Consider the following 224,202-nt stretch of genomic DNA (forward strand, 5'->3'; position numbering starts at 1 on the left):
GAATACTCGACATAAAGATCCCGCCGGGCAATCAGCAGCCTGGCTTGCAACCTGTGCCTCACAATGTGCGATCGCCTGTCATGCCCCTGCCTTGGCACGAAAATGGCGCGCGAAACAAGCGGCTACTGGCGGATGTCCAGCCAAAAGCAGGCGACCGTCCTCGTCGCTCAAAAAAGAGCTTGATCGCTCATCACAAATCATTAGAAGTCAAAAGACAGCGTTGTCATTCTCCGCGAATGGCGATGATGGTCATCCCGGACAGCTTCGGCCTACTGCACGAGGAAGCGGCTGTCCGGGATGCGCTCTTCACTGCGCCTGATCCTGCCGCCATCCATGCGCGCCGATCAGCGGTACAAACTGAACAGCCTCCAGCTTCTGCAATTCAAAGCTATCCTCACCGGTACGGATGACGCGGACCAGCTGCTGTTCGCTTGCACTCCCCACCGGCATCACCAGCCGCCCGCCAATCGCCAGCTGTTCGCGCAGCGGCTGCGGCACGGCGGGACCGCCTGCGGCCACCAGTATCGCGTCGAAAGGCGCCTGCTCCGGCCAGCCTTCCGTCCCGTCGCCGGTGCGGATCGCCACATTGTCATAGCCAAGCTGTTCCATCCGCCCGCGCGCCAGCGCAGCCAGTTCGCCCACGCGGTCTATCGCAAAGACATGCGCGGCCACCCGGCTCATGACCGCCGCGGCGTAACCGGACCCGACGCCGATCTCCAGCACCCGGTCGGCGGGGCCTATCGCCGCCGCCTCGATCATCCGCGCAACGATATAGGGCTGCGATATGGTCTGCCCGGCCTCGACGGGCAGGGGCCTGTCGTCATAGGCCAACGCCCGCAGTTCTTCGGGCACGAAGCGTTCGCGGGGCACTTCGCGCATCGCCGCGAGCAGGCGCGCGCCGCCAATGCCGCGGCCTGCGATCTGCCGCTTCACCATCATCTGGCGCAGGCGCTCCAAGTCCGCCATTCCGCCTCCTGACCCTTAAACTCAATGGGTGCGAATCGGCCGCGCTCTTTTTCGCCACTATATCCTTTCGCCGCCGAACATGCGGCGCCCTGATTCCGCCGCAGGTCCCGAGGGGCCGCCTGATCGTCCAGCCGTTCGCTCTACCCGGCCTGCCGCGCGACCTGCCGGTCCAGCACGTCCCGCACCTTGCCCGCCAACTCGGCATAGGTGAAAGGCTTGGTCAGCAGTTCAACGCCCGGATCCAGCCGGCCATGGTGGAAAATGGCGTTCCGCGCATAGCCCGTCGCGAACAATATCTTCAAATCGGGCCGGCGCACCGATGCCTCTCGCGCGACATCCGCGCCTGTCATTCCGCCCGGCAGCACGACGTCGGTGAACAGCAGATCGACCGGAGGCGCCGCCTGCTCCAGCGCGTCCAGCGCGGCGGCGCCGTTGCTGGCTTCGACAACGCGATAACCCAGTTCGGTCAGCACCTCCACGGCATAGGCCCGCACCTTTTCGTCATCCTCGCATACCAGCACCGTTTCATGGTTGCCGCCGGGGGGCTGGCGCGGGGCTTCCCCCGGTGCATCCCGGTCATTGGCGACGACGGGGCCATGATAGCGGGGCAGGTATATCTTGACGCTCGTCCCGTGACCGACTTCTGAATAGACCCGGATATGTCCACCGGACTGCTTGATGAAGCCATAGACCATCGACAGGCCCAGCCCGGTGCCCCGCCCCACATCCTTGGTGGTGAAAAAGGGTTCGATCGCGTGGCTCAACGTGTCGGCGTCCATGCCCTCACCGGTGTCGGACATGCTGATCAGCACATATTGGCCCGGCGCGACATCATCTTCCTGCGCGGCATAATGGTCGTCAATATGCGTGTTGGCCACTTCGATGGTCAGCTTGCCCCCGTCCGGCATCGCATCGCGCGCGTTGACCGCCAGGTTCAGCAGGGCGTTTTCCATCTGGTTGATGTCGATTTCCACGGGCCACGCACGCGCGGTCTGGATCGTTTCGACTTCGACCCGCTCGCCCAGCGTGCGGGACAACAGATCGGACATGTGGCTGACCAGCCGGTTGGGATCGACGCGCTCCGGGGTCAAAGGCTGGCGACGGGAAAATGCCAGCAGCCGCTGAGTCAGCATCGCCGCCCGCTCCGCCCCGGCCATTGCGTTGTCGGCTACGCGGCGCAGCCGTTCATTGTCCTTCAGCCCGCGTTGCAGCAGCTCCAGATTGCCCGTCACCACCTGCAACAGATTGTTGAAATCATGGGCGACGCCGCCGGTCAGCTGGCCCAGCGTCTCCATCTTCTGCGCTTGCCGCAGCGCCGCTTCCGCGTCGGCCAGCGCCTTTGCATGGGCGCGTTGCTCCGTCACGTCCCTCGCCACGCAGTAAATCAGGTCATTGTCGGGCACCGCTGTCCAGCTGAACGTCCGATACTCGCCGCTCTTGGCCCGAAAGCGGTTTTCGAAGCGCAGCGTTGGCGCGCCATTTTTCAGGGCTTCTATCTCGCCTTGCGTATGTGCCGCGTCGTCGGGATGCTCCATCCATTTGGACGTCCGGCCGATCAGCTCCTCTTCGCTCCATCCCAATATGTCGGTCCAGGCGGGACTTGCCGACAGCCAGACGCCGTTCATGTCGGCGACCAGAAACGGATCGCGGGCCAAGGTCCATAGACGGGTGCGCTCGGCCAGCATCTCGCGTTCGGCCCTGACGCGCCTGGTGGTTTCATTGACGATGCACAACGCGCCGCCGATCGATCCGTCGCCTTCGAACACGGGTGAATAGCTGATGTCGAAAAACACTTCTTCGCCGCGCCCACCGTCGCGCTCGATATAGAATGGCCGATCCTTGGCATGGACGGTCTCGCCATTCTGGATGACGGACAGCAGCAACGGTTCCAGATCGTGCCATAGCTCCGCCCAGTTTTCGCGCGCCGGGCGGCCAAGCGCGACGGGATGCTTGTCCCCGATCGTCGGCGCATAGGCTTCATTATAGAGGGCGCACAGGTCCGGGCCCCAGAACAGCACGATCTCCGCCTTGGCAGACAGGATCAGCCGTACCGTCGAGACCAGGGCCGGGGTCCAGCTTTCCACCGGACCCAGCGGCGATTGATCGTCGATGCGCGCCGTCAGCTCGCCCAGCGGGCCCTGCGCGGCGATCAATCCGGCGACGCCGTTCGCCAGCGCCGTCATCGATTATCCTCTGTTAAGAACTGCATAGACGGGGATACGTCTGTCTGACCAATTGTATCCCGGACCTGTTATGCGCTGCGACCTTTTGTCCATGGGTCACCCTCTTGCAACAGCAGGGGCATCGGCGCATGGATCCGCCTCATGACCGCAATCGCCCTTCGCCGCCCGGCCATGGCCGCTCCCCGACCTGTGTCCATTGCCCGCTGGCTGCTGGTGGTCGCGGCGCTGGTTTTCGGCATGGTGGTGGTGGGCGGCATCACGCGGCTGACCGAATCGGGTCTTTCGATCACCCAGTGGAAACCGATTACCGGGGCCATTCCGCCGCTGACCCATGACCAGTGGATGGACGCGTTCCGCCTGTATCAGCAGATCCCCGAATATCAGCAGTTGCGACAGGGCATGACGCTCTCCGAATTCCAGTTCATCTTCTTCTGGGAATGGGTCCATCGGCTGCTTGGCCGCCTGATCGGCGTCGCTTTCGCGCTGCCCCTGTTGTGGTTCGCCTGGCGCCGGGCGATCCCCGCAGGCTATGGCCCGCGCCTCGTCGCGTTGCTCGCGCTGGGCGGGCTTCAGGGCGCGATCGGCTGGTGGATGGTGACGTCCGGCCTGTCGGTCCGCACCGATGTCAGCCATTACCGGCTTGCGGTTCATCTGCTGACGGCGCTCTTCATCATCGGTGGCCTCATCTGGACGGCGCTTGATCTTCTGGCACTGGCGCGGGACCGGTCCGCCCGCCCTGCGGCCCTGCGGCCCTTCGCGCTGGTCGTTCTGCTGGCGCTGTTCGTCCAGCTCCTGTTCGGCGCTTTTACCGCCGGGCTTGATGCGGGCTATGTTTCCAGCACCTGGCCGCTGATGAACGACCATCTCGTGCCCCAGGGGATCGAATGGCTGGGGTCGCTCTGGGCCACCATCTCCGGCGATCCCTATCTTGTCCATTTCATCCATCGCTGGTGGGCCTGGGCCGCCGCCGCCGCGCTCATCCTGCTCGCGCGCCGGGCGAAGGGGGCAGGGGCGCGCGGCGCTTCTATCGCGATCAACGCTTCGGTCGGCACGCAGATCGCGCTCGGCATCGCCACCGTCGTTACCGGCATCGCCCTGCCTCTGGCCGTGCTGCACCAGGCGGTGGGCGCGCTGGTGGTCGCTTCGGCCGCCTGGGGCGCGCACGTCGTGGGGATGCGCGGATCCGCCGTTTCCTGACGGGTATTATTTTACCCGTCAGGAAACGAGCCGAATCTCTTGACTTCTTGAGGGTCACCCGTCATTAGCCCCCATCTTCCGGCCGCCCGAAAATGCGTTCGGTTCACTATTTCATTCTGGAGATTGGCACCATGAAGGCGCTGATGAAGACCACCAAGCCGGCAACCCCGGCAACGGTCGAAAAGAAGTGGGTCCTGATCGACGCGGAAGGTCTCGTCGTCGGCCGCCTCGCTTCGACCGTCGCAAACATCCTGCGCGGCAAGCACAAGCCGTCCTTCACCCCGCACGTCGATTGTGGTGACAATGTCATCATCATCAACGCTGGCAAGGTGAAGTTCACCGGCAAGAAGCTGACCGACAAGGTTTACTACAAGCACACCGGCTATGCCGGCGGCATCAAGGAAACCACGCCTGCCAAGATCCTGGAAGGCCGTTTCCCTGAGCGCGTCCTGGAAAAGGCCGTTGAGCGCATGATTCCCCGCGGTCCGCTTGGCCGCCAGCAGATGCGCAACCTGCGCATCTTCGCCGGCGCCGAACATCCGCACGAAGCGCAGAACCCCGAAGTGCTCGATTTCGCGTCGCGCAACCGCAAGAACAAGGTGGGTGCATAATGTCCGATAACCGCCAGTCCCTGTCCGACCTCGCGTCGCTGACCACCAACGCTCCGGCCCCTGCTGCTGCGGCTGCTGCCGACAATGTTGCTGCCGACGCGCCTATCGCACCCGTTCAGCCGTCCGCTCCCCTGCGTGAGCAGGAAATCGACAGCCTCGGCCGCGCCTATGCTACCGGCCGCCGCAAGGATGCCGTCGCTCGCGTCTGGGTAAAGCCCGGCACCGGCAAGATCACGGTCAACGGCCGCGATCAGGAAATCTATTTCGCCCGTCCGACGCTGCGTCTGGTTATCAACCAGCCCTTCGGCGTTACCGAACGCGAAGGCCAGTATGACGTGATCGCTACCGTCAAGGGCGGCGGTCTTTCGGGTCAGGCCGGCGCGGTCAAGCATGGCATCGCCCAGGCGCTGTCGAAGTACGAGCCTGCGTTGCGCAGCGCGGTCAAGGCCGAAGGCTTCCTGACCCGCGACAGCCGCGTCGTTGAACGTAAGAAGTACGGCAAGGCCAAGGCCCGCCGCAGCTTCCAGTTCTCGAAGCGCTAAGCTTTCACTCGCAAGAGTTTTGGGGAGGGGCCGGATTTCCGGCCCCTTTCTTTTGTCGTCCGCCGTTGCGCAACCGTATCGACGGCAACCTTTCCTGTCTTCGGTTGGTTCACCTTCAGTAACTTACATCAGGAGGACGCGATGGGTGAACTGACCGACAAGGTAAAAGCAGCTGGAAACAAGATGGCCGGTGCAGCCAAAGAAAACGTGGGCCGCAACAAGGGCGACGCCGATCTGGTCGCGGAAGGCAAGGCGCAGAAGGCCAAGGGCGCTGCGCAGGACGTCAAGGGCTCGATCAAGGGCGCACTTGGCGACGATATCTGATCAGGTAGATTCTAACGGGAAAAGGGCCTTGCCGCTGGCGAGGCCTTTTTCTTATCCGACGACTTCCGCCCCGTGAGCGGACTTGCTCTCTTCTTCAGGTGTACGGAGATAGGCACGCACACCCCAGACCTGCAATCCATAAAAGCCCCAGGCAACCAGCGTCGAATAGGCGAACCAGCGCGTCCACCGCTGCATTGAACCTGTCCATCTGCGCTGGAATGAATGGTCCCCGGTGGAAAGTCGAATAAAGATTGCTATGGCTGGCGGGACCTTAGGTCGCTTTGCGGGACAAGAATCATGAGCAGGCGTTATTTCGGCACCGATGGTATCCGGGGCCGCACCAACCAGTGGCCGATGACGGCGGAACTGGCGATGAAGGTCGGCATGGCCGCTGGCAAGCATTTCCAGCGCGGCAGCCATCGCCATCGGGTAGTGATCGGCAAGGATACCCGCCTGTCGGGCTATATGGTCGAAAATGCCCTTGTCGCGGGCTTTACCGCGGTCGGCATGGATGTGGTCCAGTTCGGCCCGATCCCGACGCCTGCTGTGGCGCTGCTTGCGCATTCGATGCGCGCGGATCTGGGCGTCATGATCTCCGCCAGCCATAATCCCTATGCCGACAATGGCATCAAGCTGTTCGGCCCTGACGGCTACAAACTGTCCGACGAGGACGAGCTGAAGATAGAGGCGATGCTGGAGCAGGATATTGCGCTCGCCGCATCGCCCGACATTGGCCGCGCGCGCCGCGTGGAGGATGCGCGCGGTCGCTATATTCATGCCGTCAAGTCGAGCTTTCCGGCTGACCTGCGCCTAGATGGGCTGAAGATCGTCGTCGATTGCGCCAATGGCGCCGCCTATCAGGTCGCGCCTTCGGCCCTGTGGGAACTGGGCGCGGAGGTGATCGCGATCGGCGTCACGCCCAATGGCGTCAACATCAATGACGGGTGCGGATCGACCTCACCACTGCTCTGTCAGGAAACGGTCGTGTCATCGGGCGCAGACATCGGCATCGCGCTGGACGGCGACGCGGACCGGCTGATCGTCGTGGATGAAAAGGGGCAGATCGTCGATGGCGATCAGATCATGGCGCTGATCGCTGGCAATTTCGCGCGAGACGGGCTTCTGCGCGGCGGCGGACTGGTCGCGACCGTCATGTCTAACCTTGGTCTGGAACGCCACCTCATGGGGCAGGGCATCAACCTTGAGCGCACAAAGGTCGGCGACCGCTATGTGCTGGAGCGGATGCGGGAGGGCGGCTTCAATGTGGGCGGCGAACAATCCGGTCACATGATCCTGTCCGACTACGCAACGACCGGAGACGGCACGGTGGCGGGGTTACAGGTGCTGGCGGCGCTGGTCCGTGCGGGCAAGCCGGCGAGTGAAGTGCTGCATCAGTTCGATCCCGTGCCTCAACTGCTCAAAAATGTCCGTTTCTCTGGCGGTAAGCCGTTGGAGCATGAGGATGTGAAGCGCGTCATCGCGCAGGCGGAGGCTGAACTCAACGGATGCGGCCGTCTGGTCATCCGGCCGTCCGGGACCGAACCGGTGATCCGCGTCATGGCCGAAGGCGACCGCGAGGATCAGGTGAAGGATGTGGTCGAACGCATTTGCGATGCGGTGGTGAGGGTCGCTGCATGAGGAACGGCGCTGATGCTTGAGATGCGTCCCGATTGCGAGCGTTGTGGGATGGACCTGCCCGCAGACGTGCCCGGCGCTTTCATCTGCTCTTTCGAATGCACCTTCTGCGCGCCCTGTGCCGAAGCGCTGGATGATCGCTGCCCCAATTGCGGCGGCGAGTTGATGGATCGTCCTACGCGCATGGGTGACGTGCTCGCCCGTCATCCCGCATCAACACAGCGCCGACACAAGGCATGAAGCCAGCACGCATCCTGATCATCGCCGGGTCGGACAGCGGCGGGGGGGCTGGCGTTCAGGCCGACATCCGGACTGTCACGCTGCTTGGCGGTCATGCGATGACCGCGATCACCGCCGTCACGGCCCAGAACACGCTGGGCGTTCAGGGCGTCCATGCCGTACCCGCGCAGATGGTGGTGCAGCAGATGGATAGCGTCATCAGCGATATTGGCGTCGATGCGGTGAAGATCGGCATGATCGGTTCGGCCGAAACCGCCGCTGCCGTCGCAGACCGTCTTGCCGGGTTGGAGAATGTGCCGATTGTTTTCGACCCCGTCATGGTCGCGACCAGCGGCTCCGTCCTCGCGGACGAGGCTACCATTGCCGCGTTCGAACGGCTGATGGCGCTCGCAACTCTGGTGACGCCCAATATCCCTGAGCTTGAAGCACTGGGCGGGGATGGCATCGCAATACGCTTCGCAACCAATGTGCTGGCCAAGGGCGGTCACGGCGACGGGACCATGCTGACAGACCGGCTGATCGGCCCGAAGGGCGTGCGCAAGGCGTGGAGCAACGCGCGGATCGATACGCGGCACACGCATGGCACGGGCTGCACCCTCGCCAGCGCCATCGCGACCGGGCTGGGGCAGGGATACGAGCTGATCGACGCCATTGAACGCGCACGCAAATATGTTCGGGAGGCGCTGGTTTTGGCGCCGGGGCTGGGGCAGGGCCACGGGCCGATGGGCACGCCGTTCGGATTTCACCTCCATGCCTGATTTCGCGCATGAGCTTTTGCATCATCCCGGTCTCGTTGCCGGGGTCGATGAGGCGGGCAGGGGGCCGCTGGCCGGGCCGGTTGTGGCTGCCGCCGTCATCCTGCGGCAGGAAGATTGCCCGGACGGCCTCAACGACAGCAAGCAATTGACCGCCGCCCGCCGCGCCGTGCTGGAGGGAGAGATAAAGGCGCGCGCCCTCTGTTGGGGCATAGGCGTGGCGTCGGTTGAGGAAATAGACAGCATCAACATCCTCTGGGCAACCATGCTGGCGATGACGCGGGCGATGGGGGCGTTGAGCCATGATTGCGCGCATGTTCTGGTCGATGGCAATCGCTGTCCGCAGTGGCGCTGGACATCGACCGCTGTCGTGGAAGGGGACGCCAAATGCCTTTCCATCGCCGCCGCGTCGATACTGGCGAAGGAGGCGCGCGACCGGATGATGGTGGAGGCGGCGGCCGCGCACCCCCATTATGGATGGGAAACGAACAAGGGCTATGGCAGCCCGCGGCATCTCGCGGCGCTGCGCGAACATGGGCCGACACCGCTTCACCGCCGCAGCTTTGCGCCCGTCGCTCAATTGGTGCTGTTGTAGCTTAGCGCACCCACCGCCTTGTCCCTTGACGGGATGAGAGCGCCCGGTCAGCGCCAATTCCGGGCTAGCACCGCGCGTGCAGATGGTTAAGAAAGACTTAATGCGCTTTCTTCCAGCCCTCGCCCTGCTGGGTATTTGCACCCTGCCGTCCTGGACGCCATCTTTTGCCGCGCAACCGGGGGTAGTAGATGGCGAATCCCTGACTCCGGGCGGTTATCGCTGGCTCGAAGATGGGCCGTTCAGCGGGCCGCTCTACCTGATCATCAGCATCGAACGACAGATGATCCATGTCTATAATGGCGACCGCCTGGTGGGCATGGCCAGCGTATCGACCGGCGCTCGGGGGCACCGCACCCCGACAGGCGAGTTTGCCATCCTCCAGAAACGGGAATGGCACAGGTCGAACCTGTACAGCAACGCGCCCATGCCCTTCATGCAGCGGCTGACATGGGACGGCATCGCCCTGCATGCGGGGCATAATCCCGGCTATCCGGCGAGCCACGGCTGTATTCGCCTGCCTCATGCCTTTGCCCGCAAACTGTTCGCGCTCACCCGGTTGGGCACGCTGGTACGAGTGAATGCGGACGATCTTGGGCCGGCATTGATGCTCGACACGCTGGTGCTGAACGATCCCGGCACTGCCGTTGTGACGTTTACGCCCGGCGCACAGCCTCCCGCAATGCGGACGGCGCCGGTTGAACTCGCGACACGGGACACCCCGACGCTGGCCATCGATCCCAGCGTGTTTCGTCCGCGATTGCGGTGGTGACATAAAAAGCACCCCGCGTCAATCGCGCGACAGGAAAATCGCTGGTAAAAGACATTAAGAAGCGGTCGCCACCGGGCCTGGGGGCAACCGCTTCCCAACCCCCCGCTTGGGGGTTGTCTTGTCAGGCTGCCTCTGCGGTCTCCACCGACGCAGGCAGTCGGATCAGGTAATCAAAGGCCGACAGCGCCGCCGTCGAACCCGCACCCATGGCGATCACGATCTGCTTGTAGGGCACGGTCGTGCAATCGCCAGCGGCGAAGATGCCCGGCTGGCTGGTCTCGCCCCTGGCATCGATCTCGATCTCGCCGCGAGGGGAAAGGGCGACCGCATCCTTCAACCATTCGGTGTTGGGGACGAGGCCGATCTGCACGAAAATCCCTTCCAGTTCGATATCATGGTCTGTGCCGTGATTACGGTCCTTGTAGGAAAGACCCGTCACTCGGGAACCGTCGCCATCGACTTTGGTGGTGAGCGCCGACGTGATGATGCGCACATTGGGCAGGCTCGCCAGCTTCCGCTGCAACACAGCATCAGCGCGCAACTGGCTATCGAACTCGATCAGCGTCACATGCGCCACGATGCCGGCCAGATCGATGGCCGCTTCGACACCGCTATTGCCGCCGCCGATCACCGCCACGCGCTTGCCCTTGAACAGCGGGCCGTCGCAATGCGGGCAATAGGCGACGCCCTTGTTGCGATATTCGTCCTCGCCCGGCACGCCCATCTGCCGCCAGCGCGCGCCGGTGGACAGGATGACGGTGCGGCCTTTCAGCGACGCGCCGTTTTCCAGCACGACCTCATGATAGCCGCCCTCGCTGCTCGCCGGGATCAGCTTCGCGGCCTGCTGCAAGTTCATGATCTCGACGTCATAATCCTTGACGTGCGCCTCCAGCGCTGATGCCAGCTTGGGTCCTTCGGTGCGGGAAACCGAGATGAAATTCTCGATATCCATGGTGTCGAGCACCTGCCCGCCAAAGCGTTCCGCCACGACGCCCGTGCGAATGCCCTTGCGCGCCGCATAGATGGCCGAGGCAGCACCAGCAGGACCGCCGCCGACCACCAGCACCTCAAATGGTTCCTGCTTGCGAATTTTTTCCGCTGCCCGCTCCGCCGCGCCGCTGTCGATCTTCGCGACGATTTGTTCCAGCTCCATCCGGCCACTGGCGAAGGGCTCGCCATTCAGGAAGACGGTCGGCACCGCCATCACCTGCCGTGCATCGACCTCACCCTTGAACAGCGCGCCGTCGATGGCGACATGTTTGATCCGCGGATTAAGGACGCTCATCAGGTTCAGCGCCTGCACGACATCGGGGCAATTCTGGCAGGACAGCGAGAAATAGGTTTCGAACGTGAAGTCGCCGTCCAGATCCTTGATCTGCTCGATGACGTCCTGCGCCGCCTTCGACGGATGACCGCCGACCTGCAGCAGGGCGAGGACGAGCGAGGTGAATTCATGACCCATCGGGATACCGGCGAAGGTGACGCCGATGTCGGTGCCGACGCGGCGGATCATGAAGCTGGGCTTGCGCTTGTCATTGCCCGCCAGCACCACCGAGACCTTGTCGGACAGTTCGGCGATTTCGTTCAGCAGGCTTTCCATTTCGCGCGACTTCGCGCCCTCGTCCAGCGACGCCACCAGCTCGATGGGCTGCGTGATGTTCGCCATGTAGGCCTTCAACTGGCCCTTGAGATTTGCGTCCAACATCTTGTTTGCGCTCCATTGAATTGGCGCACCGATCCGGGGCGCGCGAAGCTGACTGCCGGTGCGGTGCGACCCGAAAGCCCGGCATGAAAGCTGTCATATGGTAGAATGAAACCCCCGCCGGGCCGGGGAGTTGCTCGACCCGGCCCGGCGGAAGGGCAGGGTAGTTTAGATCTTGCCGACGAGGTCGAGCGAGGGAGCCAGGGTTTCTTCACCCTCTTCCCACTTGGCCGGGCATACTTCGCCGGGGTGAGCGGCGACATATTGCGCAGCCTTGACCTTGCGCAGCAGTTCGGTCGCGTTGCGGCCGACGCCTTCCGAAGTGATTTCCATGAACTGGATCACGCCTTCGGGATCGACCAGGAAGGTCGCACGGTCGGCAAGGCCGACGCCCGGACGCATCACATCGAAATTGTTGGTGATCTGACCCGACTGGTCGCCCAGCATATAATAGCTGATCTTGCCGATCGCGGGCGAGGTGTCGTGCCAGGCCTTGTGGCTGAAGTGCGTGTCGGTCGAAACCGAATAGACTTCCACGTTCAGCGACTGCAGCGTCGGATAGATGCCGGCCAGGTCTTCAAGCTCGGTCGGGCAGACGAAGGTGAAGTCGGCGGGGTAGAAGAAGAAGATCGCCCACTTGCCCTTCACATCCTCGTCGGTGACGTCGACGAACTTGCCTTCCTTGAAAGCGGTGGCTTTGAACGGCTTGATAGGGGTGTTGATAAGCGCCATGGGGCTTTCCAGTTCCTTCTGAGGAGTTGCTGTTGCCTGGCCTATGTAGGGATTCGGGCCAGCGGGGGGAAATTGCTTTTCTTCTATCCGGTGATTGAGAAAAGCGATCAATGATCAAGTCATTGATCGACCGGCCCGCCTCTGGGCTTTTGGATGACATAGGTCATCGCTTCCTTCACCATCGCCAGAGCCTCCTCGATGGTGAAGGTCGAAGAATCGAGGCAAAGCTCCAGCCACAGCCCATCGACCATTGCCGTCAGCCCGATTGCGGCGATGCGGGCGTCCGGGCGCGGAATGTGGGGCGCCGCCTCACGCAACAGAACTTCCAGCCGCTCGCGCGATCCCCCATAGGTTTCCGCATGCGTTGCGGCGATCTTCGGGCTGGTCTTCACCAAGCTCCAGAATGAAATCCACGTGGCGAGCAGGTTGGGATCGAGCACCGGCGGCTGGAAATTGGCGTGCAGATAGGCCCATAGCCGGTCCATGGGGTCCGGCCCTGCCTCGACAACGGCCTGCTCCATGGCGGCGGCGACCTTTTCACCTACATCGCGGTAGGTGGCCAGGATCAGCGCATCGACGCCATCGAAATAATGGGTGAGCAAGCCCGCTGACACGCCTGCACGAGCGCATATGGCCCGCACGGATGTTGCGGCGACGCCTTTTTCGGCAAGGCATCGCGCGGTCGCTTCGATCAGCGCCTGGCGACGGACATCGGGTGATTCTCTGACAAAGCGGGCTCGGCCCTGTATCCTGCCCGGACGGCTTGTAATCTTGCGCTCCACGTTTTTTTCCCGTCACCGTGTCGCGCCCCCTCAAGGCAGCCCTTACTGCCCCCTTCTCGCAACAGGGTTATGAATTGCGATCACCTGTTTTCAGGCTGCAATGCAAGAGGAAAGATAGGCGATACGGATTGGTCAAGCGGGTTCGCCCAATTCTTCCAGCGCAGTAAATCGCTGCGACCAGAGCGCGCCATAGATAGCCATCCACTGAACCACGGGCGCCAGCCCTTTGACGCGCGCGGCATAGAAGGTTTCGCGCCCGGCGCGGCGCGATGTGACGAGCCGGGCTTGCTTGAGCTTGGCGAGATGGCGCGACACCATGGGCTGGGACACGTCGGATCGCGCGGTGAGGGCGTGGACGCTCTGTTCTCCTTCTCGAACAAGATACTCAAGCAAGGCACGGCGCGTACCGTCCGACAGAGCTTTGAAAAGTTCATCACAGGCGACAGAGCGATCGCCACCGGACAGGGTATCATTCATGGCGAAACAATAACCATATGGTTATCAAAAGATCAAGCGCTGGACGATTTTGAAGGGCGTGAGCCGCGTTAACCAAAAAAAGTTGGCGTGATCCAGGGGCTGAGTCTTTTGAGTCACACCACCTCATATTGAGTCTATAATGGTAAACAGGACTCAATATGTCGTGGCTACCCCTTTCGTTCTCGGATGGTTAACCTTTTTATCAGGCTCGACGTCTAAGCTGTTGATCTTGACGAGGGACTCCCAAGGACTCAACGCTTGGCCTCGAAACGAATGGGGGTCACGTAATGGGTGTCATGGAACGCGTCGCGCCGCGGCGTAAAAAGGCGATTGCGCCGGTCGAAATCGAGGCCGATCGCCTGCTGCGCGGCGACTGCATCGCGGAAATGGCAAAGCTGCCCGACGCCTGCATCGACATGATCTTTGCCGACCCGCCCTATAACCTGCAACTGGGCGGCGACCTGTTCCGGCCAGAAGGCGGTCGCGTCGACGCCGTTGATAATGACTGGGACAAGTTCGACACGCTGGGCAGCTACGACCGCTTCACCAAGACATGGCTGGCGCAAGCGCGCCGTATCCTCAAGCCCAATGGCAGCATCTGGGTGATCGGCAGTTATCACAACATCTTCCGCGTCGGCACCGCGTTGCAGGACGAAGGCTTCTGGATCCTCAACGACATCATCTGGCGCAAGTCGAACCCCATGCCCAATTTCAAGGGCACGCGCTTCACCAACGCGCATGAAACGCTGATCTGGGCGAGCCAGGGCGAGGACGCCAAATATACCTTCAATTACAAGGCGATGAAAACGCTGAACGACGAGTTGCAGATGCGCTCGGACTGGGTGCTGCCGATCTGCGGCGGGCAGGAGCGGCTGAAGCGCAATGGGACGAAGGCGCATCCGACGCAGAAGCCCGAGGCATTGCTCTACCGCGTGCTGCTGGCCTGCACAAAGCCTGGCGACGTGGTGCTCGATCCTTTCTTTGGCACGGGCACCACCGGGGCCGTAGCCAAGCGTCTTGGCCGCCGGTGGATCGGCATCGAACGCGAGGACAGCTATATCGAGGTCGCGATGGAGCGGATCGAGGCGGCGTTGCCGCTCGACGAATCGGCGCTGACCATCATGCAGAGCGCCAAGGGCCAGCCAAAGGTCGCTTTCGGGACGCTGGTGGAGACCGGCTACCTGCAACCCGGCACGGAATTGATGGATACGCGGCGGCGGTGGCGCGCGGTCGTTCGTGCCGACGGTTCGCTCAGCGTTGGCAACGACAGCGGGTCGATCCACAAGATGGGCGCGACGTTACAGGGCGCGCCAAGCTGCAACGGCTGGACCTTCTGGCATTATGAGGCGGAAGGCGGGCTGAAGCCGATCGATGCGCTGCGGCAGACCTATTTGCTGGCCAACGAGCCTTAAGGGCCGCAGGCTATTCGTCGATGGCGAACCTTCCCCCATTCCCGCCGATGCCCGGCTGTATCTGAAGCCCACATGGTTCGTGCCTTCCCCCATCGGCGTGCCCGAAGGATCGGCGGCGCGGATGGGAAATGGGCTGATCTGGTTCCAAGCCTATGAATTGAGCGCGTTCGACGGCGCTCGCCGGATGTTGAGGGAAACGGTGCCGGTCGCCGGCTTTGCAGAGGCTATCGCCGGCCTGCCTGATCCTTTGGCGGAGCGGGCACAGCGGCTTGCCGCCAACACCTCCGCGACACGTCCACCGCTGACGCTTGGCGACCGCACCATTCGCTTTGACGCGCCGCAGGTGATGGCGATCCTCAACGTCACGCCCGACAGTTTTTCCGATGGCGGCAAGCATATGGATGACCCGCAGGCCGCCGCAGAAGCGGGCTTCGCCATGGCGGCGGCAGGTGCGGCGCTGATCGACGTCGGCGGCGAATCGACCCGGCCCAAGGCGCCCAAGGTCTGGGAAGGCGATGAGATCGCCCGCGTCGTGCCAGTGATTGAGCGGCTGGCGGCGGCGGGGGTGTCCGTGTCGATCGACACGCGCAAGGCCGCCGTGATGGAGGCTGCGCTCGCCGCCGGGGCGAAGGTCATCAACGACGTGAGCGCGCTGGCCCATGACCCCCGCGCGATGGAAGTGGCCGCTATGGCGAGCTGCCCCGTCATCCTGATGCACGCGCCCTCCGCTGGCGATGATCCGCACGACAATCCCAGTGGCTATGGCGATGTCGTCGCCGATATATTCGATATGCTGGAAGCGCGCATTGATGCCTGTGTCGCTGCCGGCATTGCGCGGGAAAGGATCATGGTCGATCCGGGCCTTGGCTTCGGCAAGTCGCTGGCTGACAATCTGGCGCTGGTAAATGGTCTGGCGACATTTCAGGGGCTGGGCGTGCCACTGCTCTTTGCCGGAAGCCGCAAGCGGCTGATTGGAGCGCTGTCCAACGAGGCTCCCGCGGCTGATCGGCTGGGCGGCTCCATCGCACTTGCCTTCCGCGCCGCGCAACTGGGCGCACAGATGGTGCGGGTGCATGATGTGAAGGAGAGCGTACAGGCCCTGCACCTGTGGCGCGGCCTAGCCGATGCAGGATTAAGCGCGTTTTAGCGTGAGCGGAGGTCCGTCCTCCGCTTCTTCCAACGACCCTATTGAGCCGTGCCCGCCGCATTTGCCGCAGCGCCCTGCGCAGTTCCACCCTCTGCCGTTTCCGCCCTGGGCGCGAAAATGCTCAGGCTGTCCAGTACCTTCTCGGCTATTGCCTGATATTGTTCGCTCAGCATCTCGGGATAGCCGAACGTCGCCGTTACGATCGCGCCGCTGGGCTGGCGCAGCAGGCGCACGGCGACATTATTACCTTCGCCGTCATTCGCGGTGCCGCGATATTCATTGTCGCCGATATAGTCGCCATCGACGCCTTCTGAACTCCTGCTCAGGGCCGAAACCGCCTGTTGGAGCGTCTGCCCATCTTCGTCGGGTTTCCAGAATATGCGGACGTCAGCGCCAGCGCCGGGGTCCCGATATACCACGCCATCCGCATCGCTGGCGGACGCGTCTCGTTCCCAGCCTTCCGGGAAGGTGATTGAAAAGCCGCGATCGACATTCACATAGTTGCGGCTCTCTTCGCTCTCGGCCCTGTCCGCGGCGACCGCCTTGGCAGCGGCGGCGTTGGCGGCAGCAGCCAGTTCCTCTTGGCTGGGCATATCCTCGACCGGTTCGGCGCGCCCGCAGGCGACCAGTAGCAGGATGGGAAGGCAGGCGACGAGGCTGGAGCTTTTCATGCCCGATCCAAAGCATAGCCAGCGCGACATTTCAACGCTGCAACGGTGCGGCGCGCAAAGGATAAGGCTTTTGGCGTGAAAACCCGGATCAGGCGGCGCTGTCGATGCCCAGTTCGGCAAGCTTGCGGTACAGCGTTGAACGCCCGATGCCCAGGCGCCGGGCGACCTCCGTCATGCGGCCGCGATAGTGGCCGATCGCCAGGCGGATGACGTCCGCTTCAATCTCGGCCAACTGCCGCACATGGCCATCGCCCTCGAACAGGGTGATGCCTGCAGCTTCCCGATGCGTTTGCGGCACGGCGCGCAGGCGGGGATGAAGCGGTTCGCCCTCGGCCCGCAGACGGATATGCGAGGCGATTTGCGGGAAATCCTGGGGGGTCAGCGCATCGCCCTCGCACAACACAGCCGCGCGGAAGAGGGCGTTCTGAAGCTGGCGTACATTGCCCGGCCAGTCATGCTGCATCAGCAGCGCCAGGGCGTCGTCCGTCAGGCCCAGGCTGCGCAGCCCCGGCTGGGTTGCGATCCGCGCGAGCAGATGGCGGCACAGCGCGGGCACATCGCCGATCCGGTCCCGCAACGGCGGCACGGTCAACTGGACGACGTTCAGGCGATAATAAAGATCTTCGCGGAAACGTCCGGCTTCGATCTCATCGACCAGCCGCTTGTTCGTGGCGGCGATGACGCGCACATCGACATGGATCGGCCGCCGCGCGCCGATCGGTTGTACCTCTCCATCCTGAAGCACGCGCAGCAGCTTGACCTGGGCGTCGAGCGGCATTTCGCTGATTTCGTCCAGGAAGATGGTTCCCATGTCGGCGGATGCGAATTTGCCGACCTGCCGCTCGAACGCGCCGGTGAAAGCGCCACGCTCATGGCCAAAGAGGTCCGATTCGACCAGATTGGCGGGAATCGCGCCGCAATTCACTGTCACCATGTCCTGTTTATGGCGCGGGGAGGCAGCATGGATGGCGCGGGCGATGACGTCCTTGCCCACGCCGCTCTCGCCTTCGATCAGGACCGGCACGCGTGCGCGCGCAGCTTTTGCCGCGATGGCGAGCGCCGCGCGGAACTGCGGCGCTGCGCCGACAACATCTTCAAAGGAAAGGGCGGCGGAAATCTTTTCGGTGAGCGGTCGCAGTTCCCCCTTGCCATGTTCGTTCGACAAGGTGGCGTTGAGCGCGGCAAGCAGTCTTTCGGGTGCTACCGGCTTTGCGAGATAGTCGGTGGCGCCTGCCCGCATCGCTTCAACGGCGACCGCCACGCTGTTATGCGCAGTCAGGATCAGGATGGGCAAGGCAGGCCTGCGGGCGCGCAATTCGCGCACCAGGCCAGCCGCGTCGTAGCCGGGACTCCATTGATCGAGCAGCACCGCGTCCAGACGCATGCCGTCCTGCGTGCCGAGCATCGCAATGGCCATGTCGCCGTCATTGGCGAAGATCGTGCGCCATCCGGCGCGGGCTGCAAGCGCGGACACGAGCCTGCGCTGGGCAGGCTCCTCATCGATCAGCATCAGCATGGGAACGCCGTCGCGCGCCATCTTATCCCTCTTCATGAACTATGGCCGCAGCCTAGTGGAAGCGGGTAAAGGCGGCCTTAACCGGAAAGTTTTTCTTCCTCGGTTTCGAGGTTGAGGGGGGAGGGGCTTGTCGATAAGAGGGGCCCGCTCAAACACAGGCTGTCAAGGGAACGGACATGGCGTCAGAAGGAAATATGGAGAGCGCGAACCAGACCTATGCAGGGTTCGTGTCCCTCGTGAAGTGGGGCACCATCGCCAGCGTGATTCTGGCTGCAATCGTCGTCCTGCTGATCTCCAGCTAAGATCAGCGCCGCCAGGGGGATGTCGATGAAAATTGCAATTATCAAGGAACTCGCCGAGGGCGAGCGCCGGGTTGCCGGTACGCCGGAAACCGTCAAGAAATTCGTGGGTCTGGGCGCAGATGTCGCGGTGGAATCAGGCGCGGGCCTGTCCGCCTCCATCGCCGATGCCGACTATGCAGCTATGGGCGCCACTTTGGGCGACCGCGCGGCGACTGTCGCGGGCGCGGACATCATATTGGGTGTCCAGGGGCCGGACGTGGCCAGCATCACCGGCGCCAAGCCCGGCGCATGGGTGGTCGCGGGTCTTAATCCCTTCGTGGAGCGCGCGCGCGTCGATGCCTATGCGGCGGCGGGCTATGAAGCGTTGGCCATGGAGTTCATGCCGCGCATCACCCGCGCCCAGTCGATGGACATTCTTTCGTCGCAGTCGAACCTCGCCGGTTACAAGGCGGTGCTGGACGCGGCCTATGAATATGGCCGCGCTTTCCCAATGATGATGACCGCGGCGGGCACGATTTCCCCGGCCAAGGCGTTCATCATGGGCGTCGGCGTCGCCGGGCTTCAGGCTATCGCGACCGCCAAGCGTCTCGGCGCGCAGGTCTCGGCGACGGACGTTCGCTCCGCCACCAAGGAGCAGATCGAGAGCCTCGGCGCGAAGGCCGTGTTCGTCGAAAGCGTTGCCGGCATCGAGGGCGAAGGCACAGGCGGCTACGCCACCGAGATGTCGGAAGATTATCAAAAGGCGCAGGCCGAACTGGTATCCAGCCACATCGCCAAGCAGGATATCGTCATCACCACGGCGCTTATCCCCGGCAAACCTGCGCCGCGCCTTATCACCGACGCGCAGATCGCGACGATGAAGCCGGGCAGCGTGATCGTCGATCTCGCCGTCGAGCAGGGCGGCAATGTCGAGGGCGCGGTGCTGGGCCAGGTGGTCGAGCGCCATGGCGTGAAGATCGTGGGTCACAAGAATGTGCCTTCGCGTCTCGCGACTGACGCGTCCGCCCTGTTCGCGCGCAACCTCTATAATTTCCTCTCGGCCTTCTGGAACAAGGAACAGAACGCGCCGGTGCTGGATGAGGAAATCGGTAACGCGATCCGCGTGACGCAAGGCGGCAAGGTCGTCAGCGAACGCCTGCTGTAATGGCCGGAAGCCCTCCCTGTCCCGGTGGCGGGGAGGGCAGGCCGTCGGGGGAATGTCCGCTCCTCCTGTTCACCTCCTGAAAGTGGGATCGAGAAAGGAATGAGCATGCTTTTCCTCTTCTCCTTTCTTCTGGCCTGCGCGGTCGGCGCATTCGCGGTCTGGCGCCTGCCGTTTGAGCGCCTTGCGGGGCTGCTCACCCCCCTTCTTCTACTCTCCTCGTCGGGCATCGCGGGCGCGCTCGTTGTGGCGGCCGAGGCGGGCAGCGCTGCCGCGCGCTATCTTGGCCTGATTGCAATCCTCCTGGCGTGCGCTTCCTTCTGCGGCGCGTTCATTGCCACGCGACGCCTGGAAAAGACCGGGCAGATCACTTCCCGTTTGTGAGCGTAGCGCCTTGATCGATGCCGTCACGCTTGCCTGGGCCGTCGCGGCCCTGCTCTTTTTCCTGTCGCTATGGCCGTCGGACGGGACGCCTGCGCGGAGGCAGCGCAACACGGCCGCGGCGGGGATCGCCCTGTTGTCCGCCGCTGCGGTGTACGGCATGGATTTTATCAACATGCCCGAGATTGTCGGCGCGCTGGTCATCGGTGCAGCGCTGGGACTGTTGATGGCGCGCGAATGGCCATATCATAGGCTGTTCGTTCTGATGACCGGGTTTGCTGGCCTTGCCGGGAGCGCCGCCATATGCGCGGCAGCGGCCGTCTGGCTCAATCCCTATGCGTTCGGCCTGATCGACCAGGGAAGCGACGGCATCGCCACGCGGCACATGGTCATGCTCGTCATGACCATGTCGACAGGTGCAGTCGCATGCGGCGCTGCATTCGTTGCGCTGATCGGACGCGGGGTGAGCAGCGCCGCCCTGCTTGCGCTGGCGATTGGCATGGCGGGCTGGTCAGCCGCGGCCCTGGCGTTTCTGTTGCAAAATATCGGCATGGTGGCGGCGGGTGGCCTTGCCGGGGCGGGCGGCGCCGTCCTTGCTCTGCGCCTATGGGGCAGAGCGCGGGGGCGGGGGATTGCCGATACAGGGCGCGGCCCGTAACGCTTGGATGGCAAGATGCAGGAGCCTCCTGCCGGTGCAATTGGGGTAAGACATTAGATGCAGAAGCTCGGTTTGATCGGCGGTCTCAGCTGGACGTCCACGGGACGCTATTACCAGATCATCAACCAGGCGGTTCACCGCGCGAAGGGCGGCCAGCACAGCGCCCCGCTGTTGATCGAGAGCCTGGACTTTGCGGACATTGGCCGCTCAACCACCGAAGAGGAATGGGTTCATGCCGCGCGGGTGCTGACCGCGTCGGCCCGCCGGCTGGAGCAGGCAGGGGCGAGGGCGCTGCTGATCTGCGCCAACAGCATGCACCGCGTCTATGACGAAGTGCAGGCGGGCGTGGATGTGCCCATCGTCCACATCGCCGATGCGGTTGGCCGCAAGATGAAGGCGGACGGCGTGGAAAAGGCAGCGCTTCTCGGCACCCGCAATGTCATGACCGAAAAATTCTACCGCCAGCGGCTGGTGGGGCATGGGATATCCCTGCTGCCGCCGGACCTCGAACTGGCCGAACGGATTGACCGCATCGTTTATGAGGAACTGACCATCGGCAAGGTCAGCCGGGAATCCGAACGCTATATGCGTTCCGAACTGACCGACATCGCCAAGGAAAATGTGCAGGCGGCGATCCTGGCCTGTACGGAGCTGGAGATGATCGTCGATGTAAAGGCGAATGTCTTGCCGATCTACGATGGCACCGCCATCCATGCGCGGGCCGGGGTGGATGTGATCCTCGGCGACTGAACCGACAAAAAAAAGGGGACGCCTTTCAGCGCCCCCTTCTTCTCTCCTGTTATATCGTCAGAATGCCGTGCTGATCGAGCAGGCCGCAGGGCCAAGGATCACGACGAACAGCGTCGGCAGGATGAAGAGGATGAGCGGCACCGTCATGATCGCGGGCAGGCGCGCGGCCTTTTCCTCGGCGCGCATCATGCGTTCATGGCGGAATTCGGCGGACAGCACGCGCAGGGCCGAGGCGAGCGGCGTGCCATATTTTTCCGTTTGGATCATGGTCGTGACCACGCCCTTGATCGCGTCCAGCTTCACGCGGTTGGCCAGATTTTCAAAGGCCATGCGCCGTTCGGTCAGGAAACTGAGTTCGATCGCCGTCAGCTGAAATTCATCGCCCAGTTCCGGATAGGCCTTGCCCAATTCCTTCGACACGCGGGCGAAGGCGGCATCGACCGTCAAGCCCGCCTCGGCGCAGATGACGAGCAGGTCGAGCGCATCGGGCAAGCCCTTGCGAATCGCGGCGGAACGCTTCTGCACCTGATTGTCGATGAAGATGTCGGGCGCCTTGTAGGACAGCAGCAACGCACCGGCGAACGCCATGAAACGCTTGGCCCCGCCCCATTCGGGGAACATCCCTACGCCATAAAGCAGCAGGGCCGCCGTGCCCCCGACCAGAATCGGCAGCACCAGGCGACCGAAGATGACCGCGACCGCCCAGTCCTTCGACCGGATGCCCGCCTGCGCCAGCTTGATCTGTGCATCTTTAAGCTGATCGTCCTGCAGCACCTTGAGGCCCGACAGGAACGACCGCATCTGGTCGGTCGCCTGGTTCTTCTTGACCAGCTTCGCGCGGCGGCGCGCGGTGGAGGCGGTGATGCCCGCCTTCAACTGTTCGCGGCGTTCGTTCAGCGCCTTGACCCGCTTGGCCATGGGATCGCGCACGGTCATGACCGAATAGAGGACGAACATCATCGCCAGCGTCGCAACCGCGGCAAGCAGCGTGCCGAAATCGGTGGCGGACAGGCCAAAGAGCGTGCCGGCGGGGAGGGGAGCGGTTTCCATGACTGTCTTTCCCCGTCAGATCTCGAAGTTGATCATCTGCGCCATGATGAAGACGCCGATCCCCATCCAGCACATGCCGCCCAGACCGATGACCTGCATCGTCGACATCCCGAACAGGCCCGCCGGATCGGACGTGAAGAATGGGGCCATATACTGGAAGTTGATGTAGCAGATCATGCCGAACACCAGGAACGGCAGCGCGCCGATGATGTAGGCCGACGCCTTGGATTCGGACGACATCGCGCGGATTTTCAGTTTCATCTGCGCGCGCTGGCGCAGCACCGTGGCCAGGTTCGACAGGGTTTCGGCCAGGTTGCCGCCCGTTTCGCGCTGGATCGCCAGGCTGATGACGAAAAACTGGAACTCAGGCGTGCCCAGCCGGTCGGCCGTTTCCTGCAGCGCCTGGTCCATGGTCTTGCCGATCTTGATCCGTTCGGTGATCAGCTTGAACTCTTCGCCAACAGGGCCCGGCACTTCGCTCGCCACGACGCCCAGCGTTTCGGTGATGGGCAGGCCAGAGCGCAGGCCACGCGTCAGCAGTTCCAGCGCGTCCGGGAATTTGGCGGTGAATTGAAATACGCGCTTCTTGATCAGGCGTCCCACCCACATATGGGGCAGGGCCAGCCCCGCGGCCAGGCTGACCATGATCGCCAGCAGCGGCGGGAAGCCGCGCACGAACATCACCGCGCACAGCGTCAGGGCGACGATGGAGCACGCGGTCATATACTGGCTGACCGTCCATTTTTTGCCGGTCATCCTGATGCGCTTGGCGAGATTTTCGGGGTTGGGCACCAGCGACACGAGCATCTTCATTTCGCTGCCGGGCTGCCGGTTCGAAATGACCTTGCGCATCCGCGCTTCCATCAGTGCATCGGTCGAACCGCTATGACGTTCGCGGATCAGGGCGACGCGCCGCTTGCTCGCCTTGTCGGCTGAAGGCCCGGCAAAGGCCATCGCGACCAAGCCTGTGAAGGTCGTCAGCAGCACCAGCAGCAGGATGAAATTGCCGTCCATCTGTTCGCCCATTCCCGTAAAGCCGCCACGCCGCCACTGGCAGCGTAGCGCGCTTGAAACTTACGCCTTGGCCTTTTCCTTGCGGGCCGGGATCAGGCTTCTGAGATCGCCGATCTTGCCCAGCAGGGAATCGCCCTTCTTCTTCGCTGCCTTGCCGTCGCCAGCGGCTTCGTGGTCGTCAGCCGCGCCGACCACCGCGTCGAGCAGGGTTGCGCAGGCCGATCCGACCTTGCTGCCCTTGGCTGTTTCGGCCAGCGTCTTGCCGAGTTTGGCGGACTGGGCGGCAACCCGCAGATCGAACGGGATCAGGATATCGACCTTGCGTTCGATCGACGTTTCGAAATCCTTGCGGTTGATTTCCGGCACGCCCGTATGCACGCGATTGGCGACCACCAGCACGCGCGACTGGGGCGCGTTGCTCTTCAGCCAGGAAAGGATGCGGATCGAATCGCGCGCCGCCGCCAGCGTCAGTTCGGTGACGACCACCGCGACATTGACGTCGCTCATCAGATGGGGATGCTGGATCAGCATGTGGCGCGGCAGATCGATGACGCTGCATTCGAACGCCGCGCGGAATTCCTCCAGCAGCTGGTAGAATGCGCCGCCATCGGTCAGCATCGGCTGGCTGATCGGCGCTTCGGCCGACAGGATCGCCAATGTGTCGCTTGCGCGCACCATGGCGCGTTCGATGAACAGGCCGTCGATGCGGCTTGGATTGTCGATCGCGTCGGTCAGGCCACGGCCCGGTTCCAGATCCATCGCCAGCGCGTTGGTGCCGAAATGGACGTCCAGGTCCAGCAGGGCGGTAGGCCGCTTCTGCTTTTCCGACAGCAGCCAGCCGAGCGAGGTCGCGATGCTCGACGCACCGACGCCGCCGCGCGTGCCGATGACAGCGACGGTCATGTGCGGGCGTTCAGGCGCGGCGTCACGCGGCGCAAAGAACACGGCCTGCGCCTGCGCCAGAGCGTCGCGCAACTGGTCAGCGCCAAAGGGCTTGAGCAGATAATCCTGTATCCCGCTGGCCAGCAGGTCGCGATACAGGCGCACGTCATTGACCTGACCGGCGGCGATCACCACCGTTCCCGGCTCGCAGACTTCCGCCAGGCTGTTGATGTCGTTCAGCGGATCGCCGCTTTCGGACATGTCGACAAACAGGATTTGAGGGGATGCGCTGACCGACAGGCTCTGCACGGCGTTGCGCATGCCGCCCTTGTTCACCTTTTCAGGCGCCCAGCCCATTTCGGCGGCGACCATCGCCAGCAGGTCGTGGCTGTGATCGTCGCAAACAAAGGCGTGGAAGGGGTCGCGCTGTCCAGACATGGCAGGTTTCCAGGGTGCGTTCATGATCAGCGGCCTCCCGACAGCGATTTGAGATCTCCAGAACCGGTCGGCACTTTTTCGCGATAGGTTGAAATCGCGCGGTTCGATGTCGCGGTGCGCAGGTCGCTAGCGCTGCTCTGGCCACGGACCAGATCGTCGGGGTTGGCGACCATGGCGGCAAGGTTGCCGTTGACGCCACAACCGAAGTTCGATGTGGTGCCTAGCTGAACATTGGTTTCGCCCTTGTCGGACCAGTCGGGGCAACCCGGCACACGGGCGACGGCACGACGGACGACCAGCCGGACGCTGCCAGCGGGCGCAGCGCCAGCCGCAGCCGAACTGTCTTCACTCACCAGCATGCCGCGCCGCGCCACCACATCGGCGATGCCGTCGCGCAGCGTGGGGCTATAATAGGCGTCGGTCACAATCGCGACCTGATCGCCATAGCCAAGGCCGATGGATGCAAACCAGTCGTCCAGGCGGCGCGCTTCCGAAGCGGTCAGGCCGCCGTCAGGCCCGGCCTGCACATCAAAGGTGTAGGCGTCGTGGCTGACGACCGGCTGATGCACCGATTCGACCCCGCGATTGACGTCGGTCTGGCAGGCGGCGAGCGGCAGCGCCAGCAGGGCAAGGGCGCCGATGCGGACGAAATTCTTGGCGAACATGGAAGTCATGACTGTCGTCCTTCCGATCAGAAACTGAAGCCGGGAGCGGCGGCCGTCTTGGCCGGACGCTTGCCCTCGGCGCGGGCCGCCACCACCGGCAGCGAGGCGGATGCCTGCGGGCCGGGAGTGGGTGCAGGCCCGCTGGGTTCGCGGCGAGGCATTGGCGCACGCGCGCCGCTCACCCCGTCGGTGCCCTGCTGGAACAGCAGCCCCTGACCCACATTGGAATTGCGGTAGCCGTCCGTCGGCAGACGCGCATCCGAAGCGTTCATCGGCTTCACCAGATAGGGGGTGACCAGAATGACCAGTTCGGTTTCATGGCGCTGGAACCGGCGCGACTTGAACAGGCTGCCCAGGATCGGGATTTCGCCGAAGCCCGGCGTCTTGCTGATCGAATTGGCGGTATCGTTGTTCAGCAGGCCTGCAATCATGAACGCCTGCCCCGAACCCAGTTCAACGGTTGTTTCGGCGGTCCGGCTCTTTAGCGCCGGGACCGTCGTGTTTACCGAAAAGTCCAGCGTCGACACGGTGGGGCGGACACGCAGCGAAATGCGGCCATCCGCCAGGACGGTGGGCGTGAACGCCAACTGCACGCCATATTGCTTGAATTCGATGCTGTTGCCCTGCGTCCCGTTGCTGTCGGTATAGGGATATTCGCCACCGGCCAGGAAGCTCGCCGTCTCACCCGACAGCGCGGTCAGGTTCGGCTGGGCGAGGGAGGTCGCAAGGCCGCTCGATTCTGCGAGATCCAGCGCGCCTGCGACGTCCATGCCCAGCAGGTTGGCAACGAAGCCAAGCGAAGTACCGCCGTCGGCAACTTGATTAAAATTATAGCTTGTCCGACCCGTAACAGGATTAGTGGTCCCGGTTACGAACTGTCGATCGGCACGACCGATTCTGTCAATGATGCGTCCGGAGCCGTTAGCCAACCCCAAAAGATTCACGCCGACCTGATGTCCCAGGTCACGGCTGACTTCCGCGATCTTGACCTGCAGGCTGACCTGAAGCGGCGTCGCGGTGCGCAGGCGGCTGACTACCGTCACATCCTTGCCGACGAAAGCCTGGGTCAGGCGCTCGGCCTCGGCGGCATCCTCGGGTGCTGCGACGGTGCCGGTCAGCAGAACCATGCCGTTCATCTTGTTGACCGCGATCTGCGCGCCCGGCATCGCCAGTTTCAGCATGTCGTCGATGCTGGTCAGGTTGTTGCCGACGCGGACCGTGCCGGAAAACAGCACCTTGCCGTTGGTGGCGGTGACGAACACGCTGGTTTCGCCCGCCGCCTTGGCGATCAGGTACAGCTGGTTCTGGGCGCGGACATGGACATCGACCACATTGGGGTCGCCGATCACGACGTCCGACATCTTGGCGTTGAGGTTGATGATCTTGCTGCCGCCCACCGACATCAGGATCGCATTGTCCTGCATCGACGAGGGCGCGGCGTTGAGAGCGGTGGTCGGCGTGGCCGCCATGGCGACCGCCAGGCCCAGCGCGATCGCGGGGCCAATGAGCGGTTTGACCGCCGCCTTGCCCGTATGAAGGTTGAAACGCGTCATCTTATTTCCCCCCGACCGGAACAACGGTCACATTGGTTCCGCGTGCGACGCGGATGACTGGTCCGCTGCCTGCGCCGATGCCAGAAGAAGCGCCGCCCAAAGGCACGGCCCCGGCAGCAGCGGTCTGCAGCGGCTTGGCGGGGACGGAGCTGCGCTGGTAGCGCGACACGTCGGCGCCGGTGGAAAAGGTGCTGCCCTTGTCGACCGGACGAGCGGCGAGCTTTGCGATGATCTTCTTTTCCGCGTTCGGATTGGCGCCGTCGGGCAGGTCGATGTCCGAACCTGCGATGGCGGCGTCAAGGTCGGACGCATTGTCCGCGATCGAACGCAGCGTCAGCGAGAGCGAGCCGATGGTCTGCGCCACCGCGATCTTCTCGGCGATCTTGGGCGTCACTTCGATGGTGACGTTGGAATAGGTCTGCACGACCGGCTTGCCGTCCGCGCCCAGCGCGTCCATGCGCTGGTCGGTGGCGAGCACGCGCAGGTTGCGCAGGATGGTTTCGGAAACCTTGAGCGGTTCGCCGTCGCCGCCGCCAGACACGCTCTGCGTCAGCATCAGGTCGACGCGGTCGCCCGGGAAGACGAAGCCCGCGACCGAATTCTGGGCGGATACCGGCACTGTGACGGCGCGCATGCCCGGCCCGAGCGCTGCGGCGAGGAAACCGCGCTCACCCGGCTTGATGACCGAACCAACCGTCATGGGCTGTCCGGCGGAGATGGCGGTGCGCACGACGCTGCCCGCCAGCTTTGCCGGATCGGCCTGGCCTTGCAGATAATAGGCCTGCTCGACCAGATCTTTGGGCCATGGCTGAAAGCGGAAGCTTTCCGCGTCCAGGATGGTGCCCACCGGCAGCGCCTTGGTCGCGACCAGCACATGGGGCTGGTTTGCTTCCACCGGCATGGATGAGGCGCTGGCTTGTGGCGCGCCTGACGAACTCAGCATGTTGCGCGCGAGAAGAGCTGTAGTGACCGCTATGATAAGCGCCCCCGCCAGCAACAGGATTTTCTTGGCGTCCATGATGAAATTCGTCTCCCTCATTCAGGCGGCTTGCGCCCGAGCCCCGAATTTTACGCAAAATGGTTAAGATATCGTTCGCCAATCAACCAAAGGGCGGCGACGGATATTGCGATGCCATAAGGAATTTGCGGCTGCCCCAGCCGCCGGGTCGTGCGATGGTGGACCACGGTGACGATCGTCACCACGCCACCCATCAGCGCCATCACCACCACCATCGACAGCACGGCGTGCCAAGGGAACCACAGCGCTAGCGCGCCCAGCAGCTTGACGTCCCCGCCGCCCATGCAACCCATGGCGAACAGCGTGGTGAACAGCGCGAATACGGCGAGCGCCAGCGCCAGTTGCATCACCATGCCCGGCCATAGCGGCAGGCCGCTCGCCATCCACCACAGCGGGGCCAGGGCAGCGATGCCCAGGTTCAGCCGGTTGGAGATAATGCGCGACCGCAAATCCGTAACGGATGCAGTGATCAGCAGCACGCCAAGGGCGCATAGCAGCGCCAGCCTGAAATATTCCCCCGTCATGAATCTAAACCCTAGACCCGATGGCTTACCAAACCGTAACCATGCGCCCCATGGATTCGCCCACCCTCGTCCCACCGGCCTTTGACCGTCGCGCCTGGCCGATGAACGGGCGGCTCGACCATTGGACCGCGCCCGATGGCTGGTCCCTGCGCCGTTACCGATTGGGGGACGGCCAGCGCGGCCAGTTGCTGATGTTGGGCGGACGCGGCGACATGATCGAGAAATATCTTGAGGTCATTGGCCACTGGGCCGCGCGGGGTTGGGCCGTCACTGCCTTCGACTGGCGCGGGCAGGGCGGATCGGGCAGGCTGACGGACGACCCGATGTGCGGGCATATCAACGACTTCGGCCAATGGGTCGCGGACCTGAAAGCCTTTGCCGACGACTGGCGCGCGCAGGCGGTTGGCCCGCACGTGATCGTCGCGCACAGCATGGGTGGGCATCTGCTGCTGCGCGCTCTGGCCGAAGGCATGCTGCCCCCCGACGCCGCCATAACCGTCGCGCCGATGATGGGGGTCCACACCGCGCCCTTGCCCCGCTGGCTGGCCGTGGCGATCACGCACGCTATGTGCGCGCTTGGCTTTGAAAGCCGTCAGGCATGGACGCAGAAGGAGGATTCCGGCCGCCAGCGGGCGATGCGCCAGAAGCGGCTGACGCACGATCCCGAACGCTATGCCGACGAACTCTGGTGGCGTGACCATAGCCGCGACGTGGCGCTGGGGTCGCCCAGCTGGCGCTGGGTCGCGCAGGCGCTGCAATCGACCCGCGCGCTGGAGCAGGCCGGCGCCCTGGAGCACATCCGCGTGCCCCTGCTCATCCTCGCGACGAATGTCGATCGGCTGGTGTCCACGCCCGCGATCCGCAGGATGGCCGCGCGCGTTCCCGGCGCGCGTCTGCATGTTTATGGCGCCGAAGCCGCGCACGAAATATTGCGCGAGCTCGACACCGTGCGGCTGGACGCGTTGCGGCGGATAGACGCATTCCTGGACGAAGTAGCGCCCGTATGAGCCGTTTCGACATCGTCATCATCGGCGGCGGCATCGCCGGCGCGAGCCTGGGCGCGGAGCTCGCGGCCGACGCGTCCGTGCTGATCCTGGAGCGCGAGGATAGCGCAGGCTATCACGCCACCGGCCGCTCCGTCGCCTTTTGGGAAGAAACCTATGGCGGCCGCGCTGTCCAGCCGTTGACTACGGCGTCCGGGCCCTTGCTCCGTTCGCCCGAACCGGATTTCTGCTCCCGATCCTTCCTGTCGCCCCGCCGGACCCTTCACATCGGCCGCGCGGGTGATGAAGAGGCGCGGGACCGGCTGGTCGAGGAATTTGCAGGCCGTGTCGAACTGCGCCCGGTCGATCCCGTCACTTTTTTGCCGGGGCTGCGTCCGCAATGGACCCTGGGATTGCTGGAGCCTGCCGTATGCGACATCGACGTTGCCGCGCTGCATCACGCCTATCTGCGGCAGTTCCGCGTCAGAGGCGGGAAGCTGTGGCTTGGCGCTTCACTCGATAGCGCAAGCTCAGATTCGGCGGGATGGCGCATTCAAAGCAGCGAAGGCGTTATCGAGTGCGGCATTATCGTCAATGCGGCGGGTGCATGGGCCGATGATGTCGCACTGCGCAGCGGCGTCGCGCCGATCGGCATCACGCCCTTGCGGCGTACCGTGGTGCAACTGCGCGTGCCCACCATGCCCGGCCCTGACCTGCCGCTGGTCATGGACCTTCGCTCACGCTTCTATTTCAAGCCCGAAGGGGAAGGGCGGATATGGCTGACCCCGCATGATGAGGAACCCTCGACCCCATGCGACGCCGCGCCCGAAGAACTGGCCGTGGCGGAAGCAATCGCCCGCTTCCAGAATGTGGTGGACTGGCCGATCGAAGCCGTAGAACGCAAATGGGCTGGCCTGCGCAGCTTCGCGCCTGACCGCGCGCCGGTGTTCGGGTTCGACGCCCGCGCCTCCCGCTTCTTCTGGTTCGCAGGGCAGGGCGGTTTCGGTATCCAGACCGCCCCTGCCGCGGCGCTGCTGGGCGCTGCCTTGCTAACGGGAAATGCGGCTTCTGAGGCGGTCGCGGGTGTCGATGCCGCCGCCTATTCGCCAGCACGGTTCGGATGAGCGTGCAGGCTGGCTGGCAAGCGGGAGACACGGGCCACCGCCAACAGCCGCTGCATCGGCGCTCCCCTTAAGCCCGGAAGCTTTCGGCGGCCGCGCAGGCCAGTTGGTCGGCGCGCTCATTTTCCGGGTGGCCCGCATGGCCCTTCACCCATTGCCAGTTCACCTGATGGCGTGCGGCCGCTGCAAGCAGCGCCTGCCATATGTCGCCATTCTTCACCGGCTTCCGATCGGCGGTTTTCCAACCATTTTTCTGCCAGCCAAATACCCATTTGGTGATGCCGTCCATGACATATTTGCTGTCGGTATAGACGGTCACCCTGCATGGGCGGGTGAGTGCGTTCAGCGCCTCGACCGCCGCCATCATTTCCATGCGGTTGTTGGTCGTCATCGCTTCGCCGCCGGAGATTTCCTTCTCCTTGTCGCCAAATCGCAGCACGGCTCCCCAGCCGCCTGGGCCGGGATTCCCCTTGCACGCGCCGTCCGTGAAGATTTCGACCTCAGGCAAATCGGCCATTTGCGACGTCACGCGCTCAGCAACTCATTCGCTGCTACGTTCGCATAGAAATCCAGCCGCCGCAGATAGGCCAGCGGGTCCTTGCGCGTCACCAGCGCGTCAGGCGGCGTGTTGATCCAGTCATAGGCGCGCGTCAGCAGGAAACGAAGCGCCGCGCCCCGGCAAAGCGTCGGGAAAGCGGCGCGCTCCGCATCGGAAAGCCCGTGCGCGCCTTCATAGCCCGCCATAAGCGCGTCTGACCGATTGGCGAAGAATTGCGAGCCATCATTGCTGAACACCCACGCGCTGTGCGTGACCGCCAGATCATAGGCGCGAATGTCGGTGCAGCTGAAATAAAAGTCGATGAGGCCGGTGACCTCGTCTCCCAGCATCAACACATTGTCTGGAAACAGGTCGGCATGGATCACCGAACGCGGCAGGTCGGCCGGCCAATGTGCGTCCAGGAAAGTCAGTTCATCCGCGACCCGCTGCCCAAGTCCCGGTGCGATCTCGTCGAAATGGTCGCCGCACTTGGCCGCCAGCTCATGCCATCCGGCAAGGTCAAGCGCGTTGCGCCGTTCGCGCTCAAAGCCTTCGGCGGCCCGATGCATCTGGCCCAACGCCGCGCCTGCCGCCCGCGCCTGCGCGGCGGTTGGTTCGGTTAGCGAGATGCCGGTCAGGAATTCGATCAGGCAAGCCGGGCGTCCGCCAAGCTGCTGGAGCCGCTTGCCCTTTCGATCCGCGATGAAGCGCGGCACCAGACAGCCGCGCGCGCCCAGATGATCGAGCAGGTCCATGAAGAAGGGCAGGTCCGCCTCATCCACCCGCTTTTCGTAAAGCGTCAATATGTAGCGATGGCCGTTGCCGTCCGCGCCGGTCGTTTCCAGCAGATAATTGCTGTTTTCCACGCCTTCCGCGATGCCCTTGGCGGAAACCAGCCTTCCGGCGTCATAACGTGAGAGGAAAGCGTCGATTTCCTCGGCTGGAACATGGGTATAGACAGCCATTGCCTTACGCCGTCTCCAGTCCGCGGGGCAACTTGAACGCAATGTTCTCGCGCGCTGTTTCCACCTGCTCCTCGGTCACGTCGAAGTGCGCCGCCAGCCGGTCCACGACTTCGCGCACCAGCACTTCGGGCGCGGAGGCTCCGGCGGTCAGGCCCAGCGTGCGCACATTCTCCAACCATGCGAAATCGATGTCGTCGGCGCGCTGGATCAGTCGTGCGGGGGTGCCTTCGCGGGCCGACACTTCAACCAGGCGCAGCGAATTGGAACTGTTGGGCGCGCCGATCACATACATTGCGTCGCAATCCGCCGCGATCGCCTTGACCGCCGCCTGCCGGTTCGACGTCGCGTAGCAAATATCCTCGCCCTTGGGCCCATGTATTGCCGGGAACCGGCGCTGCAATGCCTCCACGATCGCGGCGGTATCATCGACCGACAGCGTGGTCTGGGTCAGGAAAGCGAGATTTTCCGGATCGTCAGCGGTGAAAGCCTCGGCATCCTCGACCGTCTCGATCAGTGTCATGTGGCCAGGATCGACCTGGCCGAATGTGCCGACCACTTCGGGATGACCCTTATGTCCCACGAACAGGATGTGGCGGCCGGCCTCGACCTGCCGCTCCGCCTGCCGGTGCACCTTGCTGACCAGCGGGCATGTGGCGTCCAGATAGTCCAGGCCGCGCTCATCCGCCTTGGCGGGGACCGCCTTGGGCACGCCATGGGCGGAAAAGACGACAGGCACGCCATCGGGCACCTGATCCAGTTCCTCGACGAAGATCGCGCCCTTCGCCTTCAGCGTATCGACCACATATTTATTGTGGACGATCTCATGCCGGACATAGACGGGCGCGCCATATTTCTCGATCGCCTTCTCGACGATGATGATGGCGCGGTCGACGCCAGCGCAAAAGCCGCGCGGCGCGGCGATCAGTAGCTTTAGCTGGGAACGGACGGTCATGCCTGCCGCTTAGGCTAATGTCGCGCGGGAAGGAAGGGGTGAGGGGCCTTGCGCTCTCCTTTCGGTTGCGCGAGCGGCGGGCTGCGGATAAGAAGCCCCAGCCTGTTCCCAAGGGATTGCCTCGTGACCTTTTCTCGACTTGCGCTGACTGGAATGATTGCCCTTGCCCTTGCGGGCTGTTCGCGCCGGGGGGAAATCGATCCTACGGGCGGCATCGTCGCCGTCCGATCGGCTTGCCCGATGGCCGCGATTCCGGCCTATACGGGCGACATCACGCTCTTCAATCCAGCGGGCAGCACGGACGCGCGGGCGATCGACGTGGTGGCCAACATGACCAACCTGCGCTCGACCTGTTCGGAAGGCGCGCAATTCTACAGCGAGGCGACCTTCACCGTAAACGCCCGTCGCACCGACGCCACAGCGGCGCGACAGGTGACGCTGCCCTTCTTTTCGGCCGTTATGCGGGGCGGCAGCGCAGTCGTCGCCAAGCGGGTGGGGCAGGTCGTGTTGGACTTCCCCGCCGGTGAGTATCGCGCCACCGCGACGGCCAAGGCGGGTTCCTATGTCGACAAGGCCGCCGCGACGCTGCCCGCCGACATTCAGGCAAAGATCACGCAAAAGCGCAAGGCGGGCGATGCCGACGCGGCCATCGATCCCTTCGCCCAGCCCGATGTCCGGGCGGCGCTGCAACGAACCAGTTTCGAGCTGCTCGTGGGTTTCAACCTGACCCAGGACCAGCTTCGATATAACGCGACCCGTTAAGCCCAACTCTTTTTCCGTTCGGGCTGAGACAAGTCGAAGCCCCTTTGCTTGGAAAAGGGCGGCCCTTCGGCAGGCTCAGGACGAACGGCCCGTTCAGGAAAGTCCGTCCTCTTGTCCCTCTATATCCGCTTCACCGCCCATCTAAACGCCGTGCTCGATGCGCTGGAGGCTGACGGCACGCTGCCCGCAGGTCTCAACCGCAAGCCCGTCACGGTCGAACCGCCCCGCGACGCGAGCCATGGCGACCTCGCCACCAACGCGGCGATGGTCCTCGCCAAGCCTGCGGGCGCCAATCCCCGCGCGCTGGCTGAAAAGATCGTCGCTGGCCTCGAAAAGCTCGAAGAGGTGGAAAGCGCCGCCATCGCCGGGCCCGGCTTCATCAACATGAAGCTGACCGACGCGACCTGGCGCGCCGAACTCGCCGCCATTCATGCCGAGGCGCAGGATTATGGCCGATCCGACACGGGGCAGGGCGTCACCGTCAACATCGAATATGTCTCCGCCAATCCCACTGGCCCCATGCACATGGGCCACTGCCGGGGCGCGGTGGTGGGTGATGCGCTGGCCACCCTGCTCGAATATATCGGGCACAAGGTCATCCGCGAATATTATATCAATGATGCAGGGGGCCAGGTCGATGTCCTCGCCCGCTCCGCGCATGTCCGTTATCGCGAAGCGCTAGGCGAAGATGTGGGCGCTATTCCCGAAGGTCTCTATCCCGGCGACTATCTGGTCCCAGTCGGCCAGGCGCTCGCCGCCGAATATGGCGACAAATATGTCTCCGCGCCCGAAGACGATTGGCTAGCCCTGTTCCGTACCAGGGCCGTCGCCGCGATGATGGTGATGATCCGCAGCGATCTCGCCCTGCTGGGCATTCACCACGACATTTTCTCTTCGGAAGCTGAACTGCAAGCCGCCGGAAAGCCGGAAGCCGCCGAACAATGGCTCCGCGCGCACGACCTGGTCTATGACGGCGTGCTCGAAGCGCCCAAGGGCGAAACGCCCGAAGATTGGGAGCCGGTCGAACTCCCGCTGTTCCGCTCGACCAGATTCGGCGACGATCAGGACCGGCCGATCAAGAAATCCAACGGCAGCTGGACCTATTTCGGCGCCGACATGGCCTATCATTTCCAGAAGGCCCAGTCCGCCGACCAGTTGATCGACATCTGGGGCGCGGATCATGCGGGCACCGTGAAGCGCATCCAGGCCGCCGTCGCCGCGTTGACAGAAGGCAAGGCGCGCTTCGACGTCAAGCTCATCCAGATGGTCCGCCTGCTGCGCGATGGCGAGCCGGTAAAGATGTCCAAACGCGCGGGCAATTTCGTGACGCTTGCCGATGTCGTGCGCGAAGTGGGCAAGGATGTGGTCCGCTTCACCATGCTGACGCGCAAGGCCGATGCCCAGATGGACTTCGACTTCGCCAAGGTGGTGGAGGCGTCGAAGGATAATCCGGTCTTCTACGTCCAATATGCCCACGCCCGCATTTCCTCGCTCGGCCGCCGCGCGGAGGAGAGCGGAATTGCACTTCCTGCGCCCGATCTGTCCCTTCTTGGGACTGCGGAACTTAGCCTTGTTAAGTTAGCGGCGCAGTTCCCCCGGGTGGTGGAGGGGGCGGCATCGGCCCGCGAACCGCATAGAATAGCATTTTATCTCAACGACTTGGCTTCGGAGTTCCACAGCTGGTGGAATTTGGGCAACGACAATCCGCGTGCGCGTGTCATCCTTACGGACGATCCGCATACAACTTCCGCACGGCTTTTCTTAAGCCGCGGAATCGGGCAGATCATCCGTAATGGCCTTGCCCTTATGGGCGTGGCCGCGCTGACGGAAATGCAATAGCCAGGCGGAGGCAGGAAAGATGGGCGACTTTGCGAGGGGGCGGCTCGACCTCGACGACGACGAGCGTCTGCCCTGGCTCGAGCCCGGTATCGAGGATGAAGAGGAGGAAGGGCTTTCCCCCGTCCGGCTCCTCGGCTTCATTTTCGTTGCCCTGATCCTGCTGGGGGGCGTCGTTGGCGGCGTCTGGCTGCTCAAGAATCGCGCCGTCGATAATGGCGAAGGCAAGCTGATCGCCGCGCCCGCAGGTGATTACAAAGTTCCCGCTGCCGAGGCGGACGCCAAGAAGTTTGAAGGCGAAGGCGACGCCAGCTTCGCCGCCAGCGAAGGGGTCGCCCAAGACGGCCGTATCGATCCGAGCCGCGTGCCCGAAGCGCCGCTCACGCGCACCAGCCCGGCTGGAACGCCTCAACCTGTACCCGGCAAGCCTTCGCAGACCGTGACGGCAAGGGTTGCCGACGAAACCAACGTACGCCCTGCGGCCAGCCAGCCAGCCCGGACCGGCGGCACAGTGATTCAGCTTGGGGCCTATGGCAGCCAGTCTGGCGCGCGCGACGCCTGGACCCGGCTCTCCAAACGGTTCGCCTATCTCGCGCCGCTCACCATGTCGGTCGAACCGACGCAGGTCGGCGGCAGCACCCTCTACCGCCTCCGCGCGACTGCGGGTGGGCAAGCGAATACCTTGTGCGGCAAGCTCAAGGTCGCCGGGGAAAGCTGCATCGTCGTGAATTAGGTTTTGATCGCTCCCTTCGACAGGTGAGCGCGTTAAACCCCTTCGACAGCGCGCGCCTTCGCGGCTACCATCGCTCCCCATGAAACCGGTAATCTTCGGCCTCTCGAGCGAAACCATCACCCCTGACGAGCGCGCCTTTTTCGCTGAAGCGCAGCCCGCAGGCTATATCCTCTTTCGCCGCAACATTGCCGGTCGCGACCAGTTGCGGGCGCTCACCGACGACCTGCGCGCGCTGCATGGCCGCGACGACCTGCTCATCATGATCGATCAGGAAGGAGGACGCGTCGCTCGCATGCAGGCGCCCGTCTGGCCCAGCTTTCCGCCCGGCGCCGTGTTCGACCGTCTCTATGACCTTGCGCCATCCAGCGCGATCGCCGCCGCCCGCGCCAACGCGCACGCCATTGCCGTCACCCTCGCCGAAGCTGGCATCACCGTCGATGCGCTGCCCCTGCTCGACGTCAGGCAGGACGGCGCGAGCGACATCATGGGCGACCGGACGCTGGGCGCTGAACCCATGCGCGTCGCCGCGCTTGGCCGGGCGGTGATCGAAGGCCTTGCCCAGGGCGGCGTGGTGGGCATCGTCAAGCATATGCCGGGCCACGGCCGCGCCATGGTGGACAGTCATCATGAATTGCCGATCGTGACGGCGGACGAAGACGCGCTGACGACTGACCTTGCCCCGTTTCAGGCGCTGAAAGATGCGCCCATCGGCATGACCGCCCATGTCGTCTATACCGCCTGGGATCCGGACCTTCCGGCCAGCCTGTCCGCGTCGGTCATCGACATGGTCATTCGCCAGCGCATCGGCTTCGACGGCCTGCTCATGTCCGACGATCTCGATATGAAGGCGTTGAAGGGCAGCATCCCCGAACTTGCCGCCGGGGTTGTGGCTGCGGGATGCGATCTGGCGCTCAATTGCTGGGGCAGGATGGACGACATGATCGGCATCGCCAATCTCCTGCCCGACATCAGCGCCGAATCGAAGGCGCGGCTGGATCGGGCCATGGCGCACGCCAGCCTCGTCCAGGAAAGCCCGCCGCTCGACCAGCTTCTCGCCACGCGCGACACGCTGCTCGCACTGGTCCCTGCGTGAACGGCGGCCCTGTCATATATATCGCGCACTCGGCGGCGCTGCGGGGCGAAAGCCTTTCCGCGTCCCGCCAGTTGACCGCAGCGGCGGGTCGCGCCCGCTGTCCAGTCCTCCGCGCCTCCGCGTTTCCGCGTGAAACCCCTTTAGCCACAACGGCTTTCCGGCGCCGGACGGCCTGAAACGTGGACGACCTCTTCATCCCGCCGCCTCCACCGCGCGACGACATGCTCACGGTCAGCTTCGACAGCTGGGAAGGCCCGCTCGATCTGCTGCTCGCCCTTGCGCGCAGCCAGAAGGTCGATCTGCGCGAAATTTCACTCCTCGCGCTGGTCGAACAATATCTGACCTACATCGAAGGCGCGCGTAAGCTGAAGCTGGAACTGGCCGCCGACTATCTGGTGATGGCCGCCTGGCTCGCCTACCTCAAATCGTCGCTGCTGCTGCCCAAGCAGGCGCAGCCCGATCCCAGTCCCGAGGAACTGGCGCTCCGCCTTCAATTGCGGCTCCAGCGCCTTCACGCCATGCGCGAGGCGGGCGCGCGGCTGATGGCGCGCGATCGCGTGGGCCGCGACGTTTTCGTCCGTCCCCGCCCAGAAGGTTTGCGCCTTGTCCGCAAGGCGAAATGGGCGGCCAGCCTCTATGACCTGATCCAATCCTATGGTCAGCTGCGCGCCCGGACGCAGCCGGTCGTCCACATGGTCGCCGCGCGCCCTGTCATGACGCTGGATGAAGCGATCCAGCGGGTTGGCGCGCTGGTCGGGTCGGCAATCGACTGGACCGCGCTTGAATCCTTCCTGCCCGATGGTCAGGACGGGCCAATGGGGCGGTCGGCGCTCGCCAGCAGTTTCGTCGCCGCGCTGGAACTGGCGCGGCAGGGTCGCCTGGAAATCCAGCAGGACGGGATTTTCGAACCCATCTATGTGCGCGCTGCGCTGCCGGACCAGAGTGGGGGAAGCCTGTTGTGATGCAAGAGCCCGATGATTTTCTGCGCGCCGTGGAGGCCGCGCTGTTCGTCGCCGAAACACCGCTCAGCCCCGCCGAACTGCGGCTGCATGTGGGGGAGGCGGGTGATCTGGCTGCCGCCCTTGCCGACTTGTCGGCGCATTATGCGGGGCGCGGCATCAATCTGGTGGAGCGGGGCGGGCGCTGGCATTTTCAGACGGCGGCCGACCTTGCCCATATCCTGCGGCGCGAAAAGGACGAGACGCGAAAGCTGTCCCGCGCGGCGATGGAAACGCTGGCGATCATTGCCTATCATGAACCCGTCAGCCGGGCCGAGGTAGAGGCTATTCGCGGCGTCCAGGTGGCGAAGGGGACGCTCGACGTCCTGATGGAGGCCGGGTGGGTGCGGCCCGCCGGGCGGCGCGAAGTACCTGGCCGCCCCCTTATCTATGCGACGACAAACGAATTTCTGTCACATTTCGGGCTTAGCAGCCGCCGGGACTTGCCGGGGGTGGACGATCTGCGCGCTGCCGGATTGCTTGATCCGGTCGATCTCGCACTGGAGGGGCTGGGCGCCCAATCCGTTCTGGAAAATGATGAGGAAGAAGCCTAAAAGGGGCTTCGTTTCAGGAGAAAGTTAAATGGGTTCCTTTTCGCTGATGCACTGGGTCATCGTTCTCCTGGTGGTCATGCTGCTGTTCGGCGGCGGCCGGATCTCGGGGCTGATGGGTGACGTCGCCAAGGGTATCAAGAGCTTCAAGAAGGGCATGGCCGACGATGATGACGACGTCACGTCCGCAAAGCCCGCGACCCGGATCGAAGGCCATCGCGTGCCCGAACAGGATGCGCCTAGCGCGACCACGGAAGAAAAGACCAAGGCCTGATTTTCGTTTCACGCCCAAACGGTAGGCGCGCATGTTCGATATCGGTTCGACCGAACTTCTGCTGATCGTGATCATCGCGGTGATCGTCATAGGTCCAAAGGATTTGCCGCGCGCGCTTTACAAGGTGGGTCAGGTCCTTGGGAAGGCGCGCGGCATGGCGCGCCATTTCCGCACGGGGATCGACGCCATGGTGCGCGAAGTCGAAGTGGAAGAGCTCGAAAAAAAATGGGCCGACCAGAACAAGCGGATCATGCAGGAACATCCGGCTGAACCGTCTTCCGCTCCGGCGATGGAGCCGCTGGCGACGACATCTGCCGCCGCCGCGCCGGTTGCCGAAGCATCTCCGCCTCCCTTCGTCGCTCAGTCGGCCCCTGCCGTTGCTGAGCCCAAGCCCGCAGCTGCCGCGGACGGGCCGCCCTATATCGCGGCGCAATCGGCTACAGGTAAGGGCGACGCTCCGGCATGAGGGACATTGACGATACAAAGGCGCCGTTGCTCGACCATCTGATCGAACTGCGGGGCCGGTTGATGAAGTGCGTATGGGCGCTGTTCATCACGGGAGCCGTCTGCTTCTATTTTTCCGACAAGCTGTTCGCCTTCCTCGTCCATCCGCTTAAGGAAGCCTTTGGCGACGGCGGTGGCCGACTGGTCTACACCAAGCTTTACGAAGCATTTTTCGTTCAGGTGAAGGTCGCGATCTTCGGGGGCTTCTGCCTGTCCTTCCCGATCATCGCCAATCAGCTGTGGGCGTTCGTCGCGCCGGGCCTCTATGCCAAGGAAAAGAAAGCGCTTTTGCCATTCCTGGTCATGACGCCGGTACTGTTCCTGATGGGCGCCAGCCTCGCTTACTATATCGTGATGCCGACTGCTTTCCATTTTTTCCTGCAATTTCAAGGAGATAGTGGAGGTCTCCAGGTTGAGGCCCTTCCCAGCACCGACGCATATCTCACTTTAGTCATGCAATTCATTCTTGCATTCGGCATCAGCTTCCTGATGCCCGTGCTGCTGATGCTGCTCAACCGGGCAGGCTTCGTCACCCGCGCGCAGCTGATCGGCCTTCGCCGCTATATGATCGTCGCCGCGTTCGTCGTCGCCGCCGTCCTCACCCCGCCCGATGTCGTGTCACAGCTCATGCTCGCCATTCCGCTGTTACTGCTGTACGAAATCACCATCATCGCGATCTGGTTCACTGACCGCAAACAGGCGCGCAACGCGGCCGCTTCAGACGGCGCGGACCTTTCCACCTGAAAAAAAGGCCCGCCATCGGCGAGCCTGCGAGTGTGAGAGCCGCTCTTTTATGATGCTTAATCCGCGGCGTCTTCGACGGCCTGGCCAGCGCTTTGGACGTCTTTGCCAGCGCCTTCCACGGTGTTGCATGCCGCAACCAGCAGCGAACCTGTAAGAAGCAGGGCGGCAAGGATATTCTTGGTCATGTTCATCTCCTCTAAAAATCTGAGCCGGATGGCCGCGCTATCCGGCGGCTGAGGGAGAACCCACGGCCAGGAATTACGTTCCGCAGCCGGAAATATCTCTGATTACTGGGAAATTTGCCCCATATAATCTGAGCCCGGAACGCGTCGGGGGGGGAGAAACGTTCCGGGCTCATGTTTTTTTGGATAGCAAGAGCGGGGGGCAAAAGATTTGCTATCCGGTATGCAGAACCCATCAAAACCGCATTTGGTTCCGCCATCCTCCACAAACGCATTTTTTTATTATCATTTATATTCAATTGGTTGCCGCGATAGCTCTGAGAAGAGTTATAAAAATCCCTGCTATTCAGATCAGTGGGCGCCCGCTGTTCCGATATTCCGGCCTTATAGTGGATGGGGGAAGATCGTCCTGCACATCTGGTGTGATCGAGGCGGGAGGCGGATTGCGCACTTCGTCGGTTGGCGGGGCATTGCGTTCCGTAGCAACGGCCTCCGACGGCCAGCTTCGTCTGGCGGGCCCCGACTGATGCTCTTGGCCGGAATAGGGCACTCGAAACGCCACCTGGGTCCCGTGAAAGCCGGGACTGCGGTAGAAGATATGTGCGCCGATCACTGCAACCGGCCGCTTTGACGCAGCCCAGGAGGGCCTGACCGCCAAGGTATGATAGAAAGTGGCCAAGCCGACGGGAGCGTATACCCGGCCCGCGAGCGCCTGCTCGGCGATTCGGCGGGCGCGCATCCAGCTTTGCAAATCGCTTGGCCGCGCCATCGAGCCATCGCAACTGAAGGTGAATTGGCAGCGCAGGTCGGCTCGTTCCGAACCCTCATACACTACCCCGCATACGCTATGCGGCCAAAGGGGGCTGCGGACGCGATTGAGCACGACCTGAGCAACGGCGCGCTGCCCTTCTTCAGGCTCATTGCCGGCCTCATAATAGATTGCGGACGTCAGGCAGTTGACTGCGCGATAGGCGTCCAGGGGGTCAGTCCACGGAATACGCTCACCGGCGCAGCCGGAACAGTTTCCAGCCTAAGCACGTGCTTGCTGCTCCCCGCAATTGCCGGCGGATCCTGAAACATATCGTCGGCAAAGAAATAGGCCGACCCGGGAAAGTTTTCGCCCGGCATCTCCGCGCCCTCGTTTCTTCCCGATGCATCGGCCAGCACATCGAGTGGCGCGGCCGTGATCAGGCGCGGGACGGCGACCGCCATCAGCGCCAGAGCGGCGAATGCCGCATGTCGCAACTGCCCGGCCCGGATATGCAAGCCAGATCACCTCTTGAATCAACTGCGGCAAGAGCGCCGCGTGGACGAATTAGCGCAAAAGCATTGCCACTTTCTTCTCATCAGTCCGTTCCGACGGCGGCATTGCAAACGGCGCTTGGGGCAGATCAGCATTCCCTTGCTTGGCAAGCGTGCATCCCCTCCGCTATGCGATGACAATGCTAGTGCACAATGACAGCCTCGCCCTGATCGGCAACACGCCGCTGGTGCGCCTTGCCGGCCCGTCCAAAGAGACAGGGTGCGACATCTTCGCGAAATGCGAATTCGCCAATCCGGGCGCTTCGGTGAAGGATCGCGCAGCGCTTTTCATCGTCAACGACGCCGAGGAAAAAGGCTTGCTGACGCCCGGCGGCACGATCGTCGAAGGGACGGCCGGGAATACCGGCATCGGCCTGGCGCTGGTCGCCAATGCTAAGGGCTACAAGACGATCATCGTCATGCCCGAAACGCAGAGCCGCGAAAAGATGGATACGCTGCGCGCCTTGGGGGCGGAACTCGTCACCGTGCCAGCGGCGCCTTATTCCAACCCTGGCCATTTCGTCCACACGTCCCGCCGGATTGCCGAAGAGACGGAAAATGCGATCTGGGCCAACCAGTTCGATAACATCGCCAATCGCAAGGCGCATATCGTCGGCACCGCAGAAGAAATCTGGACCCAGATGGACGGACAGATTGACGGCTTCATCTGCGCGGCCGGGACAGGCGGCACCATCGCGGGCGTGGGACTGGGGCTGAAAGCGCATGATGAGAATGTCACGATCGCGTTGAGCGACCCTTATGGCGCGGCATTGTACAATTATTATGCGCATGGCGAACTGAAAGCGGAAGGATCGTCGGTCGCCGAAGGCATCGGGCAGGGGCGCATCACCGCCAATCTGGAAGGCGCGCCGATCGACACGCAATTCCGTATCTCCGATGAAGAGGGGCTGCATTGGGTCAAGCGATTGCTGGCTGAAGAGGGGCTGTGCCTCGGCTTATCGTCGGGCATCAACGTCGCCGGGGCCGTGGCGCTGGCGCGTGAACTTGGGCCGGGGAAACGAATCGCCACGATCCTGTGCGATACTGGCTTCCGTTACCTTTCGACGCTCTACAATCGCGAGTGGCTTGAGTCGAAAGGCTTGACGGTGTTCCCCTGGCTCGCGCACAATCGCTGATCGCCGACACGGGTCGCGGCGACCAAGAACAAAAGAGCGCTTCAATGGCTGAACATCCCCGCCGACAGGAAGGGTTACAGCGTGTCCAGATCGGCCTGACAGGGTTGGCGGGCGTGGTGCTCCTGGTAGGCTTGGCCAATATCGTTATTGAAAAGGCGCGGCTCGACGATCCGGCGGTCCCGCCGCCGGCCGTGCCTACACTTGATCTCAACGCCGTGGCTCCCAAGGAGCCGCTGGCGGAACTTGGTGTGCAGCCAGCGCCCGCGCAGCAGCCGGTCGTCCCCGACTTGCAACCCGATCCCAACCTGACAAGCCCGATGGACCGCGATCCCCAAGCGTCCGAGCGCTGACCTGCCAGCAGCGCGCATTTCATGACGGCAGCGCTTCGCACCTTCGTTATGTCCTGTGCGGGCCAATTTATATTCCTGCTTGCCGGGCTACCAGCGTTGCTCCGCACCGGCCAGGTCGATCTGCTCGCCTGGGTCTGGCCCGCGTTGATCCTCGTGATGGTCGCCGCAGTGGTTCGGATGAGACGTAGCACCTTTCATGCCGTCTGGATCGGCGCGGGAAGTTTGGGCACGGTCATCCTTTTTTCATGGCTGGCGACGGGACGATTGCCGGGCCATGTCGAAATTGCCTGGCTGAGCCTTATCGGCATCCTGGCCGTCGGGGCAGGGCTATCCCTGCCCCGACGGCGGCGGATGGGACTGCTTCTGATAGGAATGGCGGGTCTTGCGTGCTGGCTTTCTGCCGAACCTCCAATCAAACCGACGAAAGAGCGGCCTGTGCTGGCGGTAATCAGCGCGCTTCCACTCTTCTGGCGGGATGGGGACGGCGGGATTCAATCTCAGTCCGACGCGCCGATCATCAAGATACTGCGCCAGCGTTTTGATGTGCGGCCAATCGACAGCCCCTTGTCCCCCGGAATGCAGGGCGCGAAGGCGGTCTTGCTGGCCCAGCCCCGCGGCTTGTCGGACGCGGAATTATCTTCCCTGGATGATTGGGTGCGGCGGGGAGGAAATATGGTGCTGCTCGCGGACCCACTGCTCCGCTGGCCATCGTCCCTGCCATTGGGCGACCGCCGCCGTGCCCCGGCAGTCACGATGCTCGCGCCGCTGCTGGCCCGCTGGGGCGTGGCGTTGCTGCCTCCTTCATCAACAGGGGAAGAACGGCAGATGCTGGCTGATGGCCGCTTGCTCACGACTATGGCGGCATCGTCCTTCGCCGTCCGCGACCCGTCGAATTGCCGGGTCGAACAAAACGCGCTGATTGCACACTGCAGTTTAGGGCGCGGTCAAGCAGTGCTGGTGGCGGACGCCGATCTGATAGATGACCGGCTTTGGCTGGTCGATGAGGCTGCGCCGCTCAACATGCGCGAGTGGAGCGCCGATACGCCAGGCTTCCTTGTCGAGCAATTGGGCGGCGGCCCGGTAGATTCCCGGTCGTGGCTCAAATCAGTCGCCACGCTGACGCTCGCCCTGCGCTGGTCGATCATTGCGGCGATTATTTGGGCAATCATGGGAAGCGTCGTGTCGCTGGGCTGTTTGCGGGGGTTCGTCGATCGTTCCTTCGGCAGGCGTCCGGCATTTGCCCAACTGGATCGGGAGTAAAATCCAGAACAAAACAGGATTTCCCAAAATCTCCCGACTTTTCCCTTTTCTTGTCGTTCGCTGCTTGGTATCTAAAAGCCATAGGGGTTTGTCAGGCTTTGTCAGTCCTGTGCGCCGACCGCGATAAGGTGGTTTGGCGGACGATGGCCTGCGCCCCTGCGAACAGAGGGGCAGCAGTCCGAACGTGTCGGAAATCATTCTCTTTACGGGCAACGCGTTCAGCGTCGCGGACGGCAAAGGCCGGTTCGTGCTGCCCCTGGAGATGCGCCGACAGGTCAAGCAGTCCAGCGGCGGCGAAACGCGGCTTTATCTCTCCGTCCATGGTGACAACCCCTGCGCCACGGGCTTTGGAGAATCGCATCGCCGCTTCCTGTTCACCGAGGTCGAGGAACTGGCTCGCGAAGCAAGGGCGCAAGGTCGCGACTATAACGCCGATCTGGAATTGGAACGCCGCCTCGGCACGATTGAGGAGGTGAATTTCGACGACGGCGGCCGCTTTGCCATGCACCCCGATATCAAGGAAGAATATGGCATTGCCGATGCCGTCTTCTTTTATGGCGTGGGCCGCTACATCCAGATCTGGAAGCCGGAAACGCTCGTCGATAGCAAGGATCGGCCCGAACTGATCCGTAACAAGGTCCGCCGCTGGCTGGATCAGCGCGCAGCTGGAGGCGTCAAGTGAACGCTGCTGTCGATCCGGATCGCCATATCCCGGTCCTGCTCGATGAAGTGCTTGACGCCCTCGCCATCAACCCCGGTGAGGTTCACGTCGATGGCACCTTCGGCGCTGGCGGCTACTCGCGCGCGATGGCGGCAAGGGGCGCGACGGTTTTCGCATTCGATCGGGATCCTGATGCGATTCGCGAAGGGCAGGCGCTGGCGGATGAAAATGGCATTACGCTGATTGCGGGGGAATTTTCCCGCATGAAGGAATTGCTCGCCGAAAAGGGTGTGTCGCACGTATCGGGCGTCACGCTCGATATCGGCGTGTCGTCGATGCAGCTTGATCGGCCGGAACGCGGTTTTTCGTTTCAGTCGGATGGGCCGCTCACCATGACGATGAGCCAGAGCGGGATGAGTGCCGCGGATTTCCTGAATAATGCTCCTGAACAGGAAATCGCCGATGTCCTCTATCGCTACGGTGAGGAGCCGCGCTCGCGCCGGGTGGCTCGCGCCATCGTAGAGGCGCGTCCTCTGGAGCGCACCGGTGAGCTTGCCAGCGTCATTCGCAGGGCGCTGGGCCATAAGCCGCATGACAAGAAAGATCCGGCGACCCGCGCTTTCCAGGCAATCCGCATTCATGTGAATCGCGAACTGGAAGAACTGGAGCGCGGGCTGGAAGCGGCCGAGGCGATGCTGGAGGAGGGCGGTCGGCTCGCCGTCGTCACCTTTCACAGCCTTGAAGACCGTATCGTCAAGCAGTTCCTGCGCAACCGCAGCGGCGGCGAAGGGGCCGGATCGCGGCACCTGCCCGAGCGTCGCGCGGGTGACGCACCGACATTTCGCAAGCCCGCCAAAGCCGTTCGCGCCGGTGAGAGCGAACTCGCCCGCAATCCGCGGGCCCGTTCCGCTACGCTGCGCAGCGCCGTCCGCACGGATGCCCCCGTTTCAGGTTCTTCGCGGAGTATGCGCTCATGATCGCGGTCAAGAGGTTGCAGAGCCTGATCTGGATATTGCTGGTGGCGCTGGGTGCGCTGGGCGCTTACCTCGTGTCGCTGAAAGTCGCGACCGAGCGCAATGAACTGATGAAGGTGCAGGCTCAGATCGCGCGGGCGCGGGCGGACATCCGCTATCTTGAGACAGAGTTCAGCGCGCGGGCGAGCATGCGGCAGTTGGAGCGTTGGAACCAGCATGACTTCATGTATGCGACGCCGACGACCCAGCAATATCTGGGCGGCGAGCGGGCGCTGGCGAATCTGGATGGCATCCAGCCCAACGGGCCTGATTATGTAGCGCCGCCGGTGATGGTGGCGATGGTCGAAACCCCTGCCGATCTGCCTTCCGCGCCGCAGCCCGCCCCGGCCAGCCCGGCAGCGACCCAGATCCGCAGCGACATTGCCGTCATTCGTGAAGCGCACGCCGCCGACAATGTTGACGCGGTCGCCAGGCCGGCTGCCCGCAGCGCGGCGGAAAAGGCGAAGGAGGACTCCGACATGTCGAAGCCCAATCCTGTCGCTCGCCGCGCTGAACGGATGGCGATGCTCGACGCCAAGCTGCTGGACGACAGCACCATGGGCGATATCAGCACCAAGGCGGCGCGCGAGCGCAGGAAAGGCGCGCGCTGATGGCGACGATCATCGTTCAGCCGGGTGGCGCCAGAGCAGGCAAGCAGCGGGTCGATCTGACGGCGATCGCGCATAATCGGCTGATGGTGTTGCTGATCCTGTTCATGGCGATCACCATGGTCGTGATCCTGCGCCTTGCCTGGGTCGGTGTCTTTGCACAGGGCGCGGACGGGGGCGACAGTGCGTCCGGCCTCATCCCCGCACGCGCCGACATCGTTGATCGCAATGGCGTTCCGTTGGCCCGGACGATGGATGCCTATTCGATCGCCGTCCGTCCCTCCCGGCTGATCGGTGAGCCTGCAGAAGTCGCGCGCAAGCTGCATGAGATTTTCCCCGATGAGTCTGCCGCCACTTTCTACAAGAAGCTGACTGGCAAGGGCTGGGCCTATCTCCGGCGTCGCGCGCTACCTGAAGAAGTGGCTGCGGTAAACGCCCTGGGCGAGATCGGCATCGAATTTCCCCGCGAAAAGGAGCGGCTCTATCCCCAGCGCAGCCTGGCCGCGCACGTTCTGGGCTTCGCCCCGAATGCGGAAGGGGTCGGCGGCATGGGCGTCGAAGCGGCGTTCAATGATCGTTTGATCGATCCGGCGCTGCGCGCGCAGCCCTTTGCCATTTCCATCGACAGCCGGGTGCAGGGCGCGCTGGAAAGCGAGCTTTACGCGCAGATGGTGGCGCAAAATGCCAAGGGCGCGGGCGGCGTCATTCTGGACGCCAATACCGGGGAAGTGATCGCCATGGCGTCGATCCCCGTCTTCGATCCGAACAAGCTGCAAAATTACGCGGGCAAGTCGTGCAGCGAATCGCCCCTTTGCAATCAAATCGTCCAGGCGCGCTATGAACTTGGTTCGACCTTCAAACCCTTGTCGATCGGCGCGGCGATGGATCGCGGCGTCATCACATCCATGGCAAAGCGCTATGACGCCACCGCGCCGCTTGCCGTCGCCGGCTTTCGCATCAAGGACGATCACGCGCTTGGCCGCTGGATCAACGTGCCGGAAATCCTGGTGCACAGCTCCAACATCGGGACCGCGCGGATCGCCGATGAAATGGGCGCGGCGTCCATGCAGCAGCTGTTCCGCAACCTGCAGTTCGACGAGCGCGCTCCGATCGAACTCAAGGAGCGCGCCAAGAGCCTGTGGCCCTATAATTGGGGCCGCATAACGACCATGACCGTTTCCTACGGCCATGGTATCGCCGTGACGCCGCTGCACCTCGCCAGCGCCTATGCCGCCCTTGTCAATGGCGGCATCTGGCGCCCGGCCACCCTGCGCAAACTGCACGCCAATGAAGTGCCCGAAGGCCATCGCGTCTTTTCCGCCGCCACCAGCGCGCGCATGCGCCAACTGTTGCGGATGATCGTTGCGGCGGGTACAGGTCGCAGCGCCGACGCCAAGGGATTCCGGGTGGGCGGTAAGACGGGTTCCGCCGAGAAGCCTGAAGAAGGCCGATATAACAAGAGTTCGCTGGTGACGACTTTCGCGTCCGCATTTCCCATGGATAATCCCCGTTACGTCGTGCTGACGATGATGGATGAACCGAAGGGCAACGCCCAGACTTTCGGCCTGCGCACTGCGGCCTGGACCGCCGCGCCGGTGGTCAAGCGCGTGATCGAGCGCACCGGCCCGATGCTGGGCGTGCTGCCGGACGAGCGGCGCGACGTCGATATTTCCGACCTCATGCCCCTGCTTGGGCAGGAAAAGGAAAAGCATTGAGATGCGCCTCGGGTCGCTCATCGAGGGGCTGGATGTGAAGCTCGACACCGCAGCATCTCTGGATGTCTCGGTGTCGGGCTTCGCGATCGATAACCGAAAGGTCGCGCCGGGCACTATCTTTGGCGCGTTCCAGGGCCTGCGGGTCAATGGCGAAGATTATATCCCTCAGGCCGTGAAAGCGGGTGCTATGGTCGTCGTCGCGCGGCCCGAGGCTCGGGTCGAAGGGGCGGTGCATATAGCCCATGACAATCCGCGCCGCCTGTTCGCCCTGCTCGCCGCCCGCTATTTCGCGCCTTTCCCCGATGTCACCGTTGCGGTCACCGGGACGAATGGCAAGACGTCCACGGTCGAGCTTGCACGCCAGCTATGGCGCATGCTGGGGCATCATTCCGCCTCCATTGGCACGCTAGGCGTCACCACCTCGGTCGATCAGGTCTCGACTGGCCTCACCACGCCTGACATTGTCACTTTCCTGTCCAACATGTCGGGCCTCAAGCGCGAGGGCGTCACCCATGCCGCTTTCGAAGCGTCGAGCCACGGCCTTGCTCAATATCGGACAGAGGGACTGCCTGTGTCGGCCGGTGCGTTCACCAATCTGTCGCGAGACCATCTCGACTATCATGGCGACATGGACAGTTATTTCGACGCAAAGATGCGGCTGTTCGATGAGGTTGTTGCGCCCGATGGCGCAGCGGTCGTCTGGGCCGATGATGAATGGTCGGACAAGGTTATCCAGCGAGCTACGAAGCGGGGGCTTCGTGTGCTGAGCGTCGGGGTGCAGGGGCAGGCATTGCGTCTTGCCAACCGCACCCCGACCCAGTTGGGCCAGACTTTGGATGTCGAAGCCGACGGTAAGGCTTATAAGGTCAACTTGCCGCTGATCGGCGCCTATCAAGCTGCCAATGCGCTCACGGCTGCGGCTCTGGTGATTGCAGGCGGCGAGGATGCGGCCAAGGTTCTTGAACTGCTCGGTCGGGTCCAGCCGGTGCGTGGTCGCCTGGAACGCGCTGTCATTACCAAGGCGGGAACGCCCGTCTATGTTGATTACGCCCATACGCCCGATGGTCTGCGCGCGGCGATCGAGGCGCTTCGGCCCCATACGCGCGGTCGTCTGATTACCCTGTTCGGGGCGGGCGGAGATCGTGATGCAGGCAAGCGTCCGCAGATGGGCAAGGTGGCGGCCGATCTATCCGATCATGTCATCGTCACCGACGATAATCCCCGGTCCGAAGATCCTTCCGCGATCCGCGCCGCCGTGATGGCAGGTGCGCCGGGAGCAGAGGAAATCGGCGGTCGTCGCGCAGCCATCGCCGCCGCCATTGCGCGCGCGGGCGCGGATGATATCGTCCTGCTGGCGGGCAAGGGGCATGAGCAGGGCCAGATCATCGGCGATCGGGTGCTGCCATTCGACGACGTCACCGTTGCCCGGGAGTGTGCCGGGTGAACGAGCTTTGGACCTCTGCCGAAATCGCGCAGGCCACAGGGGGCGTCGCTTCGGCGCCCTTCGCTGTTTCAGGTGTCGCTTTCGACAGCCGAGAAGTGACAGGCGGCGACCTGTTTGTCGCGATGAAGGGCGAAACGACCGACGGCCACAATTTTATCGACAAGGCATTTGGTCAGGGGGCTGCGGGCGCCATCGTCAGCGAACCCATCGCACAGCCGCATATCCTCGTGCCGGACAGCGCAGCCGCACTCGAAGCATTGGGTCGCGCATCCCGTTCCCGCATGCAGGGAAAGGTGATTGGCGTCACCGGTTCAGTCGGCAAGACCGGCACGAAAGAAGCCTTGTTCCAGGCGCTCGATCGCGTCTGTCCCGGCGAAGTCCACCGGTCGGTCAAGAGCTACAACAATCATGTCGGTGTGCCCTTGAGCCTGTCGCGCATGCCCCGCGATTCAGCCTTTGGCGTTTTCGAGATGGGTATGAACCATGCCGGTGAGTTGGCCGCGCTGACGCAGCAGGTTCGCCCGCATGTTGCGATCGTGACCGCAATAGCGCCAGCCCATATCGAATTTTTCGGTACGGAAGAAAAGATCGCGCAGGCCAAGGCCGAGATATTCGAAGGATTGGAGCCTGATGGCACCGCCGTCATTCCTTATGACAGTCCCCATGTCGCCACGCTTTATGCGAAGGCGGAACAGCACGCCGCGCGGATTTTGACCTTCGGCTTCGATGAGCAGGCCGATGTTCGCGCCCGCGATATGGTCCCTGCCGCGAATGGCGGCACATTGGTCACCGCGACGCTGCCAAGTGCGGAACTTTGCTTTACCGTAGCCGCGCCCGGCGAGCATTGGGTTTCGAACGCGCTCGCGGTGCTGGCGACGGTAGAGGCGCTGGGCGGCGATCTCGCGGCGGCGGGTCTTGCCCTCGCCGAAATGCCCGGCCTGCCGGGTCGGGGCGAGCGCCGGACCTTGTCAGTCGGTGGCGGAGAAGCGCTGCTGATCGACGAAAGTTACAATGCCAACCCGCTCAGCATGGCGGCAACGCTCAAGCAACTGGGCAAGGAACGCGCGAGCCGCAGGATTGCGGTGCTGGGCGGTATGCGCGAACTGGGTGATCGCAGCAGCGAACTGCATGCCGGGCTCGCTGAGCCGCTGGCGGAGGGGCAGGTCGATTACGCCATTCTCGTGGGTGATGAAATGAAGCCGCTGGCCGAAGCGCTCGGCGCCACCGTGGCGTTTGCCCATGTGGTCGACGCAGCTGCGGCCACCGACCTCATTCAAACAGAAATGCGGGCAGGCGACGCCATATTGGTGAAGGGATCGAACGGCATCGGCCTCTCGCGCCTGGTCGCCGCGCTTGGGGAGCATAAGGACTGATGTTGTACTGGCTCGCCCAGACCATGGACTTCGCGGGGATTTTCAACCTCATCCGCTATCTGAGCTTCCGCGCGGGCGCGACGATCGCGACGGCCTTCATCATTGGCCTTGTCATTGGTCCGCGCTTCATCGGATGGCTCCGCGTGCGCCAGGGCAAGGGGCAACCGATCCGCGACGACGGCCCGCAAACTCATCTCGCCAAGCGCGGTACGCCTACGATGGGCGGCCTGATGATACTGACGTCGATGATTATATCGGTGCTGTTGTGGATGGACCTTTCGTCCATCTACGTCTGGGCATGCCTGTTCGTGACGCTGGGCTTCGGCGCCATCGGCTTCCTCGACGACTATGACAAGGTGACGAAGGCAAGCCATAAGGGGTTGTCGGGCAAGATGCGCCTTTTCTTCGAATTCCTCATCGCGGGGGTCGCGGCTTGGCTGATCGTTACCCAGCATGGCAATACGGCGCTTTACCTGCCCTTCTACAACGGCCCTGCGATTGAGCTTGGACCCTTCTATTTCCTCTTTGCCGCCTTCGTGATCGTCGCGTTCGGCAATGCGGTCAACCTGACCGATGGTCTTGACGGTCTGGCCACCATGCCGGTCATCATCGCCTGCATGGCATTCATGGCGATCGTCTATCTCGTGGGCCGCGCCGACTATGCCGAATATCTTGGCATTCCACATGTGCCGGGAGCGGGCAACCTGACGATCCTGTGTGGCGCGATCATCGGCGCAGGGCTCGCATTCCTGTGGTTCAACGCACCACCCGCAGCCGTTTTCATGGGCGACACCGGCAGCCTGGCGCTGGGCGGCACGATCGGCGTGATCGCCGTCACCGCTCATCATGAGATCGTGCTGGGCGTGATCGGCGGGCTCTTCGTCGTCGAGGCGATGAGCGTCATTATTCAGGTCTTCTTCTACAAGCGGACGGGTAAGCGCGTGTTCCGCATGGCGCCGATCCACCATCATTTCGAGCAGCTTGGCTGGGCCGAACCGACGGTCGTGATCCGTTTCTGGATCATCTCTTTCGTTCTGGCGCTGGCGGGTCTCGCCACGCTGAAATTGCGGTGAGCGGGATGGGGCTGGTTTCCTCCGCCTTTGCTGGCAAGACATATGCGGTCCTGGGCCTCGCGCGTTCCGGGCTGGCGACCGTCGAGGCGCTGGTCGCCAGCGGCGCGCGGGTCGTCGCCTGGGACAATCGGGACGAAGCCCGCGCGGCGGTCGCGGACAAGGCCGAACTGGCCGATCCTCTGGAGATCGACCTTGCCGGCTTCGACGGCGTCGTCGTCTCTCCCGGCGTTCCACTCAACAAGCATCCCATCGCCATGCACGCCAAGCTCGCCGGCGTTCCGATCATCGGCGACATCGAGTTGTTCGCCCTTGCCCGTCCGACGCTGCCCGCGCACCGCGTGGTCGGCATCACCGGCACCAACGGCAAGTCGACCACCACCGCACTGGTCCATCACATCATCGAAGCGGCGGGCATCCCGACCCGTATGGGCGGCAATATCGGCTTGCCCATCCTGGGCCAGGATCCCCTGCCCGAAGGCGGCGTCTATGTGCTGGAACTGTCCAGTTATCAGATCGATCTGACGCAGAGCCTTGATTGCGACGTGGCGGTGCTGCTCAATATCACGCCTGACCATCTAGACCGCTATAACGGCTTTGAAGGCTATGTTGCGTCCAAAGCCCGGCTTTTCGCCATGCAGTCGCCCAATCAAGTCGCGGTGATCGCGACCGGGGATGAACCGAGCCGTTCGATAGCTGGCCAGCCCGGCGCACGGCGGGTGACAGTGTCGGCCGCAGACATAGACCCGGTGGTTCAGACTGGCTGGCCGTCCTTGCAAGGGCCGCATAACGCCCAGAACGCGGCTATCGCCATCTCCGTGGCGCAGGCGCTTGGCATAGACGATGCAACGATCCGGTCCGCTCTGCGCAGCTTTTCCAGCCTGCCCCACCGCATGCAGCGGGTACGCGAACTGAATGGCGTCCTCTATGTTAATGATAGCAAGGCGACCAATCCCGCTTCCACGGCGCCCGCGCTGGCCGCCTATCCGCCCATTGACGGCCGCCCACGCCTGCACTGGATCGTTGGCGGGCTCGCGAAGATCGATAATCTCGATGAATGCGCGCCTTGGTTCGACAATGTCGCCGCGGCCTACACCATCGGTGAAGCGGGCCATATGTTCGCCGATCTGCTTCGCCCGCATATGGCGGTGAATGACAGCGAAATGCTATCGGCCGCCGTCCGGCGAGCCGCGCGGATCGCGCAGCCGGGCGATGTCGTGCTGCTGTCGCCAGCCTGTGCCAGTTTCGACCAGTTCCGGGATTTCGAGGCGCGAGGCGATGCTTTCGTCGCGGCCGTCGCGGCGCTGGAAGAAGGGGGCGTTGACGGTTAAAGGCGGGTTACGGGGCGAAGAAGGGGCGATCAGAATGTTCAGGGCAGGCGAACTGGTGAAGGGGTTCAAGAACCACACCGTTCCGCGTGAGCGTACGGCCCTGGCCATCTGGTTCTGGGAGATTGATCGCGTCCTCCTGTCGCTGATCGTAGCTCTGATGGCGATCGGCCTGGTTGCGGTCGCCGCCGCATCGCCGGTGGCGGCGATCGACCGCTCCACCACCGCGGTGTCTGTGACGCCGCTCATCTATTTCTATCGCCAGCTGATCTGGGTCTTCCTTGGCCTCCCCATCATGCTGGTCATCTCGATGCTGCCCCGTCAGCAGGCGCGGCGGTTGGCGCTGTTTCTGTCGGCCTTCTTCATTGTCATGCTGTTCTGCGTGCCCATCCTGGGATCGACCGTGAATGGCGCGCGCCGCTGGATCGACCTGCCTGGTTTCCGCTTTCAGCCATCGGAGTTTCTGAAGCCCGTCTATGTCGTGACCATGGCTTGGCTGCTGTCCCTTCGGGGTAAGGACATGACGCTGCCCGTTATCCCGCTGACCGGCGCGCTGACGCTGTTGATCGGGGCGATCCTGATGAAGCAGCCGGACTTTGGCCAGACGGTGATCTTCCTGGCGTGCTGGGGATGTCTGCTGCTGCTTTCGGGCGTGTCGATGCGGTTCATCGGAGCTATGGCGGGCGCGGGCCTGGCGGGCCTGGTGGCAATGTATATGTTCTATGAAAACGGCCGCCAGCGGATCAACGACTTCCTTGGCATCGGTGTTGCGCAGGATACCGGCCCCGATCAAAGCGAACTTGCGTTCCGTACCATCACGCATGGCGGATTTACCGGCGTGGGGCCGGGCGGGGGCCAGCACAAGTTCAGCCTGCCAGAAGCGCATACCGACTACATCTTCTCTGTCATTGGCGAGGAATTCGGCCTGCTCGCCTGCATCGGCATCGCCTGCGTCTATCTGGCGGTCGTGGTGCGCGTGCTGCTGCGCATGCTGGACGAGGATGATAATTTCACGATCCTTGCCGCTGCGGGCCTGACCATGCAGTTCGGGCTGCAGGCGATCATCAACATGGGCGTCAATGCCCAGATATTTCCGTCAAAGGGTATGACGCTGCCCTTTATCAGCTATGGCGGCTCCTCTATGCTGGCTCTTTGTATCGGGGTCGGCCTGCTGCTTGCGTTCACGCGACGCAATCCCTTCATGGGGCGGCATACCGTCGTCAAATGGAGTGGTCGATGAGCATTTCCCGTCACTTCGTCCTCGCGGCTGGCGGGACGGGTGGTCATATGATTCCGGCTCATGCCGTGGCCGAGGAACTGATGGCGCGGGGCCATCATGTCGCATTGGTGACGGATGAGCGGGGCGCGAAGATCCCGGGGATATTCGACCGGGCGCAGGTTCACGTGCTTCCCGCAGGCCGGATGACCAGCAATCCGAAGAGCTGGCCGGGCGCGCTGAAAGCGATCCTCGCGGGCCGCGCCATGGCCCGGCGCCTGAACGAGACCTTCCGCCCGACTGCGGTGGTCGGCTTCGGCGGCTATCCCGCCATGCCCGCGCTGCTGGGCGCGCTGGCCGACGGCATCCCAACAGCTATCCATGAACAGAATGCCGTGCTCGGCCGCGTCAATCGCCTTCTCGCCCGCCGCGTCGATGCGATCGCCACGGCCTATCCTCGCGTCGAGCGCCTTCGCGACAAATATGCGGCGAAGGTGCATCTCGTCGGCAATCCCGTGCGAGAAGAAGTGAAGGCGCTGCGCGACGAGGACTTTCCTGCTCTAACGGATGAAAGCGTCTTTCGCGTCCTCGTGATCGGCGGCAGCCAGGGGGCAAGCATTCTGTCCTCTGTCGTGCCCGACGGCCTCGGAATGCTGCCGCTCAGTTTGCGCCGCCGCCTGCAGGTGACGCAGCAATGCCGCGCCGAAGATATAGAGCGGGTTCGCCACCTTTATGCCGATCTGGAAATCCCGGCGGACCTGGCGACCTACTTCAATGATGTGCCCGAAAAGTTGAGCTGGTCGCATCTCGTCATCGCCCGCGCGGGTGCCTCGACTCTGGCGGAGCTGACCTGCGCGGGTCGTCCTGCGATTCTGGTTCCGCTGCCCAGCGCGATGGACGACCACCAGACGGTCAATGCCCGCGAAATGACGGAGGCGGGCGGCGCGCGGACCATCCCGCAGTCGCGCTTTACCGCCGTCGAGTTGGCCAAGCAGATGCAGAAGATGGCGATGGAACCTGGCGCGCTTCAGAACGCCGCCAAGCGCGCCCGTGCCTGCGGCCGTCCCAATGCGGCGCGCGACATGGCCGACCTGCTGGAAAGCATCGGCCATGCGCCCATCCTCAATGACCCGCTTCGCGTCGGCCCGCTGCCGACCAGCCTCAATCTCCAGGGAGTTCCCGCATGAAGGGTGTCGGCACCGACATCGGCACGATCCATTTCATCGGCATTGGCGGCATCGGCATGTCCGGTATCGCCGAGGTGATGCACAATCTGGGTTACAAGGTTCAGGGTTCCGACGTCGCCGAAGGCTATGTCGTCGAAGGTCTGCGCAAGAAGGGCATTGATGTGATGATCGGCCACAAGGCCGAAAATCTGGGTGATGCCGCTGTGGTCGTGACATCCACCGCCATCAAGAAGGGCAATCCCGAAGTCGATCTGGCGCTGGAAAAGCGCGTCCCCGTCATCCGCCGCGCCGAAATGCTGGCGGAGTTGATGCGCCTGAAATCGACTGTGGCGGTCGCTGGCACGCATGGCAAGACCACGACGACATCCATGATCGCAGCATTGCTGGACGCGGGTGGAGTGGACCCGACCGTTATCAACGGCGGTATCATCAACAGCTATGGCTCCAATGCTCGTCTGGGCAAGAGTGACTGGATGGTGGTTGAGGCTGACGAAAGCGACGGCAGTTTCCTGCGTCTCGATGGCACGCTGGCGGTTGTCACCAATATTGATCCTGAACATCTCGATCATTATGGCAGCTTCGACAAGGTGAAGGACGCCTTCGTCGAATTCGTTGAAAATGTGCCCTTCTATGGCGCGGCGATGCTGTGTCTCGACCATCCTGAAGTGCAGGCGATCCTGCCGCGCGTTCAGGACCGGCGCATCGTCACCTATGGTTTTTCTGCGCAGGCCGACATACGCGGCGAAAATGTCCAGCCAATCCCCGGCGGCAATCGCTTCGATGTGCAGATCCGCGAGCGAGACGGCTCGCTTCGCAGGATCGAAGGGATCGAAATGCCAATGCCTGGTCGCCATAACGTGCTGAACGCCATGGCCGCCATTGGCGTGGCGTTGCAGATGGGCATCGACGACGCGACCATCCAGACCGGCTTCGCCAAATTTGGTGGCGTAAAGCGCCGCTTTACCAAGGTCGGGGAAATCCCGACAGGGCAGGGCGTTGCGACGGTCATCGACGATTACGGCCATCACCCGGTGGAGATCAAGGCAGCCCTCGCCGCCGCTCGTGAAGGCGCAAAGGGGCGTGTCATCGCCGTGGTCCAGCCTCACCGCTTCACCCGCCTGCGCGACCTGATGGACGAGTTCCAGCAGGCGTTCAACGACGCCGACATCGTCTATGCGGTGCCAGTCTACGCCGCGGGCGAGCAGCCGATTGAAGGCGTGGACAGCGCCGAACTGGTCGCCGGTCTCAAGCGGCGCGGACATCGATCCGCCGCCACGGTGAACGGCGCTGACGATCTGGCTCGCGCCATAGCGGCGGATGTTCAGGCGGACGATATGATCGTCTGTCTCGGCGCGGGTGACATCACTAAATGGGCAGCGGGTCTCGCCCCGGCTGTTGCGGCTCGGGAAGCTGCCTGATGCCGTTGCCTCAAATTCTGGTCCTGGGGGTGGTCGCTTGACGACGACGGTCGCGCCCCTTCCTTCGGTTCGCGGGTCGCTCAAGGCTGATGCGCCGCTCGCGCCGCTCGTCTGGTTCAAGGCGGGCGGGGTGGCGCAATGGCTGTTTGAGCCAAAGGATGTCGAGGACCTGTGCGACTTCCTCGCGCGGCTTGATCCGAAGGTTCCGGTGATGGCGCTGGGCCTCGGGTCAAACCTGATCGTCCGCGATGGCGGCGTGCCCGGTGTCGTCGTGCGACTGGGCAAGCCGTTCGCCAAGGTTGAGCAGGTCGATGCTACGACGCTTCGCTGCGGGGCAGGGGCTTCTGGTATCCTCGTATCCTCGACGGCGCGCGATGCTGCTATTGCGGGCCTGGAGTTTCTCCGTTCCATTCCTGGCACCGTGGGCGGTTTCGTGCGCATGAATGGGGGCGCCTATGGTCGTGAGACCTGCGACATCCTCGTTGAGTGCGATGTGGTGCTCCGCTCGGGCAAGCGCGTGACGCTGGCGCTCGACGCGCTGGCTTACACCTATCGCCACAGCATGCTGCCCGAAGGAGCGGTGGTGGTGAGCGCCGTATTCCGCGGCATCCCCGGCGATCCCGCCGCCATCCAGGCGGAAATGGACCGCATCGCCGCCGCGCGCGAGGAAAGCCAGCCGCTCCGCAGCAAGACCGGCGGTTCCACATTCAAGAACCCCGCCGGTCACAAGGCGTGGGCGCTGGTGGACGAGGCCGGGTGCCGTGGCCTGCAACTGGGCGGTGCGCAGGTTTCAGAGAAACACACCAATTTCCTCCTCAACATGGGCGATGCCACCAGCGCCGACATCGAGGCGCTGGGCGAGGAAGTGCGCCGCCGCGTGAAGGAAAAGAGTGGCATCGAACTGGAATGGGAAATTCAGCGCGTGGGCCTGTTGGCAGATCACGCCGCTCAGGAAAATCGCGTGGGAGTGAAGAAGTGAGCCGTGGCCCCTGGCATGTTGCCGTCCTGATGGGCGGCTGGTCCGCCGAGCGGCCCGTATCCCTCTCGAGTGGCGAAGGCGTCGCCAAGGCGCTGGAATCGCGCGGGCACAAGGTGACGCGGATCGACATGGATCGCCATGTCGCCGCCCGCCTCGCGGAAGCTGATGCCGATGTCGTTTTCAACGCCCTTCACGGCGTTCCCGGCGAAGATGGCACGGTGCAGGGCATGATGGACCTGATGGGCATCACCTACACCCACAGCGGCCTCGCTACATCGGTCATCGCCATCGACAAGCAACTGACCAAACAGGCGTTGGTGCCCCATGGCATTCCCATGCCCGGGGGTCATGTCGTGACCAGCGCCAGCCTGTTCGACGCAGATCCGCTCCCACGTCCCTATGTGGTGAAGCCGGTCAATGAAGGCAGTTCGGTAGGCGTCGCGATCGTCATGCCGGAGGGCAATTACGGTTTCCCCATTGGCCGCGATGTGGAAGGGCCCTGGCAGCACTTCGACGAACTGCTCGCCGAACCCTATATTCGGGGCCGCGAACTGACGACCGCCGTGTTGGGTGAGGAAGCGCTGCTGGTCACGGAACTGCGGCCCAAGAGTGGCTTCTATGATTTTGACGCCAAATATACCGACGGCATGACCGAACATGTCTGCCCGGCGGACATCCCCGGCGAAATCAGCGAGGCATGCAAGGCGATCGCCCTTCGCGCGCACCGGTTGCTGGGGTGCAGGGGGGCGTCGCGCTCTGACTTCCGCTGGGATGATACGCAGGGTGTCGAAGGGTTGTACCTGCTGGAGGTCAACACCCAGCCGGGGATGACGCCCTTGAGCCTGGTGCCGGAACAGGCGGCGAAACTCGGCATTGATTATCCCGAACTGGTGGAGCGTATTGTCGAAGATGCGCTGAAGCAGAAGCAGGGCGCAAGGGGAGCAGGCAATGGCTGAAGCACGTATCCGGCGGGGCGGGACGGCGCGATTGGCGCGCACGGCCGGACCACGTGGTAGAAACGGACCGGGGCGGGGCAAGCCGGGCAAGCGGCGTTCATGGATTGGGCGCCTTGTCCATGCCCTCCCTGTCAGCGATGACACGCTTCAGCGGATGGCGAGTTGGGCGATCGTCGGCATTGTCGTCGCCGCGACCGCAGGCGTCGCCGCGTTGCTCGGCGTGCCCGCCATGGCCGAGCAGAAAGTCGCCCAAGTCGCTGCTAACGCCGGTTTCGAAGTGCAGAAGGTGGAAGTCCGGGGCGTTGAACGAATGGACGAACTGCCGGTCTACAACATCGCGCTCGGCCAAGTGGACCGCTCCATGCTTTCGCTCGACCTGCCCAAGGTACGGAACGAGATGTTGAAACTTGGCTGGGTCAAGGACGCGCGTATTTCGCGTCGCCTTCCCGACACGCTTGTCGTCGATATCGTGGAACGTGATCCGGTTGCGGTATGGCAGCATGATGGGCAACTGCATCTGATCGATGTGCAGGGCATCGTGCTGCAATCCGTTTCCACCGCCGCGATGCCTGATCTGCCGCTGGTGGTCGGCCCGGATGCCAACCGCCAGACTGCTGGGCTCAACAAGCTGATGGAGAATGCGCCTGCTTTGAAGCCGATGCTGGCCGGCGCGACATGGGTGGGGAATCGCCGCTGGGACTTGCGCTTCCAATCGGGGGAAACGCTTTCTCTGCCTGAAGGGGACGCGGCGTCCGCTACAGCATTGGTCAACTTTGCCCGCATGGACGGCGTCAATCGCCTGCTGGGGCGCGGCATCGTTAAGTTCGACATGCGCGATCCCGACCGCTTCGTCCTGCGCCTTCCCCAAGATCAGGCCGGCCGCAAACCCGACATCGAAGCCAAGGCAGTGGCCGCTGGCGAGGAAGGCTGACGATCATGGCGCAGCCCAAGGTCGACAAGCTCGTCACCGCGATCGACATAGGATCGTGGAAGGTGTCCGCTTTGATTGCGGGGCGCACCGAAACGGGTGAGCTGGCGATCCTGGGCACGGGTCAGCGGGAAAGCCGGGGCGTGCGCCGGGGTTTCATCGCCGACATGGAGCGCACCGAGCTTGCCGTGCGCGAAACCGTCGAACAGGCAGAGCGCGTCGCGGGCACCAATATCGAGGACGTATGGGTCAGCTTTTCCGGCGGCAGCCTGGTCAGCGACGTCGTCACGGTAGAACGCGACATGGGCGGCTACCGGGTCGAACAGCCAGACATTGACGACCTGCTCGCCACCGGCCAGCAGGGTATCGATCCCGATGGCCGGGTCGTGCTGCACGCGCAACCGACCTGCTTCACGATCAATGGCAAGGTGCCGGTCAAAAAGCCGCTGGGCATGCATGCGGACCTGCTGGGCGTAGATATCCATGTCGTGCTGGCGGATGGCGCCCCGCTGGCCAATCTCGACCTGTGCGTGCGCGGCGCTTATCTGAACGTCAACTCCATCGTTGCGTCACCGATCGCCACCGGCCTTGCCTGCCTGTCCGAAGAAGAAAGGGATCTGGGAGTCGCGCTGGTCGAACTGGGCGCGGGCGTCACCAACGTCTCGCTTTATGCCGGGGGCATGCTTGTCGGTCTGCACAGCATCCCGATGGGGGCATCCGACATCACCGACGACATTGCATCGGCTTTCGGCATCCGCCGCAGCCAGGCTGAACGGATCAAATGCTTCTATGGTTCGGCGATGCAGAACCGCCGGGATTTCCGCGACATGATCGAGATCGCGCCTCCTCATGGTGACGTCGCCGTGCCGGGGCAAAGCGCTGGCCCGAATGCGGACGGGGGCAAGATCACGCGCGCCGCGCTGGTCGCTGTGATCTGCGAGCGGCTCAATCTGTTGATGACGGAGGTCAACACGGCACTAGCTGGAATGGGATTCAATTCCCCGACCGGGCGGCAGGTGGTGCTGACCGGCGGAGGGGCCGAGTTGAAAGGCATTGCCGACTATGCGCAGGGCGCGCTCGGCCGCGCCGTTCGCATCGGCAGGCCGCGCGGCCTGGCGGCGATGCCGGAAGCGCATAGTGGCCCCGCCTTCGCGACGCTGGCCGGTCTTGCGCTTTACGGCGCATCGAACCCGGTTGATCTTAGAACGATAGCGCCCGCGCCTCAGACCGTTCATCGTATCAATCCGCCCCAATGGTGGCAGCGGATGATGCGGGCGATGAAGACGAACTATTGAATAAATCGGAAGCTGAACGAAATTTGCTGGTGAAATACACCATTTTCTGTTGCATTAATCTTCGATGACAGTTTCGCTCATGTCGCCGAAGCTGGAGGGAGCTAGTATTTATGAGCATTGAGATCAGCCCACCGCATGTGGACGAGTTGAAGCCTCGCATCGCGGTGATCGGCGTTGGCGGCGCTGGCGGTAACGCCATTGCGAATATGATCGCCGCGTCGGTTGAGGGCGTCGATTTCATCGTGGCCAACACCGACGCGCAGGCGCTCAATGCCTCGCCTGCTGAACGCCGCATCCAGCTTGGCCCGCAGATTACTGAAGGTCTGGGCGCGGGATCGCGTCCCGAAATCGGGAAGGCCGCCGCCGAAGAAACCATCGCATCTGTCGAAGATGCGCTGAACGGCGCGCATATGTGCTTCATCGCGGCTGGCATGGGCGGCGGCACCGGCACGGGCGCTGCTCCTGTCATCGCCAAGGCTGCGCGCGACAAGGGCATCCTGACCGTCGGCGTCGTGACCAAGCCCTTCACCTTCGAAGGCAACCGCCGCATGAAGTCGGCGGAAAGCGGCATCGACGAACTCCAAAAGCATGTCGATACGCTGATCGTCATCCCGAACCAGAATCTGTTCCTGATCGCCAATCCGAACACGACCTTCAAGGAAGCGTTCCAGATGGCGGATGAAGTGCTGCAGCAGGGCGTTCGCGGCATCACCGATCTCATGGTCATGCCGGGCCTCATCAACCTCGATTTCGCCGACGTCCGCTCGGTCATGGGCGAAATGGGCAAGGCGATGATGGGCACCGGCGAAGCCGAAGGCGACGGCCGTGCGCTTCAGGCGGCGGAAAAGGCGATCGCCAACCCGCTGCTGGACGGCGTGTCGATGCGCGGTGCCAAGGGCGTGATCGTCTCCATCGTCGGGGGCGAAGACATGCGCCTGATGGAAGTCGATGAAGCCGCCAACCATATCCGTGAACTGGTTGATCCGGATGCCAACATCATCTGGGGTTCGGCCTTCAATGACGGGCTGAACGGCAAGATCCGCGTGTCGGTCGTGGCGACCGGCATCGACAGCGAAGCGACCGCTGGCGCCGCGCCGCTGACCCAGCCTTTCAGCTTCGCCAGCCGTCCGGCCGTTTCGGTCCCCGCCGCTGCGGCATCGCGGCAGGCGTCTCAGCCGGCGCCTGTTCCCGCCGCAGCGCCTGAGCCGGAGCCCGAGACGCTGGAGCTGGACGTGCCCGCCGCCCCCGAGCCTGCTCCCCTCGCAGCGCCCGCGCAGCCAGCGGCTGCCACGCCCAAGCCTGCTCCGACGACGCCATCGCGCCCGGCGGCCGTCTTTTCCGACGAGGATCCGTCGCAGGATGAACTCCTGCTCGGGGCGGAGGAAGCGGAACCGGCGCCTGCGCCTGCTCCCGCACCGCAGGCTGCGCCACGGGTCGCCACTGGCGGCACCCTGTTCGAGCGTATGGCCGGTCTCACTCGAGGTGCGGACAAGAATGCAGCCGCAAGCGAAGATGCCGGATCGACTCCCGACATTCCGCGCTTCCTCAACCGCCAAAGCAATCAGTAAGGCGACTATCTTAGCCATTTATCCTGTCGAAGCGCGCCATCGATCGCATCGGGCGACCGGGCGCGCTTTTGCCTTCGGTAAATTTCCCATTCACGCATCGATCCGCTAAAGGACTTGTGTGAAACGCTCAGCTTTATGGATTCTAGGTGGTCTGATCATATCGGGGACCGCCCAGGCACAGCCCGCCCAGATTCAGGCGATCCGCCCTTCAGGCGCTGAAAATCTCAGCCGCAACCTCTCTCGCCTGGCGTCCAACCCGCGGGATGTCGATGCGCTGATCGGCGCTGGTGAAGCGGCGGTCGAGATGGATGACATGCGCGCGGCGGCGGGCTTTTTCGGGCGCGCCGATGCGATTCAGCCCAATAGCGGCCGGGTGAAGGCGGGTCTCGGACGTGTCATGCTGAAAACGCAAAACCCAGCGGAAGCGTTGAGGCTGTTCGACCAGGCGACGCGGCTTGGCTTCGGGGAAGCGACGCTGCTGGCCGACCGTGGTCTGGCCCGCGACATGACGGGCGATCAGGCAGGGGCGCAGCGAGACTATCAGGCCGCCCTGAAACGCGCGCCTCAGGACAGTGAACTGCTGTATCGTTACGCCGCTTCGCTCGGCATATCCGGCCAAGTCGATGCCGCCGAAAAGGTGCTTCAGCCTCTTCTCTATAAAAGCGATCGCGGCGCATGGCGTTATCGCGCCTTCATCATGGCGATGAACAACAAACAGAACGAGGCGCGCAAGATTGCGAGCCAGACGATGCCGCCCTCGCTCGCCTCCGCGCTGACGCCTTACATGCAGAAGATGCCCTATCTGACGCCCGCGCAAAAGGCTGCGGCGGTGCATTTCGGGCGTTTCCCCACGACTGTCGGAACCTCGATGGCGGCCGCTGCGCCCGCGCCTACCCAATCCGCACCGGTCGCGGCCGCACCGGAGCGGCCCGTCACCGTTCCAGCGCAGGCTGGCGCTCGACAGGCATTGGCTTCAAATGCGCGCGTTCAGCGGGTGAAGCCTGAGCGGCCCACGCGCTCTCCCGCGCCCGCGCCAATGCAGAGCGCGCCCACGCAGCCCCAGCCGGCGCCCGCCTCGGTCCCGGCTCCATCCTCGCTGGCGCAGACTCCTCCCCCGGTGCGCCAGGCCGAAATTCAGGGGCCGCCCGCGTCTGCCTCTGTGCCGTCCAGGCCAACTGTCTCCGCCATTCCCGCGACCGAGCCAGGCACCGCCGCCGCCACGCAGCTACCGACAACGCAACGGCCGCCAGCAACGGCAGTCGCAGCATCGGCCCCGCGTCAGCAGCCCAATCCCGAAGCGACCCGCTCGCTTGCTGACATCATCCGCGCCATTGATGTCCCGGAAGAGGAACGTCGCCCAACCGTTTCGGCTGTCGATCTGGCTGAAATTGCGGCGCTCCAGGCCGCGCAGCGCGCCGAACAGCAGGCAGAGGCAGAGGTGGCCAGAAAGGCAGCCGCCGCAGCCAAGGCAAAGGCCGCCGCCGCCGCAAAGGCCAAGGCTGAAGCGGACGCCAAGGCAAAGAAGGCCGCAGAGGAAAAGGCGCGGCTAACCGCCAATCCGTCACGCAACTGGGTCCAGATCGGCATCGGCGCGGATCGCGGCGCGCTGGCGTTCACGCTCAAGAATCTGCGCCGCAAATATGATGACGTCGCCCCGCAGGACGGCTGGGTAGCAAGCTGGGGCCGCACGAATCGGCTGCTCATCGGACCGTTCGCCAGTTTCACACGCGCCAAATCTGTCGAATCCAAGCTGAAATCCGCAGGCGCCGACGCCTTCGCCTGGCAAAGCGACGCGGGAGAGGTGGTCGAGCGACTGGGAGGGAAGTAAGAGCGTCCCCATGACGACGCTCGCTCCCTATGCATTGCACCCCGGCCGCAGTCGGGGCAGACTCCATCCCGAGGCTGGCGGAGAGATGCGCGGGCCGCGCGACATTTTTCAGCGTGATCGCGACCGCATCATCCATTCCATCTCTTTCCGAAGGCTAAGGCACAAGACGCAGGTGTTCGTATCGCCCGATGGCGATCACTTCCGCGTTCGGTTGACCCACAGCCTGGAAGTCGCGCAGATCGGCCGCACGACTGCACGCACGCTCGGCCTTAACGAAGATCTGACCGAAGCGCTTTGCCTTGCCCACGATATCGGCCATCCACCCTTCGGTCACGCGGGGGAGGACGCGCTGGAAGCGGCGCTCGATGAGCATGGCGGCTTCGATCACAACGCGCACACGCTGCGCACGCTGATGTTGCTGGAATCGCCTTATCCATGCTTTGCCGGTCTCAACCTAAGCTGGGAAATGCTGGAGGGGCTGGCCAAGCATAATGGCCCGATCGACAATCCGGGCTGGGCGATGCAGGAAGTGGACGCCCTCTTTCCGCTGGAGTTGGGCAGTCATGCCTCGCTCGAAGCGCAACTCGCCGCGATTGCGGATGATATCGCCTATGACAATCACGACATTGATGACGGCTTGCGCGCAGGTCTGCTGACGCTTGAACAGCTTTTGACCGTGCCTATCGTCAAACATTGCTGGGATCGGGTACGCGCTCGCTATCCCGATATCCCCCAGGACCGGCTGCTCCGCGAATTGGTCCGCGAGCAGATTGGCGTCATGGCGACCGACCTGATCGCATCGACGCGGGACAATATCGCCCAGGCGCGGATCGCGACGGTGGAGGATGTGCGTGATGCTGGCCGCGCGCTGGTCTGCTTCTCGCCCGGACTTGCGGCGCAGGAGCGGGAACTGAAACGCTTCATGTATGCGGCGCTCTATCACCATCCGTCGCAACTGGCCGCCGCCGATCGCGCGCGTATCATCGTGCGCGACCTGTTCCGCGCCTATCAGCAGCAGCCGCAACTAATGCCGGCGGAATGGCAGGATGATCGCCTGCTCGACGAACCGCGCCGCAGCCGCCATATCGCCGACTTCATTGCGGGCATGACCGATCGCTATGCCGAAAAACGTCATGCGGAGATTTTCGGGGAACTGGCGTTTGCCTGACTCGACCGGTTGCGTTCCATCGCGCGTCGCTCGACCTTTACTGCACGCCCGATTGAGCAATTGACGCCGCGCTGCATTTCCCGCAATGCGAAGGGGTCTCTGGCGCCCGGAAGATTCGGGCCCGGACATGATGCGGGAGAGCATGGGAAGCCTTTCAGGCCACCCCGTCGCCGAAGGAGCAACCGCCCCGGAATCTCTCAGGCCAAAGGACCGCATCGTGGGCAGGCGCTCTGGAAAGCGGACGGTATGATCGCCGTCCCACCGAAGGGGTAAGCCATCCGGTCACTTGCCGGTGGTCAAAGCTCTCAGGTTCCGTGACAGAGGGGGTGGCACACGCAACAGGTCCCATTCCGGACTGTGGCGTTTGTCGCCATTAACTCGCACGGAAAGGCCGCCCTTAATGTCCGGCAATGACGACATCGCTCATATCGAAGAAGAATTGCCGCTGCAGGACTTGCCGCTGGACGCCTGGCACCGGGCAAAGGGCGCGCGCATGGTTGGTTTTGCCGGTTATAACATGCCCATCCATTATGAAGGCATCATGGCCGAGCACGCATGGACCCGCGAGCATGCCGGGCTGTTCGACGTCAGCCATATGGGCCAGCTGCTTTTTTCCGGCGAAGGCGTGGACGACGCGCTGGAACATCTGCTGCCGAGCGACATAAGGGGGTTGAATCCCTTCCGCCAGCGGTACTCGATGCTCCTCGATGAGGAAGGCGGCATTCTGGACGACTTGATGGTCTCCCGCCTCGGCGGTGGCGCTTTTGACGGCGCGGATATTTACGTGGTCGTCAATGGCGCGACCAAATATGACGACATGGGCTGGATGATTGAACATCTGCCGGACGAGGTCGTCATGAACCATATGGACGAGCAGGCGCTGCTCGCCCTGCAGGGCCCGGAAGCGGGCGAGGTTCTTGCCAGCCTGATCCCTCAAACCGCAGACCTTCTGTTCATGCAATCGGGCCTCTTCACCTGGCGCGGCGTGCCGCTGTGGATCAGCCGGTCTGGTTATACTGGCGAGGACGGTTTTGAAATCAGCGTGCCTGGCAAGGATGTCACGCTGCTTGCAGACGCGCTGTGTGGTTTCCCCCAGGTGAAGCCGATCGGCCTTGGCGCGCGGGACTCGTTGCGCCTTGAAGCCGGTCTGCCGCTCTATGGCCATGATCTGACGCCCGCCGTCAGCACCATCGGCGCGGATCTGGGCTTTGCGATCCAGAAACGCCGCCGGGAGGAGGGGGGCTTCATCGGCCATGCCCGCGTGATGAAGGAACTGGCCGATGGACCGGGATCGAAACGCGTCGGTCTCAAGATAGAAGGCCGTTTGCCCGCGCGGGAAGGTGCGCCGATCTTCGCGGCAGGGGCGCTGGTGGGCGAAGTGACGTCCGGTGGCTTTGCTCCTACCGTGGGCGCACCCATCGCGATGGGCTGGGTCAGCCTGCCGCACAGCGCGGTCGGCACCGCGCTCGAAATCGAGGTGCGCGGCAAGCGCATCGCCGCGACCGTCGCCCCGATGCCATTCGTTCCGCATCGCTATCGCCGCAAAGCCTGATTTTTTCTTTTCCGAGGGGAGAAGCACCAAATGAGCCGTTATTTCACCGACGAACATGAATGGATCGATGTCGAGGGCGAAATCGCCACCGTCGGCATCACTGATTATGCGCAGGAACAGTTGGGCGACATTGTGTTCGTCGAACTGCCTGCCGAGGGCACGACATTTGACAAGGGCGACGATGCCGCGGTCGTGGAGTCGGTCAAGGCCGCGTCCGACGTTTATGCACCGATCTCTGGCGAAGTCGTTGAGGCCAACAGTGCGCTTGAGGATGAACCCGCGCTCGTGAACAGCGATGCCGAGGAAGATGGCTGGTTCTTCAAGCTGCGCATCACGGACACGAGCGAACTGGACGGCTTGATGAACGAAGCCGCCTACAAGAAGTTCGTCGCCGCGCTTTAACAAATATAGGCCCCTCCCTTCGCAGGAGGATGGAGACGTTGAATGCGCTACCTACCCCTTACCGACACGGACCGGCAGGACATGCTATCCGTCATCGGCGCGGCATCCATTGATGACCTGTTCGTCGATGTTCCCGCCGAAGCGCGCCTTTCCGGCAAGATTGCAGGCCTGCCCGATCATGCCAGCGAACTGTCGGTCGAGCGCCATATGGCGGCGCTGGCGCGGAAAAACCTGTCGGCGGGGGAGGCGCCCTTCTTCCTTGGTGCAGGCGCCTACAGGCATCATGTCCCTGCCAGCGTCGATCATCTGATCCAGCGCGGCGAGTTCCTGACCGCCTATACGCCCTATCAGCCGGAAATCGCGCAGGGCACGTTGCAGGTGCTGTTTGAATTTCAGACGCAGGTCGCTCGCCTGCTTGGCTGCGATGTCGCCAATGCCTCGATGTATGACGGCTCGACCGCCTGCTGGGAAGCGATCGGCATGGCGCGCCGTATCACGAAGCGCGGCAAGGCGATCCTGTCGTCGGGCCTGCACCCGCATTATGTCTCGGTCGCCAATACCATGGCGAAGTTTACCGGCGACGCGCTGGTGCATCAGGCGCCGACCCTTGATGCCGTGACTGACATCGACGCGCTGATCGCGGGCATCGACAAGGATACGAGCTGCGTCGTCGTCCAATATCCCGACATTCTCGGTCGCATTGCCGATCTGACCCCGCTCGCCGACGCTGCCCATGCAGCGGGCGCGCTACTGGTCGCGGTGGTCACCGAGCCGGTTGCGCTTGGGGCGATCAAGGCACCGGGAGCGATGGGCGCCGACATCGTCGTCGGAGAAGGTCAGTCGATCGGTGTGGGCCTCCAGTTTGGCGGCCCCTATCTCGGCCTTTTCGCCTGCAAGCAGAAATATGTCCGCCAGATGCCCGGCCGCCTTTGTGGTGAAACGGTGGACGCGGCGGGCAAGCGCGGCTTCGTGTTGACGCTTTCGACGCGTGAACAGCATATCCGCCGGGAAAAGGCGACGTCGAACATCTGCACCAATTCTGGCCTGTGCGCGCTCGCGTTCAGTATCCACATGACATTGCTTGGCGAAAGAGGGCTGCGCGAACTCGCAACATTGAACCACGCGCTCGCCTGTCAGGCTGCTGACCGCCTGACGCAAGTGCCGGGCGTGACGCTGCTCAACGACAGCTTCTTCAACGAATTCACGCTGATCCTGTCAAAGGACGCGCGCGAAGTCGTCCGCAACCTTGCGGACAGGGATGTGCTGGGCGGCGTATCGCTTGGCCGCCTGTTCCCCGACGCGCCGCAGATCGGCAACGGGCTGGTTGTCGCCGTCACCGAAACCGTGACGCCAGAGGATATCGAAACCTTCGCCAAGGCGCTTGAGGAGGAATTGGCATGACCATGCTCAAGGAAGGCCGCCCCACCGCGCCGCAAGCCGTCACCCAGTCCGATGCGCCTCCCGCGACGGTCACTGGCAACCGCGCGCTGATGCTGGAGGAAGCACTGATCTTTGAGATCGGTTCGACCGAAACAACCGGCGTCGATTTCGCCGACGCTCCCAAGGTCGTCAGCCGCCTGGGCAGCCTCGCCCGTACCGACGCCATCGGCTTGCCGGGTCTGTCGGAACAGGAAACGGTCCGTCATTATACGCGTCTGTCCCGGCAGAATTACGCCATCGACCTTGGCCTGTTTCCGCTCGGCAGCTGCACGATGAAGCACAATCCGCGCCTCAATGAAAAAGTCGCGCGGATGCCCGGTTTCGCTGATCTGCACCCGCTCGCGCCGCAATCGACGGTGCAGGGCGCGCTCGCGGTTATCCATGAACTGGCCGGATGGCTTATCAAGCTCACCGGCATGCACTCGGTCGCGATGAGTCCCAAGGCGGGCGCCCATGGCGAACTGTGCGGCCTGCTCGCGATCCGCGCCGCGCTCGAAGCCCGGGGCGACGCGCGCAGCGTCATCCTCGTCCCCGAAAGCGCACACGGCACCAACCCCGCCACGGCAGCTTTCTGCGGCTACAAGGTCGAGGACATACCCGCTACCCCGGATGGTCGTGTCGATCTCGAAGCGCTGAAGTCCCGCCTCGGCCCCGATGTCGCGGCGGTGATGATCACCAATCCCAACACCTGCGGTCTGTTCGAGCGCGATATGAAGACCATCTCCGACGCGGTCCATGCCGCCGGGGCCTTCGTCTATTGCGACGGTGCGAACTTCAACGCCATCGTCGGCCGGGTCCGCCCCGGCGACCTCGGCGTCGACGCGATGCACATCAACCTGCACAAGACCTTCTCCACCCCGCACGGCGGAGGCGGTCCCGGCTCCGGCCCCGTTGTGCTGAGCCAGGCTCTCGCCCCCTTCGCGCCGCTCCCCTTCGTTGAGCGTCAGGGCGATCAATTTGTGCTGATCGAAGAAGAAACGGCGCAGGGCCATCATGGCCAGACCTTCGGGCGCATGGTTGCCTTCCACGGTCAGATGGGCATGTTCACCCGTGCGCTGACCTATATTCTCAGCCACGGCGCGGATGGACTGCGCCAGGTCGCGAGCGACGCGGTGCTCAATGCCAACTACATCCTGCGCAGCCTCGACGATGTGCTGGACGCGCCTTTTGGCCAGAGCGGACCATGCATGCATGAGGCGCTGTTCAGCGACAAGGGGCTGGCCGAAGGCTTCACCACGCTCGATATCGCCAAGGGGTTGATTGACGAAGGCTTCCACCCGATGACCATGTATTTCCCGTTGGTCGTCCATGGTGCGATGCTGATCGAACCGACCGAAACCGAAAGCAAGGCAGCGCTCGATCAGTTCATCATGGCGCTACGCAGCCTCGCCCGGCGCGCCAAGGCGGGAGACGAGGCGTTGAAGGGTGCGCCCCATTTCGCACCTCGCCGCCGCCTTGACGAGACACTTGCCGCCCGCAAGCCGGTCCTTACATGGTCCGACCCGGCGCTGGCGCAGGCCGCAGAATGACCGGCGGGCCGGAGCCGTGGGAACCCGGTTCCGGCCCCGCTGCGGCGGACAAGCGCCATGCCCCCGCCACCGAACGCAATCGCGACGCCATCCTTGCCGTCCTGCGAGAGGAACTGCCGGCTTCCGGCCTCGTGCTGGAGGTAGCGAGCGGCAGTGGCGAACATGCGGTTCATTTTGCAGCCGCCTTGCCCGCGCTTGACTGGCAGCCCAGCGACCCCGATCCTGCGGCGCTAGCCTCCATCGAAGCATGGCGCGTTGAGGCCCGCTGTTCCAACCTGCGCCCACCCATCAGGCTCGACGCGGCGGCAGACTGGCCGATCAGGCAAGCCGACGCGATCCTGTGCATCAACATGGCCCATATCAGCCCATGGGAAGCTACCGTCGGATTGATGAGGGGCGCGGGAAGGCTTCTTCCGCTTTCGGGGCTTCTCTACCTCTACGGCCCATTTCTTCGGCAAGACGTTGAAACCGCTCCCAGTAACCTCGCCTTCGACGCCTCGCTAAAGTCTCGCAATCCGCAATGGGGCCTGCGCCGCATGGAGGATGTGGTCGCCGCCGCTGCGGTTGAAGGGTTGGTGTTTCAGAAGCTGGTCGAAATGCCCGCCAACAATCTTTCCTTGCTGTTCCGCAAGCGCCTGTCCTGAAAAGCGCTTCGACAGGCGAGATCGAAGCGGATATGGGGCGAAGCCTGATGCCCGATACGCTGCCATCCCTCGTCACGGCGGAACTCACCGCGCCCGCTGATCCTCGCGCGGCGGCGATGGCAGGCGCGTTGGCGGCGAAATATCCCGACGCATCGCGCGCCGTGCTGTTCTACGGCTCCTGCCTGCGAGAGAAGAATCTCGATGGGCTGATGCTGGATTTCTACCTGATCGTGTCGGACTATCGCGAGGCATATGGTAAATGCTGGCTGGCCACCGCCAACCGGCTGATCCCGCCCAATGTCTTCCCGTTCGAACATAATGGCCTGATCGCGAAGTACGCTGTGCTGTCGGAGGCGGACTTTGCCCGGCTGAACGGCGTGGGTGCGGACAATGTTTCTGTCTGGGCGCGCTTTGCCCAGCCTGCCCGGCTGCTCTGGGTGGCGGATGATCTCGCCCGGCAGCGGGTGGTCAGCGCCGTCGCCAGCGCCACTCCGACGCTGCTGTCACTCGCTCGTCCCATGGCGGACGCGCAGGACGCCTTATCGCTCTGGAAGGCTGGTTTCGCACTGACCTACAATGCTGAATTGCGGGCCGAGAAGAACGGGCGCTCCCATTCGATCGTGGACGCCGACCCCGAACGCTACCGCCGCTTTGGAGAGGCTGCGCTGGCTGATGGACTACCACCATCGCCAAAAGATGCGCCTGCCCGATGGCGCGAGCTTCAGCGTCGAGGCAAGCGCCTGTCGGTTATCCGCCTTGCCAAGGCCAGCTTCACCTATGCGGGCGGCATCGATTATCTGGCCTGGAAGATCAATCGCCATGCAGGCACGACGATCGTCATTAAACCCTGGCAGCGCCGCTGGCCGCTGCTCGGCGCGCTTACTCTGCTGCCGCGGCTGTTCCGGGGTGGTGCGATCCGTTGAGCGCATTGGACAGCGCCTGTGACAGGCCCATCAGCGTATAGGGTTTGCGCAGCACCTGGTGCCCGCCAAATTCCGAACTCTCCGCAATATCGCCGGCATAGCCAGTGACGAACAGCACCGGCACATGCGCGTAGGCAGCGGGCAGGGATCGGATCATTTCCGGCCCGGTCATGTCGGGCATCAGCACATCGCTGACGATCAGCCCGATGTCGCGGTGACTGGTGAGCAGCTTGGCGGCCTTTGACGGATGATCGCATGCGACCGGCAGATGGCCAAGTTCCGCCAGCGCCGCCATCGTCTGGTTCAGCACGCGGGGATCATCCTCGACGACCAGGATGCGCGTGGGTGGATGCAGCACCGGTTCCCGATCGGACAGGGGTGCTTCGCCAGTCGATTGCCCGCTGATGCTGACCCGGCGAGGCAGGTAGATCTGTACGCTGGTGCCGTGGCCCAATTCCGATTCGATGCGGATTTCACCGTGGCTCTGCCGTACGAAGCCGAAAATCTGGCTAAGTCCCAGCCCGGTGCCCTTGCCTACGGGCTTTGTCGTGAAGAAGGGTTCGAATACCCGGGCGAGGACGTCGGGGGCCATGCCGCACCCGTCGTCCGTGACGCTCAGCACGACATAGTCGCCGGCCGCGCATTCCCCGATCTCGCTTTCAGCGAGCAGCGCCTGACGCGTTTCGATGACCAGCCTGCCCCGTCCGTTCATCGCGTCGCGGGCATTGACGCACAGGTTCAATATGGCGTTTTCCATCTGGTGCTGATCGACGAAAATGTGCCAGCCGCCAGCCTGATTGTCGAAGGACACGATGATCTGGTCGCCGATCGACCGATCGATCAGTTCCGCCATGTCCCTTACCAGCATGTCGGGATCGACGGCGCTGGGCAGCAGGGGCTCGGAACGGGCGAAGGCGAGCAGGCGGCGGGTCAGCGCCGCGGCGCGGGTGGCGCCGTCCATGGCATTGTCCAGATGCCGGGAAGCCTCCTGTGGCTTCAGGCGCAATGTGCGCTTGGCCAGTTCGAGTCCGCCGACGACGACCGCGAGCATATTGTTGAAATCGTGCGCGATGCCGCCGGTCAACTGGCCCACCGCGTCCATCTTCTGCATCTGGCGCAGATTTTCCTCGGCAGCCGCGCGTTCCGCCGTTTCCTTCTTCAACTGCTCATAGGCGCTCGACAGTTCCACCGTGCGCGCCGCAACCGCAGCTTCCATGCGGTCGGCGCGCTCGGCCTCCATGTCCGCGATGCGGCGGGCGCTGCGACGCTCGGTCAGGGCTGCGTTCGCCATCCACAGGGCAAACAGGACGCAGACGAACAGGACCAGCCCGAACAGGCGCGACGTTCGATCAACCCATTGGGTGCGATTCCCCGCGAGCTTCACGGCGAGGCTGCGTTCCTGAAGCCGCCCGTTTTCGGCCTGGATCACCCGGTCGAGCAGCTTGGTGATATGTTTCAGCTCTTCCGATTTGCCCGCCTGGTGGAATTGGCCGAGGGCGGTCATCTTCTGGTCATAGGTTGTGCGCAGACCGATTTCGTTCAGCGTCTTTCCGCGCTCTTCGAATGCCTGCCGCAATTCCTGCACATTGGCCCGCTGCCATCCCGATCGGCGCGTTGCATAGGTCAGCAGTTTGAGCTGGCTCGATGCCGTGCGCCATTGGTCCTGGAACAGGCGGCCGACGTCGGGATCCAGGCTGATCACATAGCGGGCCAGCGTCACTTCGGCGCGCGCTGTCTTGGCCTCAAACGCGCGGGCGAGGGCGATAATCTCGAAACTGCGCCGCTGTTCCGTCAGCGCGCGTTCATGATCGCGCGTCGCTGTGCTGGCGCTGTAGAGCAGGGTGCCGAGCGCCCCGACCAGCAATATCACCAGGACGAGCGGAAGGAAGCGTCGCACCGCCGCCTGCCAGCCAGACTCCTGTTCTTCCATGTAATAGCTGTCCGCCATCAACCCATACATTAGTCGAACAGTATTACCGGCGAAATATCAAGGATGAAAAGGTTCCCGGATGACGGTGCACCTCGTCCGACGCTTGCGTCGCCATAGGCGGCAAGGCGCTCGCTGGCGGGGTTAACCGATTGCTCCGGTCGCCTTTCCAGCGGCCTCGAACATGCCGATGATCTGGCCCACCTGTTCGTCGCTATGCTCCGCGCACAGGGAGCAGCGCAGCAGGAACGTGCCAGCCGGTGTCGCGGGCGGGCGAGCCATGTTGACATAGAGACCCAGCTCCAGCAGCGCCTGCCACATCGCAACCGCCTGCGTCTGATCGGTCAGGATGACGGCGATGATGGCCGATTGGGGCGTTTCGGTCCCCAGCTTGAAACCAAGGTCCGTCAGGCCCTTGTGCAACCGCTGGCTGTTCTTCCAAAGATGCGCGCGCTTTTCTCCCGCATGCATCAGCTTGCGGATCGAGGTGGCGGCGGTGGCGACGACGCTGGGTGGCAGCGATGCGGTGAAGACATAGGGACGGCAGACGAGGCGCAGCACTTCGAATTTGGGGTGATTGGACACGCAGAATCCACCCACCGTGCCAACCGATTTGGAAAAGGTGCCGACGACGAAATCGACGTCCTTCTCGACGCCCTGCTCTTCATACACGCCGCGCCCGTTGGCTCCGAAAAAGCCCATGCCATGCGCTTCATCGACCAGGATCATGCAATTGGGATGCTTGCGCACCGCCGCGACCATCTCGGGCAAGGGGGCAACGTCGCCCAGCATCGAATAGACGCCTTCCAGCACGACCAGCTTCTGCGCGTCGGCAGGCAGGCGGCCGAGGCGCTTGTCCAGATCCTCGACGCTGTTGTGGCGGAAACGGACGATCTCCGCATCGCCCAGGAAGCAACCGTCATAGATGGAGGCGTGACTGTCGGCGTCCAGAATGATGTAATCGCCACGGCCCGCCAAGGTTGAGATCATGCCCAGATTAGCCTGGTAGCCGGTGGAAAACACCATCGCGCCGGAGGTGCCGTAAAATTCCTTGAGCGCCTCTTCGACTTCCTTGTGGCCCTGATAAGTGCCGTTCAACACGCGGCTGCCGGTTGTGCCGGCGCCGAATTCGTCCAGCGCCTTCTTGCCCGCCGCGACCACATCCGGATCGAACGTCATGCCCATATAATTATAGGTGCCGAGCAAGATCGTTTCCCGGCCCTTGATAATCGCCAGCGTCGGTGACTTCACCTCGTCCATGACAATCGCAAAGGGATCGCGCACGCCAGTCGCCAGCAGCGCCTCGCGCTCGGCGATCAGCGGATCGAATTTGGAAAACAGGTCGCGCGCGCCGGTCACTTCGGCGGGCGTGTGGGCGTCGGTGGCGGTTTCCGCTGCGTCTGTCATCTCATCGTCCAAATATCGGTTCGTCCCCACTTGAGCGGTGGGACGTTACGCGAATGCGCGGGTCGTTTCGCCCGCTTGCGAAAGCAGCCCGGATCAGCCCTTCAGCTTCGCCACGGCATCGACAAGCTGGCCGACGGTTTCGATTTCGGCCTGCATGTTCATCGTGATGATGATGTCGAATTCGTCCTCGATCGCGGCGACGAAGTCCATCACCGTCAGGCTGTCCCATTCCAGGTCGCCTGCAAAGGTAGTGGCCTCGCTCAGCTCGACGCCCTTCTTGTTGAAAGGCCCGATCTGCGCGGCGATGCTGTCGAAAATCTGCTGGCGATCCGTCATTATCTGTTCAAAGCTTTCCCGTGAAAGGGTGGCTTTTGCCCCCAAGCCTCGCCTCTTGGCAAGGGAATAAGGCGGCAATCGGGCAGCATCGCGCCCGATTGTGCCACCGATTTCGGCGTCAGCGGAAATTGTCGGCGTATGCCTGAATCTTCAACGTCTTGGGCGGCGTGGCGATGACGCTGTAGCAGATCCCATATTTGTCCGCATAGGCGCGCGCCGCGTCCTGCGAAGGAAAGGTCAGCTTCACCTGGCTTTGCGTATCGCCTGATCCGGCCCAGCCCGTCAGGGGATCGGGCTTTTTTGCCTCGCTCGGTGCAAATTCCAGCACCCATTTGTCGGTCCGCGCCTTGCCGGACTGAAGAGCGTTCTTCTGGATTTGATAGATGCGCGCAGCCATCGTGGCGTCAAACTCCTTGGGGCGATGGCTCCGTTGCACCAGCGCGTGTCTGGAAGTCAAGGCTTGCGGCGGGCGTCGGCGCGTTTCGTGCGCAGCGTTGCGGCGGCGCCGGCGGGATCGTCGGGCCAGGGATGCCGGGGATAACGCCCGCGCATCTCCTTGGCGACCGCGCTCCAGCTACCTGCCCAAAAGCCGGGCAGGTCGCGCGTCGTCTGGATCGGCCGCCCGGCAGGCGACGTCAGCGACAGGACAAGCGGGATGCGTTCGCTCCCGACGACCGGATGCTCGGCCAGTCCGAACAGCGCCTGCACCCGCAATTCTACCTTGGGCCCGCCCTCTGCGGCATAATCGATGGCATGGCTGCTCCCTGCGGGCGAGCGGAAATCCGGCGGTGCGAGCCGGTCGAGCTGCTGCTTGCCGTCCCAGCCGATCAGGCCTTCCAGCACCGCCGACAGTTGCGACCTGTCGATGTCGGACAGGCGCCGCTTGCCTGTGAGCAGGGGCGGGAGCCATTCGTCGAGGTTGGCGAGCAGCGCTGCGTCCGAAAGCGCCTCGATCCCGGCGAACCCCGCCCGCATCCTGAGTGACCGCGCGGCCTCCGACCAGGGCAGCAGGTCCAGCCCGCCGCGCCTTACGCCGTCCAGCAGAGCCGCCGCGACTGCTTCAGGGTCCGGCCGGTCATCCGACCCGGACGAAAGCCTTATCGCGCCCAGCCGCCTTTCGCGCAGGGCCTCTATCCCACCGGTCTCGGGCCGGAAGCGCACGGTGCGATGTTCCGCCACCCGGCTGCTGAACAGGGCGAACACATCGCCCTCGTCGATCGGAGCGGCAGACAATATCCGCGCGCCCGCAGCGCTGCCCTGCACTTCGCCAACCGCTAGCCACTCCTCCCGCGCGAGCGGGCTGGCGGGGTCGAGCCGGAACCCGCGTCCGCCCACGCTGGCCCAGTCCGCGCCGTCCGCGGATCGGCGCTTTGCCACCCGGTCGGGGAAGGCGAGGGCGAGACAAAGGCCGATGGTCCTGTCTCCCTTCCCGCCGCTGGAAGGGGTTGGCGTGGTTTTTATCAGGCCAGCCCATCGCCTCGCCATCGCCCGTGCCGCGTCCGCCCGCTTCCCGGCTTCCCGCCGCCATCGCATCCGCCGTTGCGTCAGGTCGATGTCCTGCCCACCGACTCCGCGCTCACCCAGCAGCACGGCTACATCAGCGGCAACCTCCGCCAGCCCCATCTCGCCCGCCCGAACCAGCATATGGCCGATCCGCGGCGCGAGCGGCAGCCGGGCCAGCGCCTTGCCATGCGCCGTGATCCGTCCGTCTTCATCCAACGCTTCCAGCGCCGTAAGCCGCGTTCTCGCTTCGCTCAGCGCAGCGGCGGGCGGCGGATCGAGCCAGCGCAGGCTCGCCGCATCGCTCACCCCCCAAAGCGCGCAGTCGAGCAACAGGCTCGACAGGTCGCTTTCCAGAATTTCCGGCGGGTCGAAGGGCGGCATACCCGCCGTCGCCGCCGCTTCCCACAGGCGGTAGGCTACACCTGGCCGTTGCCGCGCCGCGCGTCCTGCCCGCTGCGTCGCCGCCGCCTGGCTCGCCCGTTCGGTGACAAGGCGCGTCACGCCAGCCGCCCGGTCATAGCGCGGACGGCGCGCCAGTCCTGAATCGATCACGATCCGCACGCCATCAATGGTCAGGCTGGTTTCGGCGATGGATGTCGCCAGAATGACCTTGCGCAGCCCCTCGCGCGATGGCCGGATGGCGGCGCGCTGGGCCGCGGGGTCGAGGCTGCCGTGCAACCGATGCACTTCTACGCTTAACCCCTCCAGCCGTTCCGCCGTCCGCTCGATCTCGCCGACGCCGGGCAGGAAGGCGAGCAGGTCTCCTTCGCTTTCTTCCGCCAGCGCGCGCCGCACGGCCGCAGCCATCTCGTCCTCGATCCGCCTTTCCGCCGCCCGGCCCAGATGCCGCAGCTCCAGCGGCTGTATCCGCCCCTCGCTCTCCAGCACTGGCGCGTTGTCCAGCAAAGCCGCGAAGCGCGCGCCGTCCAGCGTCGCCGACATCGGCACGATGCGCAGGTCCGGTCGCAACGCCCCCTGAGCATCCAGCGCCAGAGCCAGGCCGAAATCGCTGTCCAGGCTCCGCTCATGCACTTCGTCGAACAGCACCGCCGACACGCCCGACAGTTCGGGATCATCCTGTATCCGCCGCACGAAAATGCCCTCGGTCAACACCAGGATGCGCGTTCTTGCCGACTGCTTGCTGTCCATGCGCGTTGCATAGCCGACGGTTCCACCCGCTGCCTCGCCCATCAGTTCGGCGATGCGTTCCGCCGCCGCGCGGGCCGCCAGCCTGCGGGGGGACAGCAGCAGGATCTGGCCCGTGCACCATGGCTCGTTCAGCAGGGCAGGGGCGACCGCTGTCGTCTTGCCCGCGCCGGGCGGCGCGACGAGCACGGCGCTGCTTCCCTTGCGCAGCGCATCCAGCAGCCGGGGCAGGACATCATATATGGGCAGCGGGGCGTTCATCCTGCGTCCCTGTCGCGCCAATCAACCGTCAGCGCAAGCCATCGAACCCGCCCGGCATGCCACCGATTTGCGTGGCTATCCAAAAAGCAGGGCGCGCACTGGATTCTTCGGGTCCAGCAGCATCTTGGCCGTCAACCCCAGGGACATGACGATCAACAGCGGCCGGATCAGCTTGCTGCCGAACCGCATGGCCAGATGCGACCCGATCTGGCCGCCGGTGATGCTGCCCACCGCCATTGCCAGCCCGGCGACCCATATTACATGGCCGCCTGCGATCATCGTCATCAGCCCGGCGATGTTGCTCGCGAAGTTCGCGGCCTTCGTCTGCGCGGTTGCCCGCACCAGCCCCAGCCCGCCTAGCGCCACGAATATCGTCGTGTAGAATGCGCCCGCGCCGGGGCCGAAAAAGCCGTCATAAAAGCCGATCCCCCCGATCAGCAGGCTCAGCGCGACGATGCCCACCCGGCTGTGCCGATCCATCTCGCTCACCTTGGGGGAAAAGGTGAAATAGGCGGCAAGCGCAATCAGCAGCGCGGGCATCAGTCCCGCCAGAATTGCGGGGCTCACGCGTTGGATCAACCATGCGCCGCCTACCGACCCGATAAAGGCGGCGATGATCGGCCAGCGAAAGGCTTTCAGATCCATATGTCCCGCCCGTGCATAGGCAATGCATGCGCCGAAAGTGCCGAGGGAGGATTGCAGCTTGTTGGTGGCCACGGCGGGCACGGGCGGCACCCCTGCGGCGAGCAGCGCGGGCAGGGCGATCAGGCCGCCGCCGCCCGCCATGGCGTCGATGCACCCGGCGACCAGCGCGGCCGTCATCAGGAAAGCCAGAGTTTCGGGAGATAAGATCATGTAAGGCGCGCCCCGCTCATCCTGCCGCCTGCCCGAGCTTGCGAACGCAAATCGGCGGGACGTATCATGATACGATCGGGAAGCTGCAATTCCTCAATATGCGCGTGCAATCGCGAACTCGACCGCCTCTGTCAGCGCCGCCTTGGCGCTACCCGGATCGAACTGACCCAGTGCGTCAATCGCCCGCTGACCATAGAGCCGTGCCCGCGCCAGCGTGTCGTCGATCGCGCCGGTCTTGCGAAGCAGCTGCGTTGCATGCGCCAGGTCCTCGTCGGCCACCCGGTTGCCTGCGATAGCCTGCTTCCAGAAAGCGCGATCCTCTTCGACGCCGCGCGCATAGGCCAGGATCACCGGCAACGTCACCTTGCCATCGCGGAAATCGTCGCCTGCATCCTTGCCCATGGTCGCGCCGTCCGATTCATAATCGATGGCGTCGTCAATCAGCTGGAATGCGATGCCCAGGTTGCGGCCATAGACGTCCAGCGCCTTTTCCTCCGCCTCGTCCCGGTCCGCGACGACCGCCGAAATCCGGCATGCGGCGGCAAACAGGGCGGCGGTCTTTGCCCCGATAATGTCCAGATACTGCTCTTCGCTGGTGTCGATCTTGCGCTGGGCGCTCAGCTGGTTGACCTCGCCCTCGGCGATCACGGCCGACGCATTGGACAGAATTTTCAGCACCTTGAGAGATTCAGCCTCGACCATCAGTTCAAATGCGCGGGAAAACAGGAAGTCGCCGACCAGCACGCTGGCGCTGTTGCCCCAGATGATGTTGGCGGTCTTTCGGCCCCGGCGCAGGCCCGATCCGTCCACCACATCATCATGCAGCAGCGTGGCGGTGTGGATGAACTCAACCGCCGCGGCCAGCTTGTAATGACGGCTTCCCGCATAGCCAACCAGCTGCGCGCAGGCGAGCGTCAGCATCGGCCGCATCCGTTTGCCGCCGCCTGCGATCAGATGCCCAGCCAATTCGGGGATCAGCGGGATGCGAGACTGCATCCGGTCCAGGATTACGGCATTCACATGGTTCATGCCCTGGGCGACCAGCGCCATCATTGGGGCAAGCGAAGGCGCGCCGTGGGCGCGGCGGATAGGATGGACATTGCCGGAGGCGGGTGCGGTCATGACCCGGCCCATGTGGCGGCGCAAAATGCAGATGGCAAGCGGGAATAGCTTGCGCGCGGCGCGGTATGGCGCAAAAAGCGCGCGAAGATTGGGAGGACAGGCGTGGACGAGACTTTGAAACGGTATCGCGAGAGCATCGACAATATCGACGCTGCGCTCGTGTTCATGCTCGCCGAGCGTTTCAAGGTCACCCAGGCGGTCGGCGAATATAAGGCTACCCACGACCTGCCGCCTGCCGACCCGGGCCGCGAGGAACGCCAGATCGCCCGTCTGCGCCAGCTTGCGACCGACGCCAATCTCGATCCCGACTTTACCGAAAAATTCCTGCGCTTCATCATCGACGAAGTTATCCGCCATCATGAACGGCTGCGCGAAGGCTGAACGTCGCCCTATTGGTCAGGCTGGCTCGTTCACCATCTCGCGCTTGCCCTGGGACCGTCCCAGAAGCACGCCTACCAGCGCCAGCCCGAATCCCGCCACCTGAACCGGCCCCAGCCGCTCGTTGAACAGCAGCCAGGCTTCGATAGCGGCCAATGGCGGCACGAGCAGCAACAGCATCGACATGCGCGTCGGCCCCTGTGTCCGGACCAGCCAGATCAGCAGCGACAGCCCGCCCGCCGACAAGCCCAGCACCGACCAGCCAAGCCCCATCCATAGCAATGGACTATTGTCCCAGCGCATCTCACCGACCGTCAGCACCGCGCCGATGGCGACCAGCGCTCCGCCTGCATTCTGCACAGCGCCCGAAATCCAGATGCCGTCGCGCGCGATCGAACCGCGCTGCACCAGCGTACCGCCGGTCATCCCGATCACTGCGACCAATCCGGCAATGGCAGGGATTAGCGGAATGCCGCCCACACCGGATCGCTCGATCGCTGGCAAAAGTACGCAGGTCACGCCTGTAATTGCGATGGCAAGCCCTGCCCATGCGCGGCCCAGCAGCCGGTCGCCCAGCAGGGCTACGCTCGCCACCGCGACCATCAAGGGTTGCAAAGCGCCCAACAATGCCATGATTCCCGCCGGCATGCCGTTATAGACGGCCCACCAACTCACCGTCAGATAGACGCCATGCAGCATCGCGCCTGCAACGATGTGCAGCAGTAATCGCTTCCCGCGGGGCAGTTTCTGTCGTGCGCTCAGGGCGATCATGCCCAACAGCACCGCCGTCAGCGTCAGCCGGATGCTCAATATCAGTTCGGGCGCGCCGTGCGGCGCCATCCCGCGCGCGACGATAAAGCCTGTGGACCAGATGAGGACGAACAACAGTGACGCGCCGATTGCGATCATTCGCGACCGGCCCGGATTGCCGCCCCGCCTGCAAAGGGGGTAATCGCCACCAGCAGCAGCGACGCTGCCCCCAGGAATTTGAGCGCCGCGCCGCTGCCATCCCCCAGCGTTCCTGCGCCGAAGATCAGTAGCGGCACCGCCAGCGGCAATGCCAGCAGCCCCGACAGCGCGCCGCTGGACCGCAGACCCGCCGTCAGGCTTGCGACCAGCAATCCCAGCGCAGCCAGCGCCGGGGTCCCGATCAGCAGGCCCAGTTCCAGCAGCCCGATCGTTGCCGCATCCAGCTTCAGCAGCGCCGCCGCTGGCAAGGTTGCGATCATCAGCGCGGGGCCGAAGCCAAGCCAGTGCGCGATCAGCCGCGCCAATATCACCATCTCCTCGCCAATGCCGCGCAGGGCGATCTGGTCCAGCACGCCAGCGTCCCTATCCGGCGCGATCAATCGATCGACCGGCAGCAGACTGGCCAGCAGCGCCGCGATCCACACCATGCCTCCGCCCGACCGCCGCAGCAGCGCCGCGTCCGGTCCGACCGCGAAAGGATAGAGGCTGGCGACCAGCAGCAGGAAGGCAATCGGCAACCACAGCCCCGCAGACTGCCAGGCCTGCCGCAAGTCTCGCGCGGTGAGCAGCAGGATCAGCCTCACCCAGCATCCTCCGCCAGATAATCGGCAAGCGCGATGGTTACGGGAGCAGCCACTGGCAACGGCTGATGCGACGCCGCCACAACGATCCCTCCCGTCGCCAGATGCGCCTCCACCGCAGCGCCCAGCAGCGCCAGCGACGCGTCGTCCAACCCGTTCCCCGGCTCATCCAGCAGCCATATCGGTGCGCCGCCGGCAATCACCCGCGCCAGCGAGGCGCGCTTGCGCTGCCCGGTCGACAGCATCCGCACCGGTATGTCGCGGATCGGTCCCAGCGCCATCGCGTCCATCGCCCGGTCCAGCGCCGCCGTATCCGCGCCATCCAGTCGCGCCCAGAAGCCCAGCGCCGTTTGCAGCCTGTCCTCCATGTCCAGCGCGAGCCGTTCGTCGGCCAGCGCGATCCGCCCGCGCCGCTCGATCGTGCCAGCCACCGGCCGCAGCAGCCCGGCGCAGATCCGCATCAGGCTTGACTTGCCGACGCCATTGGGGCCGCGCAGCAGAGCGCTTCCGCCTCGTTCGAGCGCCAGGTCCACCCCCCTGAACAGCAGCCGCCCGCCGCGCGCGCAGGCAATGCCCGACAGGCGCAGCGCCGCATCGCTCATGGTGCGACCATGTCCTCCAGAACCTGCATGTCCACGTCGGAAAGGCCGAAATGATGACCGATCTCATGCACCACGACATGGGTGATCAGTGCATCCAGCGGCACGCCCGTCTCTACCCATTCATCCAGCAGCGGCCTGCGGAACAGGTGCACGGTCGGTGGGCTGTCTCCGGTCTGCACCGGTTCCCCGACGGGACGGCCGCTGTATAGGCCGGTGAGGCCAAAGGGATCGTCGATCCCCATTTCCTTCAATATCTGCTCGTCGGCGAATTCCTCCACGAACAGCACGACGTTGGAGAGATGCGACCGGAACGGATCGGGCAGCCGCGCCAATGCCTCCAGCGCCAGGCTTTCTATCCGTGCGCGCGTCGGCGGCAAAAGAAGGGGTTGACCATTGTCAGACATGGCTGCGACATAGGCGAAACAATAATATGAGGATAGGGCCATGATTGGTAAACTGTCCGGCGAAGACCGGGATCGCGAACTGGCCGACCTTCCAGAATGGACGGTGATAGCGGAGCCGGAAGGCATCCGTCGCCGCTTTGTTTTCGCCGATTTCAATGCTGCCTTCGGTTTCATGACGCGCGTTGCGCTGCTTGCCGAACAGGCGAACCATCATCCGGAATGGTTCAACGTCTATAACCGGGTCGATATCACCCTGACGACGCATGATGCGGGCGGGCTTTCCCGCCGCGACATCGACATGGCGAAGGCGATCGACGCGCTGCTCGCCTGATCGGTCGGATCACTCCGGCCTGGCTTCGATATGATCTTCATAGCCATGCAGGGCGGCGATGACAGCCGCATCACCGGCATAGCGCCGCCGCAGCATCGCCAGCTTCGCATCGGTGCCGGTGCATAGTTCGGCGATATTTTCGATCAGGAATACGCGGCGTTCGCTGTCATAGGGTTCCTCGCCACGGAAATGGTCGCATCCGTCACGGTCCACCATGAAACTGGTGACTTCCTGGGGAAAGGGCATCGGCTGCACGGCGTCCGGGGAAGGAGGAAGGTCCAATGCGTTCATCGGCGCGGGTTGTGCCCGCACGGTGACTTCTGGAGAAGGCCGCTGCCGTGCGCCGACCACCTCGATCGGTTCGCCCTCTATGGCGTTGAAGGAAACCATGGGAGGCGGCGCAACCGCATTGTCGGCGGACACGGCATCGCCAGACGCATCACGGCAACCCGCCGCCAGCGTCAGCATCATCACCAATGGAAACAGTCCCACCCGTGCGCCCACCGATTTCCTCCCGCAATATGGCAATTAGATCAGCGACATGCGGAAGTCGCTGTTCCTCTTCATCGAGAATCGCCATGAATGCGGCTTGCCTATAGGCCCGCACGCTCTCTTCGGGAAGGCGGCTTGCTGCGGGCAATGCGGAAATTACGATATCCAGCAGGCGCTCGACACCATGAAGGCGTCCCCACAAATAGTCATTCTCACGGTAGGCCCTGCTAAAGAATGCGCCGAAGTTATTGAATTCTATCCCCTTTAATGTCGCTTCCGCCCCGCCTGAGCGGATCGCGCTGCAATCCTCCGGCGAAATCCGGTCCACCTTCACCGGATCATATTCATCCATGGCGTGGCCCTGAAGCAACGGTAGGGTCGCGATGTCGTAAAAGGGAAAGCCGAGATAGGCGAGCAGCATGGTACGCCGCTCCGCCTTGGGCAGCCCGGCCAGCGCCTCCGCCAGCATCATGTCCGCCGTGCCGTCTCGCTCATCCAGGCCCCGTGCGTGCGCGATGGCGTCCAAAGCGGCTGCGGGATTGTTAGGCAACTCCTTGGCAGCCGACCGGATTGCGTCATTGTAGAAATCCGTGCCCTCGCATTCGGTATAATGGGCCAACGCCTCATATATGGCGTCATGCATCTTCTGGACTGCGGAATCGCCTTCCTGCGATCCCACCTCCAGCGTATCGGCCAGCCGCCGCGCCAGGAAACGCAGCCGCCGTATACGAAAGGAAAGATCGTGGGTGCGAAAGAACAGCACCGGTGGCGAACCCGGCCCGACATCCTCAGTCAACCGATCCGCGCCGATCGCCCGGACATGCGACCAGAGCGCTTGCCGGTAATTTTCGCGCATCAAGGGGCTTTCCTCATCGCTCAGGCGAAAAAGCAGGTCGGCAAGGTCCTCGACAATGCCCGACAGTTTCAAATGCCCATAAGCGGGAAAGGCGAAGCCCGCTGAATTGGCCGCGCGCTGCCGCGCCTTGGCCCGCCAGGCGAAAAGCCGCGCCGCGGTGGGGCGGTCCAGAAACAGCATGCCGCCCATCGCGCTTTCGACTTCCGCCTCAATTCCCGGCCGCAGCGCGTTCAAAATGCGCACCACCCGGCGGATACGGGATGAATGCCGGTCGATCGCGTCCAGATTGTCGCGGATTGGCTGTTCGCGCGGAATGTCGCTCAGGGCGCCGAATATGGTGCGGAAAAATCCCGGCAACGGGGCATTCTCTCCTGTCGCCTCCTCCTGCTGGTCGCCCTCGCGGTTCAGCCGGACGGATCGGTGGCCGGGCTTGGGATCGATATAGACGAACCGCCGGTCTACCTCGCGCCGCGCCGGCCGGTTGCGTAGCGCCCCGATCGCCTGGGCAAAGGGGGCGTTTGCCAGCACCGATCCATCGATCAGCACGGCGTCCTCCGCCGTCCCGCGCGCCGCATGTCGTGGCAATGCATGCGCCAGGAACGCATCGCGCGTCGGCCAGGCGCGATGACGGCGTTTGAGCACCCTGTCCAGTTCGCGCACGGTGAACGGAGGGAACGCGCCTGGAAAGCTCGCCGTCGCCCGCGCGGCAAAGACCAGTTCGGCCGGATCGGCAAAGACCCGCTGACCCCGGCCGCGTGCGCGAAAGCCGATCGACAGGCGATGCTCTGTCTCCACAACCTGGGGCGGGCTGTTGAGATTGAGGCTTTGCGGATGCCCCTCGAAATCGGTGACCGTGACGAACAGGTCCAGCGGATGTCCTTCCGGCAGCAATGGCGGCCCCCGTTCCGCCTTCTCCATGGCGTCGAACGCATCCAGGATCATCGCCGTGAATATCTCGCCGCCAAAGGGGGGCTCGAACCAGCGCGATCTGATGAAATTGGACAGCTTGTGCCGCACCTCCTCGCGCGTGTCCGGGGCGACCGTGCGCTCTACCGTATCGCCGGGATGCCGCGCCGCCATCCAGACGAGCGGGGTGGCCCAGAATTTGGTGATCCGCCGCGCTGGCCGGGCGTCAGGGTCCAGCAACTGCTCCACATCGGCATTTTCCAGCCACAGGTCGGTCAGCGGCTCCAGTGACTGGCCGGTTTCTATGGCCTGGGCCAGGAATATGCCGTTGATGCCGCCCGCGCTCGCCCCGGCGATAATGTCGGGCATTACCCGCAGACGAATACCGCTCGCCGCCTCAAGATCCTCCAGCAACTTGCGATATATGGCCTCGCTGCTGTTTCCGCTGCTCGCTCCATCATGGAAACCGCGACTTGCCCGTGCCAGTCGCCAGATCTCCTTGGTGATGCCGTGCATGTAGACGGCCAGGCTGATCCCCCCATAGCAGACCAGCGCAAGGCGCAGTTCGCGTTCCTTCATGTGGCGAGCATCCCCCTCATAGCTGGAGCTCCGCCCAGATCGGCAGATGGTCGGACGCCTTGCGCGCCGCCGCGCTGTCATGCGCCCCGCAATCCACCAGTTTCAGCTTCGCGCAGTGCATGATCCGGTCCAGTTGCGCCACCGGTCGCTGGGCATGGAAACTCCGTCCGCAAGGTGCGAAATCATAATGGCGGGCGAAATCCGCCAGGCATCCGCGCCCCGCGCTCCATTCGTTCAGATCGCCCATCAGGACTGTCGGCATCGCGTCGCGCATCCCCGCCGCATGGATGACCGCCGCCGCCTGCTTGCGCCGCCACAGACCCGAAAGGTCCAGATGCATGCCGAAAATCCGCACCTTTGCATTACCCAGCGTTATTTCCGCCATGATCGCGCCGCGTGGCTCCAGACAGGGCAGGTGCAATATATCATGCACGCCTATGTCGGCTTCCTTGCGCACCAGAATGGCGTTGCCGTGCCAGCCCATGGAATCGGCCTGTACGTCGAGCGGCACCGGCTTATAGGGGCTGGCGGCCTCCAGCAGCCATGGGGGTATTGCCGCTGATCGAACGCCGAACCGCCGGTCAGCTTCCTGCAGGGCGATGATGTCGGCATCGACTTCTGATAGTACCTCCAGCACCCGCTCGGGACTTCGGCGGCGGTCGGTGCCAATGGCTTTGCGAATATTGTAGCTGGCAACGCGAATAGGCTTCATGGTGAAACAATGCGCCACATTGCGATGAGTTTCCAGCGCTCTCCCGCAACCGCTGCAACTTATGTCTGGTTGGGATCGGGCTGTTTCCGGGTCGTCGCATCCTGTTCTTTGTTCTTGAAACGTTCGCATCATGCCGCCATACCGGCATACTCCGGCTGACGGAAAGTCGAGACGCCTCGTTCCCGGGCGGAAGATGAAAAGAGTTTTGGATGGCAAAGGCAAAACGCAAATTCGTCTGCCAGCAATGCGGCACGCTTTCCTCTCGCTGGCAGGGCCAGTGCGATGATTGCGGCGAATGGAACAGCATTATCGAAGAAGCGGGGGAGACGATCTTCTCGGCCCGGCATGACCTGCAAAGCGGCGGGCGCGCACTGACTCTCGTCGGCCTGGATACCCAGGTCGAACTGCCGCCGCGCACCAGCACCGGCATTGCCGAGTTCGACCGGGCGTTGGGCGGGGGATCGTTCCCGGTTCGGCGACCTTGATCGGCGGCGATCCCGGCATCGGCAAATCCACCCTGTTGCTTCAGGCCGCCGCCCGGATCGCTGCGCGGGGTCTTTCCGTCGCTTATATCAGTGGCGAGGAAGCCGCCGATCAGGTCCGTCTCCGCGCCCAGCGCCTGGGTCTCGGCTCCGCGCCTGTCCAACTTGCCAGCGCCACGTCCGTCCGCGACATATTGACCACATTGGGGGAGGGGGATCCGCCCGCGCTGCTCGTCATCGACTCTATCCAGACGATGCACAGCGACCTGATCGAGGGTGCGCCGGGCACCGTCAGTCAGGTCCGCGCCTCGTCGCAGGAACTGATCCGCTTCGCCAAGCAACGGGGCACCGCCGTCATCCTGGTCGGTCATGTGACCAAGGACGGCAGCATTGCCGGGCCTCGCGTGCTCGAACATATGGTCGATACGGTGCTCAGCTTCGAAGGGGAGCGTAGCCACCAGTATCGCATCCTGCGCGCCAGCAAGAACCGCTTTGGTGGCACCGACGAAATCGGCGTTTTCGCGATGGTGGCAGAGGGCCTGGAGGAAGTCGCCAACCCCTCCGCGCTGTTCCTGACGCATCGTGACGAGAATGTGACCGGCGCAACGGTTTTCCCGGCGCTTGAAGGCACGCGCCCGGTTCTCGTCGAGATACAGGCGCTCGTCGTTCGCCTGTCCAGTGGGGCCACCCCGCGCAGAGCCGTGGTCGGTTGGGACAGCGGCCGCCTCGCCATGGTCCTTGCCGTGCTGGAGGCGCGCTGCGGGCTCAGCTTCTCGACCTGCGAAGTTTATCTGAACGTCGCGGGCGGCTATCGTCTGTCCGATCCCGCCGCCGATCTTGCCGTCGCCGCCGCCCTCATCTCGGCGCTTGCCGAACGCCCCGTGCCCGCTGACCTTGTTCTCTTCGGCGAAATTGCCCTGTCGGGGGAAATTCGACCTGTCGCGCATGCTCCGCTGCGTCTGCGGGAATCCGCGAAGCTGGGCTTCGAACGCGCATATGTCCCCGCAGCGGTCGCTGATGGGGTGCAGGGGATCGCCATCAGCGGCTATCGCGGATTAAGCCAGCTGGTTGACCAGATGCTCGGGCGCGGATAGCCCGGCGTCCATGAACGCCGTCGATATTCTCGTCCTGCTCGCCATCGGCGGCTGCGCCGTCCTGGGCCTGCTGAATGGTTTCGTATCCGAAACATTATCGCTGATCGCCTGGGTGCTCGGCATCTTCGCCATCCGCCTTTTCCACAGCTCCGCCACCGAACTGCTCACCCCCTTTGTAGGAACGGATAGCGGCGCTGCAATTCTTGCATTCATTTTTGTTTTCGGCATCACCTTCGGCGCAGGAAAACTCCTCGCCCACGCGATCGGCCGCCGCACGCGCCAGTCCGTACTCGGCCCTGTCGATCGAGTCCTCGGCGGTGGATTCGGCGCGGTCAAGGGACTGATCGGCGCGACGCTCGTCTTCCTCGCGCTCAGCTTGGTCTACGACACTCTCTATGGCAGCGCGGCCCGCCGCCCGGACTGGCTCTCCGACGCTCGCACCTATCCCCTGCTTAACGCGAGCGGTCAGGCGATCAGCGAATTCGTCGCCGAACGCCGCGCCCGGAAACCCATCGACTAGGCTACAGCCATCCTTTTGCCCGATAGGCTTCCACCGTCGCTTTCAGCCCGTCCTCAGTTGGGACTTTCGGCGTCCACAGCCTCTTTGGCGGCTGCTTTCGCTTGGTCACCACCCAATCGGGATGGCAGAAATAGTTGACGCGATCCTGGGTCAATTTCGCGCCCTTGCCACGCAGCATCCTGTCCAGCCGCGCGCCTAGGCTCAGCGCCCAATTTGGAGTGGCGAAGGTCTTGACGGGGCGACCCATCGCCAGGCCGACCGCCTGACCGAACTCCAGATGGTCCCACCCGCCGGGCGTGCCATCATCAACTTCGTAGCAATGAGCCAGGCTAATTTCCTTCTCGCCCGCAAGCACCAGCAGCAGCCGCGCCAGATCGCTCACCTCAATCAGTGAAAGCCGTCCCGCCGGGGGCAGCAGCATGATGCCGCGCTTGGCCATTCGGAAAAGCTCCAGCATTTCGCGATCGCCGGGCCCGTAAATTGCCGGCGGCCTTACGATCGTCCAATCCAGTCCACTCGCTTTTACATGCCGCTCGGCCAAACCCTTGGACCATCCATAATCGGACAGTTTGGGCTCGCGTGCCGCCAGCGAAGACACATGAATGAGCCTTCGCACGCCGCGCTGCCGCATGGCGTCGATCACCGCCATCGTGCCGCGAGCATTTCCTGCTTCGAAGCCATCGCGGTCCGCTGCGTTCACGGTCCCAGCGATGTGGATCACGACGTCGGCATCTCGCACCAGCGTATTCAACGCCGCGCGATTCTCAAGTGAGCCCGGCACCCATTTCAACCGTCCACGCGGCGGTTGCGCCTTGCGTGTGATCGCGGTCACATGATGGCCTGCTTCCAACGCCTGATTAAGTGTCTCAGCGCCGACGAATCCCGTCGCGCCGGTCATTGCAATGCGGAGTTTCATAGAATGTCAGACCATCGCCATATGATCGCGATGGACCAGCACGGAACGGGGCAAATGACCCAGCAATGTGGCGATATCCTCGCTGCGCTTGCCTGCAACCAGCGCGGCTTCCTCGCTGTCATATTCGCTTAGACCGCGTGCGATAACTTGCCCTTCGGGCCCGACGATATCGACGACATCGCCACGCGCAAAGGTGCCTTCAATCCTGGCTACCCCCGCAGGCAGCAGGCTGTTGCCGCGTCCCAGCGCTTGTTCCGCGCCCGCATCGACGACGATCCGTCCGCGTACCGTCAGCCGACCAGCGAGCCACCCCTTGCGTGCCCGTTTTGCAGGCGCCGCCAGGAAGATCGATCCTCGTCCGCCGTTGCTCCAGTGGGATAGGGGACTGTCCACCTTCCCGGAAATGATCGCCAGATGCGCGCCCGCGCCGGTCGCTATGCGCGCCGCCTCGATCTTGGACGTCATGCCGCCCGATCCCATGCCGGACGCAGAGCCGCTGTCGGCCATTGCCGTGATCCGCGCTTCGATGCGCTCAATTGTCTCTATCAACATGGCGCTCGCATCGACATGCGGGTTCGCGGTGTAAAGCCCATCGACGTCCGAAAGGAGTACGACCGCGTCGGCCCGTGCAGCCTGTCCGATACGCGCCGCCAGCCGGTCATTATCGCCAAAGCGAATCTCAGCCGTGGCCACGCTGTCATTCTCATTTACCACTGGCACGACGTCCAACGCCATCAGGCGCTCCAGGGTCGCGGAAGCATTAAGGTAACGGCGCCGGTGTTCAAGATCGTCCAGCGTCACCAGCATCTGCGCCGCCGTTATACCTTTTTCCTGCAGCAGGCGTGCCCAGCATTGCGACAATGCGATCTGCCCGGTGGCGGCCGCTGCCTGCGCATCCTCCAGGCTGCCGCGTCCGCCCTTTGGCAGCTTCAGCCTTCGAGCGCCCAGCGCGATTGCGCCGGAAGACACGATGATGATCTGTTGCCCGGCGATCTTTCGAGCGGCGATGTCTTCGATCAGCGTGCGCAGCCATGCTTCCCGCACCTCACCAGTCGGATCGACAAGCAAGGCTGACCCGATCTTGACGACGAGACGACGGATTTGGGAAGGGGGGAAACCGGAAAGGGGAGAGGTCACAGATCTAATTTCCGTCCGCCTGGACCGTGATCGAGAGATGCCTAAAACTCGATTGCCGGTTCTGGTTCAACTCAAGGGCGCTGCCGTGAGTGGTCAGATTGGCGACCATTGTGCGTCACCTGCATCATCGGCCTTATCCTCTGCTTCTGTCTTTGATTCCGCCAATAAGGGCAAAACGGCATCCAACAATCGGGGCACGCCTTCGCCCGTGGCGCCGGAGACGATGAAGAGATCCTTGACCCCTGCTTCCTCGCGAAGCTGGGCAGCGATGTCCTCCATCAGTTCCTGTCCGAGCAAATCACCCTTGTTAAGGGCCACGATCTGCGGCTTGTCCTCCAGTCCCTCGCCATAAGCGGCGAGTTCATCCTGCACGATCCGAAATTGTTCGACGGGATCGTCGCCGGTCGCATCGACAAGATGCAGCAGGACGCGGCAACGCTCGATATGACCGAGGAACCTGTCCCCGATCCCGGCGCCCTCGGCCGCTCCAGCGATGAGGCCGGGAATGTCCGCAAGAACGAATTCCCTATCACGATGCAGGACGACGCCAAGCTGCGGCTTGGTCGTAGTGAAAGCATATGCCCCGACCTTCGCCTTGGTATTGGTCACCTGGTTGATAAAGGTCGATTTGCCTGCATTGGGCATGCCGACCAGCCCAACGTCCGCCAGGAGCTTCAGTCGCAGCCAGACCCACATTTCCTGGCCCGGCCAGCCCGTGCCGTGCTGACGCGGCGCGCGGTTCGTGCTGGTCTTATAAGAAAGGTTGCCCCGTCCGCCATCGCCGCCGCGCAGCAGAACCAGACGCTGGCCGACTTCCGTGAAGTCGGCCAGCAATTCCTGCTCTTCGTATTCGGGATAGCCGTCCTCATCCTCTGTCCCATCGACAGGTTGAGGATCGGACAGAATTTGGGTTCCCACAGGCACCTTGATGACAAGGTCGTTGCCCCCCGCGCCATAGCGATTCTTGCCCGCGCCGGGCATGCCTCTTTGCGCCTTGAAATGTTGAGTATAGCGAAAATCGATGAGCGTGTTCAGTCCAGCAACGGCTTCGAAGATGATATCGCCGCCCTTGCCACCATTACCGCCATCGGGGCCGCCATATTCGACATATTTTTCCCGCCGGAAACTGACCGCGCCGGGGCCGCCCCAACCGGATTTGATGTATATCTTTGCCTGATCCAGAAAATGCATGGCTGGCCCATAGCCGCTTATGCTGCGGAATTAAACCTCGCCGTCACCGGTGTCATCCAAACACATGATGGAAGTATGGGGACGGACGATGCCGCCCCCACCTGTCATTCATGCCGCCATGGCTGGCATGGCATCATCATAAAGGTCCATGGCTGGATCGATGTTCGCTCGTCCAGCAATGCCCTCTTCGAAAACCAGGCATTCGGCCGCCGCGCCGCGCGCAGGACTGTACCGCCGCTCAACGCGCCCGGTATAGCGGAAACCAAGCTTGCGCAGGACGTTGCCCGACGCCGGATTGTCGGCGAAGTGCGATGCCCGGATGCCGGTGATGCCAGCCGCGCGCGCCATCCGGAGCGCCGCGCCAGCTGCCTCCGTCGCAAAGCCCAGGCCCCAATAGGGGCGCGCGATCCAGTATCCGATTTCCGGTGTGTCATCTTCGGCAAGGTGCAGCCCACAGCCGCCGACGAGCCGCGGTGCGCCGCGGGTGCGGGAAAAGACCAGCAGGCGCGGCATGCGCGAATCGTGCGGCAGCCCGAGGAAGGCTCGGGCGTCGTCCACATTGTATGGGGCGGGCGCGCGAGTGAGGTTGCGGAGGATCGCCGGCTCGCCGATTGCCTCGGTCAGCGCGGGTGCATCTTCCATCCAGCCGGGCCTAAGGAGCAGGCGGGGGGTACGGGCGAACATTTAAACTCTCCTCCTATCGCTGCGCCAATGGCCGCAAAAAGTTACGGCTTGACGACTATTCCTTTGGCTGAACCCCGCGCGCACGACGCGCGAGAATGCGAAGGGTTCCAAAGGCTTGAGGGAAATGAGGGGGAGACGCCCTGGAAAATATAAAAAGGGGCGCTCCCGGTTGGGGCGCCCCTTTGTTTCCCTCGAATATTGGCGGTGACTAAAGGTGCATACGCCGGACGGCGGCAAGCTGATCGCCAATTTCGCGCGGCATGTCTGCGGCCTGAAGGGCGACTGGACCATGGCCGAGTTCCGCGCGACCAAGATCGCGGAAATCCGTGAGCAGGTGGGCGACGGCAAGGTGATCTGCGGCCTGTCGGGCGGGGTCGATAGCGCGGTCGCCGCCGTACTGATCCACGAGGCGATCGGCGACCAGCTGACCTGCGTGTTCGTCGATCATGGCCTGATGCGCAGCGGCGAGGCGGAGCAGGTGGTGAGCCTGTTCCGGGGCAGCTACAATATTCCGCTGGTGCATGTGAACGCCGAAACGCTGTTCATGAAGGGGCTGGAGGGCGTCACCGACCCCGAAGCCAAGCGCAAGTTCATCGGCAAGACCTTCATCGACGTGTTCGAGGATGAGGCGAAGAAGATCGGTGGCGCGGCGTTCCTGGCGCAGGGCACGCTGTATCCCGATGTGATCGAGAGCGTCAGCTTCACCGGCGGGCCTTCGGTGACGATCAAGAGCCATCATAATGTGGGCGGCCTGCCCGAGCGCATGAACATGAAGCTGGTCGAGCCGCTGCGCGAACTGTTCAAGGACGAAGTGCGCGAACTGGGCCGCGAACTGGGCCTGCCGGACGTGTTCGTGGGCCGCCACCCCTTCCCCGGTCCCGGCCTTGCCATCCGCATTCCGGGCGAAGTGAACAAGGAACGCTGCGACATACTGCGCAAGGCGGACCTGATCTATCTGGAGGAAATCCGCAACGCAGGGCTATACGACGCGATCTGGCAAGCCTTCGCCGTCCTGCTGCCGGTGCGCACCGTAGGCGTGATGGGCGACCACCGCACCTATGACAATGTGTGCGCCTTGCGGGCCGTCACATCGACCGACGGGATGACGGCGGACATATACCCCTTCGACGCATCCTTCCTCAGCCGGGTGGCCACGCGGATCATCAATGAGGTCAAGGGCATCAACCGGGTCTGCTACGACTTCACGTCCAAGCCCCCCGGCACGATCGAGTGGGAATGATTTTGTCCCCTGCCAGCATGGCGGTCATGCACCGAATGGGATGTTGGCGACAGGCTGACTGAAACCGCCTGCGGTCACCCTATCGTCATCAGGCTCGCATTCCCCCCGGCTGCTGTCGTGTTGATCGAAATCGACACCTCTTCGAGCAGCCATTCGAGCGGGTAGGGCTGGCCAGCGATACAGCGAGCAGAGGATGCGGCATGGACCGGCACAATGGGTCCGGGCCGGTTCGCCATCGCTTCCGACAGGCTGATGATGTCGGCATCGTCGCCTTCGACAAGAACCCCCGCAAGGACGCCGTCGGTGTCATGCGAAAGTCTCGCCGCGACGCTGGCGGGCAAGTCCGAAGGAAGTTTCGCTGCATCGATAACGCCTTCACAGCCTGTTGCGAGCACCGCCGCGATTTGCGTCAACAGGCCGGGTTCGGTTTTCGCATGCAGCCATATGCGGCCGCGTGGGCGGATCGTGTAGAGATTGCGCTCACCGACCGGCCCCGGCAGCTCTGTCGTCTGGCCGAGCCTGGATTGCGCCGCGCAGGTCCGGGCCGACGCGAGCACCGCTGTTTCGCCGCGCTGCGCCAGCCATTGGATGAATACCGCCAGCGCCTCGTCAACAGGCGTCGCCGTGCCCCGGCTGGCCGCTGGCGGTTCCCGGACCAGACGGGCGAGATAGAGAGGCCCGCCTGCCTTGGGGCCCGTACCGGAAAGCCCGCGTCCCCCGAATGGCTGGACGCCGACGACCGCGCCGATCATGTTGCGATTGATATAGAGATTGCCCGCCTTCACCCGCTCGGTGACATAATCCATGGTCGCGTCGAGGCGGGTGTGGAGACCGAAGGTCAGCCCATATCCTGTCGCATTGATCGCTTCGATCACATGCCCAAGCCGTTCTCGGTCATAGCGGATGACATGAAGCACCGGACCGAAAACCTCACGCTCAAGATCGGCGACGCTGTCGATCTCGATGATCGTCGGTGGCACGAAGCTGCCCCGCCCGATGTCGGTCGGCATTGCATGCTGCTCGATACGCCGCCCCTTTGCGCGCATCGCATCGATATGCTTTTCGATGCTGGCCCTGGCCTCCATGGTGATGACCGGACCAATATCGACCGACAGGCGATCAGGGCGTCCGATGCTGAGTTCCTTCAGAGCCCCCTTCAACATTGAAAGGACGCCATCGGCAATCTCGTGCTGCAGGCACAGCAGGCGAAGCGCCGAACATCGCTGGCCAGCACTGTCAAAGGCCGACGCGATCACATCGGCCACCACCTGTTCGGCAAGGGCGCTGCTATCCACGATCATGGCATTTTGACCGCCCGTTTCCGCAATCAGCGGGACCGGGCGGCCACCGGGCGACAGACGCGTGGCGAGCTGTTTCTGGATCAGGCGCGCAACCTCTGTCGAGCCGGTGAAGATCACGCCCGCGATTTCCGCAGCCCCGACCAGCGCGGCCCCGATCTCGCCCGCGCCCGGCAGCAGCTGGAGCACATCGGCCGGGACGCCTGCGGCATGAAGGATGCGCACCGCCTCGGCGGCGATCAGCGGGGTTTCTTCCGCCGGTTTGGCAAGGACCGGATTGCCCGCGACCAAAGCTGCAGCGATCTGGCCCGTGAATATCGCAAGCGGGAAATTCCAGGGGCTGATGCAGACTATGGGGCCGAGCGGCTGTTGCGTTGGCCCCAAGGTCGTTCGAGCCTGCGCGGCATAGTAGCGCAGGAAATCGATCGCCTCGCGAACCTCGGCGATCGCATTTGCCGCTGACTTGCCTGCCTCGCGGATGGCCAGCCCCATGAGCTGAGGCATGTGCGCCTGCATGGCGTCGGCTGCCCGCTTCAGCATGGCGGCGCGGTCGGCAACCGGCGTAGCGGCCCAGGCTGCTGCGGCATGGGCGGCTATCCGGCAGGCGTCGCGCGCGTCCTGCTCGACGCAGAAGGCCACCGTTCCCACCACATCGGTCGCATCCGCAGGATTGCACACCGGTCGTTCGCTGCGCACGACCGGGCGCCCGTAAATTGCGGGCGCGGCATGCCATTGCCTCGTCGCACTCTCTGCCAGGGCGCGCGACAGATGCGCCAGCGCGTCCTCATCGCTCAGGTCGATGCCCGCAGAGTTGCGGCGATCAGCGTAGAGGGCGGACGGCAAGGCGATCTGGTCGTGCGGGCGTCCGGGCAAGTCCATCGCGCGGACCTGCTCGACCGGATCCATGACGAGTTCGTCGATCGCTACGCTTGCATCAGCGACCCGGTTCACGAATGACGAATTGGCCCCGTTTTCAAGCAGGCGGCGGACAAGATAGGCCAGCAGCGTTTCGTGCGTCCCGACCGGCGCATATATGCGGCACGGCCGGTCGAGCTTCCCCTTTCCGACCACCTCGCCATAAAGCGGCTCGCCCATGCCGTGCAGGCATTGAAACTCATAGTCGCCGACCGTGAAATCCGGGCCGGCGATGTGAAAAATGGTCGCCAGCGTCTGGGCGTTATGGGTCGCGAATTGCGGGAATATGGCGTCGGGCGCGGCCAGCAGCTTTTTGGCGCAGGCTATGTAGGCGACATCGGTATGAACCTTGCGCGTATAGACGGGAAAGTCGGCCAGCCCATCGACTTGCGCGCGCTTGATTTCGGTATCCCAGTAAGCGCCCTTTACGAGCCGCACCATGATCCGCCGGTTCGCGCGGCGCGCAAGATCGACGGTCCAGTCGATCACAAAGGGGCATCGCTTGCCATAGGCCTGCACCGCCAAGCCCAGGCCGTCCCAGCCCGACAGATCGGGATCGAGCGCGAGGCTTTCCAGCAGGTCCAGCGACAATTCGAGGCGGTCCGCCTCCTCCGCATCGATATTGAGGCCGATATCATGGCGTTTCGCCAGCGCGGCCAGCGCCTTGACGCGGGGCAGAAGTTCGTCGGTCACGCGACCGGCCTGGGCGCGGCTGTATCGCGGGTGAAGGGCGGAGAGCTTGATGGAGACGCCGGGGCCGACATAAATGCCGCGGCCGGCCGATGCCTTGCCTATCGCATGAATGGCCTGCTCATAATCCCGATAATAGCGGGCGGCGTCCGCGGCTGTCATCGCCGCCTCGCCCAGCATGTCGTAGCTATATGTGAAACCCTTTGCCTCCAGAGAGCGCGCGCGCTTCAGCGCCTGGCCGATCGTTTCACCGGTAACGAACTGCTCCCCCATCAATCGCATCGCGATATCGACGGCGCGCCGGATCACAGGTTCCCCCGCCCGCGCAAGCAAATGCGAAAGTGCGGCGGCCAGCCCCCGGTCATTCACGCTGTCGAGAAGCTTGCCGGTGACGACCAGCCCCCAGGACGCTGCATTGACGAACAGGGGCTTGCCGCTACCCACATGCGACATCCAGTCGCCCTTTGCGATCTTGTCACGGATCAACGCGTCGCGGGTCTGGTCATCCGGGATGCGCAACAGGGCCTCGGCCAGGCACATCAACGCCACGCCCTCCTGGCTGGACAGGGCAAATTCCTGAACCAGGGTTTCGACGCCGCTGCGGGTCCGCTTTTCCCTGATCGCCGAGACAAGCGTGAACGCGGTGTCGCGGGCGTCCGACCGGAGCTTGCGGGGCAAGGCGGCCAGATCCAGCAAGGGCTGGACACATTCTGCTTCGGGTCGGCGATAGGCCGCCGTGATCTCCTTGCGCAGCGGTGATGGCTTGCGGACCGGCGGCGCGAAAGCCGCGAAGGGAGGCGGTTGCGTCACCGCGAAAGGACCCCGCAAGGATCCGTCCACATGCCGTCAGGATGCGTGTGCATACACACATATTCTTCGACATTGCCCGGCTTCAGCGCGGGTTTGAGCCGCTCCTTTGCCTCAAGAGAGCGCAGGAATACCACCCGAAATGGCTGGATATTCATCGAGGTCGGTCCCCATTTGGCGATATCATATGCCTCCTGAAGTTCCGCATCCGTTACCACCTGGTCGGTCCAGCCATTCTGAGAACGTGCCTCTGTGAAGAGGATTTCCAGGGTTTTCTCGTCAGCAACCGTCATTGGCAGCCCTTCCGTTTGTTTGATTTCTGATTCCGGTCAGCCAAGGCCGACCATGACGTTCTTGCGATAGGCGTGCCGTTCCGCGAGACGGTCGGCCCACCTACGAAGATTGGGCTGCTCCGAATCCCTGGCGAACCCGAGAGCTATCCAGCGATAGACCATGATTCCGCAGGGAATATCGGCGAGCGAAAATGCATCGCCAGCAAGGTAGGAATTTTGTGCAAGGGCATCGTCTAGTAGCGCAAAGCAGCGCTGCGACTCCATGCGCGCCCGGTCTAAAGCCTGCAGGTCTCTCTCGGCTTCCGGAGTTTTGACGATGCCGATATAAAGCTGTGACATGAACTTGTTCAAGGCGGCAAGATGCCAGTCCATCCAGCGCTCGACCATTGCCCGGTCGATCGGGTCCTGGGGATAAAGCGAGGTGGGTCCGCGCGAATTGCACAAATAGCGGAGAATGGTGTTGGATTCCCAGATCGCGTTGCCTTCGTCTATCAACGTCGGCACGACGCCATTGGGATTCACGGCAAGATATTCCGGGTCGCGGTTCCCGCCAAATTCGCCGCCGAAATTTTCCTGGCTGAACGGTATATCCAACTCGTCCAGGAGCCAGAGGACCTTCTGGACATTGGAGGAGCTGCGCCTTCCTAAAACTCGAAGCATGACTCTCTCAACCTGCTTCCGGTATGTTCATTCCGCGTTGCACGGCGGGGCGTGCACCAACGTGATCGTACCAGCGCTTGAGATTTGGTACCTTTTCAAGATCGATGTTGTGAAGCGGGTTGCGCGCGAGCCAGGGATAGGTGGCGATATCGGCGATAGTATACCCGTCCCCCGCGATATAAGCTGAATCTTGCAGCCGCTTGTTAAGCACGCCGTAGATTCGCTCCACCTCTTTCTGGTAGCGCCCGAGCGAATATTCCTGGTCTTGAGCATATCTGCGAAAGTGATGGAGTTGCCCAAGCATCGGGCCCACGCCGCCCATCTGGAACATCAGCCATTGCAAGGTTATTGCCTGCGCGCGTGGATCGGACGGCAGTAGCTCGCTTCGGTATTTCTGTGCCAGATAAACCAGAATGGCGCCGGACTCAAAGAGCACCAGTTCCTCACCTCCGGGGCCATCGGGATCGACGATCACAGGGATCTTGTTGTTGGGGTTCTTCGCTAGAAAGTCCGGCGAGAATTGCTCATCCTTTAGGATGTTGATCGGCCGCAGTTCATAACCCAGCCCCAGCTCTTCGAGCATGATGGAAATCTTGCGCCCGTTCGGCGTCTGCCAGGTAAAAAGCTGCAAGGTCATATCAGTTCCTCCGGTCGGGGTTGCCGCGGGTCCAGCGCCACGGCAAGATCAAGATCGCACCGACAAGCCCGGCCTTTCGGTAGGGATCATTTCGGGAGAATTCCTCGACATCGTGCCGATTCGTAGCTTCAACCACGATGAGCGAGCCGACCTCCTTCTCCTCCGCCTCGTCCATCAATGGCCCGGAAAGGATGACCCGAACCGGAAGTTCGCCGCCCGACATATAAGCCACGTGGCGCTCGCGCGTTTGCGCGCGAATATCACCCGCGTCCGGGCGGTCCATCGCCTGAAGAACGAAGTACATGTGTCAAGCCACCGGGTGCAGGTTAAACCGATAGTCGAGCGTGTAGAACCTGCATTCCCCAAGTGGCGTGTCGTTTGAGGTGAAGATCGCCTGTATCCGAGCGCTAGACAAGGATTTTCTGCCGCAAGCGGCACCTGCGGTCGCGCAGACTGCTGGATCTGGACGGATCAGACCGCGAAGCCGCTGTTTCCTTGCCCAGGGGCGGCGTTTTTCAGCGCAGCGGACAGATCTGTCCAGCCGCTTTCGTTCAGTTTGAGCGTGGATCGCGATCATGCGCATAGCGGTGGCGCTCGCAATCGGCGGATAGCGGCGAGGATGGCGCGTACCATCGTGCCGGTGACAGCGACCTCGGCCAGCTGGAAGGTGATGGTGCGGGCGTGACGGACCACACGTGCCCCGATCTTGATCAGCTTCAGTTGCAGGCTGGTCAACGACCAGTCGGCCATGGCCTCGGGCAGCTCGATGCAGCGCAAGAAGGTGGCCAGGTTGTACGCCAGGGCGTGCAGTTGCAGCCGCACCTCATTGTCGCGGAACTTCCGGCACGACAGCCGCGTCCAGCGAAAGGCGTATTTGCCCTCTTTGATGTGCTGCTCGGCGGTGCCGCGCTGGTTGTAGAACCGCACCACCCAGTCCGGCTCCATCGGCAGGTTGGTGACGATGAAGCCGACACGCGGGAACAGTTCGCCCGGATGCCATTCGATCTTGGCGATCACCCGGCGTTCCTTGTCCCAGGACGCCGCCTGATACTCGAATTCCTCGAAGAACCGCTTGACCTTGGTCAGTGACGGCCGCCCGACAGGGCGCGTTAGCCGATGCGCGATCTTGTCCTTGAGGACCGCGTTTGCGGGCAGCCGGATGGCGTAGAAGAACCGCGCTTCTTCCAATCGCTCATAGATCGCCGGGATCGCGTAGGCAGCATCGGCCCGGAAGAACCTGCCACCAAGGTCGCGCTCCGCGTAGCGCGCAATGACGGGGTCGAGAACATCACGCCAGCCATCGGCGCTGTGGACGTTGCCATGGCGCAGGGCGCAGCGTTCCAGCATCCCGAACTGGTTGAACAGAAAGTTGGGGTGATAGCAGCTACAGTCGAAATGGCCATTCCAGGCGGACCCTTCCTGGTCGCCATGGGTCGGGCTGACCGAGCTGTCCATGTCCAGAACGATGTACTTCAGCCCGTTACGGTCATGGAACCGGTCGATCCATTGCCCGTTCAGGTCGGCCAGCGCGGCACGGTTCCCGGCCAGAGCCAGCGTCTCGGTCTCGAACCGTCCCATCTGCGATGCCGAGGCCGCTTGTGCATCGACCGCTCTGCCGCCGACAACTTGGCGCATGACCGGATCGCAGGCGAGACGGTTGGCGTCGTTGACATCCTCGTATCCGGCCAGCCGCCCAAAGACTGATTGCCGGAACAGGCCGTCGAGCCGATGGACCGTGTTCTTGCCAGAGCGAGTATCGCGCAGCGCCGCTGACGCCAAATCGGACAACCCGAGCGCGTCATCAAGCTCGCGCATCACCAGAAGGCCGCCGTCGGAACTGAGCTGCGTGCCGCGAAATTCCAGCCGCACGCGAGGGTCGAAATCCACCCGATCTGCCCGTTGCAAGCCCGCACCCTCTGGGTGATCCATGAAACGCGCCCCTCGCAGCCTTCAACACCATGTTTTATATAGGAAATATAATGGTCAGGACAGCGAAATCAGCGCCTTACTTGGGAAATGTGGGCTAAAAGTCTTTCCGCCATAAGGATCGCCCCGATTGTAAGGGACGATCCGTCATCGATCGTCCGTTATTCGGCTGCTTCGGCCATCGCATCGACCGACACATATTTGCGGCCGAGCTTGCCAGTGTGGAATACCACGCGGCCTTCACCAAGCGCGAACAGCGTGTGGTCTTTACCCATGCCGACGTTGCGACCCGGGTAGACGCGCGTTCCGCGCTGGCGAATGATGATGTTGCCGCCGATCACTTCCTGACCACCGAACTTCTTAACGCCAAGACGCTTCGACTCCGAATCGCGACCGTTACGCGATGAACCGCCAGCTTTCTTATGTGCCATGACTCAAACTCCTCGAAACTGGACTGTGGCTCAGGCGATCGACACGATCTTGAGGATCGTGTGATTCTGGCGGTGGCCATTGCGACGGCGATAATTATGCCGGCGGCGCTTCTTGAAAACGATGACCTTTTCGCCCTTCGCTTGCGCGATGATCTCGGCGGCTACGGTCAGCTTGCTGACGTCCTTCACGTCGCCGCCTTCGCCGGCGAACAGGACGTCATCCAGCGTCACCTTGTCACCAGCCTCACCGGCCAGCTTTTCGACGACGATCTTGTCTCCGGCGGCGACGCGATATTGCTTGCCGCCCGTGCGCACGACTGCGAACATGGCTCTTCTCTTCTCGTTCAAATCTGCTTTACGCAGATCATCGAGGACATGAAGTCCTGTTGACCCGCGCGGGAATGTGGCCCGGTAGTGGAATGACTCGCGGCTGTCAACCGATATGGCCCCGGATCGGTACTGGTTTTTCCGCTCGCTCGCGCGTATCTGTCGGGCGAAGGGAACTACAAAGCAAATGATGTCGATACCGCACGGGGACAGCAGCATGAAGGGACGCGCTTCCTTCATGGCCGCCCTGTGGGTCGCTATTGTGGTTGCGCTATTGTCCGCTCTGGCGCCTTTGGGACCTCCGTCGAGCAGATTGACCGGTTCGGCCTTCAATCCAGCTACGGTCGGGGTTGTGCTGAAGGCTCGCTCTCACGACAATATGAAGGTCGAGCCCCTCTTGGGGAGGGAGCGGGAAGGCCTGACCCATAGCGCGGCTTCCGGTCAGTCTTGGCTTCTCCCAGCCATATTGTCGCTGTTAGCGGCCGGACTGTTCCTCGTTGCGCGTCATTGGCCAGCACCAGCCGATAACGGTGGCATTGCCTTACATCTTTCTTCTTGCCGAGCCCGGGCTCCCCCCGCGTCCTCCTGACGATCCTTGCCCCAGCCCGACATGGGCCAAGCCTTGGAAGGAGCCTTCAATGAGTCGAAGGAAATTGCGCCGCAGCCGCAGCCGTCCACCGCGGTGGTTCGTCCCGGCTGTCCTCACCGGAATTGCCGTGGCCGGTGCGCTGCTGTCCGTAGCGATGCTGGCAGTCGTAGAATGATAATGAGCCGGGCGCAGCGTTACGTTGCGCCCTGGCGGACAGGGAAAGACCCTATATGCCCCATCACACACCGCTGATCGGAACGATCGTTGCGGGCCTTGTTGTCGCTTTCATAATGGGCGCCATCGCCCATCGCCTGAAACTATCGCCCCTTGTAGGCTATCTCTTCGCGGGGATCATCGTTGGCCCTTTCACCCCGGGGTTTGTGGCCAATGCCGGGCTTGCCAATGAACTTGCCGAGATTGGCGTCATCCTGTTGATGTTTGGTGTCGGTCTCCACTTTTCCCTTCGCGACCTGCTGTCGGTGAAGAATATCGCCGTTCCCGGAGCGATCGGTCAGATTGCCGTGGCCACATTGCTGGGGATGGGTCTTTCGCATCTCATGGGCTGGCCAATGCTGGGGGGGCTCGTCTTTGGTCTCGCTTTGTCGGTCGCCAGTACGGTGGTGCTTCTGCGGGCATTGCAGGGCGCGGACCTGGTGGAAACGCGGCGGGGGCGGATCGCGGTAGGCTGGCTGATCGTCGAGGATTTGGCGATGGTGCTGGCGCTGGTGCTGCTGCCTGCACTCGCGGGGGTCATGAATAACGCTGACACCTCAGCCGGGATGGGCGCGCTGCTGGCGCCACTTCTTGGTACGCTGCTGAAAGTGGCAGGTTTTGTCGCCCTCATGTTGGTCGTCGGCCGTCGCGTCATTCCTTGGCTGCTGCATTGGGTCGTTCATAGCGGTTCTAGAGAGCTGTTCCGCCTTGCTGTCTTGGCCGTTGCGCTGGGGGTCGCATTCGGCGCCGCGGTCGCGTTTGACGTATCCTTCGCACTGGGCGCATTTTTTGCGGGCATGATCCTGGGCGAAACGCCCCTTAGCCGCCGCGCCACGGAAGAAACGCTGCCTCTGCGGGATGCGTTTGCGGTTCTGTTCTTCGTTTCAGTGGGGATGTTGTTTAACCCGGCCGTATTGATCGAGCAGCCGCTGCCTTTGCTCGCAACGGTGGCGATTATCATCATCGGCAAATCCATCGCCGCATTCGCCATTGTTCGCGCCTTCGGCTATGCTGGTGACACTGCGCTCACCATCGCGGCAAGCCTGGCTCAGATCGGCGAATTTTCTTTCATCCTGGCTTCACTGGGCACCGGCCTCGGCATTTTGCCAGCGGAGGCGCGCGACCTGATCCTTGCTGGGGCAATCGTGTCCATTTTCCTAAATCCGCTGATTTTCACGATGATCGTTCGAAAGCACCAGGCAGAAGACGAAGAGAAACAGGCTGAAGAGCCGCAGCCAACGCGCCCGACCGGCCATGTTATTTTGGTTGGCTATGGCCGGGTGGGCAAGATGATCGCATCGCGCCTTGTCGAACGGAACACGCATCTGGTAATCGTCGAAGGCGATCTGGAACGTGCCAGGGAAGCGGAGGCGGCGGGCCTTTCGGTCGTGCGCGGCAGCGCGCTGGAGGACCGCCATCTTCATGCTGCGGGCGTTTGCGAGGCACGCCGCCTTCTGATCGCGGTTCCGGAGGGATTTGAAGGCGGCGCAATCCATCAACATGCGCGGAACCTCAATCCGGAAATTCAGGTCATCGCTCGCGCCCACTCAGATGCTGAGGTCGAGCATATGGAAGCTTTGGGCGTTCCGCATATCGTCATGGGCGAGCGCGAATTGGCCGCAAAGATGTTGTCGCTTTGCGGTGCAGGATGACGCTCGCCGGCAAGTCCCACATCCGGCAATAGTTATAAAGGGCCGCTTGGTTAAAGAGCGGCCCGTTTTTTATCCTCGGGGGTTGCGAGGCCCGGTCCGCTTCGGACCGCCCTTGAAGGGGCGGGGGCTGTGCGCGGGCGGACGAGGGCCGCGATCGCTGTTGGGACGGCCTTTGCCGCGAGGTCCTTCGCGCCTGTTCTCGCGCGCCATTTCGCGCGGTTTGCCCTCCATCTGATCGATGGCAACCTCGGCGCCTTCGTCACTGGCTTGGCCTGTGCGCTTAACTGCGGCCACGAACTTCGCGGCGATGGCAGAAGGAATTTCGAACATCGTTTCGTTGGCCGCAATGCGAATCGCGCCGATATCGCCCCGGCTGACATGCCCGCGACGGCAGATCAGCGGCAGGATCCAGCGCGGATCAGCATTCTGGTTCCGGCCGATATCCATGCGGAACCATATGGTGTCCTCAAAGCCGGGACGCGGCCCTTCGCGGCGCGCGGGCGCTTCGCTGGCGTCCAACAGTTCTTCGGGCGCGGGAAGAGCTGCGCGCGCGCTCTTCACCAGCATCGCCGCGATTTCCTTGGCCGACTTTTCTGCCAACAGTTCGGCGCCCAGCGCCCAATCCTGTTCGTCCAGTTCGGCCTTTTCCATCAAGGTTGCGCGCAGCCGCGCATTATCCTGCTCCTGAATGGCCTCCTTGCTGGGCGGCGCACCCCACTCCACCGGAATCTTCGCGCCGCGCAGCATCGATTCGACACGGCGGCGGCGCGGATAGGGAACGACCAGCACGGCCGTGCCCTTCTTACCCGCGCGCCCGGTGCGGCCAGATCGGTGCTGCATGGTCTCTGCGTCGCGGGGAATTTCGACGTGGACGACAAGGCTCAGATTGGGGAGGTCGATGCCGCGCGCCGCGACGTCGGTCGCCACACAGACGCGTGCCCGGCGGTCCCGCAGCGCCTGAAGCGCATGGTTGCGCTCATTCTGGCTATGTTCACCCGAGAGCGCCACCGCCGCGAAGCCACGCTCGGTGAGGCTGGCGTGCAGATGCCGCACATTGTCGCGGGTCGCGCAGAAGAGGATCGCCGTCTCGGCTTCATGATAGCGGAGCAGGTTGACCACGGCGTTTTCGATGTCCGCCGGAGCGACGGTCACTGCCTGATAGCTGATGTCGCCATGACCGCGCTCGTCACTGACCGTAGAGATGCGCAGAGCGTCCTTCTGGTAACGCTTGGCCAACGCCACGATCGGCTTGGGCATGGTGGCGGAAAACAGAAGCGTTCGGCGACCGTCGGGCGCACCGTCCAATATCTCTTCCAAATCTTCGCGGAAGCCCATGTCGAGCATCTCGTCCGCTTCATCGAGCACCACGGTCTTGAGGCCTGACAGGTCGAGGGCACCACGCTCAAGATGGTCGCGCAGACGTCCCGGCGTGCCGACGACAATGTGCGCGCCATGGCTGAGTGCGCGACGTTCCTTGGCGGCGTCCATGCCGCCGACGCAGGTGGCGATGCGGGCGCGGGCCTCGCCGTAAAGCCATTCCAGCTCGCGGCTGACCTGTAGCGCCAGTTCGCGGGTCGGTGCGATGGCGAGCGCGAGGGGCTTGCCGGCCACCGGGAGGCGGCTCTGTTCGCCCAGCAGTTCGGTAGCCAGGGCGAGGCCGAAGGCGACCGTTTTGCCGGAGCCGGTCTGCGCGGAGACGATAAGGTCGCGACCTTCGGCTTCAGGCTGGGTGACCTGCGCCTGCACGGGGGTCAGCTGTTCATAGCCTTTTCGCGTCAGTGCGTCAGAAAGCAGGGGAGGGAGATGTTCAAAAGACATTATGTTTTCCATCGGTAAGGCGACCCGCCAGTCCCGACGGATACATGATGACCTGGTCTTCTCCAGCCGTTGCTGGAGCCCGGAGTGCAAGGTCACACACCCCGAAGTTCACACCGTCAATCGGAAGAAGCAACTACCGAAAACAGGGGTTTTCGGGCAGCGTTCTTGCGAAGGGAGATGTTCCAAATAAGAAGGCCGCCTTTCCCCGCAAAGAGGGAAGGCGGCCTCTCTATTGATTAAGCGCGAGGATCAGACCGAAGCGACTTCCGCCACATCGACCTTCACGCCCGGGCCCATCGAGGACGACAGGGCGATCTTGCGGACATATTTGCCCTTCGAACCCGACGGCTTCGCCTTGACGATAGCGTCAACAAAGGCGTCGAAATTCTTGCGCAGGTCTTCAGCCGAGAAGCTCGCCTTGCCCAGACCAGCATGGATGATGCCAGCCTTTTCGACGCGGAATTCGATCTGACCGCCCTTGGCAGCCTTGACCGCTTCGGCGACGTTCGGGGTGACGGTGCCCAGTTTCGGGTTCGGCATCAGGCCCTTGGGACCCAGAACCTTACCCAGACGGCCAACCAGACCCATCATGTCGGGGGTGGCGATCACGCGCTGGAAGTCGATGTTGCCAGCCTGGATGCTGTCGAGCAGATCCTCAGCGCCCACGATGTCGGCGCCAGCGGCGGTCGCGGCTTCCGCCTTGTCGCCACGGGCGAACACGGCGACGCGGACGTCCTTGCCGGTGCCGGCGGGCAGGGTGACGACGCCACGGACCATCTGGTCTGCGTGACGGGGATCGACGCCCAGGTTGATGGCGATTTCGACGCTCTCGTCGAACTTGGCGGTCGCGTGGGTCTTGATCAGGCCCAGCGCTTCGTCAACGCCGTGCAGCTTTTCGCGGTCAACCGCGGTGGCCAGCGCCTTCGCCTTCTTGCTCAGCTTTGCCATGGTCTTAGCCCTCCACCACTTCGAGGCCCATCGCGCGAGCGGAGCCTTCGATGATCTTCGTCGCAGCGTCGATGTCGTTCGCGTTCAGGTCAACCATCTTGGCCTGGGCGATTTCAGCGAGCTGGGCGCGGGTGATCTTGCCAGCGACGACCTTGCCCGGCTCCTTCGAACCCGACTTCAGGTTGACGGCCTTCTTGATCAGGTAGGTGGCGGGCGGCTGCTTCGTGACGAAGCTGAAGGAACGGTCCGCATAGACGGTGATGATGGTCGGCAGCGGCGTGCCCTTGTCCATCTTTTCCGTCGAGGCGTTGAACGCCTTGCAGAATTCCATGATGTTCACACCGCGCTGACCCAGCGCCGGACCGATCGGCGGCGAGGGGTTGGCGGCTCCAGCGGGCACCTGGAGCTTGATATAGCCCGTAATCTTCTTGGCCATTTTCACTCACTCTGTTGCTGGAAGAAGGGCAAGCCCAACTTCCGGTTCAAGTTTAGCGGTTCAAGCAGCGGACCTAAAATCCGCCTCCCGCACTTCCCTTGTCGTCATCCCAGCGGAGGCTGGGATCTCAGGCCGCAAGGGACGGCCTGAAGGCACGAGATCCCATCTTTCGATGGGATGACGTAATCTCTTTTATCATCATGCCGCCTAGATCCGGCACCCCGCTGCTCTTTGAAGAAAAGCGGGACCCCGGATCAAGTCCGGGGTGACGAGCGCAATTTTTACTTCGACAGTTCGACCTGTTCGAAGTCCAGTTCGACCGGCGTGGCGCGGCCGAAGATCGACACGGACACCTTGACCCGGTTCTTTTCGAAATCCAGTTCCTCGACGGTGCCGTTGAAGCTGGCAAAGGGGCCGTCCAGCACCTTGACGCTGTCGCCGATTTCGTAATCGACACTGACCTTGTGCTTGGGCGCAGCCTCGGCTTCCTTGCGGGCGCCGAAATAGCGGGCGGCTTCCGTCTCGCTGATCGCCTGCGGCTTGCCGCTCGATCCGAGGAAGCCCGTCACCTTCGGCGTGTTTTTCACAAGGTGATAAATATCGTCGTTCATCGCCAGCTTGGCGAGGACGTAGCCGGGCATGAACTTGCGTTCCACCTGGACCTTCTTGCCGCGCTTGACCTCGGTCACGGTCTCGGTGGGAACTTCCACCTGTTCGACCAGCTGGGAGAGGCCCATGCGCTCGGCTTCGGACAGGATCGATTCCTTGACCTTGTTTTCGAAGCCCGAATAGGCGTGGATGATGTACCAGCGCGCCATGTTACCGTTTCAAACTCCCAATCAAGCCCGTCCGGCCGCGAAGCTCAGCAGCCACTGAACCACCGCGCCGAAAAAGGTGTCTATGCCGAAGAAGAAGATACCCAGCAGCGAAGTCATGATACCTACCATCACTGCGGTCATGACCGTTTCGCGACCCGTAGGCCACACGATCTTCGACGCCTCGGTCTTCACCTGATTGACGAATTCGCCCGGAGAAACCTTCGCCATCGCTGCCTCAAACACCTTCGAACAAACACCAAAGCGCGAAGCAACAGTCCGCCCTCCGGACCCCGCCATGTCGGCGTCCCGGGGTGCGGCCGCTGGCTTCGCGACCCATCTTCGCTCGGGCAGCTACCCGCGAACCTTTGAAAAATCAAGGATCAGCGAACAGATGTTTGGCAGGAGTGGAGGGACTCGAACCCCCGGCATTCGGTTTTGGAGACCGACGCTCTACCAGCTGAGCTACACTCCTGTACCGGCGAAGGAGGGCGCTTTAGCGTGGCCTGCCGGGGAGGGCAAGCAGGAAACTTCAGAGGAAAACGCCGCCCTTCATGATCCGGCGGGCACGGCCTTGAACGGGCATGCGATCGAAGGGCGTGTTGCCGGCCTGAGCCGCCATTCGGGTGGAATCGATGATCCATGGCGCATCGGGATCGATGAAGATGAGGTCGGCCGCGCTGCCATGAGCAAAGCTGCCCGCATCAATATTCAGTATCCGTGCCGGATTGGCGCTGAGCAGGGTCATCAGCCGGGTCATCGAAAGATGCCCTTCGCGCACCAGATTGAGCGAAAGGGCGAGCAGAGTCTCTGCGCCAGCCATGCCCGGCGAGGCGTCGGCAAATGGCAGCCGCTTATCCTCCGGGCCGCGTGGATCATGGCCAGAGGTGATGACATCCACTGTCCCGTCCGCCACCGCCGCGATTGATGCCTGGCGGTCATCTTCCGATCGTAAGGGCGGCGACAGGCGGGCGAAGGTCCGGAAATCGGTGACGGCGTTGTCTGCGAGGTAAAGATAGGCGGGGCTAATGCCGCAGGTGACCTTCAGCCCTTCGGCCTTCGCCGCGCGGATGAGGTCGAAGCCAGCCTTGGTGGTTACAAGGCGGAAGTGGATCGCCGCGCCCGTTTCGCGCGCCAGCATGATGTCGCGCGCGATAGCCATGGCTTCGGCGCAGGCCGGTGCATGGGGCAAGCCCAGTCGTGTTGCCGTTTCGCCACTGGTCGCGACGGCTTTGCCAGCCAGCCCGTTATCCTCGGCGTGGACGATGACCGTCAGTCCAAGGCCGGATGCATAGGCAAGGACCCGCATCATGACCCCGGAGTCCGCAATCCACTGCCGTCCGGTCCCGACAGCCTTGGCTCCGGCCAACTGCATCATGCCGATTTCGGCCAACTCGGCACCCTTGAGACCGCGGGTGGCTGCGGCGATGGGGTGGACCCAGAAGTCGGGCTTGCCCGCGCGGGTCGCCTGGCGGATGAGCCCGGCATCATCGAGCGGCGACGACTGGTCCGGCATCAACGCCGCACGAGTTATGCCGCCGAAGTGGAAGGCGGGCTTATCCGTCGCAAAGACACCCAGATCGATGAGACCCGGCGCCACCACCAGTCCTGCCGCGTCCACTTGGTCGGCATCCTGAGGCACTGGAACATCGCCCGCAGCGATGATCCGGCCCTCTTCGATCAGGATGACGCCGCTGGTCAATTCGGGTTGCGCCGGGTCAGCCAGCTTTCCGTTCACGATGGCGAGCCTGGTCATTGCCATCCCTCCACACCGCGAGCGCCGCGCGTCAGCACATCCAGGCAGGCCATGCGGATGGCGACCCCCATTTCGACCTGTTCGGTGATGGCGGAGCGATTGGGATCATCGGCGACGACGCTGGAAATTTCGACCCCCCGGTTCATTGGGCCAGGGTGCATGACGAGGGCGTCCGACTTGGCGATCCCCAGCCTTTCGGGCGTCAGGCCGTAGAGCATGTGATATTCGCGCGGGGACGGGATGAAAGCGCCGTCCATCCGCTCATTCTGCAGACGCAGCATCATGACCACATCCGCGCCCTCCAGCCCTTCGTCCATCCGGTGAAAAGGCGTCGCGCCCAGCGCCTCCACTTCCGGCGGCATCAGGGTGGGCGGTGCGACCGCCCGCACCTGCGCGCCCAAAGCGGCGAGGCAAAGCATGTTCGACCGTGCGACCCGGCTGTGCAGCACGTCGCCGCAGATCGCGACGATCAGCCCTTCGAAACTGCCCTTGCGGCGGCGGATGGTGAGCGCGTCGAGCAGCGCCTGGGTTGGATGCTGATGCCAGCCGTCTCCGGCGTTGAGAACCGGGCAATCCACCTTGTCGGCGATCAGCGCGACCGCGCCCGAGCTGGCGTGGCGGATGACAATTACGTCAGCGGCCATGGCATTCAGGGTCATTGCCGTGTCGATCAGCGTTTCACCCTTCTTCACGCTGGATTGAGCGGCATGCATGTTGACGACGTCGGCGCCCAGTCGCTTGCCCGCAATTTCGAACGACAGCAGCGTGCGCGTGCTGTTTTCGAAAAAGGCGTTGATCTGCGTCATGCCTGTCAGCCGATCGTCATGCTTGCGAGCGTTGCCCCGATTGGCCCTTGCCCAATGCTCCGCCTCATCAAGCAGGAAGCGGATTTCCCATGGTTTCAGGTCTGCGATGGAGAGGAGATGCCGATGCGGAAACAGCGCCCGGCCAGTGAGGTCGGGCGCGGTGGAGTGAGCGGTAGGATCGGGCATGAACGGACCCTTTAAGCGAGCGTAGAAAAGAGGGCAAGGCGCGAAACTTGGAACTTCACTGCCGCTTCCTATCTCGGCGACATGCGCATTTATACGATAGGATATGAGGGGACTACCCAGGCCGAGCTGATCGCAGCACTGCAAGAGGCGGGCGTGACGCTGCTGGCCGACGTCCGGGCCGTGCCGCTATCCCGCCGCCCCGGATTTTCGAAGAACATTTTGGCTGCCGGATTAAGGGAGGCTGGCATCGACTATGTTGGGCTGAAGGCGCTGGGTACGCCTGCGGAGGGCCGCGAAGCCGCACGCAAGGGCAACCTTGCGAGGCTCCACGAGATTTACTCCGGGCAGCTTGATCTGCCCGAAGCCGTTGTCCAGGCGGAGCAATTGCGCGAAATGGCGCATGAACGGCCCACGGCCCTGCTTTGCTTCGAGCGGGAGGCGGATGGCTGTCATCGCTCGCTGCTGCTCGAATATCTCTTTCCAGACGATGAGCGGGTGGATCTAAAGCCTTGACCCGGATCAGAAGCGGCGTGCGAGCGCGCCGGCGGCCCAGCCCATGCCCCCGGCGAGCAATATGGCGGTCAGGCCATAAAGGAACGGCCATTGCTCCGCTGCTACGGCCATGAACCGCTCAAAACCTGACTTGCGAATCTTGATGTCGCGCACCGCCGCAGCGACCACTCGGCCATTCTGGACCAGGAAAGTTTCAGCCGTATAATCGCCGACGATCACGCGCGCCGGAAGCGGTAGGCGGGCGCGGTACAGCACCCCTTGCGTAATCTCGACCGAACCAGGCCGCTCGGCGAAGAGTCCTGTTCGCTCGCGCAGATCGATGAGCCCCGCCTGGAAGCGTTCAAGTTCCGCACTGTCGTTGAGCGAAGAGGGGGATAGCTGCAGCTTGTTGACGCCCAACTCATAAATGGCGGCGGTGCGGTCATCCACGACCTCGGCAATGGGCCGCGACGATGCAACGGCGTAGAAGCTGGGCGCGGAGCGGAACCGGGCGCTGTCCGCATTGATCCATATACCGGCGACCTTCTGCTTCTCACGCATGATGATCGATTGGGCCGGGCCTTTCAGGACGACCAGTATTTCAGCCGGTTCCTTGGGCAGGCGGCCGTCGGGATAGACGATGGCGCCGAACAGCAAAAGGTCTGCGCCGGTGAAGCTATACTGGATCTTTACCTCGCGCTGGGAAACGTCGGGGACCAATATCGGTTCTCCGGCCGCGCCTAGCAGCAATATGGCAGGCAGCAGTGTCAGACGGGCGCGCAAGCTCACCAGACTTCCACCGTGTAGATTTCGTCGGGACGGAATCCGAGGCCCAGCGCCATGCGCGCGGCCACGAGGAGGACGATGGCTGACAGGAGGATACGCAGATATTCGGGCCGAACCGTCATCGATATTCGTGTCCCGACCTGCGCGCCGGTGACGCTGCCGATCAGGAGCAGCATCGCAAGGACGAGATCGACCGCCTTTGTGGTGAAGGCGTGCATCATGGTGGTGGCCATGGTGACAAACAGGATCTGGAACAGGGATGTACCGACCACCGATTGCGTCGTCATGCCCAGCAGATAAAGCATGGCTGGCACAAGAATGAAGCCGCCGCCAACGCCCAGCAAGGTCGTGAGGATACCGGTGGCCAGGCCCAGCAGCAGCGGTGCGAGGGGCGAGATGTACAGGCCGGAACGATAGAAGCGCCAGCGCATCGGGAGCGCCGCGACAAGGGGGTGGTGGCGGCGCTTGCGAGCCGGCGCGCGCGTGCCGGTCTTTAGCGCGATGAGCGCCTGGATGGATTCCCTGGCCATCAGCAGGCCGATGCCGCCCAGCATCAGGACATAAATAATCCCGATGGCCGTATCAATCTGTCCGATCGATTGCAGCAGGCGGAAAAGGATAACGCCAATGCCTGCTCCGATAACGCCTCCGCCGATCAGAACGCCGCCCATGCGGAAATCGACCGTTCCCCGCGCCATATGGGTAACGACGCCAGACACGCTGGCTCCAGTCACCTGGGACGCGGCTGACGCGGCTGCAACCGTAGGCGGAATGCCGTAAAAGATCAGCAATGGGGTGGTAAGAAAGCCCCCGCCCACGCCGAACATACCGGAAAGCAGGCCGACCACGCCGCCCAGGGCGATGATCACCAGCGCATTCACCGACAGGTTGGCGATGGGGAGATACAGATCCATTGCGTATCCCGGTTAAGCCCAATAAGCGGCAAGATAAAGGTGGAGACCGTCCGTCTTGCGTCAAAAATCCGCGCCGAGCGTGACCGCCAGGCCAGATGATGGAGATGCTTGCCCCGTAATACGCTCCCGCCATTCAATGCTGAGGCGCGATGCAACTTGAGGAAGTGGCAGCCGCAACTGAATTTCCGGGCCGACATCTACCCGTTCCACCTTGGGCTGCGCGCCGCCCGAAATGCTCAACCCCATGCGGATCGGCGATCGGGCGAGGGGCGAGAGCAGCGAGAATTTCCCGTCCACGAACAGGTCGCCGCGTCGAAAGCCGACGACGCCCGCCTGCGCATAGCTTTCCACTTCCAGCGAACCGACGACCGGCTTTGGCCCCAAGCCGCCCACGACGAGCAGGGCATTGGCGTTCCGCGCGCCCTGCCCAAATGCGATGCGCCTTTCAGCGGCCACTGACACGGGAATGGCGCGCGACGGTTGCCAGGCGATGCCGAGCGCGCCCTCGGGGGAGGCGGGATGGTTGAAGGCGCTGCTTACGCGTCCATAGGCGGCGGCACGGCCGGTGGCGGCAGGCGTCAGGTCATAATCGAGCCGCAGGCCAGCCTGTGATCCACCCAATCGGCCTCCAGTGATGATGTCTGCGGGGTCAGCGCTGCCCGCGCGCCAAAGCAGCCATGCGCTGCCTTGCCAGCGATCCGCCTTTGCAGCCTGTGCAGATTCCAGTGGAATAGCCGGGGGGAAAGCGGGTGAGGACGGTGTGGCACGGTTTGCAGGCAAAGCCGCGATGGCCGAACCGGTTGCGAGTTCTGGTGCAGCCATCAGGATGGCGGCAGCATTTGCAGAATGGCGGACGGAGTTAGCCGAGCTTGTCGCGCCGCGAACAGGGCTGCCCGAGACTGTTTGTGAGCGGCTTTCGAACCGAGTGGCGGTCGCTATGTGAACCGGTAGTGGGCGGGCTGCCGCTGTTCGCACGGGCGTCGGTAGCGGTCCGTCGGGGACCTTGAAGCCGAGCATGTCGCCAGCGACACTGGCGACGCGGATGATGACCCAGCCGCTCATGAGGACGACGAAGAAGCGCACCGGGCGGCCGCTAATGGTGCTGCTCATGCTGTTCTCTAAAGCTGGGGAAAGCGATGTTGCGTCTTGTCCCAGACGAGCGGCTTGCCGAACAGGGAATCAAGATAGAGGAAGACTGCCCGACGGGCGGCGAGCATGGCGATCAGGTTGGCGAGAATAGCGCGGGGAATAGCGCCCAACCCGTATAACCATCCATAGCTTTGTCCCACAAAGACGGCGCGCATCGCGATGCGCCACGCCATGAATGCGAAGTTCAGCCAGAGCAGCATCTCGATCAAGTGTGAGGGTTGATGGAGAGCGTCGAGGCCAAACCAGCTCGCGACCAGAAGCACGCCCCACAGGACGAACGCGACATAGGCGGCGAAGAGGACGAAGGCCGCGATGGCGGCACGGCGGTCGCGGATACGCATCCACCATTCGGCAAAGCCACCCTGCCACCCCATGCGATCCCATCCAGCAAGGGAAATGCCGACCATCCATCGCGCCTTTTGCCGGACCGCGCCATCAAGGCTGTCCGGGAAATATTCGCGTGTCGCGACCAGGTCGCCCGCTCTGTCCCGCATGCGTACGAACACGCCACGGCCTCCCATATTCTTGATCCGCAGACCGACTTCATAATCTTCGGTAAGGGATTCGGGGTCGAACGGCCCGCCATTGGCTGGATTGACCAAGCGATCTAGCGTGAGCCGTTCGAATGCGCAGGCGACGCCGGCCGAGGGCACCGAGGCGCCCATGGCTTCCCGGATGGTCAGGTACTTTCCGTGACTCTCCAGTCATTGGCCGCTGGCGCAATTATTCCCTCTGCCGCTGCTGACCGGTGGATATTAGACCGGCATGCGCGATTATCTGCGAAGTGTGTTGCCGAAATGATCCATAAACTCAGCCGCTTTCGCAGCGAGCGGGCGGACGTTTTCTCGTCGGTAGGTGAAGGGCATCTGGCGGACAGGAGCGGCATAGCACATCGCAACTGTTGCTTGCTCAACGTCGGGCGGAGACACGCCGAGCAGCGTAGCATAGATGGGGCATGAACCCTTTCGCTCCGGCGTGGTCAGCAGCTCCATATTCTGATCGAGAAAACTGAAGCCGAGATAGACGATCTGCTCAGCCTCTAGGAGCGCGCGGTGCATCTCTGACAGCTTCCCTTCATCATCCATTCCCTCTGTGAAGGTCCGCAGGCGCTGATATCCATCTAGGACATCCTCATAATCGACAGCCTCGTTGGGAAATCCGTGAAGATGGCTATGGTTCGGTATGAAATCATAGCTCAACTCTCCCACGGTTCCATAAGGATGCCAGATCCGAAGATTGCTCCTGATGATTTCGCCGATTTGCTCTGAGGGCGCGTTTGTCAGCATACGGATCGCGCGAAAGAAGCCGACCTCGATGCACCGATCGTAATTGAAGCATATGAAGCTCACATTGTTAAAAACGTTCGCCACCGTTTCCAACTCTGTGTCGGCATTCATGCCGTGGAATAGTTTCATCAGCCAAGTCTGGCCAAGCAAACTCAGGTTTTCGTGCTTCCGGCTCAACAATGAAGAGCGTTCGCTGCTTAAGATGCAGTAGGTGATCGCCATTTTACCCAGCGCGACCATCGTGGGATCAGAACGATGGAAATGGAGATATTGGTCGATACTCTGCTTCGTGTGCAGTCCCGCCGCAAAGGTCGAAAACTTCGTGTCCACCTCGTGATCCGAGCCGGGTAAACGCGACTTTCGGAAGGCGCTTCGAACGGCTGAGGAGCGATCTTGGCATTCGCTATATATTTGATCCCGCAACTCCGGGCCGAGAGGCAGGCCGAATTCCTTGCTGCATCCAGCCCCAGCGATGAAGACAGTCTTTTTTCGGTACATGATCGCAATGATGATAAGGCTGACGCGAATCGTCAATCAACTGAAGCCCTTCCGATCATGATCTCCTCTCTCCTGCTCGCCGCTGCCATAACCGTCGTCGATGGTGACACCCTCCGGATCAACGGCGAACGCATCCGCCTGCTTGGGATCGACGCGCCAGAGATCCACGGATGCCGGCAGGGCAGGGTGTGCGTTCCTAGTGACGGGCAGGCCAGCAAGCGCAGTCTGGAGGCGATTATGAGCGGTCAGATCAGCGTCCAGCGCGTTGGTCAGGATCGCTATGGCCGTACACTGGCGCAGGTCTATGTTCGCGGCAGGAATGTGGCCTGCGAGCAGCTTAGGCGGGGACAGGCTGTGTATGTCGGCAAGTGGGATAACGGAGGACTTCTGGCGGCAGATTGCCGTTAACCCACTCGATGCTTTAGCCGTGGAAGCATTTTCCTTTTTGTTTTCAAAGGCTGTTCCCCCAAATCATCGCCACAGGCGGCCACGGCTTTGCGCGGGTCTCAGAGGCATGGGGGAACGGAAACGCGTGGCTCTACGCCTCTGCAGCAGCCTTAATCCGCTGGTTGAGGTCACCATAGAGCTCCGCCAACAGCGCAGAACCTTCCGCTTCGGTCTTTTCGAGCGCTTCCAACGTAAATTCCTCAGCCTTCTCCATCAGGTCGGCAAATGGCCCGATATGATTTCCGGCCTTCATCTCTGGTATGAATTCGAGGGTGACGTTCGCAAAATCCTTCAGCGACAGTCGATAAACGAGATGCCCGGCACCCTCTTTGACGCCCCAAACACCGTGAGCGATGTCATTCCTCTTTTTCGCATGCACCTTGACGCGACCCATAAGCGCTAGGAAGGCAGGCAGCTCGCTGGCGTCAACCAACTCGGTCGCCACTTTCTTCACGGCTTCCAGCCTAGCGTTGTTCGTGCTGAACTGGCCGAGAAGGGCCATCGCCGCGCGCTGATTATCGTGCATCAGGTGGCCGAGAATGCCTGCTACCGCGGCCTCAATCAGGGACCACCCGGTGAAGATGCGTCCCAGCGCGGCCGCGTGTTGCGGTCTCTTCAGCAGCGCCGCATCACTAAATTCTATGTCGAAGGCCCTCATTCCGCTCGGCATCGATGATTCCCAAGATCAATGGCAGTTGGGCAGCGTGTTGAAGGAGGAAGCTCTGTGATGTCAACACACGCCACAGAGCTCAAACCGGCAGAAATGCGCCGCTTTCAGTTTTGTCCGCGCGCCTAAAACTGTGACAGAAGGTGAAAGGCGGCGGGTTTCACCGGAATGACACCGGACTGTCTGGCCGCACCGGCAGGAACATTCGCCGAATATCATGCGCTTCAGCCACATGGAGGGCAATCTCATGATCGCGGAATTCACCCTGAACGACGGCAATCCTGTATCCATCAATATGGATCAGGTTGATTATGTCCAGCCCTCGGATGACGGAACCCTTGTCGTGTTTGCAGATGGGCGACACTTGGAGCTTCAGGAAAGCTATGATGCCGTCGCGGAAGTCCTGAACCCTGAGCGGCAGGCGGGCTGCTAGAGCGGCGTCCGTTGGTCGATCGCCGCGCCCTTCCTTTGGAACCAGGGCGTGGCCGTGCGATCAATAAGTAGCCGATCGCCGGGATATGGCCGGTCGAACATATACAATTCTTCCAGCGGGGCGTGCAGCCAAGTGTCCCAATGTTCGGGATCTAAAATGACTGGCGAGCGGTCATGGACGTCCTGCAGTTCTATGCAGGCTTCGGTCATCACGCCCGTATAGACGCTGCCCCATTCGTGGCTTTCGCTCCATAGGCCAGCCCAAGCGAAGATCGGCTGATCCTTCACGGATATCCATGCTTCGGTTATTCGCCCAGGTTCGCCTATCGCCTCGGCAAAGCGCGCGGTCGGGATGAGGCAGCGGTTCTTCGGATTGACCGCCCATCGCTTCCAGAAGGTGCCCAGCTTGTCGAACCGGGCGTTATTCACGGGCTTGGGCTTGTTCTTCTTCGTCGGGTCTCGCTTGCTGGGTAGCGCGACAGGGAAGCCCCAAATCATCTGCTCCAGCACCCTCTGCCCTTCCTCCAGGCGAATAACAGTGCCTGGCTGCGCCGGGTGAGTCTGGATCGGCCCCTCATTGAATCGCGCGCTTCTCTTTGCGCCGAACAGGTTCAGCACCTTCTGGGTGTCGCCGCGTTCCGCCCGATTGCACATCCAGCAAGAGTGAAAGGCGCGAAGCGAAGATGCAAGCCCCTTGCCCGAATCGCGAACAATAGGCGAACAAGTGGCATGGACCCGACCGACATAGCCCGCCGAGACAGCAACGCAGCCATGAGGGAATATCATGCGCTGGTGAAGCGAATAGAACGCGGCGACCCCATGCACCCACAGGAAGTGCAGGACGTCATCGATCAGCTTGTCGATGAGGGCTATCCGTTTCAGGCCGATGCGCTGGCACGGATGAAGGTCAATTGGGATCGGTAACCCGGTCCATCTGCACCGCCGCCTGCTGCCTCACCCAATCCTGCAAGCCGATCAGCTGCTCCGCCTGCCGCTCCGCCGCCTTCAGTCGGGCAAGAAGCGTGTCACAGTCGGTGCCTCCATAAGCGCGGCAGGTGGCTGCGCTGGTGACGGACACTGGAGCGAGGTCGGTACTGCTGGAATAGGCTTGGGCGGCGATTTGTCGCCGCACGCGCTCATAGCGAGCATCAACATCGGCAAGGCGAGCCTGATAGTCATTCACGGTTCTTTCTGTGATTTTGGTCTGTTCCGCTTTCACGCGCTCGACATTGGCGGCGGCTTGGCGCTGCGCCTCGGCGCTGGCGGCGCGGTAATTCGCGACCGTTTGTTCATGTGCGCGCTTCTCGTCGCCCGCCTGCGTCCGCCATCTATCCCGGTCGTCCGTTCGCGCCTCCAGAACGAGAAGGACGACCATCAACCCGATGGTGAGAGCCGCCATGGGAATAGCCCACCAGAACCGGCGCAGCGTGGATAGTTCGATCATGCCGCCTTGCTCCGCTTGCCGTAGGCGGCCGCCAGCCGCTCATCATATCGGTTCTCGCGGTAGGCGGTGCCGTTGTAGCCCTTAGCGAAGGCGGCCCAGTCGCGGCGCTGGAGAGCCGACTTCAGGCCACGCCCGACCACGAAGCGGACAAACGCTTCCAGCTGATCACCTTCCGTGCGCGACTGGCGCCAGGCGAACGACCAAGCGTCGGCGGCGTCGCAGACGGCATAATTCTCGCCCAGGATCTGGAACGCGCCATAGCTTGCCGACATGAACCCCGCATCGACGTCCAGCGCCACAGCGGCCAGCAGTTGCTCCCACCGCCGCTGCTGTGATGCAGGGTAGAGCTTCTTGTTCCACGTTCTCGATGAAATCGCTGGATAGGCCGCGTCGTATCGATGCTTGGTCGAGCGGCTGAAGCGGTGCGGCTCAAACAGGATGGTAGGCCGGCCGTCGATGAAGGCGTCGCCCGCCGCCTCTACATCATAGACGGCCCAGATGGTCGCTGGGTCTACAGACAGGTCTTGGGCTGCGGCTGCAACGTCGCCGAGCGTGATCGGATGATCCGGGCCATCGGTCAGGCATTTCAGCGTGGCTGCGCGGCTCAAAGGTCCGAACTTCCCATCGATCGCGCCTGAATAGTAGCCGAGCGAAGCCAGCCGCCGCTGTAGCGTGGCGTGGTCCATGTCATTCTCCCATGAAAAAGGGCGCCCGAAAGCGCCCTGCCTGATCCTGATTTTCGCCTGCCTCAGACGTCGATCGGCCGCTTGCCTGTTGCGATGTCATTCAGCGTGCGCTCGGCGCTCAGCTCAGTCTGCACCTCCTCTCGGAGCGCAGCCTTTCGCTGGACAACTGTTTCCATCATCATGGCGTCCGCCTGCCGCAGGAAGCGATCGGTATAGAGCTTGACGATACGGTCAGCGCCCACAGTGGCCCCGGCTGTCAGCAGCGCGGCCCCTTCGCCATCAACTCCGGCCTGCTTCACGAGCCAAAAGGCAATCAGCGCGACCATGGGCAGCAACAGAATGTCCGCCACTACCAGCCACGCTTTCACCTTCACCCCGCGCTTGATCAACAGCGCATATTTCGCAGCCAGCCCGAACGTCAGCCCCACCGCGATCCATCCATATTTGGCGATGGCAGCCTCAACCCATGGCGTCATCGCCGGATTCCCTCCCTGATAGTTCATGAAACGCAACTCAACCCAGCGCCGCAGCCGCGGCGCATGTCGCGACAACCGGCCCGATCCAGTCGAGCCACTGGTCCAGCTTCGGCCAGACGCGAGGATCCAGACGGCCCCACCAGGGCATGTTGACGCGCAGCCCACCCCCGAACCGCTCGATCCAACGATATTCAGCCTGGGCGACTTCACGACCGATGAAGTAAGCGGAACCCAGCGCCGCGCCCGTCCACCAGTTGCCGGTGAGCAGGCCGACGACGGTTTGGGCGACCAGCGCCATGATGATGTGCTGCAGGAAGATCATGCGGCCTCCAACGCTTCGACACGGGCAGTAAGGTCCGCGATCAGCGCGTCCTTTTCCTTGTCGAGTTCACGCAGGCCCCAGCTGAGCAGCAAATCCAGTTGGTCAGTCCGCAGGCCGAAGCGGTTCCCTGCTTCGCGTTCGATGGTCTCACGTGTGCCCGTCTGCAGCGGCTTGCCGTCAGCGTCGAGCAGCACTTCGGAAAAGATGGGCTCCTGCCGCACCGCTTCGTCCCACTGGTCGAAGCAGAGCCAGGCTGGCGGCGGCGGTCCCTCCCAATCGGGATCAGGCCGCTGCTCAGCCCCGGTGCCAATGAGCGGAGCGCACAGGCCCTCACCGGCGACGATGGCCCATACGGCCTGCGCGCGGACACCGAAGTGCCAGCGCGCGCCGTCCGCGCCCTTCTCCTCGATTGACTCCAGAAACTGAAACCAGCCCAGCTCGTCAAGGATTGCGCAGGCAATCCGCAGATACTTCGCGCGATCATCCGCATGGATTCCGATCCACGACTTCTCGCGCTCGTCCGAGGTGTTGATCGAACCTGTCGCAGCGTAAATCACGGATGGCCTGTTTGATGCACCGCCGACAGAATAGGCATTATCCGCAATGGGATAGAAATGACCGGACGACGATATCCGCCACCGCTCTGAGCCGTTCACCCAGAATGACAGTTTTCCGCCGCCACGATTGGCATTGATAATCAGACCGTTCGCGGCGCCGACCTCATTCGTCGTGGAGATGAACCCGCCCGCGTTTCCATCGGCCGAGAAAATGCACATGGCGTTATTGCTGGAAGCGGCACCGACAACGTCCAGCCGGGCGGACGACGAACTGACAACGCCGATCGTCACGGACCCGTCAGCATGCAGCTTGATGCGCTCCACGCCGCCCGTAACCAGCGCCATGGCATCTGTGCCAGCGCGATAGATGCCGGTATCCTCATCGCCACTGAAGCGAAATGCGGGCGTGCCGACGCTGCCCCCGGGGAAGATGCCTTGTCCCACGCCATCCCTGACCGTAGCAAAGGACAGCACCAGGGCGGCCGCTTGCGTGGCCAGGTCGCGCAGATAGCCCTGCACCGGCATGATGCGATAGGCCTGACCCGATGCCGTCGTGCCGACATAGTTGGTCCGCAGCGTGATCGATGTCGCCGAGTTGACCGACAATATCTCATAGGGAATGCCGTTCGGGCCGACGAAGGCTTGCCCGGCATCGACATTGCCGACCCAGCCCGTGCCGGAGCCGGTGACCGTGGGGCTGTTGTTGGTGACGGCGACCGTCCCCGTATTATACCAAGGCAATAGTCATCTCCCATGGGCGTGCATGTCCGCGCGCATCCACGCGCAGATGATGAAGGTCGTCAGGTCAGGTGGTCGGACTGGATCGAGGCTAAGGCCTCACCACTCCGGAACGTGCGTCATGTCGGCGATGATGACCGCGTAGGAGCGATCGACGGAATCCTGATGGTCGTAAGCCATGTCCGGGAAGGCGTAGTCGTCATCATCCATGTAGGACATGTCGATCGACGTCAGCACACCGCCAGACAGTCTCAGGCCCATGATCTCGCGCCGGATGCGGTAGAAGCGCAGATTGGAGCCGATCCCGTCATAGGCGCGGTCATCATCCATGCGCGTACGGCCAGCCCATTTGAAGCAGCAGAAGCCCCACTTGCGATTGGTCGGCAGCGACAGGTTGATCGGGTTTGCGACATAGTCGCTGCCGGTCAGCACCTGATGCACCCGCAGGTAACGATAGCCGGAATAATAGGTAATGACGCCCGCGGCTGTCCTGATGATACGACCCCATTTGTTGATGGGTGTGGGCGGCGGCAGGGGAACGTCAAACACGGCGAGCTTAGACGTGCTACCACGCGCCTTGTTCGTCACCAGGAATCCGCTGTCGCTCAGGCCGGTGTAAGCATCGGCTGAGAAGAAAACGAGCGGCGTCTCGGGCGAGCCTGGCGAGGGCGCGTCTATATAACTGTATCCGTCTTTCGGATATTCGGTGAAGGTCTGATAGCTGCCCTTGTCAGGAGAACCCGTGGACGCGGTCTCCACGGCGCGAAGCATCAGGTTGCGGTAGAATTGGTCGATCTGCACCGCGCCGGAGCTTCCCAATATCCTATAGCCGTGCGGCATCAATACACCCCGTAGAGAAGCTGAACCTTGGTGACGTTGGGAGCTGGAGAAACATTGAGGTCTATCGACCAGTTAAGCGTCTGCCCCGACACCGAGATGGTGACCCCGACAACCGGTCGTCGGGGGATCGACGCATAATCATAACGGATTGCCCACCATGGCGTGCCGGTGAGGAAGATCGGGTCATTGAACGACCCGGTCCAAATGCCCCCAGACACGTTGGAGTTTGCGGCCGTGATGTCGAAGAAGCCGGAGACGCGTCCATAGCGCGCGCCTTCCTCGACCTGCAGATTGCCTGAAGCGTCCCGAACGCGCGTGCCCCAACCCATTATGTCAGCCAGCCTTCTTCAAGCACGCGAACGCCGTTACTGAGGATATATTCCGTCGTGCGCCCCTGACTGTCGACCGTGATATATTTCCCGTCCGACCCGTTCCCCCCGGGCGGGATCATCCGCAGCCGGTTGGACTGGATGGTCAGGTCAACGACCTGGCCATTGTTGAGGAACTTCATGCCGCCGATGACGCCGTTGACATCGACCGACAGAACCCATTGGGCAAACAGCGATGTCAGATCGTCTTCGACGGCGGCGATCGCACTCGACTGGCTCGTGATCGTCGCGGTGTGGCCGTCTACCGTTGCCGAAACGGAGTTGACTTGGTCCGCCAATGCACTGTCCGCGGCGGCTCTGATCGTCTGTTCGTTCGTGATGCCCGCTTCCGCCGTGCCCATACGAACGCCGATCTTTTCGACGGCGCGCGCAATGACCTCCTGAGCATTCGCGCGGATGGTCCGCTCACTTGAGAAGGCGGCGCTATTCTCGCTCGTCTTGATCGTTGCGGCCAGCAGCGCGCCCGCAAGCGCATCATTCGCCGTCGCCATCACGCCCAGCTTGTTCGAAAGCTCCACGATCCCCTGCGGGCTGAGCGCTTCGATCTGTTGGACGAGCAGTTCGATATCGCCACTGTTTGTGGCTACGTTCTGTTCGATGGTTTCGATGGCGCTGCCTTGCGCCGCGATGTCCGCCACGGCGGCGTCGATGGCTGTCTGGGCCGCCGCAGCGTCCTCCTCCAGCTGGGTCATCTGCACATCGATCTGGCTCAACTGCCCTTCGATGATCGTGATCTTGCCCAACCCCGTGACGACATTGACGAACATCGTCATGTTGCCCAGCGCTGTGCCGACACGATAGGCGATCCGCACATCATAGGCCGTTTCGCTCTCGAGCGGCGCAATGACATGCTCGACCGGCTCGACGGCCGACAGGATGGCAGAGCCGGTCCACGGCTCGTCGCCCGTTTTGCGATAGTCGATGACGATCGCGTCGGCCGAGGGCATTTCGCTCGCGCCGACCACCTGCAGGGCCGGGAAACCTTCGCCGGACGTCACGCCCGTGACGGTCCAGTTCTCAGCAAGCGGTGCGGGCGGCTTCAGGTCCGGCGCCGAGAGCCGGAACGGCTTGGGCGGCGTTGTCGTCTGCCCCAGCGCATAGGCATGCTTGGAATAGGTCTCCGTCTCGCCCGCGAACGACACCTTGCCCGTAGCGGGGTCTGGCGCACGGCGGGTGATGAGTACCGGCTGATTGACCAGCCCCTCTTCGGGCACGTTGAGATAGACGACGTCGCCTGTCTTCAGCCCGATCCATTCCGGGCCGGTCGTCCAAGTGAACGGCCCAGCCTCGCGGCTGTTGACGACGGCATAGGCTGCAAGCTGGCCGGGCTGGCTCGCGGTGTTGCCGCTGAACACCTGCACGAGCGGGAAATCGACTTCCTTCGTGCGCTGCCCACCGTCCGCCGTCACATAGTCGGCGACGGTAACTGCTGTGCCGCTAATGACCGCCCAATCGCTATCCTCATCGACGTAGCGGGGAATGACGCTGTTGAAGCGGTCGCGGCGGCTCTTGGTCGCGGAGATCGATAGGCCATCCAGCAGGTGGCGGCTCTCGATTGTCGCGATCGCGGTGCGAGGCGTCGAGGTGAGGCAGCCGATCATCGCCCCGGTCTGGGTGGGTATCGCGCCGCCAGCCTGCAGCATTCGCTTCAGCGTGTCCCACTTGCTGTCCGTCGTCCACTCGACGCCGCCGACCTTCCAGTCATTGGCCTCGCAGACATTGGCGCACTCGACAAAATCGGCGACGCGAATGGTCGAAATCGGCGCGCCGATGCCGCACACCCGCTTGCCATTCTGCCAGCGACCGAGCGCCCAGGTGAGCGCGTGCAGGCCGGGATTGTCCGACCATTCGTAGGTCACCTCATTGAGTGCGCGATGTGAGCCGGATCCGCCGGGATAGGTGCTGTCCTTGCGCGGGTCATAGACCTTCACCCACTTGCCGATCCACGCTGGCTCCGGCGCGCCTGCGCCGAACAGATCGCCGTCAGTGTCGAAGCGGAGCGCCCACTGCGCATGCGCGATGCCGCTCAACTTGTGATTAGCGGTCCAGTCAGGGAACGGCTTGCCGCCGAAGGTCATCGCCAACGCCGAGCCGCTCGACGCCCCCAGCGACAGCTTCTGCGCCATGTAGCGGTAAAAGCGACCATTGGCGTCGCCGTCGCTGTTGGTCGAGAAGGTTACGACCTCATTGTCGGCCGTGAACTGCTCGATGCTATGGATCGGCCCGGCGATGGACAGCAGCGCGACGAAGGCGAGAATATCGTGCTTCGACTGCTGCTTGAAGCCGTCATAGGTGCGGGCATAGGCGCGAAGGCCGGACATGCGGGTGCGGCCGATGGCATAGGGTAAGCCGCTCTGCGGGTTCGTGGTGAACGTCGTTGCCGAACCCTCCACACCCATCTTGGGCGCCGTGAACGCGGCGGCCATGGACAGCACGCCCGCGCCGAGGCTGGCATAGGTGCCGATCGACATGGCGGTTGCCGCCGTGGTCGAACCCGCCGCCGCAGCAGCAGCGCCGCCTGCCGCGATGCCGACGCCCGTTGCCACGAGCGCAACCGCCGCAACGACCATCCCCACCGTGCGCAGAGCCTTCGCCATTACAGGACACTCCAGGCGCGCAGGATGCGGTCGGGGGCGAACGTCACCAAGCCGGGGTGATCCTCATGGAAACAGAAGAGGTTGCCATTGCCGGCATAGAGGCCGATCGCGCCCACCGGGCTGTCACCCTCGATCTGAGCGATGTCGCCGAGCAGCATGCGGGCATGAGGAATGGGCGTGAGGCCGATACCCTCTGCCATCTCAGCCAGCGTGGAATAGCCGAGCCGCCGAAGCGCGCGGCCCGCTCCGAGCGGTGAACTGTAGCTGCCGGCCTTGCTGATCAGGATCTTGTGCCCCAGCTTCTTCAGGTGAAACGCGGCGACCTTCGCGCAATCGACCTTGCCCCACTCAAAGGGCCGGTCGCGATACCGCGCCATGGTCGCCTCGATCGCGGCGTGCCGACGTTCGAGCGGGGTCATCGCGGCATGCTCGCTTTCACCGCTGGAGCGTTGGCGAACCAGCCAGCCAGCCCGCTTTTGTGGTTGTTGCCCTGCGGCGGCTTCGCGCCCCAATAGAGGTTCACGTCCGTTCCCGTCATATGCTCAAGGCCCAGCTCGCCGGGCCAGATGGACTGATGCCATCCATTGGAGGCCCGCTGCCCTTCCTCCACCTCGAACAGCCGCTCGAACACACTGACCACCGTAAAGGTCACGCTGCGCTCGCCCCGCGCGTCGATCTCGACGGTCGGCACGTCGATCTCGCCCAGGAAGACGACCTCTGGCACGCCCATGACCGCCCCATTCGCCATGTTCACCGCGCCGACGAGCAACTGCACGGAACAGCCCTGCATGTCGGGGCTGGCAAGGGTCGCGGCTGCGCTGAGATTGGGCGGGAACAGCTTGATCGTGATTTCGGGAGCCTGATCGCCAACCTCCTCGCTCAGCTCCGACAGTTCGGCGATCGTGCCGAACACATCATCACAGCCGACATAGGTCTCCCCGCCGATTTGGAGCGTGCCCGATCCATCGAGCAGCCGGATGGTGTACGTCGGCAGCGCGATCCTGAGCGCGCCGAACAGCAGCACGCTGGGCTGCGCCAGCGCGGACTTGAGCGTTGGGTCCAAGGGATGCCCCCAAAAGAAAAGGGCCGCCGGAGAAGGGCGACCCTGTCAGATTGCGACGGTGACTATGAGATCAGGCGGGCAGGACACCCGCGAGGGCGAGGCCGCAGCCCAGCAGGAAGGCGATGATCGAGCCGAACGTCAGGATGATACCGGCTGCGTAGAACTTGCCGCCCGCGACAACCTCAGCCCGTTCGGCGGCATTATCTTTGCTGGCCCCGTTCAGCACCTCCCGGTCGTACCGCATAATTTCATATTGGCAGGACAGCGAGAAATGATGCTGCGACAGAAAGGCCATGGCGAAAGCGGCAAGCGTGGCGACCAGGCCGACGACGAAGCCCCAGAAGCTCCACCACAGCATGGCGGTGTCGAGGCGCAGCGAAATGCCGCGCTTCTGCATGTTGCCGATGAAGGTGAACAAGCCCACCATCGCGCCACCGTTCACGAGCAGGAGCGCGGCCAGCAGCTTTTCCGCCAACACAGTCTGAGTGCGGACCCTTTCCATGAACTCGGCTTGAGCCGATGCCCGCCGCAGCTCTGTGACCTTGAAACGATTTTCTTCCATCATGCGCCCTCTGAAATGGTGAAACTGAAGCTGGCAAGTCTGTCGACCGAAATCTGCCATGAGAGTTCGTCGCCAGGCGATACCAACCCCTCGATCTTCGGTGCGGCAATTTCCACCACGTCATTGACCGAAAGACTCGACCGCAGCAGCGGCCAGATCGTGGCGCTAACGGTGCCACCCGCGCCGACCGTCGCATCAGCAGATGCCATCTCCATGTATCGGCGCCCGCCGTGGATGATGGAGACCATCTGGCCTTCCTTGATGACGTAGCCCGGCGTCATACCCTTCAGCGGCAGGGTCGTGCCGGATGCCACCACGGCCGACACCAGCGGCGCGCCGGGATTGCCAGTGTCGAAGTCTGGCTGTGGCCATTCCATCAGCAGCCGGTCCTCTCGGGCGCGCAGCAGGCGCGACTGGACGATCAGAGCCTTGTCCCGCGTCGACATGGGCGGCAGCGTAACGCGCAGCCCGAAACGGGTGCCGAGGCGGTTGATGCGCTGCTCCGGCCCGCCAAGGAATGGGGTCAGGACCGTGCCGAAGTCGCGCAGGAACGGCTCCGCTCCGCTGGGCACGGCCCAATCTGGAAGGCTAATGACAGCCATCAGCCACGCCCCGGTATGCGGCGGCGGCCGACGCGAGCAACATCCGAGCCGGCGGCCTTACGCGCCTGCACCCCGGACGCGACAGCCATGGGGGCGGCGACACCTGCGGCGCGCTGATCTACCACAACCTCGAAGTAGGGCGATGGGATCACCTCCACATGTGCCCGCCCGCCATTGTCATTGCCCGGTCGGCGGATATCGACCATTTCGCCCCGCGATGCCTTGAACGCCACCACATTCTTGTCGATCCCCGGCATGCCGCCCACACGGAAGCTCCCCCCGGTGTTGAAGGCGGGCAGATCCGTGAAGGGAGTTTTTCCAACATTCGCCGCCAGCCCGGCGATATTGGCGGAGGCGGTATCGAGCGAACCGGCGAGGGGATTTCCGCCGCCCAGCACACCACCCAGAACACTTGAAATGCCTCCGACGATCGCCTTTTGAAGTTGGATGCGGATCAGGTCTGCGATGATCTGGTTGGTCACCTGCTTGAACACATCGCCGAGCGAGCGCGCGCCCGTCGCGGCATCAGCCAGCCCGTTTACCACACCCTCAATGCCATCCACCTGCACGCGCTCAAGAGCCTCCCGCGCTTCATCAGCGGAGCGTGGCAGGCGGTCGAGATAGGCTTCCAGCGGCCCCTGTGTCTGCCGGGTAACCTGATCTCGCGCACCAGACTGCAAGGCAGGCAGAGCCATCAGCCGAGCACGGGCGCGAGTTGCAGTTTCCAGATCGGAAGACGCCGCCTCAATCTCCAGCATGCGCCGCTCAACATCGAACTGCGTTTCAAGAATGCGAAGCTCAACTGCCCGCCGCTCCTGTGCGGTGCGTGCGGCGTCCGCAGACAGTTGCATCAGCTCGACAGCAAGGTCAGCCCGGTCTTGCTCACGGCGGATGGTCCGCTGGTCGATTTCATCCTGGGCACGCTGGCGGGCGAGACGCTTGCGAGCGTCTGCATTTTGATTGTTGATCTCGATCAGCTGCTGCTTCTTGGCCGCGTCGATCTGGTCATCGGCGTTGATCGACCGCTCCCGTACTTGCCGGTCGGTCTCGATCTGCTGAAGATCAGCGTCGCGTCTCGCCTCAATTGTTCCGGTCAAATCGGCAAGGGTGGTGGTGAGGTCTGACTGCTCCCGCGCGAAATCGTCCGTGAAGCGGCGCAGGGCATCGGCAGCGCGTTCAGCTTCATGCTGCGCCCGCTTGCGAGCAGCTTCAGCTTCCCGCGCCGCCTTCTTGCTAGCCTTGTCGTCCGCCGCAACGGCAGCAGGCTTAAGAACGGACGGGGTTTTCTTCGCATCTCGCAGCGGATTGCCCTGCAAGATACGGTCCAGCGTCGCCTTCGCGTTGGCGTTGCTGATGTTTCCCTGTGTTTGGCGGACCAATGCAGCGGCACTGGTGCTGTTCATGAAATCATCGAAGCCTTGGCGGAAAGTTCCGCCAGTGGCCGCCGAGTAGATACCTCGCCCGAATGCCTGGGGGCGCCTCCACAGTCCGGTGGCGAAGTCGAGGCCGGACGCCATGCCCTCCGGGCTGATCTTGGCTCTTTCGGGGTTCAAGTTCTGCGCCCAAACCATCCATTGACGGATTTCCTTGAGCGTATCGAGCACTGGCATTGCAGCCTGCTGGACCGTGTTCAGCTCCTGACGGAGAGCAATGCCCCAGCGCTCAGCCGCCGAGCCCATGTCATCGAAACCCTGCGCGCCATCTGTCACAAAGTTGGATATGGCCGTGGAGAACTGGCCGCCGCGGTCGAAATCGCCGAAAGCGGTAATGGCCGCGTTGCGCACCTGCCCCATGGCCTCGTCGAAGGTGACGGGCATCTGCCGGAATTCGGCGTCAATCCCGTCTGTGAACTTGCGGTCGGTGAGCGCACGAAACAGGCGGTCGGCAGTCAACTCCCCCTCTTCCGCCATCTTACGCAGGCTCCCAATGGGGACGCCAAGGCTATCGGCCAGCAGGCGGGCGAGCCGGGGGGAAGATTCCATGATCGAGTTGAATTCGTCGCCTCGGAGAACACCAGACGCGAGTGCCTGGCCGAATTGCAAGGTAGCGGAAGCCGCCTCCGCCTGGCCCGCGCCGCTGATTTTCAACGTCTTCGAAAATGTCTCGGTCGCGCGCGCTGCTTCCCACTGTTGCCCTCCCAACTCCTTCGTCGCCCGGATGAAGTTGGCATAGAGAGAGCCAGTTTCAGCCAGCCCGTTCCGCGTGGTGCTGGCGATGCGGTTCACATCTTCCTGTGCTTGTCCAAAGCTGCCGAACTGAGCCGTCGCCAGCTTCAACTGCGCCGCTAGCTGCTTCGACTGGTCAGCGAGTCGCAGATATGCAGCGCCAGCGGCCGTGACGGAGCCGATGCCGAGCGCCGCACCGATCCCTTGCAGCGCAGTGGAAATCAGCGTGGATGCGCTCGCTACCTCCTTCGCCGAGCGCGAAAACTGCTGCGTCGATTTTGAGGCCCGCTTGATACCCGTTTCGAACTCCGCAGAGTCGAGGCCCAGCGTTACCCTCAATGCGCCGATGACGCTGCGTGCCATGCTTTTGACTCCGTGAGGAAAAAACTTACATTCGGCTGCCGTTAGGAGAGCCTATGTCGTTCTGGAAAATCTGTACTTTCGTGGGGGCGCTTGTTGGCGGCCTCTTCATTCTCGGAGCGCTTGGTGACACCAGCGCGCCTCGGCAGGCGGCGGCGGCAGCCTTCGCGATATTCTTCGTCGCAGCCCCTTACTGCCTGCATGGCGTTCTGTTCCGCGACGCTCTTCTTGAGCGTGACCGCCCCCCAAGATACAGGAAGACACTAATTCCAGCGGTGTTACGCATGCCGCATATAAGAATTGGTCCGACTCTCAGCCGTAGCTGGACCTTCAGCGTTTGGTCGCGGCAAGGATTTGCATCGCCGCGATCATCTGTTCGGGGGTTTGGGCCTCCTGACCGCTTCTTTCACCGAGCAGCCGATCAAGCGGCGGCACCTTGCTGATGCGGCCGATGACAGCTCCATGCCACGCCGCGTTCATCCGTTCCCGGTGTTCCCAGCGGATACGCTGGCTATATCCATCCAGCGCCGCCTTCAGAAGACGGGGCGTTTGCACCCAAAATTGTGCGGGGTCGAAGCCCGCTTCGCACCACAGCGAAAAGAGCTTCAGCCAGTTCAAGCCTTTGCTTTCGCTCGACCCCGCTTCTGAGGGTTTGCATCGCCCTCGGCATCCTCCTTCTCAGGCCACGCCTGCTGCATGGCCTTCGAGACCGCATCCCGCACCGTCGGAACGCCCCAGGCGAGAACCCGGTCAGGGAAACCGTCATAGGGCATCCCATACTGCCGATAGGTTCCAGCCCAGGCCAGAGCTGCCGTCATGCCGAGATGCGCGCCGCTGTCGAACAGCCCGAGGATCGAGCTGATCGGCATGGCGGTAATTGTCTCCGCCATCATCAACGCATCGGCGTTCATGGTGATGACGTAGCTCTGGCCATCAGCCTCGAAGGAGGCTTCCCCTCTCAATGGATTGGTCATGGGGCGGTCGGATCAACGGCGGACTGAGTGACCGCGCCATTCACCCGCATTGTGATCGTCGCGGTCTGGCGGTCATCGATGGGGATCTCCTTTTCATACCCCTTGATGATGGCCGAGAATTCGAAATACTGGAACGACGCGCCGGCGGGGATAGAAACAACCACTTCCCGAGCCTCGCCGGCTTCGAGGGCATCGTTGATCAGCGTGTCGCTGGCACTGCCGGCGATATAGTTGATGCCGAACGACACTTCGCCATTGTCGATCAAGCCCGGAACATACTCGTTGGCGCGCCCGGGTGACTTGAAGTGCGTCGCCACCACATCGTTCTGCTGCGGGTTCGGCAGCGAGATCGAAATCACTTCGGCGATTTCGGTCAGGACGTCGGAATCGTTGGCGATCCAAAGCCCGGCACCGTAGCCGATCTTCACGTTGGCCATTGCATTCTACCTTTCAGAGAGGTTGCCACCAGATGAGAAAATCCGCGCTGACGCGGAAAACAGTGCCGACACCCGGCACATCTTCATGGCCATCCCGCTCCGACTGGAGAAAGGACATGCCGAATATCGTTCCGCCCGATGTGGCCGGAGTTTCCAGAATGGCTGTAAGCGCAGTTGCCACCGCCTTGGCGGCGGCCGCGCTAAGCGCCCAGGCATCGAACTGCATCAGCGTGCCGTGAGTGCCGTCAGCCCCTGAGAAGGTATAGGCGCGGCCCGGCGCCACCTTCGTGAGCGTAAGGGCTGGCAAAGCCTCCCCTTGGACGCGTGAGACGGGCGTCACTCGATTGCCGATCAGTGCCGCCAGTCCAGCGTCTGCCAGCAGGCGGGCGATAAGGTCCGCTTCCATCTACCTGACTTTCGGAGCTTTTGCCGCCTGCTTGGCGACCTCGATGCCCAGAGTTGCGCCGATCAGGTCCAATGCTGTCATGCGTTCCGCCTCCCAGGCAGGGCGCATGAAGGGCTGCGCCGGTTCCTTGTAGGTGCCGAACTCCTGAGTGATCGCCTGCGGATGCTGGCCCGGTCCAACATGGATTTCGAGCGAAGCCACCGCGCCACGGTCGCCACGCTGCGACGGTGCAAGCGAAGTCGAGACATCGATGCTTTCGCGCAGATGACCACGATCCACTGGAACAATCGCTCGGGCCGCTCGAGCGATGGGTTCGCCGCCAGCCCGCAGGGCCTTAAGGCCGACACGGCGCCGCTTCCCAACCTCGCCGATCTGAGCCAGCGCCTGCTCCAGTTCCTTCATGCCGGTTAGCTTGAATGTTTCGGACATCACGATACCGCCCTGACAGCGTTGATCTTTACGCCTTCGTTCAGACCCATTGGGGCTATTGCTCGAATGTCCCAGATCCCGCCGTCGAAGGCGACGCGATCCGTCAGCAACAAGCTCCGTGACTTGCTGTTCGCTAAAACCTCGAAGGTCGCGGCCTGCGCTCCCCCAGCCTGGGCAGCCTGCCGCTGTTCGTCGCCACTTCCAAAATAGACAGATGCCCAAAGCCGCGTATGCTCTACCCAAGCCTTCTCCGGCTCGTTCAGCGAGTTGCGGGTTTCCGTCGCGCGCTCGATGATAATGCGCTTATTGCGTCGGCCTGCATCAAGCGACATCAGCGATAGACCCGATATGGCTGCAACAGCGCCTCAACCCCAACCGTCAGGGGCACCGACGCCATAGTAGAACCCGTGGCCACGGTCGCGCGGCTGTGAAAAAGATCGCCCACAATGAGCAGGATCGCGGCCTTGATAGGAGCAGGGACCGACTGATACCCGGCACGGTAGCGGAGCCGCCCCCCCTCCGGCAGCAGCGAACCGCCTTCCCAAGGCCAACCCCCTTGAGCTGGAACGATGCGGTCGCCTGAGAAAGCGAAATTGGCGAGGTCCGCCTGATGCTCGTCGCCGTTGCGATCGAGATAATATGCGCTGACCAGCGACAGCACAGGTCCAAAGGGCAGGCGAAGGCTGGACCCTACTGTCAGAAGGGAAAAATGCGCCTCCAGCTCACGGGTGCCAAGTGAGCGCCCCAGCCAACCATCGGGACCGTCTATATGGGCGGTCGCGGCGGCGATTAGAGCTTCGACATAGGACTTCTGCTCTTCATCGCCCTCCAACCGCAGATGCTGATCGGCCTCCTCCCATGTGACGGCAGGAGCCGGATCGGTCATCATCACGACGCGCATCAGGCGATGACCGTCGCCGTCTCGGCCGACACCGCCTTGACGGTGTTAGCGCTGTTCAGCGAATTGGCGGCCGTCACCTCGTAGGTGATCTTCGCGCCGACATCGCCAGCCTGCACGACATAGGTCGCGGCGGTCGCTCCGGCGATTGCCACGCCGCCGCGCAGCCAGCGCCGCGCGGAGACGCTGCCATTGCGGACCGTCCCGCTCGCCCCCGTCAGCGTCTGCCCAACCTGGGCGGTGCCGGTGATCGACGGCGCGACCGTGAAAGCGGGCGCGCACATGAAGCCGCGCGAGCGGCGAGCGGAACGGGACATTGGTCAGGCCTCCTTGTTCTTGGCTTCGGGAGCCTTCTTGTTGCTGGAATCGGGCGCCTGCTTGTCCTCGGGCTTCGCCCCCGCCTTCTCCTGCGCAGCGATCGCGGCGGAGATCTCCGCCTCGGTGCTGCGCGATGCATAGCCTTGCGGGGGATAGTTAGCCGCCTTGTAGCCCGCCGCCACATACTCCTCGACTGTCGGGCCATCCTCGCGCAGCTGCTCGGACTCGTCCTTCTCGAAGGCGTGCTGGTCGCCTGCCTTCACCTCGTCGGGCGTGGCCTCACGGACCAGGCCTTTCTTGACCAGCTCGTTGAAGCGGGTCGAGGTGATGTTCCGGAGGATCATGCCGGCGGTGACGGAACCGTTGTCGCCGTAATGATCGTCCAGGACCAATGCGTTTTTGCTCATGTCGTCCTCCTTCTCGGATCATCAGCGCAGCGTGCGCCGATGATCGGAAAAGGGGCGCCGACCATAGCCGGCGCCCTCATAGGTCAGGCGATGGTCAGCGAACCCTTCACCAGCGCAGCAGGGCGGCGCACGACAAGCGCGAGGCGCTTTTCCGCACGGACCGTCAGCATATTCTTGATGAAGTTATCGCGGTCCTGGTCGGAAATGCGGACCTCGGTGTCCATCCGGTCGAAGATCTGCCCAGCCAGCTTGAAATTGCCGGTCAGAAAGTTGCTGGTGCCGATGCGCTTGCTCGGCACGACCGGGCGACCCCAGAGGACCGGACCTGCGATGCCCTGCGGGTTGGCGAAGATATAGCCGCCGGCAGCGTCCTTCGTCAGTTCGATGTTCGCCCACTGGGTCGGATGGATGACGATGCCGTCGGGAGCGAAATCGGCCAGTTCGACCTGCAAGATGGCGAGGCGGAGGCGGTCGATCTTCGTTTCGCCGGTGATGGTGACGCCCGCCGGCTGCGAATAGGCGGTTGCCTGCGTGTAAAGGCCGTTCAGATGCTGGCCGGTGCCGTCGCCCAGCAGCAGCTCGGCGTCTTCGACATCATCCAGGCCCCAGCGCAGTTCGCCGTCGATCAGGCTTTCCAGCTGCGGCACATCGTCCATCGCCTGACGCGACACCGGAATCCAGTGGGCGACCGTGCGCACCGGCGCGTCATCGACATCCCACTCATAGACGGACTCGGGCTTCTGCGCGCCTTCCGCCACGGCCGCCGCATTGTTGGTCCGGGTCACCTGCTTGGCGAACTCGATCGAGTTGCCGTCGGTGCGACCCGGCGTGAGCAGGTCGCGGACGCGCAGGCCCATGCGAGGCAGGCCGACAATGTCGGTCTGGCGATCGGGACGGATCAGGCCGCCAGCGGAACCGGATGCCGTGGTGACCGCCTTCACGCTGAAGCCGATCGTGCCCTTGCAACCGCCCTCGACGTATGACTTCACATCGGCGTGGTTGGCGACCTCGCGGCCGAGGCTCTTCAGCTGCTGATCTTCGTCGCCACCGCCGCGACGCGACTGGGCGAGCTTCTGCGACAGCTCGGTGATTTCGCCGCGCAGCCCCTCCAGCTCATAAAGAGCCTTGTCGGCCTTTTCCTTGGTCTCGGTCGAGACCTTTTCGCCCGCCTCGCTCTTGGCTTTGAATTCCTTGGCGAACTCCTTCACCTCGCCAAGCGTGTCACCGAGCTGCTTCTGGAGGGTTTCGAGGGTTTTGTCGTCGCCGCCGGCTTCCTTGCGGCCGAACTCGCGTGCCATCGGAAGCGCCGTCATCGCCATGGCGACGGCGCCGAACAGGCTGTGGCCGCCGCCTGATGCTGCATGGGCAACGGTGGTGGCGGCCATTGCCGCGTCAGAAATGCCGACAAGCGCCAGCGTCACGGCAAGCGCCGCGAAAATATAGTGTCGCATCTGGATTTCCTTCTTAGGCGGACTTCAGCGAGAAGCCGGCCAGGGTGTCCGAAAGGCCCTTGAGGGCCGGGGTCATCGTCTCTTCGCGGTCGGACTCCCTCCGACGCATTTCCGCGAGGCCGTGGCCGACGAGGCCGGCGGCGCGCGTCTTCGAGAAGCCTGCCTCCCGCAGGAACTTCTCGTATTCTCGATCCGTGGGCAGCTCGCCGTGAGCGAGCTTGAATTTCACCGCCTCCACTCGCGCGTCGTCATTGGCGGGGAAGGTGACGAGGCTGATCTCCACAAGGTCCAGTTTGGTCAGGGTGCGGATGCCGGTCTTTTCGTCATAGCTCGACTCGCGGACCCAATAGCCGATCGACAGGCCAGTCACCGTGCGCGCCTTCATGTGCGCATAGGCGCGCCGCTCCATGTCGCCAGCATCGAGCAGGATGCTTCCCTTGCCGAACAAGCCATGATCGTCCTCGCGGAGGTCGCTCCACGCGCCGATCGGCTCGCTCGACCGATGCTGCCACAGCACCGGGACCGGGCGGCCTTTGCGCGCCAGCTCGGCAAGACTATCCGCGAACGCGCCCTTGGCGACCACTTCCTGATAACTGTCGACCACCCCGAAGACGGAGCCATAGCCGTTGAAACTGCCGTCCTCCTCGACGGCCTTGATGTCAAAGTCGAAGTCGCGGACCTTGAGGGCGCCGCTGTGCTTGCGACCGAATTGGGGATGCAACCGCATCGTCAGTCCTCCAGTTTGGGGCCACCGTTGTGGCCAAGCATCGCCGCCTTCACGCGCGCGTCGATCATTCCATCCACGTCACCGCCGAACAGCAGGTTCAGCAGGGCGGACCGCGCGCCTTGTTCGGGCGTCAACGATCCGAGCTGATCGAGCGGCACCAGGTTCGACTGCACGGTCAGGAAATCGTCGCCGGGCATAGCGGGCAGATTTTCGCGCCGACGCATTTCGCCCCGCGTCATCACGCCGTTCTGCCCGAAGGCCGAGTAGAGCGCGGCGCGGGCTGCGCTGTCGGCCGCCATCAGCGCTTCGCGGTTGATCTCGGCATAGACCCGCTTGCGCTCGCCACGCGGCAGAAGCTGCTGCTTCACAGCCTGCTCGATGCGGCGCAGAAGCGGGTTGAGCAGCAGGGTCTGCCAACCGAGCAGGATCTGCTCCACGCCCGATCCCCACATGGTCTGCCCCTTGGCCGCGTGGCCGATGAGGATCGGGAACATGCCGAACCAGCGACAGATTTCCTCCACGTCCCATGACCGCGACTCCAGCAGCTGAACCTCCGACGGGTTCATGCGCAGAGGCGAAAATTTGAAATCCTTCTCCAGCGGCACGATGCGGCCGCGCATTGCGTCACCTCGGAAGGCGTCGAAAATCTCGATCAGGTCGGCGCGCTGCTCAGGCTTGAGCGACTGCGCCCCGGTTTCCATGAAGCCGGATAGCTGCAGGCCGCCGTGGAACGTGTCCGCTGCCGTCTTGTTCGCGGCAATCGCACTGCCGAAGGTCCGGCGGCCCAGCTCAATCGCGGAGAGGCCCTGATCGCCGCCCAGCGTGACGCCGCGCAGGTGGAACACCTTATCAGCAGGCAGCTCTTCGACCTTCCCCCGGTCGGTAAAGTGATAAACCCGCTCGTTATTGTTGTTCCGGCAGACCTTCACCAGATGGGGCGCCATGGGCGTCAGCGCGGTCACCCGCTGCCCCAGCATCTCCTTTTCGGCATAGCCGTTGCCCCAGAGATCGACGCAGGCAACCATGCTCGACCAGAATTCAGACGCGGTCTGATCCCGGTTCGGCTCCTCATGCACCAGGTCGTAGAGCCAATGGTCGGTGCGATCGACGCGGCCACCATCACTGGCCTTTTCGTGAACGCCCATACCCATCGAACCGACAACATCGGATTTGAGGCGGACGCAAGCCCATGCTGTCGGCAGACCGAGCGTGGTGCGCTGGTTTACAACCTGCCCGGCAGAGTCGGAGGCGTAGCCGCGCCGAATTGCGCGGCGGCTCGGTTCATCTTCGGGCGCACCGCTGAGCTTGCCGCTGTCCCCGGTGCCGAACCAGCGCAGCGCGCTTCCCATCCACTGCCAATTTGCCATCAGGCGGCTTTCGGCTTCATCTGGGCGATGAAGTCATCCAGGTTGCCGCCCTGCGCCGCCGGGTTGGCCTCCAGCAGCTTCGCAGCGTTAAAACCGGCGATCAGCGGGTCGATCTTGGCCTTGCCGGCCGATTCCTTGGTAATCAGCACGGCATTCCCTTTCTGCTCTGCCTTCGCATTGCCGACGCACCACGCCATCATGCGCGAGCCGTCATGCACGACCATTTTCAGCTTGAGCTTCCGCTCCATCGACCAGACGGCCGACGACAGGCGAAAGCCCTGGCTCACCGCGACAACCTGCGGGTGGACCAAACCTATCTCCGCGAGCGCGTCGACCAGCGCGCCGACGCCCTGCGGATCGAGGCCAATGGCCCCCTTGTCCGGCAACAGTCCGCTCGCCTTGACCTGCTCGATGACTGCGACGATTTCCGACACGTCCTCTTCGGAGGATGAACCATCCTCGAAATCGAGGTCGCCCCATTCTTCGAGCGCCGGACCGCCATTGTGGCCGACTTTGATCAGCGATCCGTCATCCACAAAATTCTGTAGGACGCTCTCTTCCGACTGGCGGCGCGTGAACACCTCCGGCCATGCCCAGGCGCGGAACCAGAAAAGCCACCTGCGGGTGCCGCGCTCTCGCCCTGCGACGCACAGGCCAAAGAGATCGTCCAAGCCGCCGCCGTCGATGCCGATCACCACGACCTCACACCGGCGCAGCAGCTCTTCCAGCGTCAGCGTCTTGTCGCCCGCTGCCTCCCACGAATCCGCCCCGCGCCAGCGGTGACGGCTCAGCCGAAGGCCGATTTCCACGTTCAGGTGCTTCGCCAGGAAGATCTGAAGCGCGCCAGAGCCTTCGCGCTGGGCCTCTATGAGCTTGCCCATCAGCCATTCGGCGTCGACCGAGCGGCCGATATTCGGGTTCGTCACATAGAAATTTTCAGGGTCGAGATAAGCCTCGGCCTCGATCATCGCCTCCGGAAACTCATAGAGCATCCCGAATTTCCGCAGGTCCGTCACTGTCCCGTCGCGGATCTCGCGGAACAGCGACAGCTTGGAGGCGAAGACGCCCGCCGGGGCCTCATCGCTATGTGTCGACAGGTAAACCACAAAGCCTTCTGGCCTCGACACCAGGCCGCCCGTGGCCTCCATCAGCATGGCATCGGCGCGAGGCATCTTGCCGAACAGCCATAGCTCTTCGACGATGATGAACGCCGCCTTCTTGCCCGACACGATGTCCGTGTCAGCGGCGACTACCTTCAACTCGGCGCGGGTAACCCGATGTTTGATAGTCCGCTGGTTCTCCACGATGTGGAGCAGCAGGTTCAGCTCAGGATCTTCGCGGACCATCCCCATTGCCGGGGTGAAGACGTTGTTCGCTACCTCCTTGGTTGGTGCCAGCACCAGCAGCTCGGCCGAGTGGCGCCAGTTGCGCACGATCGCGGTCACGGCGATCCCCGCCGCAATGGTCGATTTCGAGTTCTTCTTGCTGATCAGCAGCAGGAATTCGTTGATAAGACGCCGCGCCGTATCCGGATTATAGGCGCCGAAGATCGCGCCCACGAACTCGAAAACGAATGGCTCGCTTACCTCCCCGAAGGTCGGATAACGCCCCAGCTCGGCATCATAGGGCAGATCGGTGATCTGCAACGACTTGAAGACAGTAAGCGCCGCCTCCGCCTCGTCAGGAAAGAGTGGATCGAACGGCACCAACGAGCGCCGCTCAACAATCCTCTCGCGCCAATCCGGGCACGCGGTCGACCAAACCGGCTGCACAGCAGCCTCAGTTCAGGCGCGGCGCCGCCGGCGGGGCAAATTTGCCGGTGACCTTGCCAGCGGCTTCCTTCGCGGCAGCCTTGATCCCGATCGGCTTTTGCGAGGCAGCCTTGGCGGGACGATCGGTGAACTTGTCCGACAGGCTCTGGAGGCGCAGGCGCTCCATCTTCTTGTCGAGCAGCGACATGGCAGCCACGCTGCCCGCCTCCACCTGGGCGACCATGGCCGCCATGTTCTTCATTTCGAGCTTGAGGCGGGCCGATGCCTTGCCGCCAAGCTCATGAAAATAATGGCGGTTCAGTGTCCGCACGGTGATCTGCAACGCGGCGGCGATAGCCTCTTCATCATGACCACAGGCAAGCGAAAGCTGCACAAAACGGCGGTTTTCTGCGGTTGGCACATGAGGCGGCCGCCCCTTCTTCCCGCGCGACGCCGGGATCGGGTCACCGAACAGGTCGACCACTCCGCTCAAAAATACGTCGCCCAAGAAAAAAATCCCTGAATGAGAGGGGCGGCGGTAATAGGGCCGCCGGACCCCTAGACTTTCGACCCACCCCCCATGTCCGACCCTGCGCCCGCGCCGCCCGCGCCGCCGCCGTCTTCTGCTGGTGATGGGTGAAGCAGAGCAGCTCGACGTTGCTCGCGTCGAGGTCCGCGCCGCCATCCTTCCGCTCGACGATGTGATCAGCGATGATCCGATGCGTCGGGGTCGGACAGCCTGCCCGCTCGCAGCGGTTGCCGCGCTCGCGCTTGATGTCCGCAACCAGCCCGCGCCACTCTGGCGAGGAGTAGAACCCTTCCGCCACCTTGGGCGCGGCCTTCACCTTCGCAGGCATCCCGCCGAGGCGGGAACCGAGAGCCTTCAGCTTTCCCATGATCGCGCCTGCAAATGACAACGCCCAGCGAGGCGGGGGGCCAGGCTGGGCGTTGTCGAGTTTAGGAGAGGATGCCTTGAACAGCCATAGGCCGTCCCCAAGCGTAGATAGCTATAGGCAGAAACAGGCCGAGAAGTGGACAAACTTAATTATCGGGCCGCAACTTATACCGTTTGACATGCAACAGCCCCGGCCAATCGGGCGTTCGCGGTCTTCACGACAGCACGCATGGACCGCTCATATCGCTTGCGCAGGCCGTGCGCGCCTAGCGTCAGCCCCATTGGGCGCAACAGCTTCATCCATGGCACGCGCTTCTCGCCCCGCGCAAGCGCGCCAATGGCCAGCGCGATCAGCCGCCGGTCATCGGGCTTCGCAGCCAGCACCCAGGCGAACGCCTCCTCCATCATGCCAATGTCCTTCCGCGTGGCAGGCAGCGGCTTCAAGGGAATGTCGGAGCTGTTGCCGAGATAGCCACGGGCATCATAGTCGCCCAGCTCCCGCTCGCGGATGATGTCCGGCCAGCTGGCCTTCACCCGCAGCCAGCCCGCTTCCCGGTCGGACAGCCGCTTCATGACCAGCATGGCTTCCACCAGGCGCTCTTCCACATCGGCAAAGCTATACAACCTCCCTTCCTCCCTCTCTTGGGAGGGAGATATGGGAGGAAGATACGTAATAATATCAGTAGTTTGTTCGTCGTGTGGGAGCATGGGAGGAATATCCTGATAATTCAGCGCGCGGGTGCGCGCATGTGTAACGCGCGTGTGCGTGCGCGCCCGTGGGATTTAGTCGAACTCCCTCCCAAGCTCCCGCAAGCTCCCAAACTCGCGGAAATCTGCGGAAAATGAGGATACGCAATCCTCCCGCAGTTGGGAGAGAGGGAGGGTCAAGGCGGTTGGCTGATCATGGTGGATGCTCGCATCAGGTCGCGTCAGGGGCGAGGGCAGAGGGGCAAAAGCACACGCCCTTATTTCCCCTCGTTAAGTTTCGTCGGATTGCCTCCCATGCTCCCACATGCTCCCGAAGTGGCGGAAAACTGCGAAAAACGATGGAAAGCAAACCTCCCGAAACAGGGAGCGTGGGAGGATCAAGGCGGCAGATCGTCATCATCGAAACTCACCGGAGGGAGTGCCGAGGGGGGCACGGGGGGCCTTCCGCCATCTGGAGGCGGCGCACCCGCCGGCAGACCCGCAGAAGGCTTGTCGGGATAGCGAGGTGCGGGCAAATCGCTCTCCACCGGTTTCCCATCGCAGACGAAGTCGATCGGATCGAAGCGCAGGGCAATGTCCTGCCACTTCATCGTGTTCGACTTGTTGATCTTGAAGCTCTTGCGCTCCATTTCCTGCCTGAGCTTCTTGGAAGACCACGGCTTCCCCGTCTGGGGAAGGTTCTCAGACCATGTCTGCCACGCCGCAAACACCTCATGCAGCGCCGTCGATCCGACGGTGTTGCCGGGGTCGCGGGCGACGCACATCGTCAGGAACTGGCCCAACAGGTCGTTGTCTTCATGATAGGCTTGGGTGGCTTCGATCATCGCCTCCGGCATCGTCAGGCCTTCGGAGAGATAGGCCAGCGCGCCCCGGATCATCTGATTGAGGATGCCCGACATTTCAGCCCGCAGCTTTGCCTTGAGCAGAGGATCTTGCTGATCCTTCGGAATGATGATGGTCCAGGGCACAACCTGCATGCGCCGACGGATGCCGAAGTCGGTGCCGATGCGCGGCAGATTGTTCGCCATCACGGTGTTGGTGAAGGTGATCAGCAGCTCAAAGGCGGGGCCATACAGCTCGCGCACGCCGCCGATCGGTTCGTCGGAGGTGAGCGACTTCACAAGGCCGTCGGAGAATTTTGAATTGTCCTCCGGCTCATTGGCATAGACCATGCGGCGACCGGCAAGCGCGGCCAGATGCGGCGATGGACCGCCGCCATTCCGCTTGAAGCCGGAATCCATGAACGTCTCAATGCCGGTCGCCCAGGCATAGTCACCAAGGATGTGCGCATGAGTCTGAACCCACACGCCCTTGCCGTTCGACCCCTCCCCGTAGAACAGCGCCATGACCTGGGCGTCAGCAATGCCGAGGGCATTGTAGCCCGACCAGCGCATCAGCCATTCGCGCATATCGTCGGGCGGCTGCACCTGGGCGAGAAAGGCATTGAACTGGGGACAGTCGGCCGCCGGATCATAACTCGCCTTGGCAATCTTCGTAATCTTGTCCTCACGCCTATGCTCACGCAACTCGACGCGCGCCGGCGTATCTCCGTCAGGGCGATGGAAGATCAGCGTGCCGTTCTGGACGTTCAGCGCCAGCGGCTCGGCGTCGAACTCCTCCGGCCGCGCGGAAAGGCGAGGCGGCGCGAGCTTGCGCAGACACTCAATATGGCCGCTGCTCTCCGAAGTGCGGCCCCACGCCGCCAGCTTGTCGGAAAACAGCACGATGTCGCCGTTGCTCTTCACTTGAAAGATGAAGTCGTGGCGCGGCCCGTCGTGGCGCGTCTTTCGGGCAAGGCTCCGCTGCAAATACCACATGGCGCTACGGCGAGCGTGGCGCTTTTCCTCCGCCTTCAGAAACTGCTTTTCAGCCCAGCCCGGCTCGCGCTCTTCAGTGTCATCAGGCTCCGCCTCCTCTTCGACCGAGTCGGCGTCCGGGTCGGGCAGATCGCCTTCCTCTGGCGGAAACGGCACACCGCTGGCGCGAATGAAGGCCGCTTCATCCTGTATCAGGCGCATCGTCTCCTGCGCCGCGCGGCCGAATAGGGCGTCCGCCATGCTCCGGTTCCAGCGGGTCCGGTCCCATGCGATGTAGCCGGGCGACGAGGAGCTTTCCGCCCACGCGGCGACGCAGAAGAAATCCTGCCCGTAGCGCGCAAGGAACCGTTCGAGGTTGCCTAGGTCGGTCATAGGGTACCGCGCGCATTTCAGCGTCAGCTCAGGGTCTATATCGTCCCCCAGCCCCTTTCGCTCGCCTATGGCCCTATCCCCTCCCGCTTGGGAGCGTGGTTCGCCATTATCAGTCGAAGGGGGAGGTGCGGAGGCAGAGGCAGAGGGCCGGGATGATCGATGCGGCCGCGCCGCGCGCTGGCGCGCGCGCGACGCGACGTTGGTTAGATCACGGGGAGTTGCCTCCCCGGCGGTCCAGCCGCTGTTGATGGTGGCGTGGAGTTGCTGCTCATCATCATCACCGGGATTGTCGCGGGCGGCCGCCTCGATCGCGGAGCGGGCGAACCGCGCATCGACCGCCGGGAAGGGCGTGGATTTGACCAGCGTGCCGATGTTGAACGCGCTTTCGTTCAGCTGAGCATTGCGCGCACCGGACGCGGCGGACCGGATCAGGCGGCACTCTTCCTCCAACGCCGACAGCCCGTATTTGCGGATAGCATCCTGCTCCGCCTGGGTCAGGTCGGCGGCACGGGGCGCTTCGGCCGAGGTGGACGTTTGCGGCACGGGCTGCGGCCGCTCGTTGGCAGGGGCAGTTTTCCTGCCCTTCGATCGCAGGATCTCCACAAGCGAGGCTGGCGCGTCCACGGGGTCATCATGCCGGTTCGATAGCCACTCATAGCGGCCCTCGCTGCCATCCTCATGATAGAGGATGCTGGGAGGGGCAACGACATAGCCGCCAAGCCCGCGCACATCGACATGCTTGGGTAGGTTGCCCCGGTTGCGGATCGGCTCCCCGCCGTCGTTCGGTTGCAGCAGGTAGACATGGACCCCGCCGCTCTGGGTCATCGCCGTCAGGCTCTTGGGCAGATCGCAACCCATCTGCTCGATCAGCGCCGCCTTAAGCGTGTCGAGCGTGAAAACCTCGCCCGTCGTCTCATCAATGCGCGGGTCGAAGTCCAGGGCGAACAGCCCGTTGCGCCCCATGGCGACGCCGATCATGGCGTTGGGCCATTTCTTCCACCATCCGGTGATGACCTGTTCGTCGGTGGTCGCATCCTTCACGCCGCTGCCGCCGTAAGGCGACTTGGCTTTCAGCTCGCGCTTCTTTCCGCCGAAAGTCTCGACGGTTTCGCTTTTCTCCCGGCATGGAAACACCGGCCAGCCCCGGCGGGCGTAGCTCAGCGCAGCTTGGCCGAGCGGTGACAATAGTGGTGCAGAGCGGTTCACAGTCAAAAAATTCCCCCCGGCAAAGCGCACCCGCTCCCGGTCAGTTGATCGTGCATATCATGGCGTCGCCGCAGGCTTGGCGAGCGCCTGCGGTTAGAAGGGCACTTCGTCGTCCAGGTCGGGCTGCTGATCATTGCCGGGGCGGCCGCGATCGGCGTCGGCACGGCCGCCCGCATCATCACGGCGACGGTCCATCAGGCCGAGCGCGCCGCCAAACTTCGGCACGATGATCTCGGTCACCTTGCGTTCCACCTGCTGCCGGTCGGTATAGCGGCGTGAGCGGATAGTGCCCTCCACATAGACGGCGCTGCCCTTGCGAAGATAGGACATGGCAGTTTTGCCGAGGGCTTCATTGAAGATCACGACACGATGCCACTCGGTCGCGCTCTTCCGCTCGCCGCTCCCCTGCTCCTTCCAATATTCGGTGGTGCCTACGCTCAGCGTGACGACCGATCCGCCACGCTGCATGTCGGCGCTCTTTGGATCTTCGCCGAGGAAGCCGATCAGCTGGGCCTTGTTCAGATTTGCAGTCACCACTTCGTTCCCTTGCCAGAGTTCCATTGCGCCGCTGCCGACTCCGGATCGGCATAGGCGTCTTCGATTTTGGGACTGCGGGCGCGGCAACCCGCGCACTCCACCCATGTCTCAATCGCATCCTCGGCGACGCGACAGGTCCGCACGCCGGGCATCCGGCCGCAGCGGCAGCGGTTGAGCTTGACCGTCATGCCGCGCGCTCCGCGAACAGGCCGCCGCCATTGGCGTCAGCCGCGAGCATGTGCGAATAGTCGGGATAGTCGCCGGGCCGCTCCAGCCGGCGGCGGCAGGGCGCGATCCAGCGCAGGCGCGTGTCGCGCTGCTCAAATCCACTGCCCAGCCAGACGAACCAGCAGTAGCTCGTGGCCGTGGACACGCGGGTGCCAGCCTTTTCAGCGAAGGGATCTAGGTCGCCGTATCGGATCAAGCGACCTTCCAGCATCGCTACGCGCTCGACAAATTGCAGCACATAGTCCGGCGGTGTTTTGTCGAAGAGCGTGGCGTAGCGATCCTGCCCTTCGAGGAATGCTCCCCGCAGCAGCATCGCCACGCCACGTCCCGCGACCCGTAGGCCTGTCTGGATGAAGGCCTCGGCTAATTTGAACGGTGGGTTGGTGATGACCCAGTCCGTCTGCGGCTCCATGCCGCCAGTGAAAGGGAAGTCGATCAGCTCATTGTCGCCATAGGCGTGAACATCGCTGGCGCGGACATCGGCGAAATATTCGCGCAGCGGCCGCACCATATGCAACTCGCCACATGCTGGCTCCCAGGCGCGCTGCAGCTCGATCGGCTCCTCCACGACATTCTCCAGAAACTCGCACAGGGCGCGCGTGGCGAATGGCGGCGTTGGGAAATAGTCAAGGCTGTCAGGCGCGACGCGGCGGCGCTGCATGACGGCGGTGGAGCGGTTCTGCCCGGTTACGCGGTCAGTCATGTTTACGCCGCCAGCCTTTCCAGCACCCGAACAACGGGATTGTGGCTGTAAAGCCCGAGCGTGCGCGCAAGCCGCGCCGCGCTGCGGGCATGCCCTTCGGCAAGCAGCTCACGCACCTGCGGTTCAATCTCGCGCACCACGGACGCATGAGAAGTGTAGCGACGGTCCTGCGGTTTGGCAGGCAGGGGCAGAATTCCCTTTACGATCCGCGTACCACCTTTCGCGGGCGAAGATCCGGGCAGCGGCTTGCCAAGGCGCTTGGCGATGTAATGGAGATTTTCATCGCCAGGCCCATGTTGACGGCGGCTTCGCTTCAGCTCCACATGGCCGGTCTGCGCCAGCTCATACAGCCGCCGAGTGACCTTGTTGGGCGTCAGAAAAGTGGCGCGGGCATAGACGATGGTCTCCCCCGCCTTGGCTTCCCGCAGCCACTTATCGAGCATGGATTCCGCGATGATCATGCCGCCACCGCCAGACCCGCGCGGCGGACATGCTGAATATGCGCGATGCCATCGGCTAGCGCAGCCTGCATCGCCTTGGCGGTGCTTTCGTCCAGACACAGCGACATGCCGCAGCCGGTCAGCACGAAGCCTTGGGGGAACCGGCTATCAGCGATCGGGTGGAATAGCCTCCCGGAAGGCAGCGGCCCGCCCAGTGCGCCAAGCGGCGGCAATTCGGCGGTGCGATCATCTGAAGGCACCGGGGCCGCATCCTGACAGGGGGATACAGGTGCGGCCGCCGGTGCCTTCTCATCCGCGCCAAGGGCCTGCGACGCGGATGATGTCGTGTCGGCCTCGATCTGGCCGAACATTTCGGGAAGAACGACGCCCTCGGTCATGTTGGCGAGGGCGAGGGCGAATTCATCGCTGGGCAGGACGTCGCCGATGAGAACCCGCTCAATCATTGTGCCGCTGTTCAGGGGATGAGTGCCCAGCTTGGGCTTCGCCACAAGCTCCTGATGCTCCATGATCCAATCGGCCAGGGCGAGCGAGCCGACGCTGCACAGGCGATCGTCCCAGTAGCCGCGATGCTTGACGGCGCAGGTGCCGATCAGGTCGCGGCCGCCACCCAGAGCGCCCCATCCGGCAGGCACGACGGCCTCGATCGAGAAATGACGATAGTTTGCGACATCCGTCATGCGTTCGCTCCCTTCAGTTTTGCGGTGAGTTTCAGGCGCAGCTGCGCCGAGGTGCGGTCCAGCCCATCCAGCTCGCGCAGAGCGGCGAGGGCCTCCTGTTCGGTGACATCGCGGCCGCCATCGCCAGTCGAGGCGACTGCTTCGGACACGGCGCGGGAAACATCGCCCAGCTCGCCAGCCAGCTCCGCGACCGTCAGCATCATGCCGTCCGCATCGTCGTCGCCCTGCGGCAGCGGCACGAACACGCCGCCGCGCCGCCGGCAGAGCCAGCTGGTGACATGCGGCCAGCCGGGCATTCCGACGGTGCGAGCTTCCAGGGCGTCGATCAGGTCGAGCGTGGGCGATTCGGCGACATTGGCGAGACCCATGTCACTAATCTTCTGCCGCCGGACGCCGGTCTCCTCTGCGGCCGCATCCTGACCGCCGAAGCTCTTCACCAAGGCTTTGAATGATGCTTTGCCAGACTGCTGTTCCGGCGTGAGGGCGAGGGACCGGCTCATGCGGCCAGCCCTCCGGGGGCACGGCGACAAATATTCACAACCAGGCTGTGAGCCGCGCCCCCTTCGGCTATCGTGCGGCTGTCACACCCAGCACGAAGGGACAGAAAATTGAACGATACCGCGTCGGAAGCCGTCACCGCCTTTTTCGTCGTCGCGGAGATCCTGCGCGAACTGGATGACCGGCTAGGCCCCGACTTCAGCCCGACGGTGCTACGGCGAGCGACCGCGCGCATCGATGATCTGCTTAAGGCGGAAAACGATGTCGACACGGCGAGCGGCGAGGCGCTGGCCGAAGGAATGGATTGGCTGAAGGGGATCATGCGGGAACCTCGCTCTTGAGGCGGGCGATCTCGCTCTCCATTGCCTGCACTTGCTGATAGAGCGCGGCGGTTCGCTGCTTTTCGGTGCAGAGGGCGGAGCCGATCGTCAGGAAGGCCGCACGTAGATCGGCCTCATCGGCCGCCGCATTCCCGATCATGGCGCAGGCCGCTTCGATGCGCTGAAGCTCGACCCGCTGCGCCTTCGGCGACGGGAAAGCGTTCGGTTCGTTGGCTTGGGCGGCTGCGCCCGGCAGCCATGCGATGGGCTTGAACCGCTGCATCACGCCGCCTCACTCTCGGGGGCGGCAAAGTTCCGCATTTTGCCGGGAGACGGCTCAGCATCTACAGGCGAAACATCATCACCATGAGCAGTAAGCCCATAGAAATCGTTCGGCGTGACATGACCGCCAGTCTCCCGGACTATCGCCGTCATAGTTTCGCGGTCGGGAATGCGTTCCCCATTAGCGTAGCGGCGCACCGCTTCGGCACTGCGCGCGATCGCGCCACCGAACTGACCGAAAGTCAGCCCTTCGCGGGCCAACCAATCCTGAAGCAGCATGTCATACCTCCGTATGACACCGATATGGTGTCGATCGCACCAATCTGTCAACACCAAATTGGCGTATGGGCGCTGCGCACCAAATTGGTGCAAGAGGCGGTATGACCATTGCCAACAACATTGCCGCTTTCCGCGAAGCCAAAGGCTGGGCGCGACCCGAGCTGGCGAAGCGCATGGATACGACGCCACAACAGGTCGAACGCTTGGAAAAGGGCCAGCGCGGCTTAACGACGGATTGGATTGAGAAAGCGGCCCGCGCTTTAGGCGTGCCAGTCGGGGATATCATCACGCCTGGTGCAGCCGGGACAGCAGCTGCTAGCGGCGAAGATTATCATCCGGCGCCTGACATACTGCCGACGCGAAACGCTTCTGCTGATGATGGAACGGCAGAAATCATCTCACTTAACCTTGCCCTTTCGATGGGGCCGGGCACTCTGATCGAGGAGATGATCGAGGAGGAAACGGTAAGGTGGGACATCGGCCTTCTGCGGTCACTCACGCGCACGCCATTTCAGCACATTCGGCAAGTGCGAGGTGTCGGCGACAGCATGGAACCCACGCTCCGCACGGCGGATCGGATACTGATCGATACTTCGGAACGAACTTTAACCCGTATGCACGGCATTTACTGGATTGATCACTTCGGGGCGCATGGCTTGAAGCGTCTCCGCGCGGCAGGGCAGGGCCGAATTGTCATCTCTTCGGACAACAAGGTTGCCGGCGGCCCAGACTTCGAGGTCGATGCCGACGAGTTGCGCATTCATGGCCGCGCAATTGGGACGTGGCGCGAGCTTTGAAGCGTCTATCCCTCGCCGTTGTTGGCGCTGATCACCCTAACAAAAAGGGGCCAACCCGCCGGTTTGAGATCGCGCTTTGCCTGCCCGGCGAGCCTGTCCATCTCGTGCCCGAGCCGAAGAACCCCGTCGACCCACAAGCGGTAGCGGTCTATTCGGACCGCCATATTCAGATCGGCTATATCCGAGCGGAACGCGCCCAGCTGATCGGCAGCGCACTGAGTCGCGGCGGCGTGAGCGCAATATTCCAAGAAAAGGCACAGTGGGGCGCGATCGTCCGAGCGCACTTGGATGGCACCGAGCCGGTGTTGCCGGAACCGAACGATTCCCGCGCTTTCGACTGGCCTCCGCCGGGATCGGAAGATGCCGACTGGTGGCCAGACGAGATCTACCCCGACGACTGACACCATATCGGTGTTGACATGTAACACCGATATGGTGTTTAAGGCCTCCCGTCACCAACCGGGAGGCATCTATGTCCCACATCGAACTGAACACGGACCGAGCGCTGCTCGACGCGCAGCAGGCTGAGGCCAACGCACTCGCCTACATGATCGTATCGCTTACAGCGCTGTTGCTGGCCGTCGCGCTCGTTGCATGGGCAATCTGGGCATGAGCGGCGCACACCTTTCGTCGCTCGGCATGGCCGGGCTGCACCTCGAAATGGTGTCGGGCCATGTCGCCAGCCTTGCGGCACGTGCATCGCAGAACACGGGGCTGATCGGCCAATATTCCGAGGAACTCGAAAACCAGTCGATCGCGCGCGACGCGTTCCGCGCCGAACTGGAGCGCGTCACGGGCCTGCCGGCCGATCTGATCGAGCGGAGGCTGTCGCTATGATCGTCGACAACTTCGCAGGCGGCGGTGGCGCATCCACCGGCATTGAGGCCGCGCTGGGCCGCGCCGTCGACCTCGCCATCAATCACGATGAGCAGGCCATTCAGATGCACGAGGTCAACCACCCCGGCACCCGCCACATCCGCAATAATATCTGGCAGATCGACCCGCGCGAGGTGACAGCTGGGCAGCATGTCGAGCTGGCGTGGTTCAGCCCCGACTGCAAGCATTTCAGCAAGGCGAAGGGCGGCAAGCCGCGCGAGAAGTCGATCCGCGACCTCGCATGGGTCGTGGTGCTGTGGGCGCAGCGGGTGAAGCCCGATGTCATCCTGCTGGAGAATGTCGAGGAGTTCCGCACCTGGGGGCCGCTCTGCGATGAGGGTAAGCCGATCAAGGAACGGGCGGGCGAGACGTTCGACAAATGGCAGCGCGAACTGCGCAAGGCCGGTTACAAGATCCAGTGGAAGGAGCTGCGCGCTTGCGACTACGGCGCGCCCACCATCCGCAAGCGCTTCTTCATGATCGCCCGCGCCGACGGCAAGCCTATCGTCTGGCCCGCGCCGACGCATGGCAAACCGGGATCGCCCGATGTCGAGAGCGGCAAGCTGCTGCCATGGCGCACCGCCGCCGAAATCATCGACTGGACGATTCCCTGCCCGTCGATCTTCGACCGCAAGAAGCCGCTGGCCGAAAAGACCCTGCGCCGGATTGCCCACGGCATCATGAAGTTCGTCGTCAACAACCCGACGCCCTTCATCGTGCCGCTGACCCACCACGGTAGCTCTGGGCGGTCCTATGGCCTGTCCGATCCGCTGCCCACAGTGACAGGCGCGAACCGGGGCGAAATGGCGCTGGTGTCGCCCCACATCACCAAGTTCCGCTCTGGCGCAGTCGGCCACGGTGTCGATGAACCGATGCACACGGTCACGGCTAACAGCTTCGTGAAGCGCCCCGGCGGCTCCGCACCGCTGGGCTTGGTCGAGGCGGCCCTGTCGCCCTTTGCCACCTATGCCCAGCAGGGCGGCGCCAACCGGCCCGCCGATGAGCCGATGCACACCGTCACGGCGTCGAATAAGGATCAGAACTGCATCGCCGCAGCCCATCTGGTTCATGTCGGGAACGGCGAGCGCGCTGGGCAGGCGCCGCGCGCCATGGACGGGGAAAAGCCGCTGGGCACGGTCGTCGCCGGCGGCACAAAGCATCATGCCGTGATGGCCTTCATGCAGAAGTTCGCGCAGAACGGCAAAGGCTCCGACCCAGGCGACCCGCTGCACACCGTCATGGCAGGCGCACCGCGCCACGCCGTCATCTGCGCCCATATCGAGCAGGCCAACGGCGGCCCCAACAATGAGAACCTCGCCGGTCGCGCGGCCAATGATCCGCTGTCGACCGTCGCCACCAGCGGCTCGCAGCAGCGCGTCGTCACTTCCAACCTGCTGAAGCTGCGCGGCACCTGCCGGGACGGCCAGCCCACGGACGAACCGCTGCACACGATCAGCGCCGGCGGCACCCACATGGCGGAGGTCCGCGCCTTCCTCATCAAATATTACGGCAACGAGCCGGACGGGTCGGGCCTATCCAGCCCACTCGGTACGGTTACGGTGAACGACCGCTTCGGCCTGGTCACCGTCATGGTCGAGGGCGAGGAATATGTGATCGTCGACATCGGCATGAGGATGCTGACGCCGCGCGAGCTGTTCAACGCGCAGGGTTTCCCGCCCGATTACATCATCGAGCACGACGCCCACGGCCTGCCCATCACCAAAACTGCCCAGGTCGCCAAGTGCGGCAACAGCGTCTGCCCGCCGATCGCGGAAGCGCTGGTGCGCGCTCAGTTCCCGGCGGAGGTCAGTCGGATTGAAGCGGCGGCAGCATGAACGGCCTCACAAGCTATGTCCCGCTCGCTGATGAGGCTGCCGCGGCGGTGAAACGGCGCGAGGCGCAATTTCCGGAACTGATCGTCGCCGGAAAAATATCGGGCGAACAGGCCGCGCAGGAAATTCGCGTCTGGCGGTCCATTGCTTCGGATTGGCACTGGGTCGTGTCGCTGGAGCGGCGAGACGCAGAACCAGCAACGCTGGAGGAGAAGGTCGCTGCGCTGGAGGAGAGCTGCCGCCGTGCGGAACGCGCGCTGCGCAAGGCTTTTGCGGCGGCGGACAGCAGCGTGCGCACCGCATGGCAGCGGGAAATGCCGATCGCGCTCATCGCCGACCGATACGGCGAGGCCGCTGCCCCATTCCTGACCGAGTGGGACCGCTACTGGCGCTTCGCGGATCTGTTCACATGGTATCGCCGCGATCTACCCGGCAGCGACCGCTATGGCATCGCTCATTTTGTTGAGCGGCATATCCAGACCGCGCGCCAGATGAGGGCTGCCGCATGAACGCCCCGGCTCGCATCAACAAGGCCCGCGATCCGGCATTGATCGCATTTGTAGAGGCACTTGCGCGGGCGCAGGTTGCAAGAGACATTGCCGCCCTTCGCGCCGCGCGAGGAGGCGGCCTGAATGGAGATAGCGATGCGGACGGTCATCTACGCCCGGTTCAGCAATGAAAATCAAAACCCTCGGTCCACGGCCGATCAGATAGCCCTCTGTCGCCAGCGCGCTGAGCAGGAAGGCTGGACGATTGTCGGCACGTTCGAAGATGCGGCCATCTCCGGAGCCGCCGGGATTGGCGAAGATCAGCGGCCCGGTCTGAATTCGATGATGCGCATGGTCGAGGCCGGCGGCGTCGACCAGGTGCTTGCCGAGTCAACCGACCGCATATCGCGCCATGTCGCAGATGCCCACAATTTGCGCGAACGCATCGAGTTTGCTGGCGCGCGCCTTTTCACACTGTTCGACGGCACCGTTACCCCCATGATCGGCCTGGTGAAGGGCTTCATGGATGCGCAGTTCCGCACGGATCTCGCAAAGCGCGTGCGGCGTGGCCAGATCGGCACGGTGAAGCAGGGCAGGGCCAGTGGCGGCATTCCATATGGCTATGTCCAAGCGAACAAGCTGGATGACAAGGGCGGCGTCATTCGCGGCCTGCGCGAGATCGACCCGGAAAAAGCAGAGATCGTTCGCCGCATCTTCACGGAATATGCAAGTGGCAAAAGCCCTTTCGCCATCGTGCGCGATCTGAATGGGGAAGGGGTGCCCGGCCCTCGAGGCAAGCTGTGGCACAGCACCGCGCTACACGGTGAGAAGAACCACAAGCGCGGTATTCTCCGCAATGAAATCTACATCGGCATTTTGACCTACGGCCGCAGCCGTCAGGTTGTGAATCCACAGACCCGTCGGCGCCTCATGCGTTACAACAGCGAAGAGGAAGTCATGCGCGTGCCAGTGCCCGACATGCGCATCATCGATGATGAGCTGTGGCACAAGGTGCAGGAACATCTGGAAGCCAACAGCACCCTACAGCCTAGTCGTGCGCGGCGACCAAAGCATATCCTATCCAAGCTATCATTCTGCGGCGTATGCGGTGCCGATTTCGTCCGCACAACGAGCAATCATTGGGGATGCAGCGTCAAGCGCTATGGCGGCGCGTGCACCAACAATCGGCTGATCAGGACCGACGATTTCGAGCGGCGGGTGCTGGCAGACCTAAAGGCGGGCATGCTCGCGCCCGACTTGGTCAGCGCCTATGTCCGCGAATACCACCGCGACTTCGCACGAGCCGCCGCCGACCTCGGCCGTGATCGAGCAAAGATCGAACGTAAGCTGGAGGAAGCGCAGCGACGCAAGGGCCGCATGCTGAAGGCCTTCGCAGATGGCGGCAGCGAATTCGATGAAATCCGCGAAATGCTTGCCAATGCGCGCAAGGATGTCGATCAGCTCACGCGCGAACTGGCGAACATGGATGCCGTGCCCACGGTCCTCACGCTCCACCCGCACATGGAGGAAGTTTACAGACGCCAAGTTGAGGAGCTGGATCAGGCCCTAGCAGCACCCGAAGCAAGGCTTGAGGCAGTCCCCCGCTTGCGGGCAATGATTGCCCGCGTCGTAGTGCATCCTAATTTGGAGAAGAAGCGCGGCGTCATCGTGGAAGTCGTGCGCCAGATGGATGAGATCCTTGCGATGGCGACTGGGGCGGAGCGCCTGCGCCGATAGGCGCGCTGCAATCGACGATTTCACCGTGAACCGGGACACGAAAAACCCCGCCGTTGAGGGCGGGGTCAAAAATTATCCGCTGTCAAAACGACTAGTGGGAATGCCGCAGGCCGTAAGCCGCCCGGAAAGTGGAAGCTGTGACGGAACTACGCACTCCCTTACGAGCTGCCACTATTAGCGGGAGGGATACTCCCAGCAGGATAGCATTTATGCACGCCATGGGGACGTTCGCCGCCGCCACAGAGACGAAGAAATGGAAGGCCAATTCGCCCGCTCGCGGGTCTTTGCTCATCCAGTGCTTGCTGCCATTGACGTCGCGCTTCAGCGCAACATCGCTTAGCAAGCCAATGATGGCGATCGGCAGAAGAACGCCAACCTTCCAAGACATGGCGGTATCTAGCAGGAAGTCCACGCGGTCGATGTCGGCTTGATTCGCGCGCTTGTCGTGCTGCAATTCAGCCGCAAGGACCAGCATCCGCTTGCGCGACCGATGGGCAGCAGCCTGTGCGAGAAGCGAGATCGCGACATAGCCGACCATGATCGCCAAAATGGGCCAAATCCCTGCGATGATGTCGAAAAAGGTCATGCCAGCTTATCTCGCACAATCGGGTTGATACAATCTGAACGCATTACCGCTTGCCTCGTTTCCTTCGGTTTTCCTCTCTGACTTGCGCCAGGTCAGACCTCAGTTTCCAGCTCACGGCATATTTGAGCCCGTACAGTATCAGCCAACATCCATAGCAGATGGGTAACGCTCCGTCATGCGTCAATGCATATTGCTTGGCCTGATCGAACGGCTTGCTGAATTCGGCCATAAGCGCCACGAAGCCAAGGATCGCTGCAAACGATCCATGAAACTTGACGGTGAACTTCCTGAACTCACTATGCCCGTCTTCACATTTCAAAGGCGCGCCCCCCGGCGTTGCGTGTGGCGGCCTTTACAGCCTAGGTCGTCATTCTGCAATAATCTCGGTCGCTAGGGAATTACGCTAATGCACCGTGTCTTTCGGCAAATTCGTCACAGTAATGGTTGGCTATCGAACGCGACCACCAGCCGCCTTCACCGGGAAGCGGCAGAACGGGAAGTTGCACTAGCTGGAACCGATCGATCATGAGGTCGAACAGCCGGATTTCGTCGGGATGCACGACATCCTCGGCATCATGGAGAACTACCGCCTTGAACCGCGCGCCGGAAAGGTCTTCCTGCGTCACCATTGTTCGCCACAGCAGGTTTAGGCAGTCGGCTTTGGTTGTCGGGCCGGGGCGTTCATTGACACACAGGATCAGTCGATCGTCCCCGTCCGCGACTTTCGTTACTGCCGCCAACGTCCCCGGATCATTCGGGTAACCGCCCACGAAGATGCGGTAATCGCCATCGGACCATTGGCCAAGTGCATTGCGAAGCATGGGGCCGATGACCTCTGCCTCTCCCCATGCAGGGATGAAGACGGCGATTCGTCCTGGCGTTTCAGAAGGTGGCAAGGTGGCTGTCGTCATGCGCGTGTGACGCGAATAGACAGTCAGGTTGCGCCACCACCGCCGAACCAGAAACATGATATCGACAAGGAAATCATCGACCCCGCCGATGGCCAGGCCGACCACCGCGAACAGCAATATTTCCTGGTGAATAATCGCCAATACCGCCGTCAGCGATTGCGCCATTTGCCCACGCCCCCATTTGCCCGTTGCGGCCAGTGGCAAAAGTTGTTGGGAATTCATAGCCTTGTCGCGCGAATTTTTTCGCGAAGGGCGCGGCGCGCGGTGCAGTTTCCGTTCAAACGGTTCTTCGCCGCGTTGGGCCGAATCGCCTGTGAGCAGGGACGCTGCTATGGTCACGAATTGCCGGTACGATGACTCGACATAAGATCGTGGCACCTTGAGCAGTCTCTTGGAGCGATAAGGTAGGAGGGCGTGAATGACCGGAGATATGGATGTCAATTATCTCCTGCACAGGCAGCAGGTTTCCTTGATACGCGCTCAGATGAGCCGGTCGAAGAAAGGGCGCGCGGCCTATGAGGGTCTGGCGCGCGGTTATACAGATCAGATAGACGCCTATCGTGAGGAAAATGCGCGGATGGTGAACATCCCCCATTGATGGCTGCGCTTCGGGTACGGAACCCCGATATGAGGCCGTGCTCATTTATCCCCTGTTCAGGGTTTGGCCGCCATGACGCGTGGATGGTCAACCTATCTCTTCGCGCCCTCACCGTTGCTCTGCCCGCCGGAGCGTTGCTTTTGTCTTCCTGTGCTACCGTGTCGCCCGAATCGCGATTGCGAACTGGCTTGGTCGAGGCAGGGCTTTCGCCGCGAATGGCGCGATGCATGGCCGAGCGGATGATGGATCGGCTGAGCCTGATCCAGTTGCGGCGGGTGCAGTCGCTGGCGTCGATCCGCAAATCACGCATGGAGGATATGACGGTCGATCGGTTCCTCTACAAGGTGCGGGCGCTGGAGGATCCTGAGATATTCATGGTCACCAGCAAGGCGGCGATTATGTGTGCTATTTCGTGAAGGAAATGGTGAATTGAACGGGATTTCCGGAATCGATTTTGCAATTTTGCAAAGTTGATTTGCGAAATCGGTCTGGCGTCCCCCGGCCGGCTGTGCTTTAGCGCCGCCATCAGCTTTTCAGGCGAAAGGACGGGCCGGGCCCATGAACATTCACGAATATCAGGCGAAGGAACTGCTGGCGAAATATGGCGCGCCGATCGCCGCCGGCTACGCCGCTTTCTCGGTCGATGAAGCCGTTGAGGCCGCCAAGAAGCTCCCCGGACCGCTCTATGTCGTAAAGTCGCAGATCCACGCTGGCGGTCGCGGCAAGGGCAAGTTCAAGGAACTTGGTCCCGACGCGAAGGGCGGCGTCCGTCTGGCCTTCAACCTGGACGAGGTGAAGGCCCACGCCACCGACATGCTGGGCAATACGCTGGTCACCATCCAGACCGGCGAAGCGGGCAAGCAGGTCAACCGCCTGTATGTGACCGACGGCGCCGACATCGCCAAGGAATTCTATCTGGCCCTGCTGGTCGACCGTGGCAGCAGCCGCATCGCGTTCGTCGTATCGACCGAAGGTGGCATGGACATTGAAGAGGTCGCCCATTCGACGCCTGAAAAGATCCACACCTTCACCGTCGATCCCGCAGCAGGTTTCCAGCCGCACCACGGCCGTTCGGTCGCCGCTGCGCTGGGCCTGACCGGTGATCAGGCGAAGCAGGCCGCGAAGGTCGCCTCCTCGCTCTACGCCGCGTTCCTTGATACCGACGCCGAGCAGATCGAAGTCAACCCGCTGGCGCTGACCGAGCAGGGCAACCTGCTGGTGCTCGACGCCAAGGTCGGTTTCGACGGCAACGCGATGTTCCGCCACAAGGACATCGCCGAACTGCGCGACCTGACCGAGGAAGATCCGGCGGAAGTCGAAGCCAGCGAATATGACCTGGCATACATCAAGCTGGACGGTAACATCGGCTGCATGGTGAACGGCGCGGGCCTGGCCATGGCGACCATGGACATCATCAAGCTGAACGGCGAATTCCCCGCCAACTTCCTGGACGTCGGTGGCGGCGCTTCCAAGGAGAAGGTGACCGCGGCCTTCAAGATCATTCTGAAGGACCCGGCGGTGAAGGGCATTCTCGTCAACATCTTCGGTGGCATCATGAAGTGCGACATCATTGCCGATGGCATCGTCGCCGCCGCCAAGGAAGTTGACCTGTCGGTTCCTCTGGTCGTTCGCCTGGAAGGCACGAACGTCCAGCAGGGCAAGGACATTCTGGCATCGTCGGGCCTGGCGATCGTCCCCGCGGACGACCTGGGTGATGCGGCCAAGAAGATCGTGGCGGAAGTGAGGAAGGCAGCCTGAGGCACTTTCCGGCCATTTAATCAGACACCATGGGCGCAGGCGGTCTTTTTGAGGGCCGCCTGCGTCCTTGTCCGCATATGCGGGCGATGGCGTGAAACCGAAAGGATGTTGCGATGAAGATCCTTGTGCCCGTGAAGCGGGTCATTGACTATAATGTGAAGCCTCGGGTGAAGGCGGACGGGACGGGCGTTGATCTGGCGAACGTCAAGATGAGCATGAACCCGTTCGACGAGATCGCGGTCGAGGAAGCCATCCGCCTGAAGGAGAAGGGCGTGGCGACCGAGGTGGTTGCGGTGTCGATTGGCGTTGCCAAGGCGCAGGAAACGCTGCGCACGGCGCTGGCCATGGGCGCGGACCGCGCGATCCTGATCCAGACCGACGATGAAGTCGAACCGCTGGGCGTCGCCAAGCTGCTCGCCAAGGTGCAGGAAGAGGAAGGCGCTGGCCTGATCATCCTGGGCAAGCAGGCGATCGACGACGACAGCAACCAGACCGGCCAGATGCTGGCGGCTCTGCTGAACCTGCCGCAGGGCACCTTTGCGTCGAAGGTCGAGGTCGAGGGCGACAAGGTCAGCGTGACCCGCGAGGTCGATGGCGGCCTGGAGACGGTGAAGCTGAACGTCCCGGCTATCGTCACCACCGACCTGCGCTTGAACGAGCCGCGCTATGCTTCGCTGCCCAACATCATGAAGGCGAAGAGCAAGCCGCTTAGCACCAAGACGCCCGCCGATTATGGCGTGGACATCGCGCCGCGTCTGGAGACGCTGAAGGTTACCGAACCGGCCGCGCGTTCGGCTGGCGTCAAGGTGGCCGATGTCGATGAACTGGTCGCGAAGCTGAAAGCTCTGGGCGTCGCTGCCTGACCATCATTCCAAGCCTGTTCGGGCTGAGCCGGTCGAAGCCCTTCGACACGCTCAGGGCGAACGGGGATAGAGGATCGAGAATATGAAGACTCTGGTATGGGTTGAACATGAGGGCGGCGCCGTCAAGGACGCGACCCTTTCCGCCGTCACCGCTGCTGCGAAGCTGGGTGAAGTGCATCTGCTGGTCGCTGGCGCTGGCGTCGGCGGCGTTGGTGAAGCTGCTGCCAAGATCGCTGGCGTGGGCAAGGTCCATGTCGCCGACGACGCGGCCTTTGGCCATGCGCTCGCTGAAAATGTCGCGCCGCTGATCGCCGATCTGATGGGTAGCCATGACGCCTTCGTCGCGCCTGCCACCAGCAACGGCAAGAATATCGCGCCGCGCGTCGCGGCTCTGCTGGACGTGATGCAGATCAGTGACATATTGTCGGTGGAGAGCGAAGACACCTTCACGCGTCCCATCTATGCGGGCAACGCCATCGCGACCGTCAAGTCGAAGGACGCGAAGAAGGTCATCACCGTACGCGGCACCGCTTTTGAAAAGGCGGAGCGTGAGGGCGGTTCGGGCGCGGTGGAAGCCGTGTCGTCGACCGGCGACAAGGGTCTGTCGAGCTTCGTCGGCGCTGAGATCGCCAAGCAGGAGCGTCCGGAACTGACCTCTGCGAAGGTGATCGTGTCGGGCGGCCGTGCGCTGAAGGATGGCGAGACGTTCGAGCAGGTGATCTTCCCGCTGGCCGACAAGCTGGGCGCGGCGGTTGGCGCGTCGCGCGCTGCCGTTGACGCGGGTTACGTGCCCAATGACTATCAGGTCGGCCAGACGGGCAAGATCGTTGCGCCGGAAGTCTATATCGCGGTCGGCATTTCCGGCGCGATCCAGCATCTGGCGGGGATGAAGGACAGCAAGACCATCGTCGCCATCAACAAGGATGAGGATGCGCCGATTTTCCAGGTCGCGGACATCGGCCTGGTGGGCGACCTGTTCAAGGTCGTGCCGGAATTGACGAGCAAGCTGTAAGGGATTTTAGCTCCGTTCGAGCCGGGCTGGTCGATGGCCGCATGGGCCATGGGTAAGGCTGGGGCGAACGGCGTGGGAATACATAGTTTGCAGAAAGAGGGCGCGGCCGTTGGTCGCGCCCTTTTCATTGTCATTCGCAGCGTATGTCATTGCGATCGATGGCGCGGCCCGCCAGCGCGCCGCCGCCTGCGCCCAAAATGGTGCCGAGCGTTTTCGAGCCGCCCGGTGCGATGATGTTGCCCAGGACGCCGCCCGCGATCGCGCCGACAATCGTGCCGGTGGTGCCATCGTCGCGCTTGCAATAATAGCGGCCGTCGGCGTCGCGATAGATATAATCATTTTCGCCAATCGGGCGGCCTGAATAATAGGGGCCGGGGCCGGACGGACGATCATAGCCGTAGCGGTCGCCATAGCGGTCCGACGTACAGGCGGCGAGCGGCAGCGCCAGCAGCGCGGCAGCGATAAGGGGGGTGCGCATTCATCTCTCTCCTCATTTTATCCCGCTCTGGCGACAACCCCTGACAGGGCAGGAAGTTGCGTGACCGGAACGGTTAGCGGAGAGGCGGGAGAATGGTGGAAAATAGTCCGCCCGCCACAACGCCGCGAAAGGGGGGGAAACGCGGAGCCGGGCGGGCGTTGCCAGCGGCCAGAGGGATTAGCCGCCGGAACTGGAATTTTTAAACGATCGGCCGGTCAGCTGGCGAGTGGCGACGTCGATGCCGAGGGGGTGTGACGCGGCGCGCTGGGCGTGACCGAAGGTGAAAGGTCGCTGCTGCCAAGCGTGCTGGCGTTGCCCGTCCGATGGGACAGGTCATCGCGCGCCTGATTATAGCGGGAGACAAGGTCTTCCTTGAACTCGGTCAGCTTGCCTTCGTCATACAGCTTCTTGCCGACATAGCCGGCGATGGCGCCGAAAATCAGAGTACGGATCATTTTGTCTCGCTCCTTGCGATTGGACTTGCCAGGATTTGCAAGGATAACCGGCAGAGCGGCGTTGGGTTCCGGACCCATTCGGGTAATCGACAGGGCGAGGACAGGAGGCGATGGGAAGTCGCGTCCGCGCGGTCAGACCTGCTCTGCGGCCTTTGCCGTGGCGGCTTCGCGGCGGGCGCGATTGGTGTCGGCGATATCCTGACGCTGGGCCATGGCGAGGAAGGCTGCTTCCGACCGCAGGCAGCGATAGCGGACATTGTCCAGGGTCGCGGCGTCGGCGTCGCGACGGGCCTGGGCGGCGAGGCCGTGATAGTCGGGATGGGACATGGGCTTTGCTCCCTTGCTGAAAAACGGATGCCGCCGGGAGGCAGGCCGGGCGCCGCATCATGCAGCGTCCGGCCCGATCGAATTATTGCGCGTGCGCGATATTCACGGCAGCCATCTTGCCGCGACCGTCCTGCTCCAGATCATAGGAGACGCGGTCCTTTTCGCGCAGCGTGGCCAGGCCAGCGCGCTCAACGGCGGTGATGTGGACGAATGCGTCCGGGCTGCCGTCATCGGGAGCGATGAAGCCATAGCCCTTGTCGGCGTTGAAAAATTTGACGGTTCCGACGATGCTCATGGGTATTTCCTTCTTCGTGCGGCGCGTCCCGTGTGGACGGGCCTTGCGCTAGAGGGGCAGGGAAAGAAGGAAGTTTGGTGCCGCAAAGCGCCGAAAGACCGTCGATTTGCGACTGTAGCAGGGGCTGTATAGGGCAAGGGGCGCGCAATAGCAAATCGGACGGGAAAGGGGATCGCGTGCGCGAGCCTGTCAGCCCACCTCCGTCAGCGCCGCGAAGCCGAAAAAGGCGTCGCGGGCGCGGGCGGCGGCGGCTTCATAGGGGCGGCGCTGCGCTTCCTCCAGCAGGCTGAGAGCTTCGCTTTCCTGTGGAGTGAGGTCGCGCTCATAGGCGTCAATGTCGTAGATGTCGCCGCTCTCTTCACCGTCGAAGCCGGGTGGGGCGGGATAGTCGGTGCGCCAGGCTTCGCGCTCCTCATCCCACCATGCGCCGCGCAGGCGGGCGGCGGCTTCATCGGGCGGAAGGGTGGCGCGATCGACGATTGGAGGGCGAAGTTCACACCGTTCATGGGAGGGGTGGGGATCGGCCCTTTTGCTGTCCTGCAACGCCATGCGCGCGGCGATGAAGAGGGCGGCGGAGGCTCCGGGAGAGAGGGCGGTGGCGGTGGCTTCGATGCGGTCGGGGAGGGCGGGATCGAGCGCGGCGAGATCGGCCAGGGCGGCTTCGTCCATATCGGGTGCGTCGGGGTGCGCGGGGGCGGGGCCGGGCTGGTCCGCCTGATCCGCTATCCGGTCTTCCGGGCAGATGAGGTCGAGAAAGGCGGCGAAATCCTGCGCGACGACGCGGGCGAGCGCGGCGTCGGAGCCTTCCGGTGGGTTGTCGGCCATACGGTCGAGGCGGGAGAGCATCGACATGGCGAGGCGGTTGTCGTGGCGGCGGCGGGTGATGGTGTCTTCGTCCTTGTGGATCACTTCCTCATGGCCGGTTAGGGCGCGGGCGAGCAGTTCGTCGGCGAGGCGCGCGCGGGCGATGAGGATGGCCGCGTCCCAGCCAAGGCGAAAGGCCGCGCCGTCGCGGCGGATGCGCAGGGCATAGGCGGCGCGGGTGCTGATCTGCGCGGCGTCGCAGGCGGAGCGGATGATGCCGGTGGCGGCGAGGGTTTCAAGGAAGTGCCGCTGCCGCGCGGGGCTCCAGCCGTCGGCGCGGACTTGATCGGCGGCCGTGGGGAGGGAGGAGAAGTGGTAGGACATGGCAAAGCTCCTTTTTATGGGAGGGTTTGCCCGGGAGGGTATAACAGGTGAGGGGTTGTAGGACAGAACAAAATGGGAACGGCGGTGGCGTCAGGGATATTGTTGCCGGGTGTGTTTGACGGTCAATATTTCTATGACGTCGGCTCCGACGCGGTAGACGAGCATGTAATTGGGGGTGACGAGGGCTTCCCGCGTCTCGGGGACACGACCGGCGCGATACATGTAGGGATGATCGGCCAAGCGAGTGGCGGTATATTCCAGCAGTTCTGCAAGGCGAGCGGCAGCGGCGGGATTGCGATCAGAGATATAGTCGATGATGCGCCGCGCATCCTCGCGCGCGATCGGGCGCCAAATAACGTGCGGCATCAGACGTGCTTGGCTTTCTTCGCCTCAATGATCGCGCGCAGTTCCGCCATGACCTGATCGTGCGGGATGCCGGGCCGGGGATCGGCCAAGGACGCCTCCACCTGTGCGCGAAACCAGGCGTCATAAGCCTCGGCTTCCTCGGTCGTCGCGAACTCGGACTCGATGGGGGTGAGTTTGGTCATCGAGAGAATATATCAATCACGCCCCATCAAACCAAGTTGATTAAGGTTTGGGACTGTTTGCCAGATGCAGTGCCTTGTCGATAGAGTCCAGATATGAGAGGGCGCTGAGCGTTGGACAAATAGCGTAGTGCCTCGCAATTGCTGGACTTAGTGCTGTACGTTTCATGGAAGACGCCGTCGCGGCGAAGGGGGAAAAATGGCCATTTTGGATGAAGTCGCTGCATGGAAGCTGGAGGCCGCAGACGAGGATTCAAAGCGATATTTCTACCACATTGGCGAGGTTCGTGATCTTGAGAATGGTAGCAAATCTTATGTAATAGGACGAAAAGGAACTGGCAAAACCGCAATATGTAAATACTTTGAAACTACAGAGGACTATAATAGGTTTTGTATAAAGCTGTCATTTAAGGAATTTCCCTTCAACCTGCTATATGGATTGGAGGACAAGGATTATACTCGTCCCAGCCAATATATTTCTCTCTGGAAATATTTCATATATAATTCAATTCTGAAAATGATGGCCACGAATGCTGCCGTTGATAGCTCTACTCGAGGGCGCCTGTCAGCTATCTATCCTACTGACTCCTTTGACTATATGTCTTCTGTGATCCAGAAATGGACAAAAAAATCTATGGGACTGGCGATTTTGGGCGTGTCTGGTCAATCAGCTACAGATCGACAAATTCAAAAGCTCGAAGATATCTGGCAGGAACTTATTCCTGCAATGGAAAAAATAATAACAGATCATGTTGATGGTTCGAAATACTACGTCGTATTTGATGAGCTAGATGAGGACTACCGAAATTACTGGGAGGAAGATTCTAGAAGCAAATATATATCATTGGTAACAAGCCTATTTAAGGCAGTTTCTAACGTAAAAAGAGTTTTTTCAGAGCGGAATATTGGTATCCACCCAATAGTTTTTCTGCGAGATGATATCTACGAGCTTTTATCTGATCCTGATAAAAATAAGTGGGAAGACCAAAAAATCTCTCTTAATTGGAAAAGGGAGAAAATTAAGCATATGCTTGGGTTTAGAATATCAAGGTCATTTGATGAGCATTCTGACTATTTCAATTTTGACATTATGTTTCCTAGAATTTTACAACATAAAACCGTTAATTTAAACAGCAATAGGATCGTTAATGTATTTGACTTCATTTATGAATTAACTCACTCGCGGCCGAGAGATTTTGTCAGATTTCTGCGAGATTGTGCGAAGTCATCGATCGAACAGGGTCACAAGCTTATAACCAGTGACACCGTGAGGGGCATTGACAGCGAATACTCCAATCATTTGCGTCAAGAATTGATTAACGAGGTGAGTGGAGTTATTCCTGACATAAATAACATTTTGTCAGTAATAGGCGCTACTCACAATCAGAGATTCTCACCCGATAAGTTTATAGAACTAATAGAGAACTACGCTAAAAGTAACGACTGTGATAATTACACCAAGAATTTGGGTCCATTATACATCGCAAAAATTCTATTTCATTTCAGCATAATTGGTAATGCTCCCAGATCCTCAGGAAACAGGCCGGTTTATAAGTTTCAAAGGGAATATCTCACCCTGAACAATAACGAGCCGATCGTTGTGCATAGAGGGTTGTTGAGGACGTTAGGGCTGCAATGATATAAGAAGGAGGCTTCGCTGCGGATCACTCCGCCGCAACCGCCTCCATCCCCAACAACGGCGCCAAATAGCGCCCGGTAAAGCTCCGGGCGTTCTTCGCTACCTTCTCCGGCGTGCCTTCGGCGACGACTTCGCCGCCTTTGACCCCGCCTTCCGGCCCCATGTCGATGATCCAGTCGGCGGTCTTGATGACGTCGAGATTGTGTTCGATCACGACGACGCTGTTGCCCTGTTCGACCAGGGCGTGGAGGACTTCGAGGAGTTTGCGGACGTCTTCGAAGTGGAGGCCGGTGGTGGGCTCGTCCAATATGTAGAGGGTCTGGCCGGTGGCGCGGCGGGAGAGTTCCTTGGCGAGCTTGACGCGCTGGGCTTCGCCGCCGGACAGGGTGGTGGCCTGCTGGCCGACCTTGATATAGCCGAGGCCGACTTCGGCGAGCATCGCCATCTTGTCGCGGATGGGGGGGACGGCCTTGAAGAATTCCACCGCGTCCTCGACGGTCATGTCGAGCACGTCGGCGATGCTGTGGCCCTTGAACTTCACCTCCAGCGTTTCGCGATTGTAGCGCGCGCCGTGGCAGACGTCGCAGGTGACATAGACGTCGGGGAGGAAGTGCATTTCGATCTTGAGCAGGCCGTCGCCGGTGCAGGCTTCGCAGCGGCCGCCCTTGACGTTGAAGCTGAAGCGGCCGGGCTTGTAGCCGCGCGCCTGCGCTTCGGGGAGGCCTGCGAACCAGTCGCGGATGTTGGTGAAGGCTCCCGTGTAGGTGGCCGGGTTGGAGCGGGGGGTGCGGCCGATGGGCGACTGGTCGATGTCGATCACCTTGTCGCAATGTTCGAGGCCGGTGATCTTGTCATGCGGCCCGGCGACGATGCGCGCGCCGTTCAGGGTGCGGGCGGACGCGGCGTAGAGGGTGTCGATGGTGAAGCTGGACTTGCCCGATCCCGATACGCCGGTGATGCAGGTGAAGGTGCCGAGCGGGATGCTGGCGGTGACGTTCTGCAGATTGTTGGCGCGGGCGTTGTGGACGGTGAGCTTCTTGCCATTGCCCTTGCGGCGCTTTGTGGGGACTTCGATGCGGCGGGTGCCGTTCAAATAGTCCGCGGTCAGGCTGTCGCGGTGGGCGAGCAGTTCGTTGAGGGTGCCCTGCGCGACGATGGTGCCGCCGTGGACGCCTGCGCCCGGTCCCATGTCCACGATATAGTCGGCCATGCGGATCGCGTCCTCGTCATGCTCCACGACGATGACGGTGTTGCCGAGGTCGCGCAGGCGCTTCAAGGTGACGAGCAGGCGGTCATTGTCGCGCTGGTGCAGGCCGATGCTGGGTTCGTCGAGGACGTAGAGGACGCCCGACAGGCCGCTGCCGATCTGCGACGCGAGGCGGATGCGCTGGGACTCGCCGCCTGACAGGGTGCCGCTGGTGCGGTCGAGGTTCAGATAGTCAAGGCCGACATTGTTGAGGAAGCCGAGGCGCTCGACAATTTCCTTGAGGATGGCCTTGGCGATCTGGTTCTGTTGGTCGGTGAGCTGGGCGGGGAGGGTGGAGAAGAAGCCGAGCGCGTCCACCACCGAGCGGCGGGTGGACATGGAGATGTCCTCGCCAGCGATCTTGACGGCGCGGGCTTCGGGTTTGAGGCGCGCGCCGTGGCAGGTTTCGCACGGCATGGCGGTTTGGTATTTGGACAGCTCCTCGCGCATCCAGGCGGAGTCGGTCTGGAGCAGGCGGCGGTTCAAGTTGCCGATGACGCCTTCGAAGGCTTTCTTGACCTCGTAGCTTTTCTTGCCGTCCTGGAAGCGGAGGGTGACGGGCTTGCCCCCGGTGCCGTGGAGGATGATGAGCTTAACCTCCGGCGGCAAGTCGATCCACGGGGTTTCGAGGTTGAAGCCGAACTCCTTGGCGAGGGAGCCGAGGACTTGCATGTAGTAGGGGCTGGGCGGGTTGGACTTGGCCCAGGGGACGATCGCGCCCTTTTTGAGCGTCAGATGCTCGTTGGGGACGACGAGTTCGGGGTCGAACTCCTGCCGCTCGCCAAGGCCGTCGCATGCCGGGCACGCGCCTTGCGGGGCGTTGAAGGAGAAGAGGCGGGGTTCGATCTCTGGAATGGTGAAGCCGCTGACGGGGCAGGCGAATTTTTCGCTGAACACGATGCGGTTGGCGGGGATGCCGGCGTTTTTCATGCCGCTCTTGGCCCTCTCCGGTTGGGAAAGGGCGGTGGCGTCGTCGGGGGTGGAGAGGGTGTCCCCCCTCTCCCCGGCCATCCCCCCGAGGGGGAGGGAGTCTGTAGTGCTTCAATTGTGGTGTCGGCGAGGTCGACATAGGCGAGGCCATCCGCCAGCTTCAGCGCCTGTTCGAAACTGTCGGCGAGGCGGGTGGACATGTCGGGGTCCACGGCGAGGCGGTCGACGACGACTTCGATGTCATGCTTGTATTTCTTGTCGAGGGCGGGGGCTTCCTCGATCAGGTACATTTCGCCATCAATGCGGACGCGGGTGTAGCCCGCCTTCTGCCATTCCAGCAGTTCCTTCTTATACTCGCCCTTGCGGCCGCGCACGACGGGGGCGAGGAGGTAGAAGCGCGTGCCCTGCGGAAGCTGCATCACGCGGTCGACCATCTGGCTGACGGTCTGGGCGCTGATCGGCTCCCCGGTGGCGGGGGAATAGGGGACGCCGACGCGCGCCCAGAGCAGGCGCATATAGTCGTAGATCTCGGTGACGGTGGCGACGGTGGAGCGCGGGTTGCGGCTGGTCGTCTTCTGCTCGATGGAGATGGCGGGGGACAGGCCGTCGATATGCTCGACGTCCGGCTTCTGCATCATCTCAAGGAACTGGCGGGCGTAGGCGGAGAGGGACTCCACATAGCGGCGCTGACCCTCGGCATAGATGGTGTCGAAGGCGAGGGAGGATTTGCCCGACCCGGAAAGGCCGGTAATGACGATCAGGCTGTCGCGGGGCAGATCGACGTCCACGCCCTTGAGGTTGTGCTCACGCGCGCCGCGCACGGAAATGGTGGTCAGACTCATGAGGGCGTGTTGTTCCAGATTTGTTCTTTGGGGGCAAGCGTGTCGCGCGGATATGGGCGCGCGCATCGCGGCCCGCAAGCGGGCGGGGGTGTCGAATAGTCAAGCACTGTTAACCGAATGAGCCTATAGTGTGACGGAAACGCTGCATCGGCGGCGTCAGATGTTCAAGAGATCCCGGAGAGCCCGACAGCATCCTGGATACGCCCCCGGCCATCCCTTGCGCCGGGGGCGTTCTTGTTTCCGTGCCGAAACCATGACTGCGGAACCGCCCATCGACGCTGGCCGTTGATTGAGGGAGGCGCACCCATATGCCGCGCCGCAGGAGAGCATGATGAGCAACAAGACCGATGTTCGGCCCAACAGCCGCGAAGAAGCGCATGACCATCGCCCCACCGACGCGCAGGACCATGCCATTACCAATGAGGAAAAGCTGGACGAAGGGCTGATGGACAGCATGGACGCGTCCGATCCGCCATCCGTCACAAAGCCCGGCGACCATGGCGACCCGGTGCCTTCTTCCGGATTCCATGAGGATGAGGAAGATGAGGACGACGCCAAGCGATAGACGGCGCTGATAATGGTGATATGATCAGCATTCGAGGCGAGCCGTATCGGCGGATGGCCGGGCGGTTCGCATCACCGGCGAGAGGAGCCTTGTTGATGCCGACTTCCACTACCCCCGCGATCGAACGCATTGCCCGTGTGCTGGCGGGGCGCCAGTTGAGCCTGAATGGCGAGGGTAGCGATCCGCACGCGTCGGGAGCCGTGGACGCGAGCTGGCCCGATCATGTCGATGACGCCTATGCGATCCTTCACACATTACGCGAACCGGACGAGCAGATGGCCCAGGCGGGCGATGTCGCGACATGGCGCAGGATGATCGGCGCGGTACTGGAGCGGCGGCCGTAGGGCGTTAAACGCGTGGTCGAAGCATGAGCGGGCCGAAACTGAGGATAAAGACCCAGATCTATTGCGGTGACGAGATCGCGATGGGCCCGGGAAAGGCCGACCTGCTGGACGCCATCGCCAGCGAGGGTTCGATTTCGGCGGCGGGCCGCAAGCTCAAGATGAGCTATCGGCGATGCTGGATGCTTGTGGATGTCATGAACCGTTGTTGGGCCGGGCCTTTGGTGGCGACGTCGACCGAGGGCGCGCTGGTGACCGAACTGGGACAGCAGGTACTGGCCCAATATCGCGGATTGCAGAAGGCCACGGCCAGCGCGGCGGGCCAGACGCACTGGCCCGATCTTGCACAACAGGTGAGAGGAGAACCGTTGCCGCCGCGCGGATAGCTATTCCATTCGGCGCATTCACAAAATTTACATGTTGCACCGCACAACGAAACATGATTCCTTGTAAAAGTCGACGCGGTCGGCGCTTAATCTTACAGTAACCATGAAGGGCGCATGATCTGTCGATCGACTTGAAGTCGGAGGGCAAGAGCATGGGCACCAATGCAAGACCGGCTGACGGGGCCATTACACTGGCTGAATTGCGTGAATTCGCCAGTTTCCCGTCTGCCACGCAGCGCTATATCCGCCGATCGCTGGATATCGGCCTCCACCGCCGCGACGCCATGAAGCTGTGGTCGCGCGACATGGTGGAGGAAGCGAGCATCCGCGCGCAGGCCCGCATCTATGGGCGCATCGACGAGATAAAGGCACGCGTGCCCGACGACAGCGGCCTTGACCAGATGGAGCCGTTCATGGCCCCGCTGGTGACGATTTCCGCCTTTGACCTGGGCCAGGACAGGCTGTGCAGCTTTTCCTCCTATCGTTTCCTGTACGAGCGGTTGCTGGGCGCGGGGTCCCGCCCATGGCTGCCGGGAGCCTTTTGCGCGGCGGCGAGCCTGCCGCACCTTCATCCCGAAAAGCGCCGGGCTTTGCTCCAGTCGATCAGCGAGGCGGCGGCGACGGCGGTGGGCTGGTCCAATCGCGAGCCGACCTTCTATCCCGAATGGGTGGAGAAGGTGGACATGAGCAAGGCGAACTGAAAGCGGCGAGGCGCTTGTCCAAGAGGACGGGCGCTACCGTTTGAAGCGATGACGGCGTGGTGGGCATGGCTCGCCGCGCCGTTGCTTTATCCTCGCGGGCGATGGATCGAGCGGCGGGCCGATAGCCACGCTTGGGCTGAAGCAAAAAGCCCCGCCTGAACAGACGGGGCCAGTTTGGGTCGCACTGCAGGAAAACCTGCGCTCCCAATAGGTCATGGATAGGGCCGGGGTGCCATATATCAAAAGTGATAAAATCAAGAAAAACTATATAATCTCAATCAGTTATTCTTTGGATTCAGACACAAGAACGGCCCTGCCCGGGCTTGTATCGGGCGGGGCCATCAAGGAATGCAGCGGAATCTGCGTGCACTAAATGCTTGATTTGGCGATTAGTTCACGCGCGCGATGAATAAAATGATCGCTAACCGTTTATAATCGTTCCGCCGTTCGGGTGAAGGACCTGACCCGACATGTAGCTGGAGTCCTCGCAGGCGAGGAACAGGAAGGCCGGGGCGACTTCGTTGGGCTGGCCGGGGCGGCCCATGGGGGTCGATTCGCCGAAATGCTCCAGCTTCTCCTGACTGGCGCCGCCGCTGGGGTTGAGCGGCGTCCAGATCGGGCCGGGGGCGACGGCGTTGACGCGGATGCCGTCCTTCACCAGATTTTCCGACAGGCTGCGGGTGAAGGCCGTAATCGCGCCCTTGGTGCTGCTATAGTCCAGCAGTTCCGACGATCCCCGATACATGGTGACACTGGTGCAGTTGATGATCGCCGCGCCTTTTTTCAGGTGCGGGCGGGCAGCCTGCGTCAGGAAGAACATGCCGAAGATGTTCGTCTGGAACGTGCGGCGCAGCTGTTCCTCCGTGATGTCGGTGATGTCCTGATCGGGATGTTGTTCGCCGGCATTGTTCACGAGGATGTCGAGGCGGCCGAAACGGTCGATGACCTTTTTGACGGCGTCTTCGCAGAACGCCTTGTCGCCGATATCCCCGGCGATGGTGAGCGCCTGCTGGCCTTCGCCCTCGACGATCTGCGCGGTTTTCCTGGCGTCGTCATGCTCGCACAGATAGAGGATGGCGACGTCCGCGCCTTCACGGGCATAGAGGGCCGCGACCGCGCGGCCTATGCCGCTGTCGGCGCCGGTGACCAGGGCGACCTTGCCCGCGAGCCGACCGGAGCCGGGATAGCGGGGTTCCCATTCGGGTTTTGGCTCCAGCTTGCTTTCGTGGCCGGGCAGGGCGTCTTCGTTGATCATCTCTTCATGATGGTCGGACATCGCACATCTCCTTTCCCCCGGCCAACACGTGGGGAAAGGGATGGTTCAGCGGCGTCTATATTTACGCTGCAACTGAGCAGGCGGCTCCAGATTGGCGGCGTCAGGCGCCGCAAAAGGAAGGCGCGACCTCCGACCGCACGCACGGGACGCTAAGCGCACCGGAAGAATAAAACTGCCTTGGGACCGACGACAGCCTGGGGCGGGTGAAGCCTAGCCGATAATCGCAGGAGCAGTGCCATAATAGCTGGACACGCGGTCGGCATAGGCTTGGTTGAACTCCGGAGCGTTATTCGCCCAGCTCGGCCCGCCCTCAAGCACTCGCCTGTCAATTGTGACGATATAATCGTCGCCTTCCGTCTCATAGGCGAGCAAGCTGAATGGAACAGGATAGAAGCTCTGGTTGAAACCGAGAAAACCGCCAAGGCTTAGCACGGCATAGGTCGACTGACCTGAACGCTTGTCCACCATAAGCGCCTTGACGTGGCCGAGGCTATCACCATCGCGTGACCGCACCTTTAAACCGGAGGTGGTTGCTTCAACCAGCGTCGGCGTTGCAACGGGGGATTCTGTCATGACCGGGTCCTTTTGCGACAGCTGCTGCTGATTGTGAGGGCCGGTCAAACTGAGTCCCGGCCCTCATGAAAATCAGCCTCCCATTGAATGCTTCAGCGCACTCATCTCGTCATGGCCAGCCCGGACCGACTGCCACGCGTCGTCCACCGCGGTCCTTGCGGTGGGCGACAGGTCGACTTCCGCAAGAGCGGTCTCGAACTTCGCCTTGAGATAGTCTTCGCCGCGCTCGATCTCAGCCACGATTGCTTTGTCATCGCGGCCCGTCACGGCCTCTCTAAGGCTTTGGAAAGCGCGATGAGCGCCACCAAGTAGCGTACCATCGTCCTCTGGATTGCCGCCTGCGGCCGCCACCGCGGATTGAAGCTTCGTAACCGCGGATTGACGCTCACGAGCGCGCGCGTTGAACTTGTCGGCAAGAGTTTGGTTGGCGATGTCGCCTGCCGATTTCTGGTAGCCTTCGACGCTGTCGAGAAGAGTAGCGATTAGCGTGTTGAGCACGCCGACGTCCTTGGTACTGGTGGTCATAGTTTCATCCTTCGATGCCGGAGGTGTGTCGTGAACGCCCCGTGCTCCCCGCCGTTCCGTCGCACCGGCCATGCGGGAAGCCATGAAGCCCATGCCGGCCAACAGCGCGGGGACAAGGATCATCGACCGACAGTAGCGGCAGCAACGCGCAATTTTATGCGCTCATTTTATATCGAGGGCCTCGAGCCGGGCCTGATCGCGCAGGGTTGCCAAGGATCACCCGGGCTCGTGACTGGACTTGCGCTCCGGTGAGGCTACAACAGTGCCGAGCCATTTCCATCGGGCACGGATGAGCGCATGACCAGGCCTAAACTTGCAGCGGTCAAATTGCAGACCTCGGATCTTGCGGCGTGCGAGCGTTTCTTCGGAGACGTGTTCGGATTCGAGGTCACTCACCGTTACGGCGGCGCCGTCGGGGATGCTTTCGCGGAAACAGTTATGGCGTTGCCTGGAGAGGACGGGCTGCTGCTCAAGTTTCTCCAACCGAGCGAAGGCAGCGCGAACGCTATGGGAGCGACCATCCAAATCCGGCTGGATGATGTCGATAAGGCTCTAAAGGCTGGCGTGGCGGCTGGCGCGTCAGTTCTGATGCAGCCAACCAGTTTCCTGGAAGCTGGAGTCCGCATGGCGGTAATCAGGACTGGTCAAGACCTTGAGATCGAACTTGTACAAGCCGTTTGAGCAGCATCGCCGCTGGCTGCCCGAGGCGCTTCTCTAGCGGCTAGGGTGTCAGGTCCTGCTAAGACATAATTCGGATAGGCTTATATAAAAATCCTACAAATGCTCGCCAAGATTAATCACGGGCAAGTATCTAGGCTTGGCTACAATTGATTTCACGCGGCGAATCATGAAAATGCCGCTACGGTAGCGGGGAAACATCGGCGTGGAGAGGGTGCATAGGAAGTTATCGCTGACTGCTGGATCATAGGTAGGCCAGGTGACATTCGCTGATGCCGTCAGGAGATCGACGGCACTGGCATGCTTTGGTTTAGCGCCCACATCAGCTCGATAAGTCTTTCGCACTCTTCCACTTGCTCTTCGCCCCGGAGATGTTGGAAGTGCCGCTTCACATGTCGATCCACGTATAGCGACCGTCCAGCGTACGCCATCGTCCATTTCCCAAAGCGTCTAACCGATCGTTGGGGAACAGGTAATAGAGTTATCTGATCGTGACGCTTATCTTTTTGAATGCTAGCCATGATCTCATCTACTGAGCTGCCCGGTCCTTCCAGCAACTGCGCGAACCGTGCACCAGTATAAATCAGAGATCCTGACCTGCCCCCCGCTGGCTCCCTCGATTTGATGTAGAGTCTGCCCCAACGAAGGAGCAGACGAATGAGGAAGAGCCGTTTCACCGAGGAGCAGATCATCGGCATGATCAAGGAGCAGGAGGCCGGGCTCCCCACGGCGGAGGTTTGCCGCAAGCATGGGCTGAGCCCGGCGACATTCTACAAGCTGAAGGCCAAGTACGGCGGCCTGGAGGTGTCCGATGCACGGCGGCTGCGCCAGCTGGAGGACGAGAACGCGAAGCTCAAGCGGTTGCTCGCCGAGAGCGTGCTGGACAACGCGATCCTGAAGGACCTGTTGGGAAAAGTCTGACGACGCCAGGCCAGCGACGGGACGCAGCGCTCGGCGTGATGCGGGACTACGAGGTCTCGCAGCGCCGGGCTTGCGGGCTGGTTGGCGTCGATCCCAAGACGGTCCGGCGAGAACGTCCGCCCGACCACGCCGAGATCCGCGAGGAGATGCGCGAGATCGCCGCTGCGCGTCGCCGGTTCGGTTACCGGCGCGTCGGCGTGATGCTCGAACGCAAGGGGCACATCATGAACCACAAGAAGCTCTACCGGCTGTACCGGGAGGAGGGTCTGTCGGTCCGCCGCCGGCGCGGGCGCAAGCGGGCTCGCGGCAGTCGAACGCCGATGCCGGTCCCGCTGCGGCCGAACGCCCGCTGGTCGATGGACTTCGTGGCCGATACGTTCGGCGCCTCCCGCCGGCTGCGCATCTTGGCGATCAACGATGACTTCTGTCGCGAAAACCTCTGCCTCGTAGGTGACACCAGCATCTCCGGCGTGCGGGTGGCGCGCGAGCTGGACACGCTGGTGCGGCTATATGGCAAACCGACTTGCATCGTCAGCGACAACGGGACCGAGTTCACCAGCCGGGCGATCCTGAAATGGGCGAGCGAGAACCGGGTCGAGTGGCACTACATCGATCCCGGCAAGCCGCAGCAGAATGCGTTCATTGAATCGTTCAATGGGTCGCTGCGCGACGAGCTCTTGAATGAGGAACTGTTCGACAGCCTTGCCGACGCCCGCCGCAAGCTGGCTGTCTGGCGCTATGACTATAACAACGTCAGACCGCACTCATCCCTGGGGAACCGAACACCGGCACAAGCGCGCCGGGCGTTCCTGCAAAATGGAAGCGTCCCACCCGGCGCGCTTGTGCCGGTGGGACAGCACGAATATCAAACCGGTGGACTCTCGTTATGACCGCGGGACCAGCGGGGGGCAGGTCAATCCGCTCACATCCATTATGCCATTTCGGATTCGAGCGCTTTTTACCATGGAGTTTACCTCCTCCTCGGCGATTTCGCCGGGGACAAGCGACCGACTGACATATAAAATGGACTTCACCGTGGGCTCCTTGGATCATTGGGGAACAACAGCCTACCGGGCTGATCCTGCTTCAGCAAAGAGACGACCCATTGAGATGTTTTTGCTGGTGCGTACAAAAATCCCTGCCCAAAGTTGCATCCCATGGCGACCACGGCGTCATGCTGAGCGGGCGTTTCGATCCCTTCTGCTACCGACTTCACGCCCAGGTTACGGCCTAAATTGACCAGAGCCGCCACGATTGCAGTATCGTCCGGGCTGATGTGGATGTTTTTAATAAATGATTGGTCGATCTTGATGATATCGACAGGAAATTGCTTGAGGTGGGACAAGGACGCGTAGCCAGTTCCGAAATCGTCCAAGGCGATTGATATTCCTTCTTCGCTGAGCAACTGAAGTGCTTCGTCCACATGTTCGGCGCCCCGCCCCAGGAACACGGTTTCTCTCACTTCTACCTGTATTCGAGAAGGAGGAATGCCGCTGCGATGAAGCCGACCCAAAAGGCGCTCTGCGAAGCCGCTGTCGCTTAAGTCTGCTGCCGAAATGTTGATCGCGACGTGACCATAAGGCAGGCCCTCCCTCTGCCAGGCGCAGATGTCGTCCAGCACGCTGCTTATGATGCGTTCACTGATCGCTGATGCTAGCGTGGGTTCCTCGAGCGCGGCCGAGATTGCTTGCGGGGAATTGATCTTGCCAGCCGGCGAGCGCCACCGAAGCAGGGCTTCGAAACCAGCCACAGCATGAGTGAGAAAGCACAGCTTGGGTTGGTAATGTGGCTCTATGCGTCCCCCGGACAAAGCCGTCCGAGCCACGTTGATCATGGATGCATCGATTTGCAGCTTCTGGCGAAGCTCGTTCCTGAATATGCTGAGGGAGCCGAGACGCAGGCGCTTCGCGTCATAAAGCGCAATATCGGCTGCTTTGAAAAGTTCTGAACTTGAACGTCCGTGGCGAGGGAATGTGGCTGCGCCGATGCTGGCTTGGCAATCGACAGATCGATCTTTGAAGCTGAAAGGCGAACTCAGGGCTGAGAAAATCTTCCGGCTTAGCGCCTCAAGGTCCTCCTTCGTGTTCGCCGCCGTCAACACCGCGAACTCGTCGCCACCCAGCCGGGCGGCAAAGTTCGGACGAACAGCGTTGTTCAGCCGAACCGCAACATTGCGGAGCAGCGCGTCTCCTGCATCGTGGCCCAGAGTATCATTGATATATTTGAAGTTATCCAGATCACAAAGCAGCATAGAAAATCCGCCGCCGCTGTGCTTTCGAGCCTTTACTCGCTTTTCTATTTCTTCCTGGAAAGCGGCACGATTAGGCAGCCCCGTGACCGCATCCTCAAAAGACAGGCGACGCAGTCTCGCTTCCGCTTCTTTCCTGCCCGTAATGTCCCGCAATACGACGAGTACGTACCAGTCCAGCCCATGGATTACGCGTGTCGCTTCCACTTCACGCCAAGCGCTTCGTAGGTCTGGTGAAGGTGATTTAAACTCTACTTCGATTTGATTGCACTGCTCGACCGATAGGAGTGACTGCACCACGTTGATAAGTTCGGAAGGCGCCATATCATGCAGAGACGAACCCGGCAGTTTTGATGGATCATTGCGAAAAAAAGAACCGCAGCGATCATTGAAGCGGACCACGTGCCATGCCGAATCGAGCAGGAACGCCGCGTGCGGGGACTGGCTCACCATCTCACCAAGGAGCGAAACAGCCATCGTTTCGCAGGAACGCGGCCTTATGGCGCCGGGGTTCTGTTCCGAATCGCCAGGCGAGAGTGGTTCTGAAGCGAGGACGCCGGCGAAATGCTTATTGTGCAGCATCAACGCCGTCCTCAGAAGTGATGAATTCTACGACGATACCTTCCGCACGACCAGCGTAAACGGGATGAGCGCGAAATTCAGCGTTAAATCGCTGATAATTCCCGCGTGCATCTGCTAGTCGGCATTGGACACATTGACTTTCCTGAGTAGAGAATAAAGCCGCGGCCGCGCGATTCATTGATCTAATATCGTCGTGGTGAAGCGAACTATACTCATTGAATAAGCCGTGCTCAAAGAAGTTCGTGCCGGTAAATTCAATCCATTCTGAGTTGAAAATCTTCATCCTGCCATCTTGGCTTGACCACCAGGCTTTGTTTGGCAGGGCATCCAAATGCGCTCGCAACAGAGCGTATGCCGGCCTTCCAAGCTGCAAGGGCTCGTGTTCTTGCAGCCCGCACATTCTGGTGGACCGGAACTGCTTGGAGCATATGAATGACATAGGCTCTCCTCCCCAAAGGCTTTTTTCTGTGCAAGGAAGAATATGCTCGGTGAGTAAACTTTGGCCTGAAGCTGCTCTTCGGAGAACCCGTACGTGTTTACCGCAACCCGTCTCATTTGGCTGGTTTATCAACAGAAAATGTGAAAGAGTCCCGGCAAGTAGCTAGGCATCCAGGACAGCGGTCGGGTCAACCAAGCGCACTAGCCTGTTGATGCGAGATCACACGTGACCTGTAATTACGCTTATATCGTAGACGCTGACAAGGCGTCTCGCCTCGATCTTTACCGCAGATTAGGCGACTTCGAATTGCAGACGCGGTCGTTTATGGCGCATGCCGATTTTCTTGAAGATTGCGTCAACCTGGCGCCGGGGCTGGTCTTCATGGACGTTGGCAACGGCACTGAAAATGGCTTCGACATCATCGAAGCCGTGGCCAGGACCGCGATAGCGTCGCCTATCATCGCGATGACCCAATTCGCTGACGTTTATATCGCCGTTGCTGCCATTCGGCGCGGAGCAACCGATTTTCTGGTCAAGCCGATTTCCGACGAGGAACTGAGCAGTGTGGTTGAAGGCTGCCTGGAAATCTTGTCCAAACGACGCGTGGTGGCGGATCAAATGCAGCAGGACAGGGCTTTGCTGTCCCGCCTGACTTGCAGGGAGGTTGAGGTTCTCCGCCTCGTTGCCGAGGGGGACGGGAACAAGCAAATCGCAGATCGGCTTGGGGTGAGCGTACGAACCGTTGAGACCCATCGAGCGACTATCGCCAAGAAGTTGAATGTAGTTAATTCAGTGGCAGCGGTGGCCCTTCTGTCGAGGTATGAAGCGGCAAAATCCGCTCAGGGCGCGCGGATCCTGATTGCTGCGGGCAAGGAGTCAGGGTGATCTGATTTGAAAGGCAGCGGCATGGATGAGAGAGGTCATTCTTATTTACTGTCACGCGCAAGGCGGTTCCGACGTATCGCTCGGGAAGTGAGTGACAAGGCGACTAGCAATAATTTGCATACCATCGCTGAAGGCTTTGACGCGGAAGCAAAGACCATGGAATTAGGTGAAAAGATTGTGCCTCCCTCCAAATAGGAGGATATGGCAGGCTTTGCTCTTTCGCTGCCTAAGGGTGGCCATATGCGATTGCGGCTCCGTGATCCCGCATTGTGCGTCACACCAATCTGTAAGCCCTCCCCGTAGCGGAAATCACCGCTGAAGGACTACAAGTCTGGCGTAGGGCGAACTATAAAAAGCCTTTATTTTCAATACTAAAGTAGGATCTACCTACGTCTATAGCGGAAATACCACACTTCGTGCTCGTTTTGAACTATCTAATTGAAATTTAGTGCTTAATCTCGACAATCAGAGTCTTTTTTTCTTAAAGGTAATCACCGGGTAACCACCGAAATGGTGACGTAATTAGAGCCAAATCGGCTTAGCTTGGAAATATCAATGAATGGATGTGCTGCGCCATCCGGATGGCGCTCGGATCGGTTTTGAAGTTGTTCTCGCGAACGTCGCAAATAACTCGCCGGCCGTGAGCGCACGCAAGGGCGCGCTCACGTGCGGGGATAGAGAGTGCAGTGTTCGGCAAATCGCGCACGAAGGTAAGAGGGATAGGTATTCAATGATTGACGCGGTTGGTCATTTGAGGTCGGACTTGAAGAGGGTGAGCCAAATCCATCCCTCTTCCATCCACTCCAGCGCTACCGCGAATTGAACCTGCTCCACCGCCACCAGGCCTGCTAGGCAGCACGCTCGCACCTCGCTTCGCTTCCTCGGCGATAATAGGGAGCCGATACCCCTCAATGTCAGGCTCAGGGAAAAGGCGGGCGAGGGTTTTTCTGCGACTTGGTGACTATATCCTATTAATATGATATGCGGTTATGCGACCTTCTGAAAAGTGGGCCTCAACCAACCAAGGTGAAATGTGCAGGAATTTGGGCGTAATCTAACTTATGGGCTTCAAAACGCATTGGGACGGGCGATCGTTTCGGGAGATTATGCGGATCGTCCCTTTCCTAGTGAAGCGGATCTGACAAAGGAGCATGGCGTCAGCCGATCCGTGACGCGCGAGGCGGTCAAGATGTTGGCGGCCAAGGGGCTGGTCGGTGCACGTCCCAAGCAGGGCACCTTTGTCTTGCCCGAAGAATCGTGGAGCCTGTTCGACCCCGATGTTCTCCGCTGGCTGCTTGATCGAAAGCTGTCCTATGACCTCCTCCGGCACTTTACAGAGTTGCGTATTGCAGTCGAGCCGCAGGCAGCAGCTCTAGCTGCCGTGCGTGCATCGCCGCAGCAAATTACTGCGATCAGCGATGGGCTCGATCGCATGAGTGCTGCGGAAAAAGGAGAAGACGACACACTCGACGCCGACATCGCATTTCACGTCGCGATTTTGCGGGCGTCCAACAATCCCTTCTTCGCGCAGTTTCGAGATGTGGTCGCGACGGCCCTGCGAACGTCCATCCGCTTTACCAATCGCCTGGCTGGCCGGTCGGCGAACATCGCTGAGCACGCCATGGTTCATGACGCCATCAAGGCGCGCGAGCCGACGCGTGCCAGCGCTGCGATGACCAAGCTGATCAACGATGTCCTCCTCCTGATCGATCAACCAGCAGGAAAATGAGAAACTGAATGAGCATCCCCATCGCCCTCGTCGGTGTCGGCAAGATTGCGTGCGATCAGCACATGCCTACCATCGCCGCATCTGCGCACTTTCATCTGGCTGGCGCGGTTTCCTCGCATGCGAGCGATTTGAGCGTTCCAGTTCGCGGTGACCTGACGTCGCTCAAGTCGGCTGTCCCTGACCTGGCCGCAATCGCCGTCTGTACGCCCCCCGTGGATAGGCTCCGCTTGTTAAAGGAGGCGTTTTCGCTGGGCCTTCATGTCCTGATGGAAAAGCCGCCCGCCAAAACGTTGGCCGAGGCCGAGATGTTTGCGCCAGCGGCGCGCAACGCTGGCAGGACATTGTTGCAGAGCTGGCATTCACGTTGCGCCGCTGCGGTCGAGCCGATGCGCCGGTGGCTTGTCGGGCAGACCGTCCGTCATGTGACAATTAATTGGCTGGAGGATGTGCGGGTCTGGCATCCGGGCCAGGAGTGGATATGGAGCCCAGGTGTTGGCGTCTTCGATCCGGGGATTAACGCATTGTCGATCCTGACCGAGATCCTCCCGTCGGATTTGTCCGTGAGGGAAAGTCTCCTCTCGATTCCTGCCAATCGCTCTGCGCCCATCGCCGCCAGCCTGATGATAGAGGCGTCGGCGGGCCATGATGTCTCGGTTCAATTTTCCTTTGATCAGCGGGGGCCACAAAGCTGGACCATCGACATTGAGACCGCGACGGAACGGGCGACCCTGCTCGACGGTGGCTCTCACTGGGCGATCGGCGGGGTTGAGCAGCCCCTGGAGGATGACCGCCCGGAATATGCGCGGCTCTACGATCAATTTGCCGATCTCATCGCCAATGGCGAGAGCGACGTTGATCTGCGACCTTTCCGGCTGGTGGCGGACGCATTTTTTCTCGGTGAGACAAAGCAGGCGCCCAACTTTCTATGGGACAGTTGAGTAGCCCAATGGCGCTTGTCATATTAATAATATACTTATAGACCGCACATCGGTTGATGATGGCGAATAAGGAAGACGCGATGGCCGAGGAGGGTGGGAGAAAGTTGCGTTCTCAGGCATGGTTCGACAATCCTGCCAACCCTGACATGACGGCTCTCTATATCGAGCGCTATCTCAACTATGGGTATGGGCTGGAAGAGTTGCAGTCGGGTCGGCCGGTCATCGGCATCGCCCAATCGGGGAGCGACCTTGTCCCCTGCAATCGCCATCATCTGGTGCTCGCACAGCGTGTCAGGGACGGTATCCGGGATGCGGGCGGCATCCCGATCGAGTTCCCGACGCATCCCTTGCAGGAGACGGGCAAGCGCCCCACGGCGGGTCTGGACCGGAACCTTGCCTATATCGGGCTGGTGGAATTGCTCTACGGCTACCCGCTGGACGGGGTGGTGCTCACGATCGGGTGTGACAAGACCACACCATCGGCGCTGATGGCGGCGGCAACCGTCAACATTCCGGCCATCGCCTTATCGGTGGGGCCGATGCTCAACGGCTGGTACGAGGGCAAACGGACGGGATCTGGCACTATCGTCTGGAAAGCGAGAGAGATGCTCGCTGCCGGTGAAATCGATTATGCCGGGTTCATCAAGCTGGTGGCATCCTCGGCGCCTTCGACCGGGTATTGCAACACCATGGGCACGGCAACGACCATGAATTCGCTGGCGGAGGCGCTGGGCATGTCGCTGCCGGGGTCCGCAGCGATTCCCGCACCATATCGTGATCGACAGGAAGCGGCCTATGAAACGGGCAAGCAGATTGTGGAAATGGTCGCGACCGATCGTAAGCCGTCCGACATATTGACCCGGTCGGCCTTCTTGAACGCCGTCAAGGTGAACTCCGCCATCGGAGGATCGACGAACGCGCCCATCCACCTCAACGCCATCGCGCGCCATGTCGGAGTGGAACTCACGCTCTCCGATTGGACGCGCGAAGGGGCGGACGTGCCCTTGCTGGTCAATCTGCAACCTGCGGGCGAATATCTGGGTGAGGACTATTATCGGGCGGGCGGTGTTCCAGCCGTTATGGGTGAGCTGTACCGCGCAGGCCTGCTCGATGGCGAAGCGGTCTGCTGCAACGGACGGAGCGTGGCCGACAATGTGGGTCATGTCCCGATCTTGGACGAGGCAGTCATCCGTCCTTTCTCCCGCCCACTGAAGCTCGCCGCCGGACTGACCGTCCTGTCTGGCAATCTGTTCGACGGGGCCGTCATGAAGCTGTCCGTTATTTCGGACGAGTTTCGTGAGCGCTATCTCAGTGACCCTGCCGATCCGGACGCCTTCGAGGCGAAGGTGGTCGTGTTCGACGGGCCGGAGGATTATCATCACCGGATCGATGATCCCGCCCTGGGTATTGACGAGCGGACAGTGCTGGTGATCCGCGGGACTGGTCCTGTCGGCTATCCGGGTGGTGCCGAAGTCGTCAACATGCGGCCACCGGCGGCGTTGATCCGTGCGGGCGTCCATGCGCTGCCCTGTATCGGCGATGGACGGCAATCCGGGACGAGCGGCAGTCCGTCGATACTCAACGCCGCGCCGGAAGCCGCCGTCGGTGGTGGTTTGGCGCTGGTCAGAACCGGCGATCGCATTCGGGTGGATGTTGGCAGGCGGCGGGTGAACTTGCTGGTCTCAGATGCCGAACTGGTTGAGCGGCGTGCGAGTCTGGGTGGCTCCGGCGGCTACGATTATCCCGAGGCGCAGACACCGTGGCAGGAGATCCAGCGCCAGCTCGTGGGTCAGTTCGATACCGGAGCGGTGCTGGAGCCTGCGGTGAAATATCAACGCATCGCGCAGGAGCGGGGATTGCCCCGGGATAGCCACTGATGCAGGATGTGAAGATCATTGCCAGACCGGCGACCGACCGGCTCGGCGAAGGACCGCTCTGGTCCGTCAGGGAGCAGGCGCTTTATTGGGTCGATATCCTCAGTCAGCGCCTCCACTGTCTTCACCCTTCCACCGGCACGCTTCGTCACTGGGATATGCCTGAGCCGATCGGTTGGGTGATCGAGCGAGGCCAGGGCGGCCTCATGGCGGGATTGAAAAGCGGTATTTACCACCTGTCGCTGGAGCCGTTTGTGCTGAAACCGGCGCTAGCACTGGAGCCGGGCAGGGTGGCCAATCGGATGAACGATGCCAAGGCCGATTTTGCCGGCCGCATTTGGGCAGGCACCATGCCGATGAGCTGCGACGTCCCCGCCGGTTCCTTGTACCGTGTCGAACCCGATCTGAGCTTCGCTTGCGTGGATACCGGCTATTGTGTTGCCAATGGACCCGCCATTTCGCCGGATGGACGATCGCTGTTCCATACCGACAGCGTTCTCGGGAACGTCTATCATTTCCCGCTGCATGGCGACGGCAGCCTAGGGAAGAGAGAGTTGTTCCTCCACTTTCCGAAGGATTGGGGATCGCCTGATGGCATGACCTTCGATGCTGAGGGGGGGTGTGGATCGCTCACTGGGGCGGATCGCGCATCAGCCGGTTCCTAGCGGATGGAACGCTGGACCGCAGCATTTCCCTACCAGCAAGCCAGATCACAAGTTGTGCTTTTGGCGGGTCGTCGCTCGATCGTTTGTATGTCACCTCCGCGTCTGAGGGACTTGACGCGGATGGTGGGCAGTTGTTCGAGGTTGACTGCGGTTTTCGGGGCATGGCTGCCAGCTTGTTTGCGGGCTGAACCAAAGCGACAGAGTTTAGAGGATGATGCCGGTTCGCAGGGCTGAGAGGGGATAATGAAACTTTCCACGATCGATTTGATTGTAGTTATTGCTTACGCGATCGGCATCTTCGGTCTAGCGCAATGGGTGTCACGTGATAAATCCGGGCACCAGAAGGATAGCTCCGACTATTTCCTCGCTTCCAAGTCGCTGCCCTGGTGGGCCATCGGCGCATCGCTGATTGCTGCGAATATCTCGGCCGAGCAAATCGTTGGCGCATCGGGTTCCGGATATGCGCTCGGCCTTGGCATTGCCTCATACGAATGGATGGCGGCGCTGACGCTGTTGATCGTGGGCAAATTCTTCCTGCCGATCTTCCTCCGCAACGAAATCTACACCATGCCGCAGTTTTTGGAGCAGCGATATGGGCCGTCGGTCCGCACATTGATGGCGATCTTCTGGCTGGCGCTCTATATCTTCGTCAATCTGACGTCGATCATCTGGCTCGGTTCGCTCGCTGTCACGCAGGTCGCGGGCGTCGATCAGACTGTTGCGCTTGCTGGCCTCGGTATCTTTGCGCTGGTGTATCAGCTGCGCGGCGGTCTCAAGGCCGTTGCGCTTACCGACATCGTCCAGGTGACATTGCTTGTTCTAGGCGGCCTGACCGTGTCCTATCTTGCGCTGTCGGAAATCGGCGGAGCTGACGGCGCGATCGCCGGTTTTGCCGAGCTTACGCGGCGCGCTCCCGAGAAGTTCGACATGATCCTCTCGCCCGACAATCCCTTCTATAAGGACCTCCCTGGCATTTCCGTGCTGATCGGCGGCATGTGGATCGCCAACCTGTCCTATTGGGGCTTCAACCAATATATCATCCAGCGAGCGCTGGCGGCGAAGTCGCTGCCGGAAGCGCAGCGCGGCATCGTATTTGCCGCCTATCTGAAGTTATTGATGCCGTTGGTCATCGTCCTGCCGGGTATTGCCGCGGTTGTCCTCGCGCCGGGCCTGGAGCGGCCTGATCAAGCCTATCCCACGATGATGAGGCTGCTGCCGCCGGGCCTGCTCGGTCTCGTATTCGCGGCATTGATTGCGGCGATCATCGCTTCGACTGCGTCCAAGATCAATTCCATCGCAACCATCTTCACGCTTGATCTCTATGCCAAGATGAAGGGGCTGCCGTCCGCTGTAGAAGATGGCAACGCAACGGGAGCGGAGCATCGCCTAGTTCTGGTGGGCCGCATCGCCGCAAGCGTCGCGATCGGACTGGCCATTCTCACCGCCCGTCCACTGTTGGGTGATTCGGAGCAGGCGTTTCAGTTTATCCAGGAATTTTCCGGCTTCTTCACGCCCGGCATCACGGTCATCTTCCTCCTTGGCCTCTTCTGGAAGCGCGCGAGCGAAGCGGGAGCCATCATGGCTGCTTTGTCATCGGTCGTTCTGTCGACCATCTTCTGGTTCGACTGGAATTCGGTTGGTTTGGGCTTCCTGGCCCCGTTGAACGCGGTGCCATTCATGGACCGGATGATGATCGTTTTCTTCCTGGCGCTGGCGCTTGCTGTTTTTGTGTCGCTGGCCCGCCCGGCAGGGCCGGAAGCGAACCGGATTGCCACTGGCGACGTGTCTTATGCCACGTCCAATGCGTTCAACCTGGCTGGGGTCGGGGTGGTTCTTATTCTGATCGCCCTCTATGCGACCTGGTGGTAAGCGGTGACGAACGAATTCATCGCTGTTGATTGGGGTACGACCAACCGCCGGGCCTATCTCATTGCTAATGGAGCCGTTCTAGCGAGCGAAGCCGCCGGTCCCGGCGTCAAGTCCATGCCGCAGGGTGCATATGAGGTCGAGGTCGCGGGCATTCGCCAGCGGCTGGGAGAGTTGCCCATGCTGCTGGTCGGCATGGTGGGGTCCACCATAGGCTGGCGCGAAGCTCCCTATATCGATGCACCGGCCTCCATCGCAAGGCTTGCAACCCATCTGTGCCGGATCGACGGCTGCACTGCCATCGTGCCGGGCGTTGCCGATCGGAATCGCCCCGACGTTATGCGGGGGGAGGAAGTGCAGATGCTGGGTGCGGTTGCCGCCGGTCTCGTCCCGCCGGATGCCATTTTGTGTCAGCCAGGCACGCATTGCAAATGGGCTACGCTGCAGGATGGCGCGATCAGCCGCTTCACGACCACCATGACTGGCGAGATATTCGCCCTGTTGAAAGACCACAGTCTGTTGGGGCCTCAGCTGGCTTATCCTGTAATGGACGACGATGCCTTTGCGGAGGGCGTGGCGGCTGTGGGCGAAGATCTGCTGGCAGCTTTGTTTAGAATCCGCGCGGCGAGTGTGCTTGGTCAGCGGAAAGACATAGCCGCGGCCAGCTTCGCAAGCGGTCTGCTGATCGGCAGCGACGTTGCGGCGCGTCAGGTCGCGGGCCGGACAGTCCACCTCCTTGCTGACCCTGTTCTTGGCCAATTATATGCCCGGGCCATCACAATTGTGGGAGGGCAGGCCAATTTCATCGACAGCAAGTCGGTATTCGTCGCGGGTGCGGCGGCCATACAAGGATTTACCCGATGACGCACTTGGACAAGTTCAATGCCGCCTTTACCGCTTGCCCGCTGATCGCGATTCTGCGCGGCGTGAAACCCGATGAGGTGGTTGCCATAGGTGAAGCGCTGGTCGCATCCGGTATTACCATTATTGAGGTGCCGCTGAACTCGCCCGACCCGCTCGACAGCATTGCGGCACTTTCCACCTCATTGCAGGGACTGGCCGTTGTCGGCGCGGGTACGGTCTTGAGCGTTGAAGCCGTCGATGCCGTCGCCGCCGCTGGCGGCACATTGATGATCTCGCCTAACATGGAAGAAGAAGTGATTGCGCACGCGGCGGGCATGGGGCTGGTCGCAATCCCAGGAATCGGGACGGTGACGGAGGCGTTCAGGGCTCTGAACGCTGGCGCCGCTGCTCTGAAACTGTTTCCAGCGGAATCGTTCAGTCCCGAAGTCGTCAAGGCTATGCGCGCAGTTCTCCCGAGTGAAGCGAAGGTTTTGCCGGTTGGCGGGATCACGCCGGAGACGATGGCTCAATGGACTGCAGCCGGGGCGAATGGGTTTGGAATGGGATCGGCCTTGTATAAGCCAGGGCTATCTGCGGCAGACGTGAGAAGCAAAGCGATGAGGTTTGTTTCAATGTTACGCCTGTAACCACTTCATCGTTGAAGATGCCAGTTAGAGTATTTCGGCCGCTGCGGCGACGCGCGAGAGGCGGATATCAGACCCGCGCAATAAGGAAGGCGATACGCGAGTTCCGCGGGTTGCGAATGCCCTTGCGATCGAGAGACGGTGCAAGCCATGGGTCGATTGCGACTTGTGGAAAGTTTCGCTGGCGCTCTTCTAGGCGCCGACGATCAGTCGCGGCTGCAATGTGAACTGGAGCAGGCAGCAGCCGAGATGGGCTTCGACTATTATGCCCTTGCCCATCATGTCGACCTCCGAACGACAGGTGCCGAGCCCGTCCTCCTCCATAACTGCCCTGAAAGTTGGGCCGATCTCTACCAGGAGGAGGAACTTGGGCCGATTGATCCGGTGCGGCGGATGAGCGTTCATGGAAGCCCTGTCCCGCCTTGGTGGGGAGGACTGATTCTGCTTGGGCGACAAGGACCTGCTCCGCATGTTCAGGGCCGCTCGCGATCGCACACAGACGATCTTGATCTGTTAAGCCCCGCGCACTTCAGGCGTTGGGACCCGATCTGGTCCTCGTCCGGTGGAGACGCGGATGTTCCTGCCTTCGCAGGAAACAAGGTTCCGTATGAAAGCCTGACCAGCCGCGTGGCGCGGCTCCATTTCAAGGTGCCAGGGGAGCGCGACACCGGATTTCTTTAGCAGCGGTCGCCGCTCCTGGTGGAAACGGCGACGGTGGGCCACTTCATTTTGCTTCGGCGTTGACGATAAAATCGCTGTCCGGGCAAGTCATGGCTGGCGTGACGAGATCCTGAACTTGCCTGTGAAAGCCGCATCTGAATCTCCTCCGACCGCCACATCAATTTCGCTTTCGTCGATCACCCAGGTACGGCTGACAGCGTTCCAATAACGGAGTTCGGGATCGCCCAGCACAAAGCGCAGTGTCCGTTTTTCACCGGGCTTCAAGGTCACACGCTGAAACCCCTTTAGTTCGCGCACCGGCCGGGCCGCCGTTCCCGATCTTTGATGGATATAAAGTTGAGCGACTTCATCAGCCGTTCGCTTGCCGCCGTTGCTGAGGTCCACCGACACCACGACCGAGCCGCCGGGGACGAAGTCAGGCTTATCCACCTTCAGGTTCGTGTATGAAAAGCTGGAATAGCTCAAGCCATGGCCGAAAGGATAGACGGGCTTGTTGGACTCGTTCCAGTAGCGCTTGTCGGCGTTTATCGGGTCCATCGAGGTCAGCCGGGAATATATCATCGGTATCTGCCCCGCATTGCGCGGCCAGGTGAACGGCAACTTGCCTCCAGGAACCGCATCGCCAAACAGGAGGTTGGCGGTGGCCGGACCCGCGGCGGACCCGGGATACCAGATATCCAGAATGGCCTGAGCCTTACTGTCCTTCATGTCGAGCGGCCGCGCGTTCATCAGGAGAACGACAACAGGCTTCCCGGTCGCAACGACCGCGTTGAGCAGATCGATCTGGCGGCCCGGCAGGTCGAGCGATGATTTGGAAGCAACCTCACCGACCATGTCCTGGCCTTCGCCAAGCACGAGCACGGCCACGTCCGCGGCGCGCGCAGCATCTGCCGCTTGCGCGATACCGGCGTCATCATCGATGGTGGCAAATCCTTCCCGCGCATTTCCAACCACGCTGACGAAGGGCGAAGGCCTCAGCCTCGGGGGCAGGTTCACGCCCATCGAATAGGTAACGCGGGCGCGACTGCCCGCCTTTTCCTTTATGCCTGCGAGGATGCTGCTCATCTTGGGCTTGTTCTGTTTGAATACCCATGGCCCGAGGGCGTCGCCGGGTGAATCGGCGAGCGGCCCGATCACCGCGATCGACTTCAGCTTGCTGAGGTTCAGCGGCAGGAGATCACCGTCATTTTTCAGCAGCACCGCAGAGCGTTCCGCGGCTATTCTCGCAGCAACAAGATGCTCGGGGTTTTCAGCCGCCTCAGTGGCCTTCTCCTCGTCGACATAGGGCTTGTCGAACAAGCCCATGCGATACTTGGCCTCAAGAACACGCTGCACGGAGGCATCGAGCTGCTGGCTGCTAATCTCGTTTTTACCAAGGGCGGAAACAAGGCTCGGAAAGGCGGGGTCGCTGGTGGCCATCTCCATATCGACGCCCGCATCCAGCGCCCGCACCGCGGCGCTGGGGAGATCCGGCGTCAGGCCATGCTTTTGCAGGTCCTTGACGGCATTGTTGTCACTGACGACAAATCCCCTGAAGCCCCATTCCTTGCGCAGGACATCCGTAAGGAGCCAGCGATTTCCCGAGGCAGGCACGCCGTTCAATCCCATATAGGCGCTCATGACATTGCCGGCGCCCGCATCGACTGCGGCCTTGAACGGCGGCAAGTAGACGTTCCACAATTCCGAGTCGGAAAGATTGACTTCATCATAGTCGCGTCCACCCAGCGACGCGCCGTAGCCGGCAAAATGCTTCACGCCGGAAATGACGCGTCCGGGCGTGCCGATCGCCGGCCCCTGGAAGCCTCGCACTTGCGCCGCTGCCATGGCGCTGCCGAGGTAGGGATCCTCGCCCGCGCCTTCCACGATACGCCCCCAGCGGGGATCCCGGGCGATGTCTGCATTAGGCGCGAAGGTCCAATGGATACCGATTGCGCGCGCTTCGAATGCGGCGATCGCCTGGCTATGCTCCACCATTTGAGGGTCCCACGACGCCGCCGCCGCGATTGGAACGGGAAAGATGGTGGTGAGGCCGTGAATGACGTCGAAACCGAACATCAATGGAATCTTGAGCCTGGAGCGCTCCAGGGCGATCTTCTGTAGCCGATTGACTTCCGCGGGGTCCGTGACGAACAGGACGTTGCCGATGGTTCCGTTCTCGATCCCGCTTTCCAGTTTCTTCTGGAATACCGGATAAGGAAGGGAGAACAGGTTGGTAAGCTGCCCTGCCTTCTCTTCGGGTGTCATCTGTCGTATCAGCGCGTCGATCCGGGCGCGCGCCTTGGCATCCAGCGGCCGTATCTGAACTGCGGCAGAATCAGCGGATGCGGACAGAGGCTGGGCCGCGGCGGGCGCAAGGCTGCAAACCGGTGCAAGGAGCAGACTGGCCGTGGATGCCAGCTTCAGACTGAATGGGATTCTATTACCCTTTGCCATAAGATTCCTCGATTGCTGCTGTGTCACGGCTTGAGCCTTATCCGAGTTGAAGGTCAAATTTTTTGGGGTCGCCAGCCGCTCAACCTCTGAAATCGACCGGGTGGCGGCTGTGGCTGAGCGACCTATTATGAGAAATCCGGGCTCTGCTCGCCGCATCGAACGGCAGGACGAGCCGTGTATCCTCAATTCACCTTCATCAAGCTGGTAAATGCGGCCGTAGCCGCCTGAGCGGAAAAATGCGGTCGCTCTTAAAGGGTTAACTCACGATTACCGCCAATTTCAACACCTAACCCGCGGAACCACAATCAAAGTAGGCGAATCGTCCTCAGCTTCAGCGCACCGGCAGAGTCAGACGCGTCCTTATGCGAGAAAGCGGATAGCTTTTACCGCGCCACTCGAATGTGCCGGGCAAGGCCGCAGGCCGGGTGACTTCGGCCACCAGATGATCACCCTTCACCTGATAGCGGACGCTGACTGGTCCCGCGGGTGTCGCTGCGGTTGCGTTCACCTTTTTCAGATAGCCGAGCGCTGGGGCGACTCGCACCGACTTGTAGCCTGCCGCTCCGGGACCAACTCCGGCGACGATGCCCAGCAGGTCGGCGGTGGGATGCGCGCTCCACGCATGCGTGTCCGATCGCGTGTCGCCCCGCTCTTCAGGCCAGGTCGTGTAATTGAGCTTGAGCAGTTCGCGCCAGGTATCAAGCAGTGACAGATATCGATCCGCCGCGCCTGCGTGGACGAACGCCTGAACAAGATACCAGGCGAAATAGTAGCTGGTCGTCGCCATTCCCTCCGGCGCGTCGATGCCCTTGCCGGGTTCGACGATCCGATCGAGTATTTCAAGCGCCTCCTGCGGCGTCGCGACATCGTAGAGAACTGCCAGCGCGTTCATATGCTGGCTGAACAGGTCGCCATCAGGATTGTCGGCATAGAGACCTCGGGCAGGCACCCAGCAGCGGGTACGGATGGCCCGCTTCAGTACCTCGGCTTTCGCATGATCAGCCGTGGCCAGAGCCTTGTCTCCGAACGCCTCCTCTATCCGCTCCCCTTGCTGCAGCGCGCCTAGCCAAAGGACGCTCATCAGGCAGCTTTCGTTAGTCTTGCCGTAGGAGGGAAACTGGGTGCGATCATTGGCGGGCTGGCCGACCCAGTCGATGAAATTCCATTGCGGGTTCCTTCGAAGGAGACCGCTCGGCTGCTGCCAAGGCTTGAACCAGTCGATCACCTCACGCATCCGTCCCAGGTGCCGGGTGATCGGCGCGGGGTCCGGCTGCTGCATGCGCCAATCGTCCAGCATCCCGACCCAAAGCAGTGCAAAGGGCGCGATGACATTGGGCGATCGCTGGGGATAGGCGCCGCCCATCAGGCCGCCGTCGACGTTGGAACTGGCAAAGGCGTCGATCGCTTGTGCCGCAAGCCGCGCGTCCCCGGACACGGCGTAGGAGATCAGCATCTGCAACCGGGTGTCGCCCGTATATTGCAGCTGTTCCCAATAGGCCGTGTCCATGTAGGTTTCGTGCGCATCGATGCGCGCGGTCCGCCAGCCGATGTCGAAAATCCGCGTGAGCGCCGGGTCGTCGCTGGTAAAACGGCCTGTCTGCTGGAATGGATAGCCCGTTTCAAAGGCGCGCATGCCCCGCAGGACCAGCGGCTGCCCCTTGGTCTCGACCGCGATTTCGGCATAGCGCCAGGTCCGCCACCACAGGGGGCGAAGGTGCGCTCCTGTCCATCGGGCAGAAACGTATCATGGACGCCGAAAATCTTGCGATCCTCGATCAGATTGCGATCGCCCTTCTTGAGATCGGCATCGTTCAGCGCCTCGGACCAGGTCAGCTTGACCGTCGCACCCGCCCCGCCGGAAACGTCGAGTTGCGGATAGGCAGACACCATCGCGTCGCGTTGCAGGAGCAACTTGACCTTGCTGTTCGCGGGGACGACCAGGCTGCGGCCGGGAAAGCGGGTCGCGCCGCGCAGATCGCCGCGCACAATCTTGCCAGGCGATACTGGCACATAGCTTTGCTGCGGCAATGGATCGTCGACCAAAGTGCGCCGCGCAGCCTCCGGGGCAGACACCGCATCGACCCAGCCCGGGCCAATCTCCACGGGTCCGGCCCAGTCGAAGTCCGCCTTGGAAGCATCGATGATTTCCGACGGACCCGCGACGTAGAACCACTTCTTCAATTGAGCATAGCCATTCTCGAAACCATGCCCCTCGTCCCGCCGGACGCGCCAGCCGCCAAGACGTGTCGACAAGATCGCCGCATCGCCCTTGCCTTCGATGTGGAGGCCCGTTGCAACGCTTTGCTGGAAATTGGGCGCAGTCTGCTTCATCAGTGCCGCGCCTTCCGCCATGCGGATCTGCCAGACCTTGGGATTCGCTGGAAGCTTCAACGGCTGGACACCGTTCCAAACCACCGCTGCCACAATATTATGCCCGCGTCTCAGGAAGGGGGCGAGGTCGATCGTTTCGACACGCCAGTGGGCGATGTCGCCCGTCGATGGGCCGGCTGCAACGCGGACACCATTGACGTACAGTACAAAGCGGTTGTCGGCGGTCACACGGACCAAGTAAGCGCGGGGCTTGCGCGCCAGATCGACCATTTTCCTGAAGTGCAGCACAACCGGATTTGCTTCAGGCGCGGCCGCCGGGTGGCTGATCCAACCCTGCACAGCGTTCCGGGGGCCACGGGGTGAACGGGCCGTTGCTGGTCTGTTTTCGACGCCACTTGCGCCAGGGCCATTGGAGTGGCCAGGCAAATCGGCGCGATCATGCTCACCCACTTAGTGCGCACGATAAATCTCCCCATCCTGTATATTTATGCATGCCATGTATAAGCGCGATCCGTGATGACGACCAAAGCACTTGTCCTGCACTAGATCTGCAGATCCTGGCCTATCACCCTGAACTTCACCGGCATAAGCTGCTCTGAGCTTGAACCGCTGCTCAAAGTGAACATGCCCGGTTCCACAACCCGCTTCATATCCCTGTTCCAAAGGGCGAATGCCTCTGGCGCCAGCTCGAACCGCAACGTGCGGGATTGTCCCGCCTTCAAGGTCACGCGCCGGAAGGCCTTGAGTTCGTTCACGGGACGCGGGACGGAGCTGACGTCGTCGCGAACATATATCTGCACGACTTCCGAACCTTCGCGGACGCCCGTGTTCTTGACATCGACGTCGAAGATCAGCTTTTCCCCCGCGCGAACCTCGGCTCTTTCCAATCGAGGGGCTGAAATCTCGAAGGTCGTGTAGCTGAGTCCGAAGCCGAACGGGAACAAGGCCGAACGTTTCTTGCCTGCCTCGATATAGGTGTTCTTGTCGGCGCTGGGATGCCGATTGTAGAAGGCCGGCAGTTCGCCGACCGAGCGCGGGATGCTGACCGGCAGCTTGCCGCTCGGATTAACATGGCCAAACAGCACATCGGCGAAGGCGCTTCCTCCCTCCTGTCCGAGATACCAGCCTTCGAGTAGGGCATTGGCTTTTTCCGTCAGCCCCCCCACCGCGAGCGGCCGACCGTTGAGCAGGAGTGCAATCAATGGCTTCCCCGTCGCAATCATCGCCTCCACAAGCAAATCCTGGCCACCGAACAGGTTGAGCGTGCTGCGGTCTCCAGGCGACGTCGGCATCGTCGCTTCGCGGGTGATTTGCGCATTGTCGCCGACGACGAGGAGGATGGCGTCGGCGCGGGAGGCCACTGCTACGGCTTGCGCGATCCCCTTCTTGTCCTGCTCGGCCGTCGGCAACCGGATGGTGTCACCAGCGTTTCGTTTTCCCTTGTAGCCGGCACGCGTGATCTGAACGCCTTCCGCATGTTCGATGACCAGCTTTTCCCCGGCCGCCGACTGAACGCCTTCGAGGATCGAGATTACGCTTTCCGGTTCACCGCTGTAGCCGCCCAGAAGCTTATCGGCGGCATTCGGCCCGATCACGGCCAGCTGTTGATTTCCGTTGAGAGCTGACCCGGGATTTTCATCGAGAAGTGACCCGGGTGGATGTGTGTTTCCCGCGTTGCGGGTGGTGGGTCAAGCTGGTGATTTTTCCTTTCTGGTTTTGGGTGCTGCGGAGCTGGCCCTGAACCGGAAGCTGTCGTTTCCGGTCTCCAGGATGTGGCAGTGATGGGTGAGCCGGTCGAGCAGTGCGGTGGTCATCTTGGCATCGCCGAACACACCAGCCCATTCGCTGAAGCTGAGGTTGGTGGTGATGATCACGCTGGTCTGCTCGTAGAGCTTGGAGAGCAGGTGGAACAGCAGGGCTCCGCCTGAAGGGCTGAACGGCAGGTATCCGAGCTCATCGAGGATGACGAGGTCGAGGCGCAACAGGCGCTCGGCAAGCTGGCCAGCCTTGTTCATGGCCTTTTCCTGTTCGAGCATGTTGACCAGATCGACGGTGGAGAAGAACCGGGCCTTCCTGCGGTGGTGTTCCACAGCCTGGATGCCGAGCGCGGTGGCCATGTGGGTCTTGCCTGTGCCGGGGCCGCCGATCAGCACGACATTGTCGGCCCCGTCGATGAACTCGCCGCGATGCAGTTGCCTGACCAGCGCCTCGTTCACCTCGCTGGATGCGAAGTCGAACCCGGCCAGGTCCTTGTAGGCGGGGAACCGGGCTGCCTTGATCTGGTAGGCAATGGACCGGACCTCGCGCTCGGCCATCTCGGCCTTGAGCAGCTGCGAGAGGATCGGCACGGCGGCATCGAAGGCCGGTGCACCTTGGGCGATGAGATCGCTCACCGCCTGGGCCATGCCATACATCTTGAGGCCGCGCAGCATGACCTCGACGGCAGCGCTGGCGGGATCATGACGCATGACGCAGCCCCCGCAGGTTATCATAGCGGCCGACGTCGGCCAGCGGCTCCTGGGCAAGGCGCAGGGCTTGCGGCGCGTCGATCGGTGCAGCGGGCGGCGCCTTGCCGTCGGTCAGCCGATGCAGGATGTTGAGCACGTGGGTCTTGGTCGGAACGCCGGCCTCCAGCGCCAGCTCGACGGCACAGAGCACCGCCTGTTCGTCATGGTGCAGCACCAGCGAGAGTATCTCAACCATCTCCCTGTCGCCGCCGGGCCGCTTGAGCAGGTGCCCCTGCAACTGACGGAACGCATCGGGCATCTCGGTAAACGGCGCACCGTTGCGCAGGGCACCGGGCTTGCGCTGGATTACCGCCAGATAGTGTCGCCAGTCATAGACGATCCGCCCCGGCAGATGATGCGAACGGGCGATGATCCGGCCATGCTCGCACAGGATCCGGCCCTAGGCGGCGATGACGATCCGGTCCGGGTAGATCCGCAGGCTCACCGGGCGGTTGGCGAACGAGGCCGGCACCGAGTAACGGTTGCGCTCGAAGTTTACGAGGCAGGTCGGCGATACCCGCTTGGTATGTTCGACGAAGCCGTCGAAGGGCCGCCCCAGCGGCATCAGGCTGGCAACCTCCGCGGCATGCACATCGGCGATGCTGCCGGGCAACGCGCCATGTGCGATCTGCCCCCATTGCGCGATGCAGCGTTCCTCGAGCCAGGCATTGAGTGCATCGAGATCGGGGAAGCTGGGCATCGGTTGCCACAGCCGGCGGCGGGCATCCTGGACGTTCTTCTCGACCTGTCCCTTCTCCCATCCCGAAGCCGGGTTACAGAACTCGGGCTCGAACAGGTAATGGCTGGCCAGCGCAGCGAACCGGGCGTTGACCTGCCGAGCCTTGCCGCTGCCGATCCGATCCACCGCGGTCTTCATGTTGTCGAAGATCCCGCGCTGCGGCACACCGCCGAGCACCCGGAAGGCCTGGGTCAGGGCATCGAACAGCATCTCGTGGGTCTGGAGCAGATAGGCCCTGACGATGAACGCCCGGCTGTGCGACAGCTTGGTGTGCGCCACCTGCAGCTTGGTCTGCTTGCCGGCAATGATCGCCCAGTCCTCGCTCCAGTCGAACTGGAACGCTTCGCCTGACTGGAACGCCAGCGGCACGAAGGTCCCGCGCCCGCTGGTCTGGGCATCACGCTGGCGGTCGGCCTTCCAGCTACGAGCAAAGGCCGCAACACGGCCGTAGGAACCATCGAAGCCCAGGGCGACGAGATCGGCGTGCATCTGCTTCACCGTGCGGCGCTGCTTGCGCGAGCGGCCAGCCTCGATCTGCAACCATCCCGCTAGCTTCTCGGCAAACGGGTCCAGCTTGCTTGGCCGGTCGGGCACCTTGAACCTGGGCTCAACCGCACCGCTGCGAAGGTACTTGCGGATCGTATTACGTGAGAGACCGGTCCGTCGCTCAATCTCCCGGATCGGCATCCCATCACGGAAATGCCAGCGCCGGATAACGCTCAGTAACGCCATGTCGATCACTCCAATGTCCCCCGACGCAACAGCCAGGGGGAAGGTCAGAACATGGGTCACTTCTCAGTGGAAATTATCGCCCCTCCCGGGTCAGCTCTTAACGGAAATCAACAGGCCCGTAGTCCGCGGGACAGTCGCACCATCTGCAGCCAGACTTCAGGACATGCAGGATTCCCGAAATTACCCGACGATCATAGACGCGTCGGGCTCCGGGCTGGTTCTTCGGCAGGTGCGGCTCGATCACCTGCCAAGCTTCATCCGACAACCAGAATAACGAGCGCGACATCGTAGGGGCCTCCATCCAGCTTGGAGCCCCCAGTGAATCAGCCTATGAACATACTTTCAAGAGGTTGATTGGGTTTTGACCCTAGGTTCTTCTCACCCTTCACTGCAGCAAGAGCAACTTTTGCTTTGAAGTCTGGCTATGGCTCGGCGCGGACGTTTGCTCATCTTCGCTTCTGCCTCCCAGCCAGTCCGGCCACCATCACGCAGAAAATCTATTTACACCGCTATTCAGTTTTACCAGGTCACTTCTGAGCGATTGGACGTGTTTCGTGCAGTATTACCAGGCCACCCGCCCTTCAAACAGCACTTCCACCGCGTTTCTAGCGAACTCTTCTACTTCCGCATTCTCCAGTTCCCGAACGAGCTCTTGAGTCCGGCGCCAGCCCATAATCATACTGAGTAGCTGTTGCGCGACCCCTTCAGGATTCTGGGCTGGTTTCAAAGTGTCTGCAGCGCCCTTGCGGATTTCAGCTGCCAGGAACTCCACTTCATAACGATAGCCTAGTTCGTGAAAGGCTTTTGCAAACTCCGGGAAGCGCGAGGAGGTGGATTGTATCAAACGATCAAAGTCCCGCACCTCCTTACCGCCCAGAGCATGAGCCAGGGTCTGTGCATGCCTGACCATTCGCTCCTTGAAATCATCCGGCAAATTAACGTCGTTCTCACCCGCAGCGGCCGCCCATTGCTTCACACGATCTTGGATAACTCCATTCATCAGGGCTTCTTTTGTCCCATATCTTGAATAAAGAGTGCGTTTCGACACACCCGCAGCTGAAGCGACCGCGACCATCGAGGTAGCGTCATAGCCCCGGGCGAGAAACAATCGGGTCGCGGCTTCGAGAATAACGCGCTCAATCACCCCGGCTTCATCTAGAGTGGGCCTTCCGGTCCTGCCCTGCCGGTGAACTTTTTTCGACGCGTTCAAACTGTGCGACCTTCGATCTGTTTGCTGCTGTTGCGGCCCTTATCTTAGAAGGGCAACATTAGGTCAACTTGAACTGATGCGGTGGATGCCTCCCTTCATCGGGCATCGTATGAGGCTCAGTAGCGCCATGGCGGCGCATGAAGGAGGAGCATATGGCGAATGCACACATGCTGTCGATCGACCTGGCAAAGCGCGGCTTCCAGGTCTGCGCGACCGATCGAGCAGGGTCGGTTCTATATAATCGGACGATCTCCCGGTCCGAACTGGAGGCACTGCTCAAGGAGCAGCCCCAGTGTATTGTCGCTATGGAAACCTGCGCGACGAGCCATTTTCTGGGGCCGATTTGCCGGCGCAGAAGGTCATGAAGTTCGGCTATGGCCAACGAGGACGTCGACGTGCCTCCCGGTATCCGGGAGATCGCAGGCCTCTAGCTCGAACATATCGATACCCTGTCTGAAGATTGACGAGCTTTCGCTCAGACTACGGGAAGCCATGGCGGTCAGCATCGAGCTTCGCCGCCTTTGCACGGTGCCGGGCGTTGGACCGGTGAGGCATCCACCGCATCAGTTCAGATCACTGAAGGCATCTACCGTCACTGCGCGCAATTGGGGCAGGATGGCGGCTGTTACTTGCTGTGCGTCAACTTGCGGCGAGACAGAGGAGAGGAAGGCGAGGGCTGCGCCGGCCCGGGTCGTATCTGCTCATCCCCGGAAGGTTGAAGTTGGGCGTGCGTCTGGATGGTTCAACCTTCAAAAAAAAGGATACATATCCGTTTACTTCATGGGCGCTTTTAGTCATAGAGATATCCGCGGTCGCAAACTTCTAGCTGCACAAGAGGTTCGCGGCCCTTCTTCCTTTCAGACGGGGGTCATTGGCAGCGCTTGGCTTCTCCGGCCTGGCATGCTTGCAGGGCAAAGCCTCGCTTCGCGCAGGAAGTGAAAGTGCTGATCTCCTGCACCACATGGCGCAAACTAGCCTTTGCTGTTTACTTCTCCACTGATTTGATTATTGTAGCCGATGGCAGCGCCGCTGCAGGGGCGTTTGAGATGCGCGGATGAATGGAAAAGGGGATTCTGCTTTTGCTATGGTAGCGCTACCGCTCTGCCACGTTCGCGTGTGCCGGGCGCGCCACGCGTTGCGCTGGCCTGCACTCAAAAGGGTCGCTTGAGTTACGACGATCTAGCCAATGATTTTTCCTGGGAGGAAATGATGAAGGGGAAGTTACAAATTAATAAATTGCTTTTGCTCGCGACGAGCGCGACCTGCGGTTTTTCAGCCCAAGCGTGGGCGCAGGAAAGTGCGCAAAATGTCGCGACCGGCGCGAACCGATCTGACGCCGAGATTGTCGTGACCGCCACCCGCCGCGTGCAGGCGCTGCAGGACGTTCCAATGAGCATCAATGTCGCGACGGGCGAGCAGATCGAGCGGCTGAAGATCTTCGACATTAAGGATGTGCAGCAACTTGCGCCCGGCCTTGAATTGAGAAACGACAATGGCCGCAACAACACGGCGACCTTGCGCGGCGTGTCGTTCGATCCTGATCAGGGTACTGGTCCTGCAGTGGATCTCTATTTCAACGAAGTTCCCGTGGACGCGCAGACCGCATTCACCGCCATCTATGACGTTGACCAGATCGAAGTGCTTCGCGGACCTCAAGGCGGCCTGCGCGGCCGTACCGCCCCATCGGGCGCCATCACCATCCGTACCCGTCGGCCGAACCTGAGCGCGATCGAAGGTTATGCGCAGGCGACTGGCACTGAAGATCATGCCTTTAACGTGCAGGGCGGCGTTTCATTGCCGCTCGTGCAGGACAAGGTCGCGATTCGCGCATCGATGCTGGTCGATGGCAATCGTGGTGCCCAGATCCGCAACATCACGCGTGACGACTGGTCGCAAAGCCGCACGATGAGCGGGCGTTTGTCTTTGGCGCTGCAGCCGGCCGAAGGCTTCGACATCAACCTGATGTACCAATATCTGAACGCCGACAATCGCGTTTATCCCCAGATATTCGGTCCTGGCAATGCCGCTATCGGTAACCCGCCGATCGGCCTTGACGACCGCGCCGCGCTGGCTGAAGGCCGCAGCCGCTTCATCAACAACAGCCATCTGCTCACCCTGGATCTGAATTATGACTTGGGCCCGGTTACTCTGGCTTTTGTTGGCGGGCACCAGGAAACCAAACTTACCCAATATGGTGAGAACGATCCGGGCAACGCCATCCATGGCTATGCTCCTACGCAGGTCACGCGATCTCCTTACAATGTTGATACGGCGGAGCTTCGCTTGCTCTCCAACAATGAAGGCTTCTTCAACTGGACGATCGGCGGCTATTACACCAAACAGACCGGTAACGTGACGGTTGATCGGCCACTCGACTTCATTCCCAGCCTGCCTGGCGTGCCTGTACCCGTTGCTCCGATATTCCCGGTAGCGGGCGTCATCACCATACCCGTGAATGCCGAGACCATGGCGCTCGCAGGCAGTGTTCGCCTTAAGCCCACCGACCAGCTGACCTTCGAGGCGGCAGGCCGCTATTCGATTATTAAATCAAGGCAGTCGGCGGTGCTTAACATCCCCGGTTTGGCGCCGATCTCGATTCTGAATCCCGCTTTCAATTACAAGGCACATCCTTTTACTGGTTCGGCGACGCTGACTTATGAATTCAGCCCGGATCTTACGGTCTATGCCGCCTACGGACGCTCGTTCCGCGCCGCCACGGCGGGAGTGGGGGTGCCTCAGAATACCAGCCGGGATTTGGCGATCAGCAAGCAGGAGCGCTCAGATTCCTTTGAAGTGGGCTTCAAGACAGCTTTCCTGGATCGGCGAGTGTCGCTCGATGTGTCTGCCTTTTACCAAAAGTTCGATAACTTCATTTCCCGCTTTACTGGTATCGCAACTGATCAGGGCACAAACCTGGATTTCAACAACGACGGTATCCCCGATGGCTTTTTCGTAGGCCCGCCCGATGGGACCGTCGATACGAATGCCGATTATAATTATAATGGCGACGCCACCGTGAAGGGGATCGAAGCGACGATTGCGGGCAGACCGACGGATTATTGGGACGTTTCGGTCAGCATGTCTTATGTGAAGGCGCGTTACGACAACGCGCTGCTGCCTTGCAACACTGTGGACCCGGTCACCGGACTGCCGGTGATTGTGCCTGAGCCCGCTTTTGGCGGCGTCAACAATGTAAGCTATTGCCAGCGCAGTTCGCGGCTCGCCGACGTTCCCAACTTCACATTGACCGCGAACAGTGAAATTCGTTTCGGATCTGGTCCGGTGCAGCCGTTCATTCGCGGGCTGATCAACTATCGTCCCAGCGTCTTTTCGGAACGGCAGCAGTTCCGCTATTCGCACCGCGAGTTAATCAACCTTTTCGCCGGGCTTAGAGGTGATGAGAATAAATGGGAGATTTCCGCGTTCGTTCGTAACGTCCTGAATCAAAAGAAAATCACCAACATCGGTACCAGCAACAGCACCATCACCGGTAACAATGTGATACCGGGTGGAGCCGGTGTAATTTTCGATTCAGGCTACCGCGTCGTGAACGTCACCAACCCGCGGGAGTTCGGTATCTCCGGCTCGATTCGGTTTTAAACTTCAGCTCCCGCCAGCCGCGATCCGGTTGGCGGGATTTTCCCTGATGCAGGCTCGGCGGCGATCAGCTCTGGCCTGCGGCTGATCCTGATCATTTGCAACTCGGCAGCGCTCCCCAATGCAATTCACACGGCGCTACAAAACGCTCCTGCGCTGTTTACTTTGTCCCGGGCTGTGCTGTAAGGCTGCGCAAATTAATCGTTCGCCACTTCGGGGGTGAACGTGCCACAAATTTTAGACGGAGGATTTCTTGGCTGACCGGCTAGCCGTTACGCGGCGCATGTTCATCGCTTCAACCGCTCTGGCGATGCCGGTGACGGCCATGGCTCAGATTACCGGCAAGGAGGTGTATCGCGATCCAAAGGCCCCGGTGCAGGACCGCGTCCGCGATCTCCTCAGTCGCATGACGCTGGAGGAAAAGGCGGCGCAGATGCGCTCCATGGCCTATACCAAGGCGTCCTTCCTGGAAGGCGATGATTTCTCGCCGGAAAAGGCGATGAAGGTCTTCCAGAACGGTATTGGCCAGATCGGGAGCCCCAGCGACACCAACGGCACAAAGCGCTATATCAAGGACGCCTACCGCGCGGCGGGTGAGACGATCGACCTCATCAACGCGATCCAGCGTCATCTCGTTGAACATACCCGCCTGGGCATTCCAGCAATCTTCCATGAGGAAACGGCGCATGGCCTGAAAGCCCGCGACGCGACCATCTTCCCCGTCCCCCTCGGCCTTGGCAGTACCTGGGACCCCGCACTTGTCCAGCAGGCGTTCGAGCTTGCGGGGCGGGAGGCGCGCATGCGCGGTGCGACCGTCGCGCTCAGCCCGGTACTCGACCTCGCCCGCGATCCCCGCTTCGGCCGGGTGGAGGAGTTTTTCGGCGAAGACCCTTATCTCGTCAGCCAGATGGGCATCGCTTCGGTACGCGGCCAGCAAGGGACGCGCCCACTCGCCGCCGACAAGGTTTTTACCACGCTCAAGCATTTTATCCATGGCTCTCCGGAGGGCGGGCTCAACACCGCGCCCGCCGACATGAGCGAGCGCACCTTGCGGGAAAATTTCCTGGTCCCCTTCGAGCAGGTGATCAAGAAGGCCGACCCCGCGATCATCATGCCCTCCTATAATGAGATAGGGGGCGTTCCCTCCCACGCCAATTTCGAACTGCTCCAGCGCACCGGCCGCGAGCGGCTCGGGTTCCGCGGCGCTTATTTCAGCGATTATGGCGGCGTCACCAATCTCGTGACCCAGCACCATATGGCGGCGAACGATGACGAGGCGGCGGTTCTTGCGCTCCATGCGGGCGTCGATGCCGAACTGCCCGAAGGCCATTCCTATATGCGCCTGCCCGAGCTCGTCCGCGCCGGGCGCATCCCGGAAGCCAGTCTGGACGCTGCGGTCGGCCGCATTCTCGCGCTCAAGTTCGAAGCCGGGCTGTTCGAAAATCCCTATGTGAACAAGGCGCGCGCGCTGCGCCAGGTCAATGCTCCGGCCAGCAAGGCGCTCGCCCGCAAGGTCGCCCAAAAATCGCTCATCCTGCTCAAGAATGACGGCATCTTGCCGCTCGATCCCGCCGCGCCGCGCAAGATTGCAGTGATCGGCCCCAACGCTGTCGAGGCGTTGTTCGGCGGTTATTCGTCGGTCAACGCGCAGGCGGTCGGCATCCTCGCGGGCGTCAAGGCGGCGGCGGGCAAGGGCATCACGATCGAACATGCCGAAGGCGTGCAGATCGTCAAACCCGATGAAATGGGTCAGCATCTTCCCGGCCGGGGTGCGCGTTACGCGGACCCGGCCGAGAACGCCGCGCGCATCGCGCAGGCGGTTGAGGTAGCCAAGCGATCGGACGTCATCCTGCTCGTCGTGGGCGACGTGCCGGAAATCACGCGGGAGGCGATCAACGCCGGCGCGCCGGGTGATCGCAACAGCCTGGGTCTGTTTGGCGATCAGGACACTCTGGTTGAAGCGATGATTGGGACTGGCAAGCCGATCGTGGCGCTGCTGATCAACGGGCGGCCGCTGACGGTGACACGCCTTGCCGACAAGGCCAATGCGCTGGTCGAAGGCTGGTATCTGGGGCAGGAAGGCGGCAACGCCTTCGCCGACATGCTGTTCGGCAAGGTCAATCCCGGGGGCAAGCTGCCGGTCACCTTCCCTCGCTCCGTCGGGGATCTGCCGATGTATTATAACCAGCATCCTTCCGCAAAGACGAGGAAGCGCTATGTCGAAGGCAAGCCTACGCCGCTGTTCCCCTTCGGCTATGGTCTGAGCTACACGACGTTCGAGATATCGGCGCCGCGCCTCGCCAAATCGGCCATCGCCATGGGCGAAACCGCCATGGTCGAGGTTGATGTGACCAACAGTGGGTCGCGCACCGGGGACGAGGTGGTGCAGCTTTATGTTCGCGATGACGTAAGCTCGGTGCCGCGTCCACTTCTGGAACTGCGCGGTTTTGAACGGGTCACGCTGAAGCCTGGTGAAAAGCGAACCGTCCAGTTCAGGCTCGATCCCGACAGCTTGGCCTTTTGGAACATCGACATGCAATATGTCGTGGAGCCCGGCACTTTCACGATCCATGCAGGTTCCAGTTCGGACAAGTTGAAGTCAGTGAAGCTGACGGTGGCCTGATCGGCGCGAAAGGAATCTGAATCATGTGGAATCGCCGGGAAATCATGGGTGCGGGCGCAGCCGCATTCGCCGCTTCTTCCTTTGCACGCACGGCATTTGGCCAGACCGCGACCGAGCAGGTCGAAATCGATTTGCGCCAGGAAACGGGCGCACTTGATCATATCTGGTCGCGCTGCGCTGGTTCCGATCGTGCGTCCGCGACCCTGCGTGAGGCGTGGCGGACCGATCTGGAGCGTTTCCGCTCCGAAACAGGCCTCGAACGGGTGCGCTTCCACGGCATCTTCAATGATGACCTCGGCGTCTGGCCGGGCGGCTTGAATGGCAAGGACCCGAACTTCCAGAATGTCGATGCCGTCTATGACGGCCTGCTGGAGCGCGGCGTCCAGCCCTTCGTCGAACTGAGCTTCATGCCCAAGAAGCTGGCGAGCGGGAACACGAAGCTCAACTTCACCTACAATGCCAACATCACGCCACCTGCGTCGCCCGACGCCTGGGGGCAGTTTATTGGCGTGTTCGTGCGGCATCTGATCGACCGCTATGGCGCGAATGAAGTGCGCCAATGGTATTTCGAGGTCTGGAACGAGCCCAACCTCACCTGGTTTTTTAGCGGAACCCAGGCGGATTATTTCGCCATGTACAAGGCCGCGGCGCAGGCGATCAAGGCGGTCGACCCAAAGCTTCGGGTGGGGGGACCTTCGACGGCTGCGGCGCAATGGATGCCCGAATTTCTCGGCTTCTGCGCACAGGAAAATCTGCCGGTCGATTTCGTATCGACCCATATCTATGCAGGGGACGACCAGAAGGAACTGTTCGGCCAGGCCGATCGCTATCCTCACAAGGACGTGATCCCCGCGGCCATGGCCAAGGTCCGCAGTCAGATCGACGCTACCCGCTACAAGGGCGCGGAATTGTGGCTTAGCGAATGGTCGTCTGACAGCCCGGCGATGATCGCCCATGTCATCAGCAACTGCCTGCCCTACTGCCACGCCATGTCGCAATGGTGCATCAGCAACGTGTTCGAGGAAATCAACTTTCCCAACTTCATCATCAAGGAAGGCGATGGCGGCTGGGGCATGCTTGCGCAGCGCAACATCCCGCGCCCCTCGTTCAATACCTACAAGCTGTTGCATCGGTTGGGTCAGCGGCGGCTGGCGGCGACCGGCCCCGCGCTCGCAAGCAGGACGAAGGACGGCGCGGCGGCGCTGGTGTGGAACCTTGCCGAAGTGAAGCAGCCCGCTGGCATACCCGGCATGAGCAGCCAGCGGATCGTAACCGGCGAACGCAAGAACATACAGGTCAGGCTGAAGGGCGCGCGCCCCGGCGCGGCCGTGCGCGTCAGCTATGTCGATCAGGAACGTGGGTCGCCCCTGCCCAAATGGCGGGAACTGGGATCGCCGCAATATCCCAAGAAGGATGAGGTCGATCAGATCCGGCGCTCGGCGGAACTCGCGCCGCCCGAAACGCGGCGCTTGGACAAGCAGGGAATGCTTACGCTCGACCTGCCGCCAGAAGGGGTGGCGCTGATCGAACTGCGGGCCTGATCGACGTTTTACGAAAGGGTGGCTAAAGGAAGGCGGCGTCCGATAGCCCCACCCACTCGCGCACGATGATAGATGGCGTTAGAGTATCGAGCGCCAGTCGGGATCATCTCGCCCCGTTCGCCCCGGGCCTGTCGAAGATATCTACTTCTTCAGACGCCGCAGGTCAGAAGGAAAGAGAAGGGCTTTCAGCTCGAAACGGGGGTGGTTCTGATGAACCACGCTCTGCTCTGCTGAAATAATGGCTATCAGCCAGGAAGGCGGCCGAGTTGGCCGCCTATGCCACAAGGGCGGGCTGGCCGGGTCCCCCGGCCAGCCTTTCAATCTTACTTCTTGAGTTTCGCCAGGTCCGCGTCGATTGCGGCCAGCACCTTGTCGGTGATCTCGTCGGGCGAATATTGCTGAACGTCCTTCAGCGTCATCGAGCGCGCCATATCGATCTGGTCATTGGCGGTCATGCCCGGAACATGCTTGTCCAGGACCGCCTTCGCTGCGGGATCGTCAAGCAGTGCGCCGATTTCAGTGGTGCTCGTCGAATAAGCAGCGGTCTGCGCGAATGCAGGCATCGGCGACATCGCCATCAGGGCCGCAGCGATAATCCATTTTTTCATCATACTCTCCGTTCGATGGGTAGCGTGCATGTAAAGCAGCTTCGCAAAAAATGCAACCGCACTGTTTACTTCCGTGTGTATATATCGCTATGCCTTGCTGGCTGCTGAACGATGAGAGCCGGGACGAGTTATGGAAAGACGCACCCTCCTGAAACTGCTGGCAGGCGGCACGGGCATGTCCCTACTTCCGGCTGGTCTCTTCGCGCGTTCAGCTTCGCGCCCGCTCGCGGCTGATCCGGCAGGTGCTGCCTTCGCGCCCGAAGGTGCCTCGCTCAATGTGGGATGGCGCTTTCAGAAGGGCGACATCGTCCCGCCACCGCTCAAGGAGCAGTCGGCAACCTATGTAGCATCCAAGGCGGGTGGCGCACGCGGCGCGGCGGCAATATCCTACAACGACAGCGACTGGCGCACGCTGGACCTGCCGCATGATTGGGCGATGGATCAGCCGCCGCAGCAGTCGCAGAATATCGCGCAGGGCTATCGCGAGCGTGGCATCGGCTGGTATCGGCGGACGATCGCTCTCGATCCCTCGCTGGAGGGCCGCTATCTGGAAATCCAGGTCGGGGCCGCATCGACCAATGCCTCCGTCTGGCTCAACGGCACGCCCGTTGCGCACAACTGGTCCGGCTACAACAGTTTCTACATCGACATCACCTCGATGGCGCTGTTCGGTGAGAAGCCCAACATCCTGGCGGTTCGCGTCGACGCGGAAAGCTCCGAAGGCTGGTGGTATGAAGGCGCTGGCCTCTACCGCGACGTCCGGCTGGTGGATCGCGCGCCGGTCAGCATTTCGACTGACGGCGTCCATGCCGATCCGCGCAAGGGTGCGGATGGTACATGGTCCGTGCCGGTCTCGGTGACCGCCTATTCGATCGAGAAGGCGCCCGCCGCCGTTTCCGTCGTCGCCGATCTTATCGACGCCAATGGCGCGGTGGTCGCCTCTGCAACGGGCCAGGGCCAGGTGCTGCCGCTGGAGCAGGGCATCGTCACTGCCACCATCGCCGATTTCCAGCCGCGCCTCTGGTCGGTGGAGGAACCGAACCTCTACAGCGTCCGCACCCGGCTGCTGCGCGACGGCAAGGTGGTGGATGAACGCACGACCCCCTGCGGGTTCCGCACCATCCGTTTCGACGGGCAGCACGGCTTTTTCCTCAACGACGTGCCGACCAAGCTCAAGGGCGTCTGCCTGCACCAGGACCATGCAGGCGTCGGCGTCGCCGTGCCGCCTGCGCTGGTGGAGTGGCGCGTGCGCCAGATCAAGGCGATGGGCGCGAACGCCATCCGCTGTTCGCACGGCGCGCCGGACGTATCGCTGCTCGACGCATGCGACCGGCTGGGCGTGCTGGTGATGGACGAGAACCGCAATTTCAACATCAGCCCCGACTACGTAGAGCAGCTGTCCTGGCTGGTCCGGCGCGACCGCAACCGGCCAAGCATCATCCTGTGGTCCGTGTTCAATGAAGAACCTTTCCAGGGTACGCCGGTGGGTTTTGAGATGGTCCGGCGCGCTGCGTCAATCGTGAAGGAGCTGGACGACAGCAGGCCCGTCACCGCAGCCATGAATTCCGGCATGTTCACGCCGGTCAATGTCAGCCAGGCGGTCGATGTGGTCGGCTTCAACTATCAGCAGCAGTCATACGACCGTTTCCACGCGGAAAATCCATCCAAGCCGATGCTGAGTTCCGAGGATACCAGCGCGTTCATGACCCGCGGCGAATGGACGACCGACAAGGCGCGCAAGATCGCCGGCAGCGACGACACGCAACGCGCAGGATGGGGGCTGACCCAGCGCGAAGCATGGAAATCCATTGATACCCGGCCGTTCATGGCCGGTGGCTTCGTGTGGACTGGCATGGATTACCATGGCGAACCGACGCCGCACAGATGGCCCGCCAACAGCAGCTATTTCGGCATCATGGATCTGTGCGGCTTTCCCAAGGCGGCCTTCTACATTCGCCGCGCGCTGTGGATCAAGGATGAGCCTGTTCTGCATATCCGGCCGCACTGGAACTGGCAGGGGCAGGAAGGAAAGCCGGTAAAGGTCATGCTCGCCACCAATCTCGACCGGGTCGAGCTGTGGTGCAATGGCAAGAAGGTAGGGGAGGGCAAGCCCGATCCCTATGACATGATCAGCTTCGACGTGCCCTATGAGACGGGTATGCTGGAAGCGCGGGGCTGGCGCGGGGAGCGCATGGTCCAGCGTGACAGGGTGGAGACGACCGGCGCGCCCGTGCGCCTGCGCCTGGTCGCGGATCGGGCGAAACTGGCTGGCGACGGTATCGATGCCCAGCCGATCCGCATCGAGGCGCTGGACGCGCGCGGCCGCCCGGTCCCGACTGCGGATCTCGACGTGACGCTGACGATCACCAATGGGCGTATCATCGGCGTCGGCAATGGCAATCCTGTCTCCCTTGCCCCGTCGAAGGGCAACCAGATCAAGCTGTTCAACGGCCTGGCGCAGGCCATCGTCCAGACAGACCGCGGCTCGTCGGGCAAACTGTCGCTGAGCGCCAGCGCGCCCGGCGTGCGGCAGGGCGGCCTTCTGATCACCGTCAGCCCCGCCGAAGTGCGCCACTCGCTGCCAGCATCGCTGCAACAGAGCGTATCGATGTGGCGGCAGTCGCCGGTCATGGCAGAGCGGCCCAAGGTCATTCCCGACCTGGCCGACAATGACATGAACAGCTGGGACCCGGTAATCGCAGGGGAACGCCCGGCGGCTGCTTCGGGTAACGGCTATGTCATCCTCGCGACGAAAGTGACGCTGGCCGGTGATATGAGCAGGTCCGGCGCAACCCTGCGCTTCGCCGGCATCACCGGGTCGGGCGAGGTGCTGTTGAACGGCAGCCCGGCAGGCCGCAAGGCGGCCGCAGCGCCCGGCCCTCTTGAAGTCGTTATCCCTGCCGGTAAAACCGATGTAGCCGTTGCTCTGGTGCTGGCCACCAATGCCGGTGACGCGGTGGGTCTGTCGGGGCCGGTGTTTCTTGAAGCCAAGCGTTGAAAATCAAATAAGGTGAAGAGGATGATGGCAAGGCTGTGGCGCGTTCTCAAATGGCTAGTAGGGATCATCATCCTTGCCGCGATTGGCCTGGCCATCATGTTCATGCTCGCCGTCGGGCCCGGCAATTTCGGGCGTCTCGTACTCGGCATCGGCGCAAGGTATGACGAGACGCCGCCGCAACTGCCTACGGAGCTTCCCGGCCCCGCTATCCTCATCTTCTCCAAGACGAACGGCTTTCGCGATGACGCGCAGATCGCCGCCGCGAACCGCGCCCTGGAAGAAATCGCCCGGCAGCGGGGCTGGAGCAGCTACACCACCGAAAACGCCGCCGTGTTCAATCCCGCGCAGCTCTCCCGCTTCAAGGCCGTAGTCTGGAACAGCGTCAGCGGCGACGTCCTGACGCCGCAGCAGCGTGATGCATTCCGCACGTGGCTGGAAAAAGGCGGGGGCTTCGTCGGTTTGCATGGGGCTGGCGGCGATCCGCAATATGCCTGGCGCTGGTATGTGGACGACCTCATCGGCGCGCAGTTCATCGGCCATATCATGGACCCGCAATTCCAGGCGGCGGACCTGAAGGTCGAGGATCGCGCCCATCCCGCGACCCGGGGCCTGCCCCAGACCTGGCGGCGCACCGACGAATGGTATTCCTTCGCCTCCAACCCCCGCGACAAGGGCTATCGGATCCTCGTCACCATCGACGAGAAAAGCTACAGCCCGTTCGAAAAGCTGTTCCCCTTCACCGAGCCCAAGGACATCCGCATGGGCAGCGACCATCCGATGGTCTGGACCCATTGCGTGGGAGACGGGCGCGCCTTCTATTCCGCGCTGGGCCATGCGGCGTCCACCTATGGCGAGCCGCTGCACCGCAAGATGATCGGTGGCGCCATCGCCTGGGCGGCGGGGCTTGAAAGCCCCCGCTGCGCCGGCGGCAAAGAAATCGACCCTTCATAACCCTATCGCCGTACCACTGGAGTTCCCCGCCATGCCTCGCGACACCACCATCAGCCGGCGTTCGGTCCTGATCAGTTCCGCCTGCCTGTTCGCATGGCAGGCGTCAGGCATCCCGGCGGCGATGGCGGCTGTCCGCCGTCCGCTGTCGAGCCGCGTCAAGTCGCTGATCGCGCAGATGACGATCGAGGAGAAAGCGGGCCAGCTCACCCTGATGCCGACGCCCTGGACGTCGGCCGCCGCTGCCAGGATCAACCCCGCTGCCGCTGTCAAGAATGTCGAGAATCTGGTCGGCGACGCGCAGGCTGGGCGGCTTGGCGGCGTCTTCAACGGCTTTGGCGTCGATGCCCACCGCAAGCTCCAGACGGCTGCGGTAAAGGGCCGCCTCGGCATCCCGATGATCTTCGCAGGCGACGTCATCCACGGCTATCGCACCGTCTTCCCGGTCCCGCTGGGCGAAGCGGCAAGCTTCGACACCGCCCTTGCGGAGCGCACCGCGCGGGCGGCGGCTGAGGAGATGGCCGCGACCGGTTTCGACTGGGTCTTCGCGCCGATGGTTGATGTCGGCCGCGACGCGCGCTGGGGCCGCACGGTCGAGGGGGCAGGGGAGGACGTGCTGCTGTCCAGTGACATGGCCCGCGCCCGCACCCGCGGCTTCCAGGGCCGTTCCCTCGCCGACAATGGCTCGGTCGCCGCCTGCATGAAGCATTTCGCGGCCTATGGCGCGGCGGAAGGCGGCGTCGACTATAATACAGCCGACATTTCCGAACGCACGCTGCGGGAAGTCTATCTGCCCCCCTTCCAGGCTGCAATCGATGCGGGCTGCGCCACCGTCATGGCGGCGTTCGAAGATATCGCCGGGCGTCCGGTCCATGGCAGCCATGAGATGCTGACCGGCATATTGCGTGGCGAGATGGGCTTCGATGGCCTGGTCGTCGGCGACTATAATGGCGACTTGGAGATCGCCGCGCGCGGCCTGGCCGCCGACGCCCGCGACGCCGCGCGCATTGCGATCATGGCCGGGCTCGACATGAGCATGGCGAGCGGCATCTATCGCGACCATCTCCCTTCGCTGGTTGCGGCGGGCGAAGTGCCGATGGAGCGGGTGGATGAGGCGGTCGGCCGCGTGCTGACGCTCAAGGAAAAGCTCGGTCTGTTCGACGATCCCTTCCGCCGCATGGACCCCAAACGCCAGCAGGCGCGCATGCGCACAAAACCCGCCTTGTCGCTCGCGCGGGAAGCTGCGCAGCGCTCGATCGTGCTGCTGAAGAATGAAGGCGACCTGCTGCCCCTGCCGCGCGCTGGCAAGCGCATCGCCATCATCGGGCCATTCGCCGAAGGACAGAGCAACCTGCATGGCCCCTGGACCCTGTTCGCCGACAGCAAGGAAGCGGTGGACCTGGCGGCCGGTATTCGCGCCGCGGTCGCGGACCCGGCGCTGGTGGCGGTGGTCAAGGGCAGTGAAGTCACGTCTCCGGTCAGCGGTGGTATCGACGCGGCAGTCGCTGCGGCGCGCGCCGCCGACATCGTCATCCTGGCAGTTGGCGAGCGCGAGGCCATGTCGGGCGAGGCATCCTCGCGCGACCTCATCGTCCTGCCCGCGCCGCAGCAGGCGCTTGCCGAAGCGGTCGCTGCGGTGGGCAAGCCCATGGTCGTAGCCCTGCGCAACGGCCGCGCTCTGGCGCTGGAAGGCGCGGTGCTGAATGCACCCGCGATCCTCGTAACATGGTTCCTGGGGTCGGAATCCGGCAATGCGACCGCCGATATCCTGTTCGGCGCGGCTGGCCCCTCCGGCCGCCTTCCGGTCAGCTTCCCGATCTCGGCAGGCCAGGTTCCCTATTATTATGCGCATCGCCGCCCCGGCCGCCCGAACAACACGCGCTTCATCACCGTCAAGAACGAGGCGCGCTTCCCCTTCGGCCATGGCCTGACCTACGGCAAGATCAGCTATTCGGACCTCAGCCTGTCCACCCGGCAGATCGGCAAGAACGGGCAACTGCGCGCGACCCTCACCGTCAAAAATGACGGCAAACATGCCGCGCGCGAACTGGTGCAAATCTATGTGCAGGATGTGGTGGCCAGCGTCACCCAGCCCATCCGGGAACTGAAGGCCTATCAGCATGTCGACTTGGCGCCCGGCCAGTCGAAGCAGGTCAGCTTTACCCTCTCGGCAGCGGATCTCGCCTTCCTTGGTCTTGACCTGAAGCCTTTGATCGAGCCGGGCCAGTTCACCCTATGGGCGGCGCCGTCCGCCGAGGCCGCGGGCCTGACCGCCGGGTTCGAAGTCATCGCTTAGGGCGCCTTTTATTGGGATTACCGCTCCCCCGTTTACTTCGCCTTTCCACCTTTCCCTTAGCGCGCTTGACCGTTAACAAGCGGCCACGCTCGGTTCCATTTTGGAAAGCCCAAGTTCATGACCGATCTTTTCGCACCGCTTCCCTTGACCCGCGGCCCCGCGATGAAGAACCGGCTGATGCTGGCGCCGCTGACGAACCAGCAAAGCCATCCCGATGGCCGCCTGTCGGACGAGGAATATAATTGGCTGACGAAGCGGGCGAGCGGTGGCTTCGGTCTGGTCATGACAGCGGCCTCGCATGTGCAGTCAGTGGGGCAGGGCTTTCCCGGCCAGCTTGGCATCTTCGGAGACGAGCATCTCGACGGACTCATCCGGCTTGCCGCCGGCATCAGGGAACGGGGTGCGCTTTCGGCGGTCCAGCTGCACCATGCGGGCTATCGCGCGCCCAAGGAGCTTGTCGGCACCCCCGTCTGCCCGTCCGATCATGAGGAAAGCGGCTCGCGCGGTCTGTCTCTGGATGAGGTGTATCAGCTGCGCGACGATTTCATCGCGGCAGCCAAGCGGGCCGAAAAGGCGGGCTTCGACGGCGTCGAGGTTCATGGCGCGCACGGCTATATCCTCGCTGAATTTCTTTCGCCCGGCGTCAACCAGCGCACCGATCAATATGGCGGCAATCCGGAAAACCGCGCGCGCTTGCTGTTCGAGATCATCGACGGCATCCGCAGCGCATGCCGGTCCGATTTTCAGGTCGGCTTGCGCCTGTCCCCCGAACGCTATGAGCAGCAGCTCGATGAGGTGGTTGCAGTCGCTGCCCGGACGATGGCTGAGGGGAAGATCGACTATCTCGATCTTTCGCTCTGGGACGTGACCAAGGAGCCCATGGATGAGCGGTTCACGGGCCGCACCTTGATGAGCTATTTCACCGAACTGCCCAGGGGGGTGTCCGCCTGGGCGCGGCGGGGAAGGTGATGGACGGCAAAACTGCGGCGTGGGTACTCGAATCCGGCTGCGACTTCGTCACCATCGGCCGGGGCGCCATCTTGCGTCACGATTTTCCCGAACGCGTGCGGGCCGACGCAGCCTATGAATCGCCCGCGCTTCCCGTCACCATCGACCATCTGCTCGATGAAGGTCTATCGCCGCCCTTCATCGACTATATGAACAGCTGGCCTGGTTTTGTGGCAGACCAGGCGTCGGGCAATTGATCATCTGAACCCGCCGCCGCGCACGGCTTCGGCAGCTCTTCAAGTTTTTGGCCATCGGAAGTGGGGCAGGGGGGGAGCAAGGCTCCCTCCGCCCGGCGCTTGGCCCTTACCCCTGCATATCTTCCAGCTCGATGCCCTTGGTCTCGTTCACCATGCTTTTCACGAAGATCAGCGAAAGCAACGCAAAGGCGGTGTACATCGCGTAGGTGGCCGGCAGGCCAAGGTTCTTGGCAAGCCAGGGTGATCTGCCCCCCGCTGAGTGGCCCAGAGACTATGATAGTCTGGACCACGAAGGGGACATTGAATGCCAAGCAAGAAGCACAAGCCGGAAGAGATCATCGGCAAGCTGCGTGAAGTTGAGATTGTGCTGGCGCAGGGGGCGTCGACCGCTGAGGCGTGCCGCCGGATTGGGGTCAGCGAGCAGACCTATTATCGCTGGCGCAAAGAATATGGCGGGCTGAAGACCGACCAGGCGCGGCGGATGAAGGATCTGGAGAGAGAGAACCAGCGGCTGCGTCGGGCGATCTCGGACCTGACGCTGGACAAGCTGATCCTGCAGGAGGCTGCACGGGGAAACTTCTGAGCCCCGCGCGGCGACGGCGCTGCATCGATCATCTGCGACGAGAGCTTCCAGTCCGGGTGTCTGAGAGACGGATATGCCGGGTGCTGGGCCAGCATCGATCGACACAGCGCAAGGTGCCGCGTGGGGCGGATGACGAACAGGCGCTGACCGAGGACATCGTCGCCTTGGCGAAGCAATATGGTCGTTATGGTTACCGCCGGGTGACGGCGCTGCTGTGCCATGCGGGGTGGACGGTGAACCATAAGCGGGTTGAGCGTATCTGGCGGCGTGAGGGACTGAAGGTTCCGCCGCGCCAGCCAAAGCGGGGACGCCTGTGGCTCAACGATGGATCATGTATCCGCCTGCGGCCCGAGTATCCGGGGCATGTATGGGCTTACGACTTCGTCGAAGGGCGGACGCATGATGGCCGCAAGTTCCGCATCCTGACCATCATCGACGAGGCGAGCAGAGAATGCCTGGCGCTCATTGTCGCACGGCAGCTCCGCCACGAAGACGTGCTGGCCGCCTTGGCCGACCTGTTCATCACGCGTGGCCCGCCAGCGAATATCCGGTCCGACAATGGCAGCGAATTTGTCGCGACAGCTGTCCAGAAATGGCTGGGGCAGATCGGCGTGAAGACGCTCTACATCGCACCGGGATCACCATGGGAGAATGGCTATAACGAAAGCTTCAACGGGTCGCTTCGCGACGAACTGCTCAACGGCGAGATCTTCTACAGCCTCGCAGAGGCCAAGGTGCTGATCGAAGCATGGCGGCGGCATTACAACACCGTCCGCCCTCATAGCAGCCTGGGCTACCGACCACCGGCACCGGAAACGGCGACACCGCCATATCCGGCCTCCGGTTCCGCTTCGCTCCACCTCCACCCGGATATGGCGCCAGCGGTTTTAATCCACTAACAAACCAATCGGTCCACTCGGTGGGGGCAGATCAAGGGGAAGCTGGAGCTGACGAGGAAATTCGCCAGCCACTGGGCCGCTCCCGCGACGGCCAGGGCGGAACCGCGCATCTGGTTGGGGAACATCTCACCCAGCATGACCCACATTACCGGTCCCCAGCTGAGATTGAAGAAGATGACGAAGATGTTCGCCGCGAACAGTGCGATTGTCCCGGTTGCATCCGGCATCTGCAGGGCGCCGTTCACCATCCCGGCCTGGCTGAAGCACCAGGCCCGCGTGCCGAGCGTCAGCGTCATGCCTGCCGATCCTACCAGCAGCAGCGGCCGCCTGCCTATCCGGTCGATCAGCATGATCGACACCAGGCATGCCAGGATCGAGACCACACCGGAAACGATGTTGATCTTCAACGCATCGCCTTCGGTGAAGCCGACCGCCTGCCACAGGCTGGCGCCATAGTAGAAGACGACGTTGATGCCGACCAGTTGCTGGAAGATGGCGAGGCCAATGCCTACCCACACGATCGTCCGCCACCCGCCGCCAGGCTTGCGGATGTCGGCCAGGCTGGGGCGGTGGTCATGGGAAAGGGATGCGTCGATCTCGGCCAGCTTGATCGTCGCTGCCTGGGTGCCGAGCAGCCGGGCGAGAACGCGGAGCGCTTCGTCCTTGCGTCCCTTGGCCACCAGGAAGCGGGGGCTTTCCGGAATGCCGAGAAGTGCCGTCAGGAACAGGAGGGCGGGGAGCGCCTGCACCCAGAACATCCACCGCCATGCAGGCTGGCCGCCCCAGATGATGCCCAGCGAAGACCCCGCGGTCTGTGCCAGATAATAGTTCGCGAAAAAGGCGCCGGTCAGGCCGGAAATGATCATGACCTGCTGCAGGCTCGACAGGCGACCGCGTATGTCGGCCGGCGTGACCTCGCTGATATAGGCCGGTGACAGGACGCTCGCGGCGCCGACCGCCATGCCCGCGAAAAAGCGGGCGAATGCGAGCATCAGCGCCGAACTGGCCCCGCCCGACGCCACCGCGCTGATGATGAAGATGATGGCGGCCGCCATCATGACCGTCCTGCGGCCCCAGATGTCGGCAAAGCGCCCGGCCATGAACGCTCCCAGCGCGCAGCCGGGAAGCAGGGCGCTGACTGTCAGGCCCAGCTGCGTCTCGCCCAGTCCGAAGGCATGTTTCAGGCCGTCCTGCGTGCCATTGATCGCGCCGGAATCATATCCGAACATGAACCCGCCGATCGTGGCCACGGCCACGATGCGCCCGATCAGCGCCAGGTTGAGACTATTCCGCTCAATCGCCTGCATCAAAGCTTCCTCCCTTATGAGAGCGCTACCATCACTTTTCAGGGTGGCGCGTCAAGTGCCTGCTTCCAACCGGGCGTCGGATCCGCGCCGGACAAGCTCGAACGGCAGCAGGACGCGCTGCATCGCTATGGATTGAGAGCCATCTTTCCTGCGGATTGAATTGGCCAATATGGTGATGGCGCGATGGGCCATGGCCGAAACTGGCTGGCGGATCGTCGTGAGCTCCGGCCAGGTCGCCGTGGCGATGGCAGTATCGTCGAATCCGCAGACCGACAGCGTGCCCGGGACGTCCAGCGCCATGCGGTGCGCGGCGCCGACGATGGCGGCGGCCATGTCGTCGTTGGCGGCGAAAATGGCAGTCGGCCGGATCGACGGGTTGAGCAGTCTTTCCGCAGCCTCCAGCCCCGACCGATAGGTATAATCGCCCGGGACGATCAGCACCTCTTCGATATCGATGCCAAAGTCTTTCAGCGCCCGCTTATAACCCCGGCGGCGCAAGTGGCTGGCGGACTGGTCGGGGCTCCCTGAAACATAGCCGATCCGCCGATGGCCCTGCTCCAGCAGGTGCATTGTCATCGCAAAGGCGGCCGCCTCGTCATCGATGAAGACCGCGTGTGCAGTGGAAGCGGGCGCGCCCGTCGCAACCTGCGCAACCTCCAGGCGCTGGCTTGCGAGCGACGCCAGCAGCGCCTCGTCGTCGCAAAGCGGCGGTGGTAGCAACACGCCATCGACCCGGTGTGCGGCCAGTCGCGCTGCCAACGCGGCGGGGCTTTCGCCGCTATCATGCTGTTCGACGATCAGTTCAGCGTCGCTCTTCCGCGCGGAGGCAAGGCTGCCGAGCAGGAACTCGCTCAGATAGGCGGCGCTCGGGTTTGTATGCAGCAGCACCAGCCTGCACTGGCGCGCGCCCGCCAGGTTGCGCGCTGCCGGATTGGGGACATAGCCCAGTCTGCCGATCGCCTCCTGAACCTTGTCCCGCGTGGCAGGAAGCACCCGCGCGTCGCCGTTTATGACCCGCGACACGGTCATCGGCGAGACCCCGGCAGCAGTGGCGACATCGGCCATGGTGGGTCCATCCCGTCTCTTGCGCGAATATATCCTGCCGCTCATCGATTGATCGCTATCGGCCGCACCGCGCCTAGGCAAGCCTGTCGCGCTTCATCGCTCAGTTCGCCGCAAAAAAAGGGCGCCTCAAGGGCGCCCCAGGGAGGAGAGGAAGAGGTCCAGACAGGACCGCCGCCCCACAGAATCCGTTCAATTCGCTATTTCATTCGCGATTTCCCCCGCCGACAGCATCACGCTCCCCGAAAAGCTCTCATCCTTCAAAAGCCACCGCATGTCCGGAGCGCCGCTCGCATTCAGAGCGTCGGTCCCATGCGTCACCGGCTCGACACAGAAAAAGCCGGCATTTTCCGGAACATAAACAACCGTGTGTCGGAAGACCGGATCGGGTGTCATCTCCAGCGACACGCCCCGGCGAGGCCAATCGATCCGCAGCGAACCAGCCCTGTCGGTATAAACAGTATCGACGGATCGCTGCGCCACCGCCACGCCGTCCCACCAGTCCCGCGCCTCCTCCCGCTGATCGAGCCGCTCAGGCAGGCAGTCCCCGCTGTTTTGCCACTCGCCCCGATGCAAGCCACGATACACAGTGTCGGCATCGCGCGGGAAATAGGGGTGGAACCCGAGCCCCGCGGGCATCGGCTCATCCGCCAGATTGGACACAGCGAGCGTCATCGTCAGGCCCTCTCTGCAAAGCTCGAAGCGCTGCTTCGCGCGATACGGCCAGGGCCATTCGCCGCCGGGGTACTCGTGCTCCAGCGTGGCACTGCTACCCTCGGCCTTCGTGACCTGCCATTGCGATAGCCAGCCAAAGCCATGAAGCGTATGCGGATGGTCCGTTCCAGGAAAGTTGGGGGCAAGCCTCACCAGTCGTTCCCCCATCTTGAAACGGCCAAATGCGATGCGGTTGGAGAAAGGAACGAGAGGGAAGCAGCCAGCATCCACGACCGACGGCCCTTCGGCTCGCCGGAAAAGGTGCATCCCTTTCCAGTCGAACCGCAGCACCGATCCGCCCCTTTCGGGAGCGATATCGATCCGATAGTCGCCTGCTTCCAGCGTCAGCACCAGAAGCGGTTCACCATATTCTCCAACCATTCCTGACGGCCGGAGCGGGGCTGCGGCTGCATGTCGCGTTCAGCCGCCATGTCGGCGATGGAGGCAAGAGTGGCGTCTTCCTTGTGAACGGCCTGGCCAAGTTCGCCCGTCCATCCCGCATAGCGTTCGGCCCGGAACGCATCGACCCGGCCGTCTTCGATGATCGCGGCCGCTTTCACCAGTGCATGCGCAATTGAATCGACGCCGCCGATATGGCCGTGAAAGAGGTCAACCGCATCAATGCTCTGGCGGCGCACCTTCGCATCGAAGTTGAAGCCGCCGGTGGTGAACCCGCCTGCGCGAACAATTTCCAGCATGGCAAGCGTCAATTCCTCCACCGAGTTGGGGAATTGGTCTGTATCCCATCCATTTTGATGATCGCCGCGGTTGGCGTCGATTGAACCGAAAATGCCGAGCGCGCGTGCCATCGCTATTTCATGTTCGAAAGTGTGGCCTGACAGAGTCGCGTGATTGGCTTCGATATTGACGCAGACTTCTTTTTCAAGCCCGAAGCGCTTCAGGAAGCCGTAAACGGTCTGAGTATCGAAATCATATTGATGTTTAGTTGGTTCATGCGGCTTGGGCTCGATCAAGATCGTGCCCTTGAAGCCGATGCGGTGCTTGTGATCGACGACCAGACTGAGAAACCGCCCGAAATTCTCCTGTTCGATGCCGACTTCCGTGTTGAGGATGGTGTCATATCCTTCGCGGCCGCCCCACAGGACGTAATTCTGCCCACCAAGCCGATGGGTCGCCTCCAGAGCGTCGCGAACCTGGCTCGCGGCCCAGGCATAGACCTCCGGATCCGGATTGGTGGCGGCGCCTGCCATGTAGCGCGGATGGCTGAAAAGATTGGCGGTGCCCCACAGAAGCTTGCGGCCATGCCTTGCCTGAAGCTCCTCCAGATGATCGACCGCCTCCGCGAAGCTCTTGCGGAACGCGCCGATCCCGTCGGCATCCGCCATGACATCGACATCATGAAAACAATAGAAGGGCAGATCGAGTTTCTCGACGAACGCCAGCGCAGCGTCCCGCTTTGCATATGCTGCCGCAGCGTCGTTCGGGCCTGCATGCCAAGGGCGACGGAAGGTGCCGCCGCCAAAAACGTCACTGCCGGGCCAGCAGAATGTGTGCCAGAAGCAGACGGCGAAGCGCAGATGATCTTCCATCCGCTTGCCAAGAATTACGCGATCCTTGTCGTAATAGCGGTAGGCGAGATCGTTGGCGCTATCGGGCCCTTCATATCGGACAGTGTCGAATTCGGCGAAATAGTCAGCGGACATGAGATTTCCTCTTCAAACGGATTTGAGCGCGGCATAGGCCGCACGAAAACGAGCCAGCTTAGGCGCAAGGCGATCCGCCAAGGCACGATCCGGCTCAATGACCCGGGAAAGAGGCGGGGCAACGCAGGCCTCCGCGGGGCTGGCGCCCGTTACGGCCATCAATGCGAGCTTGGCCGCTCCCAGGGCAGGCCCCACCTCTCCACCCTCCAGATAGGCAAGCCGGACATCGAGCACAGACGCTAATATCTGTCCCCAATACCGCGAACGCGCTCCTCCGCCGATGACGGACAGTTGCTTTATGGCGGTCCCGGCCTCACGTAGGACGGCCATGCCATCAGCATGGGCGAAGGCCACGCCTTCCAGCACCGCAGCAGCGATGCGGCCTTTATCTGTTTCGTTGTCGAGCCCAAGCAACGCAGCGCGGATATGCGGATCATTGTGCGGGGTACGTTCACCCGACAGGTAGGGAAGGAACAATTCGGGCCCGGTAGCGGCTCCTGCCGACTCTGCTAGGGAAAAAAACTCCGCGAGGCCTTGGACGCCAATAGCCCGTACGCCCCAGTCGATGCAGGAGGCGGCGGACAGATGCACGCTCATCTGGTGCCACATACCCGGCAAGCAGTGGCAGAAGGCGTGGACTGCGCGTTCCGGGTTAGGGCGGAAGTTATCGGTTGCGACGCAGATGACGCCCGACGTCCCTAGGGAGAGCAGGGCGTCGCCGTCATTCACGACGCCTACGCCTGCGGCGCCCGCCGCATTGTCGCCCCCGCCACCGACAATGGGGATCGCCTCCATACCCCATGCTAACGCGACTTCGCGGCGCAGTAGTCCCGTGACTTCGCTGCCTTCGAAGAGCTGGGGCATGTGATTGCGCGTTAGCCCCGTCGCACCGAGCATGGCATCGCTCCACTCTCGCGCAGCCACATCCAGCCAGAGCGTACCAGAGCTGTCGGCCATATCGGACGCCTTGTCCCCCGTCATGCACAGGCGGACATAGTCTTTAGGAAGCAGCACAGTACGGATTTGAGGGAATAGAGCCGGCTCGTGTTGCTTGATCCAGAGCAGCTTAGGCGCAGTGAAGCCCGGCATCGCGAGATTGCCGGTAATCGCGCGGGATTGCGGGACGAGAGCTTCCAGCTCCTGGCACTCAGCAAAACTGCGGCCGTCATTCCATAAAATAGCGGGGCGCAATGGCTTGTCATCGGTGCCCAGCAGCGTTGCTCCATGCATCTGACCTGCCAAGCCGATACCCCGCACCTGGCCGCGGAGAGCGGGATCGATCCCCAGTACGGCCTCTTGAGTGGCGTTCCACCAGTCGTCGGGCGCCTGCTCCGACCAGAGCGGCTGTCGACGAGCAACGTCGAGCGGATCCGTCTTTTGGGCCACCACCTTTCCGTCGTGAGCGACGATCACGGCCTTGACGCCGGAGGTTCCAATATCGATGCCAAGAAACATATTCACCTACTCTATCATTCATGAGGTAGCGCTATCATGCAACAAAATGCAAGGTCCTTGCTTAAGATACTGATGGAGTTCGTTCCGCGGAGGTTAGGTTGCGCAAACAGGGTAGCAAAGCCTATCCGGATCGCTCCCGGCGGACTGCGACTAGCGTTTCTGGCGGGCCTGGCTCCCCTCTTCCGTTGGTCAGGTGAGTGGAAGGACGCAGCTTCCACCAAGGAGGACGAGCCAGGGTGAGGCGTGCGCTATACATTCCGGCGTGGGTAGCCGTTCGTTACAACCCCGACCTCAGGAAAAATATCAACGCCTTATAGCGTCTGGTAAAGCAGCGAAGATCGCAGTCGTCACGCATATGCGCAAGATTGTCGTGATGAGTGCGCTCATCAAAGCCAACCCACTGTGGATAGAAAACGGGTTTGATCACCACGAAACTGTGTGGTCAAGGCCTGCCTATCCAGCGGTCCCGGTAACCAACCGTCCATGGAGCCGCTATTTGCCGGTCGCTGAGCGATCTACCGACATGCGATCTGACGATCCATTCAGACCATGAGGATCATGTCGGCAGCTTTTTCAGCCACCATCATGGTCGGGATATTGGTGTTGCCACCCGGCACGCGGGGCATGACCGAAGCATCGACCACGCGCAATCCGGCGACGCCGCGAACGCGCAGCTGGGGATCGACCACGGCCATCAGGTCATGCCCCATGCGGCAGGTGCCGACGGCGTGAATGTCCGAAATCGCAGTCTCGCGCAGATAGGCGTCCAGTTCGTCATCGGACTGGATGCTGGCCCCAGGCGCCAGCTCCTCGCCACGGAAGGGATCGAAGGGGTTCTGGGCGAAAACATTGCGCACCGCGCGGATCGCGGCGCGGCCCATAGCCATATCATTGGCGGTCGAAAGTATATTGGGATCGATCGACAACGGCGCGGATGCGTCGGGGCCTGACAGTTTGATCTCGCCAACGCTTTCGGGATTCAGCAGATCGATATGGGCGAAATAACCATGCTCCATGATGAGCTTGCGGCCCATGGCTTCATAGAGAGCCATGGCAAAATGCACCTTCACATCGGGATATTCGGCGCCGGGCATGGTCTTGAGATAAGCGCCGATTTCAGCCGGCGGTCTAGCGAGCGGTCCCTTGCGGAACAGGAGGAAATTGGCGACCGCTTTGGTCGCGACCAGCGGGTGGAAGACATTGAAGAGCGAAACCGGCTGCGTGCAATATTGCTTGATGCTGACGGCCACATGATCGCGGTAATTCTGTCCGACGCCGGGCAGGTGATGGACGACCGGCGCGCCTACTTGGCGCAGATGATCGCCATCGCCGATGCCCGAGAGCATCAGGATCCAGGGGGAGTGGATGGAGC

The 224,202-nt window shown here is 62.4% G+C and carries 229 protein-coding genes, 1 tRNA gene, 10 pseudogenes and 1 riboswitch (2 of these 241 only partly in view); of the genes and pseudogenes, 107 read left to right on the top strand and 133 right to left on the bottom strand.

Features of this window, described 5'->3' with window-relative positions:
- The 3 genes from B6S01_RS11920 to B6S01_RS11930 form a co-directional block, all read right to left on the bottom strand.
- Positions 1-13, bottom strand: the 5' end (the start) of a protein-coding gene (locus B6S01_RS11920) for a LacI family DNA-binding transcriptional regulator (protein WP_037462544.1). It extends 977 nt beyond the left edge of the window; 13 of the gene's 990 nt are visible here — the first part of the coding sequence; it begins with the start codon at positions 11-13; its stop codon lies beyond the left edge, outside the window.
- 293 nt (positions 14-306) lie between these two features.
- Positions 307-966 carry a protein-L-isoaspartate(D-aspartate) O-methyltransferase gene (locus tag B6S01_RS11925; RefSeq protein WP_037462542.1) on the bottom strand — a complete coding sequence of 220 codons (660 nt, stop codon included), beginning with the start codon at positions 964-966 and terminating at the stop codon, positions 307-309.
- 140 nt (positions 967-1,106) lie between these two features.
- The gene (locus B6S01_RS11930; RefSeq protein ID WP_037462541.1) at positions 1,107-3,149 is read right to left on the bottom strand and encodes a hybrid sensor histidine kinase/response regulator; all 2,043 of its coding nucleotides are present in this window, start codon (positions 3,147-3,149) and stop codon (positions 1,107-1,109) included.
- Positions 3,150-3,290: 141 nt separating this feature from the next.
- On the opposite strand from B6S01_RS11930, the gene B6S01_RS11935 reads away from it, so the two are divergent.
- The 4 genes from B6S01_RS11935 (at position 3,291) to B6S01_RS11950 (ending at position 5,823) form a co-directional block, all read left to right on the top strand.
- Positions 3,291-4,346 carry a COX15/CtaA family protein gene (locus B6S01_RS11935; RefSeq protein ID WP_037462539.1) on the top strand — a complete coding sequence of 352 codons (1,056 nt, stop codon included), beginning with the start codon at positions 3,291-3,293 and terminating at the stop codon, positions 4,344-4,346.
- Positions 4,347-4,477: 131 nt separating this feature from the next.
- Entirely contained in the window at positions 4,478-4,957 is a 480-nt protein-coding gene (gene rplM, locus B6S01_RS11940; protein WP_051908010.1) for a 50S ribosomal protein L13, read from the top strand.
- The gene (gene rpsI, locus B6S01_RS11945) at positions 4,957-5,499 is read left to right on the top strand and encodes a 30S ribosomal protein S9 (protein WP_037462538.1); all 543 of its coding nucleotides are present in this window, start codon (positions 4,957-4,959) and stop codon (positions 5,497-5,499) included. Before rplM ends, rpsI begins: the two co-directional genes overlap by 1 nt.
- Positions 5,500-5,640: 141 nt before the next feature.
- A complete protein-coding gene (locus tag B6S01_RS11950) occupies positions 5,641-5,823 on the top strand; it encodes a CsbD family protein (protein WP_037462536.1) in 183 nt (60 codons plus the stop codon).
- Between the two features lie 51 nt (positions 5,824-5,874).
- Here B6S01_RS11950 and B6S01_RS21070 read toward each other — a convergent pair whose 3' ends face one another.
- Positions 5,875-6,018, bottom strand: a complete 144-nt coding sequence (locus tag B6S01_RS21070) for a hypothetical protein (RefSeq protein WP_156103307.1) — start codon at positions 6,016-6,018, stop codon at positions 5,875-5,877.
- Between the two features lie 102 nt (positions 6,019-6,120).
- Here B6S01_RS21070 and glmM point away from each other — a divergent pair, with 102 nt between their 5' ends.
- From glmM to B6S01_RS11975, 5 genes are all read left to right on the top strand, one after another.
- Positions 6,121-7,461 carry a phosphoglucosamine mutase gene (gene glmM, locus B6S01_RS11955; protein WP_037462534.1) on the top strand — a complete coding sequence of 447 codons (1,341 nt, stop codon included), beginning with the start codon at positions 6,121-6,123 and terminating at the stop codon, positions 7,459-7,461.
- A gap of 12 nt (positions 7,462-7,473) precedes the next feature.
- Positions 7,474-7,698 carry a DUF1272 domain-containing protein gene (locus B6S01_RS11960; RefSeq protein ID WP_037462533.1) on the top strand — a complete coding sequence of 75 codons (225 nt, stop codon included), beginning with the start codon at positions 7,474-7,476 and terminating at the stop codon, positions 7,696-7,698.
- Positions 7,695-8,456 (top strand): bifunctional hydroxymethylpyrimidine kinase/phosphomethylpyrimidine kinase, encoded by a 762-nt coding sequence (gene thiD, locus B6S01_RS11965; RefSeq protein WP_037462531.1) that lies wholly within the window; start codon positions 7,695-7,697, stop codon positions 8,454-8,456. The genes B6S01_RS11960 and thiD overlap by 4 nt, the downstream gene beginning before the upstream one ends.
- Positions 8,449-9,048, top strand: coding sequence for a ribonuclease HII (locus B6S01_RS11970; protein WP_037462529.1), 600 nt, complete (start codon positions 8,449-8,451; stop codon positions 9,046-9,048). The genes thiD and B6S01_RS11970 overlap by 8 nt, the downstream gene beginning before the upstream one ends.
- Positions 9,049-9,148: 100 nt before the next feature.
- Entirely contained in the window at positions 9,149-9,817 is a 669-nt protein-coding gene (locus B6S01_RS11975) for a L,D-transpeptidase family protein (protein WP_037462527.1), read from the top strand.
- 121 nt (positions 9,818-9,938) lie between these two features.
- On the opposite strand, the gene ahpF is transcribed toward B6S01_RS11975, so the two are convergent.
- The 4 genes from ahpF to B6S01_RS11995 form a co-directional block, all read right to left on the bottom strand.
- Positions 9,939-11,522 carry an alkyl hydroperoxide reductase subunit F gene (ahpF, locus tag B6S01_RS11980; protein ID WP_037462526.1) on the bottom strand — a complete coding sequence of 528 codons (1,584 nt, stop codon included), beginning with the start codon at positions 11,520-11,522 and terminating at the stop codon, positions 9,939-9,941.
- Between the two features lie 165 nt (positions 11,523-11,687).
- Positions 11,688-12,251, bottom strand: coding sequence for an alkyl hydroperoxide reductase subunit C (gene ahpC / locus B6S01_RS11985; RefSeq protein ID WP_037462692.1), 564 nt, complete (start codon positions 12,249-12,251; stop codon positions 11,688-11,690).
- 119 nt (positions 12,252-12,370) lie between these two features.
- Positions 12,371-13,033 carry a transcriptional regulator BetI gene (betI, locus tag B6S01_RS11990; protein WP_037462525.1) on the bottom strand — a complete coding sequence of 221 codons (663 nt, stop codon included), beginning with the start codon at positions 13,031-13,033 and terminating at the stop codon, positions 12,371-12,373.
- Between the two features lie 132 nt (positions 13,034-13,165).
- Positions 13,166-13,510 (bottom strand): ArsR/SmtB family transcription factor, encoded by a 345-nt coding sequence (locus B6S01_RS11995; protein WP_037462524.1) that lies wholly within the window; start codon positions 13,508-13,510, stop codon positions 13,166-13,168.
- Positions 13,511-13,797: 287 nt separating this feature from the next.
- Here B6S01_RS11995 and B6S01_RS12000 point away from each other — a divergent pair, with 287 nt between their 5' ends.
- Together B6S01_RS12000 and folP are read left to right on the top strand one after the other, a co-directional pair.
- A complete protein-coding gene (locus tag B6S01_RS12000; RefSeq protein WP_037462522.1) occupies positions 13,798-14,922 on the top strand; it encodes a site-specific DNA-methyltransferase in 1,125 nt (374 codons plus the stop codon).
- Between the two features lie 79 nt (positions 14,923-15,001).
- Entirely contained in the window at positions 15,002-16,069 is a 1,068-nt protein-coding gene (folP, locus tag B6S01_RS12005; protein ID WP_234810764.1) for a dihydropteroate synthase, read from the top strand.
- A gap of 38 nt (positions 16,070-16,107) precedes the next feature.
- Here the strand turns inward: folP and B6S01_RS12010 are convergent, their stop codons facing one another.
- Together B6S01_RS12010 and B6S01_RS12015 are read right to left on the bottom strand one after the other, a co-directional pair.
- On the bottom strand, positions 16,108-16,740 hold the full coding sequence (locus B6S01_RS12010) for a hypothetical protein (RefSeq protein WP_037462690.1): 633 nt from the start codon (positions 16,738-16,740) through the stop codon (positions 16,108-16,110).
- Between the two features lie 88 nt (positions 16,741-16,828).
- On the bottom strand, positions 16,829-18,277 hold the full coding sequence (locus tag B6S01_RS12015; RefSeq protein WP_037462687.1) for a sigma-54-dependent transcriptional regulator: 1,449 nt from the start codon (positions 18,275-18,277) through the stop codon (positions 16,829-16,831).
- Positions 18,278-18,432: 155 nt separating this feature from the next.
- On the opposite strand from B6S01_RS12015, the gene B6S01_RS12020 reads away from it, so the two are divergent.
- The 5 genes from B6S01_RS12020 to B6S01_RS12040 all read left to right on the top strand — a co-directional run bounded on the left by B6S01_RS12020 (position 18,433) and on the right by B6S01_RS12040 (position 21,488).
- Positions 18,433-18,558: an aa3-type cytochrome c oxidase subunit IV gene (locus B6S01_RS12020; RefSeq protein WP_037462520.1), complete on the top strand. Its 126-nt coding sequence runs from the start codon at positions 18,433-18,435 to the stop codon at positions 18,556-18,558.
- A gap of 25 nt (positions 18,559-18,583) precedes the next feature.
- Positions 18,584-19,702 carry an NAD(P) transhydrogenase subunit alpha gene (locus tag B6S01_RS12025; protein WP_037462686.1) on the top strand — a complete coding sequence of 373 codons (1,119 nt, stop codon included), beginning with the start codon at positions 18,584-18,586 and terminating at the stop codon, positions 19,700-19,702.
- A 105-nt stretch (positions 19,703-19,807) separates the two neighbouring features.
- Positions 19,808-20,083 (top strand): proton-translocating transhydrogenase family protein, encoded by a 276-nt coding sequence (locus B6S01_RS12030; protein ID WP_157704818.1) that lies wholly within the window; start codon positions 19,808-19,810, stop codon positions 20,081-20,083.
- A gap of 10 nt (positions 20,084-20,093) precedes the next feature.
- Positions 20,094-20,738 carry a hypothetical protein gene (locus B6S01_RS12035; RefSeq protein ID WP_037462517.1) on the top strand — a complete coding sequence of 215 codons (645 nt, stop codon included), beginning with the start codon at positions 20,094-20,096 and terminating at the stop codon, positions 20,736-20,738.
- Between the two features lie 57 nt (positions 20,739-20,795).
- Positions 20,796-21,488 (top strand): aspartate/glutamate racemase family protein, encoded by a 693-nt coding sequence (locus tag B6S01_RS12040; protein WP_037462514.1) that lies wholly within the window; start codon positions 20,796-20,798, stop codon positions 21,486-21,488.
- 57 nt (positions 21,489-21,545) lie between these two features.
- On the opposite strand, the gene B6S01_RS12045 is transcribed toward B6S01_RS12040, so the two are convergent.
- The 7 genes from B6S01_RS12045 to B6S01_RS12075 are packed head-to-tail and all read right to left on the bottom strand — an operon-like array spanning position 21,546 to position 28,632.
- Positions 21,546-22,538: a type II secretion system F family protein gene (locus B6S01_RS12045; RefSeq protein ID WP_037462513.1), complete on the bottom strand. Its 993-nt coding sequence runs from the start codon at positions 22,536-22,538 to the stop codon at positions 21,546-21,548.
- A gap of 15 nt (positions 22,539-22,553) precedes the next feature.
- Entirely contained in the window at positions 22,554-23,552 is a 999-nt protein-coding gene (locus B6S01_RS12050; protein WP_037462685.1) for a type II secretion system F family protein, read from the bottom strand.
- A 60-nt stretch (positions 23,553-23,612) separates the two neighbouring features.
- Positions 23,613-24,896, bottom strand: a complete 1,284-nt coding sequence (locus B6S01_RS12055; protein WP_037462511.1) for a pilus assembly protein CpaE — start codon at positions 24,894-24,896, stop codon at positions 23,613-23,615.
- A gap of 2 nt (positions 24,897-24,898) precedes the next feature.
- The gene (locus B6S01_RS12060; protein ID WP_037462508.1) at positions 24,899-25,546 is read right to left on the bottom strand and encodes a CpaD family pilus assembly protein; all 648 of its coding nucleotides are present in this window, start codon (positions 25,544-25,546) and stop codon (positions 24,899-24,901) included.
- Positions 25,547-25,563: 17 nt separating this feature from the next.
- Positions 25,564-27,090 (bottom strand): type II and III secretion system protein family protein, encoded by a 1,527-nt coding sequence (locus tag B6S01_RS12065; protein WP_062793048.1) that lies wholly within the window; start codon positions 27,088-27,090, stop codon positions 25,564-25,566.
- 1 nt (position 27,091) lies between these two features.
- Positions 27,092-28,108 (bottom strand): Flp pilus assembly protein CpaB, encoded by a 1,017-nt coding sequence (gene cpaB, locus B6S01_RS12070; protein ID WP_037462683.1) that lies wholly within the window; start codon positions 28,106-28,108, stop codon positions 27,092-27,094.
- A gap of 50 nt (positions 28,109-28,158) precedes the next feature.
- Positions 28,159-28,632 carry an A24 family peptidase gene (locus B6S01_RS12075; protein WP_037462503.1) on the bottom strand — a complete coding sequence of 158 codons (474 nt, stop codon included), beginning with the start codon at positions 28,630-28,632 and terminating at the stop codon, positions 28,159-28,161.
- 41 nt (positions 28,633-28,673) lie between these two features.
- Between B6S01_RS12075 and B6S01_RS12080 the strand changes: the two genes are divergently transcribed.
- Entirely contained in the window at positions 28,674-29,639 is a 966-nt protein-coding gene (locus B6S01_RS12080) for an alpha/beta fold hydrolase (RefSeq protein ID WP_081570459.1), read from the top strand.
- Positions 29,636-30,739 (top strand): NAD(P)/FAD-dependent oxidoreductase, encoded by a 1,104-nt coding sequence (locus B6S01_RS12085; RefSeq protein WP_037462501.1) that lies wholly within the window; start codon positions 29,636-29,638, stop codon positions 30,737-30,739. The genes B6S01_RS12080 and B6S01_RS12085 overlap by 4 nt, the downstream gene beginning before the upstream one ends.
- Positions 30,740-30,806: 67 nt before the next feature.
- Here B6S01_RS12085 and rnhA read toward each other — a convergent pair whose 3' ends face one another.
- Genes rnhA through ispH form a run of 3 tightly spaced genes read right to left on the bottom strand, consistent with a single transcriptional unit; the run spans position 30,807 to position 33,191 of the window.
- Positions 30,807-31,253 (bottom strand): ribonuclease HI, encoded by a 447-nt coding sequence (rnhA, locus tag B6S01_RS12090; RefSeq protein ID WP_037462500.1) that lies wholly within the window; start codon positions 31,251-31,253, stop codon positions 30,807-30,809.
- 8 nt (positions 31,254-31,261) lie between these two features.
- Positions 31,262-32,239 carry a homoserine kinase gene (thrB, locus tag B6S01_RS12095; protein ID WP_037462497.1) on the bottom strand — a complete coding sequence of 326 codons (978 nt, stop codon included), beginning with the start codon at positions 32,237-32,239 and terminating at the stop codon, positions 31,262-31,264.
- Between the two features lie 4 nt (positions 32,240-32,243).
- Complete coding sequence (gene ispH, locus B6S01_RS12100) at positions 32,244-33,191, bottom strand: 4-hydroxy-3-methylbut-2-enyl diphosphate reductase (RefSeq protein ID WP_037462496.1); 948 nt, start codon at positions 33,189-33,191, stop codon at positions 32,244-32,246.
- A gap of 153 nt (positions 33,192-33,344) precedes the next feature.
- On the opposite strand from ispH, the gene B6S01_RS12105 reads away from it, so the two are divergent.
- The 9 genes from B6S01_RS12105 to tatC all read left to right on the top strand — a co-directional run bounded on the left by B6S01_RS12105 (position 33,345) and on the right by tatC (position 40,686).
- A complete protein-coding gene (locus B6S01_RS12105) occupies positions 33,345-33,953 on the top strand; it encodes a hypothetical protein (protein WP_037462495.1) in 609 nt (202 codons plus the stop codon).
- Positions 33,954-34,064: 111 nt separating this feature from the next.
- Entirely contained in the window at positions 34,065-35,792 is a 1,728-nt protein-coding gene (argS, locus tag B6S01_RS12110; protein WP_037462492.1) for an arginine--tRNA ligase, read from the top strand.
- Positions 35,793-35,811: 19 nt separating this feature from the next.
- Entirely contained in the window at positions 35,812-36,522 is a 711-nt protein-coding gene (locus B6S01_RS12115) for an SPOR domain-containing protein (RefSeq protein ID WP_037462490.1), read from the top strand.
- A 79-nt stretch (positions 36,523-36,601) separates the two neighbouring features.
- Positions 36,602-37,615 carry a beta-N-acetylhexosaminidase gene (gene nagZ / locus B6S01_RS12120; protein ID WP_037462488.1) on the top strand — a complete coding sequence of 338 codons (1,014 nt, stop codon included), beginning with the start codon at positions 36,602-36,604 and terminating at the stop codon, positions 37,613-37,615.
- 179 nt (positions 37,616-37,794) lie between these two features.
- Positions 37,795-38,577 carry a segregation and condensation protein A gene (locus tag B6S01_RS12125; protein ID WP_037462486.1) on the top strand — a complete coding sequence of 261 codons (783 nt, stop codon included), beginning with the start codon at positions 37,795-37,797 and terminating at the stop codon, positions 38,575-38,577.
- Complete coding sequence (scpB, locus tag B6S01_RS12130) at positions 38,574-39,167, top strand: SMC-Scp complex subunit ScpB (RefSeq protein WP_037462485.1); 594 nt, start codon at positions 38,574-38,576, stop codon at positions 39,165-39,167. The genes B6S01_RS12125 and scpB overlap by 4 nt, the downstream gene beginning before the upstream one ends.
- Before the next feature lie 28 nt (positions 39,168-39,195).
- Positions 39,196-39,438: a twin-arginine translocase TatA/TatE family subunit gene (locus B6S01_RS12135; RefSeq protein ID WP_037462483.1), complete on the top strand. Its 243-nt coding sequence runs from the start codon at positions 39,196-39,198 to the stop codon at positions 39,436-39,438.
- Positions 39,439-39,469: 31 nt separating this feature from the next.
- The gene (gene tatB, locus B6S01_RS12140; RefSeq protein WP_037462482.1) at positions 39,470-39,904 is read left to right on the top strand and encodes a Sec-independent protein translocase protein TatB; all 435 of its coding nucleotides are present in this window, start codon (positions 39,470-39,472) and stop codon (positions 39,902-39,904) included.
- The gene (gene tatC / locus B6S01_RS12145) at positions 39,901-40,686 is read left to right on the top strand and encodes a twin-arginine translocase subunit TatC (protein ID WP_037462480.1); all 786 of its coding nucleotides are present in this window, start codon (positions 39,901-39,903) and stop codon (positions 40,684-40,686) included. The genes tatB and tatC overlap by 4 nt, the downstream gene beginning before the upstream one ends.
- 56 nt (positions 40,687-40,742) lie before the next feature.
- On the opposite strand, the gene B6S01_RS12150 is transcribed toward tatC, so the two are convergent.
- Both B6S01_RS12150 and B6S01_RS12155 read right to left on the bottom strand, forming a co-directional pair.
- Positions 40,743-40,871 (bottom strand): entericidin A/B family lipoprotein, encoded by a 129-nt coding sequence (locus B6S01_RS12150; RefSeq protein WP_037462680.1) that lies wholly within the window; start codon positions 40,869-40,871, stop codon positions 40,743-40,745.
- A gap of 343 nt (positions 40,872-41,214) precedes the next feature.
- A pseudogene (locus tag B6S01_RS12155) lies at positions 41,215-42,080 on the bottom strand (cell wall hydrolase).
- A gap of 230 nt (positions 42,081-42,310) precedes the next feature.
- On the opposite strand from B6S01_RS12155, the gene B6S01_RS12160 reads away from it, so the two are divergent.
- The 27 genes from B6S01_RS12160 (at position 42,311) to B6S01_RS12290 (ending at position 73,161) form a co-directional block, all read left to right on the top strand.
- On the top strand, positions 42,311-43,306 hold the full coding sequence (locus tag B6S01_RS12160; protein ID WP_037462679.1) for a cysteine synthase A: 996 nt from the start codon (positions 42,311-42,313) through the stop codon (positions 43,304-43,306).
- Between the two features lie 44 nt (positions 43,307-43,350).
- A complete protein-coding gene (locus B6S01_RS12165; RefSeq protein WP_037462477.1) occupies positions 43,351-43,656 on the top strand; it encodes a hypothetical protein in 306 nt (101 codons plus the stop codon).
- Between the two features lie 21 nt (positions 43,657-43,677).
- On the top strand, positions 43,678-44,916 hold the full coding sequence (locus tag B6S01_RS12170) for a Gldg family protein (RefSeq protein WP_051907979.1): 1,239 nt from the start codon (positions 43,678-43,680) through the stop codon (positions 44,914-44,916).
- A gap of 184 nt (positions 44,917-45,100) precedes the next feature.
- A complete protein-coding gene (locus B6S01_RS12175) occupies positions 45,101-45,598 on the top strand; it encodes a division/cell wall cluster transcriptional repressor MraZ (RefSeq protein ID WP_037462676.1) in 498 nt (165 codons plus the stop codon).
- Entirely contained in the window at positions 45,595-46,554 is a 960-nt protein-coding gene (rsmH, locus tag B6S01_RS12180; RefSeq protein ID WP_037462474.1) for a 16S rRNA (cytosine(1402)-N(4))-methyltransferase RsmH, read from the top strand. The genes B6S01_RS12175 and rsmH overlap by 4 nt, the downstream gene beginning before the upstream one ends.
- Positions 46,551-47,201, top strand: coding sequence for a hypothetical protein (locus tag B6S01_RS12185; RefSeq protein WP_037462473.1), 651 nt, complete (start codon positions 46,551-46,553; stop codon positions 47,199-47,201). Before rsmH ends, B6S01_RS12185 begins: the two co-directional genes overlap by 4 nt.
- Positions 47,201-48,913 (top strand): peptidoglycan D,D-transpeptidase FtsI family protein, encoded by a 1,713-nt coding sequence (locus tag B6S01_RS12190; protein WP_037462471.1) that lies wholly within the window; start codon positions 47,201-47,203, stop codon positions 48,911-48,913. Before B6S01_RS12185 ends, B6S01_RS12190 begins: the two co-directional genes overlap by 1 nt.
- Position 48,914: 1 nt before the next feature.
- Positions 48,915-50,357, top strand: coding sequence for a UDP-N-acetylmuramoyl-L-alanyl-D-glutamate--2,6-diaminopimelate ligase (locus B6S01_RS12195; RefSeq protein WP_037462470.1), 1,443 nt, complete (start codon positions 48,915-48,917; stop codon positions 50,355-50,357).
- Positions 50,354-51,730, top strand: a complete 1,377-nt coding sequence (locus B6S01_RS12200) for a UDP-N-acetylmuramoyl-tripeptide--D-alanyl-D-alanine ligase (RefSeq protein ID WP_037462468.1) — start codon at positions 50,354-50,356, stop codon at positions 51,728-51,730. The genes B6S01_RS12195 and B6S01_RS12200 overlap by 4 nt, the downstream gene beginning before the upstream one ends.
- Complete coding sequence (gene mraY, locus B6S01_RS12205) at positions 51,730-52,803, top strand: phospho-N-acetylmuramoyl-pentapeptide-transferase (RefSeq protein ID WP_037462465.1); 1,074 nt, start codon at positions 51,730-51,732, stop codon at positions 52,801-52,803. The genes B6S01_RS12200 and mraY overlap by 1 nt, the downstream gene beginning before the upstream one ends.
- 5 nt (positions 52,804-52,808) lie before the next feature.
- Positions 52,809-54,131: a UDP-N-acetylmuramoyl-L-alanine--D-glutamate ligase gene (murD, locus tag B6S01_RS12210; protein ID WP_037462463.1), complete on the top strand. Its 1,323-nt coding sequence runs from the start codon at positions 52,809-52,811 to the stop codon at positions 54,129-54,131.
- Between the two features lie 34 nt (positions 54,132-54,165).
- Complete coding sequence (locus tag B6S01_RS12215) at positions 54,166-55,368, top strand: FtsW/RodA/SpoVE family cell cycle protein (RefSeq protein WP_037462462.1); 1,203 nt, start codon at positions 54,166-54,168, stop codon at positions 55,366-55,368.
- Positions 55,365-56,531, top strand: coding sequence for an undecaprenyldiphospho-muramoylpentapeptide beta-N-acetylglucosaminyltransferase (murG, locus tag B6S01_RS12220; RefSeq protein ID WP_037462459.1), 1,167 nt, complete (start codon positions 55,365-55,367; stop codon positions 56,529-56,531). Before B6S01_RS12215 ends, murG begins: the two co-directional genes overlap by 4 nt.
- Positions 56,528-57,949, top strand: coding sequence for a UDP-N-acetylmuramate--L-alanine ligase (murC, locus tag B6S01_RS12225; RefSeq protein ID WP_037462458.1), 1,422 nt, complete (start codon positions 56,528-56,530; stop codon positions 57,947-57,949). The genes murG and murC overlap by 4 nt, the downstream gene beginning before the upstream one ends.
- A gap of 37 nt (positions 57,950-57,986) precedes the next feature.
- Complete coding sequence (murB, locus tag B6S01_RS12230; RefSeq protein ID WP_037462457.1) at positions 57,987-58,928, top strand: UDP-N-acetylmuramate dehydrogenase; 942 nt, start codon at positions 57,987-57,989, stop codon at positions 58,926-58,928.
- On the top strand, positions 58,925-59,884 hold the full coding sequence (locus B6S01_RS12235) for a D-alanine--D-alanine ligase (protein WP_037462455.1): 960 nt from the start codon (positions 58,925-58,927) through the stop codon (positions 59,882-59,884). The genes murB and B6S01_RS12235 overlap by 4 nt, the downstream gene beginning before the upstream one ends.
- Complete coding sequence (locus tag B6S01_RS12240) at positions 59,877-60,815, top strand: cell division protein FtsQ/DivIB (RefSeq protein ID WP_037462452.1); 939 nt, start codon at positions 59,877-59,879, stop codon at positions 60,813-60,815. The genes B6S01_RS12235 and B6S01_RS12240 overlap by 8 nt, the downstream gene beginning before the upstream one ends.
- 5 nt (positions 60,816-60,820) lie before the next feature.
- Positions 60,821-62,107, top strand: coding sequence for a cell division protein FtsA (gene ftsA, locus B6S01_RS12245; RefSeq protein ID WP_037462450.1), 1,287 nt, complete (start codon positions 60,821-60,823; stop codon positions 62,105-62,107).
- A gap of 110 nt (positions 62,108-62,217) precedes the next feature.
- Positions 62,218-63,675 (top strand): cell division protein FtsZ, encoded by a 1,458-nt coding sequence (ftsZ, locus tag B6S01_RS12250; RefSeq protein WP_037462449.1) that lies wholly within the window; start codon positions 62,218-62,220, stop codon positions 63,673-63,675.
- Positions 63,676-63,793: 118 nt separating this feature from the next.
- Positions 63,794-65,503: a tetratricopeptide repeat protein gene (locus tag B6S01_RS12255; RefSeq protein ID WP_037462446.1), complete on the top strand. Its 1,710-nt coding sequence runs from the start codon at positions 63,794-63,796 to the stop codon at positions 65,501-65,503.
- A 10-nt stretch (positions 65,504-65,513) separates the two neighbouring features.
- Positions 65,514-66,671: a deoxyguanosinetriphosphate triphosphohydrolase gene (locus tag B6S01_RS12260; RefSeq protein ID WP_037462444.1), complete on the top strand. Its 1,158-nt coding sequence runs from the start codon at positions 65,514-65,516 to the stop codon at positions 66,669-66,671.
- Between the two features lie 123 nt (positions 66,672-66,794).
- A riboswitch (glycine riboswitch) is annotated at positions 66,795-66,894 on the top strand.
- 177 nt (positions 66,895-67,071) lie between these two features.
- A complete protein-coding gene (gene gcvT / locus B6S01_RS12265) occupies positions 67,072-68,223 on the top strand; it encodes a glycine cleavage system aminomethyltransferase GcvT (RefSeq protein ID WP_051907978.1) in 1,152 nt (383 codons plus the stop codon).
- 30 nt (positions 68,224-68,253) lie between these two features.
- Positions 68,254-68,625 carry a glycine cleavage system protein GcvH gene (gene gcvH, locus B6S01_RS12270; protein WP_037462442.1) on the top strand — a complete coding sequence of 124 codons (372 nt, stop codon included), beginning with the start codon at positions 68,254-68,256 and terminating at the stop codon, positions 68,623-68,625.
- A 42-nt stretch (positions 68,626-68,667) separates the two neighbouring features.
- Entirely contained in the window at positions 68,668-70,026 is a 1,359-nt protein-coding gene (gene gcvPA, locus B6S01_RS12275; RefSeq protein ID WP_037462439.1) for an aminomethyl-transferring glycine dehydrogenase subunit GcvPA, read from the top strand.
- Complete coding sequence (gene gcvPB / locus B6S01_RS12280; protein ID WP_037462437.1) at positions 70,023-71,594, top strand: aminomethyl-transferring glycine dehydrogenase subunit GcvPB; 1,572 nt, start codon at positions 70,023-70,025, stop codon at positions 71,592-71,594. Before gcvPA ends, gcvPB begins: the two co-directional genes overlap by 4 nt.
- On the top strand, positions 71,591-72,238 hold the full coding sequence (locus B6S01_RS12285) for a DUF938 domain-containing protein (protein WP_037462435.1): 648 nt from the start codon (positions 71,591-71,593) through the stop codon (positions 72,236-72,238). The genes gcvPB and B6S01_RS12285 overlap by 4 nt, the downstream gene beginning before the upstream one ends.
- A 47-nt stretch (positions 72,239-72,285) precedes the next feature.
- The gene (locus B6S01_RS12290) at positions 72,286-73,161 is read left to right on the top strand and encodes a hypothetical protein (RefSeq protein WP_037462673.1); all 876 of its coding nucleotides are present in this window, start codon (positions 72,286-72,288) and stop codon (positions 73,159-73,161) included.
- Here the strand turns inward: B6S01_RS12290 and B6S01_RS12295 are convergent.
- The 7 genes from B6S01_RS12295 to B6S01_RS12325 all read right to left on the bottom strand — a co-directional run bounded on the left by B6S01_RS12295 (position 73,118) and on the right by B6S01_RS12325 (position 81,718).
- A complete protein-coding gene (locus B6S01_RS12295) occupies positions 73,118-75,109 on the bottom strand; it encodes an ATP-binding protein (RefSeq protein ID WP_037462670.1) in 1,992 nt (663 codons plus the stop codon). The two genes, B6S01_RS12290 and B6S01_RS12295, sit on opposite strands and share 44 nt — an antisense overlap.
- Positions 75,110-75,232: 123 nt before the next feature.
- Entirely contained in the window at positions 75,233-76,495 is a 1,263-nt protein-coding gene (gene spt, locus B6S01_RS12300; RefSeq protein ID WP_051908006.1) for a serine palmitoyltransferase, read from the bottom strand.
- Between the two features lie 93 nt (positions 76,496-76,588).
- Positions 76,589-76,831, bottom strand: coding sequence for an acyl carrier protein (locus B6S01_RS12305; protein ID WP_037462433.1), 243 nt, complete (start codon positions 76,829-76,831; stop codon positions 76,589-76,591).
- A gap of 118 nt (positions 76,832-76,949) precedes the next feature.
- On the bottom strand, positions 76,950-77,228 hold the full coding sequence (locus B6S01_RS12310) for an ETC complex I subunit (RefSeq protein ID WP_037462432.1): 279 nt from the start codon (positions 77,226-77,228) through the stop codon (positions 76,950-76,952).
- 56 nt (positions 77,229-77,284) lie between these two features.
- The gene (hrpB, locus tag B6S01_RS12315) at positions 77,285-79,741 is read right to left on the bottom strand and encodes an ATP-dependent helicase HrpB (protein WP_037462430.1); all 2,457 of its coding nucleotides are present in this window, start codon (positions 79,739-79,741) and stop codon (positions 77,285-77,287) included.
- A gap of 75 nt (positions 79,742-79,816) precedes the next feature.
- Positions 79,817-80,596: a TSUP family transporter gene (locus tag B6S01_RS12320; RefSeq protein ID WP_037462427.1), complete on the bottom strand. Its 780-nt coding sequence runs from the start codon at positions 80,594-80,596 to the stop codon at positions 79,817-79,819.
- Between the two features lie 93 nt (positions 80,597-80,689).
- Positions 80,690-81,718: a polyprenyl synthetase family protein gene (locus B6S01_RS12325; protein ID WP_037462666.1), complete on the bottom strand. Its 1,029-nt coding sequence runs from the start codon at positions 81,716-81,718 to the stop codon at positions 80,690-80,692.
- A 102-nt stretch (positions 81,719-81,820) separates the two neighbouring features.
- Between B6S01_RS12325 and B6S01_RS12330 the strand changes: the two genes are divergently transcribed.
- Entirely contained in the window at positions 81,821-82,099 is a 279-nt protein-coding gene (locus tag B6S01_RS12330; protein WP_037462426.1) for a chorismate mutase, read from the top strand.
- 15 nt (positions 82,100-82,114) lie between these two features.
- Here B6S01_RS12330 and B6S01_RS12335 read toward each other — a convergent pair whose 3' ends face one another.
- Genes B6S01_RS12335 through B6S01_RS12350 form a run of 4 tightly spaced genes read right to left on the bottom strand, consistent with a single transcriptional unit; the run spans position 82,115 to position 84,652 of the window.
- Positions 82,115-83,005: a DMT family transporter gene (locus B6S01_RS12335; RefSeq protein ID WP_037462424.1), complete on the bottom strand. Its 891-nt coding sequence runs from the start codon at positions 83,003-83,005 to the stop codon at positions 82,115-82,117.
- A complete protein-coding gene (locus B6S01_RS12340; protein WP_037462422.1) occupies positions 83,002-83,649 on the bottom strand; it encodes a heme exporter protein CcmB in 648 nt (215 codons plus the stop codon). Before B6S01_RS12340 ends, B6S01_RS12335 begins: the two co-directional genes overlap by 4 nt.
- Positions 83,646-84,248 (bottom strand): heme ABC exporter ATP-binding protein CcmA, encoded by a 603-nt coding sequence (gene ccmA, locus B6S01_RS12345; protein ID WP_037462420.1) that lies wholly within the window; start codon positions 84,246-84,248, stop codon positions 83,646-83,648. Before ccmA ends, B6S01_RS12340 begins: the two co-directional genes overlap by 4 nt.
- On the bottom strand, positions 84,245-84,652 hold the full coding sequence (locus B6S01_RS12350) for a metallopeptidase family protein (RefSeq protein WP_231567918.1): 408 nt from the start codon (positions 84,650-84,652) through the stop codon (positions 84,245-84,247). The genes ccmA and B6S01_RS12350 overlap by 4 nt, the downstream gene beginning before the upstream one ends.
- A gap of 40 nt (positions 84,653-84,692) precedes the next feature.
- Between B6S01_RS12350 and B6S01_RS12355 the strand changes: the two genes are divergently transcribed.
- Positions 84,693-84,983: a 4a-hydroxytetrahydrobiopterin dehydratase gene (locus tag B6S01_RS12355; protein WP_037462416.1), complete on the top strand. Its 291-nt coding sequence runs from the start codon at positions 84,693-84,695 to the stop codon at positions 84,981-84,983.
- Positions 84,984-84,992: 9 nt separating this feature from the next.
- Here the strand turns inward: B6S01_RS12355 and B6S01_RS12360 are convergent, their stop codons facing one another.
- The 3 genes from B6S01_RS12360 to B6S01_RS12370 are packed head-to-tail and all read right to left on the bottom strand — an operon-like array spanning position 84,993 to position 88,528.
- Positions 84,993-85,475, bottom strand: coding sequence for a hypothetical protein (locus B6S01_RS12360; protein ID WP_322787674.1), 483 nt, complete (start codon positions 85,473-85,475; stop codon positions 84,993-84,995).
- Complete coding sequence (locus B6S01_RS12365; protein WP_081570398.1) at positions 85,423-87,816, bottom strand: patatin-like protein; 2,394 nt, start codon at positions 87,814-87,816, stop codon at positions 85,423-85,425. The genes B6S01_RS12360 and B6S01_RS12365 overlap by 53 nt, the downstream gene beginning before the upstream one ends.
- Positions 87,817-87,832: 16 nt before the next feature.
- Positions 87,833-88,528: an endonuclease/exonuclease/phosphatase family protein gene (locus B6S01_RS12370; RefSeq protein WP_051907976.1), complete on the bottom strand. Its 696-nt coding sequence runs from the start codon at positions 88,526-88,528 to the stop codon at positions 87,833-87,835.
- Positions 88,529-88,737: 209 nt separating this feature from the next.
- Between B6S01_RS12370 and radA the strand changes: the two are divergent.
- Both radA and B6S01_RS12380 read left to right on the top strand, forming a co-directional pair.
- A pseudogene (gene radA / locus B6S01_RS12375) lies at positions 88,738-90,104 on the top strand (DNA repair protein RadA).
- A gap of 10 nt (positions 90,105-90,114) precedes the next feature.
- Positions 90,115-90,624 carry a CvpA family protein gene (locus B6S01_RS12380; protein ID WP_037462409.1) on the top strand — a complete coding sequence of 170 codons (510 nt, stop codon included), beginning with the start codon at positions 90,115-90,117 and terminating at the stop codon, positions 90,622-90,624.
- 1 nt (position 90,625) lies between these two features.
- On the opposite strand, the gene B6S01_RS12385 is transcribed toward B6S01_RS12380, so the two are convergent.
- The 4 genes from B6S01_RS12385 to B6S01_RS12400 all read right to left on the bottom strand — a co-directional run bounded on the left by B6S01_RS12385 (position 90,626) and on the right by B6S01_RS12400 (position 94,552).
- The gene (locus B6S01_RS12385) at positions 90,626-91,540 is read right to left on the bottom strand and encodes an NAD-dependent epimerase/dehydratase family protein (RefSeq protein ID WP_037462407.1); all 915 of its coding nucleotides are present in this window, start codon (positions 91,538-91,540) and stop codon (positions 90,626-90,628) included.
- Positions 91,541-91,546: 6 nt separating this feature from the next.
- Complete coding sequence (gene proB, locus B6S01_RS12390) at positions 91,547-92,677, bottom strand: glutamate 5-kinase (RefSeq protein WP_037462404.1); 1,131 nt, start codon at positions 92,675-92,677, stop codon at positions 91,547-91,549.
- A 93-nt stretch (positions 92,678-92,770) separates the two neighbouring features.
- A complete protein-coding gene (gene obgE / locus B6S01_RS12395) occupies positions 92,771-93,868 on the bottom strand; it encodes a GTPase ObgE (protein WP_037462402.1) in 1,098 nt (365 codons plus the stop codon).
- Between the two features lie 108 nt (positions 93,869-93,976).
- Complete coding sequence (locus B6S01_RS12400; RefSeq protein ID WP_037462401.1) at positions 93,977-94,552, bottom strand: GNAT family N-acetyltransferase; 576 nt, start codon at positions 94,550-94,552, stop codon at positions 93,977-93,979.
- 214 nt (positions 94,553-94,766) lie between these two features.
- On the opposite strand from B6S01_RS12400, the pseudogene guaA reads away from it, so the two are divergent.
- Positions 94,767-95,792, top strand: a pseudogene (gene guaA / locus B6S01_RS12405) (glutamine-hydrolyzing GMP synthase); the annotation flags it as partial.
- A gap of 74 nt (positions 95,793-95,866) precedes the next feature.
- Here guaA and putA read toward each other — a convergent pair.
- The 8 genes from putA to rplU form a co-directional block, all read right to left on the bottom strand.
- On the bottom strand, positions 95,867-99,505 hold the full coding sequence (gene putA, locus B6S01_RS12410) for a trifunctional transcriptional regulator/proline dehydrogenase/L-glutamate gamma-semialdehyde dehydrogenase (RefSeq protein ID WP_037462396.1): 3,639 nt from the start codon (positions 99,503-99,505) through the stop codon (positions 95,867-95,869).
- Positions 99,502-99,795 carry a nitroreductase family protein gene (locus B6S01_RS12415; RefSeq protein ID WP_081570334.1) on the bottom strand — a complete coding sequence of 98 codons (294 nt, stop codon included), beginning with the start codon at positions 99,793-99,795 and terminating at the stop codon, positions 99,502-99,504. The genes putA and B6S01_RS12415 overlap by 4 nt, the downstream gene beginning before the upstream one ends.
- 36 nt (positions 99,796-99,831) lie before the next feature.
- A complete protein-coding gene (locus tag B6S01_RS12420) occupies positions 99,832-100,455 on the bottom strand; it encodes a glutathione S-transferase family protein (RefSeq protein WP_037467955.1) in 624 nt (207 codons plus the stop codon).
- A gap of 7 nt (positions 100,456-100,462) precedes the next feature.
- A complete protein-coding gene (locus tag B6S01_RS12425) occupies positions 100,463-101,092 on the bottom strand; it encodes a glutathione S-transferase family protein (RefSeq protein WP_037467957.1) in 630 nt (209 codons plus the stop codon).
- A gap of 1 nt (position 101,093) precedes the next feature.
- Positions 101,094-101,396 carry a YciI family protein gene (locus B6S01_RS12430; protein ID WP_037467959.1) on the bottom strand — a complete coding sequence of 101 codons (303 nt, stop codon included), beginning with the start codon at positions 101,394-101,396 and terminating at the stop codon, positions 101,094-101,096.
- A gap of 269 nt (positions 101,397-101,665) precedes the next feature.
- Complete coding sequence (locus tag B6S01_RS12435) at positions 101,666-103,021, bottom strand: IS1380-like element IS1247 family transposase (protein ID WP_006473457.1); 1,356 nt, start codon at positions 103,019-103,021, stop codon at positions 101,666-101,668.
- Between the two features lie 158 nt (positions 103,022-103,179).
- A complete protein-coding gene (gene rpmA, locus B6S01_RS12440) occupies positions 103,180-103,449 on the bottom strand; it encodes a 50S ribosomal protein L27 (protein ID WP_007683600.1) in 270 nt (89 codons plus the stop codon).
- A 30-nt stretch (positions 103,450-103,479) separates the two neighbouring features.
- Positions 103,480-103,776 (bottom strand): 50S ribosomal protein L21, encoded by a 297-nt coding sequence (gene rplU / locus B6S01_RS12445; RefSeq protein WP_037464028.1) that lies wholly within the window; start codon positions 103,774-103,776, stop codon positions 103,480-103,482.
- Positions 103,777-104,414: 638 nt separating this feature from the next.
- On the opposite strand from rplU, the gene B6S01_RS21905 reads away from it, so the two are divergent.
- Positions 104,415-104,540 carry a hypothetical protein gene (locus B6S01_RS21905; RefSeq protein WP_269319807.1) on the top strand — a complete coding sequence of 42 codons (126 nt, stop codon included), beginning with the start codon at positions 104,415-104,417 and terminating at the stop codon, positions 104,538-104,540.
- 55 nt (positions 104,541-104,595) lie between these two features.
- Positions 104,596-106,230: a YbaL family putative K(+) efflux transporter gene (gene ybaL / locus B6S01_RS12455; RefSeq protein WP_037464032.1), complete on the top strand. Its 1,635-nt coding sequence runs from the start codon at positions 104,596-104,598 to the stop codon at positions 106,228-106,230.
- Positions 106,231-106,299: 69 nt separating this feature from the next.
- Here the strand turns inward: ybaL and B6S01_RS12460 are convergent, their stop codons facing one another.
- The 8 genes from B6S01_RS12460 to B6S01_RS12495 form a co-directional block, all read right to left on the bottom strand.
- A complete protein-coding gene (locus B6S01_RS12460; protein WP_037464207.1) occupies positions 106,300-108,048 on the bottom strand; it encodes a DEAD/DEAH box helicase in 1,749 nt (582 codons plus the stop codon).
- A 249-nt stretch (positions 108,049-108,297) separates the two neighbouring features.
- A complete protein-coding gene (gene rplA, locus B6S01_RS12465; RefSeq protein ID WP_037464035.1) occupies positions 108,298-108,996 on the bottom strand; it encodes a 50S ribosomal protein L1 in 699 nt (232 codons plus the stop codon).
- A 4-nt stretch (positions 108,997-109,000) separates the two neighbouring features.
- Positions 109,001-109,432 carry a 50S ribosomal protein L11 gene (gene rplK, locus B6S01_RS12470; RefSeq protein ID WP_037464038.1) on the bottom strand — a complete coding sequence of 144 codons (432 nt, stop codon included), beginning with the start codon at positions 109,430-109,432 and terminating at the stop codon, positions 109,001-109,003.
- Positions 109,433-109,713: 281 nt separating this feature from the next.
- Positions 109,714-110,250, bottom strand: coding sequence for a transcription termination/antitermination protein NusG (nusG, locus tag B6S01_RS12475; RefSeq protein WP_037464040.1), 537 nt, complete (start codon positions 110,248-110,250; stop codon positions 109,714-109,716).
- Positions 110,251-110,271: 21 nt separating this feature from the next.
- On the bottom strand, positions 110,272-110,478 hold the full coding sequence (gene secE / locus B6S01_RS12480; RefSeq protein ID WP_037464043.1) for a preprotein translocase subunit SecE: 207 nt from the start codon (positions 110,476-110,478) through the stop codon (positions 110,272-110,274).
- A gap of 168 nt (positions 110,479-110,646) precedes the next feature.
- A tRNA-Trp gene (locus B6S01_RS12485) sits at positions 110,647-110,722 on the bottom strand.
- 57 nt (positions 110,723-110,779) lie between these two features.
- Positions 110,780-112,003, bottom strand: coding sequence for a dihydroorotase (locus B6S01_RS12490; protein ID WP_037464047.1), 1,224 nt, complete (start codon positions 112,001-112,003; stop codon positions 110,780-110,782).
- Positions 112,000-112,995 (bottom strand): aspartate carbamoyltransferase catalytic subunit, encoded by a 996-nt coding sequence (locus tag B6S01_RS12495; protein ID WP_037464050.1) that lies wholly within the window; start codon positions 112,993-112,995, stop codon positions 112,000-112,002. Before B6S01_RS12495 ends, B6S01_RS12490 begins: the two co-directional genes overlap by 4 nt.
- A gap of 81 nt (positions 112,996-113,076) precedes the next feature.
- On the opposite strand from B6S01_RS12495, the gene B6S01_RS12500 reads away from it, so the two are divergent.
- Positions 113,077-113,508, top strand: coding sequence for a DUF488 domain-containing protein (locus B6S01_RS12500; protein WP_037464053.1), 432 nt, complete (start codon positions 113,077-113,079; stop codon positions 113,506-113,508).
- A gap of 6 nt (positions 113,509-113,514) precedes the next feature.
- Here B6S01_RS12500 and B6S01_RS12505 read toward each other — a convergent pair whose 3' ends face one another.
- From B6S01_RS12505 to B6S01_RS12525, 5 genes and pseudogenes are all read right to left on the bottom strand, one after another.
- On the bottom strand, positions 113,515-114,276 hold the full coding sequence (locus B6S01_RS12505; protein ID WP_094182616.1) for a TIGR02186 family protein: 762 nt from the start codon (positions 114,274-114,276) through the stop codon (positions 113,515-113,517).
- Positions 114,273-115,187: a sulfite exporter TauE/SafE family protein gene (locus B6S01_RS12510; protein WP_037464056.1), complete on the bottom strand. Its 915-nt coding sequence runs from the start codon at positions 115,185-115,187 to the stop codon at positions 114,273-114,275. Before B6S01_RS12510 ends, B6S01_RS12505 begins: the two co-directional genes overlap by 4 nt.
- A 60-nt stretch (positions 115,188-115,247) precedes the next feature.
- Entirely contained in the window at positions 115,248-116,297 is a 1,050-nt protein-coding gene (locus tag B6S01_RS12515; protein WP_037464058.1) for a hypothetical protein, read from the bottom strand.
- A gap of 8 nt (positions 116,298-116,305) precedes the next feature.
- Positions 116,306-117,037, bottom strand: a pseudogene (locus tag B6S01_RS12520) (glycosyltransferase family 2 protein); the annotation flags it as partial.
- Positions 117,038-117,109: 72 nt separating this feature from the next.
- Complete coding sequence (locus tag B6S01_RS12525) at positions 117,110-118,156, bottom strand: SIR2 family protein (RefSeq protein WP_156103334.1); 1,047 nt, start codon at positions 118,154-118,156, stop codon at positions 117,110-117,112.
- Positions 118,157-118,177: 21 nt separating this feature from the next.
- Here B6S01_RS12525 and B6S01_RS12530 point away from each other — a divergent pair, with 21 nt between their 5' ends.
- Positions 118,178-118,528: a thermonuclease family protein gene (locus B6S01_RS12530; RefSeq protein WP_037464214.1), complete on the top strand. Its 351-nt coding sequence runs from the start codon at positions 118,178-118,180 to the stop codon at positions 118,526-118,528.
- 130 nt (positions 118,529-118,658) lie between these two features.
- On the opposite strand, the gene B6S01_RS12535 is transcribed toward B6S01_RS12530, so the two are convergent.
- Positions 118,659-119,225, bottom strand: coding sequence for a hypothetical protein (locus B6S01_RS12535; RefSeq protein ID WP_037464064.1), 567 nt, complete (start codon positions 119,223-119,225; stop codon positions 118,659-118,661).
- A gap of 256 nt (positions 119,226-119,481) precedes the next feature.
- Here B6S01_RS12535 and B6S01_RS12540 point away from each other — a divergent pair, with 256 nt between their 5' ends.
- Positions 119,482-119,667 (top strand): hypothetical protein, encoded by a 186-nt coding sequence (locus B6S01_RS12540; protein WP_156103335.1) that lies wholly within the window; start codon positions 119,482-119,484, stop codon positions 119,665-119,667.
- On the opposite strand, the gene B6S01_RS12545 is transcribed toward B6S01_RS12540, so the two are convergent.
- The gene (locus B6S01_RS12545; RefSeq protein WP_037464069.1) at positions 119,664-120,320 is read right to left on the bottom strand and encodes an SOS response-associated peptidase; all 657 of its coding nucleotides are present in this window, start codon (positions 120,318-120,320) and stop codon (positions 119,664-119,666) included. The two genes, B6S01_RS12540 and B6S01_RS12545, sit on opposite strands and share 4 nt — an antisense overlap.
- Positions 120,321-120,395: 75 nt before the next feature.
- Here B6S01_RS12545 and B6S01_RS12550 point away from each other — a divergent pair, with 75 nt between their 5' ends.
- Positions 120,396-120,590, top strand: coding sequence for a hypothetical protein (locus B6S01_RS12550; protein WP_037464073.1), 195 nt, complete (start codon positions 120,396-120,398; stop codon positions 120,588-120,590).
- Here the strand turns inward: B6S01_RS12550 and B6S01_RS12555 are convergent.
- From B6S01_RS12555 to B6S01_RS12730, 36 genes are all read right to left on the bottom strand, one after another.
- Positions 120,574-121,110 carry a hypothetical protein gene (locus B6S01_RS12555; protein WP_062793070.1) on the bottom strand — a complete coding sequence of 179 codons (537 nt, stop codon included), beginning with the start codon at positions 121,108-121,110 and terminating at the stop codon, positions 120,574-120,576. The two genes, B6S01_RS12550 and B6S01_RS12555, sit on opposite strands and share 17 nt — an antisense overlap.
- Entirely contained in the window at positions 121,107-121,796 is a 690-nt protein-coding gene (locus tag B6S01_RS12560; RefSeq protein ID WP_037464078.1) for an N-acetylmuramidase domain-containing protein, read from the bottom strand. The genes B6S01_RS12555 and B6S01_RS12560 overlap by 4 nt, the downstream gene beginning before the upstream one ends.
- A 62-nt stretch (positions 121,797-121,858) precedes the next feature.
- Positions 121,859-122,272 (bottom strand): hypothetical protein, encoded by a 414-nt coding sequence (locus tag B6S01_RS12565; protein ID WP_037464216.1) that lies wholly within the window; start codon positions 122,270-122,272, stop codon positions 121,859-121,861.
- 37 nt (positions 122,273-122,309) lie between these two features.
- Positions 122,310-122,594 carry a hypothetical protein gene (locus B6S01_RS12570; protein ID WP_037464080.1) on the bottom strand — a complete coding sequence of 95 codons (285 nt, stop codon included), beginning with the start codon at positions 122,592-122,594 and terminating at the stop codon, positions 122,310-122,312.
- Entirely contained in the window at positions 122,591-123,892 is a 1,302-nt protein-coding gene (locus tag B6S01_RS12575) for a tail fiber domain-containing protein (protein WP_051908166.1), read from the bottom strand. The genes B6S01_RS12570 and B6S01_RS12575 overlap by 4 nt, the downstream gene beginning before the upstream one ends.
- A 96-nt stretch (positions 123,893-123,988) precedes the next feature.
- Entirely contained in the window at positions 123,989-124,729 is a 741-nt protein-coding gene (locus B6S01_RS12580; RefSeq protein ID WP_037464083.1) for a hypothetical protein, read from the bottom strand.
- Complete coding sequence (locus B6S01_RS12585) at positions 124,729-125,058, bottom strand: hypothetical protein (RefSeq protein WP_037464086.1); 330 nt, start codon at positions 125,056-125,058, stop codon at positions 124,729-124,731. Before B6S01_RS12585 ends, B6S01_RS12580 begins: the two co-directional genes overlap by 1 nt.
- Positions 125,058-127,715: a phage tail protein gene (locus B6S01_RS12590; protein WP_051908168.1), complete on the bottom strand. Its 2,658-nt coding sequence runs from the start codon at positions 127,713-127,715 to the stop codon at positions 125,058-125,060. Before B6S01_RS12590 ends, B6S01_RS12585 begins: the two co-directional genes overlap by 1 nt.
- Positions 127,715-128,134 (bottom strand): DUF6950 family protein, encoded by a 420-nt coding sequence (locus B6S01_RS12595; protein WP_037464088.1) that lies wholly within the window; start codon positions 128,132-128,134, stop codon positions 127,715-127,717. Before B6S01_RS12595 ends, B6S01_RS12590 begins: the two co-directional genes overlap by 1 nt.
- The gene (locus tag B6S01_RS12600; protein WP_051908169.1) at positions 128,131-128,778 is read right to left on the bottom strand and encodes a hypothetical protein; all 648 of its coding nucleotides are present in this window, start codon (positions 128,776-128,778) and stop codon (positions 128,131-128,133) included. The genes B6S01_RS12595 and B6S01_RS12600 overlap by 4 nt, the downstream gene beginning before the upstream one ends.
- A 70-nt stretch (positions 128,779-128,848) precedes the next feature.
- On the bottom strand, positions 128,849-129,343 hold the full coding sequence (locus B6S01_RS12605) for a hypothetical protein (protein ID WP_081570400.1): 495 nt from the start codon (positions 129,341-129,343) through the stop codon (positions 128,849-128,851).
- Positions 129,340-129,942, bottom strand: a complete 603-nt coding sequence (locus B6S01_RS12610) for a hypothetical protein (protein ID WP_037464092.1) — start codon at positions 129,940-129,942, stop codon at positions 129,340-129,342. Before B6S01_RS12610 ends, B6S01_RS12605 begins: the two co-directional genes overlap by 4 nt.
- Complete coding sequence (locus B6S01_RS12615; RefSeq protein WP_037464095.1) at positions 129,942-132,470, bottom strand: tape measure protein; 2,529 nt, start codon at positions 132,468-132,470, stop codon at positions 129,942-129,944. Before B6S01_RS12615 ends, B6S01_RS12610 begins: the two co-directional genes overlap by 1 nt.
- A 327-nt stretch (positions 132,471-132,797) precedes the next feature.
- Complete coding sequence (locus tag B6S01_RS12620) at positions 132,798-133,085, bottom strand: hypothetical protein (RefSeq protein ID WP_037464101.1); 288 nt, start codon at positions 133,083-133,085, stop codon at positions 132,798-132,800.
- The gene (locus tag B6S01_RS12625; RefSeq protein ID WP_037464102.1) at positions 133,082-133,441 is read right to left on the bottom strand and encodes a hypothetical protein; all 360 of its coding nucleotides are present in this window, start codon (positions 133,439-133,441) and stop codon (positions 133,082-133,084) included. Before B6S01_RS12625 ends, B6S01_RS12620 begins: the two co-directional genes overlap by 4 nt.
- Positions 133,438-133,878: a phage tail tube protein gene (locus B6S01_RS12630; protein ID WP_037464105.1), complete on the bottom strand. Its 441-nt coding sequence runs from the start codon at positions 133,876-133,878 to the stop codon at positions 133,438-133,440. The genes B6S01_RS12625 and B6S01_RS12630 overlap by 4 nt, the downstream gene beginning before the upstream one ends.
- A 13-nt stretch (positions 133,879-133,891) precedes the next feature.
- Positions 133,892-134,284, bottom strand: a complete 393-nt coding sequence (gene gp17, locus B6S01_RS12635) for a tail completion protein gp17 (RefSeq protein WP_037464107.1) — start codon at positions 134,282-134,284, stop codon at positions 133,892-133,894.
- Positions 134,285-134,713, bottom strand: coding sequence for an HK97-gp10 family putative phage morphogenesis protein (locus B6S01_RS12640; protein ID WP_037464110.1), 429 nt, complete (start codon positions 134,711-134,713; stop codon positions 134,285-134,287).
- The gene (locus B6S01_RS12645) at positions 134,713-135,045 is read right to left on the bottom strand and encodes a phage head completion protein (protein ID WP_037464113.1); all 333 of its coding nucleotides are present in this window, start codon (positions 135,043-135,045) and stop codon (positions 134,713-134,715) included. Before B6S01_RS12645 ends, B6S01_RS12640 begins: the two co-directional genes overlap by 1 nt.
- Positions 135,045-135,614 carry a head-tail connector protein gene (locus B6S01_RS12650; protein WP_037464115.1) on the bottom strand — a complete coding sequence of 190 codons (570 nt, stop codon included), beginning with the start codon at positions 135,612-135,614 and terminating at the stop codon, positions 135,045-135,047. Before B6S01_RS12650 ends, B6S01_RS12645 begins: the two co-directional genes overlap by 1 nt.
- A complete protein-coding gene (locus tag B6S01_RS12655) occupies positions 135,614-135,928 on the bottom strand; it encodes a hypothetical protein (protein WP_037464119.1) in 315 nt (104 codons plus the stop codon). The genes B6S01_RS12650 and B6S01_RS12655 overlap by 1 nt, the downstream gene beginning before the upstream one ends.
- Positions 135,929-135,931: 3 nt before the next feature.
- Entirely contained in the window at positions 135,932-136,336 is a 405-nt protein-coding gene (locus B6S01_RS12660) for a hypothetical protein (RefSeq protein ID WP_051908172.1), read from the bottom strand.
- Positions 136,337-136,419: 83 nt separating this feature from the next.
- Entirely contained in the window at positions 136,420-137,787 is a 1,368-nt protein-coding gene (locus tag B6S01_RS12665; RefSeq protein ID WP_231567968.1) for a phage major capsid protein, read from the bottom strand.
- A gap of 13 nt (positions 137,788-137,800) precedes the next feature.
- Complete coding sequence (locus tag B6S01_RS12670) at positions 137,801-138,514, bottom strand: HK97 family phage prohead protease (RefSeq protein ID WP_037464123.1); 714 nt, start codon at positions 138,512-138,514, stop codon at positions 137,801-137,803.
- A gap of 2 nt (positions 138,515-138,516) precedes the next feature.
- Positions 138,517-139,863, bottom strand: a complete 1,347-nt coding sequence (locus B6S01_RS12675) for a phage portal protein (protein ID WP_234810765.1) — start codon at positions 139,861-139,863, stop codon at positions 138,517-138,519.
- Positions 139,864-139,880: 17 nt separating this feature from the next.
- Positions 139,881-141,587, bottom strand: a complete 1,707-nt coding sequence (locus B6S01_RS12680) for a terminase large subunit (RefSeq protein WP_231567969.1) — start codon at positions 141,585-141,587, stop codon at positions 139,881-139,883.
- A 73-nt stretch (positions 141,588-141,660) separates the two neighbouring features.
- Positions 141,661-142,140 (bottom strand): hypothetical protein, encoded by a 480-nt coding sequence (locus B6S01_RS12685; protein ID WP_051908174.1) that lies wholly within the window; start codon positions 142,138-142,140, stop codon positions 141,661-141,663.
- Positions 142,097-142,528: an HNH endonuclease signature motif containing protein gene (locus B6S01_RS12690; RefSeq protein ID WP_081570401.1), complete on the bottom strand. Its 432-nt coding sequence runs from the start codon at positions 142,526-142,528 to the stop codon at positions 142,097-142,099. Before B6S01_RS12690 ends, B6S01_RS12685 begins: the two co-directional genes overlap by 44 nt.
- A 164-nt stretch (positions 142,529-142,692) precedes the next feature.
- Positions 142,693-143,151 (bottom strand): hypothetical protein, encoded by a 459-nt coding sequence (locus tag B6S01_RS12695; RefSeq protein WP_094182617.1) that lies wholly within the window; start codon positions 143,149-143,151, stop codon positions 142,693-142,695.
- A 461-nt stretch (positions 143,152-143,612) separates the two neighbouring features.
- On the bottom strand, positions 143,613-146,630 hold the full coding sequence (locus B6S01_RS12700) for a phage/plasmid primase, P4 family (protein WP_169802867.1): 3,018 nt from the start codon (positions 146,628-146,630) through the stop codon (positions 143,613-143,615).
- Between the two features lie 93 nt (positions 146,631-146,723).
- Positions 146,724-147,164: a single-stranded DNA-binding protein gene (gene ssb / locus B6S01_RS12705; RefSeq protein ID WP_037464237.1), complete on the bottom strand. Its 441-nt coding sequence runs from the start codon at positions 147,162-147,164 to the stop codon at positions 146,724-146,726.
- Positions 147,161-147,355: a hypothetical protein gene (locus B6S01_RS21075; RefSeq protein WP_037464137.1), complete on the bottom strand. Its 195-nt coding sequence runs from the start codon at positions 147,353-147,355 to the stop codon at positions 147,161-147,163. The genes ssb and B6S01_RS21075 overlap by 4 nt, the downstream gene beginning before the upstream one ends.
- Positions 147,352-148,098, bottom strand: a complete 747-nt coding sequence (locus tag B6S01_RS12715; protein ID WP_197053209.1) for a hypothetical protein — start codon at positions 148,096-148,098, stop codon at positions 147,352-147,354. Before B6S01_RS12715 ends, B6S01_RS21075 begins: the two co-directional genes overlap by 4 nt.
- A gap of 2 nt (positions 148,099-148,100) precedes the next feature.
- Entirely contained in the window at positions 148,101-148,559 is a 459-nt protein-coding gene (locus B6S01_RS12720) for a hypothetical protein (protein ID WP_037464140.1), read from the bottom strand.
- Positions 148,556-149,236: a hypothetical protein gene (locus tag B6S01_RS12725; protein ID WP_037464144.1), complete on the bottom strand. Its 681-nt coding sequence runs from the start codon at positions 149,234-149,236 to the stop codon at positions 148,556-148,558. Before B6S01_RS12725 ends, B6S01_RS12720 begins: the two co-directional genes overlap by 4 nt.
- Entirely contained in the window at positions 149,233-149,736 is a 504-nt protein-coding gene (locus B6S01_RS12730; protein ID WP_037464145.1) for a phage regulatory CII family protein, read from the bottom strand. Before B6S01_RS12730 ends, B6S01_RS12725 begins: the two co-directional genes overlap by 4 nt.
- Positions 149,737-149,844: 108 nt before the next feature.
- Here B6S01_RS12730 and B6S01_RS12735 point away from each other — a divergent pair, with 108 nt between their 5' ends.
- Positions 149,845-150,075, top strand: a complete 231-nt coding sequence (locus B6S01_RS12735; protein WP_037464146.1) for a hypothetical protein — start codon at positions 149,845-149,847, stop codon at positions 150,073-150,075.
- On the opposite strand, the gene B6S01_RS12740 is transcribed toward B6S01_RS12735, so the two are convergent.
- The gene (locus B6S01_RS12740; RefSeq protein ID WP_037464148.1) at positions 150,053-150,337 is read right to left on the bottom strand and encodes a hypothetical protein; all 285 of its coding nucleotides are present in this window, start codon (positions 150,335-150,337) and stop codon (positions 150,053-150,055) included. The genes B6S01_RS12735 and B6S01_RS12740 overlap by 23 nt on opposite strands.
- The gene (locus tag B6S01_RS12745) at positions 150,337-150,615 is read right to left on the bottom strand and encodes an XRE family transcriptional regulator (RefSeq protein WP_051908178.1); all 279 of its coding nucleotides are present in this window, start codon (positions 150,613-150,615) and stop codon (positions 150,337-150,339) included. The genes B6S01_RS12740 and B6S01_RS12745 overlap by 1 nt, the downstream gene beginning before the upstream one ends.
- A 101-nt stretch (positions 150,616-150,716) precedes the next feature.
- Between B6S01_RS12745 and B6S01_RS12750 the strand changes: the two genes are divergently transcribed.
- The 8 genes from B6S01_RS12750 (at position 150,717) to B6S01_RS12775 (ending at position 156,345) form a co-directional block, all read left to right on the top strand.
- Entirely contained in the window at positions 150,717-151,412 is a 696-nt protein-coding gene (locus tag B6S01_RS12750; RefSeq protein ID WP_037464150.1) for a helix-turn-helix domain-containing protein, read from the top strand.
- Positions 151,409-151,813: an HIRAN domain-containing protein gene (locus B6S01_RS12755; RefSeq protein ID WP_157704819.1), complete on the top strand. Its 405-nt coding sequence runs from the start codon at positions 151,409-151,411 to the stop codon at positions 151,811-151,813. Before B6S01_RS12750 ends, B6S01_RS12755 begins: the two co-directional genes overlap by 4 nt.
- 71 nt (positions 151,814-151,884) lie before the next feature.
- Positions 151,885-152,025: a hypothetical protein gene (locus B6S01_RS21080; protein WP_156103337.1), complete on the top strand. Its 141-nt coding sequence runs from the start codon at positions 151,885-151,887 to the stop codon at positions 152,023-152,025.
- On the top strand, positions 152,022-152,249 hold the full coding sequence (locus B6S01_RS12760) for a hypothetical protein (RefSeq protein ID WP_062793066.1): 228 nt from the start codon (positions 152,022-152,024) through the stop codon (positions 152,247-152,249). Before B6S01_RS21080 ends, B6S01_RS12760 begins: the two co-directional genes overlap by 4 nt.
- Entirely contained in the window at positions 152,246-154,123 is a 1,878-nt protein-coding gene (locus B6S01_RS12765) for a DNA cytosine methyltransferase (RefSeq protein ID WP_051908180.1), read from the top strand. The genes B6S01_RS12760 and B6S01_RS12765 overlap by 4 nt, the downstream gene beginning before the upstream one ends.
- The gene (locus B6S01_RS12770) at positions 154,120-154,629 is read left to right on the top strand and encodes a hypothetical protein (protein WP_037464154.1); all 510 of its coding nucleotides are present in this window, start codon (positions 154,120-154,122) and stop codon (positions 154,627-154,629) included. Before B6S01_RS12765 ends, B6S01_RS12770 begins: the two co-directional genes overlap by 4 nt.
- Positions 154,626-154,799, top strand: coding sequence for a hypothetical protein (locus B6S01_RS21085; protein WP_156103338.1), 174 nt, complete (start codon positions 154,626-154,628; stop codon positions 154,797-154,799). The genes B6S01_RS12770 and B6S01_RS21085 overlap by 4 nt, the downstream gene beginning before the upstream one ends.
- On the top strand, positions 154,753-156,345 hold the full coding sequence (locus B6S01_RS12775; RefSeq protein ID WP_231567970.1) for a recombinase family protein: 1,593 nt from the start codon (positions 154,753-154,755) through the stop codon (positions 156,343-156,345). The genes B6S01_RS21085 and B6S01_RS12775 overlap by 47 nt, the downstream gene beginning before the upstream one ends.
- 91 nt (positions 156,346-156,436) lie before the next feature.
- Here the strand turns inward: B6S01_RS12775 and B6S01_RS12780 are convergent, their stop codons facing one another.
- Together B6S01_RS12780 and B6S01_RS12790 are read right to left on the bottom strand one after the other, a co-directional pair.
- Positions 156,437-156,931 (bottom strand): hypothetical protein, encoded by a 495-nt coding sequence (locus B6S01_RS12780; protein ID WP_037464156.1) that lies wholly within the window; start codon positions 156,929-156,931, stop codon positions 156,437-156,439.
- A gap of 410 nt (positions 156,932-157,341) precedes the next feature.
- Positions 157,342-158,007: pseudogene (locus B6S01_RS12790) on the bottom strand (glycosyltransferase); the annotation flags it as partial.
- A 253-nt stretch (positions 158,008-158,260) separates the two neighbouring features.
- Here B6S01_RS12790 and B6S01_RS12795 point away from each other — a divergent pair.
- The 5 genes from B6S01_RS12795 to B6S01_RS12815 all read left to right on the top strand — a co-directional run bounded on the left by B6S01_RS12795 (position 158,261) and on the right by B6S01_RS12815 (position 162,073).
- Entirely contained in the window at positions 158,261-158,440 is a 180-nt protein-coding gene (locus tag B6S01_RS12795; RefSeq protein WP_037464161.1) for a hypothetical protein, read from the top strand.
- 83 nt (positions 158,441-158,523) lie between these two features.
- The gene (locus B6S01_RS12800; RefSeq protein WP_037464162.1) at positions 158,524-158,856 is read left to right on the top strand and encodes a hypothetical protein; all 333 of its coding nucleotides are present in this window, start codon (positions 158,524-158,526) and stop codon (positions 158,854-158,856) included.
- 142 nt (positions 158,857-158,998) lie between these two features.
- Positions 158,999-160,198: an ADP-forming succinate--CoA ligase subunit beta gene (gene sucC, locus B6S01_RS12805; protein WP_037464165.1), complete on the top strand. Its 1,200-nt coding sequence runs from the start codon at positions 158,999-159,001 to the stop codon at positions 160,196-160,198.
- 113 nt (positions 160,199-160,311) lie between these two features.
- Positions 160,312-161,061 carry an electron transfer flavoprotein subunit beta/FixA family protein gene (locus B6S01_RS12810; protein WP_037464168.1) on the top strand — a complete coding sequence of 250 codons (750 nt, stop codon included), beginning with the start codon at positions 160,312-160,314 and terminating at the stop codon, positions 161,059-161,061.
- A gap of 82 nt (positions 161,062-161,143) precedes the next feature.
- Positions 161,144-162,073: an electron transfer flavoprotein subunit alpha/FixB family protein gene (locus tag B6S01_RS12815; RefSeq protein ID WP_037464170.1), complete on the top strand. Its 930-nt coding sequence runs from the start codon at positions 161,144-161,146 to the stop codon at positions 162,071-162,073.
- A gap of 130 nt (positions 162,074-162,203) precedes the next feature.
- Here B6S01_RS12815 and B6S01_RS12820 read toward each other — a convergent pair whose 3' ends face one another.
- The 7 genes from B6S01_RS12820 to relB form a co-directional block, all read right to left on the bottom strand.
- Positions 162,204-162,551, bottom strand: coding sequence for a glycine zipper 2TM domain-containing protein (locus tag B6S01_RS12820; protein WP_037464172.1), 348 nt, complete (start codon positions 162,549-162,551; stop codon positions 162,204-162,206).
- A gap of 215 nt (positions 162,552-162,766) precedes the next feature.
- Positions 162,767-163,006: a hypothetical protein gene (locus tag B6S01_RS12825; protein WP_037464259.1), complete on the bottom strand. Its 240-nt coding sequence runs from the start codon at positions 163,004-163,006 to the stop codon at positions 162,767-162,769.
- Positions 163,007-163,138: 132 nt separating this feature from the next.
- Positions 163,139-163,333, bottom strand: coding sequence for a hypothetical protein (locus B6S01_RS12830; protein WP_037464175.1), 195 nt, complete (start codon positions 163,331-163,333; stop codon positions 163,139-163,141).
- Positions 163,334-163,415: 82 nt separating this feature from the next.
- Complete coding sequence (locus tag B6S01_RS12835; RefSeq protein ID WP_037464177.1) at positions 163,416-163,628, bottom strand: cold-shock protein; 213 nt, start codon at positions 163,626-163,628, stop codon at positions 163,416-163,418.
- Positions 163,629-163,817: 189 nt separating this feature from the next.
- Positions 163,818-164,816, bottom strand: coding sequence for a hypothetical protein (locus B6S01_RS12840; protein WP_037464180.1), 999 nt, complete (start codon positions 164,814-164,816; stop codon positions 163,818-163,820).
- A 90-nt stretch (positions 164,817-164,906) separates the two neighbouring features.
- The gene (locus B6S01_RS12845; RefSeq protein WP_037464182.1) at positions 164,907-165,182 is read right to left on the bottom strand and encodes a type II toxin-antitoxin system RelE/ParE family toxin; all 276 of its coding nucleotides are present in this window, start codon (positions 165,180-165,182) and stop codon (positions 164,907-164,909) included.
- The gene (gene relB / locus B6S01_RS12850) at positions 165,182-165,364 is read right to left on the bottom strand and encodes a type II toxin-antitoxin system RelB family antitoxin (RefSeq protein ID WP_037464184.1); all 183 of its coding nucleotides are present in this window, start codon (positions 165,362-165,364) and stop codon (positions 165,182-165,184) included. The genes B6S01_RS12845 and relB overlap by 1 nt, the downstream gene beginning before the upstream one ends.
- Before the next feature lie 196 nt (positions 165,365-165,560).
- Between relB and B6S01_RS12855 the strand changes: the two genes are divergently transcribed.
- A complete protein-coding gene (locus B6S01_RS12855; protein WP_037464187.1) occupies positions 165,561-167,000 on the top strand; it encodes a P-loop ATPase, Sll1717 family in 1,440 nt (479 codons plus the stop codon).
- A gap of 25 nt (positions 167,001-167,025) precedes the next feature.
- On the opposite strand, the pseudogene uvrA reads toward B6S01_RS12855, so the two are convergent.
- Positions 167,026-170,018, bottom strand: a pseudogene (gene uvrA / locus B6S01_RS12860) (excinuclease ABC subunit UvrA).
- 331 nt (positions 170,019-170,349) lie between these two features.
- Between uvrA and B6S01_RS12865 the strand changes: the two are divergent.
- The 4 genes from B6S01_RS12865 (at position 170,350) to B6S01_RS12880 (ending at position 172,011) form a co-directional block, all read left to right on the top strand.
- Positions 170,350-170,583 carry a hypothetical protein gene (locus tag B6S01_RS12865; RefSeq protein WP_231567971.1) on the top strand — a complete coding sequence of 78 codons (234 nt, stop codon included), beginning with the start codon at positions 170,350-170,352 and terminating at the stop codon, positions 170,581-170,583.
- A gap of 95 nt (positions 170,584-170,678) precedes the next feature.
- Positions 170,679-170,927, top strand: a complete 249-nt coding sequence (locus B6S01_RS12870; protein WP_037464195.1) for a hypothetical protein — start codon at positions 170,679-170,681, stop codon at positions 170,925-170,927.
- 80 nt (positions 170,928-171,007) lie between these two features.
- Entirely contained in the window at positions 171,008-171,310 is a 303-nt protein-coding gene (locus tag B6S01_RS12875; RefSeq protein ID WP_231567972.1) for a winged helix-turn-helix domain-containing protein, read from the top strand.
- A gap of 152 nt (positions 171,311-171,462) precedes the next feature.
- The gene (locus B6S01_RS12880) at positions 171,463-172,011 is read left to right on the top strand and encodes a hypothetical protein (RefSeq protein ID WP_037464199.1); all 549 of its coding nucleotides are present in this window, start codon (positions 171,463-171,465) and stop codon (positions 172,009-172,011) included.
- A 421-nt stretch (positions 172,012-172,432) separates the two neighbouring features.
- Here B6S01_RS12880 and B6S01_RS12885 read toward each other — a convergent pair whose 3' ends face one another.
- The 3 genes from B6S01_RS12885 to B6S01_RS12895 form a co-directional block, all read right to left on the bottom strand.
- Positions 172,433-173,287, bottom strand: coding sequence for a glucose 1-dehydrogenase (locus B6S01_RS12885; protein ID WP_037464201.1), 855 nt, complete (start codon positions 173,285-173,287; stop codon positions 172,433-172,435).
- 210 nt (positions 173,288-173,497) lie between these two features.
- Positions 173,498-173,860 (bottom strand): PRC-barrel domain-containing protein, encoded by a 363-nt coding sequence (locus B6S01_RS12890; protein WP_037464262.1) that lies wholly within the window; start codon positions 173,858-173,860, stop codon positions 173,498-173,500.
- Positions 173,861-173,932: 72 nt separating this feature from the next.
- A complete protein-coding gene (locus B6S01_RS12895) occupies positions 173,933-174,385 on the bottom strand; it encodes a PA2169 family four-helix-bundle protein (RefSeq protein WP_037464264.1) in 453 nt (150 codons plus the stop codon).
- Between the two features lie 297 nt (positions 174,386-174,682).
- Here B6S01_RS12895 and B6S01_RS12900 point away from each other — a divergent pair, with 297 nt between their 5' ends.
- The gene (locus B6S01_RS12900; protein WP_037464204.1) at positions 174,683-175,066 is read left to right on the top strand and encodes a VOC family protein; all 384 of its coding nucleotides are present in this window, start codon (positions 174,683-174,685) and stop codon (positions 175,064-175,066) included.
- 275 nt (positions 175,067-175,341) lie between these two features.
- Here the strand turns inward: B6S01_RS12900 and B6S01_RS22125 are convergent, their stop codons facing one another.
- Entirely contained in the window at positions 175,342-175,761 is a 420-nt protein-coding gene (locus B6S01_RS22125) for a BLUF domain-containing protein (protein ID WP_051908181.1), read from the bottom strand.
- Between B6S01_RS22125 and B6S01_RS12910 the strand changes: the two genes are divergently transcribed.
- Positions 175,721-176,874, top strand: a protein-coding gene (locus tag B6S01_RS12910) for an IS3 family transposase (RefSeq protein WP_094182604.1) whose coding sequence is annotated in 2 segments (ribosomal slippage) — positions 175,721-175,979 and positions 175,979-176,874 — 1,155 coding nt in all. Because the reading frame shifts where the segments join, the coding sequence is not laid out codon by codon here. The two genes, B6S01_RS22125 and B6S01_RS12910, sit on opposite strands and share 41 nt — an antisense overlap.
- A 140-nt stretch (positions 176,875-177,014) precedes the next feature.
- Here the strand turns inward: B6S01_RS12910 and B6S01_RS12915 are convergent.
- Both B6S01_RS12915 and B6S01_RS12920 read right to left on the bottom strand, forming a co-directional pair.
- Positions 177,015-178,814, bottom strand: a complete 1,800-nt coding sequence (locus B6S01_RS12915; protein ID WP_051908327.1) for a sensor domain-containing protein — start codon at positions 178,812-178,814, stop codon at positions 177,015-177,017.
- Entirely contained in the window at positions 178,801-179,097 is a 297-nt protein-coding gene (locus tag B6S01_RS12920) for a hypothetical protein (protein ID WP_156103374.1), read from the bottom strand. Before B6S01_RS12920 ends, B6S01_RS12915 begins: the two co-directional genes overlap by 14 nt.
- 381 nt (positions 179,098-179,478) lie before the next feature.
- Here B6S01_RS12920 and B6S01_RS12925 point away from each other — a divergent pair, with 381 nt between their 5' ends.
- The 9 genes and pseudogenes from B6S01_RS12925 to B6S01_RS22130 all read left to right on the top strand — a co-directional run bounded on the left by B6S01_RS12925 (position 179,479) and on the right by B6S01_RS22130 (position 189,378).
- Positions 179,479-180,138, top strand: a complete 660-nt coding sequence (locus B6S01_RS12925) for a response regulator transcription factor (protein WP_081570405.1) — start codon at positions 179,479-179,481, stop codon at positions 180,136-180,138.
- A gap of 1,033 nt (positions 180,139-181,171) precedes the next feature.
- Positions 181,172-181,867, top strand: coding sequence for a FadR/GntR family transcriptional regulator (locus tag B6S01_RS12930; RefSeq protein WP_037467010.1), 696 nt, complete (start codon positions 181,172-181,174; stop codon positions 181,865-181,867).
- A gap of 8 nt (positions 181,868-181,875) precedes the next feature.
- Positions 181,876-182,805 carry a Gfo/Idh/MocA family protein gene (locus B6S01_RS12935; protein WP_037467012.1) on the top strand — a complete coding sequence of 310 codons (930 nt, stop codon included), beginning with the start codon at positions 181,876-181,878 and terminating at the stop codon, positions 182,803-182,805.
- An 80-nt stretch (positions 182,806-182,885) separates the two neighbouring features.
- Positions 182,886-184,682: an IlvD/Edd family dehydratase gene (locus tag B6S01_RS12940; RefSeq protein ID WP_037467062.1), complete on the top strand. Its 1,797-nt coding sequence runs from the start codon at positions 182,886-182,888 to the stop codon at positions 184,680-184,682.
- Positions 184,682-185,532 (top strand): annotated as a pseudogene (locus B6S01_RS12945) (SMP-30/gluconolactonase/LRE family protein). Before B6S01_RS12940 ends, B6S01_RS12945 begins: the two are co-directional and overlap by 1 nt.
- Positions 185,533-185,587: 55 nt before the next feature.
- Positions 185,588-187,213 (top strand): sodium/sugar symporter, encoded by a 1,626-nt coding sequence (locus B6S01_RS12950; protein WP_037467015.1) that lies wholly within the window; start codon positions 185,588-185,590, stop codon positions 187,211-187,213.
- Positions 187,214-187,216: 3 nt separating this feature from the next.
- A complete protein-coding gene (locus B6S01_RS12955; protein WP_037467018.1) occupies positions 187,217-188,074 on the top strand; it encodes a 2-dehydro-3-deoxygalactonokinase in 858 nt (285 codons plus the stop codon).
- Positions 188,071-188,700, top strand: coding sequence for a 2-dehydro-3-deoxy-6-phosphogalactonate aldolase (locus tag B6S01_RS12960; RefSeq protein WP_037467021.1), 630 nt, complete (start codon positions 188,071-188,073; stop codon positions 188,698-188,700). Before B6S01_RS12955 ends, B6S01_RS12960 begins: the two co-directional genes overlap by 4 nt.
- A gap of 246 nt (positions 188,701-188,946) precedes the next feature.
- Complete coding sequence (locus B6S01_RS22130; RefSeq protein ID WP_407695233.1) at positions 188,947-189,378, top strand: autoinducer binding domain-containing protein; 432 nt, start codon at positions 188,947-188,949, stop codon at positions 189,376-189,378.
- Positions 189,379-189,465: 87 nt separating this feature from the next.
- Here the strand turns inward: B6S01_RS22130 and bglX are convergent, their stop codons facing one another.
- The 8 genes and pseudogenes from bglX to B6S01_RS13005 all read right to left on the bottom strand — a co-directional run bounded on the left by bglX (position 189,466) and on the right by B6S01_RS13005 (position 199,264).
- Complete coding sequence (bglX, locus tag B6S01_RS12970; protein ID WP_322788865.1) at positions 189,466-191,709, bottom strand: beta-glucosidase BglX; 2,244 nt, start codon at positions 191,707-191,709, stop codon at positions 189,466-189,468.
- Between the two features lie 433 nt (positions 191,710-192,142).
- A complete protein-coding gene (locus tag B6S01_RS12975; RefSeq protein ID WP_234810792.1) occupies positions 192,143-193,369 on the bottom strand; it encodes an alpha-L-rhamnosidase-related protein in 1,227 nt (408 codons plus the stop codon).
- Positions 193,258-194,412, bottom strand: coding sequence for a hypothetical protein (locus B6S01_RS21625; RefSeq protein WP_234810766.1), 1,155 nt, complete (start codon positions 194,410-194,412; stop codon positions 193,258-193,260). The genes B6S01_RS12975 and B6S01_RS21625 overlap by 112 nt, the downstream gene beginning before the upstream one ends.
- 272 nt (positions 194,413-194,684) lie before the next feature.
- On the bottom strand, positions 194,685-195,743 hold the full coding sequence (locus tag B6S01_RS12985; protein ID WP_269319823.1) for a glycoside hydrolase family 3 C-terminal domain-containing protein: 1,059 nt from the start codon (positions 195,741-195,743) through the stop codon (positions 194,685-194,687).
- A gap of 87 nt (positions 195,744-195,830) precedes the next feature.
- Positions 195,831-196,610, bottom strand: a complete 780-nt coding sequence (istB, locus tag B6S01_RS12990) for an IS21-like element helper ATPase IstB (protein WP_037467031.1) — start codon at positions 196,608-196,610, stop codon at positions 195,831-195,833.
- Positions 196,600-198,120 (bottom strand): annotated as a pseudogene (gene istA / locus B6S01_RS12995) (IS21 family transposase). Before istA ends, istB begins: the two are co-directional and overlap by 11 nt.
- A gap of 112 nt (positions 198,121-198,232) precedes the next feature.
- Positions 198,233-198,406: pseudogene (locus B6S01_RS13000) on the bottom strand (transposase); the annotation flags it as partial.
- Positions 198,407-198,682: 276 nt separating this feature from the next.
- The gene (locus B6S01_RS13005) at positions 198,683-199,264 is read right to left on the bottom strand and encodes a TetR/AcrR family transcriptional regulator (RefSeq protein WP_157704822.1); all 582 of its coding nucleotides are present in this window, start codon (positions 199,262-199,264) and stop codon (positions 198,683-198,685) included.
- A gap of 218 nt (positions 199,265-199,482) precedes the next feature.
- Here B6S01_RS13005 and B6S01_RS13010 point away from each other — a divergent pair, with 218 nt between their 5' ends.
- The 5 genes from B6S01_RS13010 to B6S01_RS13025 all read left to right on the top strand — a co-directional run bounded on the left by B6S01_RS13010 (position 199,483) and on the right by B6S01_RS13025 (position 207,091).
- Complete coding sequence (locus B6S01_RS13010; protein ID WP_081570411.1) at positions 199,483-199,695, top strand: hypothetical protein; 213 nt, start codon at positions 199,483-199,485, stop codon at positions 199,693-199,695.
- Positions 199,696-200,265: 570 nt separating this feature from the next.
- A complete protein-coding gene (locus B6S01_RS21910) occupies positions 200,266-200,388 on the top strand; it encodes a hypothetical protein (protein ID WP_269319822.1) in 123 nt (40 codons plus the stop codon).
- A gap of 106 nt (positions 200,389-200,494) precedes the next feature.
- A complete protein-coding gene (locus B6S01_RS13015) occupies positions 200,495-202,930 on the top strand; it encodes a TonB-dependent receptor (RefSeq protein WP_169802875.1) in 2,436 nt (811 codons plus the stop codon).
- A gap of 250 nt (positions 202,931-203,180) precedes the next feature.
- Positions 203,181-205,550 carry a glycoside hydrolase family 3 N-terminal domain-containing protein gene (locus B6S01_RS13020; RefSeq protein WP_231568026.1) on the top strand — a complete coding sequence of 790 codons (2,370 nt, stop codon included), beginning with the start codon at positions 203,181-203,183 and terminating at the stop codon, positions 205,548-205,550.
- A gap of 23 nt (positions 205,551-205,573) precedes the next feature.
- Positions 205,574-207,091, top strand: coding sequence for a GH39 family glycosyl hydrolase (locus B6S01_RS13025; protein ID WP_037467047.1), 1,518 nt, complete (start codon positions 205,574-205,576; stop codon positions 207,089-207,091).
- Between the two features lie 323 nt (positions 207,092-207,414).
- On the opposite strand, the gene B6S01_RS13030 is transcribed toward B6S01_RS13025, so the two are convergent.
- Positions 207,415-207,699 carry a hypothetical protein gene (locus tag B6S01_RS13030; protein WP_037467068.1) on the bottom strand — a complete coding sequence of 95 codons (285 nt, stop codon included), beginning with the start codon at positions 207,697-207,699 and terminating at the stop codon, positions 207,415-207,417.
- Positions 207,700-207,829: 130 nt separating this feature from the next.
- On the opposite strand from B6S01_RS13030, the gene galA reads away from it, so the two are divergent.
- The 6 genes from galA to B6S01_RS13055 all read left to right on the top strand — a co-directional run bounded on the left by galA (position 207,830) and on the right by B6S01_RS13055 (position 216,628).
- Positions 207,830-210,697: a beta-galactosidase GalA gene (galA, locus tag B6S01_RS13035; protein WP_037467050.1), complete on the top strand. Its 2,868-nt coding sequence runs from the start codon at positions 207,830-207,832 to the stop codon at positions 210,695-210,697.
- 21 nt (positions 210,698-210,718) lie between these two features.
- Positions 210,719-211,648 (top strand): ThuA domain-containing protein, encoded by a 930-nt coding sequence (locus tag B6S01_RS13040; protein WP_051908333.1) that lies wholly within the window; start codon positions 210,719-210,721, stop codon positions 211,646-211,648.
- A 31-nt stretch (positions 211,649-211,679) separates the two neighbouring features.
- Positions 211,680-213,941 carry a glycoside hydrolase family 3 N-terminal domain-containing protein gene (locus B6S01_RS13045; RefSeq protein WP_037467053.1) on the top strand — a complete coding sequence of 754 codons (2,262 nt, stop codon included), beginning with the start codon at positions 211,680-211,682 and terminating at the stop codon, positions 213,939-213,941.
- 117 nt (positions 213,942-214,058) lie between these two features.
- On the top strand, positions 214,059-214,910 hold the full coding sequence (locus B6S01_RS13050) for an NADH:flavin oxidoreductase (RefSeq protein ID WP_234810767.1): 852 nt from the start codon (positions 214,059-214,061) through the stop codon (positions 214,908-214,910).
- The gene (locus B6S01_RS21630; protein WP_234810768.1) at positions 214,910-215,146 is read left to right on the top strand and encodes a hypothetical protein; all 237 of its coding nucleotides are present in this window, start codon (positions 214,910-214,912) and stop codon (positions 215,144-215,146) included. Before B6S01_RS13050 ends, B6S01_RS21630 begins: the two co-directional genes overlap by 1 nt.
- Before the next feature lie 304 nt (positions 215,147-215,450).
- Positions 215,451-216,628 (top strand): IS3 family transposase gene (locus B6S01_RS13055; protein WP_094182605.1). Its coding sequence is split into 2 segments (ribosomal slippage): positions 215,451-215,715 and positions 215,715-216,628, totalling 1,179 coding nucleotides; the frame shifts between segments, so codons are not numbered across the junction.
- Here the strand turns inward: B6S01_RS13055 and B6S01_RS13060 are convergent.
- From B6S01_RS13060 to xylB, 5 genes are all read right to left on the bottom strand, one after another.
- Positions 216,625-217,935, bottom strand: a complete 1,311-nt coding sequence (locus B6S01_RS13060; RefSeq protein ID WP_081570412.1) for a sugar porter family MFS transporter — start codon at positions 217,933-217,935, stop codon at positions 216,625-216,627. The two genes, B6S01_RS13055 and B6S01_RS13060, sit on opposite strands and share 4 nt — an antisense overlap.
- Before the next feature lie 51 nt (positions 217,936-217,986).
- Complete coding sequence (locus tag B6S01_RS13065; protein ID WP_037467900.1) at positions 217,987-219,045, bottom strand: LacI family DNA-binding transcriptional regulator; 1,059 nt, start codon at positions 219,043-219,045, stop codon at positions 217,987-217,989.
- A gap of 144 nt (positions 219,046-219,189) precedes the next feature.
- A complete protein-coding gene (locus tag B6S01_RS13070; protein ID WP_081570413.1) occupies positions 219,190-220,092 on the bottom strand; it encodes an aldose 1-epimerase in 903 nt (300 codons plus the stop codon).
- Positions 220,056-221,375 (bottom strand): xylose isomerase, encoded by a 1,320-nt coding sequence (gene xylA / locus B6S01_RS13075; RefSeq protein WP_037467899.1) that lies wholly within the window; start codon positions 221,373-221,375, stop codon positions 220,056-220,058. Before xylA ends, B6S01_RS13070 begins: the two co-directional genes overlap by 37 nt.
- 12 nt (positions 221,376-221,387) lie before the next feature.
- Complete coding sequence (gene xylB, locus B6S01_RS13080; RefSeq protein WP_037467898.1) at positions 221,388-222,830, bottom strand: xylulokinase; 1,443 nt, start codon at positions 222,828-222,830, stop codon at positions 221,388-221,390.
- Between the two features lie 236 nt (positions 222,831-223,066).
- Here xylB and B6S01_RS22135 point away from each other — a divergent pair, with 236 nt between their 5' ends.
- Positions 223,067-223,147: a hypothetical protein gene (locus B6S01_RS22135; RefSeq protein ID WP_409372957.1), complete on the top strand. Its 81-nt coding sequence runs from the start codon at positions 223,067-223,069 to the stop codon at positions 223,145-223,147.
- Between the two features lie 225 nt (positions 223,148-223,372).
- Here B6S01_RS22135 and B6S01_RS21635 read toward each other — a convergent pair whose 3' ends face one another.
- On the bottom strand, positions 223,373-223,924 hold the full coding sequence (locus tag B6S01_RS21635; RefSeq protein ID WP_322788866.1) for a GMC family oxidoreductase: 552 nt from the start codon (positions 223,922-223,924) through the stop codon (positions 223,373-223,375).
- Positions 223,925-224,137: 213 nt separating this feature from the next.
- Positions 224,138-224,202: pseudogene (locus B6S01_RS21640) on the bottom strand (GMC family oxidoreductase); its annotated part runs 532 nt beyond the window's last position; the annotation flags it as partial.

This window comes from Sphingobium herbicidovorans (genome assembly GCF_002080435.1).
GTDB classification, from domain to species: Bacteria; Pseudomonadota; Alphaproteobacteria; order Sphingomonadales; family Sphingomonadaceae; genus Sphingobium; species Sphingobium herbicidovorans.

What these genes read in the sequence shown, in the direction of transcription:
- B6S01_RS12165 (WP_037462477.1), top strand. Translation starts at nt 43,351, where the DNA reads ATGGCTGAACATCCCCGCCGACAGGAAGGGTTACAGCGTGTCCAGATC.
- B6S01_RS12260 (WP_037462444.1), top strand. Translation starts at nt 65,514, where the DNA reads ATGACGACGCTCGCTCCCTATGCATTGCACCCCGGCCGCAGTCGGGGC.
- galA (WP_037467050.1), top strand. Translation starts at nt 207,830, where the DNA reads ATGGAAAGACGCACCCTCCTGAAACTGCTGGCAGGCGGCACGGGCATG.
- B6S01_RS12370 (WP_051907976.1), bottom strand. Translation starts at nt 88,528, where the DNA reads ATGAAGCCTATTCGCGTTGCCAGCTACAATATTCGCAAAGCCATTGGC.
- B6S01_RS12615 (WP_037464095.1), bottom strand. Translation starts at nt 132,470, where the DNA reads ATGGCACGCAGCGTCATCGGCGCATTGAGGGTAACGCTGGGCCTCGAC.
- B6S01_RS12195 (WP_037462470.1), top strand. Translation starts at nt 48,915, where the DNA reads ATGCGCCTCGGGTCGCTCATCGAGGGGCTGGATGTGAAGCTCGACACC.
- B6S01_RS12770 (WP_037464154.1), top strand. Translation starts at nt 154,120, where the DNA reads ATGAACGGCCTCACAAGCTATGTCCCGCTCGCTGATGAGGCTGCCGCG.
- rplK (WP_037464038.1), bottom strand. Translation starts at nt 109,432, where the DNA reads ATGGCCAAGAAGATTACGGGCTATATCAAGCTCCAGGTGCCCGCTGGA.
- B6S01_RS12080 (WP_081570459.1), top strand. Translation starts at nt 28,674, where the DNA reads ATGCGCCCCATGGATTCGCCCACCCTCGTCCCACCGGCCTTTGACCGT.
- B6S01_RS12655 (WP_037464119.1), bottom strand. Translation starts at nt 135,928, where the DNA reads ATGTCCCGTTCCGCTCGCCGCTCGCGCGGCTTCATGTGCGCGCCCGCT.
- hrpB (WP_037462430.1), bottom strand. Translation starts at nt 79,741, where the DNA reads ATGAACGCCCCGCTGCCCATATATGATGTCCTGCCCCGGCTGCTGGAT.
- B6S01_RS12610 (WP_037464092.1), bottom strand. Translation starts at nt 129,942, where the DNA reads ATGGCTGTCATTAGCCTTCCAGATTGGGCCGTGCCCAGCGGAGCGGAG.
- B6S01_RS12740 (WP_037464148.1), bottom strand. Translation starts at nt 150,337, where the DNA reads ATGCAGCGGTTCAAGCCCATCGCATGGCTGCCGGGCGCAGCCGCCCAA.
- B6S01_RS12810 (WP_037464168.1), top strand. Translation starts at nt 160,312, where the DNA reads ATGAAGATCCTTGTGCCCGTGAAGCGGGTCATTGACTATAATGTGAAG.
- B6S01_RS12550 (WP_037464073.1), top strand. Translation starts at nt 120,396, where the DNA reads ATGGACCCGACCGACATAGCCCGCCGAGACAGCAACGCAGCCATGAGG.
- xylA (WP_037467899.1), bottom strand. Translation starts at nt 221,375, where the DNA reads ATGTCCGCTGACTATTTCGCCGAATTCGACACTGTCCGATATGAAGGG.
- B6S01_RS12820 (WP_037464172.1), bottom strand. Translation starts at nt 162,551, where the DNA reads ATGCGCACCCCCCTTATCGCTGCCGCGCTGCTGGCGCTGCCGCTCGCC.
- B6S01_RS12285 (WP_037462435.1), top strand. Translation starts at nt 71,591, where the DNA reads ATGACCGGCGGGCCGGAGCCGTGGGAACCCGGTTCCGGCCCCGCTGCG.
- B6S01_RS12310 (WP_037462432.1), bottom strand. Translation starts at nt 77,228, where the DNA reads ATGGCTGCGCGCATCTATCAAATCCAGAAGAACGCTCTTCAGTCCGGC.
- B6S01_RS12160 (WP_037462679.1), top strand. Translation starts at nt 42,311, where the DNA reads ATGCTAGTGCACAATGACAGCCTCGCCCTGATCGGCAACACGCCGCTG.
- B6S01_RS12960 (WP_037467021.1), top strand. Translation starts at nt 188,071, where the DNA reads ATGACGCACTTGGACAAGTTCAATGCCGCCTTTACCGCTTGCCCGCTG.
- B6S01_RS12835 (WP_037464177.1), bottom strand. Translation starts at nt 163,628, where the DNA reads ATGAGCATCGTCGGAACCGTCAAATTTTTCAACGCCGACAAGGGCTAT.
- B6S01_RS13025 (WP_037467047.1), top strand. Translation starts at nt 205,574, where the DNA reads ATGTGGAATCGCCGGGAAATCATGGGTGCGGGCGCAGCCGCATTCGCC.
- B6S01_RS12490 (WP_037464047.1), bottom strand. Translation starts at nt 112,003, where the DNA reads ATGACCAGGCTCGCCATCGTGAACGGAAAGCTGGCTGACCCGGCGCAA.
- B6S01_RS12240 (WP_037462452.1), top strand. Translation starts at nt 59,877, where the DNA reads ATGGCTGAAGCACGTATCCGGCGGGGCGGGACGGCGCGATTGGCGCGC.
- B6S01_RS22130 (WP_407695233.1), top strand. Translation starts at nt 188,947, where the DNA reads ATGGGCTTCGACTATTATGCCCTTGCCCATCATGTCGACCTCCGAACG.
- B6S01_RS12900 (WP_037464204.1), top strand. Translation starts at nt 174,683, where the DNA reads ATGACCAGGCCTAAACTTGCAGCGGTCAAATTGCAGACCTCGGATCTT.
- B6S01_RS21625 (WP_234810766.1), bottom strand. Translation starts at nt 194,412, where the DNA reads ATGGTCGATCTGGCGCGCAAGCCCCGCGCTTACTTGGTCCGTGTGACC.
- B6S01_RS12325 (WP_037462666.1), bottom strand. Translation starts at nt 81,718, where the DNA reads ATGACCGCACCCGCCTCCGGCAATGTCCATCCTATCCGCCGCGCCCAC.
- B6S01_RS12065 (WP_062793048.1), bottom strand. Translation starts at nt 27,090, where the DNA reads ATGACGCGTTTCAACCTTCATACGGGCAAGGCGGCGGTCAAACCGCTC.
- B6S01_RS12870 (WP_037464195.1), top strand. Translation starts at nt 170,679, where the DNA reads ATGCCGACTTCCACTACCCCCGCGATCGAACGCATTGCCCGTGTGCTG.
- B6S01_RS12545 (WP_037464069.1), bottom strand. Translation starts at nt 120,320, where the DNA reads ATGTGCAATCGGGCGGAACGCGGCGACACCCAGAAGGTGCTGAACCTG.
- B6S01_RS12030 (WP_157704818.1), top strand. Translation starts at nt 19,808, where the DNA reads ATGCTTTTCCTCTTCTCCTTTCTTCTGGCCTGCGCGGTCGGCGCATTC.
- tatB (WP_037462482.1), top strand. Translation starts at nt 39,470, where the DNA reads ATGTTCGATATCGGTTCGACCGAACTTCTGCTGATCGTGATCATCGCG.
- B6S01_RS11975 (WP_037462527.1), top strand. Translation starts at nt 9,149, where the DNA reads ATGCGCTTTCTTCCAGCCCTCGCCCTGCTGGGTATTTGCACCCTGCCG.
- B6S01_RS12940 (WP_037467062.1), top strand. Translation starts at nt 182,886, where the DNA reads ATGGCCGAGGAGGGTGGGAGAAAGTTGCGTTCTCAGGCATGGTTCGAC.
- B6S01_RS12725 (WP_037464144.1), bottom strand. Translation starts at nt 149,236, where the DNA reads ATGACGGATGTCGCAAACTATCGTCATTTCTCGATCGAGGCCGTCGTG.
- B6S01_RS11950 (WP_037462536.1), top strand. Translation starts at nt 5,641, where the DNA reads ATGGGTGAACTGACCGACAAGGTAAAAGCAGCTGGAAACAAGATGGCC.
- B6S01_RS21905 (WP_269319807.1), top strand. Translation starts at nt 104,415, where the DNA reads ATGAGTCGAAGGAAATTGCGCCGCAGCCGCAGCCGTCCACCGCGGTGG.
- thrB (WP_037462497.1), bottom strand. Translation starts at nt 32,239, where the DNA reads ATGGCTGTCTATACCCATGTTCCAGCCGAGGAAATCGACGCTTTCCTC.
- murG (WP_037462459.1), top strand. Translation starts at nt 55,365, where the DNA reads ATGAGCATTTCCCGTCACTTCGTCCTCGCGGCTGGCGGGACGGGTGGT.
- B6S01_RS12580 (WP_037464083.1), bottom strand. Translation starts at nt 124,729, where the DNA reads ATGCCGCACGGCTATAGGATATTGGGAAGCTCCGGCGCGGTGCAGATC.
- ftsZ (WP_037462449.1), top strand. Translation starts at nt 62,218, where the DNA reads ATGAGCATTGAGATCAGCCCACCGCATGTGGACGAGTTGAAGCCTCGC.
- B6S01_RS12800 (WP_037464162.1), top strand. Translation starts at nt 158,524, where the DNA reads ATGGTCAACCTATCTCTTCGCGCCCTCACCGTTGCTCTGCCCGCCGGA.
- B6S01_RS12730 (WP_037464145.1), bottom strand. Translation starts at nt 149,736, where the DNA reads ATGAGCCGGTCCCTCGCCCTCACGCCGGAACAGCAGTCTGGCAAAGCA.
- B6S01_RS21630 (WP_234810768.1), top strand. Translation starts at nt 214,910, where the DNA reads ATGGACGGCAAAACTGCGGCGTGGGTACTCGAATCCGGCTGCGACTTC.
- B6S01_RS12055 (WP_037462511.1), bottom strand. Translation starts at nt 24,896, where the DNA reads ATGAACGCACCCTGGAAACCTGCCATGTCTGGACAGCGCGACCCCTTC.
- B6S01_RS11960 (WP_037462533.1), top strand. Translation starts at nt 7,474, where the DNA reads ATGCTTGAGATGCGTCCCGATTGCGAGCGTTGTGGGATGGACCTGCCC.
- B6S01_RS13050 (WP_234810767.1), top strand. Translation starts at nt 214,059, where the DNA reads ATGACCGATCTTTTCGCACCGCTTCCCTTGACCCGCGGCCCCGCGATG.
- B6S01_RS12335 (WP_037462424.1), bottom strand. Translation starts at nt 83,005, where the DNA reads ATGATCGCAATCGGCGCGTCACTGTTGTTCGTCCTCATCTGGTCCACA.
- B6S01_RS22125 (WP_051908181.1), bottom strand. Translation starts at nt 175,761, where the DNA reads ATGCCGATGATCTGCTCCTCGGTGAAACGGCTCTTCCTCATTCGTCTG.
- B6S01_RS12865 (WP_231567971.1), top strand. Translation starts at nt 170,350, where the DNA reads ATGAGCAACAAGACCGATGTTCGGCCCAACAGCCGCGAAGAAGCGCAT.
- B6S01_RS13070 (WP_081570413.1), bottom strand. Translation starts at nt 220,092, where the DNA reads ATGGTTGGAGAATATGGTGAACCGCTTCTGGTGCTGACGCTGGAAGCA.
- B6S01_RS12215 (WP_037462462.1), top strand. Translation starts at nt 54,166, where the DNA reads ATGTTCAGGGCAGGCGAACTGGTGAAGGGGTTCAAGAACCACACCGTT.
- B6S01_RS12715 (WP_197053209.1), bottom strand. Translation starts at nt 148,098, where the DNA reads ATGACTGACCGCGTAACCGGGCAGAACCGCTCCACCGCCGTCATGCAG.
- B6S01_RS12530 (WP_037464214.1), top strand. Translation starts at nt 118,178, where the DNA reads ATGATCTCCTCTCTCCTGCTCGCCGCTGCCATAACCGTCGTCGATGGT.
- B6S01_RS12430 (WP_037467959.1), bottom strand. Translation starts at nt 101,396, where the DNA reads ATGTACTTCGTTCTTCAGGCGATGGACCGCCCGGACGCGGGTGATATT.
- B6S01_RS12625 (WP_037464102.1), bottom strand. Translation starts at nt 133,441, where the DNA reads ATGACCAATCCATTGAGAGGGGAAGCCTCCTTCGAGGCTGATGGCCAG.
- ftsA (WP_037462450.1), top strand. Translation starts at nt 60,821, where the DNA reads ATGGCGCAGCCCAAGGTCGACAAGCTCGTCACCGCGATCGACATAGGA.
- ahpF (WP_037462526.1), bottom strand. Translation starts at nt 11,522, where the DNA reads ATGTTGGACGCAAATCTCAAGGGCCAGTTGAAGGCCTACATGGCGAAC.
- xylB (WP_037467898.1), bottom strand. Translation starts at nt 222,830, where the DNA reads ATGTTTCTTGGCATCGATATTGGAACCTCCGGCGTCAAGGCCGTGATC.
- secE (WP_037464043.1), bottom strand. Translation starts at nt 110,478, where the DNA reads ATGGCGAAGGTTTCTCCGGGCGAATTCGTCAATCAGGTGAAGACCGAG.
- B6S01_RS13045 (WP_037467053.1), top strand. Translation starts at nt 211,680, where the DNA reads ATGCCTCGCGACACCACCATCAGCCGGCGTTCGGTCCTGATCAGTTCC.
- B6S01_RS12670 (WP_037464123.1), bottom strand. Translation starts at nt 138,514, where the DNA reads ATGCGGTTGCATCCCCAATTCGGTCGCAAGCACAGCGGCGCCCTCAAG.
- B6S01_RS11970 (WP_037462529.1), top strand. Translation starts at nt 8,449, where the DNA reads ATGCCTGATTTCGCGCATGAGCTTTTGCATCATCCCGGTCTCGTTGCC.
- B6S01_RS21080 (WP_156103337.1), top strand. Translation starts at nt 151,885, where the DNA reads ATGTCCCACATCGAACTGAACACGGACCGAGCGCTGCTCGACGCGCAG.
- B6S01_RS12380 (WP_037462409.1), top strand. Translation starts at nt 90,115, where the DNA reads ATGAACGCCGTCGATATTCTCGTCCTGCTCGCCATCGGCGGCTGCGCC.
- B6S01_RS11925 (WP_037462542.1), bottom strand. Translation starts at nt 966, where the DNA reads ATGGCGGACTTGGAGCGCCTGCGCCAGATGATGGTGAAGCGGCAGATC.
- thiD (WP_037462531.1), top strand. Translation starts at nt 7,695, where the DNA reads ATGAAGCCAGCACGCATCCTGATCATCGCCGGGTCGGACAGCGGCGGG.
- mraY (WP_037462465.1), top strand. Translation starts at nt 51,730, where the DNA reads ATGTTGTACTGGCTCGCCCAGACCATGGACTTCGCGGGGATTTTCAAC.
- B6S01_RS12015 (WP_037462687.1), bottom strand. Translation starts at nt 18,277, where the DNA reads ATGGCGCGCGACGGCGTTCCCATGCTGATGCTGATCGATGAGGAGCCT.
- gcvPB (WP_037462437.1), top strand. Translation starts at nt 70,023, where the DNA reads ATGACCATGCTCAAGGAAGGCCGCCCCACCGCGCCGCAAGCCGTCACC.
- B6S01_RS12105 (WP_037462495.1), top strand. Translation starts at nt 33,345, where the DNA reads ATGATTGCCCTTGCCCTTGCGGGCTGTTCGCGCCGGGGGGAAATCGAT.
- B6S01_RS12510 (WP_037464056.1), bottom strand. Translation starts at nt 115,187, where the DNA reads ATGGATCTGTATCTCCCCATCGCCAACCTGTCGGTGAATGCGCTGGTG.
- B6S01_RS12350 (WP_231567918.1), bottom strand. Translation starts at nt 84,652, where the DNA reads ATGTCTGACAATGGTCAACCCCTTCTTTTGCCGCCGACGCGCGCACGG.
- B6S01_RS12425 (WP_037467957.1), bottom strand. Translation starts at nt 101,092, where the DNA reads ATGACCTTGCAGCTTTTTACCTGGCAGACGCCGAACGGGCGCAAGATT.
- gcvPA (WP_037462439.1), top strand. Translation starts at nt 68,668, where the DNA reads ATGCGCTACCTACCCCTTACCGACACGGACCGGCAGGACATGCTATCC.
- B6S01_RS12585 (WP_037464086.1), bottom strand. Translation starts at nt 125,058, where the DNA reads ATGGGTTGGGGCACGCGCGTTCGGGACGCTTCAGGCAATCTGCAGGTC.
- B6S01_RS12795 (WP_037464161.1), top strand. Translation starts at nt 158,261, where the DNA reads ATGACCGGAGATATGGATGTCAATTATCTCCTGCACAGGCAGCAGGTT.
- B6S01_RS12890 (WP_037464262.1), bottom strand. Translation starts at nt 173,860, where the DNA reads ATGACAGAATCCCCCGTTGCAACGCCGACGCTGGTTGAAGCAACCACC.
- B6S01_RS12630 (WP_037464105.1), bottom strand. Translation starts at nt 133,878, where the DNA reads ATGGCCAACGTGAAGATCGGCTACGGTGCCGGGCTTTGGATCGCCAAC.
- B6S01_RS12875 (WP_231567972.1), top strand. Translation starts at nt 171,008, where the DNA reads ATGGGCCCGGGAAAGGCCGACCTGCTGGACGCCATCGCCAGCGAGGGT.
- B6S01_RS12185 (WP_037462473.1), top strand. Translation starts at nt 46,551, where the DNA reads ATGATCGCGGTCAAGAGGTTGCAGAGCCTGATCTGGATATTGCTGGTG.
- B6S01_RS12295 (WP_037462670.1), bottom strand. Translation starts at nt 75,109, where the DNA reads ATGGCGGACAGCTATTACATGGAAGAACAGGAGTCTGGCTGGCAGGCG.
- B6S01_RS12895 (WP_037464264.1), bottom strand. Translation starts at nt 174,385, where the DNA reads ATGACCACCAGTACCAAGGACGTCGGCGTGCTCAACACGCTAATCGCT.
- B6S01_RS12565 (WP_037464216.1), bottom strand. Translation starts at nt 122,272, where the DNA reads ATGACGCCATGGGTTGAGGCTGCCATCGCCAAATATGGATGGATCGCG.
- B6S01_RS12540 (WP_156103335.1), top strand. Translation starts at nt 119,482, where the DNA reads ATGATCGCGGAATTCACCCTGAACGACGGCAATCCTGTATCCATCAAT.
- B6S01_RS21085 (WP_156103338.1), top strand. Translation starts at nt 154,626, where the DNA reads ATGAACGCCCCGGCTCGCATCAACAAGGCCCGCGATCCGGCATTGATC.
- B6S01_RS12060 (WP_037462508.1), bottom strand. Translation starts at nt 25,546, where the DNA reads ATGACTTCCATGTTCGCCAAGAATTTCGTCCGCATCGGCGCCCTTGCC.
- B6S01_RS12595 (WP_037464088.1), bottom strand. Translation starts at nt 128,134, where the DNA reads ATGACCCCGCTCGAACGTCGGCACGCCGCGATCGAGGCGACCATGGCG.
- B6S01_RS13030 (WP_037467068.1), bottom strand. Translation starts at nt 207,699, where the DNA reads ATGAAAAAATGGATTATCGCTGCGGCCCTGATGGCGATGTCGCCGATG.
- rplU (WP_037464028.1), bottom strand. Translation starts at nt 103,776, where the DNA reads ATGTTCGCAGTCGTGCGCACGGGCGGCAAGCAATATCGCGTCGCCGCC.
- B6S01_RS12515 (WP_037464058.1), bottom strand. Translation starts at nt 116,297, where the DNA reads ATGAGCAGCACCATTAGCGGCCGCCCGGTGCGCTTCTTCGTCGTCCTC.
- B6S01_RS12640 (WP_037464110.1), bottom strand. Translation starts at nt 134,713, where the DNA reads ATGTCCGAAACATTCAAGCTAACCGGCATGAAGGAACTGGAGCAGGCG.
- B6S01_RS12400 (WP_037462401.1), bottom strand. Translation starts at nt 94,552, where the DNA reads ATGTTCGCCCGTACCCCCCGCCTGCTCCTTAGGCCCGGCTGGATGGAA.
- nagZ (WP_037462488.1), top strand. Translation starts at nt 36,602, where the DNA reads ATGAAACCGGTAATCTTCGGCCTCTCGAGCGAAACCATCACCCCTGAC.
- B6S01_RS11930 (WP_037462541.1), bottom strand. Translation starts at nt 3,149, where the DNA reads ATGACGGCGCTGGCGAACGGCGTCGCCGGATTGATCGCCGCGCAGGGC.
- B6S01_RS13065 (WP_037467900.1), bottom strand. Translation starts at nt 219,045, where the DNA reads ATGAGCGGCAGGATATATTCGCGCAAGAGACGGGATGGACCCACCATG.
- obgE (WP_037462402.1), bottom strand. Translation starts at nt 93,868, where the DNA reads ATGCATTTTCTGGATCAGGCAAAGATATACATCAAATCCGGTTGGGGC.
- B6S01_RS12950 (WP_037467015.1), top strand. Translation starts at nt 185,588, where the DNA reads ATGAAACTTTCCACGATCGATTTGATTGTAGTTATTGCTTACGCGATC.
- B6S01_RS12535 (WP_037464064.1), bottom strand. Translation starts at nt 119,225, where the DNA reads ATGAGGGCCTTCGACATAGAATTTAGTGATGCGGCGCTGCTGAAGAGA.
- B6S01_RS12075 (WP_037462503.1), bottom strand. Translation starts at nt 28,632, where the DNA reads ATGACGGGGGAATATTTCAGGCTGGCGCTGCTATGCGCCCTTGGCGTG.
- glmM (WP_037462534.1), top strand. Translation starts at nt 6,121, where the DNA reads ATGAGCAGGCGTTATTTCGGCACCGATGGTATCCGGGGCCGCACCAAC.
- B6S01_RS12660 (WP_051908172.1), bottom strand. Translation starts at nt 136,336, where the DNA reads ATGAGCAAAAACGCATTGGTCCTGGACGATCATTACGGCGACAACGGT.
- B6S01_RS12085 (WP_037462501.1), top strand. Translation starts at nt 29,636, where the DNA reads ATGAGCCGTTTCGACATCGTCATCATCGGCGGCGGCATCGCCGGCGCG.
- nusG (WP_037464040.1), bottom strand. Translation starts at nt 110,250, where the DNA reads ATGGCGCGCTGGTACATCATCCACGCCTATTCGGGCTTCGAAAACAAG.
- B6S01_RS12135 (WP_037462483.1), top strand. Translation starts at nt 39,196, where the DNA reads ATGGGTTCCTTTTCGCTGATGCACTGGGTCATCGTTCTCCTGGTGGTC.
- B6S01_RS12590 (WP_051908168.1), bottom strand. Translation starts at nt 127,715, where the DNA reads ATGGCGAAGGCTCTGCGCACGGTGGGGATGGTCGTTGCGGCGGTTGCG.
- B6S01_RS12460 (WP_037464207.1), bottom strand. Translation starts at nt 108,048, where the DNA reads ATGTCTTTTGAACATCTCCCTCCCCTGCTTTCTGACGCACTGACGCGA.
- B6S01_RS12355 (WP_037462416.1), top strand. Translation starts at nt 84,693, where the DNA reads ATGATTGGTAAACTGTCCGGCGAAGACCGGGATCGCGAACTGGCCGAC.
- B6S01_RS12915 (WP_051908327.1), bottom strand. Translation starts at nt 178,814, where the DNA reads ATGCTGCACAATAAGCATTTCGCCGGCGTCCTCGCTTCAGAACCACTC.
- B6S01_RS12000 (WP_037462522.1), top strand. Translation starts at nt 13,798, where the DNA reads ATGGGTGTCATGGAACGCGTCGCGCCGCGGCGTAAAAAGGCGATTGCG.
- B6S01_RS12840 (WP_037464180.1), bottom strand. Translation starts at nt 164,816, where the DNA reads ATGTCCTACCACTTCTCCTCCCTCCCCACGGCCGCCGATCAAGTCCGC.
- murC (WP_037462458.1), top strand. Translation starts at nt 56,528, where the DNA reads ATGAAGGGTGTCGGCACCGACATCGGCACGATCCATTTCATCGGCATT.
- ispH (WP_037462496.1), bottom strand. Translation starts at nt 33,191, where the DNA reads ATGACCGTCCGTTCCCAGCTAAAGCTACTGATCGCCGCGCCGCGCGGC.
- B6S01_RS12825 (WP_037464259.1), bottom strand. Translation starts at nt 163,006, where the DNA reads ATGATCCGTACTCTGATTTTCGGCGCCATCGCCGGCTATGTCGGCAAG.
- gcvT (WP_051907978.1), top strand. Translation starts at nt 67,072, where the DNA reads ATGTCCGGCAATGACGACATCGCTCATATCGAAGAAGAATTGCCGCTG.
- gcvH (WP_037462442.1), top strand. Translation starts at nt 68,254, where the DNA reads ATGAGCCGTTATTTCACCGACGAACATGAATGGATCGATGTCGAGGGC.
- B6S01_RS11995 (WP_037462524.1), bottom strand. Translation starts at nt 13,510, where the DNA reads ATGAATGATACCCTGTCCGGTGGCGATCGCTCTGTCGCCTGTGATGAA.
- B6S01_RS21635 (WP_322788866.1), bottom strand. Translation starts at nt 223,924, where the DNA reads ATGCCCGGCGCCGAATATCCCGATGTGAAGGTGCATTTTGCCATGGCT.
- B6S01_RS12605 (WP_081570400.1), bottom strand. Translation starts at nt 129,343, where the DNA reads ATGATGGAAGAAAATCGTTTCAAGGTCACAGAGCTGCGGCGGGCATCG.
- B6S01_RS12880 (WP_037464199.1), top strand. Translation starts at nt 171,463, where the DNA reads ATGGGCACCAATGCAAGACCGGCTGACGGGGCCATTACACTGGCTGAA.
- B6S01_RS12665 (WP_231567968.1), bottom strand. Translation starts at nt 137,787, where the DNA reads ATGCGACACTATATTTTCGCGGCGCTTGCCGTGACGCTGGCGCTTGTC.
- B6S01_RS12780 (WP_037464156.1), bottom strand. Translation starts at nt 156,931, where the DNA reads ATGACCTTTTTCGACATCATCGCAGGGATTTGGCCCATTTTGGCGATC.
- murD (WP_037462463.1), top strand. Translation starts at nt 52,809, where the DNA reads ATGGGGCTGGTTTCCTCCGCCTTTGCTGGCAAGACATATGCGGTCCTG.
- ccmA (WP_037462420.1), bottom strand. Translation starts at nt 84,248, where the DNA reads ATGAGCGATGCGGCGCTGCGCCTGTCGGGCATTGCCTGCGCGCGCGGC.
- B6S01_RS12690 (WP_081570401.1), bottom strand. Translation starts at nt 142,528, where the DNA reads ATGGGAAAGCTGAAGGCTCTCGGTTCCCGCCTCGGCGGGATGCCTGCG.
- B6S01_RS12365 (WP_081570398.1), bottom strand. Translation starts at nt 87,816, where the DNA reads ATGAAGGAACGCGAACTGCGCCTTGCGCTGGTCTGCTATGGGGGGATC.
- B6S01_RS21075 (WP_037464137.1), bottom strand. Translation starts at nt 147,355, where the DNA reads ATGACGGTCAAGCTCAACCGCTGCCGCTGCGGCCGGATGCCCGGCGTG.
- B6S01_RS12920 (WP_156103374.1), bottom strand. Translation starts at nt 179,097, where the DNA reads ATGAAGATTTTCAACTCAGAATGGATTGAATTTACCGGCACGAACTTC.
- B6S01_RS12190 (WP_037462471.1), top strand. Translation starts at nt 47,201, where the DNA reads ATGGCGACGATCATCGTTCAGCCGGGTGGCGCCAGAGCAGGCAAGCAG.
- B6S01_RS13040 (WP_051908333.1), top strand. Translation starts at nt 210,719, where the DNA reads ATGATGGCAAGGCTGTGGCGCGTTCTCAAATGGCTAGTAGGGATCATC.
- rpmA (WP_007683600.1), bottom strand. Translation starts at nt 103,449, where the DNA reads ATGGCACATAAGAAAGCTGGCGGTTCATCGCGTAACGGTCGCGATTCG.
- istB (WP_037467031.1), bottom strand. Translation starts at nt 196,610, where the DNA reads ATGCGTCATGATCCCGCCAGCGCTGCCGTCGAGGTCATGCTGCGCGGC.
- B6S01_RS21070 (WP_156103307.1), bottom strand. Translation starts at nt 6,018, where the DNA reads ATGCAGCGGTGGACGCGCTGGTTCGCCTATTCGACGCTGGTTGCCTGG.
- tatC (WP_037462480.1), top strand. Translation starts at nt 39,901, where the DNA reads ATGAGGGACATTGACGATACAAAGGCGCCGTTGCTCGACCATCTGATC.
- B6S01_RS12435 (WP_006473457.1), bottom strand. Translation starts at nt 103,021, where the DNA reads ATGGATCACCCAGAGGGTGCGGGCTTGCAACGGGCAGATCGGGTGGAT.
- B6S01_RS12570 (WP_037464080.1), bottom strand. Translation starts at nt 122,594, where the DNA reads ATGATCTTCCTGCAGCACATCATCATGGCGCTGGTCGCCCAAACCGTC.
- B6S01_RS12305 (WP_037462433.1), bottom strand. Translation starts at nt 76,831, where the DNA reads ATGACGGATCGCCAGCAGATTTTCGACAGCATCGCCGCGCAGATCGGG.
- B6S01_RS12650 (WP_037464115.1), bottom strand. Translation starts at nt 135,614, where the DNA reads ATGCGCGTCGTGATGATGACCGATCCGGCTCCTGCCGTCACATGGGAG.
- gp17 (WP_037464107.1), bottom strand. Translation starts at nt 134,284, where the DNA reads ATGGAAGCGGACCTTATCGCCCGCCTGCTGGCAGACGCTGGACTGGCG.
- B6S01_RS12025 (WP_037462686.1), top strand. Translation starts at nt 18,584, where the DNA reads ATGAAAATTGCAATTATCAAGGAACTCGCCGAGGGCGAGCGCCGGGTT.
- B6S01_RS12935 (WP_037467012.1), top strand. Translation starts at nt 181,876, where the DNA reads ATGAGCATCCCCATCGCCCTCGTCGGTGTCGGCAAGATTGCGTGCGAT.
- B6S01_RS12420 (WP_037467955.1), bottom strand. Translation starts at nt 100,455, where the DNA reads ATGCTTCGAGTTTTAGGAAGGCGCAGCTCCTCCAATGTCCAGAAGGTC.
- B6S01_RS13060 (WP_081570412.1), bottom strand. Translation starts at nt 217,935, where the DNA reads ATGCAGGCGATTGAGCGGAATAGTCTCAACCTGGCGCTGATCGGGCGC.
- B6S01_RS12415 (WP_081570334.1), bottom strand. Translation starts at nt 99,795, where the DNA reads ATGACGGTTGCTGACGAGAAAACCCTGGAAATCCTCTTCACAGAGGCA.
- B6S01_RS12010 (WP_037462690.1), bottom strand. Translation starts at nt 16,740, where the DNA reads ATGAAAAGCTCCAGCCTCGTCGCCTGCCTTCCCATCCTGCTACTGGTC.
- B6S01_RS12855 (WP_037464187.1), top strand. Translation starts at nt 165,561, where the DNA reads ATGGCCATTTTGGATGAAGTCGCTGCATGGAAGCTGGAGGCCGCAGAC.
- B6S01_RS12050 (WP_037462685.1), bottom strand. Translation starts at nt 23,552, where the DNA reads ATGGACGGCAATTTCATCCTGCTGCTGGTGCTGCTGACGACCTTCACA.
- B6S01_RS12115 (WP_037462490.1), top strand. Translation starts at nt 35,812, where the DNA reads ATGGGCGACTTTGCGAGGGGGCGGCTCGACCTCGACGACGACGAGCGT.
- B6S01_RS12765 (WP_051908180.1), top strand. Translation starts at nt 152,246, where the DNA reads ATGATCGTCGACAACTTCGCAGGCGGCGGTGGCGCATCCACCGGCATT.
- ybaL (WP_037464032.1), top strand. Translation starts at nt 104,596, where the DNA reads ATGCCCCATCACACACCGCTGATCGGAACGATCGTTGCGGGCCTTGTT.
- rplA (WP_037464035.1), bottom strand. Translation starts at nt 108,996, where the DNA reads ATGGCAAAGCTGAGCAAGAAGGCGAAGGCGCTGGCCACCGCGGTTGAC.
- B6S01_RS12560 (WP_037464078.1), bottom strand. Translation starts at nt 121,796, where the DNA reads ATGGACCACGCCACGCTACAGCGGCGGCTGGCTTCGCTCGGCTACTAT.
- ahpC (WP_037462692.1), bottom strand. Translation starts at nt 12,251, where the DNA reads ATGGCGCTTATCAACACCCCTATCAAGCCGTTCAAAGCCACCGCTTTC.
- B6S01_RS12555 (WP_062793070.1), bottom strand. Translation starts at nt 121,110, where the DNA reads ATGATCGAACTATCCACGCTGCGCCGGTTCTGGTGGGCTATTCCCATG.
- B6S01_RS13010 (WP_081570411.1), top strand. Translation starts at nt 199,483, where the DNA reads ATGGCGAATGCACACATGCTGTCGATCGACCTGGCAAAGCGCGGCTTC.
- B6S01_RS12675 (WP_234810765.1), bottom strand. Translation starts at nt 139,863, where the DNA reads ATGGGAAGCGCGCTGCGCTGGTTCGGCACCGGGGACAGCGGCAAGCTC.
- B6S01_RS12885 (WP_037464201.1), bottom strand. Translation starts at nt 173,287, where the DNA reads ATGTCCGACCATCATGAAGAGATGATCAACGAAGACGCCCTGCCCGGC.
- B6S01_RS12745 (WP_051908178.1), bottom strand. Translation starts at nt 150,615, where the DNA reads ATGCTGCTTCAGGATTGGTTGGCCCGCGAAGGGCTGACTTTCGGTCAG.
- B6S01_RS12750 (WP_037464150.1), top strand. Translation starts at nt 150,717, where the DNA reads ATGACCATTGCCAACAACATTGCCGCTTTCCGCGAAGCCAAAGGCTGG.
- B6S01_RS12720 (WP_037464140.1), bottom strand. Translation starts at nt 148,559, where the DNA reads ATGATCATCGCGGAATCCATGCTCGATAAGTGGCTGCGGGAAGCCAAG.
- B6S01_RS12320 (WP_037462427.1), bottom strand. Translation starts at nt 80,596, where the DNA reads ATGATCTTATCTCCCGAAACTCTGGCTTTCCTGATGACGGCCGCGCTG.
- B6S01_RS12290 (WP_037462673.1), top strand. Translation starts at nt 72,286, where the DNA reads ATGCCCGATACGCTGCCATCCCTCGTCACGGCGGAACTCACCGCGCCC.
- B6S01_RS12045 (WP_037462513.1), bottom strand. Translation starts at nt 22,538, where the DNA reads ATGGAAACCGCTCCCCTCCCCGCCGGCACGCTCTTTGGCCTGTCCGCC.
- spt (WP_051908006.1), bottom strand. Translation starts at nt 76,495, where the DNA reads ATGACAGACGCAGCGGAAACCGCCACCGACGCCCACACGCCCGCCGAA.
- sucC (WP_037464165.1), top strand. Translation starts at nt 158,999, where the DNA reads ATGAACATTCACGAATATCAGGCGAAGGAACTGCTGGCGAAATATGGC.
- B6S01_RS12645 (WP_037464113.1), bottom strand. Translation starts at nt 135,045, where the DNA reads ATGTCGCTTGATGCAGGCCGACGCAATAAGCGCATTATCATCGAGCGC.
- B6S01_RS12040 (WP_037462514.1), top strand. Translation starts at nt 20,796, where the DNA reads ATGCAGAAGCTCGGTTTGATCGGCGGTCTCAGCTGGACGTCCACGGGA.
- B6S01_RS12170 (WP_051907979.1), top strand. Translation starts at nt 43,678, where the DNA reads ATGACGGCAGCGCTTCGCACCTTCGTTATGTCCTGTGCGGGCCAATTT.
- B6S01_RS12150 (WP_037462680.1), bottom strand. Translation starts at nt 40,871, where the DNA reads ATGACCAAGAATATCCTTGCCGCCCTGCTTCTTACAGGTTCGCTGCTG.
- B6S01_RS12385 (WP_037462407.1), bottom strand. Translation starts at nt 91,540, where the DNA reads ATGAAACTCCGCATTGCAATGACCGGCGCGACGGGATTCGTCGGCGCT.
- cpaB (WP_037462683.1), bottom strand. Translation starts at nt 28,108, where the DNA reads ATGGACGCCAAGAAAATCCTGTTGCTGGCGGGGGCGCTTATCATAGCG.
- B6S01_RS11935 (WP_037462539.1), top strand. Translation starts at nt 3,291, where the DNA reads ATGACCGCAATCGCCCTTCGCCGCCCGGCCATGGCCGCTCCCCGACCT.
- rplM (WP_051908010.1), top strand. Translation starts at nt 4,478, where the DNA reads ATGAAGGCGCTGATGAAGACCACCAAGCCGGCAACCCCGGCAACGGTC.
- B6S01_RS12495 (WP_037464050.1), bottom strand. Translation starts at nt 112,995, where the DNA reads ATGCCCGATCCTACCGCTCACTCCACCGCGCCCGACCTCACTGGCCGG.
- B6S01_RS12830 (WP_037464175.1), bottom strand. Translation starts at nt 163,333, where the DNA reads ATGTCCCATCCCGACTATCACGGCCTCGCCGCCCAGGCCCGTCGCGAC.
- B6S01_RS12500 (WP_037464053.1), top strand. Translation starts at nt 113,077, where the DNA reads ATGCGCATTTATACGATAGGATATGAGGGGACTACCCAGGCCGAGCTG.
- rpsI (WP_037462538.1), top strand. Translation starts at nt 4,957, where the DNA reads ATGTCCGATAACCGCCAGTCCCTGTCCGACCTCGCGTCGCTGACCACC.
- B6S01_RS12845 (WP_037464182.1), bottom strand. Translation starts at nt 165,182, where the DNA reads ATGCCGCACGTTATTTGGCGCCCGATCGCGCGCGAGGATGCGCGGCGC.
- B6S01_RS12020 (WP_037462520.1), top strand. Translation starts at nt 18,433, where the DNA reads ATGGCGTCAGAAGGAAATATGGAGAGCGCGAACCAGACCTATGCAGGG.
- B6S01_RS12815 (WP_037464170.1), top strand. Translation starts at nt 161,144, where the DNA reads ATGAAGACTCTGGTATGGGTTGAACATGAGGGCGGCGCCGTCAAGGAC.
- rnhA (WP_037462500.1), bottom strand. Translation starts at nt 31,253, where the DNA reads ATGGCCGATTTGCCTGAGGTCGAAATCTTCACGGACGGCGCGTGCAAG.
- B6S01_RS12775 (WP_231567970.1), top strand. Translation starts at nt 154,753, where the DNA reads ATGGAGATAGCGATGCGGACGGTCATCTACGCCCGGTTCAGCAATGAA.
- relB (WP_037464184.1), bottom strand. Translation starts at nt 165,364, where the DNA reads ATGACCAAACTCACCCCCATCGAGTCCGAGTTCGCGACGACCGAGGAA.
- B6S01_RS12760 (WP_062793066.1), top strand. Translation starts at nt 152,022, where the DNA reads ATGAGCGGCGCACACCTTTCGTCGCTCGGCATGGCCGGGCTGCACCTC.